General features: G+C 68.6%; 212 protein-coding genes and 1 tRNA gene (1 of these 213 only partly in view). 107 read left to right on the forward strand and 106 right to left on the reverse strand.

Going from position 1 to position 230686, the window contains the following annotated elements; all coding sequences use genetic code 11:
• Positions 1-23: 23 nt before the first annotated feature.
• Positions 24-2123, forward strand: a complete 2100-nt coding sequence (locus tag R8G01_09295; GenBank protein MDW3214178.1) for a hypothetical protein — start codon at positions 24-26, stop codon at positions 2121-2123.
• A gap of 21 nt (positions 2124-2144) precedes the next feature.
• On the opposite strand, the gene R8G01_09300 is transcribed toward R8G01_09295, so the two are convergent.
• A complete protein-coding gene (locus R8G01_09300) occupies positions 2145-3002 on the reverse strand; it encodes a LysR family transcriptional regulator (protein ID MDW3214179.1) in 858 nt (285 codons plus the stop codon).
• Between the two features lie 71 nt (positions 3003-3073).
• Between R8G01_09300 and R8G01_09305 the strand changes: the two genes are divergently transcribed.
• Positions 3074-4375, forward strand: a complete 1302-nt coding sequence (locus tag R8G01_09305; protein MDW3214180.1) for an inositol-3-phosphate synthase — start codon at positions 3074-3076, stop codon at positions 4373-4375.
• 366 nt (positions 4376-4741) lie between these two features.
• Complete coding sequence (locus R8G01_09310) at positions 4742-6259, forward strand: sugar transferase (protein MDW3214181.1); 1518 nt, start codon at positions 4742-4744, stop codon at positions 6257-6259.
• 388 nt (positions 6260-6647) lie between these two features.
• Here the strand turns inward: R8G01_09310 and R8G01_09315 are convergent, their stop codons facing one another.
• Positions 6648-7970 (reverse strand): hypothetical protein, encoded by a 1323-nt coding sequence (locus R8G01_09315; GenBank protein ID MDW3214182.1) that lies wholly within the window; start codon positions 7968-7970, stop codon positions 6648-6650.
• Positions 7971-8358: 388 nt separating this feature from the next.
• Between R8G01_09315 and R8G01_09320 the strand changes: the two genes are divergently transcribed.
• The 8 genes from R8G01_09320 to R8G01_09355 all read left to right on the forward strand — a co-directional run bounded on the left by R8G01_09320 (position 8359) and on the right by R8G01_09355 (position 17505).
• Positions 8359-10569, forward strand: coding sequence for a glycosyl hydrolase (locus R8G01_09320; protein ID MDW3214183.1), 2211 nt, complete (start codon positions 8359-8361; stop codon positions 10567-10569).
• Positions 10570-10722: 153 nt separating this feature from the next.
• Complete coding sequence (locus R8G01_09325) at positions 10723-11202, forward strand: hypothetical protein (protein ID MDW3214184.1); 480 nt, start codon at positions 10723-10725, stop codon at positions 11200-11202.
• Complete coding sequence (locus R8G01_09330; protein MDW3214185.1) at positions 11199-11732, forward strand: glycosyltransferase; 534 nt, start codon at positions 11199-11201, stop codon at positions 11730-11732. Before R8G01_09325 ends, R8G01_09330 begins: the two co-directional genes overlap by 4 nt.
• Positions 11729-12652, forward strand: coding sequence for a sulfotransferase (locus tag R8G01_09335; protein MDW3214186.1), 924 nt, complete (start codon positions 11729-11731; stop codon positions 12650-12652). Before R8G01_09330 ends, R8G01_09335 begins: the two co-directional genes overlap by 4 nt.
• A 361-nt stretch (positions 12653-13013) precedes the next feature.
• Positions 13014-14018 (forward strand): hypothetical protein, encoded by a 1005-nt coding sequence (locus tag R8G01_09340; GenBank protein ID MDW3214187.1) that lies wholly within the window; start codon positions 13014-13016, stop codon positions 14016-14018.
• Between the two features lie 4 nt (positions 14019-14022).
• Positions 14023-15159: a hypothetical protein gene (locus tag R8G01_09345; protein ID MDW3214188.1), complete on the forward strand. Its 1137-nt coding sequence runs from the start codon at positions 14023-14025 to the stop codon at positions 15157-15159.
• Positions 15156-16016: a sulfotransferase domain-containing protein gene (locus R8G01_09350; protein ID MDW3214189.1), complete on the forward strand. Its 861-nt coding sequence runs from the start codon at positions 15156-15158 to the stop codon at positions 16014-16016. Before R8G01_09345 ends, R8G01_09350 begins: the two co-directional genes overlap by 4 nt.
• Positions 16017-16380: 364 nt before the next feature.
• On the forward strand, positions 16381-17505 hold the full coding sequence (locus tag R8G01_09355) for a polysaccharide biosynthesis C-terminal domain-containing protein (protein MDW3214190.1): 1125 nt from the start codon (positions 16381-16383) through the stop codon (positions 17503-17505).
• A gap of 2 nt (positions 17506-17507) precedes the next feature.
• On the opposite strand, the gene R8G01_09360 is transcribed toward R8G01_09355, so the two are convergent.
• Positions 17508-18467, reverse strand: coding sequence for a glycosyltransferase family 2 protein (locus R8G01_09360; GenBank protein ID MDW3214191.1), 960 nt, complete (start codon positions 18465-18467; stop codon positions 17508-17510).
• Positions 18468-19122: 655 nt separating this feature from the next.
• Here R8G01_09360 and R8G01_09365 point away from each other — a divergent pair.
• Positions 19123-19677, forward strand: coding sequence for a hypothetical protein (locus tag R8G01_09365; GenBank protein MDW3214192.1), 555 nt, complete (start codon positions 19123-19125; stop codon positions 19675-19677).
• Positions 19678-20110: 433 nt separating this feature from the next.
• Here R8G01_09365 and R8G01_09370 read toward each other — a convergent pair whose 3' ends face one another.
• On the reverse strand, positions 20111-27130 hold the full coding sequence (locus tag R8G01_09370; protein MDW3214193.1) for a PKD domain-containing protein: 7020 nt from the start codon (positions 27128-27130) through the stop codon (positions 20111-20113).
• 507 nt (positions 27131-27637) lie between these two features.
• Here R8G01_09370 and R8G01_09375 point away from each other — a divergent pair.
• Entirely contained in the window at positions 27638-29836 is a 2199-nt protein-coding gene (locus R8G01_09375) for a glycosyl hydrolase (protein ID MDW3214194.1), read from the forward strand.
• Positions 29837-29909: 73 nt separating this feature from the next.
• Here R8G01_09375 and R8G01_09380 read toward each other — a convergent pair whose 3' ends face one another.
• The gene (locus tag R8G01_09380) at positions 29910-30407 is read right to left on the reverse strand and encodes a 5-formyltetrahydrofolate cyclo-ligase (GenBank protein MDW3214195.1); all 498 of its coding nucleotides are present in this window, start codon (positions 30405-30407) and stop codon (positions 29910-29912) included.
• A 24-nt stretch (positions 30408-30431) separates the two neighbouring features.
• Here R8G01_09380 and R8G01_09385 point away from each other — a divergent pair, with 24 nt between their 5' ends.
• Genes R8G01_09385 through R8G01_09395 form a run of 3 tightly spaced genes read left to right on the forward strand, consistent with a single transcriptional unit; the run spans position 30432 to position 32422 of the window.
• Positions 30432-30962: a flavin reductase family protein gene (locus R8G01_09385; GenBank protein MDW3214196.1), complete on the forward strand. Its 531-nt coding sequence runs from the start codon at positions 30432-30434 to the stop codon at positions 30960-30962.
• 3 nt (positions 30963-30965) lie between these two features.
• On the forward strand, positions 30966-31973 hold the full coding sequence (locus R8G01_09390) for an amidohydrolase family protein (protein ID MDW3214197.1): 1008 nt from the start codon (positions 30966-30968) through the stop codon (positions 31971-31973).
• A gap of 50 nt (positions 31974-32023) precedes the next feature.
• Positions 32024-32422, forward strand: coding sequence for a DUF3054 domain-containing protein (locus tag R8G01_09395; protein ID MDW3214198.1), 399 nt, complete (start codon positions 32024-32026; stop codon positions 32420-32422).
• Here the strand turns inward: R8G01_09395 and R8G01_09400 are convergent.
• The gene (locus R8G01_09400; protein MDW3214199.1) at positions 32392-32577 is read right to left on the reverse strand and encodes a hypothetical protein; all 186 of its coding nucleotides are present in this window, start codon (positions 32575-32577) and stop codon (positions 32392-32394) included. The genes R8G01_09395 and R8G01_09400 overlap by 31 nt on opposite strands.
• Positions 32577-34283 (reverse strand): dihydroxy-acid dehydratase, encoded by a 1707-nt coding sequence (gene ilvD, locus R8G01_09405; GenBank protein MDW3214200.1) that lies wholly within the window; start codon positions 34281-34283, stop codon positions 32577-32579. The genes R8G01_09400 and ilvD overlap by 1 nt, the downstream gene beginning before the upstream one ends.
• A gap of 145 nt (positions 34284-34428) precedes the next feature.
• Here ilvD and R8G01_09410 point away from each other — a divergent pair, with 145 nt between their 5' ends.
• Positions 34429-35079: a hypothetical protein gene (locus R8G01_09410; protein ID MDW3214201.1), complete on the forward strand. Its 651-nt coding sequence runs from the start codon at positions 34429-34431 to the stop codon at positions 35077-35079.
• A gap of 1 nt (position 35080) precedes the next feature.
• Entirely contained in the window at positions 35081-35602 is a 522-nt protein-coding gene (locus R8G01_09415; GenBank protein ID MDW3214202.1) for a LemA family protein, read from the forward strand.
• Here R8G01_09415 and R8G01_09420 read toward each other — a convergent pair.
• From R8G01_09420 to R8G01_09460, 9 genes are all read right to left on the reverse strand, one after another.
• A complete protein-coding gene (locus R8G01_09420) occupies positions 35549-36718 on the reverse strand; it encodes an MFS transporter (GenBank protein MDW3214203.1) in 1170 nt (389 codons plus the stop codon). The two genes, R8G01_09415 and R8G01_09420, sit on opposite strands and share 54 nt — an antisense overlap.
• Before the next feature lie 121 nt (positions 36719-36839).
• Positions 36840-37736 carry a transglutaminase family protein gene (locus R8G01_09425; protein MDW3214204.1) on the reverse strand — a complete coding sequence of 299 codons (897 nt, stop codon included), beginning with the start codon at positions 37734-37736 and terminating at the stop codon, positions 36840-36842.
• A complete protein-coding gene (locus R8G01_09430) occupies positions 37733-39934 on the reverse strand; it encodes a circularly permuted type 2 ATP-grasp protein (protein ID MDW3214205.1) in 2202 nt (733 codons plus the stop codon). The genes R8G01_09425 and R8G01_09430 overlap by 4 nt, the downstream gene beginning before the upstream one ends.
• Positions 39935-39985: 51 nt before the next feature.
• Positions 39986-40936 (reverse strand): alpha-E domain-containing protein, encoded by a 951-nt coding sequence (locus tag R8G01_09435; protein ID MDW3214206.1) that lies wholly within the window; start codon positions 40934-40936, stop codon positions 39986-39988.
• Positions 40936-42423, reverse strand: a complete 1488-nt coding sequence (locus tag R8G01_09440) for a circularly permuted type 2 ATP-grasp protein (GenBank protein MDW3214207.1) — start codon at positions 42421-42423, stop codon at positions 40936-40938. Before R8G01_09440 ends, R8G01_09435 begins: the two co-directional genes overlap by 1 nt.
• A 118-nt stretch (positions 42424-42541) precedes the next feature.
• Positions 42542-43582 carry a putative zinc-binding metallopeptidase gene (locus R8G01_09445; GenBank protein MDW3214208.1) on the reverse strand — a complete coding sequence of 347 codons (1041 nt, stop codon included), beginning with the start codon at positions 43580-43582 and terminating at the stop codon, positions 42542-42544.
• Positions 43583-43606: 24 nt separating this feature from the next.
• A complete protein-coding gene (locus R8G01_09450; GenBank protein MDW3214209.1) occupies positions 43607-46912 on the reverse strand; it encodes a transglutaminase family protein in 3306 nt (1101 codons plus the stop codon).
• 28 nt (positions 46913-46940) lie between these two features.
• A complete protein-coding gene (locus tag R8G01_09455; GenBank protein ID MDW3214210.1) occupies positions 46941-48275 on the reverse strand; it encodes an MFS transporter in 1335 nt (444 codons plus the stop codon).
• The gene (locus tag R8G01_09460) at positions 48272-48409 is read right to left on the reverse strand and encodes a hypothetical protein (protein ID MDW3214211.1); all 138 of its coding nucleotides are present in this window, start codon (positions 48407-48409) and stop codon (positions 48272-48274) included. The genes R8G01_09455 and R8G01_09460 overlap by 4 nt, the downstream gene beginning before the upstream one ends.
• An 83-nt stretch (positions 48410-48492) precedes the next feature.
• Here R8G01_09460 and R8G01_09465 point away from each other — a divergent pair, with 83 nt between their 5' ends.
• A complete protein-coding gene (locus R8G01_09465; protein ID MDW3214212.1) occupies positions 48493-49104 on the forward strand; it encodes a helix-turn-helix domain-containing protein in 612 nt (203 codons plus the stop codon).
• A gap of 3 nt (positions 49105-49107) precedes the next feature.
• Here R8G01_09465 and R8G01_09470 read toward each other — a convergent pair whose 3' ends face one another.
• The gene (locus R8G01_09470; protein ID MDW3214213.1) at positions 49108-50349 is read right to left on the reverse strand and encodes an acyl-CoA dehydrogenase family protein; all 1242 of its coding nucleotides are present in this window, start codon (positions 50347-50349) and stop codon (positions 49108-49110) included.
• 126 nt (positions 50350-50475) lie between these two features.
• Here R8G01_09470 and R8G01_09475 point away from each other — a divergent pair, with 126 nt between their 5' ends.
• Positions 50476-50745 (forward strand): winged helix-turn-helix domain-containing protein, encoded by a 270-nt coding sequence (locus R8G01_09475; protein MDW3214214.1) that lies wholly within the window; start codon positions 50476-50478, stop codon positions 50743-50745.
• Positions 50746-50835: 90 nt separating this feature from the next.
• On the opposite strand, the gene R8G01_09480 is transcribed toward R8G01_09475, so the two are convergent.
• Positions 50836-53238, reverse strand: coding sequence for a PKD domain-containing protein (locus R8G01_09480; GenBank protein MDW3214215.1), 2403 nt, complete (start codon positions 53236-53238; stop codon positions 50836-50838).
• A 411-nt stretch (positions 53239-53649) separates the two neighbouring features.
• On the opposite strand from R8G01_09480, the gene R8G01_09485 reads away from it, so the two are divergent.
• Together R8G01_09485 and R8G01_09490 are read left to right on the forward strand one after the other, a co-directional pair.
• Positions 53650-55056 carry an ammonium transporter gene (locus R8G01_09485; GenBank protein MDW3214216.1) on the forward strand — a complete coding sequence of 469 codons (1407 nt, stop codon included), beginning with the start codon at positions 53650-53652 and terminating at the stop codon, positions 55054-55056.
• A 31-nt stretch (positions 55057-55087) separates the two neighbouring features.
• Entirely contained in the window at positions 55088-55426 is a 339-nt protein-coding gene (locus R8G01_09490) for a P-II family nitrogen regulator (protein MDW3214217.1), read from the forward strand.
• A 147-nt stretch (positions 55427-55573) separates the two neighbouring features.
• Here R8G01_09490 and R8G01_09495 read toward each other — a convergent pair whose 3' ends face one another.
• Positions 55574-56995: a DEAD/DEAH box helicase gene (locus R8G01_09495; GenBank protein ID MDW3214218.1), complete on the reverse strand. Its 1422-nt coding sequence runs from the start codon at positions 56993-56995 to the stop codon at positions 55574-55576.
• Between the two features lie 257 nt (positions 56996-57252).
• On the opposite strand from R8G01_09495, the gene R8G01_09500 reads away from it, so the two are divergent.
• The 7 genes from R8G01_09500 to R8G01_09530 all read left to right on the forward strand — a co-directional run bounded on the left by R8G01_09500 (position 57253) and on the right by R8G01_09530 (position 63615).
• The gene (locus R8G01_09500; GenBank protein ID MDW3214219.1) at positions 57253-58440 is read left to right on the forward strand and encodes an ammonium transporter; all 1188 of its coding nucleotides are present in this window, start codon (positions 57253-57255) and stop codon (positions 58438-58440) included.
• A 43-nt stretch (positions 58441-58483) separates the two neighbouring features.
• Complete coding sequence (locus R8G01_09505; GenBank protein ID MDW3214220.1) at positions 58484-58822, forward strand: P-II family nitrogen regulator; 339 nt, start codon at positions 58484-58486, stop codon at positions 58820-58822.
• A gap of 38 nt (positions 58823-58860) precedes the next feature.
• A complete protein-coding gene (locus tag R8G01_09510) occupies positions 58861-59847 on the forward strand; it encodes an SDR family NAD(P)-dependent oxidoreductase (GenBank protein ID MDW3214221.1) in 987 nt (328 codons plus the stop codon).
• A gap of 95 nt (positions 59848-59942) precedes the next feature.
• Positions 59943-61022, forward strand: a complete 1080-nt coding sequence (locus R8G01_09515) for a fasciclin domain-containing protein (protein MDW3214222.1) — start codon at positions 59943-59945, stop codon at positions 61020-61022.
• Positions 61023-61151: 129 nt separating this feature from the next.
• Positions 61152-61703 carry a sigma-70 family RNA polymerase sigma factor gene (locus R8G01_09520; GenBank protein ID MDW3214223.1) on the forward strand — a complete coding sequence of 184 codons (552 nt, stop codon included), beginning with the start codon at positions 61152-61154 and terminating at the stop codon, positions 61701-61703.
• Positions 61696-62340, forward strand: a complete 645-nt coding sequence (locus tag R8G01_09525) for an anti-sigma factor (protein MDW3214224.1) — start codon at positions 61696-61698, stop codon at positions 62338-62340. The genes R8G01_09520 and R8G01_09525 overlap by 8 nt, the downstream gene beginning before the upstream one ends.
• A gap of 60 nt (positions 62341-62400) precedes the next feature.
• On the forward strand, positions 62401-63615 hold the full coding sequence (locus tag R8G01_09530) for a Coenzyme F420 hydrogenase/dehydrogenase, beta subunit C-terminal domain (protein MDW3214225.1): 1215 nt from the start codon (positions 62401-62403) through the stop codon (positions 63613-63615).
• A 98-nt stretch (positions 63616-63713) separates the two neighbouring features.
• Here the strand turns inward: R8G01_09530 and R8G01_09535 are convergent, their stop codons facing one another.
• On the reverse strand, positions 63714-64088 hold the full coding sequence (locus tag R8G01_09535; GenBank protein MDW3214226.1) for a nuclear transport factor 2 family protein: 375 nt from the start codon (positions 64086-64088) through the stop codon (positions 63714-63716).
• A gap of 216 nt (positions 64089-64304) precedes the next feature.
• On the opposite strand from R8G01_09535, the gene R8G01_09540 reads away from it, so the two are divergent.
• The gene (locus tag R8G01_09540) at positions 64305-65117 is read left to right on the forward strand and encodes a helix-turn-helix transcriptional regulator (protein ID MDW3214227.1); all 813 of its coding nucleotides are present in this window, start codon (positions 64305-64307) and stop codon (positions 65115-65117) included.
• Positions 65114-65530: a PaaI family thioesterase gene (locus tag R8G01_09545; GenBank protein MDW3214228.1), complete on the forward strand. Its 417-nt coding sequence runs from the start codon at positions 65114-65116 to the stop codon at positions 65528-65530. Before R8G01_09540 ends, R8G01_09545 begins: the two co-directional genes overlap by 4 nt.
• Before the next feature lie 42 nt (positions 65531-65572).
• Here the strand turns inward: R8G01_09545 and R8G01_09550 are convergent, their stop codons facing one another.
• Positions 65573-66385 carry a DUF3626 domain-containing protein gene (locus R8G01_09550; protein ID MDW3214229.1) on the reverse strand — a complete coding sequence of 271 codons (813 nt, stop codon included), beginning with the start codon at positions 66383-66385 and terminating at the stop codon, positions 65573-65575.
• A gap of 229 nt (positions 66386-66614) precedes the next feature.
• Between R8G01_09550 and R8G01_09555 the strand changes: the two genes are divergently transcribed.
• Together R8G01_09555 and R8G01_09560 are read left to right on the forward strand one after the other, a co-directional pair.
• Complete coding sequence (locus R8G01_09555; protein ID MDW3214230.1) at positions 66615-67016, forward strand: hypothetical protein; 402 nt, start codon at positions 66615-66617, stop codon at positions 67014-67016.
• A gap of 68 nt (positions 67017-67084) precedes the next feature.
• Positions 67085-68374: an HNH endonuclease gene (locus tag R8G01_09560; protein ID MDW3214231.1), complete on the forward strand. Its 1290-nt coding sequence runs from the start codon at positions 67085-67087 to the stop codon at positions 68372-68374.
• Between the two features lie 246 nt (positions 68375-68620).
• Here R8G01_09560 and R8G01_09565 read toward each other — a convergent pair whose 3' ends face one another.
• A complete protein-coding gene (locus R8G01_09565) occupies positions 68621-68917 on the reverse strand; it encodes a hypothetical protein (protein MDW3214232.1) in 297 nt (98 codons plus the stop codon).
• Positions 68918-69054: 137 nt separating this feature from the next.
• Here R8G01_09565 and R8G01_09570 point away from each other — a divergent pair, with 137 nt between their 5' ends.
• Entirely contained in the window at positions 69055-70227 is a 1173-nt protein-coding gene (locus tag R8G01_09570; GenBank protein MDW3214233.1) for a thiolase family protein, read from the forward strand.
• A gap of 104 nt (positions 70228-70331) precedes the next feature.
• Here the strand turns inward: R8G01_09570 and R8G01_09575 are convergent, their stop codons facing one another.
• Positions 70332-71009, reverse strand: coding sequence for a uracil-DNA glycosylase (locus tag R8G01_09575; protein MDW3214234.1), 678 nt, complete (start codon positions 71007-71009; stop codon positions 70332-70334).
• Positions 71010-71031: 22 nt separating this feature from the next.
• Between R8G01_09575 and R8G01_09580 the strand changes: the two genes are divergently transcribed.
• The 3 genes from R8G01_09580 to R8G01_09590 all read left to right on the forward strand — a co-directional run bounded on the left by R8G01_09580 (position 71032) and on the right by R8G01_09590 (position 73038).
• Complete coding sequence (locus tag R8G01_09580; protein MDW3214235.1) at positions 71032-71727, forward strand: MSMEG_4193 family putative phosphomutase; 696 nt, start codon at positions 71032-71034, stop codon at positions 71725-71727.
• A gap of 67 nt (positions 71728-71794) precedes the next feature.
• Entirely contained in the window at positions 71795-72298 is a 504-nt protein-coding gene (locus R8G01_09585) for a DUF3090 family protein (GenBank protein MDW3214236.1), read from the forward strand.
• Positions 72280-73038: an SCO1664 family protein gene (locus R8G01_09590; protein MDW3214237.1), complete on the forward strand. Its 759-nt coding sequence runs from the start codon at positions 72280-72282 to the stop codon at positions 73036-73038. Before R8G01_09585 ends, R8G01_09590 begins: the two co-directional genes overlap by 19 nt.
• Positions 73039-73199: 161 nt before the next feature.
• Here the strand turns inward: R8G01_09590 and R8G01_09595 are convergent, their stop codons facing one another.
• Entirely contained in the window at positions 73200-74420 is a 1221-nt protein-coding gene (locus R8G01_09595) for an MFS transporter (protein ID MDW3214238.1), read from the reverse strand.
• A gap of 166 nt (positions 74421-74586) precedes the next feature.
• Here R8G01_09595 and R8G01_09600 point away from each other — a divergent pair, with 166 nt between their 5' ends.
• The 3 genes from R8G01_09600 to R8G01_09610 all read left to right on the forward strand — a co-directional run bounded on the left by R8G01_09600 (position 74587) and on the right by R8G01_09610 (position 78110).
• On the forward strand, positions 74587-75621 hold the full coding sequence (locus R8G01_09600) for a DUF6183 family protein (GenBank protein MDW3214239.1): 1035 nt from the start codon (positions 74587-74589) through the stop codon (positions 75619-75621).
• 474 nt (positions 75622-76095) lie between these two features.
• On the forward strand, positions 76096-76971 hold the full coding sequence (locus tag R8G01_09605) for a YceI family protein (protein MDW3214240.1): 876 nt from the start codon (positions 76096-76098) through the stop codon (positions 76969-76971).
• A gap of 71 nt (positions 76972-77042) precedes the next feature.
• Positions 77043-78110 (forward strand): DUF2817 domain-containing protein, encoded by a 1068-nt coding sequence (locus R8G01_09610; GenBank protein ID MDW3214241.1) that lies wholly within the window; start codon positions 77043-77045, stop codon positions 78108-78110.
• A 289-nt stretch (positions 78111-78399) separates the two neighbouring features.
• Here R8G01_09610 and R8G01_09615 read toward each other — a convergent pair whose 3' ends face one another.
• From R8G01_09615 to R8G01_09625, 3 genes are read right to left on the reverse strand one after another with little or no spacing between them, the layout of a single operon-like run.
• The gene (locus R8G01_09615; GenBank protein ID MDW3214242.1) at positions 78400-80184 is read right to left on the reverse strand and encodes an ABC transporter ATP-binding protein; all 1785 of its coding nucleotides are present in this window, start codon (positions 80182-80184) and stop codon (positions 78400-78402) included.
• A 1-nt stretch (position 80185) separates the two neighbouring features.
• Entirely contained in the window at positions 80186-81973 is a 1788-nt protein-coding gene (locus tag R8G01_09620) for an ABC transporter ATP-binding protein (protein MDW3214243.1), read from the reverse strand.
• 48 nt (positions 81974-82021) lie between these two features.
• Positions 82022-82324, reverse strand: a complete 303-nt coding sequence (locus R8G01_09625; GenBank protein ID MDW3214244.1) for an ArsC/Spx/MgsR family protein — start codon at positions 82322-82324, stop codon at positions 82022-82024.
• Between the two features lie 165 nt (positions 82325-82489).
• On the opposite strand from R8G01_09625, the gene R8G01_09630 reads away from it, so the two are divergent.
• Positions 82490-82936 carry a hypothetical protein gene (locus R8G01_09630; GenBank protein ID MDW3214245.1) on the forward strand — a complete coding sequence of 149 codons (447 nt, stop codon included), beginning with the start codon at positions 82490-82492 and terminating at the stop codon, positions 82934-82936.
• Here R8G01_09630 and R8G01_09635 read toward each other — a convergent pair.
• Positions 82893-83225 (reverse strand): DUF4031 domain-containing protein, encoded by a 333-nt coding sequence (locus R8G01_09635; GenBank protein MDW3214246.1) that lies wholly within the window; start codon positions 83223-83225, stop codon positions 82893-82895. The genes R8G01_09630 and R8G01_09635 overlap by 44 nt on opposite strands.
• A 26-nt stretch (positions 83226-83251) precedes the next feature.
• On the opposite strand from R8G01_09635, the gene R8G01_09640 reads away from it, so the two are divergent.
• Entirely contained in the window at positions 83252-83911 is a 660-nt protein-coding gene (locus tag R8G01_09640; GenBank protein MDW3214247.1) for a hypothetical protein, read from the forward strand.
• Position 83912: 1 nt separating this feature from the next.
• Here the strand turns inward: R8G01_09640 and R8G01_09645 are convergent, their stop codons facing one another.
• Positions 83913-84035 (reverse strand): hypothetical protein, encoded by a 123-nt coding sequence (locus R8G01_09645; GenBank protein MDW3214248.1) that lies wholly within the window; start codon positions 84033-84035, stop codon positions 83913-83915.
• 74 nt (positions 84036-84109) lie between these two features.
• Between R8G01_09645 and R8G01_09650 the strand changes: the two genes are divergently transcribed.
• Positions 84110-85465: a M20/M25/M40 family metallo-hydrolase gene (locus tag R8G01_09650; GenBank protein ID MDW3214249.1), complete on the forward strand. Its 1356-nt coding sequence runs from the start codon at positions 84110-84112 to the stop codon at positions 85463-85465.
• Here R8G01_09650 and R8G01_09655 read toward each other — a convergent pair.
• Together R8G01_09655 and R8G01_09660 are read right to left on the reverse strand one after the other, a co-directional pair.
• Positions 85458-86654, reverse strand: a complete 1197-nt coding sequence (locus R8G01_09655) for a PrsW family glutamic-type intramembrane protease (protein ID MDW3214250.1) — start codon at positions 86652-86654, stop codon at positions 85458-85460. The genes R8G01_09650 and R8G01_09655 overlap by 8 nt on opposite strands.
• Positions 86651-87340: a hypothetical protein gene (locus tag R8G01_09660; GenBank protein MDW3214251.1), complete on the reverse strand. Its 690-nt coding sequence runs from the start codon at positions 87338-87340 to the stop codon at positions 86651-86653. The genes R8G01_09655 and R8G01_09660 overlap by 4 nt, the downstream gene beginning before the upstream one ends.
• Before the next feature lie 51 nt (positions 87341-87391).
• Here R8G01_09660 and R8G01_09665 point away from each other — a divergent pair, with 51 nt between their 5' ends.
• From R8G01_09665 to R8G01_09675, 3 genes are all read left to right on the forward strand, one after another.
• A complete protein-coding gene (locus R8G01_09665) occupies positions 87392-87679 on the forward strand; it encodes a DUF3039 domain-containing protein (GenBank protein ID MDW3214252.1) in 288 nt (95 codons plus the stop codon).
• Positions 87680-87738: 59 nt separating this feature from the next.
• A complete protein-coding gene (locus tag R8G01_09670; protein MDW3214253.1) occupies positions 87739-88239 on the forward strand; it encodes an NUDIX domain-containing protein in 501 nt (166 codons plus the stop codon).
• Between the two features lie 69 nt (positions 88240-88308).
• Positions 88309-88704: a roadblock/LC7 domain-containing protein gene (locus tag R8G01_09675; GenBank protein ID MDW3214254.1), complete on the forward strand. Its 396-nt coding sequence runs from the start codon at positions 88309-88311 to the stop codon at positions 88702-88704.
• 3 nt (positions 88705-88707) lie between these two features.
• Here the strand turns inward: R8G01_09675 and R8G01_09680 are convergent, their stop codons facing one another.
• Complete coding sequence (locus tag R8G01_09680) at positions 88708-89697, reverse strand: YafY family protein (GenBank protein MDW3214255.1); 990 nt, start codon at positions 89695-89697, stop codon at positions 88708-88710.
• 81 nt (positions 89698-89778) lie between these two features.
• Here R8G01_09680 and R8G01_09685 point away from each other — a divergent pair, with 81 nt between their 5' ends.
• Genes R8G01_09685 through R8G01_09695 form a run of 3 tightly spaced genes read left to right on the forward strand, consistent with a single transcriptional unit; the run spans position 89779 to position 92941 of the window.
• On the forward strand, positions 89779-90858 hold the full coding sequence (locus R8G01_09685) for an ATP-binding cassette domain-containing protein (protein ID MDW3214256.1): 1080 nt from the start codon (positions 89779-89781) through the stop codon (positions 90856-90858).
• The gene (locus R8G01_09690; GenBank protein MDW3214257.1) at positions 90855-91673 is read left to right on the forward strand and encodes an ABC transporter permease; all 819 of its coding nucleotides are present in this window, start codon (positions 90855-90857) and stop codon (positions 91671-91673) included. The genes R8G01_09685 and R8G01_09690 overlap by 4 nt, the downstream gene beginning before the upstream one ends.
• Before the next feature lie 59 nt (positions 91674-91732).
• Positions 91733-92941 carry a hypothetical protein gene (locus tag R8G01_09695; GenBank protein MDW3214258.1) on the forward strand — a complete coding sequence of 403 codons (1209 nt, stop codon included), beginning with the start codon at positions 91733-91735 and terminating at the stop codon, positions 92939-92941.
• A gap of 38 nt (positions 92942-92979) precedes the next feature.
• Here the strand turns inward: R8G01_09695 and R8G01_09700 are convergent, their stop codons facing one another.
• Both R8G01_09700 and R8G01_09705 read right to left on the reverse strand, forming a co-directional pair.
• Positions 92980-96378, reverse strand: a complete 3399-nt coding sequence (locus tag R8G01_09700) for an error-prone DNA polymerase (protein ID MDW3214259.1) — start codon at positions 96376-96378, stop codon at positions 92980-92982.
• A 728-nt stretch (positions 96379-97106) separates the two neighbouring features.
• Positions 97107-98546 carry an FAD-binding oxidoreductase gene (locus R8G01_09705; GenBank protein ID MDW3214260.1) on the reverse strand — a complete coding sequence of 480 codons (1440 nt, stop codon included), beginning with the start codon at positions 98544-98546 and terminating at the stop codon, positions 97107-97109.
• Between the two features lie 58 nt (positions 98547-98604).
• Between R8G01_09705 and R8G01_09710 the strand changes: the two genes are divergently transcribed.
• A complete protein-coding gene (locus R8G01_09710) occupies positions 98605-99291 on the forward strand; it encodes a PadR family transcriptional regulator (GenBank protein ID MDW3214261.1) in 687 nt (228 codons plus the stop codon).
• Between the two features lie 382 nt (positions 99292-99673).
• On the opposite strand, the gene R8G01_09715 is transcribed toward R8G01_09710, so the two are convergent.
• Complete coding sequence (locus R8G01_09715; GenBank protein MDW3214262.1) at positions 99674-100066, reverse strand: hypothetical protein; 393 nt, start codon at positions 100064-100066, stop codon at positions 99674-99676.
• Positions 100067-100155: 89 nt separating this feature from the next.
• On the opposite strand from R8G01_09715, the gene R8G01_09720 reads away from it, so the two are divergent.
• Together R8G01_09720 and R8G01_09725 are read left to right on the forward strand one after the other, a co-directional pair.
• Positions 100156-101409, forward strand: coding sequence for a DUF222 domain-containing protein (locus R8G01_09720; GenBank protein MDW3214263.1), 1254 nt, complete (start codon positions 100156-100158; stop codon positions 101407-101409).
• Between the two features lie 80 nt (positions 101410-101489).
• Positions 101490-102581 (forward strand): ATP-binding protein, encoded by a 1092-nt coding sequence (locus R8G01_09725; GenBank protein MDW3214264.1) that lies wholly within the window; start codon positions 101490-101492, stop codon positions 102579-102581.
• A 46-nt stretch (positions 102582-102627) separates the two neighbouring features.
• On the opposite strand, the gene R8G01_09730 is transcribed toward R8G01_09725, so the two are convergent.
• Complete coding sequence (locus R8G01_09730) at positions 102628-103668, reverse strand: class I SAM-dependent methyltransferase (protein MDW3214265.1); 1041 nt, start codon at positions 103666-103668, stop codon at positions 102628-102630.
• Positions 103669-104365: 697 nt separating this feature from the next.
• Between R8G01_09730 and R8G01_09735 the strand changes: the two genes are divergently transcribed.
• Positions 104366-104839, forward strand: a complete 474-nt coding sequence (locus R8G01_09735) for a hypothetical protein (protein ID MDW3214266.1) — start codon at positions 104366-104368, stop codon at positions 104837-104839.
• 43 nt (positions 104840-104882) lie between these two features.
• Here R8G01_09735 and R8G01_09740 read toward each other — a convergent pair whose 3' ends face one another.
• The 5 genes from R8G01_09740 to R8G01_09760 all read right to left on the reverse strand — a co-directional run bounded on the left by R8G01_09740 (position 104883) and on the right by R8G01_09760 (position 111954).
• Positions 104883-107645: an FtsX-like permease family protein gene (locus R8G01_09740; GenBank protein MDW3214267.1), complete on the reverse strand. Its 2763-nt coding sequence runs from the start codon at positions 107643-107645 to the stop codon at positions 104883-104885.
• Positions 107642-108376 (reverse strand): ABC transporter ATP-binding protein, encoded by a 735-nt coding sequence (locus R8G01_09745; protein MDW3214268.1) that lies wholly within the window; start codon positions 108374-108376, stop codon positions 107642-107644. The genes R8G01_09740 and R8G01_09745 overlap by 4 nt, the downstream gene beginning before the upstream one ends.
• Positions 108373-108975 (reverse strand): PadR family transcriptional regulator, encoded by a 603-nt coding sequence (locus R8G01_09750; GenBank protein MDW3214269.1) that lies wholly within the window; start codon positions 108973-108975, stop codon positions 108373-108375. The genes R8G01_09745 and R8G01_09750 overlap by 4 nt, the downstream gene beginning before the upstream one ends.
• Positions 108976-109099: 124 nt before the next feature.
• The gene (locus R8G01_09755) at positions 109100-111307 is read right to left on the reverse strand and encodes a pentapeptide repeat-containing protein (GenBank protein ID MDW3214270.1); all 2208 of its coding nucleotides are present in this window, start codon (positions 111305-111307) and stop codon (positions 109100-109102) included.
• A gap of 92 nt (positions 111308-111399) precedes the next feature.
• On the reverse strand, positions 111400-111954 hold the full coding sequence (locus R8G01_09760) for an NUDIX domain-containing protein (GenBank protein MDW3214271.1): 555 nt from the start codon (positions 111952-111954) through the stop codon (positions 111400-111402).
• Between the two features lie 105 nt (positions 111955-112059).
• Between R8G01_09760 and R8G01_09765 the strand changes: the two genes are divergently transcribed.
• Entirely contained in the window at positions 112060-112899 is an 840-nt protein-coding gene (locus tag R8G01_09765; protein ID MDW3214272.1) for a response regulator transcription factor, read from the forward strand.
• 8 nt (positions 112900-112907) lie between these two features.
• Here R8G01_09765 and R8G01_09770 read toward each other — a convergent pair whose 3' ends face one another.
• From R8G01_09770 to R8G01_09780, 3 genes are all read right to left on the reverse strand, one after another.
• Positions 112908-114485, reverse strand: coding sequence for a DNA polymerase Y family protein (locus tag R8G01_09770; protein ID MDW3214273.1), 1578 nt, complete (start codon positions 114483-114485; stop codon positions 112908-112910).
• A 6-nt stretch (positions 114486-114491) separates the two neighbouring features.
• On the reverse strand, positions 114492-115202 hold the full coding sequence (locus tag R8G01_09775) for a hypothetical protein (protein ID MDW3214274.1): 711 nt from the start codon (positions 115200-115202) through the stop codon (positions 114492-114494).
• Positions 115203-115267: 65 nt separating this feature from the next.
• The gene (locus R8G01_09780) at positions 115268-115720 is read right to left on the reverse strand and encodes a hypothetical protein (GenBank protein MDW3214275.1); all 453 of its coding nucleotides are present in this window, start codon (positions 115718-115720) and stop codon (positions 115268-115270) included.
• An 88-nt stretch (positions 115721-115808) separates the two neighbouring features.
• Here R8G01_09780 and R8G01_09785 point away from each other — a divergent pair, with 88 nt between their 5' ends.
• Positions 115809-117152 carry a potassium transporter TrkG gene (locus R8G01_09785; protein ID MDW3214276.1) on the forward strand — a complete coding sequence of 448 codons (1344 nt, stop codon included), beginning with the start codon at positions 115809-115811 and terminating at the stop codon, positions 117150-117152.
• Between the two features lie 25 nt (positions 117153-117177).
• Complete coding sequence (locus R8G01_09790; GenBank protein ID MDW3214277.1) at positions 117178-117888, forward strand: TrkA family potassium uptake protein; 711 nt, start codon at positions 117178-117180, stop codon at positions 117886-117888.
• A gap of 3 nt (positions 117889-117891) precedes the next feature.
• Here the strand turns inward: R8G01_09790 and R8G01_09795 are convergent, their stop codons facing one another.
• Genes R8G01_09795 through R8G01_09805 form a run of 3 tightly spaced genes read right to left on the reverse strand, consistent with a single transcriptional unit; the run spans position 117892 to position 122338 of the window.
• Positions 117892-119040 carry a VWA domain-containing protein gene (locus R8G01_09795; GenBank protein ID MDW3214278.1) on the reverse strand — a complete coding sequence of 383 codons (1149 nt, stop codon included), beginning with the start codon at positions 119038-119040 and terminating at the stop codon, positions 117892-117894.
• Complete coding sequence (locus tag R8G01_09800; protein ID MDW3214279.1) at positions 119037-121238, reverse strand: DUF5682 family protein; 2202 nt, start codon at positions 121236-121238, stop codon at positions 119037-119039. The genes R8G01_09795 and R8G01_09800 overlap by 4 nt, the downstream gene beginning before the upstream one ends.
• Positions 121239-121249: 11 nt before the next feature.
• On the reverse strand, positions 121250-122338 hold the full coding sequence (locus R8G01_09805; protein MDW3214280.1) for an AAA family ATPase: 1089 nt from the start codon (positions 122336-122338) through the stop codon (positions 121250-121252).
• A gap of 59 nt (positions 122339-122397) precedes the next feature.
• Here R8G01_09805 and R8G01_09810 point away from each other — a divergent pair, with 59 nt between their 5' ends.
• A complete protein-coding gene (locus R8G01_09810; protein ID MDW3214281.1) occupies positions 122398-122775 on the forward strand; it encodes an MmcQ/YjbR family DNA-binding protein in 378 nt (125 codons plus the stop codon).
• 134 nt (positions 122776-122909) lie between these two features.
• Positions 122910-123929, forward strand: coding sequence for a GNAT family N-acetyltransferase (locus R8G01_09815; GenBank protein MDW3214282.1), 1020 nt, complete (start codon positions 122910-122912; stop codon positions 123927-123929).
• A gap of 24 nt (positions 123930-123953) precedes the next feature.
• On the opposite strand, the gene R8G01_09820 is transcribed toward R8G01_09815, so the two are convergent.
• The 7 genes from R8G01_09820 to R8G01_09850 all read right to left on the reverse strand — a co-directional run bounded on the left by R8G01_09820 (position 123954) and on the right by R8G01_09850 (position 129046).
• Positions 123954-124166 carry a DsrE/DsrF/DrsH-like family protein gene (locus R8G01_09820; GenBank protein MDW3214283.1) on the reverse strand — a complete coding sequence of 71 codons (213 nt, stop codon included), beginning with the start codon at positions 124164-124166 and terminating at the stop codon, positions 123954-123956.
• Positions 124160-124564 (reverse strand): DsrE/DsrF/DrsH-like family protein, encoded by a 405-nt coding sequence (locus tag R8G01_09825; protein MDW3214284.1) that lies wholly within the window; start codon positions 124562-124564, stop codon positions 124160-124162. Before R8G01_09825 ends, R8G01_09820 begins: the two co-directional genes overlap by 7 nt.
• A 24-nt stretch (positions 124565-124588) precedes the next feature.
• The gene (locus tag R8G01_09830; protein MDW3214285.1) at positions 124589-124906 is read right to left on the reverse strand and encodes a TusE/DsrC/DsvC family sulfur relay protein; all 318 of its coding nucleotides are present in this window, start codon (positions 124904-124906) and stop codon (positions 124589-124591) included.
• A complete protein-coding gene (locus R8G01_09835) occupies positions 124903-125496 on the reverse strand; it encodes a DUF1641 domain-containing protein (GenBank protein MDW3214286.1) in 594 nt (197 codons plus the stop codon). The genes R8G01_09830 and R8G01_09835 overlap by 4 nt, the downstream gene beginning before the upstream one ends.
• The gene (locus tag R8G01_09840) at positions 125493-126743 is read right to left on the reverse strand and encodes an FAD/NAD(P)-binding oxidoreductase (protein ID MDW3214287.1); all 1251 of its coding nucleotides are present in this window, start codon (positions 126741-126743) and stop codon (positions 125493-125495) included. The genes R8G01_09835 and R8G01_09840 overlap by 4 nt, the downstream gene beginning before the upstream one ends.
• A gap of 123 nt (positions 126744-126866) precedes the next feature.
• A complete protein-coding gene (locus tag R8G01_09845; GenBank protein MDW3214288.1) occupies positions 126867-127667 on the reverse strand; it encodes a hypothetical protein in 801 nt (266 codons plus the stop codon).
• Complete coding sequence (locus R8G01_09850; protein ID MDW3214289.1) at positions 127664-129046, reverse strand: SWIM zinc finger family protein; 1383 nt, start codon at positions 129044-129046, stop codon at positions 127664-127666. The genes R8G01_09845 and R8G01_09850 overlap by 4 nt, the downstream gene beginning before the upstream one ends.
• Before the next feature lie 75 nt (positions 129047-129121).
• On the opposite strand from R8G01_09850, the gene R8G01_09855 reads away from it, so the two are divergent.
• The 3 genes from R8G01_09855 (at position 129122) to R8G01_09865 (ending at position 130528) form a co-directional block, all read left to right on the forward strand.
• Positions 129122-129574 (forward strand): SRPBCC family protein, encoded by a 453-nt coding sequence (locus R8G01_09855; GenBank protein ID MDW3214290.1) that lies wholly within the window; start codon positions 129122-129124, stop codon positions 129572-129574.
• Between the two features lie 46 nt (positions 129575-129620).
• Positions 129621-129950 carry a glutaredoxin domain-containing protein gene (locus tag R8G01_09860; GenBank protein MDW3214291.1) on the forward strand — a complete coding sequence of 110 codons (330 nt, stop codon included), beginning with the start codon at positions 129621-129623 and terminating at the stop codon, positions 129948-129950.
• A gap of 131 nt (positions 129951-130081) precedes the next feature.
• Positions 130082-130528, forward strand: coding sequence for a PA2169 family four-helix-bundle protein (locus R8G01_09865; protein ID MDW3214292.1), 447 nt, complete (start codon positions 130082-130084; stop codon positions 130526-130528).
• Between the two features lie 80 nt (positions 130529-130608).
• Here R8G01_09865 and R8G01_09870 read toward each other — a convergent pair whose 3' ends face one another.
• Together R8G01_09870 and R8G01_09875 are read right to left on the reverse strand one after the other, a co-directional pair.
• A complete protein-coding gene (locus tag R8G01_09870) occupies positions 130609-131049 on the reverse strand; it encodes a Fur family transcriptional regulator (protein MDW3214293.1) in 441 nt (146 codons plus the stop codon).
• 1 nt (position 131050) lies between these two features.
• Positions 131051-131884, reverse strand: a complete 834-nt coding sequence (locus tag R8G01_09875) for a metal ABC transporter ATP-binding protein (GenBank protein ID MDW3214294.1) — start codon at positions 131882-131884, stop codon at positions 131051-131053.
• 30 nt (positions 131885-131914) lie between these two features.
• On the opposite strand from R8G01_09875, the gene R8G01_09880 reads away from it, so the two are divergent.
• Both R8G01_09880 and R8G01_09885 read left to right on the forward strand, forming a co-directional pair.
• A complete protein-coding gene (locus R8G01_09880; GenBank protein ID MDW3214295.1) occupies positions 131915-132898 on the forward strand; it encodes a metal ABC transporter substrate-binding protein in 984 nt (327 codons plus the stop codon).
• A 35-nt stretch (positions 132899-132933) separates the two neighbouring features.
• Positions 132934-133782 carry a metal ABC transporter permease gene (locus R8G01_09885; protein ID MDW3214296.1) on the forward strand — a complete coding sequence of 283 codons (849 nt, stop codon included), beginning with the start codon at positions 132934-132936 and terminating at the stop codon, positions 133780-133782.
• Between the two features lie 14 nt (positions 133783-133796).
• Here the strand turns inward: R8G01_09885 and R8G01_09890 are convergent, their stop codons facing one another.
• Complete coding sequence (locus tag R8G01_09890) at positions 133797-134249, reverse strand: hypothetical protein (protein ID MDW3214297.1); 453 nt, start codon at positions 134247-134249, stop codon at positions 133797-133799.
• 63 nt (positions 134250-134312) lie between these two features.
• Here R8G01_09890 and R8G01_09895 point away from each other — a divergent pair, with 63 nt between their 5' ends.
• The 5 genes from R8G01_09895 to otsB are packed head-to-tail and all read left to right on the forward strand — an operon-like array spanning position 134313 to position 140585.
• Positions 134313-135710, forward strand: coding sequence for a cystathionine beta-synthase (locus R8G01_09895; protein MDW3214298.1), 1398 nt, complete (start codon positions 134313-134315; stop codon positions 135708-135710).
• 20 nt (positions 135711-135730) lie between these two features.
• Positions 135731-136891 (forward strand): cystathionine gamma-synthase, encoded by a 1161-nt coding sequence (locus R8G01_09900; protein ID MDW3214299.1) that lies wholly within the window; start codon positions 135731-135733, stop codon positions 136889-136891.
• A gap of 28 nt (positions 136892-136919) precedes the next feature.
• Positions 136920-138389: a sulfatase-like hydrolase/transferase gene (locus tag R8G01_09905; protein ID MDW3214300.1), complete on the forward strand. Its 1470-nt coding sequence runs from the start codon at positions 136920-136922 to the stop codon at positions 138387-138389.
• A gap of 43 nt (positions 138390-138432) precedes the next feature.
• The gene (locus R8G01_09910; protein ID MDW3214301.1) at positions 138433-139836 is read left to right on the forward strand and encodes a trehalose-6-phosphate synthase; all 1404 of its coding nucleotides are present in this window, start codon (positions 138433-138435) and stop codon (positions 139834-139836) included.
• Positions 139833-140585, forward strand: a complete 753-nt coding sequence (otsB, locus tag R8G01_09915; protein ID MDW3214302.1) for a trehalose-phosphatase — start codon at positions 139833-139835, stop codon at positions 140583-140585. Before R8G01_09910 ends, otsB begins: the two co-directional genes overlap by 4 nt.
• A 1-nt stretch (position 140586) precedes the next feature.
• Here the strand turns inward: otsB and R8G01_09920 are convergent, their stop codons facing one another.
• Positions 140587-141534 (reverse strand): TIGR03621 family F420-dependent LLM class oxidoreductase, encoded by a 948-nt coding sequence (locus R8G01_09920; GenBank protein ID MDW3214303.1) that lies wholly within the window; start codon positions 141532-141534, stop codon positions 140587-140589.
• Positions 141535-141600: 66 nt separating this feature from the next.
• Here R8G01_09920 and R8G01_09925 point away from each other — a divergent pair, with 66 nt between their 5' ends.
• Positions 141601-141948 carry a helix-turn-helix domain-containing protein gene (locus R8G01_09925; protein MDW3214304.1) on the forward strand — a complete coding sequence of 116 codons (348 nt, stop codon included), beginning with the start codon at positions 141601-141603 and terminating at the stop codon, positions 141946-141948.
• A 12-nt stretch (positions 141949-141960) separates the two neighbouring features.
• Here R8G01_09925 and R8G01_09930 read toward each other — a convergent pair whose 3' ends face one another.
• On the reverse strand, positions 141961-142635 hold the full coding sequence (locus tag R8G01_09930; GenBank protein MDW3214305.1) for a ribonuclease HII: 675 nt from the start codon (positions 142633-142635) through the stop codon (positions 141961-141963).
• 59 nt (positions 142636-142694) lie between these two features.
• Between R8G01_09930 and R8G01_09935 the strand changes: the two genes are divergently transcribed.
• Both R8G01_09935 and R8G01_09940 read left to right on the forward strand, forming a co-directional pair.
• On the forward strand, positions 142695-143306 hold the full coding sequence (locus R8G01_09935; GenBank protein ID MDW3214306.1) for a sulfotransferase: 612 nt from the start codon (positions 142695-142697) through the stop codon (positions 143304-143306).
• A gap of 3 nt (positions 143307-143309) precedes the next feature.
• On the forward strand, positions 143310-144194 hold the full coding sequence (locus R8G01_09940) for a homocysteine S-methyltransferase family protein (protein MDW3214307.1): 885 nt from the start codon (positions 143310-143312) through the stop codon (positions 144192-144194).
• Here R8G01_09940 and R8G01_09945 read toward each other — a convergent pair.
• Both R8G01_09945 and R8G01_09950 read right to left on the reverse strand, forming a co-directional pair.
• Positions 144187-145449, reverse strand: a complete 1263-nt coding sequence (locus R8G01_09945; protein ID MDW3214308.1) for a hypothetical protein — start codon at positions 145447-145449, stop codon at positions 144187-144189. The two genes, R8G01_09940 and R8G01_09945, sit on opposite strands and share 8 nt — an antisense overlap.
• A gap of 6 nt (positions 145450-145455) precedes the next feature.
• On the reverse strand, positions 145456-146463 hold the full coding sequence (locus R8G01_09950) for an NAD(P)H-dependent glycerol-3-phosphate dehydrogenase (protein MDW3214309.1): 1008 nt from the start codon (positions 146461-146463) through the stop codon (positions 145456-145458).
• A gap of 81 nt (positions 146464-146544) precedes the next feature.
• Between R8G01_09950 and R8G01_09955 the strand changes: the two genes are divergently transcribed.
• Positions 146545-147144 (forward strand): hypothetical protein, encoded by a 600-nt coding sequence (locus R8G01_09955; GenBank protein MDW3214310.1) that lies wholly within the window; start codon positions 146545-146547, stop codon positions 147142-147144.
• A complete protein-coding gene (locus R8G01_09960; protein ID MDW3214311.1) occupies positions 147141-147908 on the forward strand; it encodes a PIG-L deacetylase family protein in 768 nt (255 codons plus the stop codon). Before R8G01_09955 ends, R8G01_09960 begins: the two co-directional genes overlap by 4 nt.
• An 81-nt stretch (positions 147909-147989) precedes the next feature.
• On the opposite strand, the gene R8G01_09965 is transcribed toward R8G01_09960, so the two are convergent.
• The 3 genes from R8G01_09965 to R8G01_09975 all read right to left on the reverse strand — a co-directional run bounded on the left by R8G01_09965 (position 147990) and on the right by R8G01_09975 (position 149300).
• On the reverse strand, positions 147990-148406 hold the full coding sequence (locus R8G01_09965; protein MDW3214312.1) for a histone H1-like repetitive region-containing protein: 417 nt from the start codon (positions 148404-148406) through the stop codon (positions 147990-147992).
• Between the two features lie 7 nt (positions 148407-148413).
• A complete protein-coding gene (locus tag R8G01_09970) occupies positions 148414-148695 on the reverse strand; it encodes an HU family DNA-binding protein (protein MDW3214313.1) in 282 nt (93 codons plus the stop codon).
• A 149-nt stretch (positions 148696-148844) separates the two neighbouring features.
• Positions 148845-149300, reverse strand: coding sequence for an HIT family protein (locus R8G01_09975; GenBank protein ID MDW3214314.1), 456 nt, complete (start codon positions 149298-149300; stop codon positions 148845-148847).
• 143 nt (positions 149301-149443) lie between these two features.
• Here R8G01_09975 and R8G01_09980 point away from each other — a divergent pair, with 143 nt between their 5' ends.
• Together R8G01_09980 and R8G01_09985 are read left to right on the forward strand one after the other, a co-directional pair.
• On the forward strand, positions 149444-150838 hold the full coding sequence (locus R8G01_09980) for a PhoH family protein (protein MDW3214315.1): 1395 nt from the start codon (positions 149444-149446) through the stop codon (positions 150836-150838).
• Positions 150839-150906: 68 nt separating this feature from the next.
• Positions 150907-151524: a 3'-5' exonuclease gene (locus tag R8G01_09985; protein MDW3214316.1), complete on the forward strand. Its 618-nt coding sequence runs from the start codon at positions 150907-150909 to the stop codon at positions 151522-151524.
• Here R8G01_09985 and R8G01_09990 read toward each other — a convergent pair.
• The 5 genes from R8G01_09990 to R8G01_10010 form a co-directional block, all read right to left on the reverse strand.
• Positions 151509-152465, reverse strand: coding sequence for a WYL domain-containing protein (locus tag R8G01_09990; GenBank protein MDW3214317.1), 957 nt, complete (start codon positions 152463-152465; stop codon positions 151509-151511). The genes R8G01_09985 and R8G01_09990 overlap by 16 nt on opposite strands.
• Positions 152462-153394 carry a WYL domain-containing protein gene (locus tag R8G01_09995; protein MDW3214318.1) on the reverse strand — a complete coding sequence of 311 codons (933 nt, stop codon included), beginning with the start codon at positions 153392-153394 and terminating at the stop codon, positions 152462-152464. Before R8G01_09995 ends, R8G01_09990 begins: the two co-directional genes overlap by 4 nt.
• Before the next feature lie 3 nt (positions 153395-153397).
• Complete coding sequence (locus R8G01_10000) at positions 153398-154273, reverse strand: 3-hydroxybutyryl-CoA dehydrogenase (GenBank protein MDW3214319.1); 876 nt, start codon at positions 154271-154273, stop codon at positions 153398-153400.
• A 76-nt stretch (positions 154274-154349) separates the two neighbouring features.
• A complete protein-coding gene (pgi, locus tag R8G01_10005; protein ID MDW3214320.1) occupies positions 154350-155894 on the reverse strand; it encodes a glucose-6-phosphate isomerase in 1545 nt (514 codons plus the stop codon).
• Positions 155891-156547, reverse strand: coding sequence for a 6-phosphogluconolactonase (locus R8G01_10010; GenBank protein ID MDW3214321.1), 657 nt, complete (start codon positions 156545-156547; stop codon positions 155891-155893). Before R8G01_10010 ends, pgi begins: the two co-directional genes overlap by 4 nt.
• 57 nt (positions 156548-156604) lie before the next feature.
• Between R8G01_10010 and rarD the strand changes: the two genes are divergently transcribed.
• Positions 156605-157513 carry an EamA family transporter RarD gene (gene rarD, locus R8G01_10015; GenBank protein MDW3214322.1) on the forward strand — a complete coding sequence of 303 codons (909 nt, stop codon included), beginning with the start codon at positions 156605-156607 and terminating at the stop codon, positions 157511-157513.
• 85 nt (positions 157514-157598) lie between these two features.
• On the forward strand, positions 157599-158021 hold the full coding sequence (locus R8G01_10020; protein MDW3214323.1) for a hypothetical protein: 423 nt from the start codon (positions 157599-157601) through the stop codon (positions 158019-158021).
• 14 nt (positions 158022-158035) lie between these two features.
• On the opposite strand, the gene R8G01_10025 is transcribed toward R8G01_10020, so the two are convergent.
• On the reverse strand, positions 158036-158662 hold the full coding sequence (locus R8G01_10025; protein MDW3214324.1) for a TetR/AcrR family transcriptional regulator: 627 nt from the start codon (positions 158660-158662) through the stop codon (positions 158036-158038).
• Positions 158663-158744: 82 nt separating this feature from the next.
• On the opposite strand from R8G01_10025, the gene R8G01_10030 reads away from it, so the two are divergent.
• Both R8G01_10030 and R8G01_10035 read left to right on the forward strand, forming a co-directional pair.
• Entirely contained in the window at positions 158745-159455 is a 711-nt protein-coding gene (locus tag R8G01_10030; GenBank protein MDW3214325.1) for a DUF305 domain-containing protein, read from the forward strand.
• A 62-nt stretch (positions 159456-159517) separates the two neighbouring features.
• Positions 159518-161173 (forward strand): hypothetical protein, encoded by a 1656-nt coding sequence (locus R8G01_10035; GenBank protein ID MDW3214326.1) that lies wholly within the window; start codon positions 159518-159520, stop codon positions 161171-161173.
• A gap of 42 nt (positions 161174-161215) precedes the next feature.
• Here R8G01_10035 and R8G01_10040 read toward each other — a convergent pair whose 3' ends face one another.
• A complete protein-coding gene (locus R8G01_10040; protein MDW3214327.1) occupies positions 161216-162430 on the reverse strand; it encodes a L,D-transpeptidase family protein in 1215 nt (404 codons plus the stop codon).
• 121 nt (positions 162431-162551) lie between these two features.
• Positions 162552-163304, reverse strand: coding sequence for a glycosyltransferase family 2 protein (locus R8G01_10045; GenBank protein ID MDW3214328.1), 753 nt, complete (start codon positions 163302-163304; stop codon positions 162552-162554).
• A 67-nt stretch (positions 163305-163371) separates the two neighbouring features.
• Here R8G01_10045 and R8G01_10050 point away from each other — a divergent pair, with 67 nt between their 5' ends.
• The 3 genes from R8G01_10050 (at position 163372) to R8G01_10060 (ending at position 166312) form a co-directional block, all read left to right on the forward strand.
• The gene (locus R8G01_10050) at positions 163372-163905 is read left to right on the forward strand and encodes a hypothetical protein (GenBank protein ID MDW3214329.1); all 534 of its coding nucleotides are present in this window, start codon (positions 163372-163374) and stop codon (positions 163903-163905) included.
• Positions 163906-163941: 36 nt separating this feature from the next.
• Positions 163942-165276, forward strand: a complete 1335-nt coding sequence (gene argG, locus R8G01_10055; protein MDW3214330.1) for an argininosuccinate synthase — start codon at positions 163942-163944, stop codon at positions 165274-165276.
• Between the two features lie 61 nt (positions 165277-165337).
• A complete protein-coding gene (locus tag R8G01_10060; protein ID MDW3214331.1) occupies positions 165338-166312 on the forward strand; it encodes an NADPH:quinone oxidoreductase family protein in 975 nt (324 codons plus the stop codon).
• 16 nt (positions 166313-166328) lie between these two features.
• On the opposite strand, the gene R8G01_10065 is transcribed toward R8G01_10060, so the two are convergent.
• A complete protein-coding gene (locus R8G01_10065; GenBank protein MDW3214332.1) occupies positions 166329-167402 on the reverse strand; it encodes a M20/M25/M40 family metallo-hydrolase in 1074 nt (357 codons plus the stop codon).
• A 94-nt stretch (positions 167403-167496) separates the two neighbouring features.
• On the opposite strand from R8G01_10065, the gene R8G01_10070 reads away from it, so the two are divergent.
• The 4 genes from R8G01_10070 (at position 167497) to R8G01_10085 (ending at position 172367) form a co-directional block, all read left to right on the forward strand.
• Entirely contained in the window at positions 167497-169791 is a 2295-nt protein-coding gene (locus R8G01_10070) for a CocE/NonD family hydrolase (protein ID MDW3214333.1), read from the forward strand.
• Between the two features lie 65 nt (positions 169792-169856).
• Positions 169857-170678: a helix-turn-helix transcriptional regulator gene (locus R8G01_10075; GenBank protein MDW3214334.1), complete on the forward strand. Its 822-nt coding sequence runs from the start codon at positions 169857-169859 to the stop codon at positions 170676-170678.
• A 21-nt stretch (positions 170679-170699) separates the two neighbouring features.
• Positions 170700-171818, forward strand: coding sequence for a cyclopropane fatty acyl phospholipid synthase (gene cfa, locus R8G01_10080; GenBank protein MDW3214335.1), 1119 nt, complete (start codon positions 170700-170702; stop codon positions 171816-171818).
• Positions 171819-171881: 63 nt separating this feature from the next.
• Complete coding sequence (locus R8G01_10085; GenBank protein MDW3214336.1) at positions 171882-172367, forward strand: GNAT family N-acetyltransferase; 486 nt, start codon at positions 171882-171884, stop codon at positions 172365-172367.
• Between the two features lie 18 nt (positions 172368-172385).
• Here R8G01_10085 and R8G01_10090 read toward each other — a convergent pair whose 3' ends face one another.
• Together R8G01_10090 and R8G01_10095 are read right to left on the reverse strand one after the other, a co-directional pair.
• The gene (locus R8G01_10090) at positions 172386-173300 is read right to left on the reverse strand and encodes a carbohydrate kinase (GenBank protein ID MDW3214337.1); all 915 of its coding nucleotides are present in this window, start codon (positions 173298-173300) and stop codon (positions 172386-172388) included.
• Complete coding sequence (locus R8G01_10095) at positions 173297-174202, reverse strand: LysR family transcriptional regulator (protein MDW3214338.1); 906 nt, start codon at positions 174200-174202, stop codon at positions 173297-173299. Before R8G01_10095 ends, R8G01_10090 begins: the two co-directional genes overlap by 4 nt.
• A 76-nt stretch (positions 174203-174278) precedes the next feature.
• On the opposite strand from R8G01_10095, the gene R8G01_10100 reads away from it, so the two are divergent.
• The 3 genes from R8G01_10100 to R8G01_10110 are packed head-to-tail and all read left to right on the forward strand — an operon-like array spanning position 174279 to position 179862.
• Positions 174279-175286, forward strand: coding sequence for a serine/threonine dehydratase (locus R8G01_10100; GenBank protein MDW3214339.1), 1008 nt, complete (start codon positions 174279-174281; stop codon positions 175284-175286).
• Positions 175287-175290: 4 nt separating this feature from the next.
• Positions 175291-178743, forward strand: a complete 3453-nt coding sequence (locus R8G01_10105; GenBank protein MDW3214340.1) for an indolepyruvate ferredoxin oxidoreductase family protein — start codon at positions 175291-175293, stop codon at positions 178741-178743.
• Between the two features lie 21 nt (positions 178744-178764).
• Entirely contained in the window at positions 178765-179862 is a 1098-nt protein-coding gene (locus R8G01_10110) for a calcium/sodium antiporter (protein MDW3214341.1), read from the forward strand.
• On the opposite strand, the gene R8G01_10115 is transcribed toward R8G01_10110, so the two are convergent.
• The 3 genes from R8G01_10115 to R8G01_10125 all read right to left on the reverse strand — a co-directional run bounded on the left by R8G01_10115 (position 179848) and on the right by R8G01_10125 (position 182239).
• On the reverse strand, positions 179848-180618 hold the full coding sequence (locus R8G01_10115; protein ID MDW3214342.1) for an ROK family protein: 771 nt from the start codon (positions 180616-180618) through the stop codon (positions 179848-179850). The two genes, R8G01_10110 and R8G01_10115, sit on opposite strands and share 15 nt — an antisense overlap.
• 63 nt (positions 180619-180681) lie before the next feature.
• Positions 180682-181905, reverse strand: a complete 1224-nt coding sequence (locus R8G01_10120; protein ID MDW3214343.1) for an NAD(P)/FAD-dependent oxidoreductase — start codon at positions 181903-181905, stop codon at positions 180682-180684.
• A gap of 22 nt (positions 181906-181927) precedes the next feature.
• Positions 181928-182239 carry a chorismate mutase gene (locus R8G01_10125; protein MDW3214344.1) on the reverse strand — a complete coding sequence of 104 codons (312 nt, stop codon included), beginning with the start codon at positions 182237-182239 and terminating at the stop codon, positions 181928-181930.
• 54 nt (positions 182240-182293) lie between these two features.
• On the opposite strand from R8G01_10125, the gene R8G01_10130 reads away from it, so the two are divergent.
• Positions 182294-183223 carry an NAD(P)-dependent oxidoreductase gene (locus R8G01_10130; GenBank protein MDW3214345.1) on the forward strand — a complete coding sequence of 310 codons (930 nt, stop codon included), beginning with the start codon at positions 182294-182296 and terminating at the stop codon, positions 183221-183223.
• Positions 183224-183235: 12 nt separating this feature from the next.
• Complete coding sequence (locus tag R8G01_10135) at positions 183236-184015, forward strand: aldolase/citrate lyase family protein (GenBank protein ID MDW3214346.1); 780 nt, start codon at positions 183236-183238, stop codon at positions 184013-184015.
• 18 nt (positions 184016-184033) lie between these two features.
• On the opposite strand, the gene prmC is transcribed toward R8G01_10135, so the two are convergent.
• Together prmC and prfA are read right to left on the reverse strand one after the other, a co-directional pair.
• Positions 184034-184888 carry a peptide chain release factor N(5)-glutamine methyltransferase gene (gene prmC, locus R8G01_10140; GenBank protein MDW3214347.1) on the reverse strand — a complete coding sequence of 285 codons (855 nt, stop codon included), beginning with the start codon at positions 184886-184888 and terminating at the stop codon, positions 184034-184036.
• A gap of 1 nt (position 184889) precedes the next feature.
• Positions 184890-185972 carry a peptide chain release factor 1 gene (gene prfA, locus R8G01_10145; protein ID MDW3214348.1) on the reverse strand — a complete coding sequence of 361 codons (1083 nt, stop codon included), beginning with the start codon at positions 185970-185972 and terminating at the stop codon, positions 184890-184892.
• 146 nt (positions 185973-186118) lie between these two features.
• Here prfA and R8G01_10150 point away from each other — a divergent pair, with 146 nt between their 5' ends.
• Positions 186119-186574, forward strand: coding sequence for an Hsp20 family protein (locus R8G01_10150; protein ID MDW3214349.1), 456 nt, complete (start codon positions 186119-186121; stop codon positions 186572-186574).
• Here the strand turns inward: R8G01_10150 and R8G01_10155 are convergent.
• From R8G01_10155 to R8G01_10200, 10 genes are all read right to left on the reverse strand, one after another.
• On the reverse strand, positions 186544-187545 hold the full coding sequence (locus tag R8G01_10155; protein MDW3214350.1) for a hypothetical protein: 1002 nt from the start codon (positions 187543-187545) through the stop codon (positions 186544-186546). The two genes, R8G01_10150 and R8G01_10155, sit on opposite strands and share 31 nt — an antisense overlap.
• A gap of 31 nt (positions 187546-187576) precedes the next feature.
• Positions 187577-190045, reverse strand: coding sequence for a DUF1501 domain-containing protein (locus tag R8G01_10160; GenBank protein ID MDW3214351.1), 2469 nt, complete (start codon positions 190043-190045; stop codon positions 187577-187579).
• A 10-nt stretch (positions 190046-190055) separates the two neighbouring features.
• Entirely contained in the window at positions 190056-191420 is a 1365-nt protein-coding gene (locus tag R8G01_10165) for a DUF1800 family protein (GenBank protein ID MDW3214352.1), read from the reverse strand.
• A gap of 187 nt (positions 191421-191607) precedes the next feature.
• Positions 191608-191823: a 50S ribosomal protein L31 gene (gene rpmE / locus R8G01_10170; protein ID MDW3214353.1), complete on the reverse strand. Its 216-nt coding sequence runs from the start codon at positions 191821-191823 to the stop codon at positions 191608-191610.
• Positions 191824-191934: 111 nt separating this feature from the next.
• A complete protein-coding gene (gene rho / locus R8G01_10175; GenBank protein ID MDW3214354.1) occupies positions 191935-193854 on the reverse strand; it encodes a transcription termination factor Rho in 1920 nt (639 codons plus the stop codon).
• 312 nt (positions 193855-194166) lie between these two features.
• The gene (gene thrC / locus R8G01_10180; protein ID MDW3214355.1) at positions 194167-195543 is read right to left on the reverse strand and encodes a threonine synthase; all 1377 of its coding nucleotides are present in this window, start codon (positions 195541-195543) and stop codon (positions 194167-194169) included.
• Position 195544: 1 nt separating this feature from the next.
• Positions 195545-196855, reverse strand: coding sequence for a homoserine dehydrogenase (locus tag R8G01_10185; GenBank protein MDW3214356.1), 1311 nt, complete (start codon positions 196853-196855; stop codon positions 195545-195547).
• Between the two features lie 57 nt (positions 196856-196912).
• A complete protein-coding gene (locus tag R8G01_10190) occupies positions 196913-197299 on the reverse strand; it encodes a type II toxin-antitoxin system VapC family toxin (protein MDW3214357.1) in 387 nt (128 codons plus the stop codon).
• Positions 197296-197538, reverse strand: coding sequence for a type II toxin-antitoxin system prevent-host-death family antitoxin (locus R8G01_10195; GenBank protein MDW3214358.1), 243 nt, complete (start codon positions 197536-197538; stop codon positions 197296-197298). Before R8G01_10195 ends, R8G01_10190 begins: the two co-directional genes overlap by 4 nt.
• A gap of 73 nt (positions 197539-197611) precedes the next feature.
• On the reverse strand, positions 197612-198340 hold the full coding sequence (locus R8G01_10200) for a type II toxin-antitoxin system PemK/MazF family toxin (protein MDW3214359.1): 729 nt from the start codon (positions 198338-198340) through the stop codon (positions 197612-197614).
• A 69-nt stretch (positions 198341-198409) separates the two neighbouring features.
• Here R8G01_10200 and R8G01_10205 point away from each other — a divergent pair, with 69 nt between their 5' ends.
• Positions 198410-199195 carry an enoyl-CoA hydratase/isomerase family protein gene (locus R8G01_10205; protein ID MDW3214360.1) on the forward strand — a complete coding sequence of 262 codons (786 nt, stop codon included), beginning with the start codon at positions 198410-198412 and terminating at the stop codon, positions 199193-199195.
• 58 nt (positions 199196-199253) lie between these two features.
• Here R8G01_10205 and lysA read toward each other — a convergent pair whose 3' ends face one another.
• Together lysA and argS are read right to left on the reverse strand one after the other, a co-directional pair.
• On the reverse strand, positions 199254-200531 hold the full coding sequence (gene lysA, locus R8G01_10210; protein ID MDW3214361.1) for a diaminopimelate decarboxylase: 1278 nt from the start codon (positions 200529-200531) through the stop codon (positions 199254-199256).
• Between the two features lie 60 nt (positions 200532-200591).
• Positions 200592-202331, reverse strand: a complete 1740-nt coding sequence (gene argS / locus R8G01_10215) for an arginine--tRNA ligase (GenBank protein ID MDW3214362.1) — start codon at positions 202329-202331, stop codon at positions 200592-200594.
• 145 nt (positions 202332-202476) lie between these two features.
• On the opposite strand from argS, the gene R8G01_10220 reads away from it, so the two are divergent.
• Positions 202477-202548, forward strand: a tRNA-Arg gene (locus tag R8G01_10220).
• A gap of 162 nt (positions 202549-202710) precedes the next feature.
• Here the strand turns inward: R8G01_10220 and R8G01_10225 are convergent.
• On the reverse strand, positions 202711-206286 hold the full coding sequence (locus tag R8G01_10225; protein MDW3214363.1) for a putative Ig domain-containing protein: 3576 nt from the start codon (positions 206284-206286) through the stop codon (positions 202711-202713).
• Positions 206287-206566: 280 nt separating this feature from the next.
• On the opposite strand from R8G01_10225, the gene R8G01_10230 reads away from it, so the two are divergent.
• The 6 genes from R8G01_10230 to R8G01_10255 all read left to right on the forward strand — a co-directional run bounded on the left by R8G01_10230 (position 206567) and on the right by R8G01_10255 (position 210738).
• Entirely contained in the window at positions 206567-207340 is a 774-nt protein-coding gene (locus tag R8G01_10230) for an arylamine N-acetyltransferase (protein MDW3214364.1), read from the forward strand.
• 69 nt (positions 207341-207409) lie between these two features.
• Entirely contained in the window at positions 207410-207820 is a 411-nt protein-coding gene (locus tag R8G01_10235; GenBank protein MDW3214365.1) for an OB-fold domain-containing protein, read from the forward strand.
• Positions 207821-207871: 51 nt separating this feature from the next.
• Positions 207872-209089: a thiolase family protein gene (locus R8G01_10240; GenBank protein ID MDW3214366.1), complete on the forward strand. Its 1218-nt coding sequence runs from the start codon at positions 207872-207874 to the stop codon at positions 209087-209089.
• Positions 209089-209511: a rhodanese-like domain-containing protein gene (locus R8G01_10245; GenBank protein MDW3214367.1), complete on the forward strand. Its 423-nt coding sequence runs from the start codon at positions 209089-209091 to the stop codon at positions 209509-209511. Before R8G01_10240 ends, R8G01_10245 begins: the two co-directional genes overlap by 1 nt.
• A gap of 34 nt (positions 209512-209545) precedes the next feature.
• A complete protein-coding gene (locus R8G01_10250; GenBank protein MDW3214368.1) occupies positions 209546-210112 on the forward strand; it encodes a sigma-70 family RNA polymerase sigma factor in 567 nt (188 codons plus the stop codon).
• On the forward strand, positions 210109-210738 hold the full coding sequence (locus tag R8G01_10255) for an anti-sigma factor (GenBank protein MDW3214369.1): 630 nt from the start codon (positions 210109-210111) through the stop codon (positions 210736-210738). The genes R8G01_10250 and R8G01_10255 overlap by 4 nt, the downstream gene beginning before the upstream one ends.
• 25 nt (positions 210739-210763) lie before the next feature.
• On the opposite strand, the gene deoC is transcribed toward R8G01_10255, so the two are convergent.
• Positions 210764-211519 carry a deoxyribose-phosphate aldolase gene (deoC, locus tag R8G01_10260; protein MDW3214370.1) on the reverse strand — a complete coding sequence of 252 codons (756 nt, stop codon included), beginning with the start codon at positions 211517-211519 and terminating at the stop codon, positions 210764-210766.
• Positions 211520-211632: 113 nt separating this feature from the next.
• Here deoC and R8G01_10265 point away from each other — a divergent pair, with 113 nt between their 5' ends.
• Together R8G01_10265 and R8G01_10270 are read left to right on the forward strand one after the other, a co-directional pair.
• Positions 211633-212679 carry a LacI family DNA-binding transcriptional regulator gene (locus tag R8G01_10265; GenBank protein MDW3214371.1) on the forward strand — a complete coding sequence of 349 codons (1047 nt, stop codon included), beginning with the start codon at positions 211633-211635 and terminating at the stop codon, positions 212677-212679.
• Positions 212680-212739: 60 nt separating this feature from the next.
• Entirely contained in the window at positions 212740-213333 is a 594-nt protein-coding gene (locus R8G01_10270; protein MDW3214372.1) for a hypothetical protein, read from the forward strand.
• 124 nt (positions 213334-213457) lie between these two features.
• Here R8G01_10270 and R8G01_10275 read toward each other — a convergent pair whose 3' ends face one another.
• From R8G01_10275 to R8G01_10295, 5 genes are all read right to left on the reverse strand, one after another.
• Positions 213458-214030: a methylated-DNA--[protein]-cysteine S-methyltransferase gene (locus R8G01_10275; protein MDW3214373.1), complete on the reverse strand. Its 573-nt coding sequence runs from the start codon at positions 214028-214030 to the stop codon at positions 213458-213460.
• A gap of 16 nt (positions 214031-214046) precedes the next feature.
• Positions 214047-215483, reverse strand: a complete 1437-nt coding sequence (locus R8G01_10280) for an AlkA N-terminal domain-containing protein (GenBank protein ID MDW3214374.1) — start codon at positions 215481-215483, stop codon at positions 214047-214049.
• Between the two features lie 246 nt (positions 215484-215729).
• Positions 215730-216071, reverse strand: a complete 342-nt coding sequence (locus R8G01_10285; protein MDW3214375.1) for a lipopolysaccharide assembly protein LapA domain-containing protein — start codon at positions 216069-216071, stop codon at positions 215730-215732.
• Between the two features lie 82 nt (positions 216072-216153).
• Entirely contained in the window at positions 216154-217398 is a 1245-nt protein-coding gene (locus tag R8G01_10290) for an acyl-CoA dehydrogenase family protein (GenBank protein MDW3214376.1), read from the reverse strand.
• A 93-nt stretch (positions 217399-217491) separates the two neighbouring features.
• A complete protein-coding gene (locus R8G01_10295; protein MDW3214377.1) occupies positions 217492-218373 on the reverse strand; it encodes a LysR family transcriptional regulator in 882 nt (293 codons plus the stop codon).
• Between the two features lie 138 nt (positions 218374-218511).
• Here R8G01_10295 and R8G01_10300 point away from each other — a divergent pair, with 138 nt between their 5' ends.
• From R8G01_10300 to R8G01_10310, 3 genes are read left to right on the forward strand one after another with little or no spacing between them, the layout of a single operon-like run.
• A complete protein-coding gene (locus tag R8G01_10300; GenBank protein ID MDW3214378.1) occupies positions 218512-219147 on the forward strand; it encodes an NADPH-dependent FMN reductase in 636 nt (211 codons plus the stop codon).
• Positions 219144-220130, forward strand: coding sequence for an EamA family transporter (locus R8G01_10305; protein ID MDW3214379.1), 987 nt, complete (start codon positions 219144-219146; stop codon positions 220128-220130). Before R8G01_10300 ends, R8G01_10305 begins: the two co-directional genes overlap by 4 nt.
• A 10-nt stretch (positions 220131-220140) precedes the next feature.
• The gene (locus R8G01_10310) at positions 220141-221031 is read left to right on the forward strand and encodes a hypothetical protein (GenBank protein MDW3214380.1); all 891 of its coding nucleotides are present in this window, start codon (positions 220141-220143) and stop codon (positions 221029-221031) included.
• Between the two features lie 6 nt (positions 221032-221037).
• Here the strand turns inward: R8G01_10310 and gatB are convergent, their stop codons facing one another.
• From gatB to R8G01_10330, 4 genes are read right to left on the reverse strand one after another with little or no spacing between them, the layout of a single operon-like run.
• Positions 221038-222474 carry an Asp-tRNA(Asn)/Glu-tRNA(Gln) amidotransferase subunit GatB gene (gatB, locus tag R8G01_10315; GenBank protein ID MDW3214381.1) on the reverse strand — a complete coding sequence of 479 codons (1437 nt, stop codon included), beginning with the start codon at positions 222472-222474 and terminating at the stop codon, positions 221038-221040.
• The gene (gene gatA, locus R8G01_10320) at positions 222471-223907 is read right to left on the reverse strand and encodes an Asp-tRNA(Asn)/Glu-tRNA(Gln) amidotransferase subunit GatA (GenBank protein ID MDW3214382.1); all 1437 of its coding nucleotides are present in this window, start codon (positions 223905-223907) and stop codon (positions 222471-222473) included. The genes gatB and gatA overlap by 4 nt, the downstream gene beginning before the upstream one ends.
• On the reverse strand, positions 223907-224206 hold the full coding sequence (gatC, locus tag R8G01_10325) for an Asp-tRNA(Asn)/Glu-tRNA(Gln) amidotransferase subunit GatC (protein MDW3214383.1): 300 nt from the start codon (positions 224204-224206) through the stop codon (positions 223907-223909). The genes gatA and gatC overlap by 1 nt, the downstream gene beginning before the upstream one ends.
• An 11-nt stretch (positions 224207-224217) precedes the next feature.
• The gene (locus tag R8G01_10330; protein MDW3214384.1) at positions 224218-225399 is read right to left on the reverse strand and encodes a citrate/2-methylcitrate synthase; all 1182 of its coding nucleotides are present in this window, start codon (positions 225397-225399) and stop codon (positions 224218-224220) included.
• 88 nt (positions 225400-225487) lie between these two features.
• Between R8G01_10330 and R8G01_10335 the strand changes: the two genes are divergently transcribed.
• Positions 225488-226627: a citrate/2-methylcitrate synthase gene (locus R8G01_10335; protein ID MDW3214385.1), complete on the forward strand. Its 1140-nt coding sequence runs from the start codon at positions 225488-225490 to the stop codon at positions 226625-226627.
• Here the strand turns inward: R8G01_10335 and lgt are convergent, their stop codons facing one another.
• Both lgt and R8G01_10345 read right to left on the reverse strand, forming a co-directional pair.
• Positions 226628-227521: a prolipoprotein diacylglyceryl transferase gene (lgt, locus tag R8G01_10340; protein MDW3214386.1), complete on the reverse strand. Its 894-nt coding sequence runs from the start codon at positions 227519-227521 to the stop codon at positions 226628-226630.
• A gap of 8 nt (positions 227522-227529) precedes the next feature.
• The gene (locus R8G01_10345; protein MDW3214387.1) at positions 227530-228288 is read right to left on the reverse strand and encodes an alpha/beta fold hydrolase; all 759 of its coding nucleotides are present in this window, start codon (positions 228286-228288) and stop codon (positions 227530-227532) included.
• Positions 228289-228348: 60 nt separating this feature from the next.
• On the opposite strand from R8G01_10345, the gene R8G01_10350 reads away from it, so the two are divergent.
• Positions 228349-228951 (forward strand): TetR/AcrR family transcriptional regulator, encoded by a 603-nt coding sequence (locus R8G01_10350; GenBank protein MDW3214388.1) that lies wholly within the window; start codon positions 228349-228351, stop codon positions 228949-228951.
• A 7-nt stretch (positions 228952-228958) separates the two neighbouring features.
• Here the strand turns inward: R8G01_10350 and R8G01_10355 are convergent, their stop codons facing one another.
• On the reverse strand, positions 228959-230686 hold the 3' portion of the coding sequence (locus tag R8G01_10355; protein MDW3214389.1) for a tetratricopeptide repeat protein. 24 nt of this gene lie beyond the right edge of the window; only the last 1728 of its 1752 coding nucleotides appear in the window; its start codon lies beyond the right edge, outside the window — the gene reads right to left on this strand; it ends in the stop codon at positions 228959-228961.

Below are 230686 nucleotides of genomic sequence, written 5' to 3' on the forward strand. Positions count from 1 at the left end.
TATACCCCGATATCGTCTCGGCGATGCAGCGCACGCTGGTGACGCTCAGCCCCGGGCCTCGATCGTCCATCTGCACTGTCGCGGTCGGAGTGCTCCTGTCGCTCGGTCTTGTCGGCTGCTCAGCGGGCGACGAACCCGACCTCGGCAATGCCGGCCTCGGTGAATCACCCGGCGAGGTCGGCGCAGCGGTCGTCGAAGCAGGACGGAGCTGGGGCGACGGCCGGGCGACGTGGGCGTCGCACACCGGCAGCACGACGAGCATCGTGACGACGACGGGGGTCTTCACGAAACAGGACGGACAGGCACCGGTCGGCGCAGACCGCTTCTCGAGTGCGCTGCGCGTCACGGCCGCAGCTGTCGATGCGGAAGGCGGCACCCTCGCTCTAGCGACGACGGACCAACGGATCCGCGCTGTCGACCTCGCGACCGGCGGGCTGGCAGCCGAGCAGGAGTTGCCGCTCGACATCTCCGTTCGCGACCTGGCGTACAACCACAACGGGGTGCTCGTCGCCGACACCTCGGCTGGGCCACTGGTCTGGGTTGACGGCCTCGCCGCCGAGCCGTTGCGGTTGGTGGGCGATGCCCCCGCCGGGCGCATGGCACTGCTCGCCGACGCGACGGTCGCCGCTCCCGTCCGGGCCAGCGCCGCGCTCGTGGTACTGCGTGACGGCACGCGCCGTGACTACACCCTCGACCTGGACGACGGGGCAACCGCGCTCGACGCCGATGCGTCGGCGTCGGGACGACTCGCCGTGTCGATCGGCATCGGCGAGAACCCGTTCGAACGCGAAGACCGGATCGTCGTCCTCGACCCGACGTCGTTCGAACCGCTGGCGACGATCGACGCCGGCATGCTGCTCGACGACCCGTCATGGGTTGCCACCGATGCGGCCATCGCAGCGTGGAACGGCCCCGGGCTGGCTCTCTGGTCGTACGACGGGCAGCCGATCACCACCGGCGAGACACCGACCGACCGTCCGATCGTGGCGGTGCACGAGGTCGCCGGCGCGCTGGTCAGCGCGCACAGCGACGGCACACTCGTGAGATGGCCCACCGACACCTGGTCGCCCACCGTGATCGCTCCGGGCGGCATCACCCTCGTTCACCTGAGCGTCGACGCGTCCGGCGACACACTCACGGCGGTCGACTTCTACGGTCGGGTCACCACCCGCTCCGCCGCCGACGGCGTCGTCATCACCGACGACGATCGGTTCGCTGTGGGCGAACTGACCGGTGTCGCCGTCTCTGCCGACGGGTCGCAGATCGGTGTCGCCTCGTCGACCGGCGACATTTCGGTGCTCGGTGCCGATCTCACCGAGCGCTGGTCGACGCCGGCAACCAGCGAAGGCGGCAAGGTCGACGCGATCGCGTTCGATCCATCGTCCGGCGCGGTCACCGCCGGCGTGGCCGAACGGGTGGGTGACCTCGCCTTCGACGACACGGTCGCGTTCTGGGATCCGGCGGGCGGCACCGAGCGGTTCCGGGTCGGGGGCGAGGCCGAGGACGTCGCCGGCTGTGCGTTCTACTTCAGCCGGGTGCGGTACAACGGTGACGGATCGCTCGTGGCGGTGACGTCACACGACTACTCCGTCCTCGTCCTCGACTCGACGACCGGCGAGGTCCTCCACGAACTGCCCGGCAGCACGACGGTGCTCGACCTGGCCTTCAGCCCCGACGACGACCTGCTCGTCGCCACGTACGACAACTCGGAGGTCACCGTCTGGTCGACCGGCGACTTCTCCGTCGCCGCGACCTACCAGGGCGCGATGGGCGGCTACTTCGGCATCGGCGTCCTCCCCGACAGCGCCACGATGGCCGCCACCGACATCACGGGAGCGATCTCGCTCGTCGACCTGATGACCGGTGCCGTGGTCGGCTCGCTCGATGGCGCCGACCACCGCACGTCCGCGATCGCCGTCTCGCCCGACGGCTCGTTGGTCGCGGCCCCGACCACCGACGCCGGCGTCGCCATCTGGTCGGCCAACTCCGGAAGACACCTGGCGACTGCACATGGCCACACCGCTACGGTGACGGGCCTGGCATTCGCCCCGGACGGCTCGTACCTCGTCAGCTCGTCGAGCGACGGCACGATCCGCACGTGGTCGATCGCCACGCACACCTGACGGCGAGCGAGCACCAGGCTCTCAAGCCAGGAGGCGCACCGCCAGTTCGTCGGCTGCAGGATCGGTCACCGCTCCCTCGCGACGGGCGAGCACGATCCGACGGGTGAGCAACTCCGGGCCGGCGACCGCGATCCGACCGCTCGGACCTTGCACCTCGGGTAGCACCGTCCACCCGAGACCCAGGCCGACCATGTGCCGGAGGACGTCCGGCTGGTGACTCTCTGCTGCGACCACGATCGGCGCCGAGCACGCCCGCAGCGCTGCCTCGATCTGTTGGCGGGAGTGGGAGTCGGCGGGGAAGAGCACCCACGGACCCCACCGCTGGGGATGATCGATCGACACACCCCGCGGCGCATAGATCACGAGCGGCTCTTCGAGGACCACCGTCGCACTGACACCGACCGGGAGTTCCGCCGGCTCCACACACACGACGACGTCGAGGTCACCGATCCGGAGGGAGTCGAGCAGACCGCGCGAGGGCGCAACCGTCAGATGGACGTCGACATCCGGCCGGTCGGCCCGGAACGCGGCCAGCACCGACCGAAAGTGGACGAGCGCAGCGACGTCGATCATGCCGAGCCGCACCGACCCGACCGCAGCACCACGAACCCGTTGCGACCACGCCTGCAGGTCGCCAGTCAGCGAGACGACCTGCCGTGCATGGTCGAGCACCGGTGACGCAGCCTCGCGCACGACCCTTCGCCGGCCCGCCGACCGGAAAAGATCGACGCCGACCCGTCGTTCGAGCTCGGCCAGCCCCTGCGACAGCGCCGACGGGCTGACACCGACGTCAGCCGCAGCCACGGCCCAGGTCGGGGAATCGGCGACCGCGACGAGGTACTCGAGCTGCCGGATCGAGATGTCGGGGAGCTGGCGCACCCCGCGCACGATAGTTCAGACTTTCTGAACTGTCACAGGAATCGCACAAGAACTTCTTACGATCACCGCCCATGACAGCACGACAGATCGCACCCGCCACCGGCAAGCTCGGTGTCCTCACCCCCGGCATGGGCGCCGTGGCCTCCACCTTCATCGCCGGCGTCATCGCCGCCCGCAACGGCACCGTCGCCCCGATCGGCTCGGTCAGCCAGATGGCGCACATCCGCCTCGGCACCAAGGACGAGAACCGGAACCCCCGCATCAAGGAGTTCGTGCCGCTCGCCGAACTCGACGACATCGTCTTCGGCGGCTGGGACCCGATCTCGCCGAACGCCATGGAGGCCGCCAAGACCGCCGGCGTGCTCGAAGGCGCCGACCTCGATGCCGTCTCGAAGGAGATGGAGGGCATCATCCCGATGGAGGCCGTGTTCGACCAGCGCTGGGTCAGCCGCCTCGACGGCGTCCGCGTCAAGGACATCGCCAACAAGTGGGACCAGGCGATGGCCCTGATCGACGACATCGCCAACTTCAAAGAGGAGAACGGCTGCGACCGCCTCGTGATGGTGTGGTGCGGATCGACCGAGGCGTTCCAGGAGCCGAGCGCCGTGCACGCCAGCGTGGCCTCGTTCGAGCAGGGCCTGCGCGATGACGACGACAACATCTCGCCGAGCCAGATCTACTGCTACGCCGCGCTCCAGTCCGATGTGCCGTACGCCAACGGCGCACCGAACCTCACGACCGACCTCGACTGCATGATCGAACTGTCGAAGGCTCGCAACGTGCCGATCGCCGGCAAGGACTTCAAGACCGGCCAGACGCTGATGAAGACGCTGCTCGCCCCCGGGTTCAAGGCGCGCATGCTCGGCCTGCGCGGCTGGTACTCCACGAACATCCTCGGCAACCGCGACGGCGAGGTGCTCGACGACCCGGAGAACTTCAAGACGAAGGAGGAGTCGAAGCTCGGCGTGCTGCACGGCATCCTGCAGCCCGAGGTCTACCCCGACCTGTATGGCAACGTCGACCACGTCGTGCGCATCAACTACTACCCGCCACGTGGCGACAACAAGGAGGGCTGGGACGCGATCGACATCTTCGGCTGGCTCGGCTACGAGATGCAGATCAAGGTTGACTTCCTCTGCCGCGACTCGATCCTCGCCGCTCCGATCGTGCTCGACCTCGCCCTGTTCATGGACCTCGCCCACCGCGCCGGCGAGAGCGGCGTGCAGGAGTGGCTGAGCTTCTACCTGAAGGCGCCGCAGGCCGCGGGCGACAGCCCCGCCGAGCAGGACCTCTTCATCCAGCAGACCAAGCTGAAGAACACGCTTCGCGAGTGGATGGGTGAGCAGCCCGTCACCCATTCCGAAGCAGGCTGACGCGACGGGGCCGGCGGTTCACGTCGGCGGGCACGACAGCGGATTCGCCGCACCCGCGCTTCGAGTCGCGGGCTGCGGCAGACCACAGAGCCACTTCACATTGCCGTGACGCAGAGTAGGTGCTGTTGACGCATTTACAAGACGCCGACGATCTTTACGCTCAGCGGGCACACGCAACCACTTTACGTGGCTTCTGGCCGGAAATGTACCACTCTCCAGCACAAATTCGTGGAAAACCTCACGTGAACGCTGATAAGAACGTGGGTGTCGAATCAACGATTCGACGGCGGCGGAGAGTGGAGAGGGAAAGCGGGCGCGAGAGTGGCGGAGTTCGGACTTGACAATCGAGATCGCGGTGTCGTCACGGTGGAGCGCCGTTCGCCGAACGTCGCGAACCGGCGACGAGGCGTCTATCTTGCGACACCGACCGACGCCAGGAGCACCCCAGGGGACACGGGTGCCCCGAGCCCCGACCCGACGCCGACCTCCTCGCTGCGACCCTCCGTCGCTCGGCGCCGCCTCATGGTGGCCGATGCCGCTGCTGCGGTTGTTGTTGCCGCCGCCGCAATCCGGATCATGCTCTGGCTCGACCCGATGGGCACCGCGCCGCTCGGCCGACACCTGCTCTTGACCGTCGCCAGCGTTCCGGCCTTCGCCCTGGGTGCCGTGGTGAGCCAGATGTACCGAGCCCGCGCCAACGACTCGACTGCGCGGGAATTCCAGAACATCTTGAAGACCGTGCTCATTGGCACCGTCTTCATGATCTGCCTGGCGTTCGGCGCCCAGATGAACGACCTGTCCCGGGCGTGGGTCGGCGTGATCGCCGCATCGACACTCGTCGCACTCACCATCGAGCGCTCGATCGCTCGACGGATCTTCTCCCGCCTCCGCGTCAACGGGCGCATGCGTCGCCGCATCGTGATCGTCGGTACCGACAGCCACGCCGTCCGTCTCCACCAGGTCTTCGAGCACGACGCGAGCCTTGGCTACGAGGTGATCGGCTTCGTCGGCGAGCGTGACCCGGACTTCCTCTTCCGAGACCGGGTGCTCGGCGACTTCGCCGACGTCGGGGCGGCACTGGCCGCCAACGATGCAGTCGGCGTGGTCATGTCGCCGTCGTCGATGAGCGAGAGCGAACTCAACTCGATGACGCGTGACCTCACCGACGCCGGCTACCACGTGGCCATCTCGGCCACCCTCCAAGACATCGACATCACACGCCTCCGGCCCCAGAGCGTCGACGGCCGATCGATCCTGTACGTCGAGCCGGTCGCTCGCACCGGTGCCACCGTCGTGGCCAAGCGGGTGTTCGACCTCGTGGCAGCGTCCGGCCTGTTGATCACGACCGCGCCGATCATCTTGGGGGCCATGGCAGCGATCAAGCTGACCACGCGTGGCCCGGTGCTGTTCAAGCAGACCCGGGTCGGGCTCGACGGCGACGAGTTCACCATGGTGAAGCTGCGCACGATGGTGGTCGACGCCGAAGCGCGTCTCGCCGACCTCGCCGGCCTCAACGAGGCAGACGGCCCGCTCTTCAAGATCCAACACGATCCACGTATCACCAAGGTCGGGCGCTTCCTCCGCCGCTCGTCGATCGACGAGCTCCCGCAGCTGCTCGCCGTACTCCGGGGCACGATGAGCATGGTGGGCCCGCGTCCGGCACTGCCCTGCGAAGTCCAGCAGTGGGACGACGCGACCCGCGATCGCCTGCGAGTGCTCCCCGGCCTCACCGGTCTCTGGCAAGTGTCCGGACGATCCGACGCCTCGTTTGACGCCTACAAGCGGCTCGATCTGTTCTACGTCCACAACTGGTCGATCCGCCACGACATCTCGATCTGTCTCAGAACCGTCGGCGTGGTGCTCGGGGCTCGCGGCGCTCGCTGAGCAACCTGGTCGGGGGCCTCACGAAGCTCGCGAAGATGGACACGCCCCTGACGGCGGCCGCCTGACGGTGATCGGCGACTCACCATCATCGACGGACAGCCGCGTGACCAGGCCGCCGGTCTGGACGTGGCCAGGAGCGACCCCTTCGGGCACCGTGAGCGGCAGCAAGGCGATCGCCTCGACGTCATCGTTCCGGCACCCTGACCACGGACGCTCGGAGAGGGCAAGCGGCTCGGGCGCCCATGACGCTCCCTCGCGTTGCACGCCGACACCTGAGGTTCGGGACCCCGTTCACCGGTGAGGTGCGTTCACCGGGCGACGGGTACAGCGATCGCGTCGAACGGACCCTGCATCGCCCGCCCGGTCAGGGGAAGGCGGCCCGGATCGATCAGGCGGTCTGGGTGACGCCCGAGGCCGCAACCCGGCCCCTGGACAGATGGTGCTGGTGGACCGACGTCAGGACGACCACGTCGCCGGCATCGACATCGACGCTGTCGAGGTCATCGAGCGCGGCCGCGATGCTCCGCATCGACGTGTCAGCGGAGATCACGAGCACCACGCGGTCGACCACCGCAGCGAAACCCAGGCCGATCGACGTGGCATCCATCGGCGCCGCCGGCACGAGCACGATGTCCGTCTCAGAACTCAGCGCCTCGAGCGACTCACGCGTCGACGCCCAGTACTCGCGACTTCGTTCGCCCCACGGGGCGCCCTTCCAGACTTCGACCGACATCGCGACGTCGGGTCCGGTCATCTCGATGCCTCGGGCCACTGCCAGCGCTGCGTCGGCAGGCAGGGTTCGACTCTCGACCGGGAGGAGGAGCACGACGCAACCTGCCGCCGACACCCCACTGCGCCCACGGGCGAACTTGGTGACCAAGCGGTCGTAGCCCCGCAACTCGGGCTGCCGGGAACTCCGCAAGTCGATGTATTCGACGCGGCCCACCTCGCGGATCCCCGACGCCTCGGCGTTGAAGGCACTGGCGAATCGATCGTCGGACCGATCTCGCACGAGCGCTAGGACGAGCCCGAGGAGCGTCCCCAACGCCAGACCGGAGACGACGATGACGGGTAGGCCGAGACCCGCGCGCGATACAGCGGTCGCAGGGTCGATGAGCACGCGGCCCGTGTCGACGCCGAGGTCCAACGTGGTCAGGTCGGCTTCGATGCTCGAGAGACGCTCATTGGCGCGCTGCTGCGCTTCGATGAGCACGCTGAGCCGGCTCTGGGATGCCTCATCACCCTTGGCCTCTTCGTCGTCGATCTGATCGGCGATGACGGCGATCTCACCCTGGACGTCTGACGCCAACTGATTCAGCCGTCGCACGGAATCCAGGGTGACCGAGTTGATCGCGTTGTCGCGGGTCGCCAGGAACAGATCTGCGTAGACGGTCGCGCCATCGACGGCTGCGTCCTCGTCCTCCGCTTCGAACGTGAGGAGCAAGACATCCCCCGTCGGGTTCGACACGGCGGTCGAGCGCTCCCGGACGGCGTCCAATTCGAGATCGAGAGCGTCCGCGACCTCCGTGAGCAACTCGGTCGAGCGCGCCACCGTCGCCCAGGTGTCGACGTCGAGCGTCCGGTCGCGCCCGCCGCCCGGCGAGGTCTCGTCGCCGGCGGCGATCAACAACAGGGTCGACTGCGCACGATAGAGCTCCGCCTGGGCTGCGTAGAACAGTTGTCCACCGATCGTGCCGAGGACCGCGGCCACCGCGATCACTGCCCACTGGCGCCGAAGCGCCGGCAGCAATTCGGGTTGGGGTTCATTCGCCGTCGTCGAGCGGCTGGTTGTCGATTGGTCCACCACAGTGCGGCGGATTGTAACAAGCCGGCGCTACGGCCACGTGGAACGTCCGTTCGCCAGGTCACGTTCAGTCGGCGTTTCGTTCAAGTCACGGCGGATCTGGCCGATGAACCGATGCGGCCTGGTTCTCAACCATCGACAACGGATCGTCATGAAATCGAAACATTTGACTTCCCGCCGACATAATTGACCAAGCGTCGACACAAAGACGCCCCATACTTGTGCGGGCCAGCGGACGGGCCATCGCACTGGCTCGACGGCATCGCACGTCGAGCGCCATACCAAAAGGGACGACATGTACACCGCACACTCGAATAACAGCGTCACTCCGCGCCGCAAGAGGTCCTGGGCACTCAGCCTCTTGGTCGCCACCCTGGCGATCGCCGCCGCCGGCATCGTGGTCGGGGAGGCCAACCAGGTGGCCGGCGCTCCGGACACATCCGCATACCGCCCGGTGACGCCATTCCGCGCCGGCGACACCCGGATCGATCTCGGCTTCACCCGCGTCGACGACCACACCATGCGCCTCCAGATCGCGGGCCGCAACGGTGTTCCGGCCGATGCGACGGCTGCTGCCGTCACGATCGTGGCCACCAACGGCACGGCGCCGGGGCACGCTCTGACCTACCGAGCCGGATCGACTCGACCGAACGCCTCGAACATCAACTACGAGGTCGGCGAGACCTACTCCACGGGAGCCATCGTCGAGCTCAGCGATGGCGGAGCCATCGACGTGTACACGCTCACCCCGGTCGACATCGTCATCGACGTGACCGGCGCCTTCGTTCCGGTCACCGAGTCTCGCGGCGGCCGCTTCATCGGTGTCGATCCGCTCCGGGCCCTCGACACTCGGGAGACCCGTGCGTTTTCAGCTGGTGAGACCCGTGACGTCGAGATCCCCGTCGCGTGGACGAACGCGACCGGCGCGCTCGTCACGCTGACGGTCACTCCCCCGAACGTGCCCGGATACTTCACCGCATACGCCGAGGGCCGACGTCCCGAGACCTCGACGGTCAATGTCCCGACGGCCGGCGCAACACGGGCGACGACCGCGATCGTACCGATCTCGAAGAAGAACATGAAGCTGTACTCCTCGCACGGCGGCAACGTGATCGTCGATGTGATCGGCTTCTTCACGAGCCCCTACGGCGAGATGTCGTCAGAGGGGCTGTACGTGCCGACGACCCCCACCCGTCGGATCGACACTCGTGAGAGCGGCGCCGTCAACGCCGGCACCGCACGAGCGTTCGACGTCCAGGGAGGCGTCACGGTCGGTTCGCTCGCCATGGTCGATTCCTTCGGCCCCGGTTTCGCCTCGCTCTACGCCAATGGCACCGAGCAGCCGATCACGTCCTCGATCAACGCCACCAGCGAGTCGTTCATCGCGAACATGGTCGTTTCGAGGGCATCCAGGTCGGGCGTCAGCGTGTTCTCGTCGAACACGTCGCATTACGTCTACGACCAGTTCGGCTACTTCATCGCCGACGAAGCGGCGATCGTTGCTCCCACTGCGCCGACGAAGCCCGTACCGTCCCCGCCGGGCGTCACCCCGACGCCGCCGGCACCCGCACCGTCGCCGTCGGGTTGTCATGTGTCGGAGTTGTTGGTGCCGTCGTGTGGTGTGTGGCTGGGTGCCACGACCCCGTCTCGTGACGGCTCGTTCGACTACGACCGCGGTCTCGCCGAGTACGAAAACGTCGCCCAGAACACCCCCGACATCCTCCACTTCTACAAAACCGGCGCCCAGAAGTTCCCCACCTCGTGGGAGATCGCCCAAACCGAGCGGCCCGGCAAACAACGCAGCCTGCTGCTCTACAACTGGAAACCCAGCAAATCCGACACCTGGGCCCAGATCGCCAACGGCGCCGCCGACAGCGAAATCGCCACCGTCGCCAACAGCTTGAAGAAATACCCCGACAAGCTCTTCTTGAACATCTTCCACGAACCCGAAGACAACGTCCAAGACTGGTCCGGCTCGGGCATGACCGCCGCCGACTACGGCAACATGTACCGCTACGTCGTCAACAAGCTCCGCGCCCACGGCGTCACCAACGCCGTCTACGTCTGGAACCCCATGGGCTACTACGGCTGGCGCCACTACTTCGACGACCTCTACCCCGGCCACGACTACGTCGACTGGATGTGCTACGACCCCTACGCCACCGACAACCGCTTCAACGGCTTCGGCGAACTCATCAACGACGACCGCCCCGACCTCAACTGGCCCGGCTTCTACAACTGGTCCCTCGCCAAAGCACCAGGCAAACCCCTCATGATGTGCGAATGGGGCGTCGACGTCGACGGCAACGCCGACCCCGCCTCGGTCCTCAAGGTCGACCCCAACACCATCATGGCCAAGTACCCCCACCTCAAAGCCATCGTCTACTTCAACGACAACGGCCGCTGGGACACACGCCTCACCAACACCACCACGAAAGGCAAAGCACTCGGCGACGCCTACCGCAACTTCGCCAACCAACCCATCTTCAACCAAATGACCCCCTGACCACCCACCCACCCCGCCACGAACCCACCACACCGCTACGGCGGGCGCCGACCCACTCACACCCCCGGCCACTCGCGCTTCACCACCTGTGGCTCAGATGGACGTTCAGGTATGTTGTGGTCTGGTGATGGTGGCGGACGGACTGAGGACCCAATGAGCGAGGCTCGAGCACACGTCGGTGCGAAGCGGGTTCTCATTGCGAGTTCCGCAGGCGGACACCTCGCTCAGCTTCTGCGCCTCGAGCGGTGGTCGGACCAGCACGATGTCACGTGGGTCACGTTCGAGCTTCCGGACGCCGTCAGCAACCTCGAGGGCCGCAAGGTCGTCTGGGCGTATCACCCGACCACCCGGAACATCAAGAACCTGCTTCGGAACACCTGGTTGGCCATTCGCACCGTGAGCCGGAGCCGACCGGATCTCGTCATCTCCTCTGGCGCAGCCATCGCGGTTCCGTTCTTCTGGGTCGCGAAGCTCTTCGGCGCGAAGACCGTCTACATCGAGGTCATCGACCGGTTCGACACTCGCACGATGACGGCTCGACTCGTCTCCCCCGTCACCGACCTGGTCCTGGTGCAGACACGTCCACAGCTGGAGCTCTTCCCCGGGAGCCATCTCATCGGAACGCTGCTGTGAGCGACGTGTTCGTCTCGGTCGGGACCGACCACCACCCCTTCGAACGTATGCTCGACTGGGCTGAGATGCTTCACGGCCAGTTGGGACTCGATGTACTCGTACAGCGCGGCGCGACGCCGGCACGAAACAACCTACGAAGCGTCGACTACCTCTCGCAGCCCGACCTCCGTGCGGAACTGAGTTCGACGAAATCGGTGGTCTGCCATGGCGGCCCGGGGACCATCGCGGTGGCCATGGAGCACGGTCACCGACCCGTGGTCGTACCCCGGAACCCGAGCCGCGGGGAACATGTCGACGATCACCAAATGCGATACGCCGCCGAACTCGAACGTCAGGGCGTGATCGACATCGCAAGATCGTCCGTCGATCTGATCCGCATGCTCAGCGAGCCACGGCCAGTATCTGTGCCGGACGTCAGTCGATCGACAGCGGCCGTCTCGGAGTTCGAGCGCCTCGTGGGAGATCTGCTCGCCGGCACGGCCCCGAAACGCCGGCTGCGTGATCGCGTGCTGATCCGACGCACGAAATGAGCACGATCGTCTACATCGGGGCCGTCGGTCGCAGCGGCACGACGCTTCTCGAACGAACGCTCGCCACATGTGAGCGCGCAGCGGCACTCGGCGAGCTCGTCCATCTCTGGGATCGCGGTGTCGGGCTGAACGAACCTTGCGGGTGCGGGCTGCCGTTTCATTCGTGCCCCTTCTGGCTGGAAGTCGGACGACGAGCATTCGGAGGCTGGGATCTGGTCGACCTCGACGAACTCCGACGCGACCGCCGCCGCGTCGACCGCAACCGCTACATCCCGTGGTTGATCGCCCCTCGACTGGCCCCGAGGCCGTTCCAGCAAGCCCGCAACCGACTCATCGGGACGCTCGATCAGCTCTACATCGCGATCGGTGAGGTGGCGACAGACACTGGCAACGTCGTCCTCGTCGACTCGTCGAAGCACCCGTCGTACCTGTTCCTACTCCGGGCACTGCCCTCTCACCAGCTACGACTCTTACACGTCGTCCGGGACCCACGCGGCGTTGCCCACTCGTGGACAAAACGCGTCAGCCGCCCGGAGTCGTCGGAGGACATGGAGCGACTGGGGACGGTGTCGGCGGTCGGACGTTGGACGAGCCACAACCTGCTGTTTCAACTGGCGTCCTGGCTCAGGGTGCCGACGCAGCGCCTGGCGTACGAACAGTTCACGGCCGATCCAACAGAACTGTTCCGGCGCGCGGAGGCGCTGCTGTCGGGTGGCGACTCGCTCGGTTCCGTGCCCGACCTGGCCGGCAACCTCGTCGAACTCGGCATCGATCACACCGCTTCGGGTAACCCGATGCGGTTCAGATCCGGAAACTTGACGATCCGTTCCGATCAGGCGTGGCGTTCCAGCTTGCCCAGCGGGTCGCGTCGAGTGATCGAGCTGCTGACCACTCCCCTCCGCCAGTGGTATGCCCGCTGAGACGGTCACAGGTGTCGCCGTCGGAGACACCTCCGCCAGGTCACGGCCCTCACCGGCTCAGCCCTTTCGCGGCCGGTCGAGACCTCGGTCGGTCTGGCTCCGCCCCGGATGGATCGTCTTCGGACTGTTCACACTGAACCCGCTCCTCTGGGCCATGGGGTTGGGCGGCTTCATCTGGGCGGGTGCCGCCGTGCCCCTCTGGGTCTGGATCGCACTTCGACCGCCTCTTCGTTGGCCGCCTTCCGTCTGGCTGTTCGCCGTCTACGTGGGCTGGGCAGCGTTCTCGGTCATCAGCGTCGACCGGTTCACTCGGCTCATTGTGTTCGGCATGCGATACGCGGAGTACCTCGCTGCATTGGGGTTGGCGATCTACGTCTACAACGAGTCTCGGGTCAGTCGGCGCCAGTTCATCGACTGGATAGCAATGCTCTGGGTGTGGGCGATCGTCGGCGGGTACTTCGGACTGTTCTTCCCCAACGTGCGACTGACGAAGACTCCTGTCAGTCTCGTCCTCCCCGATTCGATCGCCAACGACGAGTTCATCGCAAGTCTTGCCAAGCCCCGGTTGGCCCAAGTGCAGAACCTCTTCGGCATCGACATTCCGCGTCCCTCGACGTTGTTCGCCTTTACCAACGAATGGGGAGGCGCGGTCGGTCTGCTGACCCCGTTCTTCATTGCCGCCACGCTGTACTCGGACGATCCCCGCCGACAACGTCTCGGCATTGTGGGCTTGCTGGTCGCCATACCTCCCATGGTCCTGTCTCTGAATCGCGGACTCTGGATCAGTACCGGCGTGATCTTTGCAACAGTCGCTGTCCGGAGCTTTCTCGTCGGTCGGACGGGACCGCTGAGGCTTCTCGCAGCGAGCGTTGCCATCCTGGCCGCGCTTGTTGCCCTCACGCCGATCGGTGACGTCGTCGCCGGTCGGCTGAGCGAGTCGGACGCCGGCGCCCGGGCCGGGATCTACCAGGAGGCCTGGGAGGGAGCCAAGCAGTCTCCCATCGTGGGTTGGGGTGGAACCCGACCTTCGATCAATCCGTTCTCGCCGGCCGTCGGAACGCACGGCCACATCTGGTATGCAATGTTCGCGCATGGGCTTGTCGGACTCGCTCTGTACCTTGTGTTCCTCAGCGGAGCGATGTGGAGAGCGGTGATGCGGACGGATCCCATATCCATCATGTTGGCGAGCGTCGTGTTCGTGGCCGCCGTGCAGATGATCTTCTACAACATGTTCCCGGCGCCGCTCCCCATCATCCTGACCGCGATCGGTCTGCTGTACCGGAGCGACCAGGCCCTCGAGGGCCCCAACACCGACCGACCCCGACGATCCCGGAGGCCTCATGTGCCCGCCCTCGACGAACGGTGACACCGTGAGCCTGGATGCGGTAGCAGTACTGTGGCCCGACGAGGTGGGGCAGCCGACCGGTAGCGGCCCCACCCGTTCGCAGCGGCTCGTCGCCCTGCCCGACTCCGCACGACCCCGACAGCTCCACCCATGGCACTGGGCGAGCATTCGGGCGACCGCCTCGCGCCGCAGCGATGATCGGCCTCGCTCCCGAATCTGGCGCGACACGGCCGGCTTGGCCGGTCTCCTCAGCATCGGGGCGCTGGCCTCGCGTCGTCGGTTGCAGGTCCGTGACGACGACAGTCTGGTCGCCCACATCGCGGAGGTCCTCGGACTCGGAGAACCCCTTGCGACGGTCTTGTGTGGGCCCGAACGGGCGAACCAGAAGCCGGTCGTTCAGCTGTACGACCGGCGCGGGAAGACCTTGATGTACGTCAAGGTCGCCTGGAGCGACCTCACCCGTCGGCTGCTCCGGTCAGAACTCCATGCCCTGACGCATCTCGCTCGGACGTCCACACGCGGCTTCGCCGTTCCTGAAGTCGTGGCGACCGGCGACTTCGGTGCGGCGACATGGCTGGCGCTCACTCCCGTGAGCACCCTTCATCACCGGCCGCCGACGCTCGACGCGCACGATGAACTCGCCCGGCTCATCCAAGCGACCGGTGTGACCTCCGCCGATTCGACCGAGAAGTCGAAGTTTGTCGAACTGCTTCGACGAGAGACGATGTCGTTGCGTCTCACCGGCCCGGCGGTGGCACAGTTGACGGCACAGCACGCCGATCGGGCGTTGAAATGTGGCGCGAGCCACGGCGACTTCGTCCCCTGGAACATCCTGTCCGGAGCCCCCGAGGCCGCCGTGTGGGACTGGGAGCGCTACCGCCTCGAGGCCCCCGCCGGTTTCGACCGATTCCATTTCCGCGTGCAGACAGGCATGCACCGTCGACAGCAAGCGCTACCGGATGTCCTGAGTGACGTTCGGACGAACTTGGACGAGATCGTGCCCGAACTCGATCCCATCGATCGACATGTTCATTTCGACTGGTACGTTGCCGATCTGCTCGGTCGCTACGAACGGGACGGCGGCGCACACCCATCAGCCCAATTGGCGACGTGGACGAACATGCTTCACCAGGCCCTCCAGACACGACTCGAGACATCATGAACACGTTCAAGAAACGAGCCCGACAGACCGCCGCCGAACTCGGTCGTCAACTGACCGCTCCCATCGGGATCGCGACCTCGACGTGGCGAATGTTGCCGGACTTCCTCATCGTCGGCGCTCAGCGAGCGGGCACCACTTCGCTCTACAAGTACCTCACGCAGCATCCTGACGTCGGTTCGGTCCGTCTGGGTAAAGGGGTTCACTATTTCGACACGAACGCCGACAAGTCGCTCGCATGGTATCGGTCACACTTTCCGCTCCGCCCGGGAGTCGTGCCGTTCGGGCAGCGCCCGACTCACGTCGGCGAGGGCGCGCCGTACTATCTCTTTCATCCGGAGTGCGCGTCCCGGATCAACACCACCCTTCCATCGGCGAAGATCATCGCAATACTTCGAGATCCGATCGAGCGGGCTCATTCTCATTGGGCCCACGAAACGGCTCGAGGATTCGAGGACCTCTCCTTCGAACGAGCGCTCGACGCAGAGGAGGAGCGCTTGGAAGGTCAAGCGCAGCTCCTCTCCGAGCCGACCGGCTACAGTTTCCACCACCAACACCACTCGTATGTGGCGCGTGGCCAGTACGCCGAACAGGTCACACGTCTTCGAGACGTCTTCGGTGAAGATCGAGTTCTGATCCTGTCGTCGAACGAACTCTTCACCGAGCCCTCCGAGGCCTACTCCAAGACACTGGAATTTCTCGGTTTGAGCCCGTTCTCCGCCCAATTCAGGGTGCACAACGCTCGCACCTACGAGGGTATCGAGCCGGCTACCGAACAACGGCTCGCCAGACTGTTCGACGAGTCGAACGAACGGCTCGTGGAGATGCTCGGAGCCGAGTTCGACTTCCGTCGTGGCTGACGGCCTCACAGGCCTCGGGAGGCGAAGCGCCCTCGCCCTCGTCTCGGCAGGGATCAGCGGGGTGGCGACCATCGCCACCCTGCTCATCGTCAGTTGGACATTGACGAGATCGGACGCCGGTCAGTTCTTCGTCGCCGCATCGGTCTTCGCAATCGTTCAGGCACTGAGTTCCTTCGGTGCAGAAACCGCGCTGCAGTACTTCGTGCCGACGATGTCCCCGTCGGCGGCTCGCCGAATGATCGGCATCGTGGTGGGATGGTCTGCGTTGGCGGGGACCCTGCTCGCCGCTGCCGTCTGGTGGCTGGCCGGCCCGGTCGGACGCCTCCTCTCGGAGTCGGACGCGGGCGAGTCGAACACGGCGTCGGTGATCCGTGTCATCGCCCTCACCCTGCCCTTTGCCGGACTCTACGAAATCACGCTCGGAGCGCTGCAAGCGCGCGACGAGGTGCTGGTCGCGATGGTGCTCGACCGCATCATCCGGCCAACCGTTCAGATCGGGGGAATGATCGCTGCTGGGCTGCACTTTGCGTCAGCGCGCTCCGTGACGCTCGCGTGGGCTGTCCCTCATGTGTTGGTCGTCATCGTGGCACTCGGCCTGCTGACGCGAACTCACGTCGAACGTCGGCGCACACCCGACGAACACGTGTCTCAATCGATGCTCTGGCGCTACACCGCCCCGCGGTCGATCGCTCGCACCGCTCAGACGCTGACACAGCGATTGGATGTTCTCATTCTCGCCGCCGTGTATCCGCTGGAGGAGTCCGGTATCTACGGAACGGTCTCACGCTGCATGATCGCCGGGGTATTCGTGGCCACGGCATTGCGTCAGACGATCCAGCCACAGCTTCGCCGCTTGGTCGTGGGGGGCGACCAGGATTCCGTTCGAGGCCTGTTTGGTCTCTCGACGACCTGGTTGGTGCTCGTGAGCTGGCCCGTCTACATCGTCATGATGACGCACGCGCCTCTGGTTCTGAGCGTCTTCGGTGACGGATATGAGCGTGGAGCGCCAGCGTTGGTCATCCTCTCGGTCGCAATGTTGTTCGCCACCTCATGTGGACTCGTCGACGTCGTGCTCCTGATGCTGGGTAAGTCCTGGCTCTCGACGGTGAACATCTTGATCGCTCTCGCGCTCAACATCGTGCTCAACCTGATCCTTGCCCCGGCGTACGGAATGGTGGGATCGGCGATCGGGTGGCTGGCCGCCATCTTGGCCACCAACCTGCTTCCCCTCCTTCAGGTGCAGCGTCACGGGTTGTCTCCGCTCGGACGTCCGCTCGCCACGGCAATTCTCGTTGCATCAGCCACGATCGCGCTTCCGATGGCGCTCACCCGGCTGATGTTCGGGACCGGTGTCGCTCCGTTCTTCGGGGTATTCGCGATCGCGCTCGTTCTCTACGGCGTCACACTGTGGAAGCTTCGAAGCCGAGTCGCTCTCGATCAGCTGATGCGAGACATCCGGAGATCCCCGAAGTCACCAGCGGTCGCCTGAGTTCAGATCCCGCGGCCCCGCCGGTGGGCCCACGCCTTGATTCGTTCGGGATTCGCGAGGCGCAGAGCCACGGCGACCGCCAAGTACGCTCGCGGCTCCAACGGACGCCGCACGAGCGTTCGAACGATGTCGCGGGCCGCCTCTCGACGGCGCCCCACCGCCGCCAGGGCAAACGAACGTTGACCGAGGATTCTGCCGTAGCCTGAGCGGCTCTCACGGAATTCCGGGTGCTTGTCGACGAGGTAGTCGAGCGCTTCGATGATCACCGGCCAGTTGCTCGAGAAGAGCGACTGACCCCAGCGCACGATCACGTACGGGGCAGGAGCGATGGCGATCGGACCGACCTTGGCTGCCCTGATGATCCAGTCGTAATCCTCGGCAAAGCTGCCAGGGATCTGTTCGTCGACGAGCCCGATCTGGTCGATCAGTGCGTGCCGCCGGACGACGACCGACGACGGGTGGGCTTCCATCACCCGCGACCGAATCAGCACGTTGAGCTCGAGGGTCGATCCCTCCGGAACCCGATCGGTGGTGCTGTCCGAGTATTGGATCCGGATCCCACTCACCGCTGCGACAACACCCGGTTCGAAGAGGGCGACTTGAGCGTTCAGCTTCCCGGGGAGCCATTCGTCATCGTCATCACAGAACGCAACGAACTCACCATCGCTGAGCGAGATCCCCGAGTTGCGCGCTCCAGCGAGACCGGGCGAGCGCGTGTTCGTCGTCACCTTGACGGAGCGTCGAGGTCCGTCCGCCGCAGGTACTGTCTCGAGTCCGGGATCGGGCTCGCTTCGATCGAAGACGATCACACATTCGATCTCACCCGCGTACTCTTGCCCGAGCGCAGCGTCGATCGCCTTCCGGAGCAGTTCCGGGCGGTTGTGCGTGGCGATCACCACCGAAATCTTGGGTGCAGCGGCGGACCCGTCCGCCGAGCTGCGACTGTCCGAGGTTCGCACCATCCCCGGGAGGCTATGGGCCCGCTCGCGCCCCAACAACCGCGTGCGACGAGCCATCGAGCAACCGTCGGTGTCGCGACGCAGCTCCGGTTGCCGCGAGACCACCACCGGGCCGGGAGTTCTCTGCGATACAGTTCGAGCGATGTTTCGGCCGAGAGCGGCGGCGGCTGCGGTGGCATTGAGCTTGATGACAAGCTGCACCCAAACCGTGATCCAGAGCGACGCGACGTCCACGACTCGAAACACGTTCGACACCGACTCCTCGGCAACCGGAACGACGGGATGTGAAGTCACCCCGCTCCTGGTGCCGACGTGTGGCGCATGGTTTGGCGTATCGTCTCCGTCCGCTGACGGCCGGTACGACTACGTTCGAGGTCTCGCCGAGTACGAGGCGCGCGTCGACGAGCGGCCCGACATCCTCCACTTCTACCAACGAGGAGGCGAACCATTTCCTGCACCTGAGCACATCGCGTTGGCCGAGCGCGCCGGCGGGCAGCCCAGCATCCTCCACTTCGCGTGGAAACCCGCCACGGACATGAGCTGGAGGCGCATTGCCGCGGGCGAAGCGGATGAGGGCATCGATCGGGTTGCGTCGGGTCTCTCGGCGTACGAACGTCAACTCTTCCTCACCATCCATCATGAGCCGGAGAATGACGTCGTGGACGACAGCACGGCGGGGATGACGGCCGACGACTACGTGGACATGTATCGACACGTTGTCGGCAAACTGCGGTCAGCCGGCGTCAACAACGTCGTCTACGTGATGAACTACATGGGCTTCGAACGGTGGGCCCCGATCGTCGATGCCCTCTACCCGGGCGACGATGTCGTCGACTGGATCGCGTATGATCCATACGCATTCGAACGCCACACCACGTTCGCCCACATGCTCAACGATCCGAACGATGCCGGCTGGCCCGGCTTCTACGAGTGGGCGACGGCCAAGATGCCCGGAACGCCGATCATGTTGGCTGAATGGGGCTTCGACCTGGCTACGAACAGCAGAGCGGCGGACATCGTTCGCGAGGCCCCTGACACGCTCCGAACGCAGTTCCCCGCCATCAAAGCACTCGTCTACTGGAACGACCGCGCCCGTTCGATCGATGCCAGGCTGAGCGGAGATGCTGCTCATGCGAACGAGTTCGCCGACGCCCTGAACGAGGTCGCATCGCACGAGTACTTCGCCATGACACCGACGCCGGGTACGCCCTAGCGATCCGCGATTCGCACCCGGCACCACCGTCCTGGTGATCCCGAGTTGTCCGAGCCGTCGAGCCGACTCGCCATGTTCGACCCTCGGCGACAGGCGCGGTCGGGTCGGCTTCCCCACTCATCTCATCGAGTCATCGACTGGTCGAACAGATGCCATCGAGCAGTCCGAGGGCAGCCGCGCATGAGCCGCTGTGGCCACAGAGTGGCACCACCGTCGAACTCGCGCTGTCGACCTGAGACGCCGCACCGAACGAGTTCTCGGACGTAGCGCCGACGAAGCCGGTCGCCCATCGTGAGCCCCGTGGACGGGGCCGCCGACTCCGCTCGGAGACCACGGTCAGGGGCAGGGTGCCCCGGGGCAGTCGCCGGCAACGCGAACTGCCGCCGCAAATGCGGCGGCAGCTGCGCGGTTCAGCGGCGGGTCACCGCAACGTTCACTCGGTCACGACGACATCGAAGAAGATCGTCTGCGACGCCCCCCACACGTCGGTCGCCATGAGCGACACCGTCTTCGTACCCGGCGCCGCGTACACGTGCACGGGGGCAGCGAGGCCGCTCGTGACCCCGTCACCGAAGTCCCACGACACCGTGAACGTGTCGCCGGCATTCGAGTCGAACGAGCCACTACTCGAGAACTGGCACGAGAGTTGCGTACACACCGTCGGGTCGGCCACCGGCGTCGGGGCGACGTTGCCGACCGGGACCGACACGTCGACGACGACATCCACACTCGCTGCTGCGCCCCAACCATCCGTTGCGGTCAGTGTGACCGTGTAGATGCCGGGAGCATCGAACGTGTGCGACGGGTACGAGGAGGTGCTCGTCGTCGTGTCACCGAAGTCCCACGACAACGAGTACGAGTCGCCGGCATCGGGCTCCGCAGTTCCGAGACTCGAGAAGTTGCATCGCAACAGCGTGCACGACGCCGCAGCGATGACCGGGGTCGGAGCCTGGTTCCCGACCGGCGTGGAGATCACGATGTCCTTCGACACCACTTGGGACGACACGCCATAGAAGTCGGTCACCGTGAGCGTGACCGTGTAGGTCCCCTCGGCCGTGTACGTCCGCGTGGGCAGCGGACCGGACCCGGACCCGTTACCGAAGCTCCACGAGTACGACAACGTCGCGACGTCCTCGTCGGTCGAATCACGCCCGTCGAACGTGCACACGTTCTCGTCGCACGAGATGCCGAAATCGGCGGCGACAGGCGGATCGTTCGGCGGGCTGGTCACGGTTGCCGTCGTGGTTCGAGGCACTTCGGTCACAGCGCCGCGCTGATCGTAGCCCCGGGCGTAGATGGTGTAGTCACCGTCGGGGATCGGCGGCGAGGTGTACGAGAAGTTCGAACCGGGCGAGCCGGGGCTCGTCAGGAACGCACCACGCCAGTTCGGCGAGCCGCTGGTGAACGCACCGCTGGAGCTCATGTACAGGCCGTCGCTGTTCTGGATCGCCACCTGTGCGCCGGCGATCTGCCGGTCGTCCTCGACCCGCCCGGTCACGATGAGCCGGGCGTCGTTGAAGACGGTGCCGGCGGGCGGTGAGAGGAGCGAGACGATCGGGGCCGTGTCGCCCGGGAACAGCTGATACCGAGCCGTGGCACCCGTCTGTGACGTGTCGATCTGACCCGACGTGTCGTAGGCGTACACCTCGACGTACCAATCACCTTCGTTGGGGAGTTCGACATCGATGCGGAACGTCACCGACGTCAGGTCGGTCGGGTTCTCCGGATCTGCCGGTTCGATCGCGGTCACCGGCAGGCGGGTTCGAGCTCCGCCGGTGGTGCCGTCTGCGAGCAGGTACAGCCCGGTGTCGAGGTCTCGGAACTCGAACCGCAGATCGGCGACGCCGAAGTCGTCGGTTGCCGTTCCCGTGAGGCTGAGCTGCAGCACGTCGAGATCGGTGATGGTGCCGGTCACGTCGAGGCGCGCATCCGGCGGCGAGTCGCCCTCGATCTCGACGTCGACGTCGAGTTCTGCTTCGAAGGTGCCCGACGTCGTGAGCCCAAGATCGTCGGTCGCTCGGATCTCGAACTCGTAACGACCCTGTTCGAGCGTGAACGGCGTCGTGTACGTCCAGTTGTAGCTCGTTCCGGAGATATCGACCGGCGAGATGCGGTGCCATCCACGGTTGAGGCCGATGCCCCAGAGGCCTGCTCTGTCGAGGTTCTCGTCGGTGATCCTGTTTCGGATCCGGATCTCCACGTCACGAAGCCCCTCGTCATCCGTTGCGATGCCGCTCAGCGTGAGGGGCGCACCGGGGGCCACGACATGGACCTCGTCGAACGGCGGATTGACGAGCACCGGCGAGGTGATCGCGACTTCGGGGCGGATCGCGGTCGCGCTGACGATCCAGGTCCGATCGGCGCTGCGCAGGTCGGACTGACCGGCGACGTCGACCGCGATGGCCTGCATCGACCACTCGCCCTCGTACGGAACGCTGACCTCGTACGACCAGGTCGCGTCGACGGCTCCGATCACGTCGGGCACCGTCGTGAAGGTGTTGTAGGCGGCACTGACGCTGCCGTCGTCCTGGATGTACCGATCCTGAGCGTCGCGGAGCGAGATCCGGATCGCCGACACGCCGACGTCATCCGAGGCGGTACCCGAGACCGTGAAGTCGAGCGTCGGCACCGTGCCGCGCGGTTCGGAGATCCCGGTGGTCGGCGTCTCGTCGTCGAGTCCGAACGTCTCGAACCGCTGGATGTCCTTGACCGGATCGCTCGTGCCGTTGTTGCCATACGCTCGTGCGAGGACCCTGATCTGCTGGTTGCCCGACACGGTGAGGTACTGCGCCCACTCGGTCGACGTCGCTCCGGGCGACGAGAGGTCGGAGACGATGATCGAGTTCCACGAGCCCCAGGTCTGCAGATCGTCCTGCAGATACCGGTTGGCGCCGTCGATGACCTCGATCTGGACCCGCTGGACGCCGCTGGTAGCCGTGGCGGTCCCGCCGATGACGAACGGTTGGTCGCTCTTCTCGACCCGACCTTCGATCGGCGAGAGAATCTTCGTCTCCGTCTGACCGACGTTGTTCAAATCGTTGAGGTCGTAGAACGCCACTCGCCCAACGTTGTAGCCGCCTTGGGTCGTCGCATCACCGCCGGTGATGAGCCCACGGGGCGTCCACAGCATCGCCTTGTTGCCCTCATAGGAGTTGGAACCGGGGTTCCACTCGATCGCCTTGCCATTGGCCGGGTCGATGGCGGCGATGTGCTCGCGGATCACGATGTCGTCACCGAGGCCGTAGCCGGCCAGACCCTGCCCTCGGCCGTAGCCGACGTTGTCGAGACCGGGCCAGGGGTCGGGCGCTGTCTGCGACTCCACGTAGTTCATGTGACCGCCGACGAACACCGCGTCATCACTGATGTCGATCGAGTAGATGCTGTCGAACATGCGGCTGATCCAGAGCGGTTCGACGAAGTCACCACCCTCGATCGGATACGCGATGGCCGTGTCGCTGATCGGCGGGCGGTCGCCGCCGGAGCCCGACCCGACCACGAAGTACTCGCCGTTGGGGGCAATGGAACCGGTGAAGATGCGGGTCACGCCGCCGACTCGTGCCAGGTTGTCGTCCCAGAGTCGGCTCCGCCACGGCAGCAGATCGTTCGTTTGCGTGTCGATCAGCGCCATGCCGTAACGGTCCTGACCGCTGACCTGGCGACCGGTGTGGACCACCAGCAGCTTGTCACGGTCCGGAGTCAGATCCATCGCCTGCACGGTCAACAGACCATCGACGCCGATGCCGCCGGAGAGGTCGTTGACGAAACTGCCGACGAGCTGCCCGGTCGTCGCGTCGACCGCTGCGAGACCGACGCGCTGAGTGTTGCGTACGGTCGTGAACTGACCGCCGACGTACACGGTTGACTCCGTGGCGGCCACCGACGTCGCCGCCGCGTTGGCGTTCGCCGAGAACGACGTGATCGTCGCTCCGGTCACCGGGTCGATCGCCGCGATCTTGCGGCGGGTGATGCCGTTCACCGTGTTGAAGCGGCCAACGACGTAGAGCCGGGAACCATCCGGAGATCTCGTGATCTCCGTGACGCTGCGGTCGAACGTCGGACGGAAGTTCGTGTCGACCAGCCCGGTGTCGATGTTGTACGCAGCCACCCAGCGCTGGTCGACCGTCGTGTTGTTGCCCGGCACGTTGTTACGAATCGAGCTGAACCCGCCGACGATGTACACACGATTGCCGATCAGTTCGAGGTCGGTGATCTCGCCGGTGCTGATCACCGGGACGTTGCGCCGAGGAACGTCCGGCGGCAACAGCTGAGCCGGAAGTGCCGGAGCGGTCACCGTGGTGGTCGAGACCAACGTGTCCTGCTCGCCGTCATCGTCGGTGACCGTGAGTTCGACGTCGTAGTCCCCGCCGAAGAGGAACGCGAACTCCGGTGTCGGGCCGGCGTCGGGCATCGACGTGCCATCGAAGATCCAGTCGTACGTGACGATCGTGCCACTCGGCTCGAAGGATGCAGCCGCATTGAACGTGCAGGACAGATCGACGCAATCGGACGTGAACGACGCCGTCGGCGGCACGTTCACGGGTTCGGTCGACGTCACGTCGACGGAGGCCTGGTCTTGCAGACCACCATCGTCGACGACCGTCACCGTCACCGTGAAGATGTCGGCCGTCGCGTACACGTGTTCCGGTGTCGGACCGGCATCGGTCTCCACCGTGCCATCGCCGTAGTCCCAATCGTACGACACGATCGAACCCACGGAATCCGTCGACGCAGACGCATCGAACGAACACGTCAGATCCACACACGTCCCAGGAGCCAACGCCGCGACCGGCGCCACGTTCTCGACAGCATTCGCCACCGACTCCGCAACCTCGGACACCGCACCATCGTCGTCGGTCACGACCAACGACACGTCGTACTCACCAGCCGCGACATACGCATGCGACTGCACGACATCACCAGCGGGCAACAGCGTCCCATCACCGAGATCCCAACTGTAGGAATCCACCGATCCGTCCGGATCGACCGACCCCGACGCATCGAACTCACACGACAAGAACGTGCAGTCCACCGTGAACGACGCCGTCGGCGGCACGTTCACGGGTTCGGTCGACGTCACGTCGACGGAGGCCTGGTCTTGCAGACCACCATCGTCGACGACCGTCACCGTCACCGTGAAGATGTCGGCCGTCGCGTACACGTGTTCCGGTGTCGGACCGGCATCGGTCTCCACCGTGCCATCGCCGTAGTCCCAATCGTACGACACGATCGAACCCACGGAATCCGTCGACGCAGACGCATCGAACGAACACGTCAGATCCACACACGTCCCAGGAGCCAACGCCGCGACCGGCGCCACGTTCTCGACAGCATTCGCCACCGACTCCGCAACCTCGGACACCGCACCATCGTCGTCGGTCACGACCAACGACACGTCGTACTCACCAGCCGCGACATACGCATGCGACTGCACGACATCACCAGCGGGCAACAGCGTCCCATCACCGAGATCCCAACTGTAGGAATCCACCGATCCGTCCGGATCGACCGACCCCGACGCATCGAACTCACACGACAAGAACGTGCAGTCCACCGTGAACGACGCCGTCGGCGGCACGTTCTCGACCAGGATCGGAGCGAGGGCGATCGTCCACGCGATGCCCTTGGTCCCCGAGGAAGTCGAGACCGCAGTCGCCCCAGGCAACTCGCCCGCTGAGGCGATGCGATCGCCGACGAGTGCGGTCACCCTGCCTCCGCCAGAACCGATCGAGGTCGCCCGAACGTCGACCTCGGCTGGCGCGGTCCAACCGGTGTTCGAACCCTTGTCGGCCCACGCGCTGAGCACGACGGTGCCGTCTTGGGCCACCGACTGCGGGGCGGTGGTCAGGGATGCCGACGATGCGCCGATCGTCGTGGCGGTCGCCGTCGTTGCCGGGAACACGCCCGAATACGCGACGAGCGTCAGTGCCGTCTTGCTGTATGCACCCAGGTCGACGGTCACCGTCGAACCCGCACTCCCGCCATCGGCGGTGGCACCGAAGACCGCCGACGACATGCTGGGCGTCGTCGCGGTTCGTCCGTCCACCTCGTAGCCGAGCAGGTCCCAGCCGGTCGGCGTGTCGATCGACTCTGTCGTGTTGGTCGACACGATGAGCACCATCTGGTCGCCGGGCTCCACTTCGGTGGGCACCGTCACCGACGGATCCAGACTGTTGAGGTTGTTCGAGCTCGACCCCCTGAACGCGGGTGCGGTTCCTGTGGGTGGCGCGCTCGGTTGTGCGACGAGCTGCGCCGGTGGCGACACAGCGCCTTCGTTGTCGGTGACGGTCAGGGTGACCGTGTAGTCGCCGGCACTGGCATAGATGTGGGTCGGGTCGACGACGTTCGCGCCCGATGCACCGTCTCCGAAGTCCCAGGTGTAGTCGACGACCGACCCGTCGGCATCGGAGGACGCTGCGGCATCGAAGGTGCACGACAGGAAGGTGCAGCCGACCGTGAACGACGCAACCGGCGTCGCGTTGGGTCCGTCGTGGGTGGTCGTGACCGTGACGCTCGCGTCGTCGTCCAATCCGTCGTCGTCGGTCACCGTCACCGTCACCGTGAAGTCGTCGGCCGCGGCGTAGACGTGCTCAGGGGCGGGCCCGGCATCGGGCATCGATGTCCCGTCGCCGAAGTCCCAGTCGAACCTCACGATCGTGCCGTCGGCGTCGAACGAAGCGCCGGCGTCGAAGGAGCAGGTCAGATCCACACAGTCACCGGTCACAGCTGCCGTCGGCGTGGCCTGGACGACGCCGACCGGAGCCAGCTCGATGGTCCACGCGATGCCCTTCGTACCGACGTCGGTCGACGTGGCGGTCACGCCGTCGACGGGCCCGGCAGCCACGACACGATCGGCCATCAATGCGGTGACTCGACCGCCGCCGGATCCGATCGACGTCGCGCGCACGTCGACGCCTTCGACGGTCCAGCCGGTGTTGGCACCCTTGTCGACCCAATAGTCGATGAGGATGGTGTCGTCCTGGCCGGCGACCAGTGCGGAGGTGGACAGCGTGTCGGAAGCCGAGTCGATCGTGGTCGCGTTCGCCGACGAGGCCGGCTGCGCACCTGCGTATCCGGCAACCGTGATCGCCGTCTTGCTGATCGTGCCCAACGACAACCCGACGGTGGCACCACCGGCGGCACCGTCGGCCGTCCGCGTGAAGACCGCCGACGTCATGTTCGGCGAGGTGATCGTGCGACCATCCAGCGCGGTACCGAGCAACGTCCAGCCGGCCGGGGTTGCGATGGCGGTGTCGGTGTTCGTCGACACGACCATCACGAGCTGATCCCCGGCCTGCACTTCGCTCGGCAGGGTGACCGATGGGCTCTGGCTGTTGACGTTGACGCTCGACGCCCCCCGGAACACCGGCGCCGCGGCGAATGCCTGCGACGTTCCGATACCCAGGGTCGTGGCGATCAACGACAGCACCACGACCAATACACGATTCCGCCTCATTTGCACTTCCGCCTTTCGGTGAACACTTGACCTCGCCAGGCCACGTTCCGGTTGAACGCGCCCCCGACGACGAGGCAGCCGCCACTCTAGGTGCCGGTTTTCGAGTTGTCGACCCCATTCTCGGTAGGCCTCATCGCGTTTCACCTGCTCAGGCCCCATAAGTGGCCGTGGCGGCGCATGCACTCTCCGTGGCAAATCGGTCTCGCTCGGGGCCCACTCAGCACGTCAGCCGTGGACCGACCCCGCCGGAGAGTTGCCTGACCTGGGGGTTCTCGTATCTCGCATCCTCAACCCTCAAGTGCAGGGTGAGGGGTCGATCTTGACAGAACTGGGCCCTGAGATGGCATAGATCGTGGCCCGCCTCGCGTTCCACACAAAAATTCTCTCGGACTGCAAAATGCTGGTCAACCAGCTTCAGGGATTCCGGGCCCGGCCCGATTCGTGGTGGTCGCCGAACATCGGCGCAGATGCGGGCGCATCACGAGATGACCACGAGGAGCCTTCACCATGACCATCGTTCGCAGGATCGGATGGGCCGCCGCGACGGCGGTCGTCATCACCACGACGGTGACCGTCGGCACGTCGTTCGGAGCGCAGCGCTCGAACAACGTCTACGGCGTGGTGTACCACGACGCCGACAACAACGGAGTACGTGGCCGGAACGAAGCCGGGATCCCCGACGTCGTCGTGACCGCCGGCGGGCGCACCACCGTGACCGGTGCCGATGGCGCGTGGAAGATGCGAGTGCCGCGGGGCTCCACCGTCGAAGTGATGACCGGCTGGTACCGATCACAGTGCGACACCACCACCTGCACGTCCGGTCCCGGTCGAGACCAGGACTTCAAGGTGGCCTACCAGGCGATCAAGGCGAAGGTGTACTCCAAGACCCGTCGCCTCGACGTCGGCCTGCTGCCGGACTGGCCGGGCGGCTATCCGATCCCCGCCACGCCGATCCCATCGAGCGCTCACGACGTCGCCGTTCGCGTCTCGTTCGTATCGCCCACCGGAACCGCTGGAACCTCGAACTGCTTCCGGACCACCACGGTCAAGAACCGGGCGTGCGCGATCGGCGACCAGCCGTCGTTCCTCGTCCAGGTCTACAACGAAGGCACCGAGCCCGTCACCGATCCCTCCGGGCACCTGGTGCTCCCGAAGGGCACCTCCATGGTGTCGCTGGAGAGCGCCGACACGAACCACCCCGCGTTGCGCACGGTCACCACGGGCACGCCCGACCCGGGAACACGCAGTATTCCGTTCGAGATCGCCGGACAGATCCCTCCGGCTGCCATGGGCGTGTACGAACTCACGCTCGTCGTGACCGATGATGCGCCACTCACCACCACCTTCCAGACCCGCGGCGCCTATCCGAACCCGGTCGGCGCTCGGATCACCTCGGTGCCGAACGACGTCGAAGGCGACCGATGCACCCAAGTGGCCGGCTGCCCATGGGGACTGACCGACAAGCAGATCTGGCCCGACAACTCGGACACCGTCGGCTTCGCGATCGTCGCCGCCGTCGACGCGGCCTCGGACACGGCAGCGACGACGACCACCGTGCCGATCGTGACGATCCCTCCTGCCACGACGACGACGATTGCGGTGACTTCCCCCACGACGCAGCCGCCGACCACCACGACGACCACCACGACGACCAGCACGACGACGACCACGACGCTCCCGATCGTGACCATTCCCCCGTCGACGACCTCCCCCACGACGACGACCACCACGACCGTGCCGGTGACGAGTCCGCCCGCGACGACCACACCGCCTGCTCCGACCGAGTGCGTCGTGTCGGATCTGTTGGTGCCGTCGTGTGGTGTGTGGCTGGGTGCCACGACCCCGTCTCGTGACGGCTCGTTCGACTACGACCGCGGTCTCGCCGAGTACGAAAACGTCGCCCAGAACACCCCCGACATCCTCCACTTCTACAAAACCGGCGCCCAGAAGTTCCCCACCTCGTGGGAGATCGCCCAAACCGAGCGGCCCGGCAAACAACGCAGCCTGCTGCTCTACAACTGGAAACCCAGCAAATCCGACACCTGGGCCCAGATCGCCAACGGCGCCGCCGACAGCGAAATCGCCACCGTCGCCAACAGCTTGAAGAAATACCCCGACAAGCTCTTCTTGAACATCTTCCACGAACCCGAAGACAACGTCCAAGACTGGTCCGGCTCGGGCATGACCGCCGCCGACTACGGCAACATGTACCGCTACGTCGTCAACAAGCTCCGCGCCCACGGCGTCACCAACGCCGTCTACGTCTGGAACCCCATGGGCTACTACGGCTGGCGCCACTACTTCGACGACCTCTACCCCGGCCACGACTACGTCGACTGGATGTGCTACGACCCCTACGCCACCGACAACCGCTTCAACGGCTTCGGCGAACTCATCAACGACGACCGCCCCGACCTCAACTGGCCCGGCTTCTACAACTGGTCCCTCACCAAAGCACCAGGCAAACCCCTCATGATGTGCGAATGGGGCGTCGACGTCGACGGCAACGCCGACCCCGCCTCGGTCCTCAAGGTCGACCCCAACACCATCATGGCCAAGTACCCCCACCTCAAAGCCCTCGTCTACTTCAACGACAACGGCCGCTGGGACACACGCCTCACCAACACCACCACCAAAGGCAAAGCACTCGGCGACGCCTACCGCAACTTCGCCAACCAACCCATCTTCAACCAAATGACCCCCTGACCACCCCCAACCACCCACCCACCCCGCCACGAACCCACCGGGCCGCTGCGGCGCGTTGCGAGCGCCCTCATGATCAGCCGTGCTGCGGGCCGACCACACCGGACTCGGTGACCACCGCGTCGAGGGTCACGTCGTGCTCCTCGGTCGGCAACTCGCCGACCATTTGGACGTCGAACCCGACCCCGATCTTCAGCGCATCGGGGCGCATCCGGGCCAGGAAGCGGTCGTACCAACCGCCTCCCTGGCCGAGTCGGTGACCGTCCGGGGTGAACCCGAGACCCGGCACGACGACGACGTCGACCGCTGCCGGATCGATCGGGTCGTCGGCATCGGGTGACGGTGACGGCGCCACCGTCGCCACCCCGTGGGCTCGACACCATTCGACGAAGTCGGCGAGATCGGGCTCGCCGGGCACGGGTTCGAACACCATCACCGTGCCCGGCGTCAAGGGGCCGACCAACTCCACGAGCGCGGCCCAGATCCGCCGGGATCGCCCGTCGTCGACCACCTCGCGACGCCGATGCCGTAGCTCGCGCCGCAACGACATCTTCACCGAGGTCGGATCGATCACGCGGCGCAATCTAGTGTCGAGACCGTGAGCGATACAGACCCTTCCCCTCAACCCGCATTCGACGCCAAGGACTTCCGCAACGTCCTCGGTCACTTCCCGACCGGCGTGACGATCGTGACCGGCACCCACGAAGGCGATCCCGTCGGTTTCACGATCGGATCGTTCACCTCGGTGTCCCTCGATCCACCGATGGTCGGATTTCTCCCGCAGACCAACAGCACGACCTGGGACGCCATGGCCAAGGACGGCTCGTTCTGCGTGAACGTCCTGTCCCGCGATCAGGCGGATCTGTGCTGGAAGTTCGCCAAGAGCGACAACGAGGGCGAGCGCTTCGACGACGTCGACTGGCACCCGGGCCCGACCGGCTCGCCGATCATCGACCGCGCCGTCGCCTGGATCGACTGCACCGTCGAAGAGGTGTACGAGATGGGCGACCACTACTTCGTGCTGGGTCGGGTCGTCGCGCTCGAGGCCGACGCCGACCACGACGGCAGCGGCCCGTTCCCCCTGCTGTTCTTCAAGGGCACACTCGGCGGTTTCGAGTCGGAAGGCTGATCGGTGCAGCCCGGCACGCCGGAGTGGTCGGGCCAGGTCGTCGAGGACATCGTCGATCCCGAGACGGTCATCGTCGATCCGCACCACCATCTCTGGCCGACGGGCGGCGCACTCCCCTACGGCACCGACGACCTCGCCGCCGACACGACCAGCGGCCACCACATCGTCGCGACCGTGTTCATCGAGTGCCGGGCGGGCTACCGACCCGACGGCCCGGAGCACCTGCGCCCGGTCGGTGAGACCGAGTTCGTCGTGGCATCGAACGAACAGCTCGTCGCCGACCACCCCGACGCACCGCCGATCGCCGGCATCGTCGCCCACGCCGACCTCAGCCTCCCGCCGACCGAACTCGACGAGGTCCTCGACGCTCACGCGGCCACCGCCGGCGACCGTTTCGTCGGCATCCGCGACGCACTCGCACGCGCGATCGAGCCCGACGCGCTGACCATCCCCGGCCGCGCCGCCGAAGGCAAGTGCACCGACGACGCGTTCCGCCGCGGCGTCGGTGAACTCGGGCGCCGCGGACTGGTCTACGACACCTGGCACTACCACCACCAGAACGCCGAACTCCTCGAACTCGCCCGAGCGGTCCCCGGCACGACGATGGTCCTCGACCACTTCGGCACACCGCTCGGCGTCGGGATGTACGCCGGCCGCCGCGACGAGATCTACGACGAGTGGGCGCAGGGCGTGTCCGACCTCGCGAGGTGCGACAACGTGGTCGCCAAACTCGGCGGGCTCGCGATGCCCGACAACGGCTTCGGATGGCACGCAGCCGATCGACCACCGACCTCCGACGAGTTCGTGACCGCACAGGCCCGCTACTACCACCACACGATCGAGGCGTTCGGCCCCGAACGGTGCATGTTCGAGAGCAACTTCCCGGTCGACCGGTTGTCGCTCTCGTACCCCGTCCTGTGGAACGCGCTCAAGAAGATCGCGGCCCGATACGACGCCGACGAACGATCGTCCATGTTCGAGGGCACCGCCCGTCGCGTCTACGGCATCTGACGCGCGATCCGACACACACGATCCGGGCACGCGGCAGGCAGACTGACGACGTGCCCACCGACCGTCGTCTCGCCACCGCCATCGGTCTCGACGTGTTCGTCGTCGTCCTGTTCGTCGCCATCGGGCGTCGAAACCACGACGGGAGTTCGGCCTTCGTCGACGTGATCGAGACCGGTGCGCCGTTCCTGATCGGCCTCGCCGTCGCCTGGCTCGCGATGCGGGCGTGGCGGCGACCGACGATGCTGCTGACCGGCATCGCCGTGTGGCCGATCACCGTCCTCGTCGGCATGATCGCCCGACGCACACTGTTCGACCGCGGCACCGCCACCTCGTTCGTCGTCGTCGCCACCGTGTTCCTCGGCGTGTTCCTCGTCGGTTGGCGAGCCGCGGCCGGGGCGCTCGACCGCCGACGGCACCGTCAGTCGTCGGGCGCTCTCACCGCGAAGTAGGCGGCGAGCAGCAGACCGATCAGCACGAACCACACGATCGAGCGGAGGACGAACCTGATCCAGCCGATCACCAACCCGAACAGCCAGATCACGACGAGCGCGACGATGACCCAGCCGATCGCCGAGGCGAGCACGGATCGTGATCGGGTCGCCATCAGGTCACGTTGGTGATCGCGCCCTTTTCGGCGCCCTGGGCGAGCCGCGCGTACTTCGCGAGGACACCGGTGGTGTAGCGCGGGGCGTTGGGGGTCCATCCCTCGCGGCGAGCGTCGAGCTCGTCATCGTCGACGAGCAGATCGAGCGACAGCGTCGGCACGTCGATCTTGATCTGGTCGCCGTCTCGCACGAATGCGATCGGGCCCCCATCGACCGCTTCGGGTGCGACGTGACCGATGCAGAAGCCCCACGTCCCACCCGAGAAGCGACCGTCGGTGATGAGCGCGACGTCGCCGCCGCGACCGGCACCCTTGAGGGCACCGGTGATCGCCAACATCTCGCGCATGCCCGGCCCGCCCTTCGGCCCCTCGTAGCGGATCACGATGACATCGCCCGGGTTGATCTCACCGGCCATGACCGCCGCCATCGCACCGTCTTCGCCGTCGAACACCCGGGCGGGGCCCACGAACGTTCGCTGCTCCTTGGACAGCCCGGCGACCTTCACGACCGAACCCCGCGGCGCGAGCGACCCGGTCAGCACGTTGAGCCCACCTTCGCTGTTGATCGGGTTGGAGATCGGGTGGACGACCGTGCCGTCGGGCGCCGGCGGGTCGATGTCGGCCAGGTTCTCGGCCATCGTCTTGCCGGTCACCGTGACCTCGTCACCGTGCAGGAGGCCCTCCTCGAGCAGATGCTTCAACACGACCGGCACGCCGCCGATCCGGTCGAGGTCGCTCATGTGGAACTTGCCGCCCGGCTTCATGTCGGCGAAGTGCGGCACCCTGCCGGCGACCTTGTTGAAGTCGTCGAGGTCGAGCTCGACGCCCGCCTCGTTCGCGATCGCCAGGAGGTGGAGGACGGCGTTGGTCGAACCACCGAGGGCGTTGGCGAGTGCCATCGCGTTCTCGAACGCGCCCTTGGTCAGGATGTCGTGCGGACGCAGACCGGTGCGGAGCATCTCGACGACGGCGGCGCCGGCACGCTGAGCGTCGTCTTCGCGACGACGATCGACCGCGGGCGGCGACGCGGACCCCGGCAGCGACAGGCCGAGCGCCTCGCCGATCGAGCTCATCGTGTTGGCGGTGAACATGCCACCGCAGGCACCTTCGCCGGGGCAGGCGTTCTTCTCGATCGCGTGCAGTTCGTCGGGGGTGATCGTGCCGGCGGCACACGCACCGATCGCCTCGAACACCGACGTGATGTCGAGGGCCTTGCCGTTGAGGTAGCCGGGCATGATCGAACCGTTGTAGACGAACACGCCGGGCAGGTCGAGCCGCGCGATCGCCATCATCATGCCGGGCATCGACTTGTCGCAGCCGCCCGTCGCGACGAGACCGTCGAGGCGTTCGCCGTGCATCACGCACTCGACCGAATCGGCGATGATCTCCCGGCTCACCAGCGAGGCGCGCATCCCTTCGTGACCCATCGAGATGCCGTCGGACACCGTGATCGTGCCGAACTCGAGGGCCACACCACCGGCGCCCCGAACGCCCTGCTTGGCCGCCTCGGTGAGACGTCGGATCGACATGTTGCACGGCGTGATCTCGTTCCACGAGGAGGCGATACCGACCTGCGGCTTCTCCCAGTCGTCGTCGGTCAGACCGACCGCTCGCAGCATCGACCGGGATGCCGCCTTCTGGATGCCGTCGGTGACGTCGCGCGAACGGGGCTTGATGTCGACGGTGGTGTCGGATGTCTCGGTCATGGCCACGAGGGTAGTGGTCGGCACCACCACCGATCCTGGTGCGGCGACCACCACCTGTCGGAGCCTCCGCGGGTTCGACGACGGCGAGTACCGTTGCCGCCGTGGCAGACATGGCGGTCGCGCACCGACCGAAGGCGGTCGGGTGATGGCAGCGATCCTCGTCGTGCTGGCGATCGGCGTTGGCGTCGCCTACGCCGTGCACGCGTACCGGCAGCACCAGAAGGCGAAGATGCGGGCCGTCGCCGAGGCGGCGGGTCTCCAGGTCGACACCTCCACGAAGAAGCCACCGGCGCTCGGTTTCGACCTGTTCGATGCGGGTAGCCGGAAAAGGGTCTCGGCTCAGATGTGGCGGGCCGGCGAGCACGACAGCGTGTTCCAGTACCAGTACACGGTGAGTTCCGGCGACAGCTCGACCACGTACCGATTCACCGCTGCACTCGTGGAGGTGCCGTTCACCGCTCCCCACCTCCGGATCGGGACCGAGAACTGGTGGTCGAAGGCGAAGCGGATCGTGGGCGTGCGCGACATCGAAGTCGAGTCGGCCCGGTTCAACGACCGCTACCACGTGCGCTGCTCCGACGAACGCTTCGCGATCTCGCTGCTCGACCCCCCGATGATCGCCTACCTGCTCTCGGAACAGAGCGGCGGCGGCACCGTGACGTTCGAGTTCCGCGACCGGTGGATGCTGTGCCACTGCGACCAGCTGAAGGTCGACGATCTGCCCGGCACCCTTGCCTGGGCGCAGTCGGTCAGGGCGCAGCTCCCCACCGTGCTCACCGAGCTGTACGGGCGCTGACGTGGAGAACTCGATCGCGATCGTCGTGACGGTGCTCGTGCTCGGCTCGGGCGCCTGGTGGGTCTCGCACACGAGACTCGTCGCCGCCCGCAACGCCGTCGACGACAGCTGGGCCGACGTCGACGCAGAGCTCGAACGCCGCCACCGGCTGATCCCGCGGCTGGTCGAGGTCGTCGGCGCCGCTGCTGCGCACGAACGGCAGCTCCTGATCGAACTCGCGAACCGCAACGACGCCGCACTCGCCGCGCCACACACCGCCGGGGCGGCCAACCTGTGGGAACCGCCGCTGGCCGACGCAGCCCGGCGCGTCGTCGCACTGCGCGAGCGGTATCCGGCGCTGAACAGTCGGCAGAACTTCCTCGATCTCCAACAGGAACTGGCCTCGACCGAGGACCGCATCGCCGCTGCCCGCCGCTTCTACAACACGCGGGTCGAGCGCCTCAACCGTCGCGTCGAGGCATTCCCGTCGTCAGTCGTGGCCGACCGACACGGGTTCGGCCGCGCCGACTTCTTCGACGGCTGAACGACCCGACGACTCGACGACCGTCTGCCACAGCGCGACCAGGCCGAGCACGGCGATGACGGCGCCGCCGAAGAAACCCGCCCGCTTGTCGAACAGTTCGCCGATCGCGCCGAGCACGACACCACCGACGACCGAGCCGAGCTCGAAGAACATCGTGAACGTGCTGAGCGCGCTGGCCCGCTCACCGTCGTCGACACGGTTGACGACGTTCGCCATCAGTGACGGGTACAGGAACGCCATGCCGACGCCGACGACGCCGGCGCCGACCCACAGCGCCCACGGTTGCGGGACGAGACTGATGAGCCCGAGCCCGACGGCGAGCGAGCTGAGCGCCACGGTGACCATGCGGTGTTCGCCGAGCCGCTCGGGCAGGCGCGCGCCGACCAGCCGCAACACCAGGCTGACGATGCTGTACACGAGGAACAGACCGGCCGAGCCCGCCAGTCCCACCGTTCGGGCGTACTCGGGGATGAACGCGGCGAACACCGAGAAGGCGGCGATCCCCGATGCCAGGACCACGCCGGGCCAGAACGCGGCACGGTGGAACATCGGCGACTTCTTGTCGGTCGGAGCCGGCGTGCTCGACCGGTCGACGCGCCGGGGCACACCGAGCACGGTGATCGCCGCGAGCCCCGAGAACCCGGCGGCGACGAGGAACGTCAGCGCGTAGCGGTCGTCGGCCAGCACCCATTCACCGATCGTGGGACCGAGACCGATGCCACCGTAGACCGCGACCGAGAAGTAGCTGGCGGCTTCGGCCCGCCGCTTGGGAGGAGCCAGGTCGGCGATCAGGGTGGCCGCACCCACGAACAGCGCTGCTTCTCCGAGCCCCATGAACGATCGGAGCACGAGGACGTGCCACAACGTGGTCGAGAGCCCGAGCAGTGCACCGCTCGCGCCGGCCACCAGTGCGCCGACCATCATGATCGCCCGTCGGCCGAAGCGCTCGATGAGGCGACCGAGGAACGGTCGCACGACGATCGCCGCGCCGGCGAACGTCGCCACGGCGAGGCCAACGCCGAACTCGCCCGCACCGAGTTCGTCCTCGATGAACCTCGGGACCGTGACGAGGACGATCCCGATGTAGAAGAAGAACACGAACGCCGTGATCGCCACGGAGACGAACGGTCGGGTGATCAACCTCGCTCGGTCTGGTCGTTCGGACGTCACCTGCTCCATGGTTGCGGGTACAACCACCACATCCACGATCGGATTCCGGCGCCGGGCCGGTCATGCGTCACAGCCGGGCGACGTCGACGGCCACGTCGAGCTCCTGCGTGGCCGCCGGGCCGATCATCACCCCGCGCACCGGGGTCACGTCGGAGTAGTCGCGCCCCCACCCGACGGTGATGTGATCGTTGACCGGGAGGTGACCGTTCGTCGGGTCGAAATCGACCCATCCCGCCCGTGGGGTCCACGCCGAACACCACGCGTGGGAGGCGTCGGCGCCGACGAGACGCTCGACGCCCGGTGGCGGGATCGTCTCGATGTAGCCGCTCACGTAGCGGGCCGGCAGCCCGAGCGAACGAAGGCATCCGACGGCCAGATGCGCGAAGTCCTGGCACACGCCACGGCGAGCAGCGAGCACCTCGTCGAGGGGCGTCGACAAGGTGGAGAACGCGGCGTCGAACTCGAAGCGGTGATAGATCGAGTCGCAGAGGTCGTCGAGCGCCTCGACGATCGGACGACCGGGCGTGAACACGGCGTCGGTGATGTCACCGAACGAGCCGGCCAGTGCCGACACGTCGATGAGCGGCGAGCCCGACCGGAACATGCCGATGTCGATGGCGAGATCGCCGCCGGCATCGGCCGCGAGCGCGACGACCTCCTCCCACGGGGTGGCGTCGACCGGCATCGGCCGGTGGGTGATCTCGACCACGCTGAGCGCCTCGACCATCATCTGGTCGTGCGGCTCGTGGAGCCCGAACTGGTTGACGAAGTTGCCGTAGACGTCGAGGAACGAGTCCCACTCCGATGCCGGCGGTATCAACCGGACCGTGGCGTCGTGCACGACCTGCCACTCGGTGGGCCTCGGGACGAGACAACCGACCGAGTACCCGTCGGTCATCACCTTCGAGTACCGGTACGTCGTGCGGTGCGACACGCGATACGACCGCGTCGGCGGCGTGCTCATGCCGAGCGGCCCGTCGCGCTGAACACGATCGGGTTCACCGGTGTCGAGAACCAGCGGCTGACCACACGTCGGCCGGCATCGTCGATCACCTCGCGCAGCTCCGCCAGCATCTCGTCGGTCGGCAGGTCGAGCGCCCGACGGGCACGGTCGGCGAACGCCCCTCCGACCGCGGGTTCACCGTCGAGCGCATGCTGGACGAGTCGTTCGACCGACGCGGCCAGCGAACGCGGGTTCAAGGGTTCGTGGACCAGCAGGGCGATCGCTGCGTCGATCTCGACGTCGCTGCGATGGCGGCGACGGTAGGCGACGAGGCTGTCGTTGGATGCGAGCAGCACCTCGACCGCCGCCGCGTCGATCTCGACGTCGATCGGGTCGTCGGAGTCTTGGCTCCCGCCGACGGCGCCGTCGATCAGGTCGAGCACCACCAGGCAACGTTCGAGGCGTCGTCCGGTGTCGCCGATGCGCCAGGCCGGCCCGCGAACGGTGCTCTCCTGCCAGAGCCCTGCGAGCGCGGCGAAGTCGGCGAGCACGGCGTCGAGGTCGTCGATCACCGTCATCCGCTGTTGGAGCGACGACCGCAGTTCGGCGAGATGCGAGAGCACACGACCCGTGGTGACCGACAGGAACTCGCGCACCGTGGTCGCCTCGGTCAGGAGCGAACCGATCTCGTTCGCGACGGCGTCACCGACGAGCGAGAGCTGATCATTCAACGCGTCGAGTGTGGGCGCGGCGGTCGGTACATCGGTGTGGTCGCGACGGACCCGGGCGGCGACGCGCAGCATGCGAGCCGTCCACGCCCCGCCGTGGAGGCCGGCGAGACCGGGATCCTGCTCGAGGCGAGCCGAGATCACCCGCATCGTGCGCGCCATCGCCTCGGCGCGTTCGGCCGCGCGGTTGGTCCAGTACAGCGCGTCGGCGGCCCGGGTGGGAACGCTGCGGCCGAAGTCGACCTGCGGCAGCCGGGGGCCGACGACGGGCGCCACGGTCTGGCCGAGCACCCACACGTCCTTCGCCGTGCACGCGGTCGGTTTCGCCGGATCGTCGCCGGGCGCGAGCACCCGTCCTGTTCCGCCGGGGAGCACCTGCACGCTCTTGCCGTCGTGGACCGCGAACAGTCGGAGGACGACCTCCGCCGACGAGAGGTCGGGGCCCACCGAACCGGGGGCGAGCGGCGCGGTGCCCAACTGGGGTCGACCGACCAGTCGGGGCAGCAACTGTTCGGACGGGCTGAGTCGCTCGATCGCGTCGCCGAGCACCGCGGCCAGGTCGGCGACCTCGATCACACCGCTGCCGTGGGCGTTGGCGAGGGTCACGCCGCCGGCCCGCACCGCCTGCAGCAGACCGGGCACACCGACCGAGCCGTGGGAGGCGACGTCGAGCGGGTCGAGGGTCGTGTCGTCGAGTCGGCGGTACAGCACGTCGACCGGCTCGAGACCGTCGAGGGTCCGCAACCACACCTTGCGCTGCCGGACGACGAGATCGGCACCCTCGACGAGGTTCACACCGAGCTGCACCGCGAGGTAGGAGTGGTCGACGTACGAGGGGTGGTCGAGCCCACCGGAGAACAGCACGATGCGCGGACTCGTCGAGGTCGTCGACGCGGCGAGCGATCGACGCAGTGCCCCGGGGTAGCGGGCGAGGCTGGCGATGTCGGCGTGCGCCGACACCTCGGGCAACACCCGTGACATCACCGAGCGGTCGAGCAGCGAGTACCCGAGCCCGGGCGGAGCATCGGTGAGGTCTTGCACGACACGCCACACCCCGTCGGCGTCGGTCGCGACATCGACGGCGTATGTGGTGAGCCAACGCCGCGGCACCGATCCGACGGCGTTGAGCCGGTACCGGTCGGTCGACGAGAGCAACTCGGCGGGCACGATCCGCTCGCGGATCAGGTCGCGACGGCCGTACAGGTCGGCGAGGACGAGTTCGAGCGCTTCCATCCGCTCGGCCACCGCCAGCGACAACCACCGGAACGTCGTGGCATCGATGACGACCGGGATCGGATCGACCCGCCACGGTCGGCTCTCGACCCCGGCGTTGCGCCCGTCGGCGCGCACTGGCAGGTCGTGGACGAGATGCCCGGCACCTTCGGCGGCGAGCAGCCGGTCAGCGCGCGCCTGCCGAGCGGGCAGCTTCGTCTCGTCGACGAGGCGTGCCGCGAGGTCAGCGTCGAGCTGTCGGCCGTGTGAGGTGAGCATCGGTGTCACGCCGACAGCGTCGCACTCGCGACGACCATCGGCAAAGCCCCATCAGACCACGTCGCCGACGTACGTGTCGTGCAGCGCGGCGGCGATCTCGGCGATGGCCACCTGGACCCGTTCCATCGATTGGTCGAGCCGTGATCCCTCGGAAGCGTCGGGTGTCAGCGTGTGCAGCACCGCTTCGGCGCTCGACAACGCACCCCGCACGCCTTCGCAGTTCGGCAGGAAGCCCAGCACCTCCCGGATCTCGTCGAAACAGCCCTGCACCGAACGCGGGAACGCCGAGTGGTACATGAGGAACTTGACGACGTCCATGCCGTCGATCGGCCCGCGGACCGCTCGCTGGTACATCTGCAGCGCGGAGACGGACCGCAGCACGTTCATCCATCGCACCTCGTCGATGATCAGCTCGTCGCGGTCGGTCGCCTCGAGCTGCAGGAGACCGGCTGCCGCGACGCCGAGGACCCGGGTGGTCATGTCGGCCCGTTCGATCAGTCGGCCGAGTCGGATCATGCGGTAGGCGTCGCCGCGCGACATGGTCGACTCGAGGATGCCGTCGAGGCGACGGCTCATCTCGATCACGCGCAGCAGGAACCGATCGCGGAGCTGGCGTTCGACGGCACCGTTCGCGGTCGCGTCGACGTACTGCGACAGCTGGTTGATCGCCTGCCACGCCTCGCGAGGCATCACCTCACGAGTCGTGCGCAGGTTGGCGCGGGCGGCGGACACCGTGCTCGCGATGCTCGACGGGTTCGAGCGGTCGGCGACCAGCGAACGGAGGATCGTGAACTCACCGGACGGATCGCTGGACGGGATCTCGATCGTCTCGTCGGACCCGGTCAGCGCCGCGAGCGGCTCCCACCGGAGCAGTTCCTCACTCGGATAGTCGGCGACGAGATCGTTGTACGCGCGCACGACGCGCGCCGTGTCCTCGGCTCGTTCGACGTACCGGGCACCCCAGTACAGACGGTCGGCGGTGCGGGCGAGCAGCGAGACCATCAGCGAGCTCCCTGCGACTGGCTCTGCGACTGGCTCTGCAACTGGTTCTGCGACTGGTCCTGTGCGGTGTCGAGCGGTGCGTAGCGACCGTCGACGATCCAGGTGTCCTTGCTGCCGCCGCCCTGTGACGAGTTGACGATCAGCGAACCGCGGGTGAGCGCCACCCTGGTGAGACCACCCGGCGTGACGTAGCTGTGCTGGCCGGTCAACACGAACGGCCGCAGGTCGACGTGGCGAGGCTCCACCCCTTCGTCGACGAGCGTCGGCACCGTCGACAGCGAGATGATCGGCTGGGCGACCCAGTTGCGCGGGTCGGCCTCGATCGCAGCGACGGCGTCGTCGAGCTCGGCACGGGTGGCCCGGTTGCCGATGATGATGCCGTAGCCGCCGCTCTCGTTCGCAGGTTTGAGCACCAGATCACCGATGTTGTCGATGACGTACCGACGCTCGTCGTCGTACATCGTCCGATACGTGGGCACGTTCGGGATCAGCGGCTCCTGATCGAGGTAGTACCTGATGAGATCGGGCACCCAGGCGTAGACGACCTTGTCGTCGGCGACACCGGCACCCGGCGCGTTGGCGAGGCCGACGTTGCCCGCCTTCCACGCCCTCATGAGGCCGGCGACGCCGAGCAGCGAATCGGGATGGAACGCCTCGGGGTCGAGGAACAGGTCGTCGATCCGGCGGTAGATCACGTGGATCCGCTCCAACCCGCTGATCGTCTTCATGTAGACGCAGTCGTCGTCACCGACCACGAGGTCCGCACCCTCGACCAGTTCGGCGCCCATCCGCTCGGCGAGGAAGGAGTGCTCGAAATAGGCCGAGTTGAAGATTCCCGGCGTGAGGACGGCGAGGGTGGGGTCGGAGATGCCGTCGGGCGCGAGCGACGTCAACAGACGGTTGAGTTCGTCGGTGTACCCGTCGACGGGCCGGATGCGCTGCCGTTCGAAGAGTTCGGCGAACGCTCGCTTGGTGACACCCCGGTTCTCGATGACGTAGCTGACCCCGGACGGCACCCGCAGGTTGTCCTCGAGCACGTACATCTGACCGTCGTCGTCGCGCACCAGATCGGTGCCGGAGATGTGCGCCCACACCCCGAACTTCGGGCGGATACCGCGGCACTGTGGCCTGAAGTTGACGGATGCCTCGAGCAGGTCGGCCGGGAACACACCGTCGGCGATGACCCGCTGGTCGTTGTACAGATCGTCGATGAACATGTTGATCGCCCGCAGGCGCTGCGCCAGTCCGGCGGCGATCAGATCCCACTCGGCACCGGGGATCATCCGCGGGATGATGTCGAACGGCCAGGACCGGTCGATGTTCTCGCCGTCGGAGTACACCGTGAACGTGATGCCCATCGCGGCGATGTCGACCTCGGCGAGTTGTTGTCGCTCTCGGAGTTCGTCCTCGCCCATCCGTTCGATCAGCTGCATGAGCCCCGCAGCGAGCTCACGTGGTGCGCCGTCATCGGTCAGCAATTCATCCATCTACGGACTGACCTTAGGACATGACCGGGAGACTCGCTCACCACAGACGTGACAAGTTCACGTGCTCGTCACACTCGCCGCCCGGCCCCGGACGGTCGTGCCGGACTCGCTGTGTCGCTCACCCGGGTGACGAGACCCGGCGGACGAAATCGAGCTTCTCGACCACCGCCGGTGACAGCACGAACGGGTAGAGGTCGCTCTCCCCGATCGACCGCGACATCGCGTTGAGCGCCAACGTGAGCGTCAACCACCGACGCACCAGATCGTCGGTCGATTCGGTCGTGACCGACGGCCACGCCCGTTCGCCGGCGGCCCGCGAGGGGTCACCGACCTCGATCCCGAACTCGGACGCCGTCTCCAGCCCGTCGCAGATGTGCAGGTAGTGCGCGAACGTCTCGGCCCAGTCCTCCCACGGGTGCATGGTGGCGTACTGGCTCACGTGCGTCGAGGGCCACTCGCTGCCCGGGCCCGTCAAGTAGTGCCGGTCGAGCGCCTCTTGGTACGACTGCCGCTCGTCGCCGAACAGCGTTCTGAATTCGTCGACGGCGCCACCCTCGACCACGAGCAGCGGCCAGAAGTAGTGACCGATCTCGTGCCGCAGGTGCCCGAGCACGGTGCGGTACTGCTCGCCGAGCTGCAGGCGGACGAACTCGCGGTGGGCGTCGTCGGATTCGGAGAGGTCGAGCGTGATCACGCCCGCCTGATGACCGGTCGTCACCGATCGACCGCGCGACGACAACAGTTCGAACGTGACGCCCCGTTCCGGCTCGTCGGTCCGGTCGAGCAGCGGCAGCCCGAGTGCGAGCACCTGGTCGATGAGCCGTCGCTTGGCCGCCTCGGCGTGGGCGAACGCCGCCATCGCGTCGGCGTCGGAATCGTTCGGACGCACCGACGTCAGCCGACAACTCCGGCACAGGAGCGCAGACTCGTCGGCGGGCAGCACCCAGTTGCAGCGCGCCTCGAGCTGGTTCGCGCACCGACGGTAGGAGCCGGGCGATCCGTCAGAACGACGCAGGATGCCGTCGGCATCGTCGTCGCGCCGCAGGGCGACCAGCTCGCGGCCTCCGACGTCGAACCCGAGTTCGGACCCGCACTGCAGGCACGAGGAGTTGTCGAAGAAGAGCAGCTGCGCGCACACCGGGCATCGGAACGACTGCATCCGGCGGACGCTACCGCCGGCGGGTCACCCGTCGGAGCGGTGTCGGCGGAGGTCGAGCGTTCTGGGGTACTCCCGTGCCACCCTGGCGGAGATTTCATCCAACCGGGCGACGTCGATCCGACCCGAGGTGTGGCCGAACGTCAGGAACCGACTCGCCCGGCGGGCCTCGGCTTCGGCGGCGTTCACCGGGAAGGTGTCGTACGACCGACCGCCCGGATGCACGACCTCGTACGTGCAGCCGCCGAGCGACCGCTCGCTCCATCGGTCGACGACGTCGAACACGAGCGTCCCCTGCGCATCGATCGTCGGATGGAGTGCGGACCACGGGGCCCACGCCTTGAACCGGATCCCGGCGACGGAGGTCCCCGAGCGTTCGGTCGGCTGGAGCGGCACGGGAATCGAGTTGCACGTCACGACGTGGCGTCGGGGGTCGAACCCGTCGACGCCGAGCTGCAGGCGCTCGACCGACGAGTCGACATAGCGAGCGGTACCCGACCCGGACACCTCCTCACCGAGGACGTGCCACGGCTCGATCGCCCGCCGGAGCTCCAGATGGACGTCGCCCACGACGGTCTCGCCGACGAGCGGGAACCGGAACTCGAGGAACGGATCGAGCCATCCGGGCTCGAAGTCGATGCTGTGTCGGCGGAGATCGTCGACGACGGCGTGGATGTCGGACCGCACGTACCACGGCAGCAGGAAGCGGTCGTAGAGATCGGTTCCCCATCGGGTCAGCGGCCCGCTGTACGGCGTCTCCCAGAACCCGGCGACCAGCGACCGGACGAGCAGTGCCTGCACCAGCGCCATCTGCGGATGCGGGGGCATCTCGAACGCCCGCAGCTCGACGATCCCGAGCCGACCTCGCTCACTGTCGGGGCTGAAGAGTTTGTCGATGCAGAACTCGGAGCGGTGCGTGTTGCCGGTCAGGTCGACCAGCAGGTGTCGCAGCAACCGATCGACGATCCACGACGGCACGTCACCGTCGGCCGCCTGCTGCGCTTCGAGTTCGGCGAACGCGATCTCGAGCTCGTACAGCGTGTCGGCCCGACCCTCGTCGACGCGGGGCGCCTGACTCGTCGGCCCGATGAACTGCCCGGAGAACAGGTACGAGAGCGACGGGTGATGCTGCCAGAAGGTGACGAGGCTGCGCAGCAGATCGGGCCGTCGCAGCATGGGGCTGTCGGCCGGCGTCGCGCCGCCGAGTGTGACGTGGTTGCCGCCCCCCGTCCCGGTGTGGGATCCGTCGAGCGAGAACTTCTCGGTGGCCAGTCGGGCGAGTCGCGCCTCCTCGTACAGCGTCTCGACGACCGTGCGCATCTCGGCCCACGAGGAGGTCGGCTGCACGTTGATCTCGATGACACCCGGGTCGGGGGTCACGACGAGCGTGTCGAGCCGCGGGTCGCGCGGCAGCGCGTATCCCTGCACGATCACCGGTCGGTCGAGCCGGGTGGCGACCGCCTCGACGACCGACAGCAGTTCGATCGCGTGATCGGCGTCGTCGATCGGCGGGAGGAACACGGCGACGTGGCCGTCGCGGATCTCTACACCGAGCGACGTCGGCGCCGCCTCGTGCACCTCGACGACCTCGGCTGCAGCTCCGGGCAGTGCACCGGCGGGCGGCAGTTCGCCGCGCGGCTCGAACGGCGACCGTTCGTAGACGGGCGGGAATTCCGACCACGTCAGCGAATCGAGCGGGAGACGGAGCCCGATCGGCGAATCACCCGGCATCAGGTAGAGCCGACCGCGCCGCAGGTTCCAGCGTGTCGAGCGCCAACCGTCGCCGTCCGGGGCGACGTGCAGCGGCAGCAGGAAGCCGGTGGGTTCGGCGACCGACCCCTGGAGCCGCTCGACGAGCGCGGCCCGGGCGTCCGCGTCGCCGGCACGGTCGGCTTCGTCGCCCGTGACGTCGAGTTCGTCGGGGACCGGATCCCCGGCCGGCAGGCGAGACTCGCGCCACGCCTGATCCACCGGGTCCTCGTGGCCGGCGATCACGAGTTCGGATGCGAGCCCGAACGCGGCTGCGATCGCGTCGACGAACGTCCTCGCGTCGTCGAGCGTCGCATCGCCCGGTTCGGACGGGTTGGCGAGCAGGTCCGGCCGCCGCCAGAGCGGCCGGCCGTCGTTGCGCCACACGATGCCGATCTGCCAGCGCGGCAGCGGTTCGCCCGGGTACCACTTGCCCTGGCCGTGCTGGATCAGACCGTCGGGGGCGAAGCGCCCACGCAGGCGCCACGCGACGTCGTCGGCGAGGGCTCGTTTGGCAGCGCTGTCGGCCGTCGTGTTCCACTCGGGGCCGTCCATGTCGTCGATCGACACGAAAGTCGGCTCGCCGCCCATCGTGAGCCGGACGTCACCGGCAGCGAGCCGCTCGTCGACGTGGTCACCGAGCCGATCGATCCGGTCCCACTGCTCGGTGGTGTACGGGAGCGTGACCCGTGGGTCTTCGCGGAACCTGGTGACCACGTTGGAGAAGCTGAACTCGGTCTCGGTGGGACCGGTCGCACCCGAGATGGGCGCAGCCGAGGAGGGATGCGGCGTGCACGCGAGCGGGATGTGACCTTCGCCTGCGAACAAACCGGAGGTGGGGTCGAGACCGATCCAACCCGCGCCGGGCACGTACACCTCGGCCCAGGCGTGCAGGTCGGTGAAGTCGGCGGCGGGACCGTCGGCGCCGTCGAGCGCGGGCCGATCGCCGGTCAGCTGCACGAGGTAGCCGGAGACGAACCGGGCGGCGAGGCCCATTCGCCGCAACGCTTCGACGAGCAACCACCCGGTGTCGCGGCACGAACCGATGCCCCGGTCGAGTGTCCGGTCGGGCGTCTGCACGCCGGGCTCCATGCGGATCGAGTACTCGATGTCGTCGTAGAGGCGGCGGTTGATCGCCACGAGGAAGTCGGCGATCCGGGTGCGACCGTCGCGGTGCCCGACGCCGGACAGCCACCGCTCGAGCCGCCCCATGTCGTCGGTCGCCGGCCGCAGGTACGGCTCGAGGTCGGCGGCGAGGCGCGGTTCGTACTCGAACGGGAAGAACTCGGCCGATTCCTCGACGAAGAAGTCGAACGGGTTGACGACGGTCAGGTCGGCCACCAGGTCGACGGTGACGTCGAGTTCGGTCGCCGGTTCCGGGAACACGAGCCGGGCCATGAAGTTGCCGAACGGGTCCTGCTGCCAGTTGACGAAGTGGTCGGCCGGGGCCACGTCGAGGCTGTACGACAGGATCGGCGTACGGGAGTGCGGGGCCGGCCGCAGGCGGAGCACGTGGGGGTGCAGCTTGGTCGGGCGATCGAAGCGGTAGGTGGTCCGATGCTCGATGCCGACGTGGATGCCCATTCCTGGCGACCCTACCGGCGGGCCGGGATCAGGTCGCCGCGAGCTCCTCGACGGTGCGCGGCGCCTCCGACGACGGGATGTGGCGCAGTGCCGCTCTCATGCGGCTGCGACCGAGCGAGACGCCGACGACGAGGAGCAGCACGCCGACCGAGCCGAGCACGAGCGCCGCGCCGCGCCCCGGCCCGACGCCGATGACCGCGCCGACACTGCCGGCGAGGGCTCCCCCATCGGACATCGCTGGCACCGCCAGCCGAGCGACGACCACGCCGGCGACGACCGCACCGACCGGCTCGAGCGATCGTCCGATCGCCGTCCGCAGCCCGAACATGCGACCGTGCATCGAGGCCGGCACCCGTTCGTGATAGAGCGTCGACGCGGCAGCGTTCAGCGCCGGAATCGAACCCAGGGCGACGACGACGCCCACGATGAGGAGCGTCAGCGATGGACGCAGCGCCGCGACGACGAAGCCCACGCCGGCGAGGCCGATGCCGCGAGCGAAGGTCCCGACCCGGTCGGCACCGACGCCACGGTGGCCACTGACGAGCGATCCGACGACCATGGCTGCACCGGCGGCTCCCAACACGATGCCGGCCCGAGCCGTTCCCCCGAGGTCGGTCGCGACGACCAGGAGGGAGACGTTGAAGAAGGCGAGCAGGAAGTTGACGATCGCCATGGCGGCCAGCAGCGTGACGAACGGTCGCCCGTCGCCCCGCAACCAGGAGAACAGCGCGCGCCAGGTGCCGTCGTCGATCACGGCGTCGTCGGTCGGAGCATCGTCGAACGGGACGCTCATGGTGGCGACCACCGCGACGAGGAAGGAGACGAGATCGACCAGGAGGACGGCTTCGATCCCCCACCAGGCGACGAGCGGCGTGGCCACGATCGGGCCCAGGACGATGCCGGTCGCCTGACCGAGTTGGCTCAGCCCGTTCGCTCGGCCGAGCGCCTCGGGCACGACCAGGGCCGGCACCGCAGCCTGCGCTGCCGGCCACTGGAACGCGTTGCCGAGGCCGCCCAGGAAACCGGCGACGGCAAGATGCCAGATCTCGAGACGCCCGGCCAGCGCCAGCACCAAGGCCAGTGCCGGACCGATCACGGCGAACGTGTCGGCCGCGATCATCGTCGAACGCCGGGGGAAGCGGTCGGTGAGCGACAGCAGCGGGGCGGCCAGGACGTACGGGATCGACGACAGGCCGGCCAGCAGCCCGAGCCACGCCGCGCTCCCCGTCTCGACGAAGACGTAGACGGCGACCCCGACGCCGGACAGCACGGTGCCGATCGCCGACACCGTCTGCCCCGCCCAGACGGTCAGGAAGCGCCTCCCGAGCGGCGTTGCGTCGGTGGTGGCGCGGTCGGTGGTCACGAACGGCGGCGGCGGCGCCGGGAGCGACGGAGCGCGGCGACGTGGCGCCGGTGACGACGCGTGGGGTCGGCGACATCGGTGGCGAGGCGTTCGTGCTGAGCAGCGATGACCATGGCGGCGTGAAGATCACTCATGCCGCTATTCAAACAGATTGAATGATCTAATTCAAGCCCCCTGAATGAATGTTCAGGATGGTTGAACACTAGGGTGGACCAGCATGACGATCGACGACGATGGTTGGGTTCCGGTCGCCGGCGTGGGCGCCCCCGAGGAACGTCGCGACCTCGACGACCTCGACCTGATGGCCGAAGCGACGCACCCGATCCGCGGCATGATCCTGCGGCGCCTCAAGGAGCCGCGGACGGTCGCCGACGTCGCCGAACTCCTCGACGTTCCGATCACCCGGCTCTACCACCACGTCAACCGGTTGGTCGACGCCGGCCTGATCCACGTCGTGGCGACGCGTCAGGTCGCCGCGGTCACCGAACGTCGGTACCAGACGGTCGCTCGCTCGTTCGGCGTCGGCGCCGACCTGCTCAACTCGACCGACAAACGTGAGCTCTCGGCCGCCCTCGGTTCGCTGTTCGACGTCGCGAAACTCGGGTTCCAGCGCTTCGTCGAGAGCGAGGCGTTCACGGTCGCCGACGACGAGGGCGACGACGACACGGCGCTCTCGCTGTCGGAGATCCATCTGACCGAACCGCGTCGGCGCGAACTGATGCGTCGCCTGCGGGAGCTGCACGAGGAGTTCCGCTCCGATGCGACCGACGACGACCCCGACGCATCGCACCTCACGCTGTTCGTCGCGGTCAATCCCGAGGCGACGTAGCGATCACTCGCTCGCCGGCTTCGGTTCCTTCGGCAGCCCGAGCACACGCTCGCCGACGATGTTGCGCTGGATCTGGCTGGTGCCACCCCAGATCGTCTCCGAGCGCGAGAAGAAGAACGACGACATCATCGGGCTCACCGGGTAGCCGTCGCGCCGCCGGTCGCGGCCGGACCCGGGCCACGAGCCGCCTTCGGGACCGGCATCGATCAGCATCGAGTCGGCACCGAAGATGTCGAGCGCGAGCTCCATCGCACGCTGGTGCATCTCCGACCAGAACATCTTGTTGGTCGCGCCGAGCACGACGGTCCCCATCTCCTTCTTGCCGCTGACCGCCGCGGTGAGGTTCCGCAGGCCGTTGATCCGGAGGATCTGGATCTTCGTGTAGTACTGCGCGAGACGCTGCCGGATGTCGTCGTCGTGGATGCGGCCGTTGGCCGTCGCGGCCTCGACCATCAACCGGTACTCCTCCTGGAACCTGCGGTAGCCGGTCGTCGCCGACTGACCACGCTCGAACGCCAGCGTCGAGTTGGCGACCTTCCAGCCGTTGTTGACCCCGCCGACGACGTTGTCCTTCGGGCAGCGCGCATTGTCGAAGAAGACCTCGCAGAACTCGGCGGTGCCGTCGGGCTGGGTGATGCCCCTGACCTCGACCCCGTCCTGCTTCATCGGTACGAGCAGGTACGTGATGCCGGCGTGCTTCTTGACGTCCGGGTCGGTGCGGGTCAGCAGGAAGCAGTAGTCGGCGTGATGACCCTGCGTGGTCCAGACCTTCTGACCGTTGATGATCCATTCGTCACCATCGAGGACCGCAGTGGTCTTCAGGCTCGCGAGGTCGGAACCCGAGTTGGGTTCGGAGAAGCCCTGGCACCAGCTCATCTGGCCGCCGAGGATCTTGGGGAGGAACTCCCGCTTCTGCTCCTCGGTCCCCCACTGCAGCAGCGTCGGACCGACGAGCGTGTCGCCGAAGAAGTCCCCACGCATCGGCGCCTTCGCCCTGGCGAACTCCTCGGCCAGCGCAACCCCCTGCATCGTCGTGAGGCCCTTGCCGCCGTACTCCTCGGGCCACGTCGCGCAGATCCAGCCACCCTCGAACAACTTCTGCGGCCACTCCTGGTTGAACCGCTTGCGTTCGTCGTCGGTCATCTCGAAGCCCTCGTCGAACCAACCGTCGGGCAGGTTCTGCTCGAGCCACGCCCGGATCTCGACGCGGAATTCCTCGGCTTCGGCGGGATAGGTGAGGTCCATACCACCATTGTGCCTCGCGACTTGACCCACGGGTCAAGTCAGGGCACGACACGACCCGTCGGTCGTTCACACGGCGTTTACAGGTCGTGAACGTCACCGACACGCACGTCCGCCAGAGTGGTGCTCGTGACACGGCCCGCTCCTGAGCGTCAGGAACTGATCCCCTCAGTACCAACTCACCCCCTCGAGCACTTGACTGCTCAGGAGCGTGCCGTGTTCGAAGTCTTGGCCGAGCACTGCGGCCGGGTGTTGAGCCGCCAGGAACTCGCCCGTCGGGCCGGCCTGGCAGAGCTCAGCCCGCGTCGATGCGACTCGCTGATCGTCGGCATCCGCCGGTGTGTCGGCACCGACCGCGTGCGCACCGTGCGCCGACGCGGTTGGATGCTCGTCGCCTGACTCGTCGAGGGATGCCGACCCCGGTCGACCGGCCCGGATCTCCGACCCGGCCCGGCCGACCGACGAGACGTCGGTCGTGACGACGATCGGTCAGTCGAGGAGGAACCCGAACACGTCACCCACGAGATGCGCCTGCGACAGCGCGTAGGCGTCGAGATCCCCACCGTCGCCGAGCCGGAGAATGGCACCGTTCGCACGCACGTCGCCCCCGACGGATGCGTTGACGTTCGACGTCGACGGGCGGTCCGCTCCGGTGGGCCACAGCGTGATGAAGCCGGGCGCGGTGGAGATGTAGGCCATGTTCAACACGGCGGCACCCGCCGACTGCGGGACCGGGCCGACACCGGCGATCTCCGTGGTGATCGATCCGTTCGCAGGGATCAGACCCTTCGGACCGGCCGCGGGCTCGCCTTCACGGGTGTCGAAGAGGCGGCTGGGCTCGACCGGGACGAAGAGGCCCTTCGACGCGAGCGCCGCCTCGTCGTCGGTGACGTATCCGAGCACGTCGGCCAACACGTGGGTCTGCGTGAGGCTGTAGATCTTCACCGTTCCGTCAGCCGACAGCGGAACGATGACCATGTTCGCCACCGACTCACCGGCGTCGTTGATGTTGACCGAGCTCGCGGTCGGGGTGGCTCCGCTCCCCGGCCAGACCGTCACGAAGTTCGGTCCTGCCGACTCGGTCACCGTCAGGTTCAGGACCACGGCGCTGGCTCCGGTCAGCGGCACACCGGCCTGCTCGGCCACTGCGATCTCGATCGTGCCGCCGGCCGGGATCTTGCCCTTCGGCCCTGCGTCGGGGCCAGGCCGCGTGTCGAACAGCCGCTGCGGCGTCTGCGTGATGATGCGACCTTCGCGCGACGATCCGCCCGAGTCGGTGAAGTACCCCACGACGTCGCCGAGCAGATGAGCGTCGCGCAGCGTGTAGATGCTGATCCGGCCGCCCTCGCCGACCGGGATGATCGCGAGGTTGGCCCGTGCCGTGCCCGGCGTGACGATGTTCAGGCTCGACAACTGCTCGGAGCGCTCACCGCCGGCGGGCCAGGCGGTGACGAAGCTCGGGGCTTCGAGCGCCACGACCGCCAGGTTGACCGCGACCGCGGTGACGCCGGACGACGGCACGCTGCCGACGCCGGTGATCTGGACGTCGATGCTGTTGCCGCCCGCCACGACACCCTTGGGACCCGGCGCTGCCTCGCCCGGACGGGTATCGAAGGCTCGGAACGGAGTCACCGCCGTCAGGTTCGATCCGGAGATGGATGGCGGCGGGGTGACGACCTTGGGCGCCACCGTGACGGTACGGCTGGCCGACGCCGACAGACCGTCGTCGTCGGTACCGGTGACCTCGACCACATAGGTGCCGGCCGCTGCATACGTGTGCGACACCACTTCGCCGTTCCCGGTGGTCCCGTCACCGAAGTCCCACGTGCGGGACTCGATCGTCCCCTCGGGCCCGTCGGTGCTCGCCGAACTATCGAACGTGCACACGAGTCGACGACAGTCGTCGGTGAACTCCATCACCGGCGGAGCCGGAACCACGACCGTGTCGGTGTGCACCGCGGTACCGCCACGGCGGTCGGTCACGGTGAGCGTCACGTCGTAGGTTCCGCCTGTGGCGTAGGTGTGCTTGGGTTGGCCGCCGATGTCGGTCGCTCCGTCGCCGAACGACCAGACTTTCGTGACGATGCCGTCCCCTTCGGGATCGGTCCGATCGGGGTCGATCGACGCGCTGGAGTCGAACTTGCAGACGGCGTCGGCGCAGGTCGTGGTGAACGTGGCGGTCGGCAGCTGGTTGACGGTCTCGTCGCGCTCGATCCGCACGTAATCGATCTCACCCGGGAAGTACTCGCAGGTCACCTCGGGGCCCGTGCAGTCGGCCTTGCCGCCGATCGACAGCACCAGGTCGTTCGAGATGTTGCCGAGGTCTCCGGCAATCTGGTTCATCTGCACGCCGTCGACGAACAACCGGACGCCGTACGCCGACAGTTCACACCGCGTCGTGTGCCATTCACCATCGTCCGTTCGGACGTCGGACACCACCGCACGCTGCCCGCCGTCGGCGTCCTTGAACAGGCAGGTCATGAACCCGTTGGGCTGCTCGATCTTGAAGTAGCCGCCGGGCGTCGTGGCCTGCCCCTTCTGCACGATGTTGCCGAAGCGGCGAGTCGACCTCGACCGCACTTCGACCGCGTAGTCGCTCGTGCCGGGGTTGAGGTCAGCGCTGCTGGGCACCGTCGCGAGCTGCGCCGGGTTCGATTCCGCCGTCGGACCGTTGTCGGGGAAGTCGAGCGCGGTGACGTCCTCGCCGATGACTCGACCGACGTCGGCACCGATCGTTCCGTCGAGGCCCGCCGGTCCGGAATCGTGCAGCACGGCGTCGTCTGGCAGCTCGTTCATGTCGTACAGCGCGACCAGCTCGGGCATCGGGTACGGCTCCACGTCGGCGGCGGCAATCCTGTCAGGTGAGGCGACGACAGCGATGCCGGCGGTCATCGACAACACGGTCAACAGGCGCGTCGTGTGGCGTCGAGGGCGAACGGTGGAACTGGTCATTGGCGTCCTTGCTGAAACGGCGTCATCCCGCCGGGGTGCGGGTGTGCGCATGTACGGGTCATGGAACTCGAAGCGGTCGACCGCGGAGCATAGGGACCGGTCGACCGACCGTCAACCACGCTGGTCGGGATCACCCGATCGAGTCGGCCCGCCGCGGGGACACAGCGGCGACCAGGCGGGCACACGAAGTGGTCACGCGGCGGAAACATTCGCAAGACAGAGCGGAAATCACATCGTTCTACGGTGCGCCGCAGCCCGGCTGGCAACGAGGCCCTCGCCGGGCTGACACCCCTACGAACACCCCTACGAACAACCCCTACCACTATCCACCAATCCTTTGAGGAGGACCTCGTGCGCAAACGTGCGCTTCGAATCATCTCCGGCCTGGGCGGCGTCGCGGCAATTCTCGCGATCACCCCCTCGTCGGTCCTGGCCCAAGACGGCCCCGACACCCAAGCGATCCTCGACAACATCTGGGTCTTCATCGCCGGCTGTCTGGTGTTCTTCATGCAGGCGGGCTTCGCGCTCGTCGAAGCAGGCCTGACCCGAGCCAAGAACGTCGTGAACATTTTCGCCAAGAACATGGCAGATGCGATCGTCGGCATCACCGCTTGGTTCGCCTGCGGCTGGGCGTTCGCGTTCGGCACCGCGAACGGCACCACCGAGGTCATCGACGGCGAGGAGGTGTTCACCGCAGCCAAGTTCTTCGGCTCCGGTGAGTGGTTCCTCAGCGGTGCCGATCTTGCGATCCCGGCCGGCGGTGGCTTGAGCATCGCGACGTCGTTCTTCTTCCAGGCGGTCTTCGCAGCGACGGCGGTCACGATCGCCTCCGGTGCCATGGCCGAACGGACGAAGTTCTCGTCGTACCTGATCTTCGGCACCGTCATGTGCGCGATCATCTACCCCGTCGTGGTCCACTGGACCTGGGGCGGCGGTTGGATCGCTCAGATGTCGGTCGGCGACGCCGTGTACTCCGACTTCGCCGGCTCCGGCATCGTCCACATGACCGGTGGCATCGCGGCGTTCATGGGCGCACTGTTCCTCGGACCACGCATCGGCCGGTACGACTCCAACGGCAAGGCACGGGCGATCCCCGGCCACAACATCCCGTTCGCGATCCTCGGTGTGTTCATCCTCTGGCTCGGCTGGTTCGGGTTCAACCCGGGCTCGGAACTCGCCGCCGACGGCTTCGTCATGACGGTCGGCGTGAACACGATGCTCGCCGCGGTGGCGGGCGGCCTGTTCTGCACGATCACGATCTGGCTCGTCGCCGGCAAGCCCGACGTCGCCATGATCGGCAACGGCGTGCTCGCCGGCCTGGTCGCCATCACCGCACCCTGCGGTGCGGTCGATCCATTCCCCGCCTTCATCATCGGCGGTATCGGCGGCGTGCTCGTGGTCTTCTCGGTCTTCTTCTTCGACAAGGTGAAGATCGACGACCCGGTCGGCGCGGTCTCGGTCCACGGTGTCTGCGGCGCCTGGGGCGTGCTCTCGATCGGCCTGTTCGCCAAGTACGACGACGCGTTCCTCGGGCGTGAAGATGCCGGCCTGCTCTACGGCGGCGGCATCGACCAGCTCCTCATGCAGGCACTGATGCTCGTCATCATCCTCGCCTGGGTGGCGATCACGACCGGCGCACTGTTCTTCGCCATCAAGTCGACGATCGGACTCCGGGTCTCGGCCGATGAGGAGATCGAAGGCCTCGACGTCCTCGAGCACGGTCTCGCCGGCTACTCCGGCGACGTCGCCCACGCCTGAACGACCACACGAACTGAAAGAGAGAGACACCATGAAACTCATCACTGCAGTCGTCAAGCCGTTCAAGCTCGACGACGTCAAAGACGCCCTGAAGGTCGCCGGCATCAGCGGCATGACCGTCACCGAAGTCCGTGGCTTCGGCCGTCAGGGCGGCCACACCGAGACGTACCGAGGCGCGGAGTACAAGATCGACTTCGTGCCGAAGGTGGCGATCGACCTCGTGGTCGACGACGCCAACGTCGACGCAGTCGTCGATGCGATCACGCAGGCGGCCGCCACCGGCAAGATCGGCGACGGCAAGGTCTGGGTGACCAACGCAGAACGACTCGTCAGGATCCGCACCGGCGAAGAAGGTGCCGACGCGGTGTAACCGGCGGAGACACCTCGTCAACCGACCTCGCTCGTGCGGGGTAGGGGCGAACCCGGGCCACATCGCTGTGGCCCGGGTTCTTCCGTTTTCACGATGGATCGGTGTGACCGGTCAGGCCGTTCGAGGGCGTGACCGGCCGACCGAAGATCAGCTGTTGCCGCTGGGCTGCAGGTGGGCGCGACGCGCCTTGCGGTTCTTGGCGCTCTGACCCGACTTGTTGGTCTTGCGCTTCGGACCCTGGCCCTTGCCGCCGCGATCCTCGCGGGGGCGATCGTCACGCTGGCGGCCGTCGCGGTCGGTGGCCGCGCTCTGACGGGAGCGGCCCCCGCCACCGTGCTTGCGCTGCGACCGGCCCGAACGGTTCGCCGGACGGTTGCGCTCCTGCGGTTCACGCTGGGGCGGGCCCGCCGGGGCCAATTCGCGATCGCCGGCGAGTGCGCCCTCGGGCAGCATCTCGGCGTCGGGCGCGGTGAACGGCTCGTCGAGACCGATCTGGCGCTGCATCTTCTTGAACTCGTTCTTCTGGCCCGGCTGCACCATCGAGACGACGATGCCCTCGGCACCCGCTCGGGCGGTGCGGCCGGAGCGGTGCACGTACGCCTTGTGGTCTTCCGGCGGGTCGTAGTGGATGACCGACGCGACGCCGTCGACGTGGATGCCGCGGGCGGCGACGTCGGTGGCGACCAGAGCGTGCACCCGGCCCTTCGTGAAGTCCTCGAGCGCACGGTTCCGCTGGTTCTGACTCCGGCCGCCGTGGATCGGGGCCGCCTTCAGGTCGAGCTTGGCGAGCTGCTTGGCGAGCCGGTCGGCCCCGTGACGGGTCCGGCAGAAGATGATCGCCGGCCATGCCATCTTGACGACTTCGGCGACGACCGGGTTGCGGTCGAGGCGGTCGACGGTCCAGAACTTGTGCACGGCCGACTTGATGTCGGGGCTCTCCTCGCCGACCTCGTGACGGACGGGATCCTGCTGGTACTCCGCGGTGAGCTTGGCGATGTCACCGTCGAGCGTCGCCGAGAACAGCACGGTCTGACGCCCACGAGGGGTCTGGTCGAGGAGTCGTCGGACCGACGGCATGAAGCCCATGTCGGCCATCCGGTCGGCCTCGTCGAGAACGACGAACTTCACGTTGCGCAGATCGACGTCGCGTCGCTGGATGAGGTCTTCGAGCCGGCCCGGGCAGGCGACGAGGATGTCGACGCCGCGCTTGAGTGCGGTGAGCTGGGCGCCGTAGCCGACGCCTCCGTACACGGCCTCGATCCGGACGTTGCCGGAGAACGAACGCAGCTCGGACATGATCTGCTCGGCGAGCTCACGGGTCGGCGCGAGCACGAGGCCGAGCGGGCGACGCGGCTCGGCCTTGCCGGCTGCGGCGACGTTGGCGACCAGCGGGACGCCGAAGGCGAGGGTCTTGCCCGAGCCGGTCGGCGCACGGCCGCAGACGTCTCGGCCGGCGAGTCCGTCGGCGACGGTCGCCGCCTGGATCTCGAACGGCTCGTGGATGTCGCGGCGCGCCAGGGCGTCGCAGATGAAGGAGGGGACGCCCAATTGGGCGAAGGTGGTGGACATGCTGTCGCTTTCTGGCCGCGACGATCGCGACCGGGATGTCATGGGGTTCGGGGGTGTCGATGGTTCACGTTGACAGAAAGAACCAGACCCGTCTGCGAACCCAACGGCGACCTGTTCGGTCACCGAAGCACCGGGGACGGTAGCCGAACATCCGCGCGATTCCACTCGGGAGGGGCACCCCGGGCATCGGCGAGTCACGCGCTCCACACCGTCCTGAAACACTCCGGAAACAATCGGTACCTAGGTTCCCGGCCCGTATGGACTCCGGAGACACCGCCTGGCTACTCACATCCGCCGCCCTCGTGCTGTTCATGACGCCGGGGCTGGCGTTCTTCTACGGCGGCATGGTCCGCTCCAAGAACGTGCTCGGCATGCTGATGCAGAACATCTTCGCGATGGGTCTGATCAGCGTGATCTGGGCGACGATCGGGTTCTCGCTCGCGTTCGGCGGTGACGGTCCGCTCATCGGCAACCTCGACTTCGCGTTCATGTCGGACATCGCGGCCGACGAGGGCATGGCGTTCTTCGCGTTCCAGATGATGTTCGCCGTGATCACCCCGGCGCTCATCAGTGGAGCGACGGCCGACCGCCTGAAGTTCAGCAGCTACGCGATCTTCATCGGTGTGTGGTCGATCGTGGTCTACTCACCCGTCGCACACTGGGTGTGGGACACCGGCGGCTGGATCTTCGACATGGGTGCGCAGGACTTCGCCGGTGGCGCGGCGATCCACATCAACGCAGGGATCGCGGCACTGGTGATCGTCGCGGTGATCGGGCAGCGGCGCGGCCACGGCACCGAGCCGATGCCGCCGCACAACCTGCCGTTCACCGTGCTCGGGACCGGCATCCTGTGGTTCGGCTGGTTCGGGTTCAACGCCGGTTCGGCCCTCGCCGCGGACGGCGTCGCCGCGCAGGCGCTGGTCAACACCCACCTCGCGGCAGCCGCCGGCATGCTCGGCTGGTTGATCATCGAGAAGATCAAGGCAGGACACGCGACGACGCTCGGTGCCTGCTCGGGCGCCGTGGCCGGGCTGGTCGCGATCACACCCTGCGCCGGTTTCGTCGGCGAGATGTCGCCGATCGTGATCGGACTGATCGCCGGCGTCGGGTGCTATCTGGCGCTGCAGATCAAGGAGAAGCTGCGGCTCGACGACAGTCTCGACGTCATCGCCGTCCACCTGGTCGGCGGCCTGATCGGTACGGTCCTGCTCGGCTTCTTCGGCGATTCCGAGATCAGCGGCGCCGACGGCCTGTTCTTCGGCGGCGGCGCAGAGTTGCTGAAGGACCAGGTCGTGGCGGCGATCGGCGTGGTCGCGTTCTCCGGTGCCGTGTCGTACGTCATCGCGGTCGCGATCGATCGCACCGTCGGCCTCCGGGTGGAAACCGACGACGAACTCGTCGGCCTCGACCAGAGCCAACACGCAGAGTCCGCGTATCAGGCATGATGGGGGGCGACAACGACGTCGACATTCCCGAGGAGACACCAACATGAAGCTGGTCACCGCGATCATCAAGCCGTTCAAGCTCGACGAGGTCAAGGACGCGCTCAAAGGTGTCGGTGTCGCCGGCATGACCGTCGGCGAGGTGCGGGGCTTCGGTCGCCAAGGTGGTCACACCGAGACGTACCGCGGCGCCGAGTACCAGATCGACTTCGTCCCCAAGGTCGTCCTCGAGGCGGTCGTCGACGACAGCCAGAGCGATCTCGTCGTCGACACGATCGCCAAAGCGGCCGCGACCGGCAAGATCGGTGACGGCAAGATCTGGGTGACCAACGTCGAACGGATCGTCCGGATCCGCACCGGCGAAGAGGGCGTCGGCGCCCTCTGACCGGGTTGAGCCGACGACGCGACGGGTAGCCCTCGAACATGCCTGACCTGCGCGACATCGTCGATTCCGCGATCGAATTCCCCGTCGTCCCGAGCTTCACCAAGATCGGCTACGCCGTTCGCTCGCGACTCGACGGCTGGAACGACCTCGACGACTACGACCTCCACGGCCGGACCTTCGTCGTCACGGGTTCGACGTCCGGTCTCGGGCGGTTCACCGCCGAGCAGCTCGCATCCCGAGGTGCGCACGTCGTTGTCAACGGACGCGGCCACGACAAGACGAAGCAGGTGGCCGACGAGATCATGGGCGCCACCGGCTCGTCCGAGATCTCGATCGCGGTCGCCGACATGGGTGAGCTCGACCAGGTCCGCGCCATGGCCGGAGATCTCACGTCGCGCTTCGACCGCATCGACGGCCTCCTCCACAACGCCGGCGCGCTGTCGAACGAACGACAGGAGAACTCGCAGGGCATCGAGGCGACGGTCGCCAGTCAGGTGGTCGGCCCGTTCCTCCTCACCAGCCTCTTGCTCGACCCGCTGCGCGCGGCCGACCCCGGACGTGTGATCACGATGTCGTCGGGCGGCATGTACACCGCTGCGTTGACCGTCGACCATCTCCAGATGGACGAGTCCGAGTACGGCGGGAGTGATCAGTACGCGCGGGCCAAGCGAGCCCAGGTCACCCTGAACGAGATGTGGGCCGAACAGGTCCCGGCGTCCGACGTGGTGTTCCACGCGCTGCACCCCGGTTGGGCCGACACGCCGGGGGTCGAGGCGTCGCTGCCGACGTTCCGCAAGATCGTCGGGCCGCTGCTGCGCACCAGCGAGCAGGGTGCCGACACGATGGTCTGGCTCGCGGCCGACGACGGGGATCCGGCCATGACGACCGGCGAGTTCTGGCTCGATCGCCGCCCCCGCTCGATCCACAAGATCGGCCGGACCCGCACCACCGACACGCCCGAACGTCGAGTCGAGCTGTGGAACTGGTGCGTCGAACAGTCGGGGGCCGACGTCGACACCCGGTGAACCGGCTATTCGCAACAACGTTGCATCCGTGAACGGATGTCGATCCGTAACGAGGGATACATACCCCCCAACCCCCTCTTGGAGAGTGGATCGACATGAACTCACGTACGACACGAATCACAGCGCTCGCCGCCGTGGCTGCCCTCGGCCTCGCCGCCTGCGGTGACGACGGCAACGACGCCGACACCATCTCGACCCCGGCCGCGGCCGAGTCGACCGCCGACTCCGGCGAGACGACCGGCGAGGAAGTCGGCACCATCGTCGACGTCGCCGCCTCGATCGACGACTTCTCGACCCTCGTCGCCGCGGTGCAGGCCGCCGGCCTGGTCGAGACGCTCTCGAGCGAGGGGCCGTTCACGGTCTTCGCCCCGACCAACGAGGCATTCGCCACGGCGCTCGACTCGCTCGGCATCACCGCCGACGAGCTCCTGGCCGACACCGACACCCTGACCGAAATCCTCACGTACCACGTGCTCTCCGGAGCAGTGGACGCCGAGACGGCGATCAGCCTCGACGGCCAGACCGCCGAGACGGTCAACGGCGCCGAGATCTCGATCAACGTCGTCGACGGCAACGTCGTGATCAACGACGCCACGGTCACCACCGCCGACGTCATGGCGTCGAACGGCATCATCCACGTCATCGACACCGTGCTGCTGCCGCCGCACGACGGCATGACCGAGGAGATGTCGGACGAGATGAGCGACGACATGTCCGAGGAGATGTCGGATGACATGTCCGAGGAGAGCATGGGTTCGATCGTCGACGTCGCCGTCGAGGCCGGCTCGTTCACCACTCTCGTCGCCGCCGTCCAGGCCGCCGGCCTGGAAGAGACCCTCGCCACGGGTGGCCCGTTCACCGTGTTCGCCCCGACCGACGAGGCGTTCGCCGCCGCCCTCGAGGCGCTCGGCCTCACCGCCGAGGAACTGCTCGCCGACACCGAGACCCTGACGTCGATCCTCACGTACCACGTGATCGACGGTGAGGTCCCGGCCAGCACGGTCGTCACCCTCGACGGCGAGTCCGCCGAGACGCTGAACGGCGCCTCGGTCGACATCTCCGTCGACGGCGAGACGGTCATGGTCAACGACGCCACGGTGGTCGCGGTCGACGTCGCCGCCGACAACGGCATCATCCACGTGATCGATTCGGTGCTCCTCCCCCCGAGCAACTGAGTCCGTGGGCGGGCGCCGACCCTTCCGGCGCCCGCCCACCCGCTCCCTGCCATGCACACGCTCACCCTGCAGCTCACCGACGACCGACCGGCGGCCCCGCCTCGCGGGTACGATCGAGTCGTGTCGTCGATGTCTTCTTCGGCCCCACACTCGCTCGACGAGGCGTTCGCTGCCGGAACCGTCGACCTCCGAGCCGTGTACGACGAGCACAGCTCGCTCGTCTACTCGATGTGTCGTCGGGCCCTCGGTGCCGAAGCGGCGAAGGACGCCACCCAGGAGGTGTTCGTCAGCGCCTGGCGAAAACGTGAGCAGTTCGATCCGACCAAGGGGGCACTCGGCGCCTGGCTCGTCGGAATCACCAAGCGCCGGATCATCGACCAGATCCGGTCCGAAGGTCGACATGCCGATCGGCGTGCCGACGAGGTCCACGACGAGCGTTCCCCGTCCGAAGATCCTCCCCCCGACCGTGTGGTCGACCGCATGTTCGCCGCACATTTGTTGGCCTCGCTCCCATCCAGAACCAGGGAGGTCATCGAACTGGTCTATGTGCATGACCTGACCCACCGCGAAGTCGCAGATCAGACCGGTCTCCCGATCGGCACGGTCAAGAGCGACGTCCGCCGAGGCATCATGAAGATTCGAGACGAGATGCGAAACGAAATGACGGTGTCCCATGTCTGACACACCGCTGTTCGGACCCGATGAAGATGTCGCCGACATCGAAACCCTGCTCCGCGAGCTCGAGACCTCCGACGTCGAGCTCACCCCGCCGCCCACCGACGTGTGGGACGGCATCGAGGCAGCCATTCGCGACGATGTGTCGGCGGCTCCCGTGGTGTCGCTCGCATCCCGCCGTGCCCGGTTCGCTCCGGCGTTGCTCGCCGCCGCTGCCGCGATCGCCGTCATCGTCGCCGGCGCCGTCGTCGTCACACAGCGCGGGAGCGACGACATGGTGGTCGCCACCGCCGAGTTGGCCTACGACCCCGATGCCTTCGACCCGCTCGGCGCCGACGCCGAGGCCACCGCCCGACTCGTCGAACGCGAGGGCGGATTCGAAATCCGTCTCGACGACGCGACACTCCCCGACCCGGCCGACAACGACCTCGAGCTCTGGCTGATCTCGACCGACGAGGATGGGGCGATCACCGACGTCCAACCGGTGTCGCTGGTCGACGCCGCGACGCCCGGCACCTACGCCGTGCCTGCTGCGCTCGACCCCGACGTGTACACGGTCGTCGACATCAGCGTCGAGCCTCGCGACGGCGACGAGGCGCATTCGGGCCGCTCGATCCTCCGCGGCGTCCTCACCGACGTCTGATCGTCCGGCGCCCGTCGCCGAACGAGGCCGTCGACGCACGGATCGCCTACGGTTCGGGGCATGACGGTGACCGAGACGGCTCCCCCCGCCAAGCCCGAGCGCTGGACCGCCCAGTGGAAGGAGTTGTACGCGGAGGTCATCACGAACGACTTGTGCACCGGGTGTGCCGGGTGTGTGGTGACGTGCCCGCACGACGTGATCGGGTACGAGCACGAAGAGGGCAAGTACATCCCGTTCCACCTCGAGGAATCGCTCGGTGCCGACAACTGCATCCACGGGTTCGGTGAGGAGGGTGGCTGCACCACCTGCACCAGGGCGTGCCCGCGTTTCCGGGCGTGGGAGCCGGCGGCCGACATGCACCTGTTCGGCCGGGTGCGTGAGCCCGACGAGATGGCAGGCATCTGGCGGCAGCTGTACCTGACCCGGGCGAGCGACGAGATGGTCCACAAGATGGGTCAGGACGGTGGCCTCGTCTCCGCGATGCTGATCTGGTTGCGTGAGAACGACTACATCGACGGGGCACTGGTGTCGGGTGTCGAGGACGACGACAAGTGGAAGGCGAAGCCGGTCGTCGTGGAGTCGCGCGAGGAGATCCTCGCCACCGCCGGTTCGCGGTACACGTACTGCGCGAACCCGCTGGCGTTGCCCGAGGCGCGTGAGCGTGGGATGGAGCGGTTGGCGTTGGTCGGCATGGGGTGTCAGACGTCGTCGCCGCCGACGATGTGGGACCGCAAGGCCGGCAAGGTGTCCAAGCCGTTCTTGTTCAACATCGGGCTGCTGTGTTCCAAGACGTTCGACGACGCGATCTTCACCGAACTGTTCGAGGCCAAGTACGGCCTCAAGAAGCAGGACATGGTGAAGATGAACATCAAGGGCGTCTTCCAGATCTGGATGAAGGACGGCTCGTACCACGAGATCAACCTGAAGGAGTGCCACGCCTGGACCCGCCAGGGTTGCACCACGTGCCCCGACTTCGCGGCCGAGCACTCCGACGTGGCGACGGGCGGGATCGGTGAGGACAACGACTGGACGCTCACGATCGCCCGAACCGAGCTGGGCGAGGAGGTCATCGAGCGGATGATCGCCGACGGGTCGATCATCGCCAAGCCGGCCCAGACCGACGAGACCGCGATGCGGTTGCTGCGTCTGCTGTCGATCGTCAGCCGCCGCCGGTGGCCGAAGGACGCCGACCCCGCCCCGGCGATCGGCGTCCCCCCACCCAAGAAGAAGAAGGCCGCCGCTCCGGCCGCCGACGCCAAGCCGAAGACCGACTGACCGCGGCACCCGGCGTGGCACCGGCGGCCCGTCACCTCAACGCGCGACGTGGAGATCGATGCCGTCGCCGGTACGGATCGCTGTGATCGTCTCGCCGCTCACCGTTCGAGCTGTGGGGTCGGGCCGAAGAACCCGACGACGCCGACGAGTTTGTTGTCGGCTCCGAACCGGACGAAGTCGGTACCGGCGACCGCGGTGGTTCCGTCAGGGGCCGTGAGCGACCACTCGTAGCGCGCTGCGCCGTGGTGTTCATCGACGTTGCTGGTGCGGGCGAAGGTGTGATCGGGGAACTGGGCTTGCACAGCGGCGAACATGTCCGAAAGCCCGTCGTGTCCGGCGGCGTCGAGCGGCGGGTCGGCCAGGGTCGCATCGGCTGCGAACGACTCCGCAATGAGTCGGCGTCGTCGGTCGGCGTCGGCTTCTCCGTAGGCGTCAAGGTAACGATCGATGACGCTGGTGATGGTGGTATCCATGAGGGTTCCTTCGTGGGTCGGGCCAACCGGTGGATCCGGAGGGTCGTTCACACTCTGACGACCCTGGGGACGGGGTCGCTACTACCTGTCGGGTAGTCCGCCGACCGGCGACGGTCGCGCTCCCTGGTAGGACGTGGACTCGCCCGCCCGACAGCTGACCACCCTTTACCTCACACGTAGTAGCGGTGCGTAGTGGATCGTTCGTACTGTCGTCGCATGACCCAGACCGCTGTCGGCGCGCTCGTCCGAGACTGGCGCCAACGACGATCACGCAGCCAACTCGACGTCGCGTACGACGTCGGCGTCTCCCCCAAACACCTGAGCTTCGTGGAAACCGGACGCTCACGTCCGAGCCCCGAACTCATCGACGCGATCGGTATCCATCTCGACATCCCACTGCGCGAACGCAACACGCTGCTCCTCGCCGCCGGGTTCGCTCCCCGCTACCGACACACCTCGCTCGACGACCCCGACATGGCCGGCATCGTCGAGTCGCTGCGGCGCCTCCTCGACGCGCACCACCCGTACCCCGGAGTCGTGCTCGATCGACACTGGAACGTCGTGCTCGCCAACCCGGCCGCCGAAACGCTCGTGTCGCTGCTCCCTGACCAACTCACGGGCCCGACGCTGAACGTGTTCCGCGCCAGCCTCCACCCCGACGGCCTCGCCCGCCACACCCTCGGTTTCGACGAATGGGCCACCTATCTACTGACCCAACTCCACCGCCTCGTGATGCTGACCGCTGATCCCGAACTGGTTCGGATCGAGGACGAAGTGACGAGCTACCCGAACATCATCGAGCTGCGCGATCGCACCAGTTGGGCGACAGGTGCCACCGCCCCGGATCTCCTCGTGCCATATCGGCTCGGACTCGACGGCGTCGAGCTGTCGATGTTCACCACCCTCACGACCTTCGGGACACCCCGCGACATCACCCTCGACGAACTCGCGATCGAACTGTTCTTCCCGAACGACACCGCCACTGCCAACCACTTCCAACACGCCGCAATCACCACGGAGCCGTCATGACCGACCCACACCTCGATCCGACCGCGTTCATCCGCACCGCCATGCCGCTCTGCGACACCCTCGGCATCACCGCCACGACACTGACACCCGAACTGGTCGAGCTGTCGATGACATCGTCCGAGGCCCTCTGCACGAGCAACCAACTCCTTCACGGCGGCGCGCTCATGGCACTCGCCGACTCCGCCGGCGGCGCAGCAGCATTCCTCAACCTTGCCGAGGACGCCACCGGCACCTCGACCATCGAGTCGAAGACCAACTTCCTCGGGGCCGTCGTCGACGGCACCGTGACGGCAACAGCCACACCTCTCCACCTCGGTTCCACCACGATGGTCATCGAAACAGAGATCCGACACGGCAGCCGGCTCGTTGCGAAGGTGACGCAGACCCAAGCGGTCCTTCGCGCACGCACCTGACCGGGTGTGCGGCGACGCCCAGCGGCACGGAGCGGGCGGCCCCTACTGCGAGCCAGTCTCGAGGCTCGGCCAGTCGCGACCGAAACGGGCGAGGCAATGCCAGAGCCACTTGATGGCCTGCGGATCGTGGTCCCCCGACCTCGACGCCGCTGCCAGCCGGGCGGGGGTGATCTCGCCACCCAGCACTCGTGCCAGCTCGATCGGAACCGAACTGCGATATCCAGCTTCGATCGCATCGACGGTGACGCGGTACCCGGCGTGCTCCTCCACGTCGCACTCGAGTCGCCCGAGTATCGACGAGTGCGCCTCGCGGTCCGTCGGGTCGACGACAACGGCCTCCACGTCACGGGCGATCGACAGCCCTCCGTGAACATGCGCTTCCACGTAGTCGTCGAGAGGATCGTCGAGCGGAAGATCGACAACAGCCGAGAGCTCACTCAGACCGACCCCACCGGAGTCCGCAAGCTCGCACAGCTGCTCCAGCCGCTCCGGGCCTCCGACCACTGATGGCTCGTACACACTGTCGGGCCAGCAGAACGTGGACCGTTCTTCCAGTTCGGGCCGCAACCTCAGATAGGCCGACCCGAACCGGGGTGCTGCGCCGTACATGTCGTCTCGTCGATTCCACGCGCCGTACACCGGCCGCGCCACCGCAGGCGCATCGTCGTAGCGCCCCTCGAACATCTCGCTCTCCCATCGCCAACGGTCACCGCCACGATGGGCCGTCAAGCCACCGTTGGACGTGCCGGTCTGCCATTGGCTGCGATACCAGCCCGAGCCCGCGATCGCTTCCAGCACCGTCCCGCCGCCGAAGCCCCAACCCGGATGGAAGTGAAGGACGATTCTCGGGGCCACAGCAAGATCGTAGAACTCGGGCAGACCCGACGTCCTGGGAGGTCCACGCACATCGGCCGCTCCGTCATCCCACCGACGCCGGCGACGGCGTCGACCCAGTTGCCCCGATGCGCACCCGAGTGCGAGTTTCGGATCCCAGGACCTCCACGGCAGGGAGAGCGAGCTCGTGCGGGTCGAACGACAGGGCTGATCGGTCAACGGGACCGATCTCGGGATGTACGGTGCGCTCGTGGCTCGCTACGTGATCGACGCTCGGACGTTGCTCCACATCGTGTCCGACGACGTCGACATCGATCCTGGTCATCGACTCGTCGCTCCCAACCTCATCCGCTCCCAGGCGCTCACCCTGCTGCTCGAGGACGTGCAGAACGGCGACCTCACCGAGGACGCTGCGCTCCGGCTCCACGAACGGCTCACCGAACTCAAGATGCGGCTGCTCGGTGATCGGGTCTCGCGTCGTACCGCGTGGAAGATCGCACGCGAGCACGGGTGGGACACGACGTTGGATGCGGAGTACCTCGCGGTGTGCCGCCTCCAGGCCGACGCGCTCGTCACGATCGACCCGGCGCTGGCCGCGAAGGCCGAGGGCATCGTGCCGCTCGCGCCGTTGGAGATGCTCTCGACGAGCTGAACTGGACCTGACGAGAACCCGCTTCGGGCTCGGAAACCCTGCCACACCCCTCCGTCATGATGGGAACCATGAACGACGGGGGTGTTCGCCTATCGGTGGAGGTACTGGTCGGCACCGAACTGTCCGTTGCCGATCACGCCGAGCTGGCCGATGCGGCTCGGGCCGCCGGTCGGCTGCGGGCGTTCGTCGACCTCGCCGACGTGCAGATCAACCGCCGAACCCGGCAGCTCGCGGCCGAGGGCGACCGTTCGTCCGACCACGTGCTGATCGACGAGGGCCGACTGTCGGGCAAGGACGCCAAGTCGACCGACGAGCGCGACCGGGTGTGCGAGACGCTGCCGCAGTTCGAAGACGCGCTCGCCAACGGCGACTGCACGGCCGACCATCTCGACTCGCTCGCCAGGCACACCAAAGACCTCACCGACGAGGAGCGAGCCGACGTGCGCGATGTGGTCGACGATCTGCTGAGCCATGCTGCCGACGAGCCCGCTGCGCTGTTCGACCGCAACGCCAGGAGCATCGTCGATCGAATCCGGAACATGCATCGCGGTAACAGCGACGTCGACGAGTTCGAACGGCAGCGCAAGCGGTCGAACGTCAAGCGCTGGACCGACCGCGACACCGGTATGAAGCACACCCACCTCGCGCTCGACCCGCTCCGCGACGCCGCGATCTGGAACGTGATCGATCATCACCTCGCCACGCTTCGGCAGGATCCCTCCAACCAGGAGCGGCCGTTCGCCGAGCTGCAGGTCGAGGCGGTCGTCGCCGCCGTCAGCGCCGTCGGTCCGGACGACACCTCGTCCTCGGCCCGAGTGCCACGGGTCGTCGTCCATGCCGACGCATCGAGCCTGTGTCACGGCCGCCACGACGACACGCTGTGCGAGACCGTCGACGGGGCGCCCCTGCCGGTCGCCACCGTGCAACGACTGTGCTGCGAGGCCGTGTTACAGGCGGTGATCGTCCGACCCGACGGCACCGTCGACCAGATCTGCGCCGAACAGCGCACCGCAAGCCGTCAGCAGCGGCGGATGCTGGCCGCGATGTATCGCACCTGCGCCCACCCACACTGCGAGGTCGGGTTCTCCCGTTGCCGCATCCACCACGTCGAGTGGTTCACGCGCGGCGGTCGCACGGTGATGGCGAATCTCCTCCCGCTGTGCGAGACCCACCATCACCTCGTGCACGAGGGCGGCTGGAACCTCACGATCGATCCCGATCGACGCGTGACGTGGGTCAAACCCGACGGCACCGTGTGGCAGACCGACCACGGACCTCCGAGAACCGGGCGATCGAACATGACGACTCGCCCACGACATCGCCCACCCGCGGACACCCTGTTCGAACAAGCGTCCTGACCGTCGAGAAGCTCAGCCGCGGGTCGGCAGCGCGCCCCCAAGACTTGGCACGGCTCGAGCGACGGTCAGTGGCCAAGAGGGCGGCATGTCGACCGAACCGTCGTCGACCGCATCATGGCCGACCCGAATCATCGTCGACCGCATCATGGCCGGTCCGAATCATCGTCGACCCGAATCATCGTCGACCCGAATCATCGTCGATCGAGAGCTCGGGACGGGAGTCACGTCACGGACGCGCCCGCCAAATCAGTTGCAGGCAGCGAGGGCAGCCTGGAAGTCGCCCAGGATCTGCAAGGCGAGCTCGTTGCCGCCGTCGGCCTTGCTGGCGACGTCGTCGAAGTCACTGAACCCCTGGGCCTGCTCCTCGGTGAGGCTGAAGTCCTCGATCTCCTGGCGCATGCAGTCCTTGACATCGTCGCTCACATCGAGTGTGTCGACCATCTCGGTCGCCAACTCCTTGGCCGGCGGCGCAGAGGCACCACACGCGCTGAGCACGGTGACGGAGGCGGCGGCGAGGGCGATGATCGAACGACGGGACTTCACAGTGCGTGAAGGCTATCGGCAGCACTGCACGACGGGCGCTCCCCCGCTCCGGCAAGGATTCTGAGGCCTCGGTTCATTAGCGTCGAACACAACGTTCGTCGAGCAGTCGAACAATCCCAGACAGGAGCTCCCCTCACATGCGCGAAGCAGTCTTCGTTTCCTACGCCCGCACCGGCATGGCCAAGGCCGGCCGCGGCGGTTTCAACATCACGCCACCGATGACGATGGCGGCGCACGCGATCAAGCACGCCGTCGACAAGGCCGGCGTCGAGCCCGAACTGGTCGACGACGTAGCGATCGGCAACGTCGCCCACGGTGCCGGCAACCTCGGCCGCCTCGCCGGCCTCCTCGCCGGCCTGCCGATCACCACGGGTGGTACCACGGTCAACCGGTTCTGTTCGTCCGGCCTCAACGCGATCTCGATCGCGGCCAACAACATCAAGACCGACGGCGTCGACGTCGTCGTGGCCGGTGGCGTCGAGTCGATCTCCATCCAGAGCCCCGGCATGGGCGGGCCCGACGCGATGGACCCGGCCCTCACCGACACGTACCCGGCGATCTACATGCCGATGATCGAGACCGCCGACATCGTGGCCGAGCGCTACAACGTGTCTCGCGAGTACCAGGACCAGTACTCCTACGAGTCGCAGATGCGTATGGCCCGGGCGCAGGAGCACGAGTTGTTCGTCGACGAGATCGTTCCGATGGAGACGAAGATGAAGCTCGTCGACAAGGAGACGAAGGAAGTGTCGATCGTCGACTACGTGGTCGACCGCGACGAGTGCAACCGTCCGAGCACGACGCTCGAGGGGCTCGCCAAGTTGCAGCCCGTGCGCGGTGAGGGCAACTTCATCACGGCCGGCAACGCGAGCCAGCTGTCCGACGGCGCTGCGGCCGTCGTCATGATGTCCGACGAGGAGGCCTCGCGGCGCAACATCGAGCCGATGGGGGCGTTCAAGGGTTGGGCGGTCGCCGGTTGCGAACCCGACGAAATGGGCATCGGCCCGATCTACGCCGTGCCGAAGCTGTTGAAGCGCTTCGGGTTGAGCATCGACGACATCGACATCTGGGAACTCAACGAGGCGTTCGCCAGCCAGTGCCTGTACGCCCGCGACACCCTCGGCATCGACCCGGAGAAGTACAACGTCAACGGCGGCTCGATCGCGATCGGCCACCCGTTCGGCATGACCGGTGCCCGCTGCGCCGGCCACCTCCTCCAGGAGGGCAAGCGCCGCGGCGCCAAGTACGGCGTCGTGACGATGTGCGTCGGTGGAGGCCAAGGCGCAGCCGGCCTCATCGAGATCTACTGAGCGTCGAGATCTGGTGATCACCGTCGACTGATCATCAGGTCGCTCCACGCGCTGGTGTCACCGGTCTGGTCGCTCGTCGGCCAGACCGGTTGCGCCGAGATGCGTCACGTGACGAGTTCGACGGCGCGGGTGAAGATCCGATCGAGCATGGGTTCGGTGAGACGTTTGGTGAACGTGTTCTGCTGGCTCGGGTGGAACGAACAGAGCAGGGTCATGCCGCCGTCGAGCGGCACCTCCACCCCGTGGCCGAACTTCGGTCGCGGCCGTACACCGAAGTGGCGACACGCGGCGTCGTAGCCGAACCCCCCGAGGCACACGACCACCTTCGTGTTCGCCAGCAACTCGAACTCGCGCTCGAGGAACGGAGCGCAGGTGTCGCGCTCCCCCGGCGTCGGCTTGTTCGCCGGTGGCGCACACTTCACGGCGGCCGTGACCCAGGCGTCGGTCAGCCGCAGGCCGTCGTCGGCGGAGACCGAGGTCGGCTGGTTGGCGAGCCCGGCACGGAACATCGCCCGGAACAGCCAGTCGCCGCTGCGGTCGCCGGTGAACACCCGGCCGGTCCGGTTCGCGCCGTGCGCGGCGGGTGCCAGGCCGAGCACGACGATCCGGGCGTCAGGGTCCCCGAAACCAGGGATCGGCTTGCCCCAGTACTCCTCGTCGCGGTACGCCGCCCGCTTCTCGACCGCGACCAGCTCGCACCACTCCCGCAGGCGCGGACACGCGACGCACCCGATCACCTCGCGTTCGAGTCGGGCGAGTTCGCGGTGCCGTCGAGGAGCCATCGCCAGTAGGTTGGCAGGCATCATGGCGACGAAGAAAGCGGCAGCGAAGAAGTCGACCGGGAAGCAGTCGACCGGGAAGCAGTCGACCGGCGTCAAGCCGACGACGATCCTGATGGTGCGCCACGGCCAGACACCGACCACGGGCAAGCTGCTGCCGGGCCGTGCACCCGGGCTCCACCTCGCCGACGTCGGCGTGCAGCAGGCCGAGCGCGCCGGCGAACGCATCGCCGAGCTCGTGAAGGTCGACGCGATCTACACGTCGCCGATGGAGCGGGCCCGCGAAACGGCAGCCCCGATCGGCAAGGCGATCGGTCTCCGCCCCAAGGTCGTCAGGGGTCTCATCGAGTGCGACTTCGGCGACTGGACCGGCGCCGAACTCACCAAGCTGATGAAGCTGCCCGAGTGGCGCACCGTGCAGAAAGCGCCGTCGACGTTCCGGTTCCCGAACGGCGAGTCGTTCACCGAGATGCAGGTCCGGATGGTCACGACGCTCGACAAGCTGCGCGCCGAGCACCCCGGTGGCGTCATCGTGTGCGTCAGCCACGCCGACACGATCAAGGCGGCGATGGCACACGCCCTCGGCACCCACCTCGACCTGTTCCAACGGATCGTGATCTCCACCTGCTCGATCAGCGGCATCGCCTGGTCGACCGACGGCCCCGTCGCACTCACCGTCAACTCGACCGGCGGGTCGCTCCGCGACCTCACACCGTCATGAACTGTCCGCGGCGTTCCCCGGCCACGCAGGCCGCGACTGACCACCCCCTCGCACGAGGCGAAGCGCTGTGAGCGCGTTCTACGAGTTCGAAGAGGTCGACGCCTTCACGACCGGTGCGATCGGCGAGCCGGGTGCTCGCACGTTCTTCCTGCAGGCACGCCACGGCCGCCAGCGCGTCGCGGTCAAGTGCGAGAAGCAGCAGGTGTCTGCGATCGTGCAGTACCTCCAGCGCGTGCTCAACGACCTCCCACCGCCCGAAGACAAGCCGATGTCCGGCGCACTCGAGTTGGCCACGCCGGTCGAGGAAGTCTTCGTGCTCGGCCCGATCGGGCTCGGCTACGACCGCAGCTCCGACAAGATGATCGTGCAACTCGAAGAGGTCGGCGCCTACGACGAGGACGGCGACCCGATCGAGGGCCGCGACGGTCACATCCGCGTGTACGTCACCCGGGCGCAGGCCGCCGCGTTCTGCGAGCATGCCGAACGAGTGGTCGCCGCGGGTCGACCCGACTGCCAGTGGTGCGACCTGCCGATCGATCCCGACGGACACGCATGCCCGAGAATGAACTGAGGGTTTCGGCCGACCAGCGGCTCGCCGACACCGACATCCCCGACCCGGTCGCGTTCCTGATGAACGCCGAGCCGGAGATCGAAGGACGGATGCCCTGGAGTTCCAACGCCACGTTTCTGGTGACGATGCGTGTCGACGCTACCGACGGCCCGATCGAGCAGCGAGCGATCTACAAGCCGGTGCGCGGCGAGCGCCCGCTGTGGGACTTCGAGCCCGGGCTGCACAAGCGCGAGCGGGCCGCCTACCTGTTGAGCGAGCGGCTCGGTGTCGGCGTGGTGCCGCCGACCGTCATCCGCGACGGGCCCCTCGGCGAGGGTTCGTTCCAGTGGTTCGTCGACGCCGACCACAGCGAGCACTACTTCACGATCTTCGAGCAGCACGAGCACCTGCACGACCAGTGCCGCGACATCGCCGTGCTCGACATCCTCGCCAACAACACCGACCGGAAGTCGGGGCACTGCCTGCTCGCCCACGACCGGGTCTGGGCGATCGACAACGGACTGTGCTTCAGTTCGCCGTACAAGCTGCGCACGGTCATCTGGGAGTTCGCCGGTGAGGCGATCGACGACGCCGTGCTCGATCGGGTCGCTCCGATGGTCGAACGGATCCCGGTCGACATCGCCGCGCTGCTCGCGGATGACGAGATCGAGGCGATGCAGCGCCGGGCGGCCGCCCTGGTCACCGAACGGCGACTCCCCGACGAGGGCGGCGACCATCGCTACCCCTGGCCGCTCGTCTGATCGCGAGTTGTGCCTGGAGGTCGAGCGGATAGGTGAGGCTCTGCCGAACCTGGCCGCTCGACACCCCCGACGGATACGGGGAGGAATCAGCGGAATGAAAAGGAGCGGAGCGACCTATCCGCTGATCCTCCTGGCACAACTCGTGATCCAGGCCGACGCGGTCAGTCGGCGACGGCGATCGATCCGAGTTGGCGCCAGATCGCGCCGAGCGTGAGCAGGGAACCCACGAAGCCGAACCAGAACGGCCCGGTCACGCCCCACTGTGAGGCGATCACGCCACCGAGCAGTGCTCCGACGACCAGCGTGCTGAACACACCGACGCCGTTGACACTGCTCACCCGGCCCTGAAATTCGGCCGGCACGACACGCTGCCGAATCGTCACCGACGTGGTGCCCCACGCCGCCTCGTGCATGCCGAACACGAAGAAGACCGCGAACGCGATCCACGGGGTGGTGTTGACCGCGAACGACAGGTGCATCAGCACCTCGATCGACAGACCGATCCGCATGATGTTGGCCATGCCGAGGCGTCGTTCGATCCGTCCGTACGTGAGCGCGACCAGCACGCCTCCGGCGGCACCGAAACTCGTCAGGAGTCCGAACCCCACGCTGCCCAACCCGAGGCGCTCGACCGAGTACAGCACCAGAATGGACCAGGCGGCTCCGAACGTCAGGTTGAACGCGAAGATCGTGATCGTCAGCGTCCGGACCGCCGCGTCGTTCCAGACCCACCGAAGGCCGGCGACGATGTCGGACCGGGCGGTCAACGACACCTCGGGACGGACGGGTCGGTCGACCGCGATGCTGCGCACGACGAGCGCGGCGAAGACGACGCAGACGGCCTGCAGCACGAACGGCACCGCCATCCCGGTGGCGAACAGCAGCGCGCCGACCGCCGGGCCACCCAACCGGTTGATCGTCAAGCGACCGAACATCAGCCGACTGTTGGCGAGTCCCAGTTCACTCCTGCCGACGAGCATCGGCAGCAAGGTCGCGCTCGTCGTGTCGACGAAGACCTCCGCCGTCCCGAGCGCCGTCAGCGCGATCAGCACCGCCGGCACCGAGACGTTCTCGGTCACGATGAGCATGGAGAGCACGCCGAGCACCAGCGCTCGTGCGCTGTTGGCGATCACGATGATCAACCGCCGGTCGTGCCGGTCGGCGACCACGCCGGCGTACAGCCCGAGCACGAGCCACGGCAGCCGCTGCAGCAGCGTCGCGAGCGCGATCAGGAACGGGTCGCGCGTCTGCGAGACGACCAGCAGCGGACCGGCCGCCAGCGCCACACCGTCGCCGAGATCACTCGCCCATGCGGACGCCAGCAGACGACGGAACCCGTCGCCGAACCGCGGCGGAGCGATGGCGTCGAGGACCTGTGACATGGCGGCGAAACGCTACCGCTCGACGATCACGAGTTGTGCCTGGAGCGTGAGCCGACAGACGAACTGCGACCAGTCGTCACGGGGCAGCTCAGCGGAATGAATGGGAGCGAAGCGACCAATCCGCTGAGCGCCTGGCACAACTCGTGATCGCTGCCACACTGTCCCGGTGACCGAACCCGTCGACGACCGAGAATTGGACGACCAGGACTTGGACGACCAGGAGTTGGACGACCTGATCCGGGTCGTCGACCTCGACGGGCTGGTGCGGATGGTCGATGCCCGGTGCGATGCCGACGACTGGGCCGGACTGCTCCGTCTCCGCGACCGGTGCGCCGCGGCGACCATCGAGACCGGACGCCAGCTGTGGCCGGCGGCGACGCTCGCCGAGTACCGTCTCGCCTTGCTGGCGCCGGACGAGTGGGCGGCGACCGTGCTCGACGGTGAGTCGGGCCGCTTCACGATCGGTCCACTCTCGGAGGTGACTGCGGTGCGGCACACGTGGGCCGGGCTCGCGCCACACCTCGACACGGTGCCGATCGCCACGTTCATCGCCCACGAGCGAGCCATTCGGGGCGAACACATCCCTCCCGGCGAGCTGACCGCACTTCCGCCGGTACTCGACATACCTGCCGACCTCCAGCCCTGGGAACCGGCGTATCCGGTGTCGACCTACACCGACGCGGGTGCCGAACACCCCGAGCCCGATGCCACCGGTGACCTTGTCGACGTCACCACGCCCGACGACGTCACGATCGTCGACGACGACTCGACCGAACTCGCGGTTCGGCAACTCCTCGAGGCCTGGACGGCTGCCTCCACCGGCCGCGCCGAGACCGTGTGCGTGGAGGGCGACCACCTCGCCGCGCTCTCGGCGCTCGGCGTCAGATCGGCGCGGGTCGCCGAGATCCCGGCCGCCGAGGCGGTCGCCCGGCTCGCCTGGGCGGGTGCTTCCGGCGGCGCGCAGGGTCGGCGCCGCGGGATGGCGATCGGCCGGTTCTCCGCCTGGTGGCTGCTCGGAGCGATCGGCGATCTGCACGACGACTGGCCACCCACCGACGACGAGATCGCCGAGCTCCTCGCGAACCTCCGCTGGTTTCGGTGGGACGCCCATGAACCGGCCGGCGGTTGGCGACTCCAGCTCGTGGTCGAGGACCACGCCGAGGGCCTCGCCTGGGCGATCAACGCCGCCGACCACGACTGACGATCACGGCGGCACCGGGTCGCACTTCTCGACCGAGCCCAACCGGTGACCCACTCCCGAGCTCGACGTCCCAATGCTCGACCCGACGGCGACGGCGCGCTGTGCAGCGGTTCCGGCATGGACATCGCGACATGGAGGTTCGCGAGCTGGTCGTTCGCGAGCTGGTCGTTCGCGAGCTGGTCGTTCGCGAGCTGGTCGTTCGCGAGCTGGTCGTCCGGAACTGACGATCGAGCCAGAGCCTCCGACCTCCAGCGGCCGAGTCGCACCGGTTGCTCGACGTGTTCCCCCGTGAACCCGTGATCATCGAAATGCTCGGCGTGTCGGAAGCCCATCGTGGGCGAGGTCGGTACTCCCGCTGGTGTGGGGCGTCGTCGGCCTGATCGGAACGTGACGAAATCTCGCGACCCCGCGAACCGGGAACACCGCCGTACCGTACTGGTCGTTCGAGGACAGCTTCCCACCCCCAAGGACGACATGAACGACAACAACACGACCGACGCCGACATGATCGACGATCCGACCGCGGCCGGCACCGACCGCCGTGGCGGCTTCCCGAAGTGGCTCAAGTGGGGCCTGTTCGGTGCGCTGGCGGTCCTGGTCGTCGGGTACGGCCTGATCTTCCTGTACGCCAAGGTCCTCAACGACAGCCCCGACGAACTCGGCGACGCCGACCTCGCAGCCGCACTCGCCGACGACGCCACCGAGGAAGCCGAACGGGCGAACGACGAGACGACCGACCCGTCCGACACCGCATCAACCGTGACGCCGACCACCGGGGCTGTCACGACCGAAGCCCCCGAGGCGCCGGCCGATGACGCTCCAGCGGCAGCCGGTGAGGTCTGGGACATCACCGATGCCTCCGAGCTCGGGTACCGCGTCAAGGAGATCCTGTTCGGTGTCGACACCGAGGGTGTCGGTCGTACGAACCAGATCACCGGTTCACTCGTGATCGACGGCACACAGGTCACCGACGCCGAGTTCGTGGTCGATGTCGCGACGATCGAGAGCGACGACGGTCGGCGGGACAACCAGTTCCGCGGTCGCATCATGTCGACCGACGAGTTCCCCCAGGCGGTCTTCACGCTGACCGAGCCGATCGAGCTCGGCACCGAGGCGACCGAAGGGGCGACGGTCGACACGACCGCCACCGGTGAGCTGACGCTGCGGGGCGTCACCAATCCGGTCACGTTCGACGTGAGCGCCCGACTCGAGAACGGCAAGATCGGCGTCCTCGGCGACATCCCCGTCGTCTTCGCCGACTACTCGATCGCCAACCCGTCGACCGGTGGCATCACCACCGAGGACAACGGCCTGCTCGAGTTCGTCCTGGTCTTCGAACCCGCCGCCTGATCACCCGAACGGAGCGGACCGGGTGCCCCATCGTTCGAACCGGATGATCACCACCCATTAGGTTCGCCCGCGTGATCGCTCCCCTGTCCCGTTCGTACGCCGACGCCCGAGCCGCGTTCATCGCCGCGGCCACAGCCGCCGGGGCGCGGATCGAGTCGTTCGCGCATCCGCGCACCGGGCTGACGGGCGAGGAGCTGTTCGTCGACGTCGCCGAGGTCGGGCCCGCCGACGCCGACCGCGTCGTGATCGTCGTGTCGGGCACGCACGGCGTGGAGGGCTACCTCGGCTCGGCGCTCCAGCGTCACCACCTCGAGACGTACGACACCGACCGCGAGCCCGGGCCGGCGATCGTGTTCGTCCACGCCCTCAACCCGTTCGGGTTCTCGTGGGTGCGCAGGGTGAACGAGGACAACGTCGACCTCAACCGCAACTTCGTCGACTGGTCGCAACCGCCGCCGACCAACGACGGCTACGCCGACCTCGCCGACGCACTCGTGCCGACCGACTGGTCGGCCGAGACACAGGAACGGACCCTGCTCGAGCTGATGGCGCAGATGGAGACGCTCGGGTTGGAGCGACTGCAGCAGACCGTGTCGGGTGGCCAGTACGACCACCCGACCGGCGTGTTCTACGGCGGCACCGGCCCGACCTGGTCCAACGAGTGGCTCCGGGCGTTCATGGCCCGACGGCTCGACGGGGTCGGTCGCACGGCGATCATCGATCTGCACACCGGCCTCGGACCGTGGGGACACGGCGAGCTGATCTCGAGCGAGCGCCCCGGCAGCGACACGTTCGAACGGCAGCAGTCGTGGTGGGGTGAGGTCATCTCGATGATGGACGACGCCAGCGTGTCCGCCGCGCTCGAGGGCGACTGGCTGGGTGTGGCGGCCGACTTCGCTCCCGGCACCGAGATCACCGGGGTGGCGATCGAGTACGGCACGGTCGACCCGATCACCGTCCTGCAGAGCCTGCGCGCCGACGCCGTGCTCCACGGCCACGGCGACCCGACCGCCGACGGAGCGAGCGACGTGCGAGACCAGGTCCGTGCCGCCTTCCTCGACGACGACCCGGCCTGGCTCGAGACCTGCCTCCCCCGCTACCACTCGGTCGTCACCGCCGCCCTCGGACACCTCGCCTGAATCGCCGAACGGGCCGCCGGTTCGGTCAGCGTGATCGTTCGGCTGGCGGGCCCTGGAGGCGCTCATCGACCGCACTCAGGCGTGGTGCCGGTGCTCCTCCGGTTGGGCTCCCGTCGAGATCGGTCGGTGTTCTCACGCCGACAACGCCCCTCACCGATGCCGGTTCGGTTCCCTCCGAGCCGGTCGGCGATCGCGTCGAGACGGGTGCCGTCGCCACCTCGTTCCAGGTGGCCGTGGGGGCGGCGCTGCGAACGGCGCGAAGCTGGTTGGCTCCGTTCGCTCCGTTCGGTCAGACGGGTTGGCTCTGTTCCCAGGCGGCGGCGAGGGCGGCGTAGCGGCCGCCTCGGTCGACGAGTTCGGCGTGGGTGCCGAGCTCGACCAGCCGGCCGTGATCGACCACGGCGACGCGATCGGCTCGACGCACGGTCGACAGACGGTGGGCCACGACGATCGTGGTGCGACCACGCATCAGCCGTTCGAGTGCGTGTTCGACGAGCGCCTCCGTGCCCGGGTCGAGGCTCGACGTCGCCTCGTCGAGCACCAGCACCGCCGGGTCGACCAGCGCGGCACGGGCGAGCGACACCAGCTGGCGTTCGCCGGCCGACAATCGTGAGCCCCGCTCGCGCACTTCGGTCTCGAGCCCCTCGGGGAACTGCTCGAACCGTTCGAGCGCGTCGATCGCCACCAACGCCTCACGCAGCTCGGCGTCGGTCGCCCCCGGCCGGGCCAGTCGCAGGTTGTCGGCCACCGTGCCGTCGAACAGGAATCCCTCCTGCGGTACGACGACGATCCGGTTCCGCAGCGATTCGAGCGTGGCGTCGCGCAGGTCGACGCCGCCCAACCGGACCGTTCCCTGCCGGGGGTCGTACAGGCGGGCCATCAACTTGGCGAGCGTCGACTTGCCGGCTCCGGTCGGGCCGACGAGCGCGATCCGTTCGCCGGGAGCGATCGACAGGTTCACGTCGGACAGCACCGGCGCGGTCGTGCCCGGGTAGACGAACGTGACCGCGTCGACGTCGAGTTGCCCGCGCTCGGGGAGATCGACCGCGTCGGGGGCCTCGTCGACCTCGGGTTCGGTGTCGAGGATCTCGAACATCTTGTCGAGCGACGCCGTGGCCGACTGCACCGTGTTGTACAGCTGGCTCAGCTGCTGCACCGGTTCGAACAGGCTCGACAGCAGCAACACCACCCCGACCACGGTGCCGACCGTGACCTGACCGTTCTTGGCCAACCATCCGCCGGCACCGATCGCGATCGCGGTGGCGAGCACGCCGCAGAACTCGACGACCCCGAAGTACCAGGTCGACACCTTGACGCTGTGCACGTGTGCGTCGTACAGCTCACGGTTGATGACCCGGAACCGGCGGGTCTGCTCGGGTTCGCGGGCGTACGCCTGGATCACCCGGACACCGGTGATGTTCTCCTGCAGTGCCGACAGGTTCTCGCCGACACGCTCACGCACCGACAGGTAGGCGCGGTTCGAGTCGCGCTGGAACCGGATCGACGCGACGACGATGAACGGCAGGACGAGCAGCGCCAGCAACGTGAGCTGCCACGACATGATCAGCAGCACGACGAGCGCGAACGTGAGAAGGATCGCAGCCGACACGAACTGGAGCAGACCCCACTGCACGAGCTCCGACATCGACTCGATGTCGGCGGTCATGCGTGAAACGAGCACGCCGGCCTGGTTGCGGTCGAAGAACGCCAGCGACTGCTTCTGGATGTGACCGAACAGGCGCAGCCGGAGCGCACGGAGGAATCCCTCGCCCGCCCGGTTCACGAACACGAACTGTTGGCGACCCCCGAGGAACGCGATGATCGCCACGGCGATGTAGATGCCGATCGCCAGGTTGAGTGCACCGCGGTCGTCGGCTCGGATGCCGCTGTCGATGCCGTAACGGAGCAGCAGCGGCCCGATCAGCGTGGTGCTGGTCGAGATCGCGACGAACCCGAGCGCGGCCAGCGCCAGCTTGCGTTGCGGCTTGGCGAGCCGGGCGGCGCGCCGGATCACCTGCTTGGTCTGCGCTCGATCGAGCTTGTCGTCCTCGCTGACGGCATGCGCGGCCCACATGTCAGTCGCCCCCCGTCGGCGTCGGAGCGGCCTCGACCGAACCGGCTGCGGCCAGCACCTCGCGGTACCGGTCGTCGGTGGCCAGTAGTTCGTCGTGGGTACCGTCGGCGAGCACGCGGCCGTCGCCGACCAGGACCACCCGATCCGCCATGGCGATCGTGCCGGGTCGGTGAGCGATCACGATCGTCGTGCGACCTTCCATGACGGTGCGCATCGCGGCACGGATCTCGTGTTCCTTCGACGGGTCGACGGCGCTGGTCGCGTCGTCGAGGATCAGCACCTTCGGATCGCTGACGACCGCCCGGGCGATCGCGATGCGCTGACGCTGACCGCCCGACAGCGAGAACCCGCGCTCACCGAGGATCGTCGAGTAGCCGTACGGCAGTTCGTCGATGAAGTCGGCGGCACCCGCGAGTTCGGCCGCCCGGCGGATCGTGGCCTCGTCGGCCTCCGGGCAGGCGAAGGCGATGTTCGCGGCGACGGTGTCGTGGAACAGCAACGTGTCCTCGAACACCAGACCGACGGCCCGGCGAACGTCGTGGACCGCTCGTTCACGCAGGTCGACCCCGTCGAGCCGGATCGTGCCGCGCTGCGGGTCGTAGAACCGCACGAGGAGTCGGGCGACGGTCGACTTGCCCGAACCGGTACCGCCGACCAGGGCGACCGACGTCCCCGGTGCGATGTCGATGGTGAACCCGTCGAGCACCGGTTCGTCGACGTCGTAGCCGAACGCCACGTCGTCGAACTGCACCGCACCGGCTCGCTCGGGCAGCCGCCCAACGACCGGGCCGTCGATGATCGCCGGCGTGGTTCCGAGGACGTGATCGATGCGTTCGAGTGCCGCCGTCGCCCGCTGCCCGAACGCGACGGTCATGCCGATGGTGCGCAGCGGCCACACGAGGAGCTGCACGTAGAAGTTGAACGCGACGAGTTCGCCGATCGTCAGCTGACCGTCGAGCACCCGGTGGCCGCCGACCGCGAGGACGGCGATGATCCCCGCCGCCGGGAGCAACTCCATCAGTGGCAGGTAGGTGGCACGCACCTTGGCGGCGACGAGCGACTCGCGTTGGATGTCGTCGGCCTCGACTTCGAGTTTGTCGGCCTGCACCCGTTCGGCGCCGAAGCCCTTGATGACCCGGATGCCCGACACGGTTTCCTCGACGACGCTCGCGAGCTGCGCCTGCTCCTGCTGCACCGCCCGCACCGCCGGGTGCACTCGGTTGGAGAACCGTTTGGCGGCGATGTTCAGCAACGGCAACGCAGCGAGCGCACACAGCGCCAGCAGCGGGTCGATCACGACGAGGACGATCCCGACCGCGGTGATCAGCGCCACGTTCGACAGCGTCAGCGGGATCATGACCACGAACGCCTGGATCTGGTTGAGATCGCTCGATGCCCGGCTCATCAGCTGGCCGGTCTGCGCCCGGTCGTGGTAGCCGATGTGGAGCCCGAGGATGTGTTCGAGCAGCTGCTCCCGCAGCCGCCGCTCGGTCAACCGACTCTGGCTGAACGCGACGTAGCGACGCAGCGCGGTGAACGTGCCGGTCATCAGTCCGGCGCCCGCGATCATGATCGCCCAGCCCCACGAGCTCCCGGGACCTTCGATCGCCCGGTCGATGGCACGCCCGGTGAGCCACGGGATCGCGACCTTGCCGACGGTCCAGAGCAGGCCGACACCGACGCCGAGCGACAGGCCTTTCCACTGACGACGGATCAACGCGAGCAGCGGCTGCCACTTCGCCCGATCGCGATCGCTGGTTTCGTGGTTCGCTTCGCCGCCGTCAGTCACGTCGTGGTCGAGGGTACCGCGAGGTGGCCCGGAGCGACGGACCGGGTTTCAGCCCCCGAGCAGCTCGCGGATCCGCTCCTTCGGGCGGCCGATGATGGCCGCATCGGCGGTGACGACGAGCGGCCGCTGCATGATCATCTTGTTCGCCACGATGGTCGCCACGACCTGGTCGATGGTCTGTACGTCGTCGTCGCTCAGCTCCAACTTCTTGAAGAGGCTGTCGCGACGCACGAGATCGGTCGGCGGGTCCTCGAGCTTGGCGATGATCTCACGCAGCGTTGCTTCGTCGGGCGGATCCTTGCGGTACACGACGGCCTCGTAGTCGACACCCAGCTCCTCGGCAATGCTCACGGCATTGTTGGACGAGTTTCAATGGGGGTTGTGGTAGATCGTGACGTCGGCCATGCACCCACGGTAGTCGGCCGTACCGATGTCACACCCTCCGCGTAGCGTCGAACGTGCCCGACTTCCCCTGACCAGCCGTCGCTCAGCGACGACCGACCGACCAGGGACGACATGGAACACACCGCCGTCCGGCGCCTCCCGCGCGCCGGCATCGACACGATCGACCACCCCGACATCGCACTGGCCGCCATCAGCATGGCGATCACGCGTCCCCTCCGCAGCGAGACGATCCTGCTCCTCCTCGACGACGCTCGGCGCGGCCGGGCGATCGTCGTCGTCAGCGACACCACCGAGCGCGACCAGGTGATCGAGGTGGTCGAGTGCGTCACCCAGGGCGAGGGGTGCGAACACCTCGGAGCGATCGTGGTCGCGTCCGTTCACCCCGACCACCGACCACATCTCGACGAAGCGCACGACGAAGCTCAGACCGACGTGGATCGCTGGCTCGAGATGAGCGACATCGCGTCGCTGGCCGGTGTCGAGCTGCTCGAATGGTTCGTGATCGGCCGTTCGATCAGCTGCCCGCGCGACCGGCTGGGCGAGGCGCCTCGCTGGTGAGTCCGGCGGCGGCCGCGCCGGCAGCGCGGCGTTGCGCCGGCGTGAGTCGCAGACCGGCCGCCTTGAGCCGTCGCAGCAGCTCCCGACTCTCCACGACGGTGGCGCCGCCCTCGATCATCGCCGGGCGGTACTCCTCGGGGATGTCGTAGTGGTCGCCCTGGAAACCACGCCGCGGAATGCCGTTGGCATCGGCAAACGCGTGCAGCTCGTCGAGCGACTCGTCGCTCACGAGATGGCACCAGCGGCGGCCCCGGTGCCACCACCGCGCCTCGTCCATCAAGATCGTCACGGCGTCGAGCCTGGCACACTGGGCCGATGAGCAGTGGCGATCTCGAGCTCCGCGTGGCCTGGGAGCGGCACGTGGGCACGGGCGAGGTGTCCGGCGGCTGGTACGAGTCGGTCATCGCCCGGCATCACGAGGCGCATCGGCACTACCACGACGTGCGCCATGTGCGCTGGGTCGTCCGACACGTCGGCGAACTCGCCGCCGCGCGAGACGGCGACCAGGTCGCCGATCTGGGTGCCGTCGTGGTCGCGGCGTTCTTCCACGACGTCGTCTACGACCCGACCGCGTCCGACAACGAAGTCGCCAGCGCGACGCTCGCCGCACGAGCGCTCGCCGAACTCGACTGGCCGACGGCCCGCGTCGCACGGGTCGTCGCGATGATCGAGGGCACCGCCCACCATCGTGTCGACACGGTCGACGGCGAGCCGATCACGCTCGACACCGCCGTGCTGTACGCGGCCGACCTGGGTGTGCTGGCGGCCGACCCGGCCGGCTATGCCGACTACGTCCGCAACGTCCGGCGCGAATACGGCCACGTCGACGACGCCGACTGGTCGGCCGGACGCACTGCGGTGCTCCGGTCGTTCCTCGAACGGCGGGCGATCTACGCACCGGAACTCGGCCTCGACGCGTGGGAGCGGCGGGCACGCGCCAACCTCGCCGCGGAACTCGACACCCTCGGGCGATGAGTCAGTCGCGGCGGGCGTGACGGCGCCGCGAACGCACCCGAACCGGGATCGGCTTGGGAGGACGGGCGGCCGCGAATCCGGCGGCGGCGATCACCGCAACGACACCGGTCAGGACCACGGACATGGGTCGAGTGTACGCAGCACCGGCCGATCTGGCTAGTCACGCCCCTCCGCCGCCGCCCGCATAGTGTGCAGCGCATGCCCGATCCGACGCTCACCGGCGAGACGACCGAACTGCTCCAGGCGATGATCCGCAACGAGTGTGTGAACGACGGCACGCCCGAATCCGGCGACGAGACCCGCAACGCCGACCTGCTCCAGACCTTCCTCGAGGGCGCCGGCCTCGACGTCGAGCGCTACGAGCCCCTCCCCGGTCGCGGCTCGATCGTCGCCCGGATCGAGGGCTCCGATCCCGATGCGCCGTCGCTGTGTCTGATGGGTCACACCGACGTCGTTCCGGTCAGCCCGGACGGGTGGTCGAACGACCCGTTCGGTGGCGAACTGATCCGCAACGAACAGGGCCAGGACGAGGTCTGGGGGCGGGGCGCGATCGACATGCTCAACCTGACCTCCTCGATGGCGGTCGCGTTCCGGCACCTCGCCCGCACCGGGTTCCGTCCCAAAGGCGACCTGATCTACTTCGGGGTCGCCGACGAGGAGGCCGGCGGCACGTGGGGCGCGGAGTGGATGTTCGAGCATCACGCCGAGGCGATCGACGCCGACTTCGTGCTCACCGAACTCGGCGGATGGTCGTCGGTCGACGATCACGGACAGCGGCACGTCACCGTCAACATCGGTGAGAAGGGCATGTCGTGGCGCCGTCTCCGCATCACGGGCACACCCGGTCACGGCTCGCGACCGTTCGCCGCCGACAACGCGATCATCAAGGCCGCCGAGGTCGTCCGCCGACTGGCCGAGTACCGCACCACCCCCAACCTGACCGACACGTGGCTGGCGCAACTCGACGCGATGAGCCTCCCCGACGAACTCAAGGCGCAGATGCGCGACCCGGGCACCGTGTACGACGCGATCGGCACCCTGCCGACACCGGTCGCCCGCTCGTGCCACGCCCTGACGCACACGACGATCTCGCCCAACGTCGCCCACGGCGGCGACAAGACGAACACGATCCCCGACACGGTCGACATCGAGGTCGACATCCGCACCGTGCCCGGCACGACCCGAGCCGACGTCGACGCGATGCTGGCCGACGCGCTCGGCGACCTCGCCCCGCATGTGGAGATGACCATCCTCCAGGAGGGGCATCCGACCCAGTCGCCGGTCGACAACGCACTGTGGGACACCGTTGCCCGACACACCCAGATCGCCTACCCCGGAGCGCACCTCGTCCCGGGCATCGTGGTCGGCGGGACCGACGCTCGTCAGTACCGCGACCGCGGCCGGGTCGCGTACGGCACCGGGTTGTTCTCCGCCGACTTCGACAGTTCCACCTTCGGCAGCCGGTTCCACGGCCACGACGAGCGGATCGACGTGGAGAGCCTCGGGCTGGCGACCGACTTCTGGATCGGCATCGCCGCCGACCTCCTCAGCTGATCGAACGTCCGCCGGTCGAGCGGTCGAGATCGGCGCGCGCTTCGTCGAGCTGCGCGCTGAGCACACGCTCGACGTCGGGGTCGATGTCGTTCAACCCGGCGTGCATCGTCGCCAGCCGTGCGAGCGCCGCGTGTACCCGGTCGAACGAACGTCGTGAGCGGCGGGGCATCGACCGGCGCGCACGAAGCAGCGCGGCCCAGTCGACGAAGTGGCTCGACTCGGTGTCGGTCAACCGGTACTGCTGAGCCAGGAACGGCGTCATCTGCACGAACCGTCGGAGCTCGCGCCGTCGCGCCCGCACGAGCGCCACTGCCACCGAGCAGAACAGCACGACGAACAGCGCTGCCGTCACCAGGATCACGCCGACCGCCACGTCGTCGGTGATGGTCGGTGTGATCTCGCCGAGGGCCAGCGACCCGTTCCAGAGCGCGTGGGTCACGACCGCCAGCGAGAATCCCCAGATCGCTGCGGGGAACGGGCGCCGGCCCTGTTGCACCGCACGTCCGATCGCGAGGCCGGTCCAGAACGTGAACAGCGGGTGGGCGAACGGCGTCAGCAGTGCACGGATCACGAAGACGGGGACGAACGCGCCGTCGATCGACGCCTGCGCGAAGTACGTCATGTCCTCGACGACGGCGAACCCGATCGCGATCCAACCGGCGTACACGATGCCGTCGCTGACGCCGTCGAGTTCACGCCGCCGCAACGCGAACAGGATGCCGGCGGCCTTCGAGGCCTCTTCGATCAGCGGCGCCGAGATCACCATCGCCGCCACGTCGCCGACGGCGAACGCGACCGTCGTGTTCACGACGATCGAGACGACCACGGCGACGCACGCACCCCACAGGAGTGCGTGCACCCGCGACGAGGTCGGCTCGGGTTCGATCCGGTCGAGCCACGAGAGCACCGGCAGCACGATCGCGAGCGGCACGAGGCCGGCGACCACCGACATCGGCTGCGTGAACGCGAGCACGCCGACCAGCAGCAGGGCGAAGGGCAACGCGATCACCACGGGGACGCTGAGCCATCGGGGCAGACGCGGTTTCCGCTCGGCCGCCTGGCCGACGGAGACGAACGTGGTCCACGCACGGCCGTCCCACCATCGCCAGTGGCCGGGCCGGGTGGGATCGGCGTACCAACCGGCCGGCGTCGCCGACGGCTCCGTCGGCGGTGGGAGCGCGGTACTCACGCCGACATCCCGACGAAGGCCTCCATGTGGAACCGCATCTGATCCGGCCCGTAGCGGAACTCGACGCCGACGGGGCAGGCCCGTCGCGCCGCGCAGCCGTCGTCGAGACAGGTGGGTCGATCACCCGATCGAACGTGCACGGCGCACGCATCGCTGTCGTAGCCCTCGGCGGTGAACGCATCGACCGGGCATGTCGTCAGACACGGTCGGTCGGCGCAGGTGATGCACGGGTTCGCCCGCCGACCGATCGGCGGCAGACCGACGACCTCGTGGTCGAACAGCAGAGCACCCCGGTAGGCGTGCCACAGCCCGTAGGTCGGATGGATCATGAGCCCGATCGGCGACGGCCACACGTCGTCGGCCCGCTGCGCCCATCGCTGGAAGGGTTGGAACGGTTCGTCGCTCGGGTGGACGTACGAGGCGCCGAACTCCTCCGCGATCGGCTGCAGGGTCGCCCGCGTCCAGCGGTCGAGCGGGTGTGATCCCGGCGTCTCGCCCGCCCGGAACGGGCCCCACATCGCTCCGCCGACGTTGCCGATCATCACCACCGATCGACGTGGATGGCCGGATGGTGCGCCGGGGATCGAGGCGGTGTCGGTGGCATCGACGACGAACCCTCCCCTGGCGATCATCCCGGTCGGTTCGATCGCTGCCGCGAGGTCGGCGTAGTCGACGGCGCCGAGCATCCCGCCGACACTACGCGGTCGGCACCCGACGATTCCTGGCACACTGGAGGCATGTCTGATCTGGAGACGATGCCGGCCCAGGTGATCCCCGATGTCGATGTCGACGCCGAGACCGAAGAACCGGACTCCGCACACATCGTGAAGGTCGGCCCGGGCGAGTCCGCGGCCGCCAAAGTGCTCGAGGCACGTATCAACGGCACGCCGATCGAAGCCCTGTGCGGCCACGTCTGGGTCCCGGCGCGCGACCCGAAACAGCTCCCGGTGTGTCAGGCCTGCAAGGAGACGTACGACATGTACAAGATCTTCAACGACGGCCTGCGGGATTCGCCGAACGACTGAGACCGAACGACCGAGACCGAGCGACCGGGACCGGGCGACCGAGATGGCGAGCGGCTGACGTGGCGCTGCGATTCCGCCAGGCCGCCCGCGCCCTGCTCCTCGACCCCGACGACCACGTGCTGCTGGTCAGGTTCGAGTTCCCGACCGCCACGGTGTGGGGGCTGCCGGGCGGCGGCCTCGACGAGGGCGAATCCGTGGCCGATGCCCTCCGTCGCGAGCTCCACGAGGAGCTCGGCCTCAGCGGGTTCGAGCTCGGCCCGCACGTCTGGAACCGCGAGCACGTGATCCCGATGATGACCGGTCACGACGGCCAGCAGGACCGGATCCACCTGGTGCGGCTCGACCGGTTCGAACCCGAACCGACGATCGGTTGGGAGGCGATGCGCGCCGAGCACGTCCACGAGGTCCGCTGGTGGTCGCTCGACGAACTCGCGGGGGTACCGACCGATGTCGAGGTGTCGCCAGGGCAGGTCCGGTGCTCGCCCCGCCGTCTCGCATCGTTGGTCCGCGACCTGCTCGACTCCGGACCGCCGTCGGCACCGATCGACACCGGCATCTGACCCTCGCCGCCGGAACCTCGCCGTCAAGATCGTCTCAAGACGCCGATCCCCGGTGCCGATAGCACTCACGTGACCGACGAGATCACACGATCGATGCACCTCGTGCTCCACCAACTGGTCGAGCAGGCGCCCGGTGTCACCGGCGCGCTCGTCGCCAGCGCCGATGGTTTCACCCTCGCATCACGGCTCGCACCCGACACCGACATCGACACCGCCGGCCTCGGCGCCATGTCGGCGGCGGCGTTGGCGCTGTCCAACCAGCTCGTGGGGACGGCGGGCGACGCCCGGGCCGGCGTGAGCCACCATCAATCGGCCGACGGCCAGGTGCTCATCCTGCCGATCGCGCACGTCGCGGTGCTGACCGTGCTGGCGACGACCGACGCCGATCTCGGCAGGCTGGCCGAGACGAGCCGCGAGGCGTCGCACCAGCTGCAGCGCCTCTTCCGCGGCGTCGCCGCGGTCTGACCGTCACGACCCGCCGGCGGCCTCGACGAGGCGTCGACCGAGCGGTTCGATCCGCTCGACGAGTTCATCGGGCGACACGACCGTCACCGGTACCAGTGCAGCGAGTTGGGCAACCGCCGAGACCAGCCAGTCGATCGACTCCGATCGGAGACGGACCCGACGGTCGCCTCCCGGCTCGACCTCGACCTCGTGAGAGATCCAGCGCAGCGCGTCGCCGAGGTCACACCGCTCGTCGTGGACCAGCACGACGGCGTGGATCTGTGGTCGCCCTTGCGCCAGTGATCGTGCGACGAAGTCGGCGGCCGACTCCGCCGGCAGTTCGCGTTCGACGAATCGCCCACCGGCGAGTTCGACCCGTGCGACTCGGTCGACCCGGAACGTCCGCCAGTCCGAGCGGCGCAGGTCCCACGCGACCAGGTACCACCGCCGACCGACCGTGACGAGTTGGTACGGCTGGACCAGCCGTGAGGTCGCTGCGCCGACCTTGTCGAGATAGTCGAACCGCAGCTCCTCGCGGTCGCGGCAGGCCTGTGCCACGACCACCAGTGCGTCGCCGTCGACCAGCGCGACCTCAGGGTGCTGCCACCGAACCGTCTCGATCGCGTGGTGGAGTGCCGTGATGCGTCGGCGTACCCGGTCGGGGACGACCTGTTCGAGCTTCGCCATCGTGCTCACCGCACCTTCGTCGATGCCCTCGATCGTCGCGCTGGCCGCCATCCGCAACCCGATGGCGATCGCGACGGCGTCGTCGTCGTCGAGCAACATCGGCGGCATCTGTGAGCCCGGTCCGAGCCGGTACCCGCCGGCGACACCGGCGGTCGCGTCGACGCGGTACCCGAGGGTGCGCAGCCGGTCGACGTCGCGACGCAAGGTGCGGGTCGTGATGCCGAGCCGACCGGCCAGCTCGTTCCCGGTCCACGATCGATGCGTCTGCAGCAGGGCGAGGAGCTGCAGGGCCCGAGCCGTGGGGTCTCCGGTGGTCTCGTACGACATCCCTCCAGGTTTTCACAGATCGAGGACATGATCCGTCCGCAATACGTTCTACGTTCGCCCCATGATCTTCGGAGCGACCCCATGAACGGACCGTCCACCAACACCGCCCGCGACGGCGACGCCATCGTCGCGACCGGCCTGACCAGGAGCTTCCACGACGAAGTCGCCGTCGATCGCCTCGACCTCCGCGTCCGGCGCGGTGAGATCTACGGGTTCCTCGGGCCGAACGGTGCCGGCAAGTCGACGACCGTGCGCATGCTGTGCACCCTGCTGGCACCGACGAGCGGCCGTGCGACCGTCGCCGGGTTCGATGTCGCGACCGCCCCGGGTGCCGTCCGCCTGCGCATCGGTGCCGCACTCCAGGAAGCGGCACTCGACCCGATCCAGACCGGCCGCGAACTCCTCCGGCTCCAGGGGCGCCTGTACGGGCTCTCGACGTCAGACGTCGAAGCTCGCGTCGCCGACATGCTCGATCTGATCGAACTCGGCACGGCGATCGATCGGCGGATCGGTACGTACTCGGGCGGCATGCGCCGTCGGCTCGACCTGGCCGCGTCGCTGATCCACAACCCCGACGTGCTGTTCCTCGACGAGCCGACCACGGGCCTCGACCCCGCGAGCCGGACCAGCGTCTGGCAGGAGGTGCGCCGGCTCAACGACGAACTCGGGATGACGATCCTGTTGACGACCCAGTACCTCGAGGAAGCCGACGAACTCGCCGACCGCGTCGGCATCATCGACGGCGGCCGACTGGTCGCCGAGGGCACACCCGAGCAACTGAAACGGCACGTCGGGCACGACGTGATCGTCGCCGACATCGACGGCGACACCGACGCCGCTCGTCTCGCGCTCACCGGCGTCGCCGACGTCCGCGGCGTCGAGGTCAACGGCAGCGAGGTGATCGTGCTGGCCGACGACGGGTCGGTGTTGATCGGCCCGGTCGCGATCGCCTTCGACCAGCACGACGTGCGGGTCCGCAACCTGCAACTGCGCACACCGACCCTCGACGACGTGTTCCTCGACGTGACCGGCAGCCGCATGCGCGACACATCGCCGAACACAGCCGACACCGAATCCGACACCGACCACACCGAACCCGGATCAACCGACACCGGGCGCACCGACACCGATTCAACCGACACCATGGAGATCTCCGCATGAGCACCGTCACCACCACGCCTCCGGCCTCGCCGAGCACCATCCGGGCCCGACCGGCCGGCTTTCTCGCCGACGTCACGTCGATCGCCGGCCGGGCGCTCCGCGCGGTGCCGAAGGATCTCCCAGCGGTGATCCCGCCGGTGCTGATCGCGTTCTTCTTCTTCGTGGTCAACATCGCCACGCTCGAACGGCTCACCGAGAGCAACATCTCCGGCTTCGACTACACGGCGTTCCAGATGCCCACCGCGATCCTGCTCGGCGTCACCGGCGTGTCGCGTGCGCCGGCGCTCGTGCTCGACGTGCAGAACGGCTACCTCGACCGACTGCTCCTCACGCCGATCCGTCGGAGTGCGATCCTGCTGGGCCACATGGCGGCCGACGTGGCGATCGCGGCCGCGCTCACCGTGCCGATCATCGGGCTCGGCCTCATCCTCGGCGTTCGGTTCGAAGCGGGTGTGCTCGGCCTACTCCTGTTCGTGTTGCTGTCGGCCGTGTGGAGCCTGGCGTTCGCAGGGTTCGGCTACGCCGTGGCACTGAAGACCGGAAACCCGGCAGCGGTGAACTCGATGTTCCTGCTGTTCTTCCCGTTCCTGTTCCTCACGACGTCGTACGTGCCGCGGTCGCAGCTGTCGGGATGGCTCGACACGGTCGCCGCCTTCAACCCGGTGACGTACCTGCTCGACGGCCTTCGCAGCCTGGCTCTCGAGGGGTGGAACGGTGCGGCACTCGCCAAGGCGATCGTCGCGATCGCCGCCATCGGCGGGCTGAGCACGGCGATGTGTTTCGCCGCCCTTCGCGGGCGCGTCGCCAGCGACTGACCCCGCCCGGCGCCGGAATACGGTGGAACCGACAGGACGTCGTTGCCCACACTGTGCACATGACGAGTCGCCGGACCCTGCTGATCCCGATGCTGTCGCTGTTGCTCGTCGCGACCGCGTGCGGTGGTGACGACGACACCGAACTCGGGGACCCCCTCGCCGGCGCGACCGACGAGCAAACCGGCGACGTCGTCGACGACACGAGCAGCGATTCGAACGGCGACTCGAGCAGCGACCCGGCGGACGAATCCGGCGCATCCGACACCTCGGCGCCCGCCGCCACCGTCGGCACCACCGTGTCGTTCGACAGCCAGAACGCGCTCGACCTGGCGGTCCTCGCCGGTGACGTGGTCATCGGTGTGGTGGGCAGCAACGACGACCGCCGGGTGGTCGCCGTCGACCCTGCGACCGGCGACCTGGCCGGCGAGCTCGCGATCGCGGCGTACACGTCCGACCAGTTCGACAACGTCCACCACATCGTGGCCTCCGACGAGATCGCGGTCATCCTGGTGTCGTCGGACTTCGGCGAGTCGACGACGCTCGTGGCGAGCGTGCCCGACCTCGCCCTGATCGGGGACCACCCGGGCCGCAGCCTGTCGAACGGTGTGACGCTGGCCGACGGCATCGCCGCCTCCACCGCCGACACCGTCACCGTGTTCGACCCGTCGACGGGCGCACCGCTGCGCGAACTCACCGTGGACGGCACGCTGGTCGCCGGCAGCGAGGCGTTCCTCCTCACCGACTCGTTCGACGGACTGGTCGCCTACGACCCCGAGACCGGTGAAGCCTCCGGACCGTTCGCGACCGACGTCCTCGCCCGGCCCGAGTACGCGCTCGACGACACCACCCTGTCGTACTGGTCGAACAACGGCTGCTCGATCCGGTTCATCGACGCCACCGAGGGCCCGTCGGCGTCCGATGTCGATCTGCGGATCAACGACGACTGCAACGTGCACTCGGCTGCGGTGGTCGACGGTGTCGCCGTCGTGCCGGCGCCCGGACTGACCGGCGCCAGCGCGACGGCGTTCATCGACGTCGCGACCGGATCGATCCTGGGCGAGATCGACGACTCGTTCTCGGCGGTCGCCCGGGTCGGGTCGATGGTGATCGGGGTCGATTCCGACCGGACCGTGCTGATCGACCCCGCTGCCGGTTCGGTGGTCGGCGAGGCGCCGGTGCCCGGGCGGGGCGTCGTCGCGATCGACGACACCTCGGCGTACGTCTTGAGTTTCGGGACGATCACCCGCGTGACGCTCGACGACTTCTGAGTTCGTGAGAGCCGAACCCGCCGTGGCCGAGACCACGGTCAGCGGAAGTCTCGGCTGGTCACGCCTTCGGGCACGGGCAGTGGTGCGAGGTGTTCGGCGACGACGTTGATCACACCCTCGGAACGTTCGAGGCGGCCGCGGATCACCATCGCCGGGGCGCCGCGGGCGACCGTGCGGAACCGGGCCCAGCAGCCCTTCGAGACCACGACGTTGATCAGCCCGGTCTCGTCTTCGAGGTTGAGGAACGTGACCCCCTGCGCCGTCATCGGACGCTGGCGGTGGGTCACGACGCCCGCGACCGTGACCCGGGTCGACGGCTCCTGCTCCCACAGCCCCTTCGACGTGACGACGCCGAGCTTGCCCAACTCGTCGCGGAGGAACCGGGTCGGATGGCCGTCGGGCGACACGCCGGTCGCCCACAGGTCGGCGACCGACTCCTCCATCGGCGTCATGCCCGGCAGCGTTGGCGGCTTCTCACCCGTGACGATGCCGGGGAGGCGACCGGGCCGCGACTGCGACACGGCACCGGCCGCCCACAACGCCTCGCGGCGGTCGAGCCCGAAGCACTCGCCGAACACGTCGGCGGTCGCCATCGCCTCGAGGTGGGCGAGCGTGAGATCGGGCACGCGCCGCACCAGATCCTCCGGTGACGCGTACGGCCCGTCGGCGGTGCGACGGTCTTCGATCTGTTCGGCGAGGTCGCTGCCGATGCCGCGGACCGAACCGAGCCCGAGCCGGACCGACGCTCCCCCGTCTTCGAGCGTGGCACCGGCGAGCGAGGCATTGAGGTCGGGGGTGCGCACGGTGACCCCGTGGCGGCGGGCATCTTGCACGAGCGTGTGCGGCGACCAGAACCCCATCGGCTGCGCGTTGATCAGCGCCGCGCAGAACGCTGCCGGCTCGTGGAACTTGATCCACGACGACGCGTAGACGAGGTACGCGAACGACACCGAGTGCGACTCGGGGAACCCGTAGTTCGAGAACGCCTTCATCTTCTGGTAGATCTCCTCGGCGACCGCGCCGGTGATGCCCCGCTCGGCCATGCCGGCGAAGAGCCGCTCTTTGAGGCTCTCCATCCGGGCGGCCGACCGCTTCGAGCCCATCGCCTGACGCAGCTCGTCGGACTCCGAGGGCGTGAACCCGGCGACGTCGATCGCCATCTGCATGAGCTGCTCCTGGAACAGCGGCACACCGAGCGTCTTGCCGAGCGAGTTCTCGAGCAGCGGGTGGAGGTAGGTGACCGGTTCCTGACCGTTGCGGCGCCGGATGTACGGGTGCACCGACCCGCCCTGGATCGGGCCGGGTCGGATCAGCGCGACCTCGACCACGAGGTCATAGAAGCGGCGCGGCTTGAGCCGCGGCAGGGTGGCCATCTGGGCGCGCGACTCGATCTGGAACACGCCGACCGTGTCGGCGCGGCAGAGCATCGCGTAGACGTCGTCCTCCTGCGGGATGGTGGCCAGGTCGACGTCATACCCCCGGTGTTCACGGATCAGGTCGACGGCGTAGTGCAGCGCGCTCAGCATGCCCAACCCGAGCAGGTCGAACTTGACGAGGCCGGCGTTGGCGCAGTCGTCCTTGTCCCACTGGAGCACGCTGCGCTGGTTCATCCGCCCCCACTCGACGGGGCAGACCTCGATCACCGGGCGGTCGCAGATGACCATGCCGCCCGAGTGGATGCCGAGGTGGCGTGGGGCATCTTCGATCTGGCGGGCGAGGTCGAGCACCGGTTCGGGGATCGTGCAGTCGGGCTGGGCCGCGGTGGCCTCGACGCCACCCCACCCGTCGATCTGCTTGGCGTACGCGTCCTGCTGGCCGGTGGTGTGGCCGAGCGCCTTGGCCATGTCGCGGATCGAGGAGCGGGCGCGGTACGTGATCACGTTCGCGACCTGGGCGGTGTGGTGACGGCCGTACCGCTCGAAGACGTACTGGATCACCTCTTCGCGGCGGTCGCTCTCGATGTCGATGTCGATGTCGGGCGGGCCGTCGCGCTCGGTGGAGAGGAACCGCTCGAACAGCAGACCGAGCGACACGGCGTCGGCCTTGGTGATGCCGAGCGCGTAGCAGGCGGCCGAGTTGGCGGCGCTCCCCCGACCCTGGCAGTAGATGTCGTTGCGGCGGCAGAACTCGACGAGGTCCCACACCACCAGGAAGTAGCCGGGGAACCCGAGGTGCTCGATGATGTCGAGCTCACGGTCGATGGTCGACCACGCCCGGGCCCGCAGCGAGAGGTCTTCGTGGGCGGCGGGGCGGTCGCCGTACATCTTGCGGCCGCCCTCCTCGACGAGGTGCCGGAGGTACTCCATCTCGGTCAGCCGCCGTCCGCCGACCACGGGGCACGGGAACGGCGGCAGGTTCGGGGCGACCAGCGACAGATCGAACGCCGCCGCCCGACCGATCTCGCCCGCCAGCTCGACCACGCCCGGGTAGCGGGCGAACCGCTTGAGCTGCTCGGCACCGGCCCGCAGGTGGGCGCCGGCCGAGCCGGGCAGCCAGGCGTCGATCTCGTCGAGGCTTCGGCGGGCCCGGACCGCGGCGATCGCGGTGGCGAGCTTGCGCTGGGCCGGGGTGGCGTAGTGCACGTTGTTAGTGGCCACACACTCGACGCCGGTGCGGTGGGCGATCTCGGCGAGCGCGTCGTTGCGGGCCGAGTCGATCGGGTCGCCGTGGTCCCACAGTTCGACGAGCACCCGGTCGCGCCCGAACGCGCTGACCAGCTGCTCCAGCTCGCGTCGTGCCGCCGACGGGCCGTCGTTCATCAGCGCCGACGGCACCGCGCCCTTGCGGCAGCCGGTCAGCACCCAGCTCACGCCGCTGACCTGGTCAGCGACGTCGGCGAACGTGAACTGCGGTGCACCCTTCTCCCCTGCCAGGTGTCCCAAACTCAGTGCTCTGGCGAGTCGGGCGTAGCCGGCCGGGCCGTCAGCGAGCACGAGCAGGTGCCGACCGTGCGGGTCGGGTGCGCTGGCGTCGGGCAGCTCGCCGGTGTCGACCTGGAACAGCGTGTCGGTCTCGTCGCGGGCGACACGCTGGTCGTCGCCCAGCCCGGGTGTGAGCGTGATCTCGGCGCCGAACACGGTCGGCAACCCGACGGCTCTCGCCGCCTCGGCGAAGCGGACCACGCCGTAGAACCCGTTGTGGTCGGTGAGCGCGAGCGCCTCGAGGCCGAGCCGGGCCGCCTCGGTGGCGAGCTCTTCGGGGTGGGAGGCGCCGTCGAGGAACGAGTAGTTGGAGTGAGCGTGGAGCTCGGCGTACGGCACCGTGCCCGGCACCCGGGTCAGCGGGGCGTCGAACTGTTGCCGCTTGCGACCCCACGCCGGGCTGTCACCGCCGGCGTTCCACGACAGACTGCCGGGGGCGCGACCGTCACGCCCTCGCCGTCCGGAGAGGGTCGCTTCGAGCTCCGACCAGCTCCACGACGGATTGTTGAATCCCACTCCCGCGAGTATCGAACACATGTTCGCACACGCGCAAGCCGGTGACGTGGCCGAACCGTGCGGAACACCAGGACGACGGCAACCCGATGATCACCCCCGACCGGCACGTCGAGGACATCATGCCCGTGGTCGCCGACGAGCTGAACGTATGGCGCGGTTCGCCGCGCCCATCTTGGCTCCTCTCTGTCCAGCCCGAGGGATCGGGGTGGGCAGAGAGGGACGTCTGTTGAGCCTTGAGGCCTGCCGCGTGATCAGCTCTCACCCGGCGCTTCGGTGAGGCCACGTCCCGAACACATCGTCGAGGTGAGACCGAAACAGGTCTGGGATGCATTGGGCGGACCTCGGCGCGTGGTGTGTCGGGTGATCGGTGGCGAACAGACGAGGAAGGGGACTGCCTCTTTCAGCGATCAGACCTCTCTTCAGCCACAGCCTCGTCCGAGACCTCGGTCGCAAACCAAGAGAGTGAGCCACACCCCACCATTCCGAGGTGGTCAGCCGGTTAGCGGGCGAACCATCCGAGACCCCGACCCGGAGACTGGCCTCCGAATCACGTCAATCATGACAAGAGGCCGGAAAGCGCGTACGCCCAAGTCTCGTCGGTCACTGTCGACGTATCCCGATTCCGGCATTCTGTGCCAGCTCTGGGTGAGCCCGAGCACACAGGGAAGGCGGGTGGCGTCGGTGCCCGGCGCATGGACCCCTTCGAGACGAGGTCGCAGAGTCGCAGGTCACGCCGCGTTGATCGCCGGCGAGATGTTCCTGTTGCTTCGGAAGACGTTGTCGGGGTCGTAGATCCCCTTGGCGCGCCCGAGACGTCCGTGGTTGGTGCCGTAGGCCGAGGCAGTTCGCTCGACGTTGTCCTCGGCGAGCTGGAAGTTGACGTAGTTGCCGCCGGTCGAGAACGGGTGGATTCGTTGCCAGCCACGGCGAACGGCGGCGACGATGCCGTCACCGTCGGTATCGGGTGGCCACGCCCCCGAGAATCCGCTCACGAACGCTGCGTCTCGGTTGCCGATGGCTCCGTCGTCGGCGTCGCGTTCGTTGAGTGCGCCCTCGATGTGGAAAATCACCGAGAACGACAACGGCGACGCGACGTCGAGCGCAGCGTCTCGGAAGGTGTCGCAGTACGCCGGCGAGAGTCCGGGCAGGAACTCGGTCTTCCAGTACTGGTGCATGCCCTTGCGGTCCATGGCATCCAGCATCGCTTGCTGCGCGACGTAGGGCTTCTCGGTGACGAGACCAAAGGCGGGTTCGCCGAGCGCCTGCAGCGGACCCAGATCTGCGACCGGGTTGCTTCCGCTGTGGCAAACGAGCATCGCGACCACGGGGCGTCCATGCCACTCCTCCGGCACGAACGGTGCGGGTGGGGCGAGGCGAATCATCGCGGCCGCCGTGAGTTCTCGCGGTGCCGAGTCCGTCAGCTCCGCGTAGGCGGCGAGCACCTCGTCGGTCCGCTGGGCGTCCCAGGCGACCAGTCCTCCGGTGATCGTCGGGCCGACCTCGTGCACGCGGAACGTGAACCTCGTGACGACACCGAAGTTGCCGCCACCACCCCGTAGCGCCCAGAACAACTCCGCGTTGTCCGTTGTGTTGGCGGTACGGATCTGGCCGTCGGCGGTGACGATCTCGACCTCCACGAGGTTGTCGACGGCCCAACCGAAGCGTCGGGTGAGGTAGCCGAAGCCGCCACCGAGGGTGAGTCCGGCCATCCCGGTCTCGGAGATGAACCCGAGGACCGTCGCGAGGCCGTGATCCTGCGTGGCTGCGTCGACGTGCTGGAGCAGGCATCCAGCGCCAGCGTGAACCACCCGAGCCGTCGGGTCGACGACCACGGCGCGCAATCGGGACATGTCCAGTGTCAGGCCGTCCTGGGCGATCGCCGTTCCGGCGATGTTGTGCCCTCCACCCTTGACGCTCAGGGCCAGACCCCGGTCGCGGGCGAAGTTCACTGCAGCAGCCACGTCTCTTGCGGACGTAGGCTGCACGACGAGGGCGGGCGACTTCTGGGCCATGCCGTTCCACAGCAGGATGGCGTCGTCCCAGCCCTCGTCACCGGCGCGGAGGATGGGTCCGTCCAGACGATCGTCGAGCCCTTCGATGTCCAGCGCGTCCACGGCGATCCAGTCGCCATCTCGGCCTGCCACCTCGAGTGTCGTCGGCATCATCATCCTCCTATGCTCGCGTTTGCAGTATTCATGTATACCTCACTTTGGAGTATTGTCAACCATGCCCAACGCCGACCGACTGACCACGACGTCCTATGCCGTCCTCGCCCAGGTCGCTGTCCGGCCGTGGTCCGCCTACGAACTCGCCGAGCAACGAGTGAGGTACTTCCGCTACGTGTGGCCCCGCGCAGAGAGCGCGATCTACCGGGAGGTCAAGCGACTCTCGAAGCTCGGCCTGCTCGACGACACCAGGGAGTACAACGGAAGGCGACCTCGCACCGTCTACGCGCTCACCGATGCCGGCCGCCGCGCCCTGGAGGAGTGGCTCGGCACGCCCGTTACCCCCTTCTCCATGGAGTTCGAAGCGCTGCTCCGACTCATCATCGCTCCATTGGGAACCAAGGGGGACCTTGTGGACACCCTCGCGCAGGTCCAGGCCGACGCTCAGGAGATGCTCGGCTTCGCGGGAGCGGTCAAGCAGGAGTTCCTCGACGGGATCAACGTCGCCCAACACGACGTCCACCTCCGAGCCCTCCTCGTCGACTTCTTCGTCAGCCTCCTGCACACCGTCGACGACTGGACCCAACGCACGGCAGCCGAGATCGAGAGCTGGAACGACCTCGAGCTATCCGACGAGAAGCGAGACCGCGCCATCGAGCTCATCCGCCGACTCCCGACGCTCCCACCGGTCGACTCGGACACCGGCGTTGCAAAGCCACCCGAGCGCCAGATGCGAACCCGATCCTGAGGGATGGCTCCTCCCTCGAACCAGGCACCTGCGACGAAGCGCGTCCTCACCCGCCTCGGGCTTCCGGACGCGCCCGACGGACTCGTTGGTGAGTTCCCGACCATGGTCCCATCGGGCGATCAACGTCACTTCCTTTGGTCACGTCGACAACGCAGCGGACCACGGCCTCGTCGAAGACGAGCACGCCCTCGGCAACACCCATGTCCCGGAGACACCCATGTCACGCGCTCTCAGTGGCCGTCGCGCCGGGTAGATCGGCACATCCGTGAGCGGCCGACCGTCACAGAGTGCTCGAACCGGCTGAGCTTCGAGCGGTTCCGCCAACCGCCGACTCCGGATCAGGGCCCGAGTCGGCGCGTGCTGAGGCTCACCAGTCTGCTGCCTACCCTTCGCCTCGCGCTCTGGCCTGGGTGAGATGCGGGCCGCAGAACTGTTCGCCGCGCTGCGGGTCGTTGGCGCACGGCTTGCCCTGCTTCGTCGTCGCCCGACACTTGCCCGTGCCACGGCGAGCGGCGTCGGCTGCGTCGACGACGTCATCAGCGTCGACCTCAGCGGCGTGACGAGCGAGGAGCGCCGTCGCCGGGTAGCGACACTCACCGTGGTGGTAGGTCGACTTCTTGTCGACCACGACCGAGGCGATCGGATCACCGACGGCGAACCGTTGCCCGCAGGTGGCGCAGGTTCCGGCGTAGCGGGCTGCGATGGTCGGCTCTGCGCCGACGGCGGCGAAGTCGTCGTCGGCGCCCTGCGCCCGGTTCGAGTTCATCTTGGCCATGGGTCGAGTCTCGCGCCCCGCTCCCGCGCCGCCGTGCCCGCCGCCCCCACACACGCCCCCTCACCCACCCGAGCGTCGGGCAGGAAACCCTGCGACACCCCGATCGTACACTTGTTCGCACGAGGTCGAACGCCGTCGAAGCGCAGGTGCGGGCGATCGCTGCCGCGCGTGGCAACGGTTCGGCCACGCCCGACCAGATCCGTCAGGCGTTGCGAGACGTATCGAGGGTGCGTGCCTGGCTGGCTTCGTCCGAGGCGGCATTGACCAAGGCGCTGGCTGCGCAGGTGTCGTTCCCCGAGCGCGATCTGGCCGATTGCACCCGCGGCTCGCTGCACGATGCGATCAAGACGAAGGGGCGCTCCGACACGCTCGACAAGTCCCCGTCGTTGGCCGATGCGCTCGACCGGGCCGACATCACGGCCGGCCACGTCGACGAGGTGACCAAGACGATCACGTCACTCGACGACGACGAGCAGCGGGCCGAGTTGATCGACCGCGTCGACAGTGGCCTGCTCGACGTGGCCGCGGCGGCGACGCTGGCCGAATGGCGGCGACGGCTCGCGATGGAGGCGAAGTCGATCCGGCGCGACGACGGCGTCGAGCGGCTCGAGCGCCAGCGTCGGGCCACTCGGGTCCGCACGTGGACCGACGGCGAGGGCATGGTGTGCCTGTCCGGCCGGTTCGACCCGATCACCGGCCGGCGTCTCGTCGCCCGGCTCGATGCGACGACACAGGCGCTGTTCGCCGAGGCCACGCCCGACACGTGTCCGACCGATCCGATCGAGAAGCAGCGTCACCTCCAAGGCCTCGCGCTGGCACAGCTGGTCGACGGCAAGGCACCGGCGGGCCGCTCTGGCCGGCCCGAGTACGTGGTCGTCGTCGATCCATCGTCGCCAGATGGCGCCGGTGGGCCGGACGTCGACTTCGGGTTGCCGGTCGAGGTGCCGTACCGGGTCGTGGCCGACATGGCCGCCGACGGCGACGTTCACGCGGTGGTCGTCCGCAACGGTGTCGTGCTCCACGCCCCCGGCGAGCTCGACCTGGGCCAGACCACCCGGCTCGCGAATCCGGCCCAACGGCGGGCGCTGCGGGCGCTGTACCGCGGTTGTGCGATCCCCGGGTGTGGGGTGCGGTACGACCGCTGCAAGCTCCATCACGTCACGTGGTGGCGACACGGCGGCCGCACCGACATCGACAATCTGCTCCCGCTGTGCGCCCACCACCACACCAAGGTGCACGACGCCGGTTGGGACCTCGCGCTCGGCCCGAACCGAGAGCTGACGATCCGGTTCCCCGACGGCACCGTCCAGGCCACCGGGCCACCCACCCGCCGGGCCGCGTGACGCGAATTCCTACTCGCGGACATAGCCACTTACTACTTCTTCACGTAGCTATTTCCTACCCCACTGCGTAGTATTCGTCCATGGAGACCTCACCGTTCCGCTTCCAGGGGCCGCTGCCGCCCGACACGGTGTACGGGCGCGACGACCTGGTCGGCGACCTGATCGAGCGGGTCACCTCCCGCCGCGTCACCGCGGTGCTCGGACCTCGCCGGTTCGGCAAGACGAGCGTGTTGCGACGGGTCGGCGCCGAACTCGAGGCGGCCGGCACGACCGTCGTCGATGTCGATCTCTACGAAGTGTCATCGGCGGCCGACCTCGCCGTGCGGCTCGACCACGCCCTCGCCACGGTACGCGGCCCGGCGATCGACCGGCTCCATCACTTCATCTCCGGCGGCGAGGTCAACCTCGGTGCCGTGAAGTTGATGTTTACCCGCCGGCCGTCCGAACAGCCCGACCCGGTCGCAGTGATCCACCACCTGCTCGACGGGCTCGTCGCCGCCGCCAAGCAGAACCCGATGCTCGTGGTGTTCGACGAGTTCGGCGGCATCGACCGCGTCGACGGTGCAGCGGGTCTGCTGCGCACGAAGCTGCAGCACCACGTCGGCGACCTCGGGCTCATCTTCGCCGGGTCGCAGCTGTCGCTGATGCGGGCGATGTTCACCGATGTCGCCCGCCCGTTCTACGGGCAGGCCGAACTCGTCGACATCGGCCCGCTGACGCCGAACGCACTGCGCTCGATCGTGCTCGACGGGTTCCGCGAGACCGACCGGGACCCCGGCGACCTCCCGACGCCCCTGATCGAGTTCACCGGCGGCCACCCGCAGCGGGCGATGCAGCTCGCCGACGCAGCCTGGCGTCACGCCGTGCCCGGCGCCCCGTACCGCGCCGACCTGTGGGGCATCGCACTCGACGATGTGCGGGCACAAACCGATCTCGCCAACGAGGCGCTGTTCTCACACAGCCAGAGCAACGACCAGAAGCTGCTGCGCCTCGTGGCGAACGGTGAGCCGATCTTCGGTGCCGCCTCGTCCGTGATCGGCCTCACACCCGGGTCCGGGCAGTCCAGTCGAGATCGCCTCGTCGACAGCGGCGAGATCATTCGGGCCGGCACACCATGGCGGGTCGTCGACCCCATCTACGCCGACTGGATCCGTCGCCGCTTCCCGCTCTGAACATCGGCCCCCGAGCCGTCAGCCGTCCGCCACCGGCAGTCAGGGGTCAGCCGGCGCTGAGCGCGTCGACGTGCCAGGTCGATGGCTCGAACAGTCGACCCATCCGGAGGTTGAGCCGCAGCGACTCGCCGGCTGCGATCTCCCGGTCGAGCCGGTAGATCCGGTTGCCCCAGCTCGTGAGTGGTGCCAGCGGGCTGGTCGACAGTGTGGTGGCGTCGTCGAAGTCCGCTTCGAACCAGATGCAGCAGCCGTCGACGATCGTGTCGTTCGAGGCGGTGCGCTCGATCAGGTGATCGGTCGCGAGCGAGTCGAGCGACTCGAGGGTCTGCAGGTCGAACTCGAGGACCGGCCGAGGTTGGCCCACGGTCGACGCCACCGAACCCGGCCGGGTCCAGAACTGTTCGTTGCGACCGGTGTCGAACCGACCGGCGACCGGCGAGTGTTCCGTCTGGCCGAGGTCGATGCCGTCGGGCAGGTCGATGTTCCAGAACCGGCGGACCCGCATCGACTCGTGGAACGACAACGGCTCGGCGAAGAGTCGGAACCTGGCGGGCAGGATGCGCCCACCGGGCCGCAGCACGCGATCGCGCAGATCGAGCACGTTCTGCAACATGTTCTCGTTGAAGAGTTCGTCACCCATCTGCTCGTGCAGGACGACGTCGATCGGCTCCGGTGGCGTGAACTCGCGGCTGTTGGCCTGCACGAACTCGATGTTCGTGAATCCGTTGTGCTGGGCGATCTCGCGAGCGACCTGGATGAAGTCGGAGTGTTCGACCGCGTACACCTTCTCGGCCCCGGCGCGGCTCGCCATGAACGCCAGCAGACCGGTGCCGGTGCCGAGGTCGAGCACGACGTCGCCCGGTTGAACGTTGCGGTGGATGCCGCGGTGATAGGCGTCGACACGAACCGTGTCGCTCAACATCTCCTCGTGCTCGGCGAGGCCGGCGAAGTTGGTCTCGTTCATGTCGTCGTACACGACACCCATCAGCCAGTCGCTGGCGGCGATCCGCCGAGCGGCGAACCGCACCGTCGATCTCGCGGCCCTGGTCGCCGCGTTCGCCGCGGCCTGTGTCGCTCGAATGCGCATCGACCGAAGGTTACGGAACGCTGCGTCGTCCCGCGCCCGGCCACGAGAGCTCGACGCCCCGCAGACTCACGAGACCGCGCCACCACCGTCTCTACCGACCCCGTAGCAGCCGACGACACGATCGACACGCCGGCGAAGCTGTTCATCGCCGGCGAGCAGCAATCGACCTCGAACAACCTGGCCCGGCATCGATCCAGGGGGCCCCGTACGACCTCGTCCTCGACGGAAACCGCGCTGTCGACGGCCACCTCGTGGTCGACCACCTGCTCCACCGCGGCGTGCTGCCGGCACCTGATCGACACGTCCTCGCCGAGGCCACGACCGACACCCGCCAACTCGTCATCGGAGCGAGCGGTCACCCGCGAACGCCGATCGCTCGGCGGGGGTCACCCGGTTCCTCGGGGTCGGAGATGACGGGCGCTCCACCCCCGAGTCGCCCCACGGCTCGTCCGGCACCGACCCGTCCCAGCCCGATGACCTCGTCGACGGCGAGTCGGTTCGTCCCGATGCACATCACTTCGAAGCACCCCGTCTCGCAGTACTCCGTCGCGAACTGTTCGACGATGCGAGGACACGCGGCACCACGACGCCGGCATCGGGCTCGATCCACCGGGTGGCGACGCCACCGGCTCTGGTGACGCCCTCGCTCGCCGACGCCCTCACTCGCCGTGGCACCCGACGCGCGGGCCCACGATCCGTGCGAGACTACGACATGGGGATCGTGCTGATCGTGGCCAACGAGACGCTCGGCGGCTCCGAGCTGCGCGCTGCCGTCGAGCAACGAATCGCGGAAGGGTGCGAGCGGTTCCACCTGGTCGTGCCGGTGCCGCTCGGCCCACCGCCGGCGATCGCCATCGGGATGGCGACGACCGAGGTCGTGATGATCAGCGACCTCGACCTGCCCGATCAACGTGTGGTGGCGGCCGAGCGACTCGAGGACGGGCTCGCCTGGCTCCGCGAGCTGGGCTGCGCTGCTGAGGGTGAGATCGCAGCGAGCGATGCGATCGGCGTGGTTCGAGGCATCGTCGAGCAGGGCGAGGTCACCGAGATCATCGTCTCGACCCTGCCGAGCCGGATCTCACGGTGGCTGCGGCAGGACCTCCCGAGCCGGATCGCCCGTGCCGTCGAGACTCCCGTCGCCGTCGTCACCCCCGCCGACGAGCCCGGCTGATCGTTCGATTCGACCAGCCCGGCCCGCCCGGCGAGCGGGCTGTTCAGTCGCGGCGGGTCGGGGTGGCGGGGCGGAAGCGTTGACCGAGTCCCGATGCCGCCCACCCGGTTCCCGCCACCACGGCGGGGATCACCACGACCAGAGCGACGACGACGAGCCAAGGAAAGCCGATCGGGGCGTCGTACGAACTCGGTCCGGCGCTGCTGGTCACCCGGTCGACGACCCACGTCGGTACGAAGCCGAGCGGCACGCCCAGCCCGATGCCGACCAGTGCCAGCACCGCTGCCCGAGCCGCGGCTTGGCGCCGCATCGACGACGGCTTGGCCCCGACGATCGTGAACGTGTCGCGCTCCTCACGGCCTTCGGCCGCCGCCAGGGCGAGCCCGATCGACACGACGAGCAAGGTGATCGCCAGCGCAGCGCTCAGGATCACCAGGCGGGCGATCCAGAGATCAGTCGAACTCGAGCCACGCCAGCGAGGCTCGTCGTACTGCAGGTTGAAGTACACCACCTCTGACGTGCCGGTCTGCGTCGACGCCTCGGTGCGAGGTGGATCGCCCGGTTCGATGAACGCATCGAGCGGCGTGCCGTCGAAGTCGCGAGCCAGCAGGGCGAGTTCGTCGCGCTGCAGCTCGGTCAACGGCTCGTCCGAGCGGACGATCACGCCGGTCTGCACGATCGAGAACCCGGCGTCGAGCGCCGCTTCCTCGGTCATCAGGAGCTGCAGATTCCAGCTGCGCTGCACCGGGTCGGCGGCAATGGCGTACGGAAACTCGATCGTTCCGGCGTCGGCGCCATACTGCGCCGTGAGCCCGGCCGGTTCGACCCCCTCGAAAGCAGGTCCGTCGCTGACGTAGAACAACGCATCGGCGTAGCCGACCACGAAGGTCGGCTGGATCGCTCCGATCTCGGCCAGGGTGTCGCGGTCGGTCGAGGACAGGCCGACCAGGTCGAGCACCGCCGGCGTCGCGATCATCGGACCCGACGGATCGTTCCAGTCCGTGCTCGGATCGAACGGGGCCGGGTCGAACGTGGCCATCCGGATCGGAGAGACCTCGCCATCGGGGACGATCCCGAGGATGCCCGACACCGCCCCGTCGGGGAGCGTGACATCGCTCAATGGACCGACGTCGTCCAGGCTGCCGTCAGCACCGGCGGCGATCGCCGTGTCCTGCCATCCCATCAACACCACCGCGTCGGCAGGAAGGTCGGGCGGGCAGCAGGCACCGTTCGATGTGATGAGCGACTCGGCGACCGCACCGGCGGCCACGGCCCCGCCGGCCGCAACGGCGATCGCTGCGACCACAGCCGACGACCGGGTGCGGGAACGCGCCAGGCTGCGCAGCGCCAGCCGCCATGACAGCGACGCCCGACGACCGAGCCCGCCGACCCGCTCGACGACCAGTGGCGCGGCGCAACACGTGCCGAACACCATCGCCGTGACGCCGGCGATCGCGAGCGCCGCCCACACGTCGCTGTTCTGGTTGCCGCCCTGGGCGCCGAGTGCCGCCACCGCGACGAGGCCGAGGCCGCCGGCGAGCAGCGCCAGCCCGGTCGGCACCAGCCACCGGGCCGGTCGCCCGGCGGGTCGACGGCCCGCGAGGGCCGTCATCACCGGTACCCGGGCCGCGGATCGGGCGGGTACGGCGGCGGCGACGGTGGCCGCCACGATGGCGGTGACCGCGATCACCACGAGATGGACGATCGAGATCCGGTACGCACGGAGCTCGTGATGCACGATGTGCCGCTCGATCAGTGGCGTCACGAACGGCAGCGCAACGAAGCCCACCGCGACGCCGACCACCGCACCGACCACGCCGGTCCACGCGCCCTGGAGCGCGAGCGTCCGGCGGATCACCGATTCGGGTGCGCCGTTGGAGGAGAGCTGGCCGATCGTGACGAGCTGCCGTCGGGCGCTGGTGGCGAACGCCGCGGCCACGATGATGCCGACGGCGACCAGCGCCAACACACCGGCGACGAACCCCCACGCGATACCGGCGGTCTCCCCGGAGGTGTCGAACGAGAACGGGTCGTCGTAGCGGGTCGTTCCGCCGCGTTCCATGGCGATCCGGCGGATCGTGTCGACCGGCGTATCGGCCGGCAGATCGATCAACGTCATCGGTGCGCCGAAGTCACCGGAGACGCGGGCGGCGTCGAAGCCCGGGATGACGAGCAGGTCGGTCCAGTAGTCGCCACGCGCCTCGCCGAGGCCGGCGATCGTCCAGGTGCCGGACGGCCGGGCGAGTTCGAGCTCATCACCGACGCCGACACCCCACCGTTCGGCGACGTCGGGGGCGAGCAACACCTCACCGTCGCCCGGGGCCCGGCCGTCGGTGATCTCGATGCCGGCGGCCGCGCCGGGGTCGTCGAACGACATGTTGCCGAACCTGACCCACGTGGTGCGGTCCTGCGCATCGGCGGTCGCACTGGTCGCCGACGTCCACGTGAACACGTACTCGCGGACCGACGACCCGTCGGGCAGCGGCGTCCGGTTGGCGTCGTCGACGCTCTGACCCGTGGATGCCCATCCGTATCCGTTGACGGCGATGTCGGAGTCGCCGTAGTCACGGGCGAAGTCGGCTGCCCAGTCGCTCGCATTGGTGCGGGCGAGCACGCTGCCGAGCGTCATGGCGATGACGGGGACGGCGATCAGGAGGGCCGCGAGCGCGGTACGCCCGGGGCGGCGGCGGACCTCGCGTCGGGCGAGGCGGCTGGCGAAGCGCCAGGCCGGGAGCGCCGACCGGGTCACCGCCGCCTCGGGTGCCGGCGGCGACGTCGTCACCGGTTGCTCATCGAGCAGTGTCATCGCGTCACCGACCCGGCGTGTGCGCTGTAGCCGGCGGTGGCGGCGACGGCTTCGTCGACGAGTTTGCCGTCGCGGACGAACACGACCCGATCGGCCCAGGAGGCGAACCGTGGTTCGTGCGTGACCATCACGACGGCCACACCCGAGCGGGCGAGTTCGGCCATGACCTCGACCACGTGGTCGGAGGTGAGCGTGTCGAGCGCACCGGTCGGTTCGTCCGCGAACAGCACCCGCCGCTCGCCGACGACCGCACGAGCGATCGCGATCCGCTGCTGCTGGCCACCCGAGAACGAGTCGGGGTAGCGATCGATCTGGTGGTCGATGCCGACCCGGCCGAGTGCCTCGGTCGCCTGGCGGCGGGCTTCGGCGCCGGCGATGCCGTCGAGTTCGAGCGGGAGCATCACGTTCTCGAGCGCCGTCAGCGCCGGCACGAGGTTGAGCGACTGGAACACGTAGCCGAGATGGCGGCGACGGATCTCGGCCAACCGGACGGCGCCGACCGATGACAGGTCGGTGCCGTCGAACAGCACCTGGCCTGCCGTGGGCAGTTCGAGACCGCCACCGAGGTGGAGGAGGGTCGACTTGCCGCAACCGGACGGACCCATGATGGCGACGAACTCGCCGGGCCGGATCGCCAGGTCGACGCCGTTGACCGCGCGGACCTCGGTCTCGCCGGCACCGAACGACTTGATGACGTCGCGGTACTCGACGACGGGGGCGGATGCGTTCATGAGTGTGCTCTTTCCGTGTTCTGGGATGCAGGGTTCCGGGATGCAGGGTTCTGGGATGCAGGGTTCCGGGATGCAGGGTTCTGCGGGATGGGCGTGTTCAGTCGCGACTCGCACAGGTCGAGCCAGCGGAGATCGGCTTCGGCCCGCACGACCAGCGCGTCGACGACGAGTCGGGCGGCGAGCGACTCGGGGTCGATCACCTCGGTCGGGCGCTCGCGGCGATGACGCTGCAGCACCGCGAACAACGCGGTGCGCTGGCGGGTGATCACGTCGAGCGCATGGTCACGCCCCGACTCGATCGCCATCATCACCTTGAGCATGAGTTCGTCACGGGGCGGCGGGTCTTCGGCCGGAGTCGCCGCCCACCAACTGCCCAGCTCCTCACGCCCGGCAGCGGTCAGCGAGTACGACTTCTGGTCGTCATCCGACACGTCGACGACCACGAAGCCGTCCCGTTCGAGGCGATCGAGTGTGGTGTACACCTGCCCGACATTGAGCTTCCAGACCCCGCCGGTGACGGCCTCGAACTCGGTCTTGAGCTGGTACCCGTAGCGGGGGCCCGGTTGGAGGAGGGACAGCAACCCCTCACGAACTGCCATGTCGACCTCGCATAGTTACTGAGTATGCATACTCGGTAACTAGAACGCAAGTGCTCGTCCGGATCTCTTCTCGGCGCGCGGTCCTCGCCGCCCGGTGCGGCCGCTTCGTCCGGTGGCTCGTGTTCTACGCGTCGCGGGCGCAGGTCCCGATCGTGCCATCGGTCGGTGGGAGACCGTCGGGGCACAGCGAGTTGTCCCAGACGTTCACGTTCTCCCAGTCGACCCCCTCGTCGACCTGCACGCCGGTCAGATCGACGGCGTAGAAGTACGTGCCGTCGAGCACGGCACCGCGCAGGTCGGTCACGACCAGCCGCTCCTCGCCGTCGCCGATCGGGCCGCTGATGGTGGTGCCGGTCAGGTCGAACCCGGCCAGCGACAACTCCAGCGTGGCGAACTCGCCGTCGGCGCCCCTGATCACGTCGAGATCGGCGTCGACGAGCACCGCCCCGTCGAACGACACGGGCAGGTCGGAGAACCCGATGCGCGCATCGGTCAGGTCGGCTCCGGCGAAGTTGGCACCGGCCACATCTTGGAGGTCGGAGCCGTTCAGCCTCGCGCCGGAGAAGTCGGCACCGGCGAAGTTCGCACTGGCGTCCGACACCGCTCCCTGGAGTTGGGCCCCGGCGAACGACACACCCGAGTAGTCGCCGCTCCCGAGCTCGGCGAACCACACCTCGGCGCCGCCGAAGTCGGCACCCGAGAGATCGGGGTACCCGTCCACGCCGGCGAAGCGCGCCTGCCGGCAGACCTCGCCGGCCGCCGGCGTGCAGGACACCACCTCGTCGGCGGCGATCGCACGCGTCGATGACGCCACGAGTTCGAAGGGGTCGCCGGCGATGCGGATCGTCGAGAACGGGTCGTCGAGCAGGTAGGTGACGGCGACGACCGAGTCACGGAACCCGCCGACCGCCAGGAGTCCGCCGACGAGCTGCCGGTCCGCCTCCTGCGCCGACCAGGTGCCGTCGCCGTTCGGGACATAGGTGGTCATCTCGGTGAGGTCGTTCCGACCCGCACCGACGACGAACGCGAGCTCGCCGTCGAGATCGATCGGCTCCGCGCCCACACGCGGCACGCCCTCGCTCGACCCCTCGACCCAGGCGTCGCCATCGAGCGTCACGAACCGGCGCGGCACCTCCGCCTCGTCCTCACCGGACTCGTCGTCGTCCGACGCCACCGGCTCGGGGAGCGGCGCGAAGTCGAACAGGACGATCCGCCCACCGATGACACTGCCCGTCGCGTCCGCGTACGGCTGCTTCGCGAGGTCGAACGCCTCGTCGACGGCACAGTCGACCGGCATCGGCGGTTCGAGCAGCGGATGATCAGCCGGATCGACGGCGTCGAGCGATTGCACGTCCGGCCCTGCATACATGCGGAGGTGCCTCGCCCACGACGTCCCGAGGATCCACCCGGGCGTGTTGTCGTTGATGTCGTTCTGCGAACACGGGTGCTCGTGCGCCAGCACCACGAGCGTGTCACCGTCCCACAGCACCTCGTTGGCGCTGATCGGACCGTCGGCCCCACGCAGCTCGCGGACGAGTTCCCAGGTTTCCCCGTCGGGCGACGACCAGACCATCCCGTACCAGTCGGGGCCGCGATGGGTGCCGACCGCGACGAACCCGTCGCCGACCCGCGTCACCTCGCCGAACACCGCCGACCCGGACGACGGCGGGTCGACCCGTCGCCACGAGGTGCCGTCGTCGGAGAGGAACACGACCGGACGATTGCGACGGCAGATCCCGGTCTCCCGGTACCCGTTGCCACGGTCGTCGTTGGCGGTGCACGACGTCGAGTGCGTACCCCACGCGAGGAACCCACCGCCCGGTCGGTCGAGCACGCCGAGCACGACGACGGCCGCCGAATCGATCGGCCCTTCGATCGTGACCGGTGTCCACTCGACGCCGTCGGGCGAACGCCACGCCCCCGGTGCGTTCCACCGCGCACCGGTCATCCAGAGTTCGTCGCCGACGGTCGACAACGACGTCCCGCGAAACCTCGAACCCCCGATGGTCTCGACCGTCGACGATGTCCACACGGCGCCGACCGGCAGGATCTCGGGCTCCGGCACGCTGGTCGTGGTGCTGGTCGTGCTGGTCGTGGTCGTGCTGTTCGTGCTGTTCGGTGTGGTGCTGCCGGTCGACGCTCCATCGGCGGGCACCGACGTCGCCGGCTCGTCGGCCACGGTCGAGTCGGGCTCACGGTCGCCGACGACCGCTGCCTCCGAGGTTCCGCCGTCGGGGTCGCTCGCGGCCGAATCGTCGCCACCGCTCGAACACGCCGTCATCACTCCACAGATCGCCAGCACCGAGCCGGCGAGTCGTCGTCTGCTCCGCATCCTGGCGAACCTAGTGCGACCCCTCGGGCCCGTGCCCGACGATCTGGCCGGCTGCTACCGCCCTGCTACCGGACCCGGCTGCTGCACCCGATTCAGTCCTCGGCGTCGGGCCGCGACAGGTGTCGGAGCAGTGCCGTGAGCCGCTCGTCGCTCGCCCGGTCGACGGCGTCGGGCCACGCGAACCAGCCGATCTCCTGGCTCTCGCCGGCGGGCGGATCGGGGTCGGCGTCGCCACCGTCGACCAGGTAGCGGAGGTCGAGGTGCGTGTGCCCCCGGCCGCCCGGGTGCACATCGACGTGCACCAGCGGAGGCACACCGTCGTCACCCACGGTGGCGAAGGCGACCTCCAGCCCCGTTTCCTCCTGCGCTTCGCGCAACGCCGCCTCCCACGGCGTCTCCCCCGGATCGACGTGTCCACCGGGCTGCAACCAGAGCCCGAGCCGCTTGTGGCGCAGCAGCACGACACCCCGTGGTCCGGTCACGATCGCCGACCCCGTGACGTGGATGACGTCGGACTCCTGGCTCATCGGGTCCCGCAGTTCGTCGTAGTGCCCGAGGAACGTCGCGATGCTCGCCTGCTCCACCTCGTCGATCGGAACTCGCTCGGCGACGCTCCGCCGCACCTGCTCACGCATCGTCTCGCTCATGGGGCCACCGTAACCAGAGGAAAATTGAACAAAACCGCTTGAGTCCGACCACCGCTCGGCCGATACGTGAATCACAGCCGCTCACCGAACGACTGCACGCTCACCATGGAACCAAACACACAGTTTTCCCCCCGAGTACTGCTCGCCATCGACGATCTCCGTCTGCGGCGCACCAACGAGGCCGGACTCCGTTCGGCCGGGTTCTCCGTCAGTGCACCGAGCGATGCCGATGCCGTTGCGATCCTCGCCGAGTCGTTCTCGCCCGATGTCCTCGTCGTCGACACCGAGATGCACGACAAGGACAGCCGTCCGCTCTACCAGCAGCTCCGCAGCGCGACCGACAGCTATCTGCTCTGCATCGAATCGGCCGGACGCGACCGAGCCCGGGTCGAGATCCTGCGCTCGGGCGCCGACGACGCCGTGTCGATGCCCGTCACCCCCGACGAGATCGCCGCTCGCTGCCAGGCCATGCTCCGCCGACCGCGCGAGATGCGCGGCGACTGGGATCCCGTCCAGCAGACCGTGATCGCGCTCGGCCCGCTCAAGGTCGACACCGGACGCCACGAGATCCGGTTCGGCGACACCGAGGTCGCCGCCACCAGGATCGAGTTCTCCCTCCTCGAACATCTCTGCCGCCGCCCGACCGAAGTGGCGTCTCGCGACGCCCTCCTCGAGTCGGTCTGGGGCCCGAACTGGGTCGGCGACACCCATGTGGTCGACGTGCACCTCTCGAATCTGCGACGCAAGCTCGATCAGGTCGCCAGCGACATGCGGATCATCCACACCGTGCGCGGCGTCGGTTTCCGCATCAGCAACGAACTGCTCGACGCCGCCGAAGAAGCTGCGTCGACCGGTGTCCCCGAGGCGATCCGCACCGAGGCCCCGGCCACGGTCGATGTCGATGACGATGTCGATCTCGACACCGGCACCCCCATTTCGGCCTGAGCCCGTCGCTACGAATACGTCGCCAGGATCGACCAGCGCTGCTGTTCGACCCCGACCAGATGCGCAACACCGTGCTCGGTGACCACCTGGAACCGAGCCAACCGTCGCGCCCGATCGGGTGACCACCACCGCTGCTCGACGGGCCACGGCCCCGACCACGCCACCAGACGGTGCCGCGCCGTCGGGAACGCCAGTGTCACCGGTGGGGCACTCACGTCGCCACGTCCGTTGACCTGCACCACGCCACCGTGTTCGTCGAGCACCTCGACCGGTACCGGCTCGTCGGGAACCACGGCGGGCGACGGTGCCGGGAGCCCGCCCGGCCACGGCCCGTCACCACGGTCGAGCCGGTCGGTCGGTTCGTCGAGATCGACCGAGGCGGCCGGCACCCAGCGGTACCGCTCGGCGGGCAGCCGGCCGCCCGCCCACATCGGCACCCGCACCGCCTCGTCACCGGCGATCCCACAGAGCCGCACGATCGCGCGCGCCGCGTCGTGATCGGCCTGGGACCTGCCGCCCCACAAACCGCCCTGGACGCCGTCGTCGCTGCGCAGCTCGTCGGGGATCAGACGAACCAGCGCGATGCCGCCGCTCAGGCCCTCGGGCTGTGCCACCCACCCGTCGAGCTGCCAGCGGACACGTTCGACCATCGCCGACGCGGACAACCCCTGATCGCGGTACCACGCACGTTCGCTGCGCTCGCCGTGTTCGGTCTCGATGACGACGACGAGCCGCACGCAGACCCGGCCGTCGGCGGACAGCTGCGCGACCAGTGAGTCGGCGAGTCGCTTCGCAACGAACACGACGGTCTCGAGCTGCTCGACGGGTTCGGGGAACACCTCGTCGATCCACCATTCGGGCGGCGGGTCGACGGCTGCGCTGGGACGCTGGTCGTCACCTCCAGCGATCCGGTGGGCGTGGAGGCCCTCCGCGCCGAACCGGGCCAGCACGTCGCCAGGGGGCAGCCCGGCCAACTGCCCGAGTGTCCGAAGACCGAGCCGGACGAACAGGTCGATCAGCTCGGCCGACACCTCACCCAGCTCTCGCAGCCAGGCGACCGGCAACCCGTCGACGTATGCCGTCGACGTGCCCGGCGGGACCACGACGACACCCGTGCGGGTCCGGGTGGCCCGACGGGCGGCGATCGCCGATGCGGCCCGGCCGTCGGCGACCCCCACCCCCGGTCGTGCGCCCGTGGTATCGGCCACGATCTCGACCATCCGTTCGGCCATCGACCGATCGCCACCGAAGTATCTCGACGGCCCCCTGGCCAGCAGGCAGACCCACCCCGGTTCGACGACCTCGAGTCGCGGCGCCATGTCGGCGATCGCCCGCACGACCGGCTCGAAGGCACGGGCGTCACGGTCGGGGTCGTGATCGAGGACGAGGAGTTCCGCGCACGAGCCCTGGGCCGATCGTCGACGCTCGCCCGGCTGCACCCCCGCGGCCGCCGCTGCCGGCGAGCGGGCGATCACCCGGTTCGCACGGAACACCGCCGCCGGTCGATCCGGCGCGACCCGCGCCGCGACGACCGGCCAATCAGGACACCAGACGGTGACGAGTCGGGGGACATCGGACGTCGACACCGCAACTCATCCCGCGCGACGCAGCTCGCGCCCGTCGACGTCGACATCGACGTCGACATCGACGTCGACATCGACGTCGAGGTGGGCGTCGATGTCACCGTGACGCTCGGGAACGACCTCGACGCGTCCACCCGGGCCCGGCAACCAGAGGTCGCGTTCGACCGGACGCGGCACCCGACGGCCACCGACGCGCACCGTCGCCCGCCGAGCTGCCAGCGAGCCGTGCCCCGAGCCCAACCCGGCCCAGGCGACCGAGGTGGTGGTGAACTCGACGTCGCAGCCGATGCCCGGGTTCGACGGGCCGACGGCGATCAACACCACCCCTCGGGCCTGCAACCGCTGCCGCACCTTCCTGACGACACGGTCGGCGCCGGCCGGTGGACGGGTGAGGATCAGATCGAACCCGTCGGCGGCAGCGCCCACACGCTCCGCCCACGCCGCCGGGCGACCGTCGACGTCGATCGCAACCAGCCGCGAGAGCGGCACCCCGAGTTCGGCGGCCGCTTCGACCCCCAGCATCGGGACACCGACCACCGCCAGCCACGAACCGGTCGTGGTCGCTCGGGCGGCCAACGCCAGGCCGAGCGACATCGCCGCCGGACCGGTGCAGCCGACGATCCGCCCCCTGACCAATCCGGCATCGGGCAACATCGGAGCGAACGCCTCGTCGACCGGGACACACCGGTCACGGGCGGGGACGAGGGATGCCAGACTCACCCGACCCAGGCTATCGAACAGATGTTCGATACGCCAGGGGCCGGGTTCAGCACCTGATCAGCGGATCAGCCCTGCTTCGCCTTCCACTTCTCACGCGCCGCACGGCCCCGCTCGAGCAGGTGTGCGGGGACCAGCTTGGCGGCCTCCGACATCTCGGCACCGTCTTCGCCCCCGCCCTCGACCGCCGCCGGCTCCTCGGCCGGCAGGTCGTCGAACTCGGGCGGCACCACGCCCGGCTTCCAGTAGCGGTACATCTCCCGAACGACATCGGACAGACCCTCGGAGTCGTACCCCTTCTGGAGGTCGACCGTGATCATGTTGCCGTACACGTGCACGTGCGACACCCTGCCGGTCTCGAACAACTGGCGTGCCAACTCGGCCGACGGCCGCGGCCCGACCGCGTCGAGCGCCGACGCGAACCGCTCGTGCCCCATACCGGACAACGACCGGTTGAGCTCGAACCGGACCACACCCGGTGCACTACTCGGCTTTTCGACGACTCCGACGAGCTGACCCATAAGCGCCACACGCTAGCGCCCGTGCCCGGGAGAGCGAGAACGCGTCGGGAGACCTCGTCGACCCACCCCGCAGCCATAAGGTGCGCACGTGATCTTCGGCCGGATCCTCGGGGTCGCCCGCAACCCAGCCCAGCTGGTGCTCGCTGCGTTCGTGTCCCTCATCGCGGTCGGCACCGTCCTGCTCCGGCTCCCGATCTCGGTCGACGGTGGACTCGATCATCCGGGATGGCACGACTCGCTGTTCTGGGCGACCTCGGCGTCGACCGTCACCGGGCTCGGCACCGTCGACGTCTCGACCTTCTCGCTGTTCGGTGAACTCGTGCTGCTGGCACTCGTCCAGATCGGTGGCTTCGGCATCATGACGATCGGATCGGTGCTGGCGATCGTGGCCTCGCGTCGCGTCGGCCTCCGTCAGCGCATGCTCGCCCAGGCCGAGATCGGTGCGATCGACATCGGCGAACTCCGCTATCTCATCGGGGCGATCGCGAAGATCACGATCCTCGTCGAGGGGTCGATCGCGTTGATCCTGTTCGCACACCTCGCCACGGTCGACGATGCCGACATCGGCCGGGCCGCGTACAGCTCGGTGTTCCACGGCATCTCGGCGTTCAACAACGCCGGCATCGCGCTCTCGTCCGACAGTCTCAGCCAGTTCGTCGACGACCCCTTCGTCGTGTTCCCGATCACGGCGGCGTTCGTGATCGGTGGGCTCGGCTTCCCGATCCTCGTCGAGCTCCGACGTCGGATCCGGCCCCGCCAATGGAGCCTGCACACCCGCATCACCCTGGTCGCGACGCTCGTCCTGATCGTGCTCGGTCCACTCGTCGTGCTCGTCGCCGAGTGGACCAATCCCGACACGCTCGGGCTGATGAGCGTGTGGGACAAGTTCCAGGCCGCGTGGTTCCAGGGCGTGTCGCCGCGCACCGCCGGGTTCAACACGATCGACATCGGCGCCCAGCGCGAACCGACCCTCAACTTCATGACCGCGCTGATGTTCATCGGCGCCGGACCGGCATCGACCAGCGGTGGCATCAAGGTCACGACGTTCGCCGTGCTCGGGTTCGCGATGTGGTCCGAGATCCGGGGACACCGGGACGTCAACGCCTTCCACCGGCGTCTCCCCGGTCAGGTGATCCGGCAGGCGACCACCGTGGCGTTCCTCGCGGTCGGCATCGTGTTCGCGACGGCGATCACCCTGACCGCGATCTCCCCGTTCCCGCTCACCGAGACGCTGTTCGAGGCGGCCTCGGCGTTCGGGACGGTCGGACTCTCGACCGGCATCACCGACGCACTCCCCCACGGCGGCCAACTGCTGCTGATCATCGTGATGCTGATCGGCCGGATCGGGTCGGTCACGTTCATCGCGGCGCTGGCGATCAGACCGAGCGTGCGCGTCTACCGTTTCGCCGAAGAACGTCCGATCATCGGTTGATCGACCGACACCACCAGGAGCCGTCATGTCCGAGAAGATCATCCAGACGATGCTGCGGAGCATCTCACCCGACCGGATCGAGCACGAGGGGGAGATCGTCGTCATCGGTCTCGGTCGATTCGGGTCGTCGTTGGCGCACACGTTGATCGAGATGGGGTACGAGGTCCTCGGCATCGACGCGAACGAGCAGACCGTGCAAGATCACGCCGGCGCGCTGACCCACGTGGTCCAGGCCGACACGACCAGCCCGAAGGCCCTCAAGCAGGTGGGCGCCGCCGATGCCGTGACCGTCGTCGTCTGCATCGGGACGGGCATCGAGGCGAGCGTCCTCACCGTCACCGCACTGGTCGACCTCGGCGTCAGGAACATCTGGGCCAAGGCGATCACCGGCGCCCACGGACGGATCCTCCAGCGGGTCGGCGCCCACCACGTCGTGTATCCCGAGGCGGAGATGGGCAAGCGGGTCGCCCACCTCGTCACCGGCGACATGATCGAGTACGTCGCGCTCGACGAAGACTTCGTCATGGTCGAGATGACCGCGCCACCCGAACTCTCGGGTGTCCCGCTCGGCCAATCGGGATTGCGCGACCGGTACAAGGTGACCGTGGTGTGCGTGAAGAAGACGGGGCAGGCGTTCACGTACGCGGACCGCGAGACGGTGCTGGACGAACGCGACCTGATCGTGGTGGCCGGGCACCGAGAGCACGTCGAACGGTTCGCCGACCCCGACCGCTGACGTTCAGCCGTCGAGCGCGTCGGCGAGCACGGCCGGGAACTCGTCGGGAGTGCACGCCATGACCGTGGCGCCGAGTTGCACGAGGTCGTCGGCCGCCTGTCGGTCGTGCACCGGTGCCCCCTCGTCGCTGAGCGCGAGCAGACACAGCACGGTCACACCCGAACGGGTCAGCTGCGCCACACGGGTCCGCATCAGCTCGGCGTTGCCGCCCTCGAACAGATCACTGATCAGGACGAGCACCGTGTCGGTCGGCCGGGTGATCAGTTGGCGGCAGTAGCCGAGCGCCTCCGCGATGTCGGTGCCACCGCCGAGTTGGACCCCGAACAGCACGTCGACCGGATCGTGCAGCACCGGCGTGAGGTCGGTGATCGCCGTGTCGAACGCGACCAGTCGCGTCTGCAGCGACGGGAGTTGCGCCAGCACGGCGCCGAACAGCGATGCGTACACGACGCTGTCGGCCATCGAGCCGGACTGGTCGACGGCGATCACGACCTCCTTGGCGAGGCTGCGTTGACGACGACCGAACCCGATCAGCCGTTCGGGGATCACCGTGCCGTACCGCGGTTGGAAGTGGCGCAGGTTGGCGTGGATGGTCCGCAGCCAGTCGACGTCGCCGGGGCGGGGCCGGCGTGACCGGTTGGCCCGCGCCAACGCTCCCTGCACGGCGGTGCGGGTGCGGTCGGTCAGGCGGGCTTCGAGATCGGCCAACACCCGGGCGACGACCATCCGAGCGGTCGCGCGGGTCTCGTCGGGCAGCAGGTGGTTCAGCTCGACCAGCAGCGTCACCAGGTGGATGTCGGGCTCGATCGACTCGAGCAGTTCGGGCTCGAGCAGGAGTTGGCGGAGGTCGAGCCGTTCGATCGCGTCGCGCTGCATCACCTGCACGACCGGCTTCGGGAAGTAGGTGCGGATGTCGCCGAGCCATCGGGCCACACGCGGCGCGCTGCGGCCGAGTCCGCCCGAACGACCGGCGCCGCGGCCACCCGACCGCCGTCGACCATCGTGGTCGTAGACGGCGGCCATCGCCGCGTCGACACGGAGGTCGTCGCCGCCGAGTTCGCCGCCGGTGCCGTCGGCCTCTCCCCCACCGAGCACGAGCCGCCACCTGCGCAACCGTTCGGTCTCGGAGACCCGGGCGAGGTCGCCGGTCACGACGCCTCCACCGGGAGGCCCAGCAGGTGGCGAACGGTGACGAGGGCTGCAGCGGCCCGAGCGTCGTCATGGCCGGGGCCGAACCCGACGAGCACCTCACGTTCTTCACCGGCGACCAGGCGCCCGAGCTGCCGACGCTCAGCCGACTCGAACGCGCCGAACGTGCGCCGCAGCAGTGGGACGGTCTCGTCGAACGCGTCGGGGTCGAGCGACGAGAGCCACCGGTCGACGACCGAACGGAGTTCGGCGTCGTGCACGAGCACGGTGCCGCTGCCGGCGAGGAACCCCTCGACGAAGGCTGCGCCGACGGCGGGCGCGGTGCCGTACGACAGTGCTCGCCCCAGGCGCAGCTCGACCTGGCGGGCCGACCAGTGGCCGGTGTCATGGAGGATGCGCGTCGCCCGCCCGTGGACACGACCGTGACCGCGGCCGTGACCACGCTCCTCACTCAGTTGCTCGAGGACCTGCGGGAACGCCCGGTGACGGGCCGGGTGATCGACCAATGCCAGCGCCTGGTGGACTCCGCTGAGCCGCTCGACCATCAGCGCGGCTGCGTCGTCGTCGAGCGAAGCGCACGCGGGGACCACGCCGGCCAGGACGCGCACGACCAGCCCGTCGAAGACCGACGCGACCGCCTCGGCGTCGGTCGCTCGGACGTCGCCGTACCGACGCGCCTCGGCGAGCGGGCCGAGGGCCGCCATCAGCTGCGCGGTGTCGGGATCGTCGGCAGCACGGGTCGCCAACACGCCGACGATCGGGTCGACGGCGTCGGGCAGTGCGGCGAGCAGCGCCTGGTCGAGCACGGTCGCGATCTCGACGAGGCCGGCAGCATCGTGGGCCCGCTCGACCAGGCGAGTCGTCGCCGCCTGCTCGACGGTGGTGCCGTAGGCGGCGTATTCGATGACACGGATCGACCACTCGGGCCGCCACGCCACCCGCCACGTCTCACGGAACGTACCGCTGCTGCCGCGCCCGTCTTCGAGCGTGCCCCACGGGACCCCGATCGCGGCGAGTTGGTGGAGCAGGTGCGAGCGCCGGAGACCGTTCGGTGTGCGGAGATCGAGTTCGACCGTGTGCTCGTCGGGTTCGGGCTTCAGGCGTGCCGACCGTTGCCGGGCGGCCAGGTCGCGTGCGAGGGGCACCTGGGGAGCGTCGTCGGGCACCGACCCGATCGCGCTCCCGACCACCAGCCGTCGTCGCACGAGCGGCAGCCCGCCCATCACGGCGTCGGCGGCGTCGAGCACCTCGGACAACCCGGGGCGCGGCCGGCCGCGGATCGTCGCCAGCGTGTCGGCCATGCGGGTCGCGGCGATCAGGTGATCGGGTGACGCCGACATGTCGGCGGCGCGGAGCACGCGCGCCGCGTCGACGAAGAAGCGAGCGACACCGTCGGACCCCGGATGTCGGAACACGTGGTCGTACCACCCGGGGCTCGCCACACCGGCGCCGTACCCCGTCGCCGTCGCGAGCCGCTCGTGCGTCCAGGGCACCCAGCTGACCGCCACCTTGACCTTGGGCAATCCGCGCAACGTGGCTGCGTCGGTGGTGGCGGTGGGCGCACCGGACGCACCGGGGTCGAGCACCGGCACGTGCCAGGCCCCGCACACGACGACGATCGTGTCATGGCCGTCCTTGCGAGCGGCTCGGATGCGCTTGCGCATGTGGGCCTCGCGTCGCAGCTCGGAGGTCGACGGGACGGTGCCGGACCGGACCGCCGCCATCGCCTCGGCCACCGCCTCGAACGCGACCAGACCGTCGCCGCGGTGCTCGATCACGTCGTCCCACCATCGCTCGGCGTCGGGTTCGCCGGCCGCCGCCGCCAGCGCTCCGAGCGGGTCGACCGGCGCACCGCCGGCGAGCAGCGCCTCGTCGTCGGAGGTCTGCGCCAGGCTGTTGGCCAGCGGCAGGTCGATCGCCTCGACGGGAACGTCCCGCTCGTTCGCCCATGCGATCGCCTGCCACTCGGGACTGAACGACGCCAGCGGGGCGAAGACGGCCCGACGCGGCGTGTCGACGACGTGCCCGAGCAACGCCACCGGCGGCTCGAGGCCCGGGTCGCCGACCCACCGGAACGCCGACGTCGTCTCGAACGGCGACTCGACCAGCACGATCGACGGCCGGAGTTCGTCGAGCGCTCGGATCACCGAACGCGCCGAACCCGGGCCGTGGTGTCGGATCCCGAGCAGGTGGAGGCCCATCGTCGGCGCCGTCAGTCGAGCGCGCGGCAGGCGTCGTAGAAGTCGCCCCAGCCGTCGCGGTCGGCGACGACCGCCTCGAGGTATTCGCGCCAGGCGATGCCGTCGTGGACCGGGTCGCGCACGACCGTGCCCACGACACCGGCCGCGACGTCGTCGGCCGAGAGCTCGCCGTCGCCGAAGTGCGCAGCGAGCGAGAGACCGTTGGTGACGACCGAGATCGCCTCGGCGGTGGAGAGGGTGCCGCTGGGCACCTTGAGGCTGGTGCCGCCGTCACCGGTGACACCTGCTCGCAACTCGCGGAACACGGTGACGACGCGCCGGATCTCGTCGGCGGCCGGTGTGAGCGGTGGCAACGACAGCGCGGCGCCCAGCTCGTTGACACGTTGCGACACGATCGCGATCTCTTCGTCGGCCGTCTCGGGCAACGGCAGGACCACGGTGTTGAACCGTCGACGCAGGGCCGACGACAGATCGTTGACGCCGCGATCGCGGTCGTTGGCGGTGGCGATCACGTTGAAGCCCCGCGTGGCGGCGATCTCGGAGTTGAGCTCGGGGACCGGCATCGACTTCTCGGACAGGGCGGTCACCAGCGCGTCCTGCACGTCGGACGGCATCCGGGTGAGTTCTTCGACGCGGGCGATCGACCCGAGCTGCATCGCCCGGTAGATCGGACTGGGCACGAGCGCCGCCTCCGACGGGCCCTCGGCCAGGAGCCGCGCATAGTTCCAGCCGTACCGGAGGGTCTCCTCGGTGGTGCCGGCCGTTCCCTGGACCAGCAGCGTCGAGTCGCCGCTGATCGCCGCCGCCAGGTGCTCGCTCACCCAGGTCTTGGCCGTGCCGGGCACACCGAGCAGGAGCAGCGCACGGTCGGTGGCGAGCGTGGCCACCGCGATCTCCATCAGGCGCCGCCGACCGACGTACTTGGGCACGATCACCGTCCCGTCGGCCAGTTCGCCGCCGACGAGGTAGGTGACGACCGCCCAGGGTGAGAGCCGCCAGTTGGGGGGCCGCTCCCGGTCGTCGGCCGCGTCGAGCGCCGCCAACTCGGCGGCGTACTGTTCCTCGGCGTGCGGCCGGAGGATCTGGTCGGTGTCAGCCATCGGCCCCGACGTTAGCGACGGGGTGTCACGCATCGGGTCGGGCACGCGAGACTTGCGCCATGACGACACCGGCGCATCGGTCCTGCGAGTCGGTCGAGGAGTTCGCGCTGTCGCTCCCCGAGGCCTGGCCCGACACCCCGTGGGGCGACCGGGTGGTCAAGGTCGGCAAGAAGATCTTCCTGTTCGTCAGCGGTCCCGACGCCGAGCGTCCCGTCGTGACCGTCAAGTTGCCCGAGTCGAGAGATCACGCCCTGTCGTACCCCGAGGCCTTCCCCACGCGCTACGGGCTCGGCAAGCACGGTTGGGTCACGATCTTCGTCGACGCCGTCCCGGAGGAGGAGCACGAGGTGCTCATCGACTTCACCGAGGAGAGCTACCGGGCGGTCGCGACCAAGACGCTCGTGAAACGCCTCGACGCCGAACTCGCCGACGACTGACGACGGACGGCCGACGGAGGGCCGACTGACGGCCGACGGCCGACTGACGACTGACCCAGCGGTCGAGGCCCACCGAGGCGAGCAACCGACAAACCTCCGGCGATCCGTCGGCGCTGCCGACCTACCGTTGGCGGATGCACCTCGCCGACCGCATGCACCTGCCGGAGGGATACCGGGCCCGGCCGTACCGCGGACCCGCCGACCACGGCGACATGACCGGCGTCCTCGTCGCGTACCGCGAACATCTCGGTGACCCCGAGTACCCGACCGTGGAACAGCTCGACGCGTCGTATGCCCATCTGATCGACTGCGACCCGAACCTCGACATCGTCGTGATCGAACACGCCGGCACCATCGTCGGGTACGTCCGTGTGAGCCGCACCGAGGACGAGGACGGCACGACCAACTGCATCCTGTTCGCTCCCATCCGACCCGACCATCTCGACCGCCGACTGTTCGACGTCGTCGCCGACGCGCAGGAAGCCCACATGCTCACGTGGCTCGCGTCCGGCACACCGGCCCGGTTCCGAGCGTTCGCGGCCCATCCGGGTCCCGGTCGTGCGCCGACAGATGAGGCCGAGTGGCTCGAGGCTCGCGGCTTCACGGCGGTCGAGTGGGGTGCGTCGCTGGTACGACCCCACCTCGACGAGATCCCCGATCTGGCGTTACCGAACGGCGTCGTCACCCGCCCGGTCCGGCCCGACGAGCGGCGAGCGATCTGGGAGGCCCACCTGGAGGCATTCCGCGGCGAATGGGACTTCGAGGAACCGACGCCCGAGATGGTGGACGCCGAGCTGGCCGAGCCGTACATCGACCACACCCTCTGGAAGGTCGCCTGGGTCGACGAGCCGGACGGTGAGGTCGTCGGTCAGGTGAAGTCGTTCATCAACACCGAGGAGAACGAGCAGCGGGGATACCGGCGCGGGTACACCGAACAGATCTCGACGCACCCGGCCTGGCGGAACCGTGGCATCGCCGGGGCGCTGCTGGCGATGAGTCTTCGTGAGCTCCGCGACCGCGGCATGACCGAGGCGGCGCTCGGCGTCGACACCAACAACCCGGGCGGCGCGTTCCAGCTCTACACGAGGCTCGGGTTCGAACTCCGCGCCTACGAGGCCGTGTATTCGAAGGACGTCGTGCCGAGCGAGGTGTGATGTCGAGCGAGGTGTGATGTCGGGTCAGACGAAGACGATCTGAGCGCCTTCCGACAGCTCCATGAACTCGCTGACGTTGATCACATCGAGCACCTCGTCGAACAGATCATCCTGCTCGAGACCCATCATGTCGACCGACATCTGACACGCCCAGAGTTGGGCGCCCATGTCGACGAGCATCTGGAGGAACTCGGGAACTTCCGGCACATCGAGGTCGGCGATCTGCTTCTTCAACATCTTGGTCGCGAAGCCGGCCTCCCCGGCAGGCCGGCGAGGCCCTGGGGCATGTGCTTGTCCGACAGCTTGCCCATGCCGGGGGGCATGTGCATCGCCGCGTTGCCGAGCGGCGTGAACTTCAGGTCGCCCATCGTCTTCTTGTTGATCATGTCGAGGCCCCAGAAGGTGAAGAAGATGTGGGTCTCGATCCCCTCCCCGAGCGCACCGTTGGCCATGATCAGCGCCGGGTACGCCATGTCGAGGTTGCCCTTCGAGCAGACGAAGCAGATCTTGCGATCGCTGTCGCCGTCGCCGAAGTCCGGCACCTTGGGCACGTCGTCGGGAACGGTGTCGGGGTTGTTGGTGGCGGTCTGGGTGGTGGTGGTCTCGGTGGTGGTGGTCTCGGTGGTGGTCATCATGCGACTCCTTCGGTCGTGGCGTCCTCAGACGCAACCCTTCGGCTTGGGCAGCCCGGCGATGTAGGCCATCTTCTTGGCGGGCTTCTTCGGGAACAGGACGAACAGCTGCTTGGTGGGGATGCCGCCGACCTTCGTCACCCGCCGGATGGTCGCCGTCTCACCCTGCTCGGCGAAGTCGCTGCGCAGGAATCGGACGGCCGCCCAGTGATCGTCGGTCAGCTCGTCGATGCCGATCATCGAGGCGAGCTCGCGCCCGATGTCCTCGTTCCACTCGTCGTACTCGGTCATGAAGCCTTCGTCGTTGACGCTGACCGTCTGACCGGCGATGGTTGCCGTGCTCATGTCACGTCTCCTTTCACATCGTCGCCGGGTCTCGGCGTGGTCGTTGGGGTTCCGGGCCGCCGATCGGCGTGTGGGCCGGTCTCGACGGCGACGGATCGCAGCGTGTGGAGGGCTCTGGCCATGCCGCGGCGGACATCGGGGTCGCGCAGTTGCCGGCCGAGCGCCCACAGACTCGGCGGCTCCTCCGTCTCCCAGCCGACCGCCTCCTGTTCGGCGTGGACCGCCTCGACCATGCGCGACACGAACGCGAGCATCTCGGGTCGTGTGACCTCGCGCAGCGCTTCGAGCATCGCCACGACGTTGTCGCCGAGTTGCTCGACGTCGTGTTCGTCGAAGTTCGTGACCACCCGGTCGGCGACACCGACCGCTGCGCCGGCGAATCCGAAGTAGCCCTTGCGGTCAGCCACGTCGAGACCGTCGACCACACGGGCCATGACGTCCGGCCCGAGCTCGGTGAGGTCGGCCACGAGGTCGGAGACCATGCGCAGGTTGGTCAGGCCCGACAGTTGATCGGTGAGGTGATCGATCTTGGCCTCGAGCACGTCGAGGCGCTCGGCGGGGATGTCGACACGGGTGTCGGTCGCGCTCATGACGTCACCTCGGCGAGGACACGCTGCTTGCCGGCCATCGACATCTGCGCCGGGATCGGCAGCTCACGCCCCGGCAGCAGCACGTTCCAGTACGTCCACTTGAACATCAGCTTCCCCCAGTGGTTCGCCGCGGTCTCCTCGAGGAGCGAGAACGGACCGATCCCCGGCAGCGGGTACTTCCCGGGCAGCGGCTCGACGTCGTAGTTGAAGTCGATCAACAATCCCTTGCCGTTGCCCGACTCGATGAAACAGTTGGCATGACCGTCGAACTTGCCGGTCATCGGCTTGCCGGCGATGTGCTGCACGAAGTTGTCGACGAAGACGTCGACGGCGAAGTGGGCGACCGACCCCGCCTTCGAGGTCGGGATGTTCGATGCATCACCGAGGGCGAAGATGTTGTCGTGGCCGTCGGCGAGGAACGTGAACTTGTCGACCTCGACGTGGTTCAACTCGTCGCCGAGCCCCGACCGTTCGACGAAGTCGGCGCCCATGTTGACCGGCACGGTGACGAGGAGGTCGTAGGGGACCTCACGATCGTCGTAGCTGACGAGCGTGTTGCGGTCGCCGTCGACCTCCATCGTCATGAAGTCGGGTTCGACCGCGATGTCGCGGTGGTCGAGCATGTCGCCCAGGTGTTTGGCGGCGACCGGCTTCGTGAACGCCCCGTCGAGCGGGGTCACGTAGGTCAGCTCGACCCGGTCTCGCATCCCGCGCTCGGTGAAGAACGCGTCGGCCAGGAACATGAACTCGAGCGGGGCGACCGGGCACTTGATCGGCATCTCGACGATGTTGAGCACGAGTCGTCCGCCCTCCCATCCGTCGAGCACCTCGGCGAGACGTGTCGCCCCCTCGAACGTGTAGAAGTCGTGGATCGTCACGCCGTAGTCGTCGCCGTCGAGTCCCGGCGTCTGGTCGCGGCGTGGGCTGGTTCCGGTCGCGATGATCAGCTGGTCGTAGCGGAGCTCGCGGCCGTCGGCGAGCATCACGACCGATTCGTCGGCCCGCACCAGGTCGACCTCGCCCAGCAGGACCTCGACGCCGTCGCAGATGAGCTGCGACGTCGGTCTGACGACCTCGTCGGGCCGGTAGGTCCCGAACGGGATGAACAGGTAACCGGGCTGGTAGTGGTGCTCCGGCGTCGAGTCGACGATCGTGATCGACCACTCGTCGGTCGGGAGCAGGGGCCGCAACTTGTTCACGGCCATCGTCCCGGCGGTGCCGGCTCCGAGCACGAGCAGCTGACGCATGGTGCATCCCTCCTTGGGATTCGCCGAGATCGGTCGGCGTCAACACCGACCGGCCTCTCCCTCGCAGTGTGCGCCGCCGCACCGGCGCGGGTCAGGGGCGAAGGTCCCGAGCGGGCCAGCCGATCAGACTTGAGCGCCGAGCGCCGTCAACATGCGGTGCCGGAGGCGGGCGAGGTCGCCGAGCGCCAGGGCGAGGCCGACGCCGGTCCGGTCGAGTGCGGCGGCCGCGTCGAGCAACACCGCCGGCCGGCAGCGCGCCACCAGGTTGACGAGCACGGCCTGGTGTGCCGCACCGAAGCTCGCCGACGTGAAGCCCTGTGCGAGCCGCGTCGAGAAGGTGTGCGCGTCGGCGGACAGGAGTTCGGCGAGGTCGGGGGACACCGGGAGCTCGGGGAGCGATGTGACGCTCTCGGCCGATGCCGTGGCCGACGTGGCCGGTGCGAGCCGCTCGAGGTGGTCGGTCAGCCAGCGGGCGGCAGGTCCGGCGGCGAGCGCGACCCGCGCCCGTCGGACCGCATCGGCGCGGTGCCGGAAGAGCAGGTGGGCGAGCGCGTCGGGCGGGACCCGGAGCCCCTGTTCGACCACGGTGAGCACCCATTCGTCCTCGAGCACCGGCCATTCGCTCACGATGTCGTGCCACGCATCGACCGCGGCGGCGCTGCACCACGGCCGCTCGTCGTCGGCCGGTGGTTGCAGCGGTACCGCCGCGGGTCCGGGCACGAACGATGCCCGACGGGCCGCGGCGACCGCACCGACCGCCGCCAGCATCCGAGCGGCATCATCAGGGCGGACGGCGTCGTCGACGACCTCGGCGACGGGGAGACTCAGTTCGGGCGGCGGCCGCCGGTCGGTACCCAGCAGTGCCGCCGTCACCAGTTCGCGCCAGTCGGCGTCGAGGTCGGGGCGCGGCTCGGCGTCGGTCATGCGGCGCTCACGAAGGTCGGGTCGGCACGCGGTCCGACGTCGAGGGTGCGATCGGCGAGATGGAGGGTGAGCGGCTGGACGCCGCGGGGCGTCCATTCGACCGTGACGTCGACCGGCGAGCCGGCCGACGCGGCGAGCAGGGTGGCGAGGGCTCGGTCGTCGCCGAGCAGCGGGAGCGAGCCGTGCTGGTCGGTGATCACCCAGCGACCGTCGAGGACCGACGGCGTGCCGCGGATCGTGGCGGGATACCGCTCGAGCCATGGTTCGAGTGCGATCGCCGTGCCGATGGCGTCGCAGGCGGCCGCGACCCCCACGGCGGCCGGCGTGTGGAACGGCAACGGGTCGGCATACCGGTGGCCCGCCAGCGCGCGCAGCGATCCACCCGGGTACCGGTGCAGGTCGGCGTGCACCACGGTGCCCACCGAGAACGAGTCGTCGAGCCGCTGCTGGTACGCGGCGAACGACAGCAGCATCGCCCAGGCGCCGGATCGCTCGCCCCGGAGCCAGATCCGCCGGACCTCGATGCGGTCTTCGCGCACGTCGCTGCGTCCGGCCACGAACCAGTCGTCGGTCTCGGGCACCCCAGCGAGCACGTCGGCCTGGCGCACCTGCCACCCCGACGCGGTGGCAACGGCGTCGGCAAGCGGCCCGGGCAGCGTCGGCAGCCGACGGCCGGCCTGTGCGATCAGGTGCAGGAACCCGAGTTCGGCGAGCACCTCGGAGTGCCAGTCGGGCCCGGCACCGACCAGCCCGGCCAGGCGCCGCACGCGGTTGGCGAGGGCACCGGCCCGTGCGTCGACGAGCCGGGCAGCGAGCTCGTCCCAGGTCGCGTAGCGGGCGAGCGCCGGATCGGCGAGCCCGGTACGCATCCGGTCTTCGAGCCAGCGGTCGAGCTGCGTCAGCCCCTCGAGCATGCGGGCGACACGCTCGTCGCGGGCGCGGTCGAGTTCGGCACGATCGGTGGGTTCGGAACCGCCGGGGTCGGCGTCGGGCTCGACCCCGGGCGCCGGCTCGGAAGGGTCGCCGGCGCCACGCTCACGCTCGTGGGCCGACCGTCGATCACGGGCGTCGAGCCACGACTGGACCGACTCGGGGCGGGTACCGGCGCCGACGCCGCGCACCCACAGCAGCAGCAGCGCCAGGGCGTGCTTGCACGGCAGCTTGCGGCTCGGGCAGGTGCAGCGCCACGCGACCTCCGCGTGATCGACCGCGGTCTCGTACGGCTCGGCCCCCGAGCCCTGACACCGCCCCCAGAGAGCTCGGTCATCGGCCCCGACTGCGGTCCACCGCGTCGGCACCGCGAGCGGCTCGGCCGCGGCGACCGAACGGGGCGACGGCGCCACCGCCGCCACCTGTTCGATCGTCCACGTGTCCTGCACCGAGCGAACGTTACCGAGCGCCTGTGACACGGCTGCGCGGGAGCGGCTCGCGCCGCGCGGCGATACCTTGAGCCCATGAGCGATCGAGTCGTGTCCGTGTCCCGTGTGATCGAGGCGTCGCCGGAGGCGATCTTCGACGTGCTCGCCGACCCGGCCCGACACGCCGAGATCGACGGGTCCGGCATGGTCCAGAATCTCCGCGGGGAATCATCCCGCCTCGAACTCGGTTCCACGTTCGGCATGGACATGAAGATGGGGCCGCTGCCCTACAAGATCTCGAACACCGTGAAGGAGTTCGAAGAGAACCGTCTGATCTCGTGGGCCCACTTCGGTGGCCACCGCTGGCGGTACGAGCTGACACCGACCGAGGTCGACGGCACCCCCGCGACCGAGGTCACCGAGAGCTTCGACTGGTCCACCTGCAACCCGATCGTCGGCAAGGGCATCGAACTCGCCGGCTACCCGAAGAAGCACCCGGCCGGCATGACGGCGACGCTCGAACGGCTCGCTGCGGCCGTCGAGGGCTGACGCCCCACCGGCTCACGGCCGGGCACTCACTACAAGGACCCCCACGATGACGACCGACGCGATGACGACCGATGCGATCCACCTGTACTGGCGACCCGGATGCGGATTCTGCTCGATGCTGCGACGCGGGCTCGACCAGGCCGGTATCGAGACGGTCGACCATGACATCTGGGAGAACCCGGCCGACGCGGCGATCGTGCGGCACTACGCCAACGGCAACGAGACCGTGCCGACCGTCGTGGTCGGCGACGTCGGGCTCGTCAATCCCTCGGTCAAGCAGTTGACGGCGCACCTGCAGCAGCACGCACCTCACCTGCTGCCCGACGGTTTCGAGGCGCCCTCGGCGGGTCTCATCGGCCGGTTGTTCGGCGCCTGAACGGCGGAGTCGACACCGTTCACCCGATCGGGTGGTCGCCGTCGACGGCCGTTTACGGGCGATGGTGGTCGGGTACGCACGGTTCACGAGACGCCGATCCGGGCGTCGCACGAACCGAAAGGATCAACCCCATGTCGACCGATCGCCGAGTCACCAAGGACCTCATCCAGACGCTGGAGGACGGCAAGGACGGTTTCGCCCGCGCCGCCGACAAGCTGGCCGAGACCGATCGCCCCGATCTCAGCACCAAGATGCGGACGTTCTCCGATCAGCGCTCGCGATTCTCTGCCGAACTCGAACAGATGGCAGCGAACTACGGCGACGACGTCGACGAGGACGGCTCGGTCGCCGGCGCGATCCACCGCGGCTGGATGGCCGTCAAAGACGCCATCTCGGGCTCCGATCCCGAAGGTGTGCTCGACGCCGCCGAGCAGGGTGAGGACCATGCCGTCGCCGAGTACCGCGATGCGCTGACGAAGGACATCTCACCGAATCTGCGGGTCGTGCTCGAGCGTCAGTTCGTCGAGATCAAGCAGGCGCACGACGACGTGAGGGCGCTCCGCAACATCCACGCCTGATCATGCTCCCGGCCACCGAATGGTGGTCGTTGCGTTCCGACCGGCCGGTCCCATCGGGGCCGGCCGGTTCGCGTGTTTGCTCAGCGGCATTCGGCGCAGGTGCCGTAGATGTCGACGGCGTGATGGCTCGCCGTGAATCCCGACGCCTCGGCGACGGCGTCGAACGTGTGGTCCATCGCCGCCTCGACGTCGTCGGGCAACGTCACGTCGACGACGGTGCCGCACCCTTCGCAGATCAGGTGATGGTGGTGCTCGGTCAGGTCCTCGGCGAGTTCGAAGTGTGCGTGATCGCCGACGTGCACGAGTCGGCGCACGACGCCCGCATCGACCATCACCGACAGGCTCCGGTAGGCGGAACTCTGCGCAAGGCTCGCGTCGGCCTGCAACAGGTCCGGCAACGTGATCGGGGCTCCCGCCGTGACCAGGGCGTCGACGACGGCGCGCCGGTTGGTGGTGTACTGCTGGTCCTGGTCGGCGAGCCGGGCGGCGACCGAGCGGTGGAGGTCGGGGTCGGTGGGCATGTCAGATCGGGTCGTGTTCGTGCTCGTGCGGATGCACGCTGTGGTGTGGGACGAGATCGGGGCCGTGCGGCTCGCCGTGATCGTGACCGTGGTCGTCGACCACGATCGTCGTGCCGTCGTCGCGGATGAGCCGCCCACCGAACGCCTCGGCGAGCAGCGCCGGGACGAGGACGTCGTCGGGTCGGCCGTCGGCGAGCACACAACCCGCCATCAGCATCACCCGGTCGGCGCGCCGGGCCTCGGCGAGGTGGTGCGTGGAGAACACGACGATGCCGCCGTCGGCCGCATGCCGTTCGATCACGTGCAGGATCCGGAGCTGACTCGGCAGATCGAGCCCCGTGATCGGTTCGTCGAGCAGGAGCAGGTCGGGACCTGACGCGATCGCCTGCGCCACCAGTACCCGCTGTTGCTGTCCGCCGGACAGGTCGCCGAACGAGCGTCGCCGCAGGTGACCGACTTCGAGGAGTTCGGCGGCGGCGTCGATGCTCGCCCGGTCGTCGGCGCGCAGTCGGCCGAGCAGCCCGCGGTTCGGGAACCGCCCCATCCGCAGCACCTCCTCGACGGACAGCGGCATCCATCGGTGGTGGTCGTGGTGCTGCGTCACCATCGACACGGTGCCGTCGACGGCGAGGCGACCGTCGTCGGGCCGCACGAGTCCGGCGAGCAGCGACAGCAGCGTCGTCTTGCCACTGCCGTTGGAACCGACGAGCGCGACCGACGTGCCGGCCTCGAGCTCGAACGACGTCGGGGCGAGCGCCACGGTCGTCCCGTAGTGCACGCAGACGTCGACCGCCGAGGCGGCACCGAGGGGGTGGGAAACCAGCGTGGTTGTCATGAGAACAGTTCTCACTCTAGCATCACGAGAATGGTTCTCACTCGCACCGCCGTCGCCGTCGCCGCGACGATCTCCACGCTCGCCGCCTGCTCCGGTTCCTCCGACAGCACCGCCGTCGACCCAACCGACGACGGCGTCTCGGTCATGGCGACGACGAGCATCTGGGCCGACATCGCTTCGAACGTGCTCTGCGGCGAACCGGTCGACGCGCTCATCCCGGTGGGCGCCGATCCGCACACGTTCGAGCCGTCGTTGCGCGACCGTGAGTCGCTCGGCGACGCGGATCTCGTCGTCGCCAACGGCAGCGGCCTGGAAGGCAGCCTGATCGAACTGCTCGACACGGTGGTCACCGAAGGGGTCAACGTGGTCGAGATGACCAGCCACATCGACGTGATCACCGCCGACGACGAGGATCACGACGAGGATCACGACGAGGATCACGACGAGGATCACGACGAGAACGAGGATCACGACGAGACCGACGACGGGCACGGGCACGCCCACGTCGGGGACGCCGACCCGCACGTGTGGCAGGACCCGACCCGGGTCGCCGGTGCACTCGACGTGATCGCATCGGCCGGCGGCGCGATCGGCCTGGACGACTGCGGCGCCGCGTACGCAACCGAGCTGACCGACCTCGACGCCGAGATCACCGACCTGCTCGCCGACATCCCCCCGGCGCAGCGGATCATCGTGACCAGCCACGACGCGCTCGCCTACTTCGCGGACCGGTACGACCTCGAGGTCGTCGGCACGGTGATCCCGTCCACCAGCACGCTGGCGCAGACGAACGCGGCCGACCTCGCGGCACTCGCCGAACTGATCGAGCAACGCGGCGTGTCGGCGATCTTCACCGAGGAACTCGGAGCGACGGCCGACGCCGATGCACTCGCCGACCGACTCGGCGTCGCGGTGGTGCCGCTCGTCACCGACGCGCTCACCGGCGACGACGACACCTACATCGGCATGATGCGTTCGAACGCGACGAAGATCGCCGAGGCGCTCACACCGTGAGTCGGCCGTGACACATCGGGCATGATGGGCACACGATGAACTGGTTGTCCGACCCGATCGACTGGTGGATCACGCCGTTCACCGACAACCCGTTCCTGCGCGACGCGCTCTGGGCTGCGCTCCTGACCGTCCTGTGCACGAGCGTCATCGGCACCTGGGTCGTCCTGCGCGGCTTGAGCTTCCTCGGCGACGCCCTCGCCCACGGCGTGCTGCCCGGCATCGCGATCGCGTTCGTGATGGGCTCCAACACCACGATCGGTGCCCTGATCGCGGCGCTCGCGATGGTCGGCGGCGTCCAGTTGATCCGCAGTGCGTCACCGCTGCCGGACGACGCGTCGATCGGGGTGCTGTTCGTCGGGTTCCTCGCGCTCGCCGTCGTCATCACGTCGGCACAGACCGGTCGGGGCGCCGGCGACCTGACCCGGTTCCTCTTCGGATCGATCAACGCCGTCGACGGCACCGACCTCCGCACGCTGATCGTCGTGGCCGGGCTCACCGTCGGTGGCGTCGTCGTGCTCCACCGCGCACTGCTGGTCAGTACGTTCGATCTCACGCAAGCCCGTCTGATCGGGTTCCGCCCGCAGCTCACCCACTTCGTGCTGCTCGTGCTGCTCGCCCTGTCGATCGTGGCGTCGTTCGAGACCGTCGGCAGCCTCCTCGTGTTCGCGTTCCTGATCGCACCGCCCGCCACCGCGTCGCTGATGGTGTCGCGCGTCCCGCTGATGATGGTGGTCGCGGTCGCGATCGGCAGCGCCTCGGCCGTGATCGGGCTGTTGATCAGCTACCACCACGCCACGGCGACCGGAGCGACCATGGCGCTGATGACCGTGATCGCGTTCGTCGTCGGACTCGCGGGACGCCGACTCGCCGACCTGCGCGGCTGATCAGCGCGCGCCGATCAGATCGTTCGCAGCACGAGCAGGTACTGGCCACCACCTGGTTCCACGTCGGCGGCCACTGCGAGATCGGGTTCGAGCCGCGACAGCCGGTCGACGAGCCAGTCGGCTGCCTGGCGGGCGTCGTGTTCGTCGGGGCAACGGGCCATGACCTCGCGACCGCCCTTGCGCGACAGGCGTTCGACGCTGGTGAGGATCACGGCGGGGTCGACGACGAACAGGTGCTCGGCCCACGGCACGACGGGTTTGACCTTGCCCTTGCCGGTGTTGCAGCCACGGTGGGCCAGACGTTCGACCGGCGGACCCGACGCCTTCTTCTTCGCCCGCCGCTCGGTGATCAGGCTGTCGATGCTCGGGCCACGACCGTCGTTGACCGACATGTCGGGATCGACCGCCTCGTCGCACAGCCAGCAGCGCCAACCGTCCCGCTCCCCGATCACGTCCATTCGCGCCATCGCGGCACCGTAGCCGCAGGGCCGAGGATTCAATCGTGCGACGGCGGCGTTACTCTCGGGCCCATGGCTGACTCCCGGCTCGCCGGCACCCAGATCGCCGATTCGGTGATCGATCTGTTCGGGGGCACGCCCCTCGTGCGGATGAAGCGCATGATGGAGGTCGAGCAGCTCCCCGCCGTGCTCGCGATGAAGATGGAGACCACCAATCCCGGCGGTTCGTCCAAGGACCGGCCGGCGTTGGAGATGATCCTCGCGGCCGAGGCGAGCGGCGAACTGCAACCCGGCGGCACCATCGTCGAACCGACCTCCGGCAACACCGGCGTCGGGCTCGCGATCGTCGCCGCGCAACGTGGTTACAACTGTGTGTTCGTCATGACCGACAAGGTCGCACCCGAGAAGATCTCGCTCCTGCAGGCGTACGGCGCCGAGGTCGTCGTGTGTCCGGTGGCCGTGGCGCCCGACGACCCGCGCAGCTACTACAGCGTCGCCGAGCGGCTCACCGTCGAGCGCAACGCGTTCCGACCCAACCAGTACGCGAACCCGAACAACCCGCTCTCCCACTACAAGACCACCGGGCCCGAGATCTGGGAACAGACCGCCGGACGGATCACCCACTTCGTCGCCGGCGCCGGCACCTGCGGGTCGATCACGGGGACCGCCCGCTATCTGAAAGAGCAGAACCCCGACATCAAGATCATCGCCGCCGACCCGGAGGGTTCGGTGTTCTCCGGCGGCTCGGGCCGGCCGTACCTGGTCGAAGGCGTCGGCGAGGACTTCTTCCCGGCCGCGTGGCAGCCGGAGTTGTACGACGAGACGATCGCGATCTCCGACGCCGACAGCTTCCACATGGCCCGTCGGGTCAGTGAGACCGAAGGCATCCTGATCGGCGGCTCGGGCGGCATGGCCGTCGCCGCCGCGATCCAGGTCGCCAAGCAGGCAGGGCCCGACGACATCGTCGTCGTGTTCAACCCCGACTCCGGCCGCGGCTACCTGTCGCGCCTGTTCGACGACGAGTGGATGGCCACGTACGGGTTCACCACCGAGTGCGAACAATGCGTCGGCGCCGTACTCGAAGCCCGCAACCCGTCGCTCGAGAGCCTGCTCTACGTGAACCCGGACGAGACGGTGCGGGTCGCGATCGAACGCATGCGCGCCAACGGGGTCAGCCAACTCCCGGTGTGCAAGAACACACCGCCGTTCGCAGCCGCCGAGGTCTCGGGCTCGGTCGACGAACTCGAGTTGATGGAGGCGATCGCCGGCGACTCCGGTGTCATGGACGTGCCCGTCGAGGACGTGATGGGCCCGCACCTGCCGACCATCGGCGCCGGCCAGAAGCTCGAACGAGCGCTCGAGATGCTCCACACCGCGCCGGCCCTGCTGGTGCTGTCCGACGGTCGACCGCTCAGCGTGCTGACCCGCACCGACATCCTGTCCTACTTCGACGCACGCGCCGACTACTGAACCACCACTGGGAGGTCCTCATGGGTGAAGAAGAACAGCAACAGGGCTGGGCGTTCGAGACGCTCGCCATCCACGCCGGCCAGGAGCCCGACCCGTCGACCGGGGCGGTCGTCACACCGATCTCGCTGTCGACCACGTTCGCCCAGAGCGAGGTCGGCGTGCACCAGGGCTACGAGTACTCGCGATCGGGCAACCCGACGCGCACCGCGGTCGAAACCCAGGTCGCGGCGCTGGAGGCCGCACGACACGGCCTGGCGTTCGCCAGCGGACTGGCCGCCGAGGACAACATCATGCGTCTGCTGACGCAGGGCCGGCGCACGCTGCTCGGCAACGACGCGTACGGCGGCACCTTCCGGCTGATCAACAACGTGTGGTCGCCGCTCGGGTTCCCCTGGACAGCGGTCGACCTCAGCGATCTCGATGCGCTCGTCGCGAACTGGCCGGACGACACGGGCCTCGTGTGGCTCGAGACGCCGACCAATCCGCTGCTCACGTGTTTCGACATCGAGGCGATCGCCGAGATCGCCCACGCACGCGGAGCCCTCGTCGTGGTCGACAACACGTTTGCCACGCCGTACCTGCAGCAGCCGATCACGCTCGGCGCCGACATCGTCCTCCACTCGGCCACCAAGTACCTCGGCGGCCACAGCGACGTGGTCGGCGGGTTCCTGGCGGTCGACGACGACGAGATCGCCGACCGGCTGCGCTACACCCAGAACGCCGCCGGAGCCGTCCCCTCGCCGTTCGACAGCTATCTCGTGCTGCGCGGCGTCAAGACGCTCGGCGTGCGGATGGACCGCCACTGCGAGAACGCGAGGGCGGTCGTCGACCTGCTCGCGTCCCACCCCGCGGTCGAGCGTGTGCTCTACCCCCAACTGCCCGACCACCCCGGCCACGAGGCCGCCGCCAAGCAGATGCGCGACTACGGCGGCATGGTCAGCTTCCTGGTCAAGGCCGGCGAAGACGCCGCCAAGCGGATCGCGGCGGGCACCGAGCTGTTCACCCTGGCCGAATCGCTCGGTGCGGTCGAGAGTCTGATCGAACACCCGGGCGCGATGACGCACGCCTCGGCGGCCGGCAGCCCACTCGAGGTTCCCGACAACCTCGTCCGGTTGAGCGTCGGTATCGAGCATGCGAGCGACCTCGTCGCCGACCTCGCCCAGGCGCTCGAACGCGCCTGAACCGCCCCGACCCGACGAGCTGATCCCGATGACCTCCGAGCGACCGAACATCCTGTTCGTCCTCACCGACCAGCAACGGCTCGACTCGATGGCCGCCTACGGCAACCGGTGGATCGAGACGCCGAACATGGATGCCCTGGCCGCCCGCAGCGTCGTCTTCGAGAACACCTACTGCACACAACCGGTGTGCACCCCGGCGCGGGGCTCGATCATGACCGGGCTGTACCCGCACGCGACCGGCGTGACCCGCAACGGCATCAGGTTGCCCGACGACACGCCGTCGCTCGGCGAGCTGATGCCCGACGAGTACCACAACGCCTACATGGGCAAGTGGCACCTCGGCGACGACGTGGTCGCCCAACGCGGCTTCGACACCTGGGTCGCGATCGAAGACTTCCACCGTGCCTCCTACTCCCGCGACGAGTACCGCGAGATCGAGCCCGCCTACAACGACTGGTTGCGCAGCCACGGCATCACTCCGCCACCGTGGACCGAGAGCTACGAGGAGTGGGCGCCCGGAGCCGCGTTGTCCGAGGAGCAGACCCAGGCCGGTTTCCTCGGACACGTCGCGACCGAGTTCATCAACGACCGTCCACGTGGGCAACACGCCGATCAGCCCTGGTTGTTGATGGTGAACTTCTTCGAGCCCCACCCGCCCTACACCGGCCCCCTCGACGACCTGTACGACCCCGACACCATCGAGGTGGGCGAGGCGTTCATGCGTCCACCCGAGTCGGGGGCGCTCGTCAATCGACTCCGATCCGAGTTCTACCTCGGCGGCGGCAACAACCCGTTGGGTCGAGCGGGCGGCGACGTCCACGACACCACCACCGAGGCGGGGTGGCGGAGGCTCCGAGCCCAGTACTTCGCGAACGTCACGCTCGTCGACCGCCAACTCGGCCGGATCCTCGACGCGCTCGAGACCTCCGGCCAGGCCGAGCGGACCGTCGTGGTGTTCTCCAGCGACCACGGCGAGATGGCCGGCGACCACGGCATGTGTGAGAAGCGCACCCTCTACGAGGGAGCGACGCGGGTACCACTGCTGATCCACATTCCGGGTCGTCCGGCACGGCAACGACGAGTGCCGGGCTCGCTCAGCCACGTCGATCTCGTACCGACGCTCCTCGAACTCGCCGGTGCCCAGCCACCACCCGGGCTACACGGAGCGAGCCGCGTCGACGTACTCCGTGGCGAGGCCGACCTCCGCGACCACGACGTCTTCATCGAATGGACCGGTCTCGGCGATCGCGACCTCGGGTCGGACGAGATCAACCGCATGGTCGCCGTCCCGTGGCGCAGCGTGGTGTCGAGCGACCGGTTCAAGCTGAACCTCTGCCGGGGCGACCAGTGCGAGTTGTACGACCTGACGAACGATCCCGAGGAGTTGCGGAACCTGTTCGACGCCCCGGCGCACCGAGACCGGGTCCGAGAGTTGACCGAACGGGTTCGCGCCTGGCAGATCGCCACCGGCGACTCGATGCCCCTGCCGACGGTCTGACATCACGTCGCAGGATGCATGACGCCATGGCCGGTTGGGTACCGTGAGCGACATCGAAGCGAAACCGACACCCACCCCGAATCGGCCGCTCGTGATCGCGGCGAACCGGCTGCCCGTCGCGCTCAACGGCGATGGCGAATGGGAAACCAGCCCGGGCGGCCTCGTGCGCGCGCTCCTGCCGATCGTGCAGGCGAGCAGGGGCGCCTGGGTCGGCTGGACCGGCCAGGCCGACAGCTCGTCCGACGTCATCCACACCGACGGTGTCGAGATGCACCCGCTGCCGATCACGGCCGACGAGATGGAGCGGTACTACGAGGGCTTCGCCAACGACACGCTCTGGCCGCTCTATCACGACGCCATCAAGGAGTCGAACTTCGACGGCGACGACTGGAACGCGTACGTCGCGGTCAACGAGCGGTTCGCGATCCGCCTCGCGAACATCGCACCGCAGAACGCGCTCGTCTGGATCCACGACTACCACCTCCAGCTGGTCCCGGCGATGCTGCGGGCCCAGCGGTCCGACCTCCGGATCGGGTGGTTCAACCACATCCCGTTCCCGCCGCTCGAGCTGTTCCAACGTCTGCCGTGGCGCACCGAGATCATCAAGGGCCTCCTCGGCGCCGACGTGCTCGGGTTCCAGCGTGAGCGCGGCGCCCGCAACTTCATCGCCGCCGCCCATCAGTTGGTCGAGGCGACCGAGGTCGACGACGACCTGGTGAACTTCGATGGTCGCAACGTGCTCGTCAGCAACTTCCCGATCTCGATCGACGTCGACGACTTCGAGCTGCTGGCGAGCGGACGTGCGACCCGCCAGCGGACGGCGCAGATCCGTACCCGACTCGGCGACCCCGAAGTGATCCTGCTCGGCGTCGACCGACTCGACTACACCAAGGGCATCGGCGCCCGACTCCGTACATTCGGACGGCTGCTCGACAGCGGTCGTCTCGACCCCGAGCGTCACGTCCTGGTCCAGATCGCCACGCCGACCCGACAGGGGGTCGAGCTCTATCAGGAGGAACGCCGCGAGATCGAGCAGATCGTCGGCGAGATCAACGGCGTGCACTCGCGGCTCGGCTTCCCGGTCATCCACTATCTCCACCAGATGCTGCCGCTCGACGAGCTGATCCCGCTCTACCGTGCCGGCGACGTCATGCTCGTCACGCCGTTCCGCGACGGCATGAACCTCGTCGCCAAGGAGTACGTCGCCGCCCACGTCGACGGCGACGGCGTGCTCGTCCTCTCCGAGTTCACGGGAGCCGCCGACGAACTCAACGACGCGTTGCTCGTCAACCCACACGACGAGCACGCCTTCGAAGACGTGATCGTCCGCGCGGTCGAGATGCACCGCCACGAACGCCGGCCACGCATGGAAGCGATGCGCAAGGCGATCGAATCGGCCAACGTGGGAATGTGGGCCCACTCCTTCATGGAGGTCCTCGACACGTGAGCGCACCGGACGACCTCACACCCACCGAGCTCGCCGAGCTGATCCGGCCTCATCTCACCACCGGTCTGATCGCATTCGACGTCGACGGGGTGCTGGCACCGCTCGTCGCACACGCCGACGCCGCACGACTCTCGCCCGACGTGCACGAACTGCTGTCACGGCTGGCGACACTCGCCACGGTCGGCATCGTGTCCGGCCGGGCGGTCGAGAGCCTCGAGCGGCTGTTCGCGTTCCCGGCCGAACTGCACGTGTTCGGCAGCCATGGGCTCGAAGAGCGGGGTGCGCCGGCGGCACCGCTCGACGACGACGAGCGGTACACGTTCGACCAACTCGAGATCATCGCAACACGCGGCGCCGACGCAGCGGGCGATGGTGCCTGGCTCGAGTACAAGCCGGCCAGCGTGGTGTTGCACACCCGCGAAGCCGACGACGCACGAGCCGCACCCGCCGTCCAGGCGGTCACGAACCTCGGGCGCATGATCGACGGAGCCCAGGTCACGCCGGGCAGCGGCGTGGTCGAGCTGCTCGCGCGCAGCGCCAGCAAGGGCGACGCGCTGCGTGCGCTCGCACAGCGCGAGGGCTGCGACCCGATCGTGTTCCTCGGCGACGACGTGACCGACGAAGACGCGTTCGCCGTCATGGGCGACGACGACGTCTCGGTGCGCGTCGGCCCGGGCGATTCACGAGCCCGCTACCGGTTGGCCGACCCGACGGCAGTCGTCGAACTGCTCGGCGCGCTGGTCGGCTGAGTCACGCCACCCCGGCGGCGAGCGCATCGACCACCGGAGCGAACCCCTCGGGGTCGCGGACCACGTAGTGCGTGATCCCCAGCGACGCCCGATACCGCTCGATCTGGTCGACGATCCGGTCGACGGTGCCGAGCAACACGAATGGTGTGTCGGCGACGACCTCCTCCGGCAGTCCGAACCGGTCGGCGAGTTCGCCGGTCGACGGCGCATCGGAGCCGACGTGGGTGAACTGCACGAGGGCCGACCGTTCGATGTCGTCGTGGCGGTCGCCGGCGGCGGCTTCGAGCCATCGGCTCCGCTCGACCAGCCGATCGAGCGCGAACCCGGCGCCGGAGGGCGCCCCGTCGTCACCGTGGGTGAGACCGGTGAACTGGAAGATGTCGGCGTGGCGCCCGGCGAGCGCCACCACCCGTCGGCCGTGGCCACCGATCAGGAACGGGACGTGTGGCTGCAGTGGGCTGATGCCGAGCGACTCGATGTGCACCTGTTCGTGCTCCCCGTCGGCGGTGGCCGAGCCATCGTCGAGCAACGATCGGAGGATCGTGAGCGACTCGCCGAATCGGGAGACCCGCGGCCCCGGCGGGCGGATCGGGGATCCGATCCCGTCGTGTTCGGCCTCGGCGTACCCGGTGCCGAGGCCGAGCACCAACCGTCCGCGGGTCATGCGGTCGACCGTGGCCGCCGTTCGGGCGAGCAGCGCCGGATGGTGGAACTCGTTGTTGAGGACGAGCGGTCCGACCCGGAGCCGCTCGGTGGAGTGGGCCGCGATGACGAGCGGGACGAACGGGTCGACCAGCTTGGTCGCTCCCGGCGAGTCGGCACTCCCGATGTGGTCGTAGCTGAACAGCTCGTCGTACCCGAGCGACTCGACGAGCCGAGCGTGGTCGACCAGTGCGTCGACGTCGTCGAACGGGCCACCCTGGACGGCGAAGCGGTACGGACGGTCCATGACGAGATGCTATCAGTAGATATCAACTGGCTATCAAACGGTGATCCGGGTCGCTATCATCCAAGCATGCCGCCGGCACGAGCGCCCCTCTTCGTCCGACTCTCCGCGCCGCTGCTCGACCAACTCGACGCCCGCATCGAGATCGACGGGCGCACGAAACAGGCCGTCGTCGAGGACCTGCTCGCTCGGCAACTCGACGCCCCGGAAGCTCCCGACGACGACATCGTCGACCTCGACGGTGTCGCGGCGATCCTGCGGGTGGCGCCTGCCGACGTGCTCGACCGGATCGCCGACGGCGACTTCCCCGCCCGACGTTTCGGCACCGAGTGGCGTTTCAGCCGCTCGGCGGTCGGCGCCTGGCTCCACGGGACCGACACCGTCACCGATCGCCGCACCGGCTTCGCCGCCGACTGAACCGCCGACGTCTCAGAACAGTGTCGGCTGTTCCGGTCGGTACACGCGAGGGCATGCCGTCCACGGCACGTAGTTGTCCATGAAGACCCACGTGCGCCGGTGGATCGCCGACGGGCCGTACCCCTGCAGCGCCGACTTGTGGAGCGGACACGGGTACCCCTTGTTCGTATCGAACGACCAGTTCGGGTAGCTCTCCGACAGCTCGCGCATCTCACGATCACGGACGACCTTGGCGAGGATGCTCGCCGCTGCGACGCTCAGGCAGTGCCGGTCGGCCTTGACCCGCATCTCGACGTTGGCCACCGACGGAGACACGAAGTTCCACTTGCCGTCGCTGACGGCCACGTCGGGGGTGACGCCGAGACCCTCGACGGCGCGCCGACACGCCAGCTTCTGGGCGTCGGCCATGCCGAGTTCGTCGCATTCCTCCTGCGAGGCCGCCCCGGTCGACCATGCATCGCACCAGCTCGCGATCCGCTCGAACAGCCGCTCACGCTCTCGTTCGGAGAGCACTTTCGAGTCACGGACGCCGAGCACCCGTCGCTCGCGTGGCAGGATCGCCGCGCCGACCACGAGCGGACCGGCCCAGGCACCACGCCCGACCTCGTCGATCCCGACCACGGTCTCGAACCCCTTGGCCCACATCTCCTGCTCGATCTTGCGGGTGGGTGCCCGGCCGGGTGCCATCGAAACCGACGCTACCGCTTCCGGTCGGGTTCGCCGGAGCGAGCTGCCATGATGAGCCGATGGAACTGCGAGTCGTCGGGGCCGGTCTCGGGCGAACGGGCACCAAGTCGCTGCAGGAGGCGCTCCAACTGCTGCTCGGGGCGCCGTGCTACCACATGGCCGAGGTGTCCCGACAGCCCGATCACGTCGACACGTGGCGTCGCGCCGCCGAGGGCGACCCGCCCGACTGGCGCGAGTTCTTCGACGGCTACGCCGCTGCGGTCGACTGGCCGGCGGCTTCGTTCTGGGAGGGCATCGCCGACGCGTTCCCCGACGCGATCATCCTCCACTCGACGCGCCGCGACGCCGACACGTGGTTCCGCAGCGCGTCGCAGACGATCCTCCGGGAACGCGAACGCGACCCCGACGACCCGTTCACCCCCATGCGCACCGCCATGATGGCGCGCACGTTCGACGGCCCCGAGACCGACCGCGCCGTGGCCGTCGCCGGCTACGAGCGCCACAACCGGCACGTGCTCGCGACCGCGCCGCCCGAACGGCTGCTCGGCTATCAGCCGGGCGACGGGTGGGAGCCGCTGTGTCGCGCCCTCGGCGTGCCCGTGCCGGACCTCCCGTTCCCACACACCAACACCACCGCCGAGTTCCGTCGGCGCGCCGGACTCGGGGACTGACCCGTGCACCACGACATCACCCTGCTCGACGGCGGCATGGGGCAGGAGCTGCTCCTGCGCGCCGATGCCGAACCCGCACCGCTGTGGTCCAGCCAGGTCATGATCGATCAGCCCGAACTGGTTCGTGACGTCCACGCCGACTTCATCGCTGCCGGCGCCGACGTGATCACGGTCAACGCATACTCGGCGACCCGCTGCCGCCTCGGTCCCGCCGGGTTCGGCGACGACTACGAGCGGCTGCAGCAACTCGCGTGCCGGCTCGCCGTCGAGGCCCGCGGCGACCGCTCCGACGTACGGATCGCCGGCTGCCTCTCGCCGTACGGATGGACCTACCGACCGGAGATGGCACCGCCGTTCGACGAACTGTGGCCGCTGTACGCCGAGACTGCGGCGTTGCAGGCACCGCACGTCGATCTGATCATCTGCGAGACCATGGGGTCGATCGACGAGGCTCGCGCCGCGGTCACCGGCGCCGCTGCGACCGGCCTCCCGGTGTGGGTCAGCTGGACGCTCATCGACGACGACACGGCCCGACTCCGCAGCGGCGAACCGCTCGTCGACGCGGTCGCGGCACTCGCCGAACTCGACCCTGCTGCGACCCTCGTGAACTGTTCGGTGCCCGAGGCGTTCACGGCGGCGATGCCGGCGCTCGCCACGAGCCCGGTGCCGTTCGGCGCGTATGCGAACGGCTTCAGTCACATCGTCGACGACTACGCACCCGGTCAGGTCACGACGCTGCTCGGCCACCGCCACGACCTGGGGCCGGACGCGTACGCCGATGTCGCTCTCGGGTGGGTCGGCCAGGGAGCCACGATCGTGGGCGGGTGCTGCGAGATCGGACCGGGCCACATCGCCGAACTCGACCGACGACTCGCCGGGCTCAGCTGAACGAGCCGGGTTCGCCGTCGAGGTCGATCTCGACGTCAGGTTCCGACGGTTCGACGACCGGTGCGGGTGTCGCATCCCCGGCCACATCCGAGACGATCGGCTGGGCACCGGGGGGCGGCGGCCACAGCGTCTCACCCTTCGTCTCCGACGAGCTCCACTCGGGAGCGGCGATCGGCGCCGACAGCTCGATGGCATCACCGGTCTGCTCCCACAGCAGCGCCGGTCGCTCGCCGTGCCAGCGGATCGCGAACGAGACCGCCGAACCCGCGACGGTCGGCACGCCGTACACGTCGACCGACCGTCCCAGCCAGTCGCCCGGCATCCCGACCGGCAGCAGTGCGCCCGCCCGGGCGAGATGGGATTCGAGCCACGCGATCGACCGAACGCCACCGGGCGGGTCGGCCGGTGGCGCTGACGGGGATCGACGAGCGACGATGCGCTCGAGGTCGCGCCGAGCACGCCGCTCCCCCGCCACCGTCAGGACACGGCCGGCGGCAGCCAGCGCCGCGTCGGCGTCCCATCCTGCGACCGGACCCAGCGCCTGGACGGCGTCGACGAGTTCGGGCATCCACGGATCGGGCGGTTCGCCCATCCGGACCAGTTCGCCGAGCGCGAGCACGAAGCCGGCCGCGTCGTCGGCGGCCCGCGGAATCGACCCGAGCGCGATCTCGCACCGTTGCGCCGTGATCTCCTCGGCGAGCAGCGAGCCACGATCGCCATCGGGGAGGACGAACCTGCTGGCCCGCTCGGTCAACGACAACCAGCCCCGGACCACCTGCGTCATCGTGGACACACCCGCCGGGATCGGACCCGATCGCTGCCCGCCGTGGGCGAGTGCGATGCGGGCGGTCGCCTGGTGACCGAGGGGGATGACGAAGGCGCCCTCGGGGAGTTCGATCCCTTCGATCGGCACATCGACGATGGGCCGCTCGGTCAGGACATCGCTGCGGTCGAACGCCACGGCGACGGCCATCGGTGACTCGTTCTCGAACTCGACGACCGTCAGGCCGCCGGCGTCGGCGACGGAGTAGATGCGCTGCACCACGTCGCCGCTCGGCACGCGCACCCTGGTCTCGGTGACCGCCGTACCCTCGACCCGCCGCTGACGGACCGAGGTCTCCTCGGCGGGGACGTGCCATCGGTCGTCGGCCGCGACGAACCAGTCGAGGGTGGGGACGTCATCCCACGGCTCGATCGTGCCCCATTCGGTGATCGAGGCGCGCCAGGGTCGTCCGGTCACTCCGGTCGTGATCACGGGGCGCTACTCGAGTTCGCTCTTGGACGTTCGCGACATCAGCGCCGTGAGTGCTTCGCGGGCGTTCCGGCCCTCGTGGCACACGGCGACGACCTGCTCGGTGATCGGCATCTCGACACCGTACCGACGGGCGAGGTCGAGCACACTCGGAGAGCTCTTGACGCCCTCGGCCACCATGTTCATCGATGCCAGGATGTCGTCGATCGTCTGTCCGCGGCCGAGCGCGAGTCCGACCGAGTTGTTGCGGCTCTGTTTGGACGAGCACGTGGCGATCAAGTCACCCATGCCGGCCAAACCGGCGAACGTGGCCGGATCGCCGCCCATCGCCACCCCCAGCCGCGACATCTCGGCCAGCCCGCGGGTGATCAGCGTGGCGCGGGTGTTGTCACCGAACTCCATTCCCTCGGCCATGCCCGACGCGATCGCGATGACATTCTTGACCACACCGGCGACCTCGCATCCGACGACGTCGGGGTTCGTGTACACGCGGAGGCTCGGCCTGGTCAGGATCCGCTGGAGCTCGCGGGCGATCGTCTCGTCGGGGATCGCCACGACGCTCGCCGCCGGCTGACCGGCCATGATCTCCTTGGCCAGGTTGGGGCCGGTCATCACGCCGATCGGACGGCCCGGCATCTCCTCGGCCGCGACCTCCGTCATGCGCATCAACGTTTCGCGCTCGATGCCCTTGGTGAGGCTCACCACCGGCACCCAGGGCCGGAGATACTTGGCCGCTTCGACGGCGACGGCACGGAATCCGTGTGACGGCGCAGCGAGGATCACGACGTCGGCGCTCTCGACGGCCTCGGCCATCGACGCCGTCGCCTGCAGCCGGTCGGGCAGGGTGAACGCCGGCAGATAGTCCGGGTTGACTCGGGCAGAGTTGATCTGGTCGACGAGCTCGGCACGCCGGGCCCAGAGCATGGTCGGGGTGTTGGCACTGGCGAGCGCGGCGACGGTGGTTCCCCACGAACCGGCACCGACGACCGCGACACGAATCTCGGGAGTGGGCGCCATGGCCGCAGCGTAGGCGCTGGGCATTCGTCGCGGTGGAGCCTGGCTCCACGATCCGTCCGAGCAGCACGTAACCTCGGCGGGGTGGAGACGGCCGCGCTCATTCCGATCAAGGGCTTCCACGCCGCCAAGGCCCGACTCGCACCGGTCCTCGGCGAGGCCGACCGAGAACGACTCGCCCGTTGGATGGCGACCCGGGTGGTGCAGGCATTCGGTCCGATCCCGACCTTCGTGGCCTGCGACGACGACGGGGTCGCCGCCTGGGCCGAGACGCTGGGCGCGAGCGTGCTGTGGGGACCCGGGCTCGGCCTGAACGGTGCGATCGACGTGGGGGTCGAGACGCTCGCCGGCAAAGGCGTCGATCACGTCGTCATCGCCCACGGCGATCTCCCTCGCCCCGAGGCGCTCGCCGGCGTCGCGGTGACCGGGACGATCGTCCTCGTCCCCGATCGCCGGCGCGACGGCTCCAACGTCATCGCCCGCCCGACATCCGTCTCGCTGCCGGCCGAGTACGGCGCCGGCAGCTTCGAACGTCACCTCGCGTCGGCGCTCGCCGCGAACGTACCGGTCCAGGTTCGCTCCGATCCGCACCTGTCGATCGATGTCGACACGATCGACGACTGCCGACACCCGATCGCCGCCGCAGTGCTCCGTCCCTTCCTGGGCGACAGGATGCCGACGTGAACGCCAACGAGCCGGGACAGCCCGCCAACCCGGTCGCTGCGCACAGCCGAGACCTGCCGACCCCGCGTGTCGCGCTCGCGATCGGCGCCCACCCCGACGACATCGAGTTCGGCTGCGGCGCCACGCTCGCCAAGTGGGCCGCCGACGGATGCGTCGTCCACCACCTGGTGTGCACCGACGGCTCCAAGGGCACCTGGGACGCCGACGCCGACAAGGTGGCGCTCGCCGAACGGCGGCAGGTCGAGCAGCGCGAGGCCGCCCGCCGCTTGGCCGGCGACCACGCCGGCGAGTGCCGGTTCCTCGAGTACGTCGACGGCGAACTCGACAGCGATCTGGTCGCGCGTGGCCGGGTGGCACGGGTGATCCGCGAGCTCCGACCCGATGTCGTACTCGGACACGACCCGTGGAAGCGGTACCGGCTGCACCCCGACCATCGCCACGCCGGACTCCTGGCGTGTGACGGGGTGGTGGCTGCTCGCGACCCGCACTTCTACCCCGAGCACGGCATTCCGCAGCACCGCCCCGAACGGCTCCTCCTGTTCGAAGCCGACGTGCCGAACCACCTCGAGGACGTCACGACATGGGTCGCGACCAAGCTGCATGCGCTCGAGGCCCACGAGAGCCAGTTCGAATCGACGATGCACGCCGTCGACGACGACCAACTCGCAGCCTTCCGCCGGCGGATCAGCGAGCGACTCGAAGATCTCGGACGGCCGGACGGCGTCGGCGCCGCCGAGGTGTTCGCACTCATCGACGATCTCTGATCGGCGTCTGCCGACTGCGCCCCGGACGCGACGAGGGGCGGGCCGATCGGCCCGCCCCTCGCATCGCTCGATCGAGCAGCGTCAGGACTTCTTGCGCGCTGCCGTCTTCTTGGCCGGAGCCTTCTTCGCCGCAGCCTTCTTCTTGGCGGGCGCCTTCTTGGCCGGAGCCTTCTTCGCGGGCGCCTTCTTCGCTGCGGCCTTCTTCTTGGCCGGAGCCTTCTTGGCGGGCGCCTTCTTCGCTGCGGCCTTCTTCTTGGCCGGAGCCTTCTTGGCGGGCGCCTTCTTGGCCGGAGCCTTCTTCGCGGGCGCCTTCTTCGCTGCGGCCTTCTTGGCCGGAGCCTTCTTGGCAGGCGCCTTCTTCGCTGCGGCCTTCTTCTTGGCCGGAGCCTTCTTCGCGGGCGCCTTCTTCGCTGCGGCCTTCTTCTTGGCCGGAGCCTTCTTGGCAGGCGCCTTCTTCGCCGCGGCCTTCTTGGCCGGAGCCTTCTTCTTCGCAGCCATCAGCTGCTCAGCGCCCCGGGTTGAGGGCGGACTTGAGGGTCGAGCTCGCGGTGAACTTCATCGCGGTCGAGGCCTTGATCGGCACCGGCTCACCGGTCTGCGGGTTGCGGCCGGTACGCGCCGGGCGCTCGGTGGTGCTGAACGAGCCGAAGCCCGGCCATGCGACCTTGTCGCCACCCTTGGTGGACGAAACGACGATGTCGAAGAACGCACCAACGGTGCGCTCGGCGTCAGCCTTCGACACACCAGCGGCGTCGGCAACGGCTTCGAGCAATTCTGCCTTGGTCATGAGATTTCCTTTGTGATTCGCAGATGGACGAGTCACGCGAGCGTGTCTCGGTGCCCGTCGGGCTGTCTTCATCAAAGGCGTCAAACTACATCGATGCAACTACCAATGTGTTTGCATCTGCAATCAGACTCTCGTCCGGCCCTTTCGGATCAACGGTCTGCGAGGTAGCTCTCGGTGTCGAACGATGCGAGGCCGACCCTTAAGCGCGCCGCGAAGTCGGCCGAACGAACCTCGCCGTACTTCTGCCGCGGCCAGAAGAATCCGCGCAGGCCGTCACCCTTGGTTCGCGGCGCAACGTGCACGTGCAGATGGGCGACGCTCTGGCTGACGATGTTGTTCATCGCCACGAACGTGCCGCCCGCCCCGAGCGCGTCGGGCATCACCGCCGCGATCATCTGGACCCGACGGAAGAACGGACCGGTCGCGGTGCCGGGCAGATCGGTCAGCTGGACCACGTGGCGAGCAGGAACCACCAGCGTATGGCCCCAGAACAGTGGCGTTCGGTCGAGGAACGCGACGGCGACGTCGTCGGCCCACACGATGTCGGCGGGAGCGGATCCGGCGACGATGTCGCAGAAGATGCACGGCACGGCGGGATCGTCCATCGGCCCACGTTAGGTCGCTGTTCGCACACCGTTCCCCCAGGCAGCGGCGACCATCCCCCACCGGTTCACCACCGTCGGATACAACTGCGATCGTTAAACCGCCATCAACGATCCGAGTCCACTCGACCCCACACGAGGTGCCTGTGACCGACCTTCAGACGAACGCCCGCCAGCGGGCAATCGCAACCGCCCAGCGCGAAGGAGGTGATCACGAATCGTCAGCGGAGACCACGACCCGGATCGTCGTCGACACGTCCGTACTGATCGCCGATCCGCACTGTTTCGACACGTTCGGCGACGCCGCACTCATCGTGCCGCTGACCGTCGTCGAAGAACTCGACTCGCTCAAGACCCGGCCCGACGACGTCGGTCGCGCCGCCCGGACGGCGCTCCGGACGATCGAGGAGTACCGGGTGCAGCACGGCGGATCGTTGGCCGAACCGGTCGCGGTCGGCGACGGCACCCTGCAGATCGAGATCAACGGCATCCAGAAGCATCTGCTCGTCGAGCACGGGCTCGACGTCAGCGTGCCCGACAACCGCATCATCGGTGCCGCGCTCGGCCAGGCCGGCAAGGGCCCCACGGTCATGCTCTCCAACGACGCTGCGCTCCGCATCAAGGCCGCCCACCTCGGCCTGACCGCCGCCGCCCACGAACCGACCAAGGCCGGTCGGGGTGACCGCCCGGTCGGCTGGGTCGTGATCGAAGCGGGCCACGACGTCGTCGATTGCCTGTACGCCGCCGGCGGCGTCGACGTCGGAGCGGTCGAGGACGCGACGACCCTCCACGACAACGAGTTCGCCGTGCTGCGGTCGGGTTCGCAATCGGCGCTGACCCGCCGGATCGGCGACGAGCTGGTGTTGCTCCCTCACTCCTTGCCCGAACCGTGGGGTCTGCGACCACGCAACAAGGAGCAGCGTTTCGCCGTCGAACTGCTCCTCGACCCCGACATCGCCGTGGTCACGCTCGACGGTCGCGCCGGAACCGGCAAGACCATCCTCGCGATCGCCGCCGCACTCGAGCAGGTCGTCGAGCAGCAGCGGTACGAGCGGGTCGCGGTGTACCGACCCCTCGTGCCGGTCGGCCGCGCCGACGTCGGGTTCCTGCCCGGCGGCCTCGAGGAGAAGCTCGATCCCTGGATGTCGGCCATCCACGACGCGATCGTGGCGCTCACCGACCGGAACAGCAGCCACGACGCGCGCCGGCTGATCGAGGAGCTCACCGCCCGCGGCCAGCTCTCGCTCGAGTCGGTCACCTTCCTCCGTGGCCGCTCGCTCCAGCGTCAGATCGTCGTGATCGACGAGGCACAGAACCTCGAACCGACGACGTTGCGGACGATCCTCACCCGCATCGGTGACGGCACCAAGGTGATCTTCACCGGCGACACGAGCCAGATCGATGCTCCGTACCTCGGCGAGTCGAACAATGCCCTCGCCGTGCTCACCAACGCCTTCGGCGGCCAGCGCTGCTTCGGCCACGTCACGCTGACGGCGTGCGAGCGCAGCGACGTCGCCAGCCTCGCGGCCGAGCTCCTCTGAGCGGTCGGCCGGCCTCCCGGCCGACGACCGATCGAAGGTTGCGACACCTGCGGTCTAAGTTGCTGGTCGTGGAGGCAGCCGACACGTCCGAACACACGGCTCCGGCTCAGACCGGGGCGGCACGGGCCGATCTCCCCCGCTTCGCGGTCGTCGATGTCGAGACGTCGGGTCTGTCCACGCGACGCCATCGACTGCTGCAGATCGCCGTAATCACGGTCGTGGGCGGCACCGTCGTCGACGAATGGTCGACCCTGATCAAGCTCCGCTGGCCGCTCTCGCGAGTGGGTCCGCGCCGTGTGCACGGCATCACCCGGGCATCGCTGCGCGGCGCGCCGCGCCAGCGAGAGGCGCTCGGCGAACTCGCGCGACGCCTCGACGGAGCGGTCTTCACCGCCCACAACGTGCGCTTCGACTGGTCGTTCATCGAGCGGGCCGCCAAGCGTTCCAAGGTGCCGATCAGACCGACACACCGGCTGTGCACGCTGGGCCTGTCGCGATCGCTCGATCCCGACCGGGCGCTGTCACATCGACTCGGCGACGTGTGCGAGCGGTACGGCATCAGCAACGACCGACCGCACGATGCGCTCCACGACGCTCGCGCGACCGCGGCGGCACTGGGGTTCCTGCTCGACGCTCACGGCGTCGCCGTGGCCGACGACCTCGATCCGCTCTACGAGCGCCGGTAGCGGTCGAGCACCCGTTCGGTCGCGGCCCGAGCGGTGGCCCGCCATTCGCTCGGCTCGATGACCTCGGCGTCCGGGCCGAGCCGAACGAGCAACCGGGTGAACCACGGCTCGCTCACCACGGCCAGGGTCGCGGTCACCCATCCGTCGGCGTCGGGCTCGCTCCGGTGATCGACCGGGTAACGCTCGACCGCCCAGCGCGCCGACGGCGCCAACCGAACGGTCACCCGCGGGATCGAGCCGTCGGTGAACCAGTCGCCCGGTACCGGCAAGGGTTCCGACGACGGGGTCGGGGTGGCGCCGGTCGACTCGATCTCCTCGATCCGGTCGATGCGGAAGGTGCGAACCTCACCGGACCGATCGTCGTCCGCGGTCACGTACCACTCGCCGCGGTCGGTGAACACCTGGCGTGGGAGCACCAACCGTTCGGTCACGTCGTCGCGTGACGGCCTGCGGTACCGGATCCGTACCTGCTCGCCTCGTTCGGCGGCGGCGGCGAGGCTGCTCGCCGCCTCGGGCCGGTCGAGGTCGATCCGCACACCCGAGGTGTCGTCGTCGCCCAGGGCTGCGGCGAGCTTGGCGAGGCCACGTCCGAGCGGACCGTCGGCATCGGCTCCCGGGAGTTCCATCGCGGCACGGCCGGCCGCGAGCAGTTCCCACGCCTCGAGTGCGTTGAGACGGAGCGGTCGGGTGAACAGACGCGGCACGCCGACCCAGATCATGCCCTCGTCGATGAACACGTCGATCAGTTCGTCGACGAACGGCGGCAACCCGCACATCGCCACGAGCTCGAGATCCTTGGCGATCTCGGCTTCGGTCAGGTCGAACCGTTCGGCCGTCTCCGCGACCGACACCTCGCCCCGCTCCATCAGCCAGGGCAGCATGACCAGCAGCCGCCGGAGTCGATCCTCGGCCCCGCGAGGCCCGCGGCGAACCGAGCTCATGCGACCGCCGCCTCGAGGAAGGCGACCACGTCGTTGCGCAGGGCGACCGGCTCGAGCACCTCGGCGTGTTCGAGGTGGCCGAGCAACCACGACCGGAACGCCGGCACGTTGGCGCACGGCACCGCCACCTCGACGGCGCCGTCGTCCAATGTGCGCCGCACCCGTTCGCGGCCCAGGTCGCGGACGACCGCTGCGGCACGGGGGGCGTCGATCCGCACCAGCGCGTCGGGCGCGGTCGCGTCGGCCCCGATCATCTTCGGATCGTCGGGGAACGCGGTACGGGGGTCGAAGTCGGCGGGGCGCTCGAACGGCGCCCGTTCGTGGTCGATCTCCACAGCGCCCTGGACACGATCGATGCGATAGGTGCGGCGTTCGCCGCGGGCATGGTCGAAGCCGATCAGGTACCAGTAGCCGTCGCGCAGGAGGAGCCCCCAGGGATCGACGGCACGTTCGAGGTCGTGATAGCGGAACCCGACCGTGCGTCGTGCCGACACCGCCTCGCGCAGCGTGGGGAGTTCGGCAACGTCGGGCAGGTTGGCCACGACGGTGGCGCCACGGTCGATGACCCCGCCACCGAGCTTCCAGAGTGCATCCTGCGCCGGCGACGACCCCGGCCGCGTCGCTGCGAGCGCGACCTGGAGCGCTCGCATCTCATCGGCGTCGAGATCGAGACCGTCGAGCTCGTACCGCTCACGATCGATCCAGTACCGCGTCTGCCCGGCCTCGGCGCCACCGATGATCTCCTGTTCGATCGGCACACCGATCTCGCGCAACGCCGCCTTGTCGCGTTCGAATGCCGCTCGGCGAGCGGTCTTCGACTCGGGATACTGACCGGTGAGCTCGCCGGCGATCTGCACGAGGCTGAGCGGCTCGGGCGTCTCGAGCAGCAATGCCAGCAGGTTCGTGAGGCGTTCGACGCGGTCGGTCATGCGTCAGCGGTGGTAGTCGTAGAAACCCCGACCGGCCTTGCGGCCGAGGAGCCCCGCATCGACCATGCGCGAGAGCAGCGGCGGCGGGGCGTAGAGCGGCTCCTTGAACTCGGTGTAGAGACTCTCGGCGACGGCGAGGGTGGTGTCGAGCCCGATCAGGTCGGTGAGGTGCAGCGGTCCCATCGGGTGGCTGCACCCCTCGACCATGCCGGTGTCGATGTCCTCCGCCGACGCGAAGCCCGACTCCATCATCCGGATCGCCGACAGCAGATACGGGATCAGCAGCGCGTTCACCACGAACCCGGCGCGGTCCTGGCTCTTGATGACCCGCTTGTGCAGCACGTCGGTGGCCAGGGACTCGCTCCGCTGCGTCGTCTCGTCGCTCGTCATCAGGCTCGTGACGAGTTCGACCAGCTTGAGCACCGGGACCGGGTTGAAGAAGTGGATGCCGATGACCTGCTCGGGGCGCCCGGTGGCGGTGCCGAGTTTCATGATCGGGATCGAGCTGGTGTTGCTCGCCAGGATCGCGTCGTCGGCGGTCAGCGCCTGGTCGAGCTGCTTGAAGATGTCGACCTTCATCGCCTCGTCCTCGACGACCGCCTCGACGACGAGTTGCCGGTCGGCGAGATCGGCGACGTCGGTGGTGAAGCTCAGGCGAGCGAGCGCGTCGTCGCGTTCCTGCTCGGTCATCTTCCCCGAGCTCAGGCCGCGGTCGAGCGACTTCACCAGCCGGGCTCGGCCCGCCTCGGCCGCTGCCTCGTCGATCTCCCTGACCATCACGTCGAGGCCGGCCCGGGCCGAGACCTCGGCGATACCGGAGCCCATCAGGCCGCAGCCCACCACGCCGATTCGTTCGATTGCCGGTGCAGAGTCAGTCATAGGTCTCCGATTCTGCCGCAACCGACGTCCGACGCCATCACTTCCGCGCGGATTGCCCGGCGGACCGGGGCACCGCTCAGTCGCTGCGACGCTCGCGGTACCAGGCGATGGCGGCGTTGGTGCTCGAGTCGTGAACCGACGGATCCGGTTCGTCGGTCAGCTCGGGGGTGATCTGGTTCGCGAGTTCCTTGCCGAGCTCGACACCCCACTGATCGAAGCTGTTGATCCCCCAGATCGTTCCCTGCACGAACACGATGTGCTCGTAGAGCGCGATCAACTGGCCGAGCACCGACGGGGTGAGCCGATCGGCGAGGATCATCGTGCTCGGACGGTCGCCCGGGAAGTGACGATGTGGCTCCTCGGTGTTGATGCGACCGAACGCGAGCGCCTCGGCCTGCGCGAACAGGTTGGCCATCAGCAGGTCGTGGTGGTGCTGGTACGGGTGGTTCGGCTGTGCGAACCCGATGAAGTCGGCCGGCACCACCCGGGTGCCCTGGTGGAGCAACTGGTAGAAGGCGTGTTGGCCGTTGGTCCCCGGCTCGCCCCAGACGATCGGGCCCGTGTCGCCCTGGACCGGCTGTCCGTCGACATCGACGCGCTTGCCGTTGGATTCCATGTCGAGCTGCTGGAGGTACGCCGGGAACCGGGCGAGTTCCTGCGCGTACGGCAGCACCGCCTTCGTGTCGCGTCCGAGGACGTCGGCGTTCAGCACGCCGATCATGCCCATCAACACCGGCGCGTTCTCGGCGAGCGACGCCGTGCGGAAGTGCTCGTCGATCGTGTGGAAGCCGGCGAGGAACTCACGGAACGCGTCGGGCCCGATCATGATCATCACCGACAGCCCGATCGCCGAATCGACCGAGTAGCGGCCGCCGACCCAGTCCCAGAACCCGAACATGTTGTCGGTGTCGATCCCGAAGGCTGCGACCCGTTCGGCATTGGTGGACACGGCCACGAAGTGCTCGGCCACCGCCTCCTCGCCGAGCTCGTCGACCAGCCACGTCCGGGCGGTGCCGGCGTTGGTCAGTGTCTCGATCGTGCCGAACGTCTTCGACGCGACGATGAACAGCGTCGACTCCGGCCGCACCCGGTCGAGCACCGCGTGCACGTCGGCACCGTCGACGTTCGAGACGAAGTGGGCGCGCAGCCGGGGGTGGGAGAACGACGCCAGGGCTTCGGCCACCATCGCCGGGCCGAGATCGCTGCCACCGATACCGATGTTGACGATGTCGGTGATGTGTTCGTCGTCGCGAATCCGCTCGGCGAACTCGGACATCGAGTCGAGCACCTCGTGGACACCCGGCACGACGTTCTCGCCATCGGCCGTGATCACCGCGTCGGCAGGGGCCCGGAGCGCGGTGTGCAGCACGGCCCGGTCCTCGGTGACGTTGATGTGTTCGCCGGCGAACATCGCGTCGCGGCGGGCGGGAACGCCTGCTTCGGCAGCCCATCCGACGAGCGCGGTCACCAGCTCGTCGTCGATCGGCTGCTTCGAGTAGTCGATGCGCAACGAACCCGCCTCGACCACGTAGCGCGCGCTCCGGTCGGGGTCGCTCCCGAACAGCTCGGCCAACGTTCGATCGACGACGGCATCGGACACGGACGTGGGGATCGTGCTCACGACACCGACGCTACCGACCCCCGCGGCGCGGCCGCGTCGTCGAGGAACGCCCACGTCGAGGACGACCGCACGGCCGTGATCGGCAGATCCGGGTCACGGAGCAACCAGCGCTCGACCATCTCCTGCTTGGAGCCGCCGACCGTCAGCACCGCTCGCGATCGGGCGCCGTTCACGACCCGACGGGTGAGGGTCATCCGGCGGACCCCGTGGAACTCGGGCACCAGCTCGACGGAACGTTCCGAGTCGATCGGAACGGCGTCGCCCGGTGGCCACGACGCGGTGTGACCGTCCTCACCGAGGCCGAGGTGCACCACATCGAGACGTTCGGGAAGACTCATGGCGTACTGGCGTGCACCTCGTCGCAGGTCCGACACCGTGACGGGCATCAACCTGACTCGGCACGGCAGGACGGCGAGCTGAACGGCGTTGCGCCGGTCGTCGCCGTCGGGTGCGACCCGTTCGTCGACCTGCCACACCGTGGTCGTCTCCCACGGCACGTCCTGGTCGAGCAACGCGGCGATCATCGGCGGCGCGGTGCTGCCACCGCTCATGGCGAGGAACGCCTCGCCTCGCCGCCGGTGTGCATCGCGCAACCGGCGTGCGATCCAGACCGCCGCTCGCTCTGATGGATCGGGACCCACTCGGATGTCCATGGGCCGAGTGTTGCATCTTCCACGACGATCGTGGGGCGCGAGCCCTAGCGTTGCGGCGTGGATCGTCGAGAACTCCGAGGGCTCCAGGCAGCGATCGTCGCCTACACCCTGTGGGGTCTGCTCACCGTCTACTGGAAGCAGCTCTCCGGCCTCGATGCCGTCGAGTTGATCGGGTGGCGGGTGGCGACGGCAGCCGCGGTCATGGCCGTCGTCGTCACCGGGCTGCGACGCTGGTCGAAGGTGATCGGAGCCCTCCGCGACGCTCACCTGCTCCGTCGCATCGCGCTCGCCTCGATCCTGCTGACGGCCAACTGGACCACCTACGTGTGGGCGGTCGTGAACGACCGGGTGATCGAAACCGCGCTCGGGTACTTCCTGGCGCCGCTCGGGACGATGGCGCTCGGCGTGACGCTGTTGGGCGAGACCCTGACCCCGCTCAAGCGCGTGTCGATCGGCTTCGCCGGGGTCGCCGTGGCCGTGCTGACCGTCTCGTACGGACGCATGCCCTGGGTGGCGCTCCTCCTCGCCGGATCGTGGTCGTGGTACGGGCTCACCAAACGACGTGTACCGCTCGACCCGATCGAGAGCCTGGCGAGCGAACTGTTCGTGCTCGCGCTCCCGGCGCTCGGGCTCGTCGCGGTCGGCTGGTTCCGGACCGACGGCATCCCGTCACAGGCGACTGGCGCCGACTGGGTGTTCCTGTTCGGCACCGGCGCCATCACGGCGATCCCGCTGCTCATGTTCGCGTTCGCGGCCCAGCGGGTCCCGTTCACCGTGCTCGGTCCGGCGAACTATCTCGTGCCGCTGATCAACTTCCTGCTCGGCTGGCTCGCGTTCGGCGAAGATCTCCCCCGGTCGCGCGTCGTCGGCTTCGCCCTCGTGTGGGTCGCGCTCGTTCTCGTGACCGCCGACATGGTTCGGAACCGTTCGTCGACCGAGCATCGCGTCCCCGTTCCCATCCGTTGAGAAATCCCCGATCCGGCGGGCGGCCCTGTGCCAGAGTGGCCCCGTCGGCAGCAGATCTGCCGTGATCGGAAGGAACCCCATACACATGCGAAAGAAACTGTTCAGCACCCTCGCCGCGACGGCGGTCGTGGTCTCCGCCTGCGGTGGCGGCGGAGGCAAGCAAGGCGAGGTCGCCGACATGTTCATCGACCTGGCGTCGGACGAAGGACTCGAGCTCGATCGGGGCTGCGTCGAAGACGCCGCCGATCGGCTCTCCGACGATGATGCCGCGGCGATCGTCGAGGCCGGCACCGAGGGCACCCCGGATGTGAGCCCCGAGGCGGACGAGATCGGCGAATCGATCTTCAACTGCGTCGACGCCAGCTCGTTCGTCGACAGCATCGTCGCCGGATACGAAGGCGACGATTCGATCGATGTCGATTGCCTGCGCGACGAGCTCGAGGGCCTCAGCACGCCCGACGAGATCCAGGACAAGGCGTTCGACATCGCGCTCGCTTGCAGCGGCTGACCGCCTGACACCACTCAGCGGGGCGCGACCAGCGTGCCGTCGAAGAAGCGCTCGAGCGCATCGACGGCGGCCGTGTAGCGACTCGGATCACCGGCCACGTTCGTCATGCGGGCCAAGCCGGTGAGCACGGCACCCAAGAGGTCGGCGAGTCCGGTCTGATCGACATCGGGCTGGAGTTCGCCGGCCTCGGCCGCGTCTGCGACCAAACCGGTGAAGAATCGTTGATGCCGTGCGCGTTGCGGTGTCAGCAGTTCGAGCAGGTCGGGATGTCGTTGCGTCTCCTGGGCGACGGCGACGATGAATCCGGCGATCGAGGCGTCCTCCAACTGGAGTTCGTTCGCCCGCCGGAGCACGGCACTGAACCGGGCCAGCAGGTTCGATTCGCGGGCCGCCGCCTGCTCGAACTCGGTGTAGACCAGGTCGATCACGTCGCAGTACACCGCCGCATACATCGCCGCCTTGGAGTCGACGTAGTGGTAGATCGCGGTGGTCGTGATGCCGACGTCGGCCGCGATCAGCTTGTTGGTGGTGGCCCGATAGCCGTCGCGAGCGAACCGCTCACGGGCCGCTCGCAGGATCGAGCGACGTGTCTCGTCGGAGTTGCCCGCAGGTGGTCGACCGACTCGGCCGCTGCTCCCCATGGGGGCACGGTAGCGGTCCACCCCACTGCGACGCCGCACCGAACGACGTCCGGCAGGCACGCAACGCTGGCAGACTGTTCACATGAACGCGGACGCAGATCTGTCGCTCGATCAGCTGGTCGAACTCGAACGGATGCAGACCGAAGCCGCCGACGCCGACGCGGCGGCCGTCGCCGCAGCGGCCGACGACGACGGTTCGGTGGTGCTGCCGTGGTGGCAGCACCCGGTCAACATCGTCACGCTCGTCGTGACGGCCGCCATCCTCGCGGGGATGATCGGCTGGATGGTCGGCGACAACGGATCGCGCATCGAGCACAACGACGTCGACACCGGCTTCCTCCAGGACATGCGGGTGCATCACGAGCAGGCCGTGCTGATGGGCATCATCTATCGCAACCTGCCCGACACCGATCCCGGACTGCGCACGGTCGCACGTTCGATCGTGACCGGTCAGAGCCTCGAGGTCGGCCGGATGATCCAACTCCTGCGCATGTTCGGCGAGAGCGAGGTCAACGAGACCGACACCGCGATGGTGTGGATGGGCATGGCGAGCGGCGTCGAGAGCATGCCCGGCATGGCGACCGACGACGAACTCGATCGACTCGGCCGACTCGACGGTGAAGCGGCCGACGAACTGTTCGTCGACCTGATGACCCAGCACCATCTCGGCGGCATCGACATGGCGGAGTACGCCGTCGCCAACGGCGCCAACGACGAGGTCGCGCAGATGGCCGCATCGATGGCCTCGGCCCAACGGGGCGAGATCGCGGAGATGCTCGGCCTGCTCGAGTGACCGACTGAGCCGCACCTGAAGGCGACCGACCGAGGCGCGGGGCACTCCGTACACTCGAACTCATGTCCGCAGGTACGCGAGGGACACGTCGAACACTGGGCGCCTGCGCCGTCGTCGCTGCGGTGCTGCTCTCCGCCTGCGCTCCCGACCCCGGCGTGGTGAGCATCTCGGTGGCACCCGCACCGGTCGCTCCGGCGAGCGACCGGCCGACGGCGACGACGGCCCCCGAATCGCCGACGACCACCACCGTCACCACCACGGACGATTCCACGTCGACCTCGGCGGCACCGACCACGGCACCCCCGCCGACGCTCCCCCCGATCGTCGAACCCGAACTCAACACCGAGATCCCGCTCGAGAACGTCGTCGACGTCGACGCATCGAAGCCCGTCCGCGACTACGACGCCTTCCTCGCCGTGGCGCTGACCGACATCGACCAGTGGTGGTCACGGGTCTTCCCCGAGGTGTACGGGGAGCCCTACGTGCCGCTCGAGGGTGGGGTCTACGCCGGCTACCCCGAACGGGAGACCGCACTCCCCGGTTGCGGCGAACCGACGACCGAGTACGAGGATCTGGCACTCTTCGTCGCGTTCTACTGCGAGTTCGGCGACTTCATGGTCTACGACGACGACAACCAGGACGTGCTCGCGCCGCTCGCCGACGAGTTCGGCGCCGCGGTGATGGGCATCGTGCTCGCCCACGAGTACGGCCACGCGATCCAGGCCCGGATCGGCGCCCTCGACCGTCGCCTCGCGACGATCCTCACCGAACAGCAGGCCGACTGTTTCGCCGGCGCATGGACCGGCCAGGCGTACGACGGCGAGTCGGAGCTGTTGCGCCTCGGCGACGCCGACGTGCGAGCCGGGTTGATCGCCATGCTCAGCGTGCGCGACCCGGTGGGGACCAGCCAGTTCGTGCCGGGCGGTCACGGTTCTGCGTTCGATCGGGTCGGAGCGTTCCAGGTGGGGTTCCTCGAGGGCCCCGGTCGATGTGCCGAACTGCTCGACGAGCCGCTCAGCCTCGTTCCGAACCAGTTCCAGGGCGGCGCCGACGCGATCCTCGAGGGCAACGCCCCCTACGTGTGTGAGGACCTCCGCGATCTCGGCTTCAGCGAGGAGCAGATCGCGAACTGCACCCCGGCGCCCGAGTTCCTCGCCGATGACCTCAACGACTTCTGGGTCACCGCGTCGGGCGACACGTTCCCCCAGCTCCAGGTCGTGCCGACCGACGACCTCGATGCGGTCGTGTGCGACCGCCCGGTCCGGCTGGCCGACGAGGTGCTCGTGTGCGCGGAGACCGACACGATCGCGTACGACGAGCCGGCCGTGGTCGACCTCTACCGCGAGTTCGGCGACTTCACGCTCGGCTACTTCTACGGGATCGCATGGGCCGAGGTGGCCCAACTCAACCTCGGGAGCACGCTGACCGGCGAGGACCGATCGCTGCTCAACGACTGCTTCACCGGCGCCTGGGTGCGCGACATCACGCCCGATGCCAACGGCCGCACCGCACGCGGGCAGGACACCGACGGGGACGGTTTCCAGGACACCGGCATCAGCAGCTCGGCCGGCGACCTCGACGAGGCGATCCGGATGGCGATCCTCGAGGGCGACGACGGTGCCAACGTCGACGAGTTCGGGACGGCGTTCGAGAAGATCGCTGCGCTGCGGATCGGTGCACTGGGCGGGCTGGCCGCCTGCCAGGCCGAACTCGGCTGAGCCGCTCCGATCAGACGGCGGGTTCGTCGCCGGCCGGAGGAATCAGAGGTCGTCGACCGGTTCGACCGTGGTGGCCGGTGCCGGCTCGGTCGTGGTGGTGGTCGTCGTCGCCGGGGCGCTGGTCGACGTCGTCGTCGGTGCCGACGTGGCGGGCGGAACGGTCGTCGGGGCCACCGTCGTGGTCGTGGTGGTCGTCGTGGTGGTGGTCGTCGTCGTGGTCGCGTCCGGGTCGGGCTGGTCCCAGCGCATCTTCATCGCCTCGGCCGACTGATCTTCCGGTTCGGTGATGCCGTCCCAGATCAGCACCTTGTCGCCGAGCTCGAGGATCGACTGCATCTTGCCGCCGAGGTACTGCGACACCCGGATGCAGCCGTGCGACGCCGGTTGCAACGGGACGTTGTCGGCGCCGTGGATGGCGATGCCCTGATTGATGTAGATCGGGTTCATCATGCCGCCGAGCGGCCCGTTGCGATTGCCCTCGATCTTGCGGTACGCCGTGAACACACCAGGCGGGGTGTACGAGTGGCCGATGACCGCCTTCACCTCCGGCTCCGGCAGCGGGTTGCCGTTGATGTCGGTATCGATCGTGATCGTCTCGCGGTACTGCGCCGCATTCTCGTACCACGGCGTGAACGCCGTGGCGTTCGGCGCCAACTCGCCGGTGGCGACGTGGGCCACCAGTGCGGGTTCGTCGCCGTGGAACACGACCATCACCTGTTCGGGCAGGTAGACCTCGGTGTGATCGGCGAGACCACCCGTCGGACGACGCGGCTTGACCTTGATCGGGTCCTGCATGCGGTCCCACACCTCGGCGGTCACCCTGCCGGTCGCTTCGGCGCGCGGCACGCCCATCACCAGCTTCTCGAAGGCCCACACGGCCTGCGTGGTGAGGCTGCCGAAGTGGCCGTCGATCGGGCCCGGGTCGAAGGCGAGTTCTGCCAGACGGGCCTGCACGCGCTCGACGTCGTCACCGAACGACCCGTTGGAGAGCGTTCCGGACAGCGGCACCTTGACGACCGTGTCGGGCGTCTGCTCGGTCGCGGTGTACGACTCGGGCGGCGTGGTGCCGACGACCGAGACCGGCACCGACGACCCATCGCCGAGCGTGACGGCGGGCACCGTGGTGTCGCCGGCGTCGTCGCCGCCCCATCCGCTGATCACGCTCGCCACGACCACGGCCGCGAGGAGACCACCTGCGGCGCCGATGGGCAGCCAACGAGCGACGGTGTTGGAGGAGGGGGACTTCTGAGCGTTCACGAGATACGGGATCCAGAGCGGGCGGCGTGGACGGGTTCACGCTACCAATGCGACAACACATCGTGACCCGCGGATGTTCCACGGCGGGCCCGATATCTTCGGCCCGATGGTCGGACCGGGGTTACCGCTCGACGCGCTCGATGTCGTGGAGGTCGGCCCGCAGTGACCACATCTCACGCAGGATCGTGCCGATCACTCCCGGCGAGCTCAGCGTGGACTCCCCGCGGGTCCGGGGAAAGTAGTCGACGCCCATCTGCATGATCTCGTAGCCGAGGCGTGTGGCCCGGATGACCAGCTCGGCGTCGATGAACGACCCCTCGCTCTTCAGTTCGACGTGGTCGAAGATCCGCGTGCGCACGAGCTTGAACGCAAAATTGATGTCGCGCACCTTCACACCGAAGAATGCCTTGATCAGCCCGTTGTAGACCCACGTGTACACGGCGCGCAGCGAGCCCTCGCCCGTGCGGTCGAACCGGTAGGCGCTGATGATGTCGACCTCGTAGTCACGCAGCAGGCGGACGGCCCGCGACACCTCCGCCATGTCGAACGGCAGATCAGCGTCGGTGTACAGCACGAGATCGCCCGTGGCGGCGGCGAAGCCGGTCTTCATCGATCCGCCGAGCTTGCGGTTGCGCTCGTGGTGGATCACCCGGATGTGGGGGTCGGCGGCCGCCATCCGGTCGGCGATCGCTCCGGTGGCATCGGTCGACTTGTCGTCGATGACGATCAGTTCGTAGTCGCGGATGTCACCGGCGGCGATGAGGTCTTCGCAGGCGCGACGACCGAACGTCAGTGCCCGTTCGATGTAGTCCTCCTCGTTCCACATCGGATAGAACACCGACAGCTTCTCGAAGACCTCCCGCGGCGCATCCATGAGGGGCGAGGGTAGTCGGGCAGGCCCGCGCCGCCCTGATATGACCCGCTGCTCCTAGAGTCGTGGCGTGTCCGAGCCCACCGCAGCTCCCGACGGGACCCCGTCCCCGACCATCGATCGACCGGCCGAGTCCGAACGGCGCACGACGGCGCACCCCCGCCCCCCGCGCGCCGGTGATCTGTCCCTCGGGTGGCGGGCGATCACGGCCGGCACCTGGATCGGCGTCGTCGTCGGATTCGCCGCCGTCTGGAACGCGAGCGTGCAGCTCGGCCTGTCGACGTGGTGGCTCGGCCCGCGCGCCGATCCACAGCCGACCGTCGTGCAGTTCACGCCGTTCGTCGCCCCGGTGCTGATGCTGTTGGCGACGATCAACCAGGTCCGATGGCTCGCCTGGTGGGGGCTGGCCGCCGCGACCGTGGTCGCCGGCTTCGCCGTCGGCGACGTCGACCGTGTCACGTCGTTGGCCCTCGTCGAGTTCACGATCGCCGCCGCCGCTGCAGTCGTCTCGATCGCATCGTTCACCGGGACGTACCGGATCGCGGAGGCCGAGCCGGACGCGGTCGAGGCGAGCGAGGCGACCGACACGACCGTCACGAGCTAGCGACCCCGGGGCTTCGACCAGATAGGTTCGATCGCCATGTCGAAGGTGCTCATGTCCCTCCCCGTCGGCGACCGCGTCGGGATCGCGTTCTCCGGAGGTCTCGATACGTCGGCCGCCGTTGCCTGGATGCGCGAGCGAGGTGCGATCCCGTACACGTACACGGCCGATCTCGGCCAGCCCGACGAGCCCGATCTCGACGGTGTCCCCGGCCGCGCGAAGCAGTACGGCGCCGAGGAGGCCCGGCTGGTCGACTGCCGCGCCGAACTCGTCCGGGAGGGCCTGATGGCCCTCCAGTGCGGGGCGTTCCACATCCGCACCGCCGGCAAGACGTACTTCAACACCACCCCGCTGGGCCGTGCCGTCACCGGCACACTGCTGGTGCGGGCGATGAAGGAGGACGGCGTCGACGTGTGGGGCGACGGCTCGACCTACAAGGGCAACGACATCGAGCGCTTCTACCGGTACGGCCTGATGGTCAACCCCGACCTGAAGATCTACAAGCCGTGGCTCGATCCGGCGTTCGTCGACGAACTCGGCGGCCGCACCGGGATGAGCGAGTTCCTCCAGGCTCGCGATCTGCCGTACCGCGACTCGGTCGAGAAGGCCTACTCCACCGACGCCAACATCTGGGGTGCCACCCACGAGGCGAAGGCGCTCGAAGAGCTCGGCACGGGCATGGAGATCGTGACCCCGATCATGGGCGTTGCCCACTGGGACCCGGCGGTCGAGATCCTGCCAGAAGACGTCACGATCCGGTTCGAGGAGGGCTGGCCGGTCGCGATCAACGGGCAGACGTTCGAGTCGCAGGTCGACCTGGTCAACGAGGCCAACACGATCGGCGGCCGGCACGGCCTCGGCATGAGCGATCAGATCGAGAACCGCATCATCGAGGCCAAGTCGCGTGGCATCTACGAGGGGCCCGCGCTGGCGCTGCTCCACATCGCCTACGAGCGGCTGGTGTCGGCGATCCACAACGAGAACACGATGGAGAACTACGCCACGATGGGCCGGCGCCTCGGCCGGTTGCTGTACGAAGGCCGCTGGTTCGACCCGCAGTCGCTGATGCTCCGCGAGCCGCTGCTGCGGTGGGTCGGCGCGGCGATCACCGGCGAGGTCACCCTGCGCCTGCGGCGCGGCGACGACTACTCGATCGTGAACACCGAGGGCGAGAACTTCACGTACGAGCCCGACCGTCTCTCGATGGAGCGCGTCGAAGACCAGGCGTTCGGTCCGCTCGACCGCATCGGTCAGCTCACGATGCGCAACCTCGACATCACCGACAGCCGTTCCAAGCTCGACGTGTACCGCAACGTCGGCACGCTGGGCGGCGGCGGTCTGCTCGAACTCGACCCGAACCGCGACGCCGACTGACACTGCGGCCACGCCGGGCCGACCCGGTCCGAACGCGCCTTCGCCGTCTACTGTCGCTCGCATGAGAGCAGTCGTGTGCAAGGAATTCGGAGCACCGGAGGCGCTGGTCGTCGAGGAGATGGACGACCCCACCGCCGGCGAGGGTCAGCTGCTGATCGAGGTGAAGGCGTCGGCGGTCACGTTCCCCGACACCTTGATGATCGAGGACAAGTACCAGTTCCACCCGACCCCGCCGTACATCCCCGGCGGCGAGGCGGCCGGTGTGGTCGCCGGCGTCGGAGACGGTGTCGAGGGTTGGTCGGTCGGCGATCGTGTGGTCGGTGGCCTCGGCACAACCGGGGGCTACGCCGAACTCCTGGCGATCCCCGCCGCAACTGCACGTCGGCTGCCCGAGTCGGTCGATTTCGCCGTCGCCACCGGCCTCAACTACGCGTACGGCACGACGCTGTACGCGCTCAAGCACCGGGCCCACATCCGACCGGGCGAGACGATGCTGGTGCTCGGCGCCGGCGGTGCGCTCGGCGTGTCGGCGGTCGAGCTCGGCAAGCTGCTCGGCGCCCGCGTCATCGCCGCAGCCTCCACCGAGGAGAAGCTCGACCTGTGCCGCGAGCGCGGTGCCGACGAGACGATCAACTACGCGACCGAGAACCTGAAGGAGCGCGCCAAGGAGCTGACGGGGGGCAAGGGCGTCGACGTCGTGTACGACGGTGTCGGTGGCGACAAGGCCGAGCAGGCCCTGCGCGCGATCGGCTGGGAGGGCCGGTTCCTGGTGATCGGCTTCACGGGCGGTATCCCGTCGATCCCGCTGAACCTCACCCTGCTGAAGGGCTGCCAGATCGTCGGCGTGTTCTACGGCGCGATGGCCGCCCGCCAGCCCGAACTCAACGCCGAGATCAGCGACGAGTTGATCCAGCTGGTCGCATCGGGCGACCTGCGGCCACACGTGTCGGCCTCGTTCCCGCTCGAGGGTGCCGGTGAGGCGATGCGTTCGCTGATGGATCGCACCGCGGTCGGCAAGGTCGTCATCACGCCCTGAAGGTCGGGAGCGCCGGTCACACCAACCGGCGCAGGATGCCCTCGATGAGGTCGACGCGGCCGGGCATCGTGTCGACGATGACGTGCTCGTGGTCGGCGTGTGCCCCGCCGCCGACCGCGCCGAGACCGTCGAGCGTCGGCACGCCGATCGCCGCGGTGAAGTTGCCGTCACTACCGCCGCCGACGGACACGCCGCCCACACCGGGCATCGCCGCCTCGGCGAGCGGGAACAGCGTGGCCGACGCCGATTCGGGCATCGGCGGCCGGCCGATCTCGCCGAGCACGGTGATCGTGGCCTCGGGATCGACCGGGGCGAGCGCTGCCATCAGCGCCTCGACCCGCTCCTTCTCGGCGGCATTCGTGACGCGGCAGTCGACCTTGATGCGGGTCTCGGCCGGCACCACGTTGTCGGCGGTGCCCGCGTGGGCGACCGTGGGCGTCACCGTGGTGCCGGCGGCGGCGTCGCCGAACCCGGCGATCGCCAGCACCTGGTGTGACGCCTCGATCAGCGAGTTGACCCCGGCCTCGGGTTCGAGCCCGGCGTGCGATGCGCGACCGTGGATCACGACCTCGAACGTGCCGCAGCCCTTGCGACCGGTCTTCACGGCGCCGCCGTCGGCGCTCGGCTCCAACACGAGCACGTTGCCGCACGCTTTCGCGCGCTCCTCGAGCAACGCCCGCGACGTGCCCGAGGCGACCTCTTCGTCGGCGGTGAACAGCATCTCGATGCCGGTCGTGTCGTCGAGCGCGGCGACCGCGTGGATCGCCTGCACGATGCCGGCCTTCATGTCGAACACGCCGGGTCCGGTGGCCTTCCCGTCGGCGACGGTGAACGGCCGCTGTGCCAGGGCACCGAGCGGGAAGACGGTGTCGTGATGCCCGAGGATCAGTACCTTCGGCCCGCCGCCACCGTGCCAGTGGACGTGCGGCCCGGCCGGTCCGTCGACGAGTTCCGGACGGATCCCGGTGCGCCGTTCGATCAGGTCGGCCAGCGTCGCCGCCGACTCGGCGAGCGCAGCGAGTTCGAGCGAAGGGGACTCCACCTCGACGAGCGTTCGGAGGTCGGTGATGAGCATGTCGAGATCGGCCACGGCCGCCACCGTACAAGCCCGACCGAGCGCTCCGCCGAGCGGTCGCTGCGCGTCGACACCCGATTCGCACCGCGCGGATGCCACGATGCTCCCCATGGCTCGACGCACCATCGGCATCACCTCGATCGCCGCCCTGCTCCTCGCGGCGTGCTCAGGGGGCGACGACGCCGCACCGTCGGCGACCAGCACCACGACCACGATGACCGCACCGGACACGACGGCACCGACCGACGCACCGGAGACGACCGAGCCGCCAGAGCCCGAGACAGCGGTCTTCGCTGCCGCCGACTTCGTTGTCCGGCCTGGCACCGAACAACTCACGATCACCGGCGCCGACGCCGGCCGGACACTCACGGTGTACGACGCCGACGGCACCGACGTCGCGTCGGGGACGGTCGACACGGAGGGGGCGCTGATCTTCCGTCACCTCGATGGCGGCGCGACCTACACGGTCGGCGACGATGCCATCCACAGCGAGCCGACGACCACGCTCGATCGCGACGAGCACCCGGCGCGGGCGTTCTACGCGGAACAACGGCTCCCGACCGACGGGCTCGGCTACGTCACCACGCGTGACGGCACGACGCTGTCGGCGAGCGTGTGGCTCCCCGGACCGGTCGAGGACGGCCCCTACCCCACGGTCGTGGAGTACTCGGGCTACTCGCCGAGCGATCCGGACGCCGCCGGGTTCCCCGACGTCTTCACAGCACTCGGCTACGCCTACGTCGGCGTCAACATCCGAGGCACCGGGTGCAGCGGCGGTTCGTTCCGGTACTTCGAGTACGCGCAGAGCCTCGACGGCTACGACGCGATCGAGACCGTCGCCGCCCAGCCGTGGGTCCAGGGCAACCGGGTCGGCATGGTCGGCGTCTCGTACCCGGGCATCAGCCAGTTGTTCGTCGGTCAGACGCAGCCGCCCGGCCTCGCGGCGATCACCCCGTTCAGCGTGCTCGCCGACAGTGCGATTTCGACCCTCTATCCCGGCGGGATCCTCAATACCGGCTTCGCCGTCCCGTGGACCGAGGAGCGACTGCGCGAAGCCGAGGCCGAGGGCCAGCAGTGGGCCGCCGACCGGATCGCCGCCGGCGACGACGTGTGCGACGCCAACCAGGACCTGCGACTGCAGAATCCCGATCTGCTCGCCGAGATCACGGCGAATCAGTACTGGACCGACGAGGTCGCCGGCGAGATCTCGCCGCGTCTGTTCGTCGATCGGATCACCGTGCCGACGTTCGTCGCCGGGGCATGGCAGGACGAGCAGACCGGCGGACACTTCGCCACGATGCTCGACCGGTTCACGGGCACCGAGCATCTGTACGCGACCATGATGAACGGACTCCACACCGAGTCGATCGGACCGGCCGTGTTCCCGCGACTCGTCGAGTTCCTCGACCTGTACGTCGCCGAGCGCACACCCTCGCTGGCGGTGGCGCGCAGCGTGGCCCCACTGCTCGCGCAGCAGATCTTCGAGACCACCGATGTCGACCTGCCACCCGACGACCGGTTCGCCGGCATGAATCACGCCGAGGCACTCGCTGCGTTCGAGGCCGAGCCGCCGATCCGGGTCCTGTTCGAGCAGGGTGCCGCGGAAGGTCGCGGTCCTCGCACGCCCCTCCCACGGTTCGAAGCGGCATTCGACGCCTGGCCGGTGCCGGACGCCGCGGTGCGGGCCTGGTACCTCACCGAGGACGGGTCGCTCGACGACAACGCCGAGCCGGACGACGGAGAGTCGTCGTACCTCGCGCTCCCCGACGCGACACCCGCGACCTGGTTCGACGAGGCGTCGGGCAACATCTGGTCGGTCGACGTGACCTACGACTGGCCGGAGGGCGGCCCCGGCACGTTCGCCGACTGGTTGACCCCACCGCTCACCGACGACACGGTCGTCGTCGGGTCCGGTTCGGTCGACCTCTGGATGGGGTCCGACTTCCTCTCCGGACCGGCCGGCGACACCGACGTCGAGGTCACGATCACCGAGGTCCGCCCCGACGGCCAGGAGGTGTACATCCAGAGTGGCTGGCAGCGTGCCTCCCAGCGAGCGCTCGACGAGTCGGCATCGACCGATCTGCGCCCGGTCCACACCCACCGTGAGGTAGACGCCGAACCGATGCCCGACGGCGAATTCGCGCTCGTGCGCGTCGAACTGTTCCCCTTCGCTCACGCTTTCCGCGCCGGCAGTCGCATCCGGCTGATCGTCGACGCTCCCGGTGGTCAGCGGCCGATCTGGGAGTTCAACACACTCAGCGGCGGCGAGGAGATCACGATCGCGCACGGAGGCGAGTTCCCGTCGAGGGTCGTCCTGCCGGTCGTCGACGGGGTCGACGTGCCTGCCGCGTACCCGCCCTGCGACGTGCTGCGCGGCCAGCCCTGCCGTCCGTTCGCCGGCTGAGGCTCGCGGTGGAGGTGGCGACGCCACCTGGCTGCCGGCACCCCGACTGCGCTTGACTGGTCGGGATGGACCATCGAGCCGAGCTCGCCGAGTTCCTGCGGGCGCGCCGCGACGCGGTGACGCCAGGGCAGGTCGGACTGCCGATCGGCACGTCGCGCCGGCGCACGCCCGGTCTCCGACGCGAGGAGGTGGCGATGCTCGCCGGGGTCTCGCTCACCTGGTACACGTGGCTCGAACAGGGGCGGCGCATCAACGCGTCGCCCGACGTCCTGAGCGCGATCGGCCGAGCGCTGCGTCTCGACGAGGCCGGCGTCGAGCACCTCCTGGCGCTCGCCCAGCCGTCGGCCACACCCGTCGAGGGACCGCAGGAGGCGCCCTCCGCGCTCGTCCGGCTGATCCAGTCGATGGAACCGGCACCCGCCTACGTGCTCGGCCCGCGGTGGGAGTTCCTCGCCTGGAACTCAGCCCAGGCCCGCCTGTACCCGCGGATCGAGGAGCTGGAAGGGCTCGAGCGCAACCTGCTGTGGGTCCTGTTCGCCGATCCGGCGACCCGCGACCTGATCGTCGACTGGGACATCCACGCCCGCCAGGCATTGGCCGAGTTCCGGGCCGGCACCACCTCGCTGCGTGGCGACGACCGGTTCGGTGAACTGCTCGACCGCCTCGGCGCGACGTCGCAGGAGTTCTCGACCTGGTGGTCGGAGCACGACGTGTCCCAGTTCGAGACGCGGATCCGCCGCTTCCGTCATCCGGCCGCCGGCACGCTCACGTTCGAGTACCAGCAGCTCGCCCCGGTCGAGTGGCCGGGCCTGCGCGTCACGTGCCAGTTACCCGTCCCGGGCGACGACAGCGCCGAGCGGCTGGCGGTTCGTCACTACCTGGTCTGACGACCGGCTAATTTCTCGCGGATGTCACGCCTTCGGCGTCACTTCGAGCAGTTGGTTCGGCCAGCGGACATCCGCATCGACGGCGATCGTCCGTGGGACGTCCGCGTCCACGACGACCGGCTCTACCAGCGGGTCCTCGCCCACGGCACGCTCGGTCTCGGCGAGGCATACATGGACGGCTGGTGGGACTGCGATGCGCTCGATCAGATGATCGAGCGGGCACACCACGGTGAGATCGCTCGGCGCCTCGTGTCGCCCACGACGCTGCTGCGCGTCGCCGAGGCGAAGATCCGCAACCTGCAGCGCGGCGATCGCGCCTACGAGGTCGGACGCCGCCACTACGACATCGGCAACGACCTGTACCGGCGCATGCTCGATCCGCGGATGATCTACAGCTGCGCGTACTGGCGCAGCGCCGACGATCTGGCCGCCGCACAGGAGGCCAAGCTCCAGCTGATCGCGAACAAACTCGACCTCGAACCCGGGATGCGGGTCCTCGACATCGGCTGCGGATGGGGCGGCGCCGCCCGATTCCTCGCCGAGCGGGCGGGTGTCACGGTGGTCGGCATCACGGTGTCGCAGGAACAGGCCGCGCTGGCGCGGGAGACGACCGTCGACCTGCCGGTCGACATTCGCGTCCAGGACTATCGCGAGGTCACCGAGCGATTCGATCGCGTGTACTCGATCGGCATGTTCGAACACGTCGGTGTGAAGAACCACGCCACCTACATGCAGACGGTCCGGCGCTGCCTCGACGACCCGACCGGGTTGACGCTCCTCCACACGATCGGCGGCAACCGGTCGGGCTCCCGCACCGAACCGTGGATGGACCGGTACATCTTCCCCAACTCGGTCCTGCCGTCGGCGGCGCAGGTCGCCGCCGCCGCCGAGGGTGTGCTCACCATCGAGGACTGGCACAACTTCGGCCCCGACTACGACCGCACGCTGATGGCATGGCACGCGAACATCAGCGCGGCCTGGGACGACCTCCCCGCCTACGACGAACGGTTCCGCCGCATGTGGGACTTCTACCTGCTCGTCTCGGCCGGCGGGTTCCGAGCCCGGTACCTCCAGCTGTGGCAGGTGGTCCTCAGCCGCGACGGTCTCCCCCTGCCGTATGCACCCGCCGGCATCCGCTGACCCGAAACACAGCCGTCATGCGCCCGTCGCCCACCGGGAACATCCGCCGCCCACGATGTCCCCATGACCGACACCATCGTCATGACCGACGCCATCGTCGTCGCCGCCGATCACCCGTCGCTGGACGACCAGGTCGGCACCTTCGTGGCGACGCTGCGGGAGGAGCCGCGCTACTTCGGGCCGGCGGCACGACGGAACCCGAAGCCGTTTCCGTCGCTGCTCGCCGAACTGCAGCAGCACGGTGGCTTCCGCCTCGCATCGATGGAACACGGGCGCATCACCGGACTCGTCCGCGTCGACGAACTGGGTGTCGTCCACATCGCCGTCGCCGCCGAACATCGCGGCCACGGGACCGGGAGCTTGCTGCTCCAGGCCGCGATCTCACGTGCCGCACAGCTCTGCTTCGGCCGACTGGTACTGCACGCGACGCACCGCAGCCGGGCCGTCCGTCGCCTCGGCGATCGGCTCGGTTGCACGACGGTCGACCTCGGCCGCGGCCGCCTCGACCTCATCCTCCCGGTCCCCACCCCGGCCGCACTCCCGGCCTGACAGGGCCACCGGCCGGGGTCAGGGTGACCAATCGGCCGGCAGTTCGCTGCGCCAGGGTGGATCAGCCCCGCGACGGGTGACGACGACGCCCGCCACGTGGTTCGCGGCTCGAACCGCTGCGACGAGACGATCGACGTCGGCGGTGTCGTCGCGGCCGGATCCCGACGCGACCCACCACGACAGAAAGCCGGCACCGAACGAGTCGCCGGCACCGATCGTGTCGATGACCTCGACCGAACCCACCTCGACGACCGTGTCGCCGGCCGCGGTCAGCACGTGCACCCCGTCACCGCCACGGGTGACGAGCGCGGCGGACGGTCCGGTCTCGAGCAGCGCCCGAGCGGTCACGAGCGGGTCGACGCCCGGCGACAGATAGTCGAGGTCCTCGTCGCTGACCTTGACGACGTCGGCGCGCCCGATCACGCGGGCGACCCGTTCGACGTACGACGTGCGATCCGCGATCACCTTCGGTCGGCAGTTGACGTCGACCATCACGAGCTGATCGGCCCGGCTCGAGCCGATCGCCGCTTCGACGGCGGCGGCCATCGGTTCGAGTACCAGGCCGAGTCCTCCGGTGAAGATGACCGGACCGTCGACCGATTCGGGAGCGATCGACGACAGCGCCGGTGCCGAGGTCCCGTCGATGTAGAACCGGTACGTGGCGGTGCCGCCGGCGTCGAGCTCGGCCGCTGCGAGGGTGGTCGGCAGCCCGACCCGGACGAGCGACGACGTGTCGACGCGATCGTCGATGAGCTGGGCCGTGAGCATCGAACCGAAGCGGTCGTCGGACACCGCCCCGACGAAGCGGACATCGGCACCGAGTCGTCCGCAGGCGCTGGCGGTGTTGAAGGGGGCGCCTCCGAGTTTCGCGTCGACCTGGCCGGCGGGCGTGATCACCAGGTCGATCAGTGCTTCGCCGATGACGGAGATCATCCCTGCATCTTGCCAGGGCCCGACACCCGGGCGCGAAGCTCCTCGATCACCAGCGCCACCGTGTCGCTGCGCACCGGATCGCGATGCACGATCGAGATCATCCGGTGCAGACCCCGGTCGCCGGTGACCGTGACCTCACGCACCCCCGCCGGCGCGCTGCCCACGATCAGCCGCGGCACGAACGCCGGTCCGAGGCCGTTGGCGACCAGGGTCATCGTGACGGCGTAGTCGGTCGTCTCGAACGCCACGTCGGGGACGAACCCCGCGGCGCGGGCGGCCCACTCGAGCGCCACCTGGTTCTGGGCGTCTGGCGGGCCGGACACCCAACGTTCACCGGCGAGCGCCGACAGCGCGACACCGTCGGCGGCCCAATGGGCGGTCGGTACCAGCAGCACGAGATCGTCGCGGAGCAACGGTTCGGCGGCGAGCGGTGGCGGCACGCTGACGTCACTGCCCGAGTAGGCGTGCGTCACCATCACGTCGAGTCGGCCGGCCACGACGTCGGCGAACCCGTCGGGTGGTTCGCGGTCGATCAACACCAACTCGAGCCCCGGCCGAGCGGTGAGGACCGACGTGAGCACCGGTGGCAGGAGGAACTGGGCCGCCGTCGAGAACGCACCGATCCGCACGGTCGACGGCGCACGGGCGGTGAGCCGGACCTCGTGGGCGACGCCGTCGGCGAGGTCGAGCAGGTGGCGTGCCCGGTCGTGGAGCACCTCGCCCGCGACCGTCGGGGTCACCCCGCGGGGATGCCGGGTCAGGAGCTCGACCCCGAGTTCGCGTTCGAGCGCCGCGACGTGTTGTGCGATCGCGGGCCCGGTGTAGCTCAGCTGGTGCGCCGCGGCGTTGAACGAGCCGAGGCGGGCGGTGGCGACGAACGACCGCAGGTGGTGCAACTCCACGACTGCAAACCTTAGCTATGCAGTCACATAGCTTTGATGACTGGCACTTTCCACCCAGTTCTCCGAGAATGGGTCGGTGCCCGAGACCGACCACCGCCCGATCGCCACCGTGTCCCCCGACGACGTCGAACGGGCGGCCGAGTCGATCTCGGCACACGTCCGCACGACGCCGATCGTCGAAGTGCCCGGCCAGGAGATCGGGGTCGACGCGACGCTGGTGCTGAAGCTCGAGTTCCTCCAGCACAGCGGGTCGTTCAAGGCCAGGGGCGCCGCACACTTCGTCGCCACCCAGCCGATCGCAACCGACGGCATCGTCGCCGCGTCCGGCGGCAACCACGGCGCCGCCGTCGCCTGGGCCGCACGCCGCTCGGGCCACCCCGCTCACATCTTCGTGCCCACCACCGCCGATCCCGCCAAGGTCGCCCGACTGCGGGGCTACGGCGCCACGGTGCACGAGGTGGGCGAGGTCTACGGCGAGGCGTTCGCCGCCAGCCGCCGGTACCTCGACACCCACGACGCCACCTCGATCCACGCGTACGACGACCCGGTCGTCGTCGCCGGCGCCGGCACGTGCGCCCGCGAACTCGATCAGGCCGCGCCCGATCTCGACGCCGTCGTGCTGGCCTGCGGTGGCGGCGGACTCGCCGGCAGCACCGCCGCCTGGTACGGCGAGCGAACCGAGGTGGTGGCGGTCGAGACGACCGGCACCGCGTCGTACGCCGCCGCCGTCGCCGCCGGCGAACCGGTCGACGTCGACGTGTCGGGCCTCGCGGCCGATGCACTCGGCGCCCCTCGCATCGGGTCCACCCCGTTCCGGGCGCTCCGAGCGGTCGATGCGACCAGCGTGGTCGTGTCCGACGACGCGGTGGCCGCCGCCAGGACCCATCTCTGGAGCTGGCTCCGGATCGTCGTCGAGCCGGCCGCAGCGGCTCCACTCGCCGCGCTGATGTCGGGCGCGTGGTCGCCCCGGTCGCCCCACGGCCGGGTGGGCATCGTGCTCTGCGGCGCCAACACCACCCTCGATCTCGCCCCGCCGTCGACCGAGACACGTACCGGGGCGGGCCCGACCGATGAGGCAGACTGAACCCGTGACCGACACCGCCAAACCGTCCGTCGACGCCAGCAACTACGAGTTGGCCGACCGATATCGAGCCGAAGTGGGACGTGTGTTCCTGTCGGGGGTGCAGGCGATCGCCCGCCTCCCGATCGACCAGATCCGGATCGACCGCCGCAACGGTCTCGACACGGCCGCCTTCGTCAGCGGCTACCAGGGATCGCCGGTCGGCATGTTCGGCGAGGAGGTCGAGCGGGCGAGACGCACCCTCCCCGACCTGCCGGTCGTCAACCGGCCCGGCGTCAACGAGGAACTCGCCGCCACCGCCGTGATGGGCAGCCAGCTGGCGGTCACACTCGACGACTGCACGTACGACGGCGTCCTGGGCATGTGGTACGGCAAGGGTCCGGGCATCGACCGGGCCGGCGACGCGATCCGGCACGCGGTCTTCGCCAGCACCGCACCGCACGGTGGTGTCGTCGCCGTGGTCGGTGACGACCCGAGCGCCAAGTCGTCGACCCTGCCGTCGTCGAGCGACGCCACGATGGTCGACCTGCACATGCCGCTGCTGTTCCCCGGTGATCCGCAGGAGGCGCTCGACCTCGCCCGACATGCGGTCGCCCTCTCGCGGGCCTGCGGCATCTGGTCGGGACTGAAGCTGGTCACCCCCGTCGCCGACGGGACCGGGACGATCGACGTGAGCCCCGACCGGGTGCAACCGGTCATCCCGACGATCGACATCGACGGTCGGCGCTTCGAGCCGCACCCCAACGGCATGCTGATCACGCCGCACACGCTCGACATGGAACGCGAGTTCTTCGAGGTTCGCAACGAACTCGCTCGCGAGTACGGGGCCGTCAACCGGCTCAACCGTGTCACGGTGCGCAGCGGCGACGACTGGATCGGCCTCGCCGCGTGCGGCCACACGTACCACGAGCTGCGCGAGGCGCTCCAGGTGCTGGGTTTCGCGTCCGATGACGATCTGCGCTCGGCCGGCATCCGCCTGTGGCAACTCCAGATGCCGATCCCGCTCGATCGTCACGACGTCCGGGCGTTCGCCGACGGGCTGACCGACGTCCTCGTGATCGAGGAGAAGAACCCGACGCTCGAGATGCTCGTCCGCGACGCGCTCTACGACCTCGCCGAGCGGCCCCGCGTCTGGGGCAAACGCGACGACGACCGACGGATCCTGGTGCCGTTCGACTCGCTGCTCGACGCCGAGCGGATCCTCCCGGCGCTCCGCCATCATCTCGGCAAGCGACTCGGTGACCGCCTCGCGCCACCCCAGGCGAAGCCCGACCGCAACCTGATCCCGCTCAGCGTGAACCGAGCGCCGTTCTTCTGCTCCGGATGTCCGCACAACACGAGCACCCGCGTCGAACCGGGCACCCTCGTCGGGGGCGGAATCGGGTGCCACGCCATGGTCGCGTTCATGGAGCCCGAACGCACCGGCGACATCGTCGGCCTGACGTGCATGGGCAACGAGGGCGCCCAGTGGATCGGCATGGCACCGTTCGTCGAGCGCAAGCACCTCGTGCAGAATCTCGGCGATGGCACGTTCTTCCACTCGGGTTCGCTCGCGATCCGCGCCGCGATCGCGGCCGAGATCGACATCACCTACAAGCTGCTGCTCAACGGCACGGTGGCGATGACCGGCGGCCAGGACGCACAGGGAGCCGTCGACGCCGACGCGATCGCCTCGATGCTGCTCGCCGAAGGGGCCAAGCGGATCATCATCACGAGCGACGATCCCGATCGGGTCAAGGGGCTCGACGTGCCGGCCGGTGTCGACGTCTGGGACCGCTCACGGCTCGACGAGGCACAGCGGGTGCTCGCCGAGATCCCCGGCACCACGGTGCTGATCCACGACCAGGCATGCGCCGCCGAGAAGCGCCGGGCCCGCAGCCGCGGCACGATCGAGACCCCCGGCTTCCGCGTGGTGATCAACGAGCGCATCTGCGAGGGGTGCGGTGACTGTGGCGACAAGTCGAACTGTCTGTCGGTCCAGCCGATCGACACGCCCTACGGCCGCAAGACCGGCATCCACCAGACGAGCTGCAACTTCGACTTCTCCTGCATGCAGGGCGACTGCCCCGCGTTCGCGACCGTCACCGTCGACCCCGACGCCAAGAGCGCCGACCGTCGGATGCCCACACCTCCGGCGCCCGACGACCTGCCGGCGCCGGTCAGCGTGGTCGACGCCGACAACTTCACCGTTCGCCTCTCGGGCATCGGCGGTACGGGCGTGGTCACCGTCAGCCAGATCATCGGCACCGCGGCGATGCTCGACGATCTCCACGTCCGCGGTCTCGATCAGACCGGCCTGTCCCAGAAGGCCGGCCCGGTCACCAGCGACGTCCGGATCAGCCGGCACGCGCCCGCCGAGTCGAACCACGCGAACGAGGCCGGCGTCGACTGCTATCTCGCGTTCGACATGCTCGCCGGATCGAGCAATGCGCACCGCGAGGGCGCACGCGCCGGCACGACCGTGGTGATCGGTTCCGTCGATGTGGTCCCGACCGGCCAGATGGTCGCGAAGCCGGGCGCGACGGCGTACCCGGAACAGTCGCTGCTGCGGCAACGGCTCGACGACGTCTCACGGCCCGACCTCAACCGGTACCTCGACGCCGCGGCACTCACCCGCGGCCTGTTCGGAGCCACGACCACCGCCAACATCCTCATGATGGGCGTCGCCGTGCAGATCGGGGCGTTGCCGGTCGATCCGGCGGCCATCGAGCGGGCGATCGAGCTCAACGGGGTCGCCGTCCAGGCCAATGTCGCCGCCTTCCGATTCGGACGCCAATGGGCGGTCAGCCCGGCGGTGGTCGAAGCGGCCGCGGGCGTGACCGCCCCTCGCGTCGAGACGCTCGACCAGCTGATCGACCGGCTCGCCGCCGATCTCGCCGACTACCAGGACGAGTCCTACGCCGAGCGATTCACCGAACGGGTACGAACCGCCCGGCGGGCCGAAGTCGGCCTCGACGCCGATTCGACCCGATTCACCGAGGCGGTCGCCCGGCACCTCCACAAGCTCATGGCCTACAAGGACGAGTACGAGGTCGCCCGGTTGGCGCTGCTCGACGAGTCCCGGCGCCGCTACGAGGCCGTCGGCGGTGCCGACACGACCGTCACCTATCATCTCCACCCGCCGGTCCTCCGTTCGCTGGGCATGGACCGCAAGCTCGAGTTCAAGCGCACGGCCACCCCGTCGTTCACCGCGCTGCGGGCGATGAAGCGTGTGCGCGGGACGCTCGCCGATCCGTTCAGGTGGGCCGAGGTCCGAAAGATCGAGCGCGCCATGATCCCCGAGTACGAACAGGCGGTCGACGCGCTGTGCGCCGGGCTGACCCGCTCGAACATCGACGAGGCCACCGAGATCGCCACCCTCCCCGATCGGGTGCGTGGCTACGAAGACCTCAAGCTGCGTCGCGCCGCCGCCTACCGGGACGAGCTCTCCCAGCGGCTCCAACGTTTCACTTCGCGCTGACCGCCGCCAGACTGGCGACCCATGTCGATCTGGACCGTCGTCTTCTTCATCGTCGGCATCGCCGCCCTGGTGATCGGCGCCGAGGCGCTCGTCCGCGGCGCCGCCCGACTCGCCGCCCGCACCGGTCTGTCGCCCGTGGTGATCGGTCTGACGGTCGTCGCGTTCGGCACGAGCGCACCCGAACTCGCCGTGAGCGTCGGCGCATCCTGGCGGGGTGAGACCGACCTCGCCGTCGGCAACGTCGTGGGATCGAACATCGCGAACATCCTGCTGGTGCTCGGCGTCGCGGCAGCGGTCGGCGGCGGCCTCGTGGTCGCCCAGCGGATCGTACGAATCGACGTACCCATCATGCTGGGGCTGTCGGTTCTCGTCTACCTGCTGGGCCTCGACAACCGCCTGAGTCGGTGGGAGGGCATCCTGTTCGTCTGTCTCCTGGTCGGCTACATCACCTGGACGGTCGTCAGCTCCCGTCGGTCCACCAAGGCGGCGGTCGCGACCGAGTACGACGAGGCACTCAGCGAGGAGAAGCTGCGCGAGAGTTCGGCCCTCGCCGACATCGGGTTCGTGCTGTTGGGCCTCGCGCTCCTCGTCGTCGGCTCGCAGGCGCTCGTCGAGGCGGCCACCGACATCGCGCGTGCGCTCGACGTCAGCGAACTCGTCATCGGGCTGACGGTCGTGGCGATCGGAACGTCGCTCCCCGAGGTCGCCACCTCCGTCATGGCGGCGATGCGCGGCCAGCGCGATCTTGCCGTCGGCAATGCGATCGGTTCCAACCTCTTCAACATCCTCGCCGTGCTCGGTCTGACGGCAGCGATCTCACCGAACGCGATCGTGGTCCCCGACGGTGCGCTGTCGCTCGACCTGCCCGTGATGATCGCCGTCGCGATCGCCTGCCTGCCGATGTTCGCAAACGGCTACGCGCTGCTGCGGTGGGAGGGCGTGCTGTTCCTGACGTTCTACGCCGCGTACCTGGGCTGGCTCGTCGTCGACGCCGCCGACCATCAGATCAAGGACGGCTACGCGATCGGCATCCTCGGCTTCATGCTGCCGCTGAGCGTGATCACCCTGGTGGTCATCGGCGTGCGCGCACGGCGGTCGGGCACGTCACTCGCGAGTTGACTCGGCGGCGTCGAGCGCCGGCGAGAGCAACGCCGCACCGGCGATGCCGGCGTTGTTCGCCATCGACGCCACCACGACCTCGCAGCCCGGGTCGACCCGGTGCATCCACTTCTCCGGCTTCTTGCTCGCCCCGCCGCCGACGATGATCAGCTCCGGCGAGAACAGCATCACCACGTGCCGGAGGTAGTGATCGACCCGGTCGCCCCACTGCTCCCAGCTCAGCCCGTCCCGCTCCCGTGCGCTCGCGGCTGCTCGCTTCTCGATGTCGGGACCGTCGAGTTCGAGATGACCGAGTTCGGTGTTGGGGACGAGGACCCCGTCGTTGAACAGTCCGGAGCCGATACCGGTCCCGAATGTCAGACAGAGCACGACCCCGCCACGATCGCGTCCGCTCCCCCACGTCATCTCGGCGACGCCGGCCGCGTCGGCATCGTTGAGCACCGACACCGGGGCGCCGACGGCTTCGGTGAAGAGCTCGTCGGCATCGATGTCGATCCAGCTGTCGTCGATGTTCGCAGCACTCCTGACGATGCCGCGGGTGACCACCGACGGCATGCACACACCGACCGGGCCCTCCCAGGCGTGACGCTCGACGAGCTTGCGGACGACCTTGGCGAGCGCCTTCGGCGTCGCCGGCTGGGGTGTGTCGATGCGCACCCGGTCGGCGGCGAGCTCACCCGTCGCCAGGTCGACCGGTGCCGCTTTCATGCCCGTCCCGCCGATGTCGATCCCGAAGCCGTACTCGCGTGTGCTCACGGTCGAACACGGTAGCGACACCACCGCCACCGCCGCCGCTTTCCGCCGAGTTGGGACGGATCGTCAGGCGCGGGCGCGGGTCTTGCGCAGGATCGGATCGGCCGCTGCGAGTGTTCGATCGGCGAGTCTCATCGTGAAGCCGGCCGCCCCCGGCGTCTGCGAGTCGACGAGATTGCCCATCACCTGCAACGTGATGTCGGCGATCTTGTGGGTACCGACGGCGAACCGGAGCCCGGTCCGCATCAGGCCCGGATGCCCGATCAGGAAGGCGAACCGCCGGCCGGTGCGCAGGAACCCGTCGAATCGCTCGCCGATCTGCTCGTCGTAGCGATCGGGAGCGGTGGCGGGATCGGCGAGGAACAGGTCGGCGGCGAGCATCCCCGACTCGAGGCCGTAGTCGATGCCCTCACCGTTCATCGGATTGACGAGTCCGGCGGCGTCGCCGATCGCGACCCAGCCCGGTCCGTGGCGCTTGACCGCGCTCATCGGGAGGCGCCACGCCCGTGGTCGTTCGAGGTTCGGGCCGATCTCCCACGAGTCGGCGACGAGACCGCGGTAGCTGTCGAGCAGGTGGTTCAGATTCAGCCCTTTGAACCCCTTCATCGTCGACAGCGCGCCGACGCCGATGTTCACCGTGCCGTCGCCGCACGGGAACATCCATCCGTATCCCGGCACCCAGGTACCCCGACCGTCGCGGATCGTCAGGCACGCCTCGAGGTGTTCGTCGGCATGTCGGGGACTCTCCACGTAGGCACGGATCGCGAGCCCGAACGGCTCGTTGGGGTCACGCTCGGCGCCGAGCGCCCGGGCGACCGCCCCCGGGGCACCGGTGGCCGCGACGACGAGGTCGGCACCGATGGGGCCGTTCGGCGTCGTGATGCCGGTCACCCGGCCGGTCCGGTCGTCGAGCACCGGCTCGCCGGTCGTCTCGAACCGGACGTCGGCGCCCGCTCGGATCGCGGCGTCGATCAGCGCCGCGTCGAGCCGTCGCCGCGGCCAGACGGCACCGTGGGCGGGGAACCGACCCGTGTCGGGCCACGGCAGCTCGCGGACCTGCTTGCCGGCGATCATCCGGAGTCCGGCGATGCGATGTGCACCGTCGAGCGGTATCTCGAGTTCGTTGAGCGCCGCGACCGCACGGGGGGTCAGGCCGTCACCGCAGATCTTGTCTCGGCCGTACGGGCCCTTCTCGACGACGACGACCCGGGCGCCGGCACGGGCCGCCCTGATCGCGACCGCGGCTCCGGCCGGTCCGCCGCCGATGACCGCGATGTCGAAGCGTTCCACGCCCTCGATTCAATCGGGAGAATCAGTCGGCCGTCGACGTCGGCAACACGTCACCGTCGTCGGCGATCCGCTGGTGGTGGTGGATCACCTCGGCCACGATGAACCGCAGGAACTTCTCGGAGAACACCGGATCGAGCCCGGAGTCCTCGGCGAGCGTGCGCAGACGGGCGACCTGCCGGGCCTCGCGATCGAGATCTGCCGGGGGCAGCCCGACCGACGCCTTGTACCGGCCGACGTCCTGGGTGATCTTGAACCGCTCGGCGAGCAGGTGGATGAGTGCGGCATCGATGTTGTCGATGCTCGAGCGGTACCTGGCGAGCTGCTCATCCGTCATGGTGACCAGACGCTACCGGATCTCCTCGCCACGCCAAGGGGCTACGTTCGCGAGATGGATCCTCTGCCGGTGCTGTTCGTCGATCATCCGTTCCCGGAGATGTACCTCGACCTGGTCGACGGGCGGGCCACGGTGGTCGGCTCGGGCAGCGACGACGGGTTGGCCGATGCCGTCGCTGTCGTCGCCGGCGCCTCACGCCCGTGGGACGCCACCGCGTTCGCGCTGGCGCCTCGGCTCCGGGTCATCTCGCGGGTCGGCGTGGGCTACGACAACGTCGACGTCGAAGCGGCGCATGCCGCCGGTGTCGTCGTGTGCAACGCCCCGCTCGCACCGATGGTCTCGACCGCCGAGCACACGATGGCGCTGATCTTCGCGGTCACGAAGCATCTCCCTCATCAGATGCGCCGAGCCGAACAGGGGCTCCGGGGTGAGCCGGTCGGTCGCTCGCTCGAACTCGACGGCCGCGTGCTCGGCCTGGTCGGCATCGGCCGGATCGCGAGCCGGGTGGCGGTCGCCGCCCAGGCGCTCGGGATGCGGGTGATCGCGACCGACCCCGCCATGAGCGAGTCGCCGGTGGCCGGGGTCGACCTGGTCGGCTTCCACGAACTCCTCGCCATGAGCGACGTGGTGTCGTTGCACGCCCCTGCCGTGCCGTCGACGATCGGGATGATCGATGCCGACGCCATCGGTCGCATGAAGCCCGGCTCGTACCTCGTCAACTGCGCTCGCGGGCTGCTGGTCGACCACGACGCGCTCCGCGTCGCGCTCGACGCCGGGCACCTCCTCGGAGCCGGACTCGACGTCACCGACCCCGAGCCGCTCCCCGCCGGCCACCCCCTGCTCGATCGCCCCGACGTCGTCGTGACCCCGCACGTCGCCTCCGCGACCGCTGCGGGACGTCACCGGCTGTACGCCCACGCCATCGACAACGCGTTGGCCGTGCTCGACGGCAGACCGGCCTCCGTCGTCGCGCCATCGACCTGACAGACTCGTCGCATGACTTTGCGTGACACCCTCTCGGCCGGTGGCGAGGCCCTCGGCTTCTGGCTCTCGATGCCCGGTTTCGTCGGTGCCGAGATCGCCGCCAGGCAACCCGTCGACTACGTCTGCGTCGACACCCAGCACGGGGCGATCGACTACCTCACGTCGGTGTCGATGATCCAGGCGATCGAACTCGCCGGCGGCACCCCGATCGTGCGGGTGCCGTGGAACGAGCCGGGGATCATCGGCAAGTCCCTCGATGCAGGCGCACACGGCGTCGTCGTGCCGATGGTGAACACTCGAGCCGAGGCCGAGGCGGTCGTGCGCTCATCGCGCTACGTGCCAGAGGGCGCCCGGAGCTGGGGGCCGATCATGGCGTCGCAGCGCCACCCCGACAACCGGGCGTGGGCCCACGAGACGATCTGCGTGATCCCGATGATCGAGACCCGCGAGGCGATCACGAACCTCGACGACATCCTCTCGGTCCCCGGCATCGACGCGATCTACGTCGGACCCGCCGACCTGTCGCTCAGCCTCGGTCTCCAACCGTCGGGCAACGCCGACGAGACGGTGCTCGACGAGGCGCTCGCCACGATCGTCGAGGCCTGCGGACGCCACGGCGTGACCCCGGGGATCCACAGCTCCGGCGCGCTGGCGCAACGTCGCCGTGATCAGGGTTTCCGGATGATCACGATCGGCAGCGACGCGCTCGCGCTCCGAGCGGGGTACGCGGGCGAGCTGGCCGCCTCGGCGGGGCCCGCCGACGAGTCGTCGGCATCAGGCAGCCTGTACTGACCCTACTCGCCCATCGACTCAGATCGGGCGACGACCGACCGCTACCCGGTCATGTCCGGCCAGGTCGGGACGGATCGCCGCGTCTCGATAGCCGTGGATGTCGAGCAGCTCACGCACGGCACCGCCCTGGTCGGCGCCGATCTCCAGGACCAGGTGACCGTCGGCCGCGAGTCGGTCGGGGGCGCCGGCGATCAGCGTCCGGATGTCGTCGAGCCCGTCGGTGCCGGCGAACAGCGCCGAGCCCGGCTCCCAGTCACGCACCGACTCGCCGAGGTCGGGCGATCCGACCGCCACGTACGGCGGATTGCTGACGACGACGTCGCAGACCACGTCGGAGGGCAGGGCGTCGAACCACGACCCCGATGCGATACGGACGTTGCGGGCGGTCCGCCCGATCCCGGCGAGGTTGGCGCGGGCGACCGCGATCGCATCATCGCTCACGTCGGTCATCCACACCGTCGTGTCGGCGACCGGAAGCTCGAACGCCAGCGACAGGCCGATCGCTCCCGAGCCGGTGCCGAGGTCGGCGACCGTACGTGGCCCGGGCACGACGGCGGACAACTCGATCGCCAGGCCGGCGACCAGCTCGGTCTCGGGTCGGGGGATCAGGACCCGCCGGTCGATCGCGAGATCGAGATGCCGGAACGACCACCGGCCCAGCACGTACGCGAGCGGCTCGCCGGCGCGGTACCGGGCGACCATGGCATCGAGGTGCGCGACCGTGCGAACCGTCGCCGGCTCGTCGAGTGCAGCATCGAGTTCGTCACCGTCGAGCCCGACGGCGACCTCGCACAACCAGCGGGCCTCGTGCCGGGACCCCACGACCTCGGCGGTCTGATCGAGGAGCGCGCTGATGGGAACGAGCTCGCTCACGTCAACCTTCGAAGGCAGCCAGCTGCTGCGCTCGCTCGTCGATCAGCAGCGGTTCGACGACGAGATCGAGATCACCGGCGAGCACATCGGCGAGGCGGTACACGGTGAATCCGATCCGGTGATCGGTGACACGGTTCTCCTTGAAGTTGTACGTGCGGATCTTCTCGCTGCGGCCACCACCACCGACCTGCGATCGGCGTTCGGCCGACAGCTCGTCGTCACGCTCTTGTTGCGCCAGGTCGTACAGACGAGCGCGAAGCACCTGCATCGCCCTGGCTCGGTTCTGGAGCTGGCTCCGCTCGTCCTGCATCGTGACCACGACACCGGTCGGGACGTGGGTGATCCGGACCGCCGAATCGGTGGTGTTGACGTGCTGTCCACCGGCTCCCGAGGAGCGGTAGACGTCGATGTCGAGGTCGCGTTCGTCGATCTTCACCTCGACCTCGTCGACCTCGGGCAGCACGGCGACGGTCGCCGACGACGTGTGGATCCGACCTTGGCTCTCGGTCACGGGGACCCGCTGGACCCGATGCGGCCCGCCCTCGAACTTCAGGTGCTGCCACGCATCGTCGCCCCGGACGACGAACGTCACCTGGTTGACGCCGCCCAGGTCGCTGGGCGTGTGCGACAGGACTTCGAGCTTCCATCGGCGGCGCGCGGCGTAGGCGGCGTACATCTCGTTGAGGTCGCGCGCGAACAGGTTCGCTTCCTCGCCACCCTCGGCACCCCGGATCTCCATGATCACGGCGCGTCCGGCGTGCGGGTCGCGTGGCAGGAGCAGCTCACGGAGTCGCTCGGCGAGTCGGGCGAGGTCTCGTTCTGCGCCGGCGACCTCGTCGGCCGCCATCGCCCGCCCCTCGGGATCGGGGTCGTCGAGCATCTCCCGTGCCGTTTCGAGGTCGCCGGAGCGTGCGAGGTGTTCGCGATGGGCGGCGACCAGCGGTTCGAGTTCGCGGTATCGCTGTGACACGACACGCAGCTGATCCGGGTCGCTCGTGGTCGCGGGGTCGGCGAGACGGGCTTCGAGTTCACGGAACTCGTCGGCGACAGCGGCCAAACGAGCGGAGACACCTGGATCGAGCATGGCCTCGGCAGGCTATCCGCTCGCGGTCTCCGTCAATCTTGAGTTGTTATCGCTCAGCATTTCTGTATCATGATCACTGTTCTCTTCGAACATCGAGAACGAACCATCAGTCTCATCATCATCAGACACCCCGCAGGAGGTCACCCATGTTGGTACGGCACCGCACCTACACCCCCACCTTTGATCGCACCTTCGATCGCACCTTCGATCGGGCGTTCGAACAACTCACCAACTCGTTCTTCGAGACCCGTCGCGCCGACGGTCCCGTCATCGACGGTGCGTGGATCGACGACGAGTACGTCCTCACCGTCGATCTGCCGGGCGTCCCAGCCGACGCCGTGTCGGTCGAAGTCACCGGCGCACAGCTCACGGTGAGCGTCGCCACCGATGCACTCGACTGGAAGCGCTCGATGCGGCTCGGCGAACGACTCGACCCCGACAAGGTCGGCGCCCGCCATCTCGACGGTCGTCTGACCGTTCGCATCGGCGCCGTCGACGAGCCCGAGGCACGCACGATCGCCATCGACACCTCGGCGCCCGAGCGGGCGATCGAGGCCACCTCGTCCGACGATCAGTCGACCGAGACGAACGTCACCGAGTGACGCAACCGGTCGGCGATCTCGTCGACCAGACCGATCCGGTCTCGTGGCGGCAACGCCACCACGAGACGCCCTCCGCCGACGCCCGGTTCGCCCAGAGCGAGCCGGGCGTCGGCCGCGTACGGGATCAGATCGAGATCGACACCCGACGAGCAGACGACCACGACACGTTCGCCGGCCGGCCCGATGCCGGCGGCGACGCAGGGCAGCGGGTCCTTCAGGTTGGGGCGTGGGATCGGCGGCGGTGCCGGAGCGAGCACGCCGGCACCGACCAGTTCGGGTTGCTGTTCGAGTCGCCAGCGGATGAGGCGCTCGGCACCCAGCGACTTGAGCGGGTGTGGTGGCCCGTCCGGTGAACGGTGCCCGGCGACGGCCTCGACGACCCGTGCCAGCGAGGCCACCGCCGGCACGTCACCGTGCATCATCTGGAACGCTTCACGATCGTGGGCCCCGACGCCGACCTCGAGCCGGGTGGCGCCGGTGGCGGGGTCGTCGACCACTCGGCACACCTCGAGACCACGGACCTCGCCGGTCAGCACACCGTGCTCGACGACCGGTTGGGCACCACCCTCCTCGATCAGGGCCCGGAACGTCTCGTGCTCGACGGATGCCGGCGCCGGGCTCGGCAACGGGTCGGGCTCGGCGCGGCGCATCGAGCGCCCTTCGGCGAGCCAGACGGTGATCGGCAACTCGAACTCGGCGGCTCGCCGCGCGAGCACACCGGTGCCGTCCTCGGCGACGATGTGGAGCCTCCGGGCGCCCGAGCGGATCGCCCACGCGATCGCGGCTCCGAGACGGCCGGCGGGCCGTTCGTCGAGCAACACCCATCCGTCGTCACCGTCGCGCAGTGCTGCTCCCGGGGCGAATTCGACGGGTGCCTCCGGCGGGCGGCCGAGCTCGTCGGTCACCAGGGCCAGCAGTTTGATGCCGTTCAGTCGGCTCCGGCGCGATCCGTCGTCGTGTGTGTCGCTCACGCGACCGACCGTATCGGCACGGCGAGCCGATCTAGGCCACGAAGTAACCGAGGACGTCCCCGATGACCTGACACTCCGCGATCTCGTTGGCGATCGTGAGCGCGCCGCCGTCGCCGAGACGGCAGATCACCAGGTTGGCGACCGTCTGCCCCGGAGCCAGGTTCAGGTTGGACGTGCCCGGATTCTCCTCGCCGTAGGGCCAGACCGAGATGAACGACGGGCCCGCGACCTCGGTCGCGGCGACGTTCATGACGACGGCGGTCGCCGTCGGCGGCACCGCGCCCGAGCCACCGAGCGTGAGTCGAACCGGCTGCCCGGGGCCGACCGGCCCGTCCGCGCCGACGCCGTAGCGGGTGTCGAGCACGCGACGTGGCGGTGTCGCTCGGAGCTGATCGCCGTTGGAGGTGAAGTAGCCGAACACGTCGGCGAGGACGTGCCGGTTGCCGCCGGCACCGCTGATCGTGACCTTGCCGCCCTTGCCCAGTTTGCAGATCGCCAGGTTCGGCACGGTGTCGTTGGCGAAGAAGTTGACGTTCGACGTGTCGGGTGCGGGGCTGCCCGTCGGCGCGACGCTGACGAATCCGGGGGCGTCGGGTTCGGTGACGGTGAGGTTGAGCACCACCGCTGTTGCGCCGGTTCCGGGCACACCGGCCTTGCTCGCCACCTGCACGTCCATCGTCTCGAGGTGCCCCAGCTTGCCGCGCCGTGGGCCGACACCGGTGCGGGTGTCGAACAGTCGGGCCGGATCGACCGGCTGGAATCTGTCGCCGCCGTCGGCGGCGAAGTAGCCGAACACGTCGACGACGCAGTGGGTGTTGCCGTGCGAGTTGAACACCTCGATGCAGCCGTCGTCGCCGATTCCCATCACCACGAGGTTCGGCACCGGTCGACCGGGGCCGCCGTTGATGTTCGAGGTCGACGGACGAGCCGTCGCCCCGGGATACACGGTGAAGAACATCGGCTGTGTCGCTTCGACCGCCGTGACGTTGGCGACGACCGCCGTCGCCTTCGCGTCCACACCGGCGACGCCGCGCACCTTGACCCGCACCCGTTCCTCGGAACGCAACCGCCGGCGGAGCACACCGCCAAGACCATCGCGGGTGTCGGCGACTCGCTTCGGGGCCAGCGGCACGAAACTCGACGGCGCTGTCACCGTCGCAGGCCCGGGTGCGATGCCGCCGCCCGGCAGGATCCCGGGTCCGCGGCGGAACAGGCCGAGGTTCTCGAAGTTACCGCCGAGCACGTCGCTCGACCCGCCACCGAGCCACCCGTCGATGATCGACGCGTAGTACGAGCGGAAGTCGACGTGGTGCCCCATACGTTCCCACCGGTTGAGGCCTGCCATCTTCGGCTGCCGGCCGTACATGCCGCCCCGGACGTTCTCACCGAACACCAGGTGGGGGGCGGACGACCCGTGATCGGTACCGGCACCGTCGTTGCTCCACGGCGTGCGGCCGAACTCGGAGAACGTCATGACCGTGACGCGACTCTTCCAGGCGGGGTCGAGCACTTCGAAGAAGCGTTTGACGGCGGCGTTGAGTTCCCGCATCCGGACCGGGTGCTGGTCGGGTTGACCGGCGTGGCTGTCGAAGTCGCCGTAACCGGCGGTCATGACCCGGAAACCCAGGTTCGCGTTGATCAACCGGGCGGCGACGTCGAGTCGGGCGACGACCGGCGTGTCGGAGAGATTGTCCGACGACGGGATCACCGGCGCCAGCTGTTGAGCGAGATCGAGCTGATCCACCATCGCCTCGGAGACCGCACCGAACCAGGGGCCGTTGGCGCCGGACTGCATCGCCCGGATCGCCTGGTAGCCGCGTCGGCTGCGTTCGGAGTTGTCGGCGCCGAACCCGGGGGTGGACGGCGGCACCACGGTGCCACGGGCGGCTGCTCCGACGAGGTGCAGCGGGACCGAGTAGCCGACCTCGGCGGCCGCGTACAGGTCTTTGGAGCCATCGAGGTAGCCGTCGAGCCAGCGGCCGAGCCAACCCGACGTCGGAATCGCGTGCGGCCGTCCTGCCATCCAGTACGCCATCGAGTTGAAGTGGGAGAAGTCGGGGTTCGGGTAGCCGATCCCGTTGACCACGGCGAGCTGTCCGTCGTCCCACATGCTCTTGAGTTCGGTGAGTTCGGGGTTGAGGCCGAGGCTCTCGGTGAGCGGCAGCGTCTGGCCCTCGGGGATCGCGAGGCTGCCGTGCATGTCGTAGTAGTTGCCGTCGTTGAAGGGAACGACCGTGTTCAGACCGTCGTTCCCGCCGAACATGCCGATCACGACGAGGATGCCGTCGGTCGGGCCGACCGGTCCCGCCGCCCAGGCAGGGGTGCCGAGTCCGTCGAGGAGGTCGGCGACGAGCGGCGACACACCGCCGGCCGCCACACCGGCGCCGGCGCCCATGCCGACGAGTTGCAGGAACGACCGACGATCGAGGGCGTGCGGGTCGGTCTCGGCGTGGGAGAGATGGGCGAGCGCATCGCGGCTGGTGATGTCGGGATCGAACACGATGGCCTCCTCAGGCGACCTGGAGATCGGGGGCGAGCATCACGAGATGGAACAGGTCGCTGCGTTCCCAACGGGCGGAGTTGCGGGCGAACTCCGCGAGGGCGTCGTACGACCCGGCGGACAGCGAGAGGTCGGCGAGCCGCAGCATCTCGTCGATCACCTTCAGCGGCTGGTCGTCCCATGCATCCACATCCGCCCGGGAGATCGTCCCGTTCCGGAGGTGGAGTGCACCGCCGCTCCAGTAGTCCTGCATCGAGCGCCAGATGATCTGACGGACCGTCTCGGTGCGCTTCGCCATCGCGCTCGCGTTCACCCAGTAGCTGTTGTGCTTCCAACCGCTGACGTTCGGTGGGAAGAGTGGCCGCTGGCCCATGCCCTGCATCAACCACAGCGGCGTCGCCTCGGCCGAGCGTCGCCCGGTCGCGTACAGCAGCGCGACGGTGAATTCGACCGGGGAACGCACGAGGCCCTGCTTCACCGAGGTCGAGTAGAACTCGTCTCGCATCAGGAGCGTCCTGAGCCACGGTCGGATGTCGAAGTCGTGAGCGAGCGCGGCGTCGCGGAGCGCGGTCAGCACCGCGCCCGGCGGCTCGGTGCCCGCGAACTCGATCCAGAGCTTCTTCGACAGGAACTCCGCGGCGACCTCCTTCGAGGGGCGCCCGCCGTTGTTCGGTGCGGCGCCGGGGATCGTGCCGTTGCCGAGCATGACCTCGATCGTCTCGCGGCCGTGCCGGGTCGCATCGGTGCCCTGATTGATGTTGCGGCCCAGGAAGCTCTTGGTCGAAGCGTCGTGCCAGTCGGCGCGCCAGACGTACTCACCGTTCTGCCAGTTGTCCGTGTGGCCGGTCCATGCCGCCGTGGCGGCCTCGACGTCGGCTTCGGTGTAGTTGCCGACGCCGAGCAGGAACAGCTCCATCAGCTCGCGTGCGAAGTTCTGGTTGGGCGACGTGTTCCGGTTCTGGTTGTTGTCGAGATAGCGCAGCATCGCCACCTGCGTCGACATCTCGATCGCCAGGGCGCGCACATTCGTGAGCGATCCGCGCCGGAACGTGTCGATCTGCTCCTGCATCAGGTCGGCCGAGCCGACCTTCGTCAGCTCGGAGCAGAAGTGGCCGTGCCAGAAGAAGCCCATCTTCTCCTGGATCGGCTTGGGCGAATCGTGCGCCATCCGGTCGAGCCAGTGGTGCGTGAGCTGCTCGCCACGACGCCAGTTCTCGCTGTGGGTCAGGTTGGCCGACCCGGGGTTCGCCGGCACGTCGAGAATGTCATCGACCGCGTCGCCGCGCGACTGGTCCTTCAACGCGTCGATACGAGATGGCCGCGCGACGAATTCGGTGCGGCGCAGCAGGTGTTCGAGATCTGCGATGGCTGGCATGAGACTCCCGGGGTGTGCTTCTTGGGGTCATCGTCGGCCGCCCCGCCGAACTTGATGTCGATCGCACAGTTTGACCGAAACCTGAGCTGATCATGTGTCGCGCCGCACACGCTGCCGAAAACGACGACACCGCCCCGACGAGCGGGGCGGTGTCGTTTTGGTCGTTCAGCGGCTGACGCCGCGGACGTCACTTCTTCTTGCTGCGGTCGCCGTAGCGCTTGTTGAAGCGCTCGACACGGCCACCGGAGTCGACCAGCTTCTGCTTACCGGTGAAGAACGGATGGCACTCGTTGCACAGCTCGAGGAGCTGCTCGCCGGGCTTCGTCGACTTCGTCGTGAACGTGTTGCCGCACGAGCACTTGACCGTGACGTCTTCGTACGTGGGGTGGATTTCGGTTTGCATGACTGTGCTCCCTGAGGAATTCGGACTGTGGAAGGATAACCCCGGCCCGACGGAATTTTGTTCCCGCGGGCCGCACGGCGGTGGTCACGGAGGGGGTCTGACCCCCTCCGATCACATGCCGGGTTGTTTGGCGATCTCGGTGAGGAACTCCTCGTTGGTCCGGAACGTCTTGAGACGGTCGACCAGGAGTTCGAGGCCCGGCGCCGCATTGCCGTCGGCGGCGAGACCGCTGAGCACACGGCGAAGCTTCCACACCATCTGGAGCTGCTTGCGATCGAACAGCAACTCCTCGTGCCGGGTGCTGGACGCATCGACGTCGATCGCCGGGTAGATGCGTCGCTCGGCGAGCTTGCGATCGAGACGGAGCTCCATGTTGCCGGTGCCCTTGAACTCCTCGAACACCGCCTCGTCCATGCGGCTGTTCGTCTCGACGAGTGCCGTGGCGAGGATCGTGAGCGAGCCCCCCTCCTCGACGTTGCGGGCGGCACCGAAGAAGCGCTTCGGCGGGTACAGCGCCCCGGCGTCGATACCGCCGGAGAGGATGCGCCCGCTGGCAGGGGCGGCGAGGTTGTAGGCACGGGCCAGTCGGGTGATGCCATCGAGCACGACGAGTACGTCGTCGCCGTACTCGACCATCCGCTTGGCCTTCTCGATCGTCATCTCGGCGATCTGCGTGTGCTGATCGCTCGGTTTGTCGAACGTGGACGCGATCACCTCGCCCTTGGCCATCCGCTTCATGTCGGTGACCTCTTCTGGCCGCTCGTCGATCAGCAGGACGATGACCTTGACCTCGGGGTTGTTCTTCTCGACCGATGCCACGACGGTCTTCATGACCGACGTCTTGCCGGCCTTTGGCGGCGAGACGATGATGCCGCGCTGCCCCTTGCCGATCGGGCTGACGAGGTCGATGATGCGGGCCGTCATGTTGGTCGGGTCCGACGGGTCCTCGAGTCGGAGCTGCGAATCGGGGAAGAGTGCCGTCAGATCCTCGAAGCGGGGGCGCTTCTTGGCCTCTTCGGGCGGGCGGCCGTTGACCGAGTGGATCTCGAGCATGGCCGGGTTCTTCTCGTTGCGGCCGGCCGGACGCGACATGCCGACGACGTGGTCGCCCTTGCGGAGGCCGTACTGGCGGCTCAGCTTGACCGGGATGTACGAGTCGCTCTTGCTCGCCAGGTAGTTGTTGACCCGGACGAAGCCGTACCCCTCGTCACGCAGGTCGAGGTAGCCGTCGACCTTGACGGGTTCGTTGCTCTGCGGCTCGTTGGTGTCGTCGTCGGACTCGAGCAGTTCGCGGTCTTCGCCCTGTGGTCCGTCCTGGCCGCCACGGCCCTTGCGGCGCCGGCGGCGGCGCTTGTTGCGCGACTCGCCGTCGCCGTCGTTCCCGCCCTGGTTGTTGCGATTGTTGTTGCGGTTCTGGTTGCGACCGCCCTGATCACGCTGTTGGCGATTGCCCTGGTCCTGCTTGCCGTCGCCCGACTGCTGGCCGCCGGACCGGTCGTCCTGTTTCGCGTCGGACGAGTCGGAGCCGGACTTCGACTCGTCGCGCTGCTCGTCGCGCTTGGTGTCGTCGCGCTTGGTGTCGTCGCGCCGGCCGCCGGACTGGTCGGCGGACTTCGACCCGTCGCGCCGGTCGCTCTGCTGTGCGCCGTCCTGCTGTGCGCTGTCCTGCTCGGTCTCGCGCTGCTTGGTGTCGCGCTGCTTGGTGTCGCGCTGCTCGGTGTGGCCGGCGTCGGCATCACCGCCGTCCTGTTCGGCCTGCAACTCCCACTCGGCCTTCGGCTCGTCGGCCGGGTCGGGCGGCGGAGGCGGCGTCGCTGCGGCCTTGGCCGGAGCACTCGACGCGGCGGAAGCCGTGGCCGGCGCGGCGTCGGAGCCACCGGACGAACCGCCGGTCTTCGACAGGATCTGGCCGATGATGTCGGCCTTCTTGTTGCGAGCGCTGGCCTTGACGCCGAGCGCCTCGGCGATGGCAATCAGCTGCGTCTTGTCCTTCGATTCGAGGACGGATTGTTCGAGCGCCTGTGCGGTCACGATGACCTACTTCCCTTGATGTCGGGGGGATGGGGGCGAGGCAGGATTCACCACGAACGATTCGCCGTGAACGCCACGCTTCCGGAGTGGAAACACACATGTTCGATCGGCCGACGGCGGATCGATGGACCCCTTCGGACCGCTGTCGACTCACGAGTCGGGCAAACCGTACGAAGTGGTGTCGGGTCGAACACGTGCGACCCGGGATACCCCAGGTGAACCCACTGTAGCCCGGTCCACTCCCCCAGCACAACGCACGCCCGAACACGTGTGCGAGCGGGCGGCACGAGCCGGTCGGCGCCGGCCGTCCGATCAGGCCACGACGCGGGCGACGGAGCGCACGAACGCCTGGACCGTTGCGAGGTCGTTCGGCAGCGTGCGGGTCCGCTCCGGCCGCGCGAACAAGTCGGCCAGGTGCTCCGGGAGCGCCGGCCGCACGCCGGTGGCCCGCTCGACGGCGTCGGGGAACTTCGCCGGGTGTGCGGTCGACAGGGTGACGATCGGACGCTCGCCGCCGAAACGTCGGGCGGCGGCGGTGGCCGTCGCCGTGTGCGGGTCGATCAACAGACCGGTTTCGCCGTGGATGCGCGAGATCTCCTCGATGGTCTCGTCGTCGTCGAAGCGAGCCGCTCGGAACGAACCGTCGACGAACTGCTGCTGCTGGTCGGGCTCGATGCCGAGCCGGCCGGACGAGCGGAACAAGCGCAACTGCTCGGCGGTGATGCCGCCGTCACGACCGTTCATCTCGAACAGGAGACGCTCGAAGTTCGACGACACCTGGATGTCCATGCTCGGGCTGAGCGTCGGCACGACCTCACGGGCCGACATGTCGCCGTCGTTGATGAAGCGGGTGAGGATGTCGTTCGAGTTCGATGCGACGATGAAGTCGTTGACGGGTGCGCCCATCTCGCGGGCGATCCACCCGGCCAACACGTTGCCGAAGTTGCCGGTCGGCACGCAGAACGTCGGCTCGCCGGCCAGCGCGGTCGACGCCGTGACGTAGTAGACGATCTGCGCCATCACCCGGGCCCAGTTGATCGAGTTGACCGCTGACAGCTGCAACTCGTCACGGAACGCCGCGTCGCCGAACATCGCCTTCACGAGGTCCTGGCAGTCGTCGAAGTTGCCGTCGATCGCGATCGCGTGCACGTTCGGACTGTCGACGGTGGTCATCTGGCGGCGCTGCACGTCGCTCGTGCGGCCGGCCGGGTAGAGGATCACGATGTCGACGTGGTCACAGCCCTTGACGCCGTCGATCGCCGCCGACCCGGTGTCGCCGCTGGTGGCACCGACGATGGTGATCCGTCGGCCGCGCTGGTCGAGCACGTGGTCGAACATGCGACCGACCAACTGGAGGGCGACGTCCTTGAACGCGAGCGTCGGCCCGTGGAACAGCTCGAGGAGCCAGTGATGATCGTCGATCTGCACGAGCGGCACGACCGCCGGATGCCGGAACGTCCCGTAGGCGTCACGGCAGAGGTCGGAGAGGACGCCGGCGCCGAGGTCGTCGCCGACGAACGGCTGCATGACGGCTGCCGCCGTGTCGGCATAGGTCGTGGCACCGGCGAGGTCGGGCAACGTCGGCCACTCGCTCGGAACGTAGAGGCCGCCGTCGTTCGCCAGGCCCGCGAGGAGGACGTCGGCGAACCCGAGTTCGGGCGCGTCGCCGCGGGTGGAGACGTACCTCACCTCACGAACCGATCACCCGGATGAAACCACCGATGCGGCGCACCACGTCGAGATCCCGCAGGTGGCGCACGGTTGCCTGCACATCGGCCTCGCGGGCCGAGTGCGTGATGAACACGAGCCGCGCTTCCGGCCCGATGCCCTCCTGCTCGGCGGCACGGATGCTGACGTCGTGTTCGGCGAACGCGCCGGTGACGGCGTGGAGCACGCCGGGTTCGTCGACCACGTCGAGGCTGAGGAGGTACTCGGCGCTCGTCTCGTCGATCGCACGGATCTTCGCCTTGGCGAACGAGCCGAGACTGCCGTAGGTGCCCTTGTCGAGGTTGACGGCGGCGTCGATCACGTCGCCGAGCACCGCGCTCGCCGTCGGTGAACCGCCGGCGCCGCGGCCGTAGAACATGAGCTGGCCGACGGCATCGCCCTCGACGAACACCGCGTTGAAGCTCTCACGGACGCTCGCCAGCGGGTGGTGCTTCGGCACCATCGCCGGATGCACCCGGACGGCGATCTCGCCGGTCGCGACGTCGCGTTCGGCGATACCGAGCAGCTTGACGACGTAGCCGAGGCGCTGGGCGACGGCGATGTCCGCGGCGGTCACGCCGCTGATGCCCTCGTGGTAGACGTCGCCGGCGACGACTTTGGCGCCGAAGGCGATCGTGGCGATGATCGCCGCCTTGGCGCCGGCGTCGTAGCCCTCGACGTCGGCGGTCGGGTCGCGCTCGGCGAAGCCGAGCTCCTGCGCCTCGGCCAGGGCCTCGCCGTACTCGGCGCCCTCCTCGCTCATCTTGGTGAGGATGAAGTTGGTGGTGCCGTTGAGGATGCCCATCACGCGCGTGACCGGCTCGCCCCGCAGGCTCTCGCGCAGCGGGCGGACGAGGGGAATGCCGCCGGCGACCGCGGCCTCGAACAGCAGGTCGACGCCGTGTTCGTCGGCGATCGCGTACAGCTCGGGGCCGACGTTGGCGAGCAGTTCCTTGTTGCCGGTGACGACCGGCTTGCCGTTGCGCAACGCCGTGGCGATCAGTTCGCGGGCCGGTTCGATGCCGCCGATCACCTCGACGACGAGGTCGATGTCGGGGTCAGCGACGACCTCGTGGGCGTCGCGGGTGAGCACGCCGTCGGCAATGGTCGTGCCCCGGTCCTTCGACATGTTGCGGACCGCGACGCGGGTGATCTCGAGCCGGATGCCCGTGCGGGCGGCGATCATGTCGGACTGCTGCTCGATCAGCGGGACGAGGGCCCCGCCCACGTTGCCACAGCCGAGCAGGCCGATCCGGATGGTGCGGGGGGTCACGTCACTGGAGTCGTTGGCCACGCAGGCAGGCTAGTGGGCGAGGCGCCGCAGGGCCCCGACGCGTTCGGCGAAACCCGGCTACCACTCGACGGCGACCGGGAACGCAGCGAACGCTGCATCGCGACTGACCAATGCGGCTCCTTCGATGACCGCCTGTGCCGCCAACATGCGGTCGAACGGGTCACGATGAGGCTGATCGAAGCGCCCGGCCACGATGGCGTGCTCCACGCCGATCGGCAGCTCGGTCGACCGAAGCCGATCGATCGCGAACGAGAACCCCTCGATGATCGGCTCGGCCTGCGAGAACTTGCCCAGGCGATGCTTGGTCGAGATCTCCCAGGCCGACGCCGCTGAGACGAACAGCTCGTTCGACGGGTCTTCGACGAGTTGTCGCGCCCGGCGGCTGAGTTCGGCCGGAGCGCTGACCGCCCAGACGAACGCGTGCGTGTCGAGGAGGAGCCTCACGGACCTTCCCAGGCCGCGAGTTCGTCGTCGGTCAGCGGGTCGAACGCAGAGCAGTCACCCGCCGGTGACGGCCAGACTCCGGCGAGGAAACCGAGTTCCCGCGGTTCGCGACTCGTCGAGACGAGACGTGCCACGGGCACTCCGGCCTTGGCGATCACGATGTCTTCGCCGGCCGCCACCTCTTCGAGCAGGCGCGACAGGTGCGTCTTGGCCTCGTGCACGTTCACCGACTTGGTCATATGGGTTAGTCAACCATGGCGTCGCTCCGACGACAAGAGCCGCCGCTCCGCAGGCCGGATCGCCGGGAGTCGATCAGTAGTCGTAGTCGAAGTCGTCGTCGGCGGTCTTCGCCGGACGCCGGATGTCGTAGTACTCGTCGACCGCGGCGATCACCGCGTCGAATCGGTCACGCTGGAGCACGGCACCCTCTCGGCGGGTCTTGTCGGCGTCGATGTCGAGCATGCGCCAGATGCGGGCATAGCTCGTGCGCCGCTTCGGGTCCCAGTCGCCGGTGCCGATCGCGATCTGCGCCTCACGGTCGTTCTGGCGGGTGGTGAGCGGCACGCCGACCAGGCTGCGGTTGCGCCGGCCGATCACGACGACGGGGCGGTCCTTGCCCTGCTCGGGGTCTTCCTCGAACGGCACCCACGTCCACACGACCTCGCCGGGGTCGGGGTCGCCGTCGATGCGAGGCGAGTACTCGACGGTGACGACACCTTCGGGTGGCAGGGTTCGGGTCGACGCCCTGCTCCGGCTCGGCTCGGTCGACGTGCGGCGAAGCCGGTCGCGTGCCTTCTGACTGGCCGACTTGGTGGCCTTCTTGGTGGTCGTGGTGGCGGTCTTGCCGACGTCGGTCGCCGTCGACCGCCCCTTCCGGAGGATGTCTTTGAGCATGTCGCCCAGCCCACCGCTCGGCGGATCGGTCGCCGGTTCGTCGTTCGCTCCACGGTTCGGATCGTCGATGTCGTCGATGTCGAGGCGGCGGCCACCGCGAGCCTTCTTGGTCATCTGCTCGAAGTACCCACCGATGTCGCGCGCCATGGGCCGATCGTACGGCACGCTCCGAACTCCGCTGCAACGACGCCCGTCCGTCCGTGCTTGGCTGGGGAGATGGCCAACCCGCGACTGTCGACGATCGAGCTGATCCACCGGGACGACGACCCGGTGGCGACGATGATGCTGAACCGGCCCGAGCGACTCAACGCGCTCTCCGCCGAGACCCTGCGCGACGTCGTGCGTGCCTGTCGGTGGCTCGACGAGACCGAAGCGATCAAGGCGGTCGTCGTGCGCGGTGCCGGACGGGCGTTCTCGGCCGGGTTCGACCTCGACGACTTCCGTTCCCTCGACGGCGACGCCTCGCCCCGCGACAACGCCGACCTCGGACGCCTCGCCGCCGAGGCGCTGACCGATGTGCGGCCGCTGACCATCGCGGCGATCCACGGTCACTGCGTCGGTGGCGGGCTGGTACTGGCGGCCGCGTGCGACCTGCGGGTGGCGGCCGACACGGTGCGGTTCTCGATCCCCGAGGTCGACCTCGGTATTCCGCTCGCCTGGGGCGGCATCCCACGCCTGGTGCGCGAACTCGGGCCGGCGCTCACGAAGGAACTCGTGCTGACATGCCGGCCGTTCGACGCCGAGGAGGCCAAGGCGCTGCGGTTCCTCAATCGGGTCGTGCCGGAGGCGCTGCTCTTCGACGAAGCCGATGCGCTCGCGACCGAACTCGCCTCGAAACCAGGCTTCGCGCTGCGGGCGACGAAGCAGCACGTCAACGCGGTGACCGAAGACCTCGCCGGCACCCGCCGCAATGCCAACGACGCCGACACCCTGGTCGCCGCGATGGCCGACGAGGAATCACGCGCGATCAGCCGCGCCTACCTCGAGTCGAAGCGGCACTGATCAGCACGCGGAGCGCGCGAACGGAGCGAAACTGGTTCGCTCGGTTCGGCGCCGGGGTTCAGCCGACGTCGGTGGCGAGCAGGTCGTCGAACGTCTCGCGCCGGACGACGAGCCGGGCGTCACCGTCGTTCACGAACACGACCGGTGGCCGCGTGATGCGGTTGTAGTTGGAGCCCATCGACTGGCCGTAGGCGCCGGTGACCGGCGTGGCGAGCAGGTCGCCCACCCGGGCGTCGGCCGGCAGTTTGGCGTCGAACAGCAGCACGTCACCGCTCTCGCAGTGCTTGCCGACCAGACGGCCGTGCAACGTGCGATCGACGAACGGCGCCCGAGGCAGGAACGACTCGTAGCCCGATCCGTACAGCACCGGTCGCGGGTTGTCGCTCATCCCTCCGTCGACCGAGAAGTAGGTGCGCACGCCGGGGATGTGCTTGATCGTGCCGAGCGTGTAGACGGTCATCGCCGACGCCGCGACGATCGACCGACCCGGCTCCACGCTGACCCGGGCGGTCACCCCGAGCGACTCGCACGCGTCGCGCAGGACGTTCCCCCACTGGGTGATCGACGGCGCTTCCTCGGTCTCGACGTAGGCGACGCCGAGGCCACCGCCGAGCACGAGTTCCGGCAGGTCGAGCGGGGCGGCGAAGTCGGCCATCACCTCGGCGGCCTTGCCGAAGCTGGACGCCGCGAACACGTTGGAGCCGATGTGGCAGTGCAACCCGACCAGGTTCACGCTCGCCGATGCCCTGGCCCGCTCGACGGCACGCATCGCATCGCCGTTGCCGAGGTTGAACCCGAACTTCGAGTCGTCCTGGCCGGTGGCGATGAACTCGTGGGTGTGGGCGTGCACGCCGGGCGTGATCCGCAGGAGCACGTCGGGCACCGGGCCGACGCCGTCGGCGTGGAGCACATCGAGACGGTCGAGCTCGTCGAACGAGTCGACCACGATCTGGTGCACGCCGGCCTCGACCGCCTGCCGCAGTTCGGCGACGCTCTTGTTGTTGCCGTGCATCACGCACGCGCTCGCCGGCACACCCGCCGCGAGCACGGTGTGCAGCTCGCCGCCCGTGGCCACGTCGAGGTTCATCTGCTCCTCGTAGGCGAGGCGGGCCATCGCCTTGCAGAGGAACGCCTTGGTCGCGTACACCGCCTGCTGCGGGCCGAACGCGGCGACCGCCTCGCGGCACCGGGCCCGGATGTGTGCCTCGTCGTACACGAACAGCGGCGTGCCGAACTCGGCGGCGAGGTCACGGATCGAGCAGCCGCCGATCGTCAGCCAGCCGTCGTCGCCGACGGCTGCCGTGTCGGGGAGGAGTCGTTGCGGCAACGCGGTCACGCCGCCACGGTATCCGCGGCGACCTCGTGCGGCAGCGGCCGCTTCGGGGCTACCGCCGTCCTACATCGACGTCGGCGCCGAGATGCCGAGCAGGCCGAGACCGTGTTCGAGCGTGCGGGCGGTGACGTCACACAGTGCGAGCCGACTGGTGCGCAGCGGCTCGTCGGCCTTCATCACCGGGCAGTGCTCGTAGAACGAGGTGAAGTCCTGCGCCAGCTCGAACAGGTACGTGCACAGCTTGTGCGGCGAGTACACGGCGAGCGTGTCGTCGAGCGCGGTCGGGTACGCCAGCAGGCGTTTCGCGAGGGCACGTTCCTGATCGGTGCCGAGATCGACCGCGCTCGCACGGACGGCCGTGCGTTCGACCTCGGCGCGCCGGAAGATCGAACAGATGCGGGCGTGGGCGTACTGGAGGTACGGCGCCGTGTTGCCCTCGAAGGCGAGCATCCGGTCCCAGTCGAACACGTAGTCCTTGATGCGGTCGGTGGACAGGTCGGCGTACTTCAGCGCGCCGATGCCGATCATCCGTGCGATCTCCGACCGCTCGTCGGCTGTCAGGTCGGGGCTCTTCTCGGCGACGGCGGCCTCGGCCCGCTCGACGGCCTCGTCGAGCAACTCGATCAGCTTGACCGCGTCGCCGCTGCGGCTGCGCAGCATCTTGCGGTCGTCGCCGAGCACACTGCCGAACGCGACGTGCACGGCTTCGGCGGGCGGCGTGAGCCATCCGGCCATCTTCGACACCTCGAACACCATCTGCAGGTGCTGCGCCTGCGGTGCGCCGATCACGTACAGCAGCAGGTCGGCGCCGATGTTCTCGGTGCGGTCGAGCACACAGGCCAGGTCGCTGGTGGCGTACATGAACGCGCCGGCGCTGGAGCGCACGATCAGCGGGAGCGGCTCGTTCTCACGGTTCGTGAACCCGGGCACGAACACGACCTGCGCGCCGTCGCTCTCGGTCATCAGACCGGCCTGGTCGAGGCGGTCGTACACCTCGGGCATCAACGACTCGTACTTGCTCTCGCCCGCCAGGTCGTCGTCGGTGAGCAGGACGCCGAGCTTGCGATACACCAGGTTGAAGTAGTCGGTCGACATGTCGACGAGGCGCTGCCAGATCGCGATCGTCTCGGGCTCGCGGGCCTGGAGCTTCACGACCCGCTCCCGGGAGCGTTCCTGGAACTCCTCCGACCCGGCGAACTTGGCGTTGGCCGCCTTGTAGAACCCGTCGAGGTCGCCCTGCTTGAGCCCCTCGGCCGCGACGTCTTCGCCGATGTCGAGCAGGTGCTCGATCATCATGCCGAACGGTCGACCCCAGTCGCCGATGTGGTTCTCGCGGATGACCTCGTGACCCTGGAACTCGAGCATCCGCACGAGTGCGTCACCGATCACGGTGGTGCGGAGGTGACCGGCGTGCATCTCCTTGGCGACGTTCGGCGCCGAGTAGTCGATGATCACCTTGCGGTGGTGCTCGGCGGGCTCGACGCCGAGACGTTCATCGGCGGCGACGGCACCGAGTTGCCCGGCGAGGAACGCCTCGGAGAACGTCAGGTTGATGAATCCGGGCCCGGCGATCTCGACCGAGTCACACACGTCGCCCAGTACGCCGGCGTCGAGCACCCGCTGGGCGATCTCACGCGGGTTCGACCCGATCTGCTTGGCCAGGGGCAGTGCACCGTTGACCTGAGCGTCGGCACGGTCGGACGGACGGACGACGGGATCGACGTCAGTCGCGCCGGGGCGGCCGGCGATCTCGGCGAAGACGGGAGTGAGCAGATCGGAGACGAGGGAGATCGGGTCGGCCACCTCGCCATTGTGGCCGCTCGACCCGCCACGACCACCGACGAATTGTGGAAACGGCGGACGGATCACCGAGCGAGGCGTCGCGGGCCAGTGCGACCAGGCGGGTCGCCCGCTAGATTCGCGGTGCTGCCGCAACTCGGCAGTCCCCGCCCTCGTAGCTCAGGGGATAGAGCATTGGCCTCCGAAGCCATGTGCCCAGGTTCGAATCCTGGCGAGGGCGCTGACCGCCTCCGGCCCCCGATCAGACCCCTGCCGGGTTCGGCATGCACGGTCTGAGGTGCACGGTCTGACATGCACGGTCTGACATGCACGGTCTGACATCCCAGAGATGCTGAGTCCCCGGGCCCGGTGTTCTCGGGCCCGGGGAACTCCGACGATGTGTTCAGCCCTGCCGGGCGGCGTTGACGTCGATGACGATGTGCGTGTCGACCAACGAGACGATGCAGATGTCACCATCGGCATCCACGGGCGCCAAGACGGCGTTCGCCACCGTCTCGCCGGCCACGAAGTTGAGGTTCGAGGCCACCGGCACGGACGAGCCGCACCGGTAGACGGTCACGAACCCGATGTCGGCCGGCTCGGTCACCGTGACGTTGACGATGACTCCGGTGGCGTCGGCGTTGATGCCGCCGCGGCCGACGACGTGCACCGTGAACGGCTCATTGCCGACGAGTGGTGTGCCGGTCGTGCGGGTGTCGACCAGACGGGTCGGCGCCAGGGCCCTGACGGTTCCGTCGGCCTCGGACGGCGAGAACGTCCCGTTGACATCGACCACGAGGTGAGCGGCCGCCAGCGTGAACACACAGACGGCGCCGTCGTCGTCGAGGAGTGCCAGGACGGCGTTGGGCACGGTCTGACCGGCGACGTAGTTGACGCTGGAGACCGTCGGGACCTCTTCGGAGCAGGGATACACCGTGACGAATCCGAGTGCCTCGGGTTCCGTGACCGTGACGTTCAGCATCGCTGCCGTGGCATCCGCCGGCACGCCGTCCAGGTCTCGGACGACGATGCGCTGCACGGACCCCGCCGTCGGCTTGCTGTCCTCGTTCCGGGTGTCGAGGACCCGCTTCGGGCCGAACGGCGTCAGACCGTCCGTCCCCTCGGCGGCGCTGTAGGCACCGTTCAGGTCGACGACGAGATCGAGATCGACCAGGGCGTACATGCAGACCGCGCCGTCGTCGCCGACCTTCGCGGTGACAGCGTTGGCCACGACCTCGCCCATGGCGAAGTTGACGTTGGATGCCAGCGGAAGATCCTCGCCGCATGGGTACACGGTCACGAAACCTTCAGCTGCCGGATCGACGACGGTCACGTTGAGCGCCACCGACTCGGCGTCATCGGGCACGCCGGCGATACCGGCGACCGGGACCCGCAGGACATCGCCGGCACCGAGACGCTCGGTCGACCGGGTGTCGACGAGGCGGGTCGGATCGAGGCGGACGAGCAGCGGCCCGTGGGCCTCGACGGGCTCCTCTTCGTCGACTTCGATGGTGCCGCTGAAGTTCATCTGCACCGAGCCGTGCTCGTTCGTGGCCGTGATCGAGAAGCTGTAGTCGCCGGTTGTCGTCGGCGTGCCGGTGATCGCTCCGGTGATCGGATCGAGTGTCAGGCCGGCCGGCAACTCACCTGCGGTGACCGAATACGTCGGAGCCGGCTGACCGTCGACGGCGACCGAACCGGAGAAGGGAACGCCGACGGGAATCTCGCCGAGCGTGGGTTCGGCCGGACCCGAGCCGGGGGCGCCTTCGACCGTTCCACTGAAGTCGGCCGACACCGTTCCGGCGGCATTGGTGGCCTGGACGGTGAACGAGTAGGGGCCGGTGGCCGTCGGGGTACCGGCGATGACGCCGGTGATCGAATCGAGCGTCAGGCCCGCGGGGAGCGTGCCTGCCGACACGGAGTAGGTCGGCGCAGGGGAACCCGATGCTCCGACGGCATCGGTCAGCACGGTGCCTTTCACGAGCGGGGCGATCGTGCTGTCGGTGAAGACGGGAGCGACCATCGGGTTGACGGTCAGCACCGCCACGTTGCTGGTCACGTTGCCGCTCGAGTTCGAGATGCGTGCTCGGTAGTGATTGCCATCCATGTCGTTCGTGACCATGAGCATCAGGTGGCCTTCCTCCCCGCCACTGAAGTTGGTCCACGTCTCACCTTCATCGGTGCTGACCTGCCACTGCGCGACCGGCGTCGGGACCCCGGAAGAATGGGCATGCAGCATGGTCGTGGTCCCGGCATCGGCCGTGTGGGATTCGGGCTGCTTGGTGATGACCGGAGGCGACGTCACGGACAGGGTGCCGGTGCCGGTCGCCGACTCGGTCGGAGTCGCGGGGTCGTCGGCGACCGTGACGGTGATCGTGGACGTTCCGGCCTCGACCGGCGCGTCCCAGGTCAGGCGCGATGACAGCAGACCGGTGATGTCGGCGATGCTCCCCTCGAATGCCAGGGTCGTCTGGTTCGTGAAGCTCGGCGTCGGCGCGGTCAGCGAGACCGTGTACCCCGACGTGTTCAGGCTCAGCGTGCCGGACCCGACCGGGATCGACACGGTTGCGTACACGGTCCCGGCGACGAACTCGGCGACGGTGACGGGGACGACCTTGTCGGATCCGCTCGCATCTTGCTCGACGTCGACGACATCGACGCGAGCGCCACTCCAGTTGATCACGATCGCTCGCGAGTCGGCTGGTGCGCCGCTCGTGATCGTCGCCGTCACGGTATCTCGGCCACCGTTGGTGCCGGTGTAGCAGAACTGCGCAGCGCCCGAGGCGTCGGTCACATCCGAGCCGGACTCCGAGCTGTTGGCGCCGGCGACCGTGAAGGTCAGCGTCGCGCCTTCGACCGGTGTCTCGGTCTCGCCGTCGGTCGTGGCGGCGAGCGTATCGATGCACACAGATGCGTCGCGAGCCAACGTCGTCGACGGAGACGCATCGACGGAGAGCGTCGATGTCGTGACGGTCGTCGAGTCGGTGCCCGTTCCCGGACCGGTGGTCACGGTCGCGGTGACATCGTCCTCACCTGACTCGGCGACCTCGTAGCAGTACACCGCCTCGCCGTTGACGTCGGTCACCTGCGAGCCGACCGACTCACCGTCGACGAAGAACTCGACGCTGGCGCCTTCGACCGGCGTGCCGCCGGATGTCACGGTCGCAGTCGTGCACACCGTGTCGCCGGGGCGCGGTTGCTCGGGAGTCGTCGACAGCGAGACCGTCGACGGCAAGGTCACCGAGTCGCCACCGAGGATCACCGTGTGGGTGCCACTCTGCAACGCGAGCTGCGTCAGCGGGAACTCGCCCGTGGCCACGAAACAGTTGTGCCACGGCGCAGCGATGTCGCTGTCGGTGAGGCCGGGGAACTGTGCGTATCCGGCAGCGGTCAGCGACGGCGTGCTGCCGGAGCAACCCGCGGTCGAGGCGGACAGGTCTGTGAACAGCGAGTTCAGCCATCCGTAGGACTGCGACTGCGCGAACAGCGCGCCCCCACGGTTCACGTGCGCGGCGATGGCCGGACCACGGGCGTTGACCACGGCGGCCTCCGTGTTGTCCATGCCGTTGCCGCACCAGTTCTGCTCGACGATCTGGATCATCTGGTAGTTCGATGTACCTGCCAGCACCCCGTCGAACAGGGTGCCGATCGCCGCTGCCCCGTCGACGTAGTCGACGGTCACTTCGCCGGACGCCAAACGTTCGGCGATGTAGTGCGCCGCAGCGCCACAGTTGTTCGAGGTCGAAGTCGAGTCCGAGGCACCGACGATCGCGACCTTGCCGTTGTGTTCGTACGACGACGGAACGCCGGCCAGCAGCGTCTCCCACGCCTTGAGCTCGTAGACCCACGTGCTGTTGAGTTCGCTCGCCTTGGGGACCCCGCTGCCGTCCAATGTGATCGAACCGTGGAGGCCGGCGTCGGTTCCGTCGAGAATGACCGGTCCGCCCGCCTGCGTGGCGCCGACGGGGGCGGCCGACACCGTCGGTGTCGATCCGAACGGACCCGTCACCGTGGCGCAGGACGCAAGCGCAAGGAGCCAAGCGCCCCCGACGCGCCGGCGCCGTTTGTCGGATCCTGAGGATCGACCTCGTTTCGAATACGGAGACTTGAACATACGACTTCCTTCTACATGTGGCGGCACGGAGGCACCGGTTGGGCTCCGGTGGTGTGTATCGGTGGGGACCTGTCGAAACTTGACCGCGAGTTCACATCAGCCGGGCGATGACGTCGGATGTGCTCCGCTCGGTACCGTCGTCCGCATGAACGACCGTCGAGATCGGGGCATGGACGTCGGCGAGTACCTCGAGTGGATCGGTTTCGGCGGCACCCCGCAGGTCGATCTCGCCACGCTGACGCAACTCCAGCAGTTGCACATGACCGCGGTGCCGTTCGAGAACCTGTCCATCACACAGGGCGTCCATCTGCCGACCGACGCCGAGTCGTCGTACGACAAGATCGTGCGGCAGGGTCGCGGCGGCTGGTGTTTCGAGCTGAACGGGGCGTTCGGTGCGCTGCTCGAGGCGCTCGGGTTCCGGGTCACCCTGCTCGGTGCGGCCGTGCTGCTCGACGGCCCGAACCAGGTGATCGAGCACCTCGCGCTCGAGGTGCTCGTCGATCAGCCGTATCTGGTCGACGTCGGCTTCGGCGACTCGTTCATCCAACCGCTCGCGCTCAACCGCGCGGGACCCCAGGACGGCGGCAACGCCACGTACGAGCTGATCCCCAGCCCGCAGGGCACCACCCTCACCCGCCACATCGACGGATTCCCGACTCCCGAGTACCGCTTCAAGCGGGTGGCGCACACGCTCGACGACTTCACGGCGGTGTCCGATTCGATGCAGGTCGACCCCGACAAGAACTGGCGGTCCAAGCCGTTCGCGACCCGTCTGCTCGACGGTGGTCCCGACCGGATCACCGTCACCCGCAACCACCGCAAACTCGTCCGCGACGGCGTGGTCGACGAGGAGCCGCTCGAGGGCGATGCCTGGGAGCAGGAGCTGGTCGACTGGTTCGGGTTCCCGTATCGCGTCTGACGTCCGACTCGACGTCACGATGCCCGGATGCGGGAAGATCATGCTGCACGGATCACTCGAGGAGAGCCCATGACCGACACCGCAGCACCGGAACGGATCCCGTTCGTCGACTATCTCGTCCTCGACGACGGCGACCCGCATCTCGTCGCCCACGAGTGCACGACGTGCGGGGCCCGGTACTTCGACCGCCGCAACGCGTGTGCCGGCTGCTTCAACACCGAGTTCCGCACCGTACCGGTCGCCACCGAGGGCGAGGTGCGGTCGTTCACGATCGTCACGTTCGCCGCTCCCGGCGTCGAGGTGCCGTTCGTCGCCGCGGTCGTCGACTGTGACGGCACCAGCGTCCGCGGCAACATCGTGAACTGCCCACCCGACCCCGACCACGTCTCGCTCGGGATGCGGGTTCGCCTCACCACGATCTCGATGGGCACCGACGACCGCGGCATCGAAGCGGTCAACTACGGATTCGAACCAAGCTGACGACATCGCGAGTTGTGCCAGGCACAACTCGCGATGCGAAAGGACAGGACAATGAGCGCGAGTGACGACATCTGGATCCTCGGGATCCACATGACCAAGTTCGGCAAGCACTTCGACCAGGACGTGGTCGACCTCGGCGCCGAGGCGATCATGGGAGCGCTCGGTGACGCCGGGGTGACGATGGCCGACATCGGCGTGCTCGCCGCCGGCAACCTGATGGGCCGGGGCGGGATCGCCCAGCAACTGCAGAAGCAGGTCGGCCAGACCGGCATCCCCGCCTACAACGTGTCGAACGCGTGCGCCACCGGCGCCACCGCGCTGCGCACCGCGATCATGGCGATCAAGGCCGGCGAGGTCGACATGGGCCTCGCGGTCGGTGTCGAGAAGCTGGCCGGGGTCGGCCTACTCGGTGGCGGCGGCGTCGCCAAGAGCGACGGCGACGAGTGGGAACCGTCGGGCCGTTACGGTGCCGTCGGCCCGGTCGACGGCCGGATCGGCACCGAGGCGATGCCCGGTGTGTTCGCCCAGGTCGGCATGGAGTACGGCCACAAGTACGGCGGGACGAGCTTCGAGCTGTTCGCCAAGATCAGCGAGAAGAACCACTCGCACTCGACCCTCAACCCGCTCGCCGCCTATTCGAAGGCGATGTCGCTCGAACAGATCATGGGCGACGTCATGATCGCCTACCCGAACACCCGGCCGATGTGCTCCGCGAACTGCGACGGCGCCGCAGCCGCGGTCGTCGTCAACGGCGAGAAGCTCAAGACGCTGTCGCTCGAGCAGCAACGCCGGGCCGTCAAGGTCAGCGCGTCGATCCTCACCTCCGATCCGTGGCAGGAGGCGTGCCAGGTGTTGCCCGACGTGAACACGCTCACCCGCAACGCGGCCACACAGGCGTACGAGCAGGCCGGGGTCGGCCCCGACGATCTCGACCTCGTCGAACTCCACGACTGCTTCGCCACCGCCGAGCTCGTCCACTACGACAACCTCATGCTGTGCGAGCAGGGTGGCGCCGTCGACTTCTTCGAGTCGGGTGCACCGTGGCGTGACGGTCGCATGCCGGTCAACGTCTCCGGCGGACTCCAGTCGAAGGGCCATCCGATCTCGGCGACCGGTATCGCCAACATCTGGGAGGTCGCCCAGCACGTCCGCGGCGAGGGTGGGCCACGTCAGATCGAGGGTGCCAAGATCGGCCTCGCCCACGTGATCGGGCTCGGCTCGGCGTGCGGCATCCACATCCTGGAGAAGTCCGGTTTGGCGGCCGCCTGATGGGCCGCCGTACCGTCGCCGACCTCGTCGCCGAGGCGAAGAGCCGCATCGAAGAGCTGTCGGTCGAACAACTGCAGGCCGAGATCGAGGCCGGTGACGTGACCGTCGTCGACATCCGCGACGTACGCGAACGGTGGGACAAGGGCGCGATCCCAGGTGCGAAGTCGATGCCGCGCGGCATGCTCGAGTTCTGGTTCGATCCCGAGTCGCCGTACTACCGCAGCGGTCTCGAGTTCGACCGTCGCTACGTGCTGCACTGCGCCGGAGGACACCGCTCGGCACTCGCCGCCGACGTGCTGCAAGAACTGGGCTACACCAACGTCGCCCATCTGACCGTCGGGTTCAACGGCTGGAGCGAGGCCGGCGGTGCGGTCGAGGCGGTCCACGCCGACCCGAAGTACTTCCGAGCCGCCGAGACCTGACCACGATCTGCTCGGACGTGGCAACATGGCGCCGATGTCCGACGTGATCGAGCGATTCCGCGCCGGCGACCCCGATGCCGTCCGCGCGATCTATCGCGAGCATTCCGGCGCCGTGCACACGGTTGCGAGGTCGATCGTGCGCGACCGCGAGCTCGCCGCCGACGTCGTCCAGCAGACGTTCGTCAAGGCGTGGCGGGCGGCGCGAACGTTCGAGGGCGACCGCGAGATCGCCCCCTGGCTGTACTCGATCGCTCGCCACACGGCGATCGACATGGTCAGGTCCGAGTCGAAGCCCACGCGCGGTGGCCATGCACCCGAGACCGATGTCGGCGTGCAGCCCGAGACGTTCGAACGCACCTGGGAGCGGTTCGAGGTGCGACGTGCGATCGACGCCCTACCCGACGGCGAGCGTGACGTCGTGCGCCTCTCGCACCTGGAGGGCCACACGCACGAAGCGATCGCGGAGCGTCTCCGGATCCCCGTCGGCACGGTGAAGTCACGCTCCGGGCGCGCCCACAAGCGGCTGGCCGCAGCGCTGGCCCATCTCACCGCGAACCACGACGCCGCGGCCGACGTAGTGCACACCGAGGACCCGACATGACCGACCATCTGGACTCGCTCCCCGACCCGAGCGACGACGAACTCGCCGCACTCGCGGCGCTGCTGTCCCGCGCCGAGCCGTGGGACGAACCGCCGCGCGACCTCGAGGACGCCGTGGTCGCGGCGATCGCCGACGAGGCAGCGACAGCTCGTCGGCTCACGGGCCCGTCGAGGGCCGAAACCCGAGCGCGTGCCGTCTGGTCGCGGAGCCGGATGCTCGGTGCCGCGGCGGCGATCGCGGTGGTGGTCGCCGGACTCGTCCTGATGACGCGGGGCTCGACCGATGGCGTGACCTTCGCGCTCGAGGGCACCGACGCCGAGCCGGGGGCGACGGCGAGCGTCGTCGTGTCCGCCACCCCTGCCGGGCTCAAGATCCTGCTCGATTGCGACGGTCTGCCCGGCGCACCCGAGGGCTACATGTACGAGGCGTGGGTCGGTGACGGCACGATCGGTGTCAGCGCCGGCACGTTCCACCTGCGCGGCGGCGACGGCCCGATCGAGTTGTGGGCCGGCGTGACCGGCAACGAGTTCCACCGGCTCTGGATCACCCTCGAACCGATCGACGACGACGCTGCGTCGTCGTCGGATGCCCGGATGCGCGGCGAGTTCTCGCTGCCCGACGACTGACCGGACGGGCCGCCCGACCGCGCGGTCAGTAACCGGTCGGTGGCGGGGGCGTGTCGCCGTCGAGGCCTGCCGCCTCGATCAGCGCGCCGAGCAGGCTGCTCGCCCCGAACCGGAACGTCGCCGGCCCGACCCAGCCGTCGCCCATGACGGCTTCGGCCAGTCCGATGTACCGCTCGGCATCGTCGGCGCTGGAGATACCGCCCGACGGCTTGATGCCCACGGGACGACCGGCCTCGGCGATGACCTGCATCATCGTGGTCACGGCCTCGGTCGTCGCCGACACCGCCGACTTGCCCGTGGAGGTCTTGATGAAGTCGGCGCCCTCGCCGACGGCGAGTTCGGCTGCCGCTCGGACCACGTCGGTGTCGACCAACTCGCCGGTCTCGAGGATCACCTTGAGCCGTGCCCGGCCGGCGCTCGCCGAGCGCACGGCGCGCACCATGGCGGCGGCGTGAGCGTGGTCGCCCGCGGCGAACGCCCGATACGGCAGGACGAGGTCGATCTCGGTGGCGCCGTCGTCGAGCGCGCGCTCGGTCTGCCCCACGACGGAGAAGACTCGTTCGTCACCCGTCGGGAAGTTCACGACCGTCGCGATCCCGACGTCGGTCCCCGCCAGTTGGGTCGCCGCGGCAGCGACGAAGTCGGGCCACACGCACACCGCCGCGGTCCCGTACCGGCGCGCCCGCTCGCAGAGTGCGATGACGGCCGCCTCCTCGCAGTCGTCGTTGAGGTTGGTGAGATCGACGAGCGAGATGGCTCGTCGGGCGTCGTTCTGAGTCATCGGGGGCACCTCCTCGGTGGGGTCTCAGCGTACCGAAGTGGTGGCGTCGGGTCGCTCGGCTTGACCCAGCGGGCTGTAACCGCTTTCATGGTTGGGCCCGTCACGGGTGTCCTATGAGCGTCAACGTCACCCAGCCGAGCCACTTCCGACGGGAGCGCGCGACGATCGAAGACGTCGCCCGGGCCGCCGGCGTCTCGGTCGCCACCGTCTCGCGTGCGCTCAGGAACCTCCCGAACGTTGCCGACTCGACCCGGGCGCGCGTCGAGGCAGCGGCGCTCGAACTCGACTATCGCGCCGATCCGGCGGCGTCGCGACTGGCGACCGGTAGGTCGCGCTCGGTCGCCGTCGTCGTCCAACTCCTGAACGGCTGGTACTCGTCGCACGTCGTCGCCGGGGTCGAGGCCGTGTGCGCCGAAGCCGGGTACGACACGATCGTGGTCGGCGTCGGCCCTGGCTCGCGCGACCGCGACGTGTTCTCGGCGGCCGACGCGATCCATCGACGTGTCGACGCCATCATCTTCGTCGACGTCCGGGTCTCGTCCGAAGAACTCGCCGCGCTCGCCGAGCAGTCGCTCGCACTCGTGTCGGTCGGCCACGAACTCCCGCAGATTCCCTCGGTCGGTATCGACGACGTCGAAGTCGGCCGCATCGCGGCCCGCCACCTCATCGGTCTCGGCCATCGCCGGATCGGGCTGATCAACGGCCCCGACGAGCTCCCGTTCGTCGTGCCGCACCACCGGCAGAATGGTTTCGAACAAGCGATGCGAGAGGCCGGCCTCGAGCCCGATCCCGCCCTGTACGTGCCCGGCAACTTCACGGTCCAGGACGGCGCCGACGCGCTGAACACGCTGATGGACCGCGACGATCCGCCCACGGCGATCTTCGCGCTGGCCGACGAGATGGCGTTCGGCGTGATCCTGGCCGCCGACGAGCGCGGCATCGCGATCCCCGACGACGTGTCGCTGATGGGCGTCGACGACCACGATTTCGCACCGGTCGTCGGCCTCACGACCGTGCACCAGGACGTCGCCGAACACGGCGCTCGTGCCGCCCGTCTCGTCGTCACCCAACTCGGCCACGTCGACGACTCGATCGACACCCAGCCGGCGCCGATCCGCTTGGTCGAGCGCCGGACCACGGCGCCGCCGCGCACGGTCTGAACAACCCGGAGGTCCCCGCCGCTCAGTAACGGCCGGCAGGGTCCGGTAGCGTCGTGCGACGTGAATCAGGTCAAGACCCGCCTCCAGTCCCTCGGCCTCCTCGATCGCGCGTTCGCGAATGCGACCGACGACGAACTCCAGTCCGCGATCGACGCATTGGGCGACGAACACCGCGACGCGCTCGACGAGCTCGTCGGCGGGACGGCGTCGGCCGAGTCGGTCCGTGAGGCGATCAGCAAGGGCCGTCTCGACGGCACGATGGAGAGCGCTGCGCTCGTGCTGACCGATGCCTGCCTCGCCGAGTGCATCGAGGAGCTGGGTGAGCACGCCGACCACCCGACGAGCGAACAGCTCCGCGAGGTGCTCCCCGGTCTGGTCGAGACGCACGGCAAGGCGATCTGCCAGCTGATGCTCGCATCGACCGTCGCCGGCGAGGCACCGGCCTCGGCGATCATCCGCGACCTCCTCAAGAACGACGACGACTACCAGCTGCCGAAGGCCGAGCCGAAGCCGATCAGCCCGATCGTGCAGGGCCCCGACGTCGACCCGGCCGAGCGTGCCGCGATCAAGGCGAAGCGCAAGGAGATGAAGCAGCGCAAGCAGGAAGAGGCTCGCGCTCGCCGCGAGCAGGCCCAGGCCGCCAAGCGCCGCTGACCACCGTCGGGCCGATGCTCGCCGATCGGATCGACGATCTGCGGCGAGCGCCTACAGCGAGACGAACGGCGATCGACCGAGCGGTCTCACCCGTCGTGAGGCGCTCGAGCACCTGGGCGCGTGATCAATCGCCGGCGCCCGCCCGGGCGCGAACCTCGAACTCGTGGTCGAGCAACCAGGCCTTCGCGTCGAGCCCACCGGCGAATCCGGTGAGGTGGCCGTTGCTGCCGACCACCCGGTGGCACGGGACCACGATCGGGATCGGGTTCTTCCCGTTGGCGGCACCGACGGCGCGCGCCTTGTTCCTGTCGCCGAGCATCGTGGCCTGCTCGCCGTAGCTGACGGTCTCACCGAACGGAATCCGGACGAGCGCATCCCAGGCCAGATGCTGGAACGGGGTGCCGGCGGCGGCGAGCGGCAGGTCGAAGTCGGTTCGCTCACCGTCGAAGTACTCGCCGAGCTGCTCGACCGCGAGCGCGAGCGGCGCATGATCGCCGGCCTCGACGTCGACGATCTCGGCGTCGCCGAGCATCGCCTCGTGGCCGCTCTCACCGTCCCAGTCGATCGCGACGACGGCGTCGTCGTTCGCGACGATCGTCAACGTGCCGATCGGGGACGGCATCGTGGTGCGGCGGTAGGTCGTGTTCATGTCCGTGTTCATGTCCGTGTTCATCTTCGTCTCCATCTTCGTCGTCATGTCGGGGTCGTTCCGGTCAGAGCGAGTTCCAGAGGTGGTGCATGGCGTAGGTGCGCCACGGCCGCCAGCGTTCGGCATCCGCGACGTCGAGGCCGATCGCGGCGAGGGCGTGCTTGACGCCGAGGTCGGTCCCGAGGAACACGTCGGGGTCGCCGAGCCCGCGCATGGCGACGTACTCCGCGGTCCATGGCCCGATCCCCTTCACCGCCAGCAACCGCTCGATCGCTACGGGCCGGTCGATACCGGCGTCGATCACGAGATCGCCGCCGGCGATCATGCCTCCCACCCGCTGCAGTGTGGCTGCCCGCGCTGTCGGCATCGGGAACGCCGCCGGATCGGCGGCCGCGATGCGATCCATCGACGGGAACACGTGGGTCAGCGAAGCGTGCTCGACGTCGAGCGGTTCGCCGATCGCATCGGCGAGGCGCCCCGTGACGGTGCGGGCGCCGGCGACGGACACCTGCTGGCCGACGATGGCTCGGACGATCGTCTCGGTCGGGTCGACCGAACCCGCGGCGCGGAGGCCCGGCGTGGCGGCGACCAGTGGCGCGAGTGCGGGATCGTGCGAGAGGGCTTCGTCGATGGCGACCGGGTCGGCGTCGAGGTCGAGCAGTCGGCGGACGCGCCACACGGCGGGCGCCAGGTCTCGCCAGTCGGCGAGCCGGAACGACGCAGCGACGTAGCCGTCGGCCAGCCGGATCGCGACGGTGCCGTGTCCCCGGGGCAGCGCGAGCGCGCGCTCGTACGTCTCACCGTCCCAGATCTCGACGCCCGGCACCGCCCGACGTCCGAGGAAATCGAGCAGCTGTTCGCCGGCGAAGGGGTCACGCACCGGGAGTCGTACGGCGACCGTGCCGGTCGCCGCCGTTGCCGCACCCGCACTCGACCGGCTTCGCAGGTCACTCGGAGCACCGGCGAACACCTCGCGGACCGTGTCGTTGAACTGTCGGACACTGCCGAATCCGGCGGCGAACGCGATGTCGGTCATCGTCATGTCGGTCGTCTCGATCAGCACGCGAGCGGTCTGCGCCCGTTGGCTGCGTGCGAGGGCGAGCGGCCCGGCGCCGAGTTCGTCGGTGAGCAGCCGGTTGAGGTGACGTGTGCTGTAGCCGAGTCGGCCGGACAGGCCGTCGACGCCTTCCCGATCGATGACGCCGTCGGAGATCAGCCGCATCGCCCGGGCGACGAGGTCGCTGCGGAGATCCCACTCCGGCGACCCGGGCGCCGCGTCGGGCCGGCACCGCTTGCACGCCCGGAAGCCCCGCTGCTGTGCCGCCGCCGCCGACGGGTAGAAGTCGACGTTCGTTCGCTTCGGCGTGACGGCCGGGCAGCTCGGTCGGCAGTAGATCCCGGTGGTCCGAACAGCGATGTAGAACCATCCGTCGAACCGCTCGTCGCGGCTCTGCGCAGCCCGGTAGCACCGGTCGGCATCGAGGTGGATGGCGTCGCTCACAGGCACCATCATGTCAGCCCCCACCACGGAGCATGAGCGGGAATCGGACACCACGATCGGCGGCTGAAACCCGCTGACCGGGCGAACATGGGGTCAGCGGTCGACGGGCGCACTCACCGATGTGTCCGCGAGCGGATCATCACCGTCGACCGATGCGCCGACACGCTCGTCGATCACGATCGCCATTTCCCGACACCGTGCGAACGTCGCTGGTGACCTCGACGATCTGGGCCGAGGTGCTCCCGTTCAGCTGTTCTCGCGGAGGCGCTTCAGTTCTGCGCGTTCTTGCAGCCGGCGCCGGCGTCGATGCCGCCAGACGAAGCCGATCGATTCGGCACCCAGGACCGCCAACCCGAACGTGATGAGCAGGATCAGGATCAACGGCAGCTGGGTCTCGAACCACAGGAACTCGAAACCGACATCGTGCGTGTTCTGGAATGCGACCACCACGAGGAGCGCGAGCGCCGCCACCAGGGCGAAGCCCGTCCACATGATCCCGGTTCCCCGGTACTCCTCGACGGTGTCGGCGCGGTCCGCCGAACGCGCGGACGACGCCTCGTCGGTTTCGGACGATTGATCGCGTGCCATGACGAGCACATACCCGGTATCGGGCAGATCGACACGTGGGTGCGATCGTGTGCCAGCGGGTCTGCCCACACGGCGTCGCCCGTCACCGGCGACCGAAGCCGAAGAGGTGTTGGGCGACCTTGCGCATCTGGATCTCCTCGGCGCCCTCGGTGATCCGGTAGCGGCGATGGTGACGGTAGATGTGCTCGAACGGCATGTGGCGCGAGTAGCCCATGCCGCCGCACGTCTGCATCGCCCGGTCGGCAGCGTCACAGGCGAGCCGGTTGGCCCGGTAGTTGCACATGGCGACCTGGTGGGTGACCTCCATGTGGTGCTGCTGGTCGAGCCGCCATGCGGTCTCGCGAATCAGTTGTCGGAGCATCGCCGCCTCGGTGTGCAGTTCGACCAGCGGGAACTGGATGCCCTGGTTGACCGACAGCTTCTTGCCCCAGGTCACCCGGTCGTTCGCGTAGTCGACCGCCAGGTCGATGCAGTGCTGCGCCGCGCCCAGCGAGGATGCCGCCTGACGGATCCGGTTCTCGTGCACGAAGTGTTGGGCGAGTTCGAGGCCATGGTCGACGCGGCCGAACACGGCGTCGGCGCCGACGCGGATCTCGTTCAGGCTCACCTCGCCGTGGTCGCTCGGCATGTTGAACGTCCACCAGTAGTGCTCGACCACGAACCCGGGGTCGGCACACGGCACCAGGAACGCGGTGATGCCGACCGGGCTGCCGTCGTCGCCGGACGTGCGGGCGAAGATGATGTCGTGGGTGGCATGGTGCACCCCGGTGTTCCACCGCTTCATCCCGTTGATGACCCATTCGTCGCCGTCCTCGACCGCGGTCGTCTCGAGGTAGGTCGCGTCGCTGCCGTGATTGGGCTCGGTCAGCCCGAATGCCAGCCGGCGTGAACCGTCGAGGAACCCGGGCATCCACTCGGCGATCTGCTCCGGGGTGCCGAAGTCGCGCATCATCAGGACGGTCGGGAAGTTGCCGACGATCGACGACTCGTTCTGCAGGTCGTTGTGGAGCCCGAGCCCACGGTGCGCGAGGTGCTCACGGATGATCGCCATCTCGAGGTTCGACGCCGCCCGCCCACCGAACTCCTCGGGCAGCGCCAGGCGGAGCCAGCCGGCCGCGTCGGCCCGGCGCCGCATCTCACGGAGCAGTTCCTCCCACTCCTCACGCGGCACGCCGTCGTGCTCGAAGTCGGTGCGTGCCCACTCCCGACGATGGTCGAAGAAGCGCATGTTGTCGTCCGCGTGCTGCAACGGGAGGATCTCGGCCTCGATGAACGCGTCGAGTTCGTCGAGGGTGTGTTGGATCTCAGCCGGGATCGAGAAGTCCATGGGCGCAACCTACGCGGGAGGCGTGGGTCGACGACCAGCGGACGGCCGGTCCTCGACCCGCACGCGCCCTGCCGGTGCTCCGGCGTCTCGTGGTCAACCGGGATCGCCGGGTGAGATCGACCCGACGAACGCGTCGGCCGCAGGACTCGGGTTGAACGCGCTCCGGGCGAGGTGCTCCGTGCGCGTCGGCCCCCGTCGGAGGGCCACGGTCGCGAGCCCGGGTTCGCCCTTCGGCGCGACAGCGGACGGGAGCAGCGCGATGCCGAGGCCCGACTTGACGAGTTCGGCGATGATGTCGAGCGCCATCGCCTCGAACGCGACGTCGCGTGTCAGCCCGATCGCTTCGAACGCCCGGTCGCTCTGGGCCCGACCCGGCGTGTCCGTCGGGAAGTCGACGAACGTCTCGTCGGCCAACCGAGCGAGATCGATCGACCGTCGGCCGGCGAGCGGATGGTCACCCCCGACCAGGGCGACGTGCCGGTCGCGGGCGAGCACCCTCGACCGGACACCGGCGGGGATGTCGCCCGATGGCAGGCCGAGCACGCCGACGTCGACGACACCGTCTCGGATGCCGGCGATGAACTCGTCGCTGCCACCGACCTGCAGGCTGACGCTGACCGCCGGGTGGGCAGTGCGGAACGCGAGCAGCGCTGCGGGTACGTCGACGGCGGTGACGGTCGGGATGACGCCCAGCACGAGCCGACCGCGCACCTCACCGATCGCCGCCGCCGCATCGGCGACCGCTCGCTCGGCCGCATCGAGCGCCCGCCGGGCCTCCGGCAGGAACGCCGCACCGGCGGCGGTGATGTCGACCCGACGACTCGTGCGGGCGAACAGCTCGAAGCCCAGCTCCCGTTCGAGCGCCTTGATCTGGTGGCTGAGCGCTGACTGCACGACGTAGCAGCGCTCGGCGGCACGGGTGAAGTTGCCGGTCTCGGCGACGGCGACGACGTAACGCATCTGCTTCAGGTCCACGAGCACAGTCTGTCAGATTGATCTGGTTTCGAGATTGCTTCGGTGAAAACCATGTGTTGGACTCATTGCCCGATCTCGCTGAGAGTGGATGCCGTCGCCATCCGACGACACCCCGACCAGACCAACCAGGAGATCACCATGAACACCGCCCACACCACCGACACCATCGACACGGCCGACGCCACGAGTTCCACGCCGACGATCGGCGTTCTGGTCGGCAGCCTGTCGTCCACGTCGATCAATCGCACGCTCGCCCGCAGCCTGACCGGCCTCATCGGCGAGCGGGCCCATGTCGCCGAGATCGAGATCGGCGACCTGCCGCTCTACAACTCGGATCTCGACGAGACGCCGCCGGAAGCGGTACGCCGCTTCAAGCGCGAGGTGTCGTCGGTCGACGGCCTGATCGTCGTCACGCCCGAGTACAACCGGACGATGTCGGCCGTGTTGAAGAACGCGTTCGAGTGGGGGTCGCGCCCGTACGGCGAGAGCATCTGGGCGGGCATCCCGGCCGGTCTCGTCGGTGCGTCACCCGGGGCGATCGGCACTGCGACCGCCCAACAGCATGTCCGCAACGTGATGTCGTTCCTCGACATGCCGACCCTCGCACAACCGGAGGTCTACCTGCAGTTCCGGCCGGAGGTCTTCACCGACGACGGCCGGATCAGCGATGCCGGTACCCGGGGATTCCTCGCCGGGTGGGCCGACCGGTTCGTCGACCACGTCCGGCTGCACGCCGACGCCCGTCTCGTCGCGGCCGGGAGTCGAGCGGCGTGAGCACCACCACCGCCCCGCTCCCCCACCAGGCCGTCGCCGCGCCGATGACCACCCCGACCAGCCCGACCACCACGGCCCGGCCGGCCGGAACCGGACGGGTCGGCATCACGATCGCCACCGCGATCGCACCCGCGACGTGGGGCACGACGTATCTCGTCACCTCCGAACTCCTCCCGCCCGGCCACCCCATGTTCGCGGCACTCACACGGTCGCTCCCGATGGGACTCCTCGCACTCGCGATGACCCGGCGACTCCCCACCGGCGACTGGTGGTGGCGGGCCATGGTGCTGGGTGCGCTCAACATCGGTCTCTTCTTCTCGTTGCTGTTCGTCACCGCTGAACGTCTGCCGGGCGGTGTGGCCGCGACCGTCGGAGCGGTCCAGCCGACGATCGTCGCACTGCTGGCCTGGGGCGTCCTCCGTGAACGACTGTCGGGCCGGCGCCTCGGTTGGGGGGTGGTCGGCGTCGTCGGCGTCGGCCTGGTCGTGCTCGGTCCCGGCGCCTCGCTCGACGGTGTCGGGCTCCTCGCCGGCGTTGCCGGAGCGGCGTCGATGGCGACCGGCGTGACCCTCAGCAAGAAGTGGGGGCGCCCGGCGGGTGTCGGGCCGATGGCCTACGCCGGCTGGTTGCTGACCGCCGGAGGACTGTGGCTCCTGCCCGCCGTCGCCGCGTTCGAGGGCGTTCCCTCCGACGTCGACGCCGCCGCGCTCGGTGGGTACGCCTGGCTGGCGGTCGTCGGTGGCCTCGTGGCGTACATCCTGTGGTTCCGCGGGATCGGCCGTCTGCCGGTCACGGCGACGGCGCTGCTCGGCCTCCTGTCACCGGTGGTGGCCACGCTGCTGGGAGTCGTCGTGCTCGACGAGTCGTTCAGCATCCTGCAGGTGATCGGCATCGCCCTGACGCTCGCCGCGCTCCTCGCCGGCCAGACCAACGCACCGTCGGCGGCGTCACGGAAGTCCGCCCGGCGTCGCCGTACGTGGTAGTGATGCCGCCATGTCGCCCGGAGCATCGTTCGTCAGCTCATGCCCCGCCCGGGCAGCGCTGGCCGGCAATCCGTCCGACGGCTACGGCGGCGCGGTCGTGGCCGTGCCGGTGCCCGATCTCGCCGCCTTCGCCTCGGCCGAACCGGCCGACCGATTCTCGGTCCGCGTCGGCGATGCCGATCTCGACCGGCTGCTGGCGGCGACGGCACGCTCGTTCGCCGATGCGGTGGGCCGACCCCGTGATGTCACGCTCTCGGCGACCACCACCATTCCGCGGTCGGTCGGTCTCGCCGGTTCGAGCGCGTTGATCGTCTGCGCACTCCGGGTGCTCGCCGCCACGATCGACCACCGATTCGAGCCGATCGAACTCGCGCAACTCGCCTTGTCGGTCGAGCGCGACCGGCTCGGCATCGCGGCCGGGCTGCAGGACCGGCTCGTCCAGTCGGTCGGCCAGCTGGTGTCGATGCGGTTCGACCCCGTCGGTTTCGAGCGCCTCGATCCTCCCGTCGAGCTGCCCCTGTTCGTCGCCTGGTCGGCGTCGGCGGCGCAGACGAGCGACACCGTCCATCGCTCGCTCCGCCGCCGGTACGACGTCGCCGACCCGCACGTGATCACGAGCATGTCCGGGCTGGCCGAGCAGGCCGACCGTGCGGCGACGGCGATCGCGAACGGCGACCTCGATCGCTTGGCTCAGGCGATGAACCGCACCTTCGAGATCCGGTCGATGATGATCGACGTCGACATCGCGACCCGGGCCCTGGTGCGCATCGCGGTTCGCAACGGGGCCGCGGCGAACTCGGCGGGATCGGGCGGTTCGATCGTCGGCCTCGCCCGCGACCACGACCACCTCACGGAGCTCGAGTCGGCGTTCGCCGGCCACGGCTTCCAGGTGATCGACTGACGCAGCTCAGCTCTTGCGCTGGTGCAGGATCTGCGACACGAGCTTGCCGTCGGCCTGACCGCGACTCGCCTTCATGATGTGCCCGACGAGCGCGCCCATCGCCTTGCCCTCGCCGGCGCAGAACTTCTCCCACGCATCGGGCTGGGCGGCGATCGCGTCGTCGACCATCGCTTCGAGCTCCGACGTGTCCATCGCCTCGAAGCCCTTGTCGGCGGCGATGGCCGCGGCGTCGCCGCCACCGCGTGCGATGAGCTCGGCGACGACGGTCTTCGCCTGGGTGGCCGTCAGCTGCCCGTCGATCTCCATCCGGGTGAGGCCGGCGAGGTCGGCGGGCGGCAGCGCCGGCTCGGCGCCCGCATCGGCGAACGCCTCCTTGAGATGCACGACCGCGCGACCGATCTCGCCGCCGGCGGCCTGCACGGCGAACGCGTAGTCGTCCTGTCCGCGCTCGACCAGGATGCCGACGGCCTCACTGTCGGGTTCGAGGCCCGCGGCCTCGGCGAGTCGGGTGCGACGGGCTGCGGGCAGCACCGGCAGCGCCGCACGGACCGACTCGATCCACTCGGTCGACGGGTCGAGCGGGACGAGATCGGGTTCGAGGAAATAGCGGTAGTCGTCGGCGTCTTCCTTGTCGCGCAGCGTGTGAGTGCGGCCGTCGCCCTCGTCCCAGTGGCGGGTCTGCTGTCGCACTGCCTCGCCGCTCTCGATCAGGATGATCTGGCGCCGGGCCTCGTACTCGATCGCCCGACCGACCGAGCGCACCGAGTTGACGTTCTTGATCTCGCAGCGGGTGCCGAACTCGTCGCCGGGGCGCCGGACGCTGACGTTCGCGTCGACACGCATCGAGCCCTCCTCCATCTTGGCGTCGGACGCCTCGATCGCGAGGAGGATCGCCCGGAGTTCGCCGACGTACGCCTTCGCCTGCTCGGGCGAACGGATGTCGGGACGACTCACGATCTCGACCAGCGGCACACCGGCCCGGTTGAGATCGATCAGCGAGTGTTCGGCGCCGTGGACGCGACCCTCTCCCCCACCGACGTGGGTCGACTTGCCGGCGTCCTGCTCCATGTGGGCGCGCTCGATCCCGACCCGGCTGCCGTCGGGCAGGTCGAGCCAGCCGTCGACGTTGAGCGGATCCTCGTACTGGCTGATCTGGTACGACGTCGGCATGTCGGGATAGAAGTAGTTCTTGCGGGCGAACGTGCAGCGCTGCACGGTGCAGTTCAGTGCCAGACCGATCCGCATCGCCAGCTCGACCGCGTGCCGGTTGAGCACCGGGAGTGCTCCGGGCAGACCGAGGGTGACCGGGTCGATGTTGGTGTTCGGCTCGTCACCGAACCGGTTCGGCGACGCGGAGAACAGTTTGGTGGCGGTGGAGAGCTCGGCGTGCACTTCGAGCCCGACGACCATCTCCCAGCCGTCGTGGGTCCAGATCTCGCTCATGCCAGGCCTCCTGCCGCCCGCTCGAGTTCGGCCGCCACCTGCAGCATGACCGGCTCACCGAGCGCTGGCGCCAGCACCTGGACGCCGACCGGCAGATCGTCGGCACCGGTGCCGAACGGCACGCTCATGCCCGGGTCGCCCGTGAGATTGGCGGGGATCGTGTAGGTGTCGCACAGGTACATGGCGAACGGATCGGCGGTCTTCGACCCGAACGGGAAGGCGACGCTGGGCGACGACGGGGTGAGCAGCACGTCGGCCTGTTCGTACGCCACGGCGAAGTCGCGTGCCATCAGGCGCCGGATCTTGAGCGCCTTGCCGTAGTAGGCGTCGTAGTAGCCGGCCGACAGGGCGTACGTGCCGAGCAGGATGCGCCGCTTGACCTCGTCGCCGAAGCCGGCCGCACGGGTCGCCATGTACATCGCGTCGGTGGTCGCCGCGTCGACCCGCATCCCGTACCTGACGCCGTCGTAGCGAGCCAGGTTGGACGAGGCCTCGGCCGGGGCGATCAGGTAGTAGGCGGTCAGGCCGTAGCCGAAGGCGGGCACCTCGACGTCGACGATCGTGGCGCCGGCTTCGCGGAGCGCGTCGAACGCCTGCTCGAGCCGCTGCTGCACATCCGGGTCGGCACCCTCGGGCAGGTCGGTGATCCGACCGACACGGAGCCCCTCGACGCCGGCTTCGAGCAGTGCCGAGTAGTCGGGCAGCGGCTCGGGGATCGACGTGGAGTCGCGCGGATCGTGCCCCGAGACCGTCTGGAGCGCGAGCGCTGCATCGCCGACCGTGTGGGCGAACGGACCGATCTGGTCGAGGCTGCTGGCGAAGGCGACGAGGCCGTACCGGCTCACCCGCCCGTAGGTCGGCTTGATCCCGACGACGCCGCACAGCGCTGCGGGTTGGCGGATCGATCCGCCGGTGTCGGACCCGAACGACAGCGCCGAGAACCCGGCGGCGACCGCAGCGGCCGAACCACCCGACGAACCGCCGGGCACACGCGTCGTGTCGAGCGGGTTGCGGGTCGGACCGAATGCGGAGTTCTCGGTCGACGAGCCCATCGCGAACTCGTCGAGGTTGGTCTTGCCGACCGCGACAGCGCCGGCCGCGTCGAGCATCGACACGACGGTGCCGTCGTACGGCGGGATCCACCCCTCCAGGATCTTCGACGAGCACGTCGTCGGCACACCGCGGGTGCACATGTTGTCCTTGAGCGCGACCGGCACACCGGCCAGCGGACCCGGATCGTGTCCGGCTGCGACGGCCTCGTCGACGGCAGCGGCCCGCTCGCGTGCCCGATCGGCCATCACCGTGTTGAAGGCGTGGATCTCTCCCTCGCGGTCGTCGATCCGCGCCAGGTGGGCATCGAGGACGTCGACGGCCTTGAGCGTGCCGGAGCGGACACCCGCGGCGATCTCGACGGCGGTGGTCTCGTCGCCCATCAGCCCTCACCGCCCGTCGGCGGCACCCGGAAGCGACCGTCCTCGGCATCGGGTGCCATGGCCAGCGCCTCGTCGCGATCGATGCTCGGCTGCACGATGTCGTCGCGCATCACGTTGACCAGGTGGTACGGCTGCGTCATCGGTTCGACATCGTCGAGGTCGAGGGCGTCGATGTCGGCGAAATGCTCGAGCATGTCGCCCAGCTGTTCGGTCGCCAGGTCGATCTCGGCCGACGTCAGCTCGAGTCGGGCAAGGTGTGCGACCTTGGCCACATCTTCACGGGTCAGACGTTCGGACACGAGTAGCGAGGCTACTGACCCCCGAGCCCTCGACCCACATGGGCTGCTGCGGGTTGGACGCGGGCGAGCGATCGGTCGGGCCGCGGCCCCACGTACCGTGCTGCCGGCCTGATCAGCTTGCCGACGGCCGCCTGTTCCAAGGCGTGGGTCACCCAACCGATCACTCGGCTCACGGCGAAGGTCGGGGTGAACATCGAACGTGGCAGACCGACGGTCTCCATGATCACGCCGGCGTAGAACTCGACGTTGCTCGGCAGCGGCCGGTCGGGCTTGAGCTCGGCGAGGGTCGCGAGGATCTCGACCTCGGTCGCCATCGCCTGCTCGACGAGCGGGCCACCGAGCGACTCGGCGACCTCGCGGAGCAGCCCCGAGCGCGGATCCGGAGCGCGGTAGACGGCATGCCCGAATCCCATGATGCGTCGGCCGGCGGCGAGTTCGGTGCGGACGAACCGGGCTGCGTGCGCGGGGTCGCCGATCGCGTCGAGCGCATCGAGGGCACGGCTCGGCGCACCGCCGTGCAGCGGTCCGGCGAGCGCGCCGATCGCCGCACACACGACGTCGGCGATGTCGGCACCGGTCGATGCGACCACCCGGCCGGTGAACGTCGAGGCGTTGAACCCGTGGTCGACCGTGAGCATCAGGTACTGCTCGAGCGCCCTGGCGTGTGCCGCCGACGGCGTCCGGCCGGTGACGGCACGGAGGTACGACGCGGCGTGGCCGAGGCCGGGCATCGGTGCGGGGATCTCGGTCCCGGCCGCAGCATGGTGGAGCGCGGCCAGCACGGTCGGCGTCAAGGCCGCGATCGAGCGGGCCTGACGTCGCCGTTCGTCGACTCCGAGATCGAGCATCGGGGCGAGGCCGATGACCTGCTGCGTCGCCGACAGCACCGTTCGCAACTGCGCCAGCGGCGAGCCACCGGTCCGCGCCGCGGCCTCGATCAGCGGGCCGAGATCGGCCGGCAGATCGCGGAGCGGCTCCACCTCGGACCGGAAGCGGTCCAGTTCGACCCCGGTCGGGAGTTCACCGTGTTCGAACAGGTACCAGACCTCCTCGAAACCGACGGACCGCGCGAGTTCGGTCGCGTCGTACTGGCGGTAGTGGTAGAAGCCTTCGTCGCCGTGGACGGTTCCGATCGCCGTGTCGGCCACCGCCACGCCGTTGAGTCCCGGGGGTACGTCGATGAGTTCGTTCATGCGTCGAGTTTCCGCCGTCAACCGTTGGTGATCAACGTTGATCTTATCAACATTGACGAATCCACGCCGCCCTGGGACGATGGCACACATGTCGACGTTGATCGGGGCGAAGGAGGCCGCCGCGACCCTTGGCGTCACCAAGCCGACGCTGTACGCCTACGTCTCTCGTGGTCTCGTCACTCGCCAGGTGGCAGTGGACGGCCGCACCTCGCTCTACGACCGGGCCGAGGTCGAGACCCTCGCGAACCGGTCGCGTCGTCGGCCTCCCGCGGAGCGCCCGTCGATCGACGTGCAGATCGCGACCTCGGTCACACGGCTCCACGACGACTCCCCGACCTACCGGGGGCAGCGCGTGCTCGACCTCGTCGAAAGTCACTCGTTCGAGCAGGTGGCCGATCTACTCCTCACCGGCGAGGCGACCGGCCGTGCGACCGACTGGAAGCTCGATCGATCGGCGCTCGCCCGCTCCCGGAGCATCGTCGATGCCGCGACACCGATCGATCCGCTGGGAGCGCTGTCGCTCACCGCACGATCACTCGAACATCGCGACGGCGACCAGACCGCAACGGTCACGCGTCGGCTGCTCTCGATCATTCCGTCGGTGCTCGGGGGTCCGCAACGCGGCGGCATCCCCGACCGGCTCTCGCGGGCGTGGCTCCGGCGACCCGCCCCGCAGGTCGTCGACGCGGTCGAACGGGCGCTGATCCTGTTGGCCGACCACGAGCTCGCGACCAGCACACTCGCCGTGCGGGTCGCTGCGTCGGTCCGTGCGGCACCGCCGGCTGCACTCGCCGCGGGCCTCGACGTCGTCGCGGGACCACTGCACGGTGCGGCGAGCCAGGCTGCGGTCGCCCTGTTCGAGCACGCCTCCGAGACCGACCCGGCCGACGCCGTCCGATCCGGGCTCGGCGGCGGCCGACGGCTGCCGGGTTTCGGTCACACCGTCTACCGCCGTGGCGACCCTCGATTCGAACCACTCCTCGACGCCGTGCGAGCGATCCCGGCACCGCCCGAGCGCATGGCCGTCGTCGACGAGGTCATCCGGGAGGCGGGTCGATCGATCGGGCATCTCCCCAACATCGATCTCGCACTGGCAGCATTGATACACGTCGCCGGTCTCGCGAGCGATGTACCGCTCTTCGGCGTGGCGCGCCTCGCGGGTTGGGCGGCGCACTACGACGAGGAGCTCGGCGAGCGCCCCGTCCGGTTCCGAGGCCTCAGCCGCTGATCAATCGACGTCGTCGACGACCGCCGGCTGATCGTCGAGCTCCTCGGCAGCGTCGGACGCACCGTCGTCGAGCGCGTCGGTGTCGCTCGGCCCGGGCTCGGGCCAGCGACGGCCTCGCGTGGCGAGCAGATAGAGCCCGCCGCCGACGATCGCGGCCAACGCCACCCACTGGTTCCAGCGCAGACCGGCCACGTCGCTCAGCTGCACGGCGTCGATCCGCAGGCCTTCGATCCAGAAGCGGCCGACGCCGTAGCCCATCAGATAGACCGCGAACAGGCGACCCGGCCCGAGCCGGAACGTGCGGTCGATCCACAGCAGGAGGGCGACGAGGCCCAGGTTCCAGAGCGATTCGTAGAGGAACGTCGGGTGGAACGTGGTGTCGGCGGCGTATCCGGCCGGCGTGTGCGCGTCGTCGATCTCGAGGCCCCACGGCAGATCGGTCGGCTTGCCGAACAGCTCCTGGTTGAACCAGTTGCCCCAGCGCCCGATCGCCTGTGCGAGCGGGATCGCCGGTGCTGCACAACTGAGGAGTTGCGCCGCCGGGATACCGCGCTGACGACCCTGCCACACGCCGACGGCGACGCCGGCGAGGAGTCCGCCCGGGATGCCGAGGCCGCCCTCCCAGATCTTCGGGATCGCAGCGAGGTCGTCGGAGAAGCGATCCCAGTCGGTGGCCACGTGGTAGAGCCGCGCCCCGACGATGCCGGCAGCGACACCCCACATGCCGATCGTGCTCGCGTCGTCGGTCGTGCCGAGGCGCTTGGATTCGAGCTGTCGCCCGAGCATCCAGACCGCGGCCAGCACGCCGAGCGCGATCATCAACCCGTAGGCGTTCAACGAGAGCGGACCCAACGAGATCGAGTTGCCGGACGGGCTCGGGATCGAAGCGAGCATCGGGTTCATCATGCCTCCACGGAGCGGACGAAGTCGACGGTGCCGTCGATGACCGTGCCACGGTCGAAGTCGAGGGTCGCGACGTGGTAGCTGCGCTCGAGCCAGGTGTGCAGCACCGGCCCACCCCATGTGGTGGCGAGATGCTCGCTGTCGGACGGCGGGACGACGTGGTCCTGGCGCGACGTGAACAGCCGGAGCGGGACGGTGAGCTCACCGAACCGGTCGGTGATCGGCACGATGCCGTCGGCGACCAGGGATCGGAGAGGTCGCAGCGGCGTGCCGTCGTACGCGATGTCGGTCGATTCGGGATCGGCGATGTCGGAGCCCTCTCCCGGCGCGATCTCGAGGCCGTCGTCGATGAACTCGTCGACCATCGCCATCGTCGCTTCGTCGCGCGTCCTGGTGGCGGGGTTGATACCGACGACGCCGACGACGTGTGGACGGTCGAATGCGGCGGCGATCGCCAGGGTCCCGCCGGCGCTCTGGCCGACCAGCACGATGCGTTCGACACGGCGAGCCAGCTCGTCGACGACGCGCTCGGTCTCCGCGAACCAGTCGGCCCATCCGGTCGCGACCATGTCGTCGATCGTGGTGCCGTGACCGGGGAGGCGTGGGAGTTCGAGGTCGTACCCGGCGGCGATCACGGCGTCGGCAACCCCCCGCATCGAGGACGGATTCCCGGTGAACCCGTGCAGCACGACGACGCCGGTCGACGAAGCGCCACGATGGGACCGCGGTTCGCACCCGGGCATCACGGTCGAGGTCATCGCACGGTTCTACCAGCGGATCGGCTTGACCCACCGGTCAAGACCCGCTGAACTAGCGAGGTGCCCGTCCATGCCGCAGCGGATCGTCAGCTCACCGAACAGGGGCGCGAACGCAAGCAACAGCTCATCGACGCCGCGATCCCGCTGTTCGCCGAACGCGGTTACGCGGCGACGCGCATCCTCGACATCTGCGATCGCGCCGGCGTCGCCAAAGGGCTGTTCTACTGGTATTTCCCCACCAAGCTCGACCTGTTCAGCGAACTCGTCCGGTCGATGCGCCATCAGCTGCGACGCGCACAGGCCGCCGCCATGTCGCCCGACGCCGACGCACTGACGCGCATCCACCAGGGTGCGGCAGCGAGCGTTCGTTTCATGGCCGAGCACGCGACCTATTTCTCACTCGTCGACGTCGAGCGGTCCGATCCGACCATCGCCGATGCTCTCAAGAGCGGTAGCGAGGTCTATCTCGACGACGTCACCGCCCTGGTCCGCGAAGCACAGCGCGACGGTCGGGTCCCCGATGCCGATCCACAACTGCTCGCGCTCGGCGTGCTCGGATCGGTCTCGTCGTTCAGCAATGCGTGGCGGAGCGGCCGCATCGACATGACCGCCGAGGACCTGGCCGACTTCGTCGCCGACTGGGTCGGACGCGCACTCGGTTGAGCGGGCTTCAGCCGAGCTGATTGCCGAGTTCGGGATCGCGGGCGGTGAGCACCGCCACGAAGGCGTCGACGACGTCGGGGTCGAACTGACCGTCGCGACCCAGGATGACGAAGCGTGCCGCCTCCTCCTTGTGCCACGCCCGCTTGTAGGGGCGCTTGCTGCACAGTGCGTCGTAGACGTCGGCGATGCTGACGATCCGCCCCGACAGGGCGATCGACGAACCGCTGATACCGAGCGGGTAGCCGCTGCCGTCCCACCACTCGTGGTGCGACTGCGCGATCTCGGCGGCCATCTGGAACATGGGCGCCGAGTTCCCGGCGAGGATGCGGTGGCCCATGCTCGTGTGGGCCTTCATCATCTCGTACTCCTCGACCGTCAGCGGCCCGGTCTTGCGGAGCACCGAATCCGGCACCGCGACCTTGCCGATGTCGTGCAACCGCGAGGCGAGGCGCAACTGCTCGCACCACTCGGGCGACTTGCCGAGGGCGTGGGCGATCTCCGCGGCCATGTCGCCGACGCGGTCGGTGTGCGCCCCGGTCTCGGAGTCGCGGAACTCCGTGAGGATCGCGAGTTGCTCGAATGCTTCGAGGTGATGCGACGGCGTGACGGCCTGCGTGGCGTCCACATCGATCACGTCGTGGTCGACAGCTTCGAAGTCCTGGTGCCGAAGGCGGAAGATCTCCGCCTGGTGGCGTGCGGTCGCCGTCTCGTGGGCGACCTGGAGGGTGCGCAGCCGAAGGTCGGCGGCGTGGGTGAACATCTGGCGATGCTGTTGGTCGTGCGTCTCACGTCGTTCCAACGCCTCTTCGAAACGTCCGCTGCGCTTGAACGCCGTGGCGAGTAGGTCGTTGACCTCGAGTTCGTATTCCTTCGACTCGGTCCGTTCCGACATGTCGAGCGCGGCCTGGAGCACGCTGATCGCGTCGTCGAGCGCGCCGCGGCGCAGCGCGACGCGGCCCTCCGCGACCATGACACCGAGCTGGGCCGAGTACGAGGGTTCCGAGCCGTCGTCCGACATCTGAGCCAGGACCCGACGCGCCTCGGCGAAGCACTCGGCGGCCTTCTGGTGATCGGCCAGGCCCATGTACGCCTCGGCGAGGTCGGCGAGGAGATTGGTGACGATCGAGGGGCTGTGCTCCCTGGCGATCTCCACGGCTCGACGGCCGAGCGAGACGGCCGGCAGGTACTCGGACCGCGACGAACGGATGCGGGCGATGTTGCCGAGGATCAGGGCGACCATCTCGGGCCGACCGTAGGGCTCGGCGGCGGCGAGCGCCTGCTCGTAGGTGACGATCGCCCGATCGTTGTCGCCCATCGAGTGGTAGACGGCGGCGACCGTGTTCAGGATGTTCCCGGAATCCACGCCGTGACCGGTGGCCTGGTACACGTCGAGGGCCCGAAGACAGTTCTCGAGCGCCTCGGAGAAATTGGAGGCCTGGTAGTGCACGATGCCCAGGAGATGGATCGCCCATGCCTCGACCAGCTGCGCGCCGCACTGCTCGGCGACCTCGCTGGCCTCCATCGCGAGTCCGAAGGCGTCCTCGGGGTCGTCACCGAAGTGGGCCAGGCTCGCCAGTCGGTACAGCGACTCGGCTTCCCCGACACGATCGCCGTTCGCTCGGGCGACGACCCGGGCCTGCAGGGCATGACGACGCGCGCCGGCCGGATTCAGTTCCTGGTCCTGGGCCGCTCGCTCCAACAGTTCTCGGACTGCTGGGGACGCGCTCGGCTCGGA

The organism is Ilumatobacteraceae bacterium, from assembly GCA_033344875.1.
Lineage (GTDB): Bacteria > Actinomycetota > Acidimicrobiia > Acidimicrobiales > Ilumatobacteraceae > Ilumatobacter.

Coding starts and splice junctions, on each gene's coding strand:
- R8G01_09295 (MDW3214178.1), top strand. CDS start 24: ATGCAGCGCACGCTGGTGACGCTCAGCCCCGGGCCTCGATCGTCCATC.
- R8G01_09305 (MDW3214180.1), top strand. CDS start 3,074: ATGACAGCACGACAGATCGCACCCGCCACCGGCAAGCTCGGTGTCCTC.
- R8G01_09320 (MDW3214183.1), top strand. CDS start 8,359: ATGTACACCGCACACTCGAATAACAGCGTCACTCCGCGCCGCAAGAGG.
- R8G01_09325 (MDW3214184.1), top strand. CDS start 10,723: ATGAGCGAGGCTCGAGCACACGTCGGTGCGAAGCGGGTTCTCATTGCG.
- R8G01_09335 (MDW3214186.1), top strand. CDS start 11,729: ATGAGCACGATCGTCTACATCGGGGCCGTCGGTCGCAGCGGCACGACG.
- R8G01_09350 (MDW3214189.1), top strand. CDS start 15,156: ATGAACACGTTCAAGAAACGAGCCCGACAGACCGCCGCCGAACTCGGT.
- R8G01_09360 (MDW3214191.1), bottom strand. CDS start 18,467: ATGGTGCGAACCTCGGACAGTCGCAGCTCGGCGGACGGGTCCGCCGCT.
- R8G01_09370 (MDW3214193.1), bottom strand. CDS start 27,130: ATGAGGCGGAATCGTGTATTGGTCGTGGTGCTGTCGTTGATCGCCACG.
- R8G01_09375 (MDW3214194.1), top strand. CDS start 27,638: ATGACCATCGTTCGCAGGATCGGATGGGCCGCCGCGACGGCGGTCGTC.
- R8G01_09400 (MDW3214199.1), bottom strand. CDS start 32,577: ATGGCGACCCGATCACGATCCGTGCTCGCCTCGGCGATCGGCTGGGTC.
- ilvD (MDW3214200.1), bottom strand. CDS start 34,283: ATGACCGAGACATCCGACACCACCGTCGACATCAAGCCCCGTTCGCGC.
- R8G01_09410 (MDW3214201.1), top strand. CDS start 34,429: ATGGCAGCGATCCTCGTCGTGCTGGCGATCGGCGTTGGCGTCGCCTAC.
- R8G01_09425 (MDW3214204.1), bottom strand. CDS start 37,736: ATGAGCACGCCGCCGACGCGGTCGTATCGCGTGTCGCACCGCACGACG.
- R8G01_09430 (MDW3214205.1), bottom strand. CDS start 39,934: ATGCTCACCTCACACGGCCGACAGCTCGACGCTGACCTCGCGGCACGC.
- R8G01_09435 (MDW3214206.1), bottom strand. CDS start 40,936: ATGGTCTCGCTGCTCGCCCGCACCGCCGACCGTCTGTACTGGGGTGCC.
- R8G01_09440 (MDW3214207.1), bottom strand. CDS start 42,423: ATGGATGAATTGCTGACCGATGACGGCGCACCACGTGAGCTCGCTGCG.
- R8G01_09445 (MDW3214208.1), bottom strand. CDS start 43,582: ATGCAGTCGTTCCGATGCCCGGTGTGCGCGCAGCTGCTCTTCTTCGAC.
- R8G01_09450 (MDW3214209.1), bottom strand. CDS start 46,912: ATGGGCATCCACGTCGGCATCGAGCATCGGACCACCTACCGCTTCGAT.
- R8G01_09460 (MDW3214211.1), bottom strand. CDS start 48,409: ATGAGTGATCTTCACGCCGCCATGGTCATCGCTGCTCAGCACGAACGC.
- R8G01_09465 (MDW3214212.1), top strand. CDS start 48,493: ATGACGATCGACGACGATGGTTGGGTTCCGGTCGCCGGCGTGGGCGCC.
- R8G01_09470 (MDW3214213.1), bottom strand. CDS start 50,349: ATGGACCTCACCTATCCCGCCGAAGCCGAGGAATTCCGCGTCGAGATC.
- R8G01_09480 (MDW3214215.1), bottom strand. CDS start 53,238: ATGACCGCCGGCATCGCTGTCGTCGCCTCACCTGACAGGATTGCCGCC.
- R8G01_09490 (MDW3214217.1), top strand. CDS start 55,088: ATGAAACTCATCACTGCAGTCGTCAAGCCGTTCAAGCTCGACGACGTC.
- R8G01_09495 (MDW3214218.1), bottom strand. CDS start 56,995: ATGTCCACCACCTTCGCCCAATTGGGCGTCCCCTCCTTCATCTGCGAC.
- R8G01_09500 (MDW3214219.1), top strand. CDS start 57,253: ATGGACTCCGGAGACACCGCCTGGCTACTCACATCCGCCGCCCTCGTG.
- R8G01_09505 (MDW3214220.1), top strand. CDS start 58,484: ATGAAGCTGGTCACCGCGATCATCAAGCCGTTCAAGCTCGACGAGGTC.
- R8G01_09510 (MDW3214221.1), top strand. CDS start 58,861: ATGCCTGACCTGCGCGACATCGTCGATTCCGCGATCGAATTCCCCGTC.
- R8G01_09515 (MDW3214222.1), top strand. CDS start 59,943: ATGAACTCACGTACGACACGAATCACAGCGCTCGCCGCCGTGGCTGCC.
- R8G01_09520 (MDW3214223.1), top strand. CDS start 61,152: ATGTCTTCTTCGGCCCCACACTCGCTCGACGAGGCGTTCGCTGCCGGA.
- R8G01_09525 (MDW3214224.1), top strand. CDS start 61,696: ATGTCTGACACACCGCTGTTCGGACCCGATGAAGATGTCGCCGACATC.
- R8G01_09530 (MDW3214225.1), top strand. CDS start 62,401: ATGACGGTGACCGAGACGGCTCCCCCCGCCAAGCCCGAGCGCTGGACC.
- R8G01_09535 (MDW3214226.1), bottom strand. CDS start 64,088: ATGGATACCACCATCACCAGCGTCATCGATCGTTACCTTGACGCCTAC.
- R8G01_09540 (MDW3214227.1), top strand. CDS start 64,305: ATGACCCAGACCGCTGTCGGCGCGCTCGTCCGAGACTGGCGCCAACGA.
- R8G01_09545 (MDW3214228.1), top strand. CDS start 65,114: ATGACCGACCCACACCTCGATCCGACCGCGTTCATCCGCACCGCCATG.
- R8G01_09560 (MDW3214231.1), top strand. CDS start 67,085: ATGAACGACGGGGGTGTTCGCCTATCGGTGGAGGTACTGGTCGGCACC.
- R8G01_09570 (MDW3214233.1), top strand. CDS start 69,055: ATGCGCGAAGCAGTCTTCGTTTCCTACGCCCGCACCGGCATGGCCAAG.
- R8G01_09575 (MDW3214234.1), bottom strand. CDS start 71,009: ATGGCTCCTCGACGGCACCGCGAACTCGCCCGACTCGAACGCGAGGTG.
- R8G01_09580 (MDW3214235.1), top strand. CDS start 71,032: ATGGCGACGAAGAAAGCGGCAGCGAAGAAGTCGACCGGGAAGCAGTCG.
- R8G01_09590 (MDW3214237.1), top strand. CDS start 72,280: ATGCCCGAGAATGAACTGAGGGTTTCGGCCGACCAGCGGCTCGCCGAC.
- R8G01_09595 (MDW3214238.1), bottom strand. CDS start 74,420: ATGTCACAGGTCCTCGACGCCATCGCTCCGCCGCGGTTCGGCGACGGG.
- R8G01_09605 (MDW3214240.1), top strand. CDS start 76,096: ATGAACGACAACAACACGACCGACGCCGACATGATCGACGATCCGACC.
- R8G01_09615 (MDW3214242.1), bottom strand. CDS start 80,184: ATGTGGGCCGCGCATGCCGTCAGCGAGGACGACAAGCTCGATCGAGCG.
- R8G01_09630 (MDW3214245.1), top strand. CDS start 82,490: ATGGAACACACCGCCGTCCGGCGCCTCCCGCGCGCCGGCATCGACACG.
- R8G01_09640 (MDW3214247.1), top strand. CDS start 83,252: ATGAGCAGTGGCGATCTCGAGCTCCGCGTGGCCTGGGAGCGGCACGTG.
- R8G01_09645 (MDW3214248.1), bottom strand. CDS start 84,035: ATGTCCGTGGTCCTGACCGGTGTCGTTGCGGTGATCGCCGCCGCCGGA.
- R8G01_09650 (MDW3214249.1), top strand. CDS start 84,110: ATGCCCGATCCGACGCTCACCGGCGAGACGACCGAACTGCTCCAGGCG.
- R8G01_09660 (MDW3214251.1), bottom strand. CDS start 87,340: ATGCTCGGCGCCGTCGACTACGCCGACCTCGCGGCAGCGATCGAACCG.
- R8G01_09665 (MDW3214252.1), top strand. CDS start 87,392: ATGTCTGATCTGGAGACGATGCCGGCCCAGGTGATCCCCGATGTCGAT.
- R8G01_09680 (MDW3214255.1), bottom strand. CDS start 89,697: ATGTCGTACGAGACCACCGGAGACCCCACGGCTCGGGCCCTGCAGCTC.
- R8G01_09685 (MDW3214256.1), top strand. CDS start 89,779: ATGAACGGACCGTCCACCAACACCGCCCGCGACGGCGACGCCATCGTC.
- R8G01_09690 (MDW3214257.1), top strand. CDS start 90,855: ATGAGCACCGTCACCACCACGCCTCCGGCCTCGCCGAGCACCATCCGG.
- R8G01_09695 (MDW3214258.1), top strand. CDS start 91,733: ATGACGAGTCGCCGGACCCTGCTGATCCCGATGCTGTCGCTGTTGCTC.
- R8G01_09705 (MDW3214260.1), bottom strand. CDS start 98,546: ATGATGATGCCGACGACACTCGAGGTGGCAGGCCGAGATGGCGACTGG.
- R8G01_09710 (MDW3214261.1), top strand. CDS start 98,605: ATGCCCAACGCCGACCGACTGACCACGACGTCCTATGCCGTCCTCGCC.
- R8G01_09715 (MDW3214262.1), bottom strand. CDS start 100,066: ATGGCCAAGATGAACTCGAACCGGGCGCAGGGCGCCGACGACGACTTC.
- R8G01_09725 (MDW3214264.1), top strand. CDS start 101,490: ATGGAGACCTCACCGTTCCGCTTCCAGGGGCCGCTGCCGCCCGACACG.
- R8G01_09730 (MDW3214265.1), bottom strand. CDS start 103,668: ATGCGCATTCGAGCGACACAGGCCGCGGCGAACGCGGCGACCAGGGCC.
- R8G01_09740 (MDW3214267.1), bottom strand. CDS start 107,645: ATGACACTGCTCGATGAGCAACCGGTGACGACGTCGCCGCCGGCACCC.
- R8G01_09745 (MDW3214268.1), bottom strand. CDS start 108,376: ATGAACGCATCCGCCCCCGTCGTCGAGTACCGCGACGTCATCAAGTCG.
- R8G01_09750 (MDW3214269.1), bottom strand. CDS start 108,975: ATGGCAGTTCGTGAGGGGTTGCTGTCCCTCCTCCAACCGGGCCCCCGC.
- R8G01_09755 (MDW3214270.1), bottom strand. CDS start 111,307: ATGCGGAGCAGACGACGACTCGCCGGCTCGGTGCTGGCGATCTGTGGA.
- R8G01_09760 (MDW3214271.1), bottom strand. CDS start 111,954: ATGAGCGAGACGATGCGTGAGCAGGTGCGGCGGAGCGTCGCCGAGCGA.
- R8G01_09765 (MDW3214272.1), top strand. CDS start 112,060: ATGGAACCAAACACACAGTTTTCCCCCCGAGTACTGCTCGCCATCGAC.
- R8G01_09780 (MDW3214275.1), bottom strand. CDS start 115,720: ATGGGTCAGCTCGTCGGAGTCGTCGAAAAGCCGAGTAGTGCACCGGGT.
- R8G01_09790 (MDW3214277.1), top strand. CDS start 117,178: ATGTCCGAGAAGATCATCCAGACGATGCTGCGGAGCATCTCACCCGAC.
- R8G01_09800 (MDW3214279.1), bottom strand. CDS start 121,238: ATGGGCCTCCACCTGCTCGGGATCCGACACCACGGCCCGGGTTCGGCG.
- R8G01_09805 (MDW3214280.1), bottom strand. CDS start 122,338: ATGGCTGACACCGACCAGATCCTCCGGCCGCACGCCGAGGAACAGTAC.
- R8G01_09810 (MDW3214281.1), top strand. CDS start 122,398: ATGACGACACCGGCGCATCGGTCCTGCGAGTCGGTCGAGGAGTTCGCG.
- R8G01_09815 (MDW3214282.1), top strand. CDS start 122,910: ATGCACCTCGCCGACCGCATGCACCTGCCGGAGGGATACCGGGCCCGG.
- R8G01_09820 (MDW3214283.1), bottom strand. CDS start 124,166: ATGTTGAAGAAGCAGATCGCCGACCTCGATGTGCCGGAAGTTCCCGAG.
- R8G01_09825 (MDW3214284.1), bottom strand. CDS start 124,564: ATGATGACCACCACCGAGACCACCACCACCGAGACCACCACCACCCAG.
- R8G01_09830 (MDW3214285.1), bottom strand. CDS start 124,906: ATGAGCACGGCAACCATCGCCGGTCAGACGGTCAGCGTCAACGACGAA.
- R8G01_09835 (MDW3214286.1), bottom strand. CDS start 125,496: ATGAGCGCGACCGACACCCGTGTCGACATCCCCGCCGAGCGCCTCGAC.
- R8G01_09840 (MDW3214287.1), bottom strand. CDS start 126,743: ATGCGTCAGCTGCTCGTGCTCGGAGCCGGCACCGCCGGGACGATGGCC.
- R8G01_09845 (MDW3214288.1), bottom strand. CDS start 127,667: ATGACCGACGCCGAGCCGCGCCCCGACCTCGACGCCGACTGGCGCGAA.
- R8G01_09855 (MDW3214290.1), top strand. CDS start 129,122: ATGAGCGATCGAGTCGTGTCCGTGTCCCGTGTGATCGAGGCGTCGCCG.
- R8G01_09860 (MDW3214291.1), top strand. CDS start 129,621: ATGACGACCGACGCGATGACGACCGATGCGATCCACCTGTACTGGCGA.
- R8G01_09865 (MDW3214292.1), top strand. CDS start 130,082: ATGTCGACCGATCGCCGAGTCACCAAGGACCTCATCCAGACGCTGGAG.
- R8G01_09870 (MDW3214293.1), bottom strand. CDS start 131,049: ATGCCCACCGACCCCGACCTCCACCGCTCGGTCGCCGCCCGGCTCGCC.
- R8G01_09875 (MDW3214294.1), bottom strand. CDS start 131,884: ATGACAACCACGCTGGTTTCCCACCCCCTCGGTGCCGCCTCGGCGGTC.
- R8G01_09880 (MDW3214295.1), top strand. CDS start 131,915: ATGGTTCTCACTCGCACCGCCGTCGCCGTCGCCGCGACGATCTCCACG.
- R8G01_09885 (MDW3214296.1), top strand. CDS start 132,934: ATGAACTGGTTGTCCGACCCGATCGACTGGTGGATCACGCCGTTCACC.
- R8G01_09890 (MDW3214297.1), bottom strand. CDS start 134,249: ATGGCGCGAATGGACGTGATCGGGGAGCGGGACGGTTGGCGCTGCTGG.
- R8G01_09895 (MDW3214298.1), top strand. CDS start 134,313: ATGGCTGACTCCCGGCTCGCCGGCACCCAGATCGCCGATTCGGTGATC.
- R8G01_09900 (MDW3214299.1), top strand. CDS start 135,731: ATGGGTGAAGAAGAACAGCAACAGGGCTGGGCGTTCGAGACGCTCGCC.
- R8G01_09905 (MDW3214300.1), top strand. CDS start 136,920: ATGACCTCCGAGCGACCGAACATCCTGTTCGTCCTCACCGACCAGCAA.
- R8G01_09920 (MDW3214303.1), bottom strand. CDS start 141,534: ATGGACCGTCCGTACCGCTTCGCCGTCCAGGGTGGCCCGTTCGACGAC.
- R8G01_09925 (MDW3214304.1), top strand. CDS start 141,601: ATGCCGCCGGCACGAGCGCCCCTCTTCGTCCGACTCTCCGCGCCGCTG.
- R8G01_09930 (MDW3214305.1), bottom strand. CDS start 142,635: ATGGCACCCGGCCGGGCACCCACCCGCAAGATCGAGCAGGAGATGTGG.
- R8G01_09935 (MDW3214306.1), top strand. CDS start 142,695: ATGGAACTGCGAGTCGTCGGGGCCGGTCTCGGGCGAACGGGCACCAAG.
- R8G01_09950 (MDW3214309.1), bottom strand. CDS start 146,463: ATGGCGCCCACTCCCGAGATTCGTGTCGCGGTCGTCGGTGCCGGTTCG.
- R8G01_09965 (MDW3214312.1), bottom strand. CDS start 148,406: ATGGCTGCGAAGAAGAAGGCTCCGGCCAAGAAGGCCGCGGCGAAGAAG.
- R8G01_09970 (MDW3214313.1), bottom strand. CDS start 148,695: ATGACCAAGGCAGAATTGCTCGAAGCCGTTGCCGACGCCGCTGGTGTG.
- R8G01_09975 (MDW3214314.1), bottom strand. CDS start 149,300: ATGGACGATCCCGCCGTGCCGTGCATCTTCTGCGACATCGTCGCCGGA.
- R8G01_09990 (MDW3214317.1), bottom strand. CDS start 152,465: ATGAGCTCGGTTCGCCGCGGGCCTCGCGGGGCCGAGGATCGACTCCGG.
- R8G01_09995 (MDW3214318.1), bottom strand. CDS start 153,394: ATGACCGACCGCGTCGAACGCCTCACGAACCTGCTGGCATTGCTGCTC.
- R8G01_10000 (MDW3214319.1), bottom strand. CDS start 154,273: ATGACTGACTCTGCACCGGCAATCGAACGAATCGGCGTGGTGGGCTGC.
- R8G01_10010 (MDW3214321.1), bottom strand. CDS start 156,547: ATGGACATCCGAGTGGGTCCCGATCCATCAGAGCGAGCGGCGGTCTGG.
- R8G01_10020 (MDW3214323.1), top strand. CDS start 157,599: ATGCGAAAGAAACTGTTCAGCACCCTCGCCGCGACGGCGGTCGTGGTC.
- R8G01_10025 (MDW3214324.1), bottom strand. CDS start 158,662: ATGGGGAGCAGCGGCCGAGTCGGTCGACCACCTGCGGGCAACTCCGAC.
- R8G01_10030 (MDW3214325.1), top strand. CDS start 158,745: ATGAACGCGGACGCAGATCTGTCGCTCGATCAGCTGGTCGAACTCGAA.
- R8G01_10035 (MDW3214326.1), top strand. CDS start 159,518: ATGTCCGCAGGTACGCGAGGGACACGTCGAACACTGGGCGCCTGCGCC.
- R8G01_10045 (MDW3214328.1), bottom strand. CDS start 163,304: ATGGATGCGCCGCGGGAGGTCTTCGAGAAGCTGTCGGTGTTCTATCCG.
- argG (MDW3214330.1), top strand. CDS start 163,942: ATGTCGAAGGTGCTCATGTCCCTCCCCGTCGGCGACCGCGTCGGGATC.
- R8G01_10060 (MDW3214331.1), top strand. CDS start 165,338: ATGAGAGCAGTCGTGTGCAAGGAATTCGGAGCACCGGAGGCGCTGGTC.
- R8G01_10070 (MDW3214333.1), top strand. CDS start 167,497: ATGGCTCGACGCACCATCGGCATCACCTCGATCGCCGCCCTGCTCCTC.
- R8G01_10075 (MDW3214334.1), top strand. CDS start 169,857: ATGGACCATCGAGCCGAGCTCGCCGAGTTCCTGCGGGCGCGCCGCGAC.
- cfa (MDW3214335.1), top strand. CDS start 170,700: ATGTCACGCCTTCGGCGTCACTTCGAGCAGTTGGTTCGGCCAGCGGAC.
- R8G01_10085 (MDW3214336.1), top strand. CDS start 171,882: ATGACCGACACCATCGTCATGACCGACGCCATCGTCGTCGCCGCCGAT.
- R8G01_10090 (MDW3214337.1), bottom strand. CDS start 173,300: ATGATCTCCGTCATCGGCGAAGCACTGATCGACCTGGTGATCACGCCC.
- R8G01_10110 (MDW3214341.1), top strand. CDS start 178,765: ATGTCGATCTGGACCGTCGTCTTCTTCATCGTCGGCATCGCCGCCCTG.
- R8G01_10125 (MDW3214344.1), bottom strand. CDS start 182,239: ATGACGGATGAGCAGCTCGCCAGGTACCGCTCGAGCATCGACAACATC.
- R8G01_10130 (MDW3214345.1), top strand. CDS start 182,294: ATGGATCCTCTGCCGGTGCTGTTCGTCGATCATCCGTTCCCGGAGATG.
- R8G01_10135 (MDW3214346.1), top strand. CDS start 183,236: ATGACTTTGCGTGACACCCTCTCGGCCGGTGGCGAGGCCCTCGGCTTC.
- prfA (MDW3214348.1), bottom strand. CDS start 185,972: ATGCTCGATCCAGGTGTCTCCGCTCGTTTGGCCGCTGTCGCCGACGAG.
- R8G01_10150 (MDW3214349.1), top strand. CDS start 186,119: ATGTTGGTACGGCACCGCACCTACACCCCCACCTTTGATCGCACCTTC.
- R8G01_10165 (MDW3214352.1), bottom strand. CDS start 191,420: ATGCCAGCCATCGCAGATCTCGAACACCTGCTGCGCCGCACCGAATTC.
- rpmE (MDW3214353.1), bottom strand. CDS start 191,823: ATGCAAACCGAAATCCACCCCACGTACGAAGACGTCACGGTCAAGTGC.
- R8G01_10195 (MDW3214358.1), bottom strand. CDS start 197,538: ATGACCAAGTCGGTGAACGTGCACGAGGCCAAGACGCACCTGTCGCGC.
- R8G01_10200 (MDW3214359.1), bottom strand. CDS start 198,340: ATGGCGCGCGACATCGGTGGGTACTTCGAGCAGATGACCAAGAAGGCT.
- R8G01_10205 (MDW3214360.1), top strand. CDS start 198,410: ATGGCCAACCCGCGACTGTCGACGATCGAGCTGATCCACCGGGACGAC.
- R8G01_10230 (MDW3214364.1), top strand. CDS start 206,567: ATGAACGACCGTCGAGATCGGGGCATGGACGTCGGCGAGTACCTCGAG.
- R8G01_10235 (MDW3214365.1), top strand. CDS start 207,410: ATGACCGACACCGCAGCACCGGAACGGATCCCGTTCGTCGACTATCTC.
- R8G01_10240 (MDW3214366.1), top strand. CDS start 207,872: ATGAGCGCGAGTGACGACATCTGGATCCTCGGGATCCACATGACCAAG.
- R8G01_10245 (MDW3214367.1), top strand. CDS start 209,089: ATGGGCCGCCGTACCGTCGCCGACCTCGTCGCCGAGGCGAAGAGCCGC.
- R8G01_10250 (MDW3214368.1), top strand. CDS start 209,546: ATGTCCGACGTGATCGAGCGATTCCGCGCCGGCGACCCCGATGCCGTC.
- R8G01_10255 (MDW3214369.1), top strand. CDS start 210,109: ATGACCGACCATCTGGACTCGCTCCCCGACCCGAGCGACGACGAACTC.
- deoC (MDW3214370.1), bottom strand. CDS start 211,519: ATGACTCAGAACGACGCCCGACGAGCCATCTCGCTCGTCGATCTCACC.
- R8G01_10265 (MDW3214371.1), top strand. CDS start 211,633: ATGAGCGTCAACGTCACCCAGCCGAGCCACTTCCGACGGGAGCGCGCG.
- R8G01_10275 (MDW3214373.1), bottom strand. CDS start 214,030: ATGACGACGAAGATGGAGACGAAGATGAACACGGACATGAACACGGAC.
- R8G01_10285 (MDW3214375.1), bottom strand. CDS start 216,071: ATGGCACGCGATCAATCGTCCGAAACCGACGAGGCGTCGTCCGCGCGT.
- R8G01_10290 (MDW3214376.1), bottom strand. CDS start 217,398: ATGGACTTCTCGATCCCGGCTGAGATCCAACACACCCTCGACGAACTC.
- R8G01_10300 (MDW3214378.1), top strand. CDS start 218,512: ATGAACACCGCCCACACCACCGACACCATCGACACGGCCGACGCCACG.
- R8G01_10310 (MDW3214380.1), top strand. CDS start 220,141: ATGTCGCCCGGAGCATCGTTCGTCAGCTCATGCCCCGCCCGGGCAGCG.
- gatB (MDW3214381.1), bottom strand. CDS start 222,474: ATGAGCGAGATCTGGACCCACGACGGCTGGGAGATGGTCGTCGGGCTC.
- gatA (MDW3214382.1), bottom strand. CDS start 223,907: ATGGGCGACGAGACCACCGCCGTCGAGATCGCCGCGGGTGTCCGCTCC.
- R8G01_10330 (MDW3214384.1), bottom strand. CDS start 225,399: ATGAACGAACTCATCGACGTACCCCCGGGACTCAACGGCGTGGCGGTG.
- R8G01_10335 (MDW3214385.1), top strand. CDS start 225,488: ATGTCGACGTTGATCGGGGCGAAGGAGGCCGCCGCGACCCTTGGCGTC.
- lgt (MDW3214386.1), bottom strand. CDS start 227,521: ATGCTCGCTTCGATCCCGAGCCCGTCCGGCAACTCGATCTCGTTGGGT.
- R8G01_10345 (MDW3214387.1), bottom strand. CDS start 228,288: ATGACCTCGACCGTGATGCCCGGGTGCGAACCGCGGTCCCATCGTGGC.